The sequence below is a fragment of the Micromonospora musae genome (assembly GCF_003626545.1).
Taxonomy (GTDB): Bacteria; Actinomycetota; Actinomycetes; order Mycobacteriales; family Micromonosporaceae; genus Micromonospora; species Micromonospora musae.
On sequence record NZ_RAZS01000008.1, the window covers coordinates 57672 to 283189 of the forward strand.

The 225518-nt window shown below is 70.2% G+C and carries 200 protein-coding genes, 3 tRNA genes and 5 pseudogenes (1 of these 208 only partly in view); 116 read left to right on the forward strand and 92 right to left on the reverse strand.

Annotated features, from left to right (window positions below; all coding sequences use genetic code 11):
* A protein-coding gene (locus D7147_RS22210) for a levansucrase (protein WP_120680768.1) crosses the window boundary here: on the forward strand, nucleotides 1–215 show its 3' end. It extends 289 nt beyond the left edge of the window; the window shows 215 of its 504 coding nt (coding positions 290–504); its start codon lies off the left edge, out of view; the stop codon is at nucleotides 213–215.
* A 163-nt stretch (nucleotides 216–378) separates the two neighbouring features.
* Complete coding sequence (locus D7147_RS22215) at nucleotides 379–2118, forward strand: amidohydrolase (protein WP_120680770.1); 1740 nt, start codon at nucleotides 379–381, stop codon at nucleotides 2116–2118.
* A gap of 21 nt (nucleotides 2119–2139) precedes the next feature.
* Here the strand turns inward: D7147_RS22215 and D7147_RS22220 are convergent, their stop codons facing one another.
* Nucleotides 2140–3267 carry a hypothetical protein gene (locus D7147_RS22220; protein WP_147437424.1) on the reverse strand — a complete coding sequence of 376 codons (1128 nt, stop codon included), beginning with the start codon at nucleotides 3265–3267 and terminating at the stop codon, nucleotides 2140–2142.
* 178 nt (nucleotides 3268–3445) lie between these two features.
* On the opposite strand from D7147_RS22220, the gene D7147_RS22225 reads away from it, so the two are divergent.
* Nucleotides 3446–3961: a GNAT family N-acetyltransferase gene (locus tag D7147_RS22225; protein ID WP_199716799.1), complete on the forward strand. Its 516-nt coding sequence runs from the start codon at nucleotides 3446–3448 to the stop codon at nucleotides 3959–3961.
* A gap of 31 nt (nucleotides 3962–3992) precedes the next feature.
* Here D7147_RS22225 and D7147_RS22230 read toward each other — a convergent pair whose 3' ends face one another.
* The 5 genes from D7147_RS22230 to D7147_RS22250 form a co-directional block, all read right to left on the reverse strand.
* Nucleotides 3993–4964 (reverse strand): NADP-dependent oxidoreductase, encoded by a 972-nt coding sequence (locus D7147_RS22230; protein ID WP_199734235.1) that lies wholly within the window; start codon nucleotides 4962–4964, stop codon nucleotides 3993–3995.
* Nucleotides 4965–5144: 180 nt separating this feature from the next.
* Nucleotides 5145–6080 carry a PfkB family carbohydrate kinase gene (locus D7147_RS22235; RefSeq protein WP_233563313.1) on the reverse strand — a complete coding sequence of 312 codons (936 nt, stop codon included), beginning with the start codon at nucleotides 6078–6080 and terminating at the stop codon, nucleotides 5145–5147.
* Nucleotides 6077–7600: a purine-cytosine permease family protein gene (locus tag D7147_RS22240; RefSeq protein WP_120680774.1), complete on the reverse strand. Its 1524-nt coding sequence runs from the start codon at nucleotides 7598–7600 to the stop codon at nucleotides 6077–6079. Before D7147_RS22240 ends, D7147_RS22235 begins: the two co-directional genes overlap by 4 nt.
* A gap of 30 nt (nucleotides 7601–7630) precedes the next feature.
* On the reverse strand, nucleotides 7631–8650 hold the full coding sequence (locus D7147_RS22245) for an ADP-ribosylglycohydrolase family protein (protein ID WP_233563315.1): 1020 nt from the start codon (nucleotides 8648–8650) through the stop codon (nucleotides 7631–7633).
* Complete coding sequence (locus D7147_RS22250) at nucleotides 8647–9366, reverse strand: GntR family transcriptional regulator (protein WP_120680776.1); 720 nt, start codon at nucleotides 9364–9366, stop codon at nucleotides 8647–8649. The genes D7147_RS22245 and D7147_RS22250 overlap by 4 nt, the downstream gene beginning before the upstream one ends.
* A 242-nt stretch (nucleotides 9367–9608) precedes the next feature.
* Here D7147_RS22250 and D7147_RS22255 point away from each other — a divergent pair, with 242 nt between their 5' ends.
* Nucleotides 9609–10601 (forward strand): suppressor of fused domain protein, encoded by a 993-nt coding sequence (locus D7147_RS22255; protein ID WP_120680778.1) that lies wholly within the window; start codon nucleotides 9609–9611, stop codon nucleotides 10599–10601.
* A gap of 40 nt (nucleotides 10602–10641) precedes the next feature.
* Here the strand turns inward: D7147_RS22255 and D7147_RS22260 are convergent, their stop codons facing one another.
* Nucleotides 10642–11916 (reverse strand): hypothetical protein, encoded by a 1275-nt coding sequence (locus D7147_RS22260; protein ID WP_120680780.1) that lies wholly within the window; start codon nucleotides 11914–11916, stop codon nucleotides 10642–10644.
* Between the two features lie 194 nt (nucleotides 11917–12110).
* On the opposite strand from D7147_RS22260, the gene D7147_RS22265 reads away from it, so the two are divergent.
* The 5 genes from D7147_RS22265 (at nucleotide 12111) to D7147_RS22285 (ending at nucleotide 15746) form a co-directional block, all read left to right on the forward strand.
* Nucleotides 12111–12476, forward strand: a complete 366-nt coding sequence (locus D7147_RS22265; RefSeq protein WP_120680782.1) for an ADP-ribosylation/crystallin J1 — start codon at nucleotides 12111–12113, stop codon at nucleotides 12474–12476.
* A gap of 103 nt (nucleotides 12477–12579) precedes the next feature.
* On the forward strand, nucleotides 12580–13128 hold the full coding sequence (locus D7147_RS22270) for an RNA polymerase sigma factor (protein ID WP_120680784.1): 549 nt from the start codon (nucleotides 12580–12582) through the stop codon (nucleotides 13126–13128).
* A 1-nt stretch (nucleotide 13129) separates the two neighbouring features.
* The gene (locus tag D7147_RS22275) at nucleotides 13130–14167 is read left to right on the forward strand and encodes a CU044_5270 family protein (protein WP_120680786.1); all 1038 of its coding nucleotides are present in this window, start codon (nucleotides 13130–13132) and stop codon (nucleotides 14165–14167) included.
* Between the two features lie 65 nt (nucleotides 14168–14232).
* Nucleotides 14233–14643, forward strand: coding sequence for a cupin domain-containing protein (locus tag D7147_RS22280; RefSeq protein ID WP_120680788.1), 411 nt, complete (start codon nucleotides 14233–14235; stop codon nucleotides 14641–14643).
* A 212-nt stretch (nucleotides 14644–14855) separates the two neighbouring features.
* Nucleotides 14856–15746 (forward strand): universal stress protein, encoded by an 891-nt coding sequence (locus D7147_RS22285; RefSeq protein ID WP_120680790.1) that lies wholly within the window; start codon nucleotides 14856–14858, stop codon nucleotides 15744–15746.
* A 95-nt stretch (nucleotides 15747–15841) separates the two neighbouring features.
* Here the strand turns inward: D7147_RS22285 and D7147_RS22290 are convergent, their stop codons facing one another.
* The 13 genes from D7147_RS22290 to D7147_RS22350 all read right to left on the reverse strand — a co-directional run bounded on the left by D7147_RS22290 (nucleotide 15842) and on the right by D7147_RS22350 (nucleotide 26838).
* A complete protein-coding gene (locus D7147_RS22290; protein ID WP_120680792.1) occupies nucleotides 15842–16555 on the reverse strand; it encodes an alpha/beta fold hydrolase in 714 nt (237 codons plus the stop codon).
* Between the two features lie 122 nt (nucleotides 16556–16677).
* Complete coding sequence (locus D7147_RS22295; protein ID WP_120680794.1) at nucleotides 16678–17442, reverse strand: DUF427 domain-containing protein; 765 nt, start codon at nucleotides 17440–17442, stop codon at nucleotides 16678–16680.
* Nucleotides 17443–17560: 118 nt separating this feature from the next.
* Nucleotides 17561–18763, reverse strand: coding sequence for a vWA domain-containing protein (locus tag D7147_RS22300; protein WP_120680796.1), 1203 nt, complete (start codon nucleotides 18761–18763; stop codon nucleotides 17561–17563).
* On the reverse strand, nucleotides 18763–19932 hold the full coding sequence (locus D7147_RS22305; protein WP_407663384.1) for an AAA family ATPase: 1170 nt from the start codon (nucleotides 19930–19932) through the stop codon (nucleotides 18763–18765). Before D7147_RS22305 ends, D7147_RS22300 begins: the two co-directional genes overlap by 1 nt.
* Nucleotides 19929–21587, reverse strand: coding sequence for an ankyrin repeat domain-containing protein (locus D7147_RS33400; protein ID WP_120680800.1), 1659 nt, complete (start codon nucleotides 21585–21587; stop codon nucleotides 19929–19931). The genes D7147_RS22305 and D7147_RS33400 overlap by 4 nt, the downstream gene beginning before the upstream one ends.
* Nucleotides 21584–22720: a leucine-rich repeat domain-containing protein gene (locus D7147_RS22315; protein ID WP_120680802.1), complete on the reverse strand. Its 1137-nt coding sequence runs from the start codon at nucleotides 22718–22720 to the stop codon at nucleotides 21584–21586. Before D7147_RS22315 ends, D7147_RS33400 begins: the two co-directional genes overlap by 4 nt.
* Nucleotides 22717–24066 (reverse strand): SDR family NAD(P)-dependent oxidoreductase, encoded by a 1350-nt coding sequence (locus D7147_RS22320; protein ID WP_199734236.1) that lies wholly within the window; start codon nucleotides 24064–24066, stop codon nucleotides 22717–22719. Before D7147_RS22320 ends, D7147_RS22315 begins: the two co-directional genes overlap by 4 nt.
* Before the next feature lie 24 nt (nucleotides 24067–24090).
* Nucleotides 24091–24163: transfer RNA gene (locus D7147_RS22325), tRNA-OTHER, on the reverse strand.
* A gap of 36 nt (nucleotides 24164–24199) precedes the next feature.
* Nucleotides 24200–25762, reverse strand: a complete 1563-nt coding sequence (locus D7147_RS33405) for an ankyrin repeat domain-containing protein (protein WP_147437425.1) — start codon at nucleotides 25760–25762, stop codon at nucleotides 24200–24202.
* Between the two features lie 25 nt (nucleotides 25763–25787).
* Nucleotides 25788–25859 (reverse strand) — tRNA-OTHER (locus D7147_RS22335).
* A gap of 27 nt (nucleotides 25860–25886) precedes the next feature.
* Nucleotides 25887–25962: transfer RNA gene (locus D7147_RS22340), tRNA-Gly, on the reverse strand.
* Nucleotides 25963–25997: 35 nt separating this feature from the next.
* Complete coding sequence (locus D7147_RS22345; protein ID WP_120680808.1) at nucleotides 25998–26315, reverse strand: hypothetical protein; 318 nt, start codon at nucleotides 26313–26315, stop codon at nucleotides 25998–26000.
* 46 nt (nucleotides 26316–26361) lie between these two features.
* Nucleotides 26362–26838, reverse strand: coding sequence for a MarR family winged helix-turn-helix transcriptional regulator (locus D7147_RS22350; RefSeq protein ID WP_199734237.1), 477 nt, complete (start codon nucleotides 26836–26838; stop codon nucleotides 26362–26364).
* A gap of 83 nt (nucleotides 26839–26921) precedes the next feature.
* On the opposite strand from D7147_RS22350, the gene D7147_RS22355 reads away from it, so the two are divergent.
* A complete protein-coding gene (locus D7147_RS22355) occupies nucleotides 26922–27338 on the forward strand; it encodes an SRPBCC family protein (protein WP_120680812.1) in 417 nt (138 codons plus the stop codon).
* Between the two features lie 106 nt (nucleotides 27339–27444).
* Here D7147_RS22355 and D7147_RS22360 read toward each other — a convergent pair whose 3' ends face one another.
* Complete coding sequence (locus D7147_RS22360; protein ID WP_147437426.1) at nucleotides 27445–30675, reverse strand: S8 family peptidase; 3231 nt, start codon at nucleotides 30673–30675, stop codon at nucleotides 27445–27447.
* Nucleotides 30676–30858: 183 nt separating this feature from the next.
* On the opposite strand from D7147_RS22360, the gene D7147_RS22365 reads away from it, so the two are divergent.
* Complete coding sequence (locus tag D7147_RS22365) at nucleotides 30859–31359, forward strand: SigE family RNA polymerase sigma factor (protein ID WP_120680816.1); 501 nt, start codon at nucleotides 30859–30861, stop codon at nucleotides 31357–31359.
* Nucleotides 31352–32080, forward strand: a complete 729-nt coding sequence (locus tag D7147_RS22370) for a hypothetical protein (protein WP_120680818.1) — start codon at nucleotides 31352–31354, stop codon at nucleotides 32078–32080. The genes D7147_RS22365 and D7147_RS22370 overlap by 8 nt, the downstream gene beginning before the upstream one ends.
* 8 nt (nucleotides 32081–32088) lie before the next feature.
* On the opposite strand, the gene D7147_RS22375 is transcribed toward D7147_RS22370, so the two are convergent.
* The gene (locus D7147_RS22375; protein WP_120680820.1) at nucleotides 32089–33900 is read right to left on the reverse strand and encodes a glycoside hydrolase family 15 protein; all 1812 of its coding nucleotides are present in this window, start codon (nucleotides 33898–33900) and stop codon (nucleotides 32089–32091) included.
* 30 nt (nucleotides 33901–33930) lie between these two features.
* Entirely contained in the window at nucleotides 33931–34407 is a 477-nt protein-coding gene (locus D7147_RS22380; RefSeq protein WP_120680822.1) for a hypothetical protein, read from the reverse strand.
* A gap of 392 nt (nucleotides 34408–34799) precedes the next feature.
* Between D7147_RS22380 and D7147_RS22385 the strand changes: the two genes are divergently transcribed.
* Nucleotides 34800–35879, forward strand: a complete 1080-nt coding sequence (locus tag D7147_RS22385; protein WP_120681119.1) for a glycosyltransferase family 2 protein — start codon at nucleotides 34800–34802, stop codon at nucleotides 35877–35879.
* Entirely contained in the window at nucleotides 35866–37026 is a 1161-nt protein-coding gene (locus D7147_RS22390; RefSeq protein WP_120680824.1) for a glycosyltransferase, read from the forward strand. The genes D7147_RS22385 and D7147_RS22390 overlap by 14 nt, the downstream gene beginning before the upstream one ends.
* A 165-nt stretch (nucleotides 37027–37191) precedes the next feature.
* On the opposite strand, the gene D7147_RS22395 is transcribed toward D7147_RS22390, so the two are convergent.
* The 4 genes from D7147_RS22395 to D7147_RS22410 form a co-directional block, all read right to left on the reverse strand.
* On the reverse strand, nucleotides 37192–38793 hold the full coding sequence (locus tag D7147_RS22395; RefSeq protein WP_120680826.1) for a hypothetical protein: 1602 nt from the start codon (nucleotides 38791–38793) through the stop codon (nucleotides 37192–37194).
* Nucleotides 38790–39653, reverse strand: a complete 864-nt coding sequence (locus D7147_RS22400; RefSeq protein WP_120680828.1) for a hypothetical protein — start codon at nucleotides 39651–39653, stop codon at nucleotides 38790–38792. The genes D7147_RS22395 and D7147_RS22400 overlap by 4 nt, the downstream gene beginning before the upstream one ends.
* A 190-nt stretch (nucleotides 39654–39843) precedes the next feature.
* On the reverse strand, nucleotides 39844–41691 hold the full coding sequence (locus D7147_RS22405; RefSeq protein WP_120680830.1) for a glycoside hydrolase family 15 protein: 1848 nt from the start codon (nucleotides 41689–41691) through the stop codon (nucleotides 39844–39846).
* A gap of 175 nt (nucleotides 41692–41866) precedes the next feature.
* Nucleotides 41867–43114 (reverse strand): hypothetical protein, encoded by a 1248-nt coding sequence (locus D7147_RS22410; RefSeq protein WP_233563317.1) that lies wholly within the window; start codon nucleotides 43112–43114, stop codon nucleotides 41867–41869.
* Between the two features lie 575 nt (nucleotides 43115–43689).
* Between D7147_RS22410 and D7147_RS22415 the strand changes: the two genes are divergently transcribed.
* On the forward strand, nucleotides 43690–44622 hold the full coding sequence (locus D7147_RS22415) for a hypothetical protein (protein WP_120680831.1): 933 nt from the start codon (nucleotides 43690–43692) through the stop codon (nucleotides 44620–44622).
* Nucleotides 44623–44758: 136 nt separating this feature from the next.
* On the opposite strand, the gene D7147_RS22420 is transcribed toward D7147_RS22415, so the two are convergent.
* Nucleotides 44759–45397, reverse strand: a complete 639-nt coding sequence (locus tag D7147_RS22420; RefSeq protein ID WP_147437427.1) for a hypothetical protein — start codon at nucleotides 45395–45397, stop codon at nucleotides 44759–44761.
* A gap of 43 nt (nucleotides 45398–45440) precedes the next feature.
* Nucleotides 45441–46316, reverse strand: coding sequence for an alpha/beta fold hydrolase (locus D7147_RS22425; protein WP_120680835.1), 876 nt, complete (start codon nucleotides 46314–46316; stop codon nucleotides 45441–45443).
* A 405-nt stretch (nucleotides 46317–46721) separates the two neighbouring features.
* Between D7147_RS22425 and D7147_RS22430 the strand changes: the two genes are divergently transcribed.
* The 4 genes from D7147_RS22430 to D7147_RS22445 are packed head-to-tail and all read left to right on the forward strand — an operon-like array spanning nucleotide 46722 to nucleotide 52204.
* Complete coding sequence (locus tag D7147_RS22430; protein ID WP_120680837.1) at nucleotides 46722–48578, forward strand: methylmalonyl-CoA mutase family protein; 1857 nt, start codon at nucleotides 46722–46724, stop codon at nucleotides 48576–48578.
* Nucleotides 48578–50797, forward strand: a complete 2220-nt coding sequence (gene scpA, locus D7147_RS22435) for a methylmalonyl-CoA mutase (RefSeq protein ID WP_120680839.1) — start codon at nucleotides 48578–48580, stop codon at nucleotides 50795–50797. The genes D7147_RS22430 and scpA overlap by 1 nt, the downstream gene beginning before the upstream one ends.
* 8 nt (nucleotides 50798–50805) lie before the next feature.
* Nucleotides 50806–51816 carry a methylmalonyl Co-A mutase-associated GTPase MeaB gene (gene meaB / locus D7147_RS22440; protein WP_120681123.1) on the forward strand — a complete coding sequence of 337 codons (1011 nt, stop codon included), beginning with the start codon at nucleotides 50806–50808 and terminating at the stop codon, nucleotides 51814–51816.
* A gap of 19 nt (nucleotides 51817–51835) precedes the next feature.
* On the forward strand, nucleotides 51836–52204 hold the full coding sequence (locus tag D7147_RS22445) for a hypothetical protein (protein ID WP_120680841.1): 369 nt from the start codon (nucleotides 51836–51838) through the stop codon (nucleotides 52202–52204).
* A gap of 65 nt (nucleotides 52205–52269) precedes the next feature.
* Here D7147_RS22445 and D7147_RS22450 read toward each other — a convergent pair whose 3' ends face one another.
* Entirely contained in the window at nucleotides 52270–52725 is a 456-nt protein-coding gene (locus D7147_RS22450; protein WP_120680843.1) for an HIT family protein, read from the reverse strand.
* A 117-nt stretch (nucleotides 52726–52842) separates the two neighbouring features.
* On the opposite strand from D7147_RS22450, the gene D7147_RS22455 reads away from it, so the two are divergent.
* Nucleotides 52843–53301, forward strand: coding sequence for a hypothetical protein (locus D7147_RS22455; RefSeq protein ID WP_199716801.1), 459 nt, complete (start codon nucleotides 52843–52845; stop codon nucleotides 53299–53301).
* 28 nt (nucleotides 53302–53329) lie between these two features.
* Here D7147_RS22455 and D7147_RS22460 read toward each other — a convergent pair whose 3' ends face one another.
* The gene (locus D7147_RS22460; protein WP_120680845.1) at nucleotides 53330–54064 is read right to left on the reverse strand and encodes a GNAT family N-acetyltransferase; all 735 of its coding nucleotides are present in this window, start codon (nucleotides 54062–54064) and stop codon (nucleotides 53330–53332) included.
* Nucleotides 54065–54304: 240 nt separating this feature from the next.
* Here D7147_RS22460 and D7147_RS22465 point away from each other — a divergent pair, with 240 nt between their 5' ends.
* Nucleotides 54305–54925 carry a dihydrofolate reductase family protein gene (locus D7147_RS22465; RefSeq protein ID WP_120680847.1) on the forward strand — a complete coding sequence of 207 codons (621 nt, stop codon included), beginning with the start codon at nucleotides 54305–54307 and terminating at the stop codon, nucleotides 54923–54925.
* Nucleotides 54926–54991: 66 nt separating this feature from the next.
* Here D7147_RS22465 and D7147_RS22470 read toward each other — a convergent pair whose 3' ends face one another.
* Nucleotides 54992–55336 (reverse strand): hypothetical protein, encoded by a 345-nt coding sequence (locus D7147_RS22470; RefSeq protein ID WP_233563319.1) that lies wholly within the window; start codon nucleotides 55334–55336, stop codon nucleotides 54992–54994.
* Between the two features lie 47 nt (nucleotides 55337–55383).
* Between D7147_RS22470 and D7147_RS22475 the strand changes: the two genes are divergently transcribed.
* The 5 genes from D7147_RS22475 to D7147_RS22490 all read left to right on the forward strand — a co-directional run bounded on the left by D7147_RS22475 (nucleotide 55384) and on the right by D7147_RS22490 (nucleotide 59496).
* Nucleotides 55384–55587, forward strand: a complete 204-nt coding sequence (locus tag D7147_RS22475; RefSeq protein WP_120680851.1) for a hypothetical protein — start codon at nucleotides 55384–55386, stop codon at nucleotides 55585–55587.
* A 150-nt stretch (nucleotides 55588–55737) separates the two neighbouring features.
* On the forward strand, nucleotides 55738–57015 hold the full coding sequence (locus D7147_RS22480; protein ID WP_199734238.1) for a CehA/McbA family metallohydrolase: 1278 nt from the start codon (nucleotides 55738–55740) through the stop codon (nucleotides 57013–57015).
* A gap of 129 nt (nucleotides 57016–57144) precedes the next feature.
* Entirely contained in the window at nucleotides 57145–57726 is a 582-nt protein-coding gene (locus D7147_RS32170; protein WP_147437428.1) for a hypothetical protein, read from the forward strand.
* Between the two features lie 236 nt (nucleotides 57727–57962).
* The gene (locus tag D7147_RS22485; protein ID WP_120680855.1) at nucleotides 57963–58721 is read left to right on the forward strand and encodes a GNAT family N-acetyltransferase; all 759 of its coding nucleotides are present in this window, start codon (nucleotides 57963–57965) and stop codon (nucleotides 58719–58721) included.
* Between the two features lie 46 nt (nucleotides 58722–58767).
* Complete coding sequence (locus tag D7147_RS22490) at nucleotides 58768–59496, forward strand: tetratricopeptide repeat protein (protein WP_120680857.1); 729 nt, start codon at nucleotides 58768–58770, stop codon at nucleotides 59494–59496.
* A 26-nt stretch (nucleotides 59497–59522) separates the two neighbouring features.
* Here D7147_RS22490 and sigJ read toward each other — a convergent pair whose 3' ends face one another.
* Nucleotides 59523–60404 carry an RNA polymerase sigma factor SigJ gene (gene sigJ / locus D7147_RS22495; RefSeq protein ID WP_233563321.1) on the reverse strand — a complete coding sequence of 294 codons (882 nt, stop codon included), beginning with the start codon at nucleotides 60402–60404 and terminating at the stop codon, nucleotides 59523–59525.
* A 98-nt stretch (nucleotides 60405–60502) separates the two neighbouring features.
* On the opposite strand from sigJ, the gene D7147_RS22500 reads away from it, so the two are divergent.
* Complete coding sequence (locus tag D7147_RS22500) at nucleotides 60503–60889, forward strand: hypothetical protein (protein WP_120680861.1); 387 nt, start codon at nucleotides 60503–60505, stop codon at nucleotides 60887–60889.
* On the opposite strand, the gene D7147_RS22505 is transcribed toward D7147_RS22500, so the two are convergent.
* A complete protein-coding gene (locus D7147_RS22505; RefSeq protein ID WP_120680863.1) occupies nucleotides 60886–61482 on the reverse strand; it encodes a helix-turn-helix domain-containing protein in 597 nt (198 codons plus the stop codon). The genes D7147_RS22500 and D7147_RS22505 overlap by 4 nt on opposite strands.
* 65 nt (nucleotides 61483–61547) lie before the next feature.
* Between D7147_RS22505 and D7147_RS22510 the strand changes: the two genes are divergently transcribed.
* The 6 genes from D7147_RS22510 to D7147_RS22535 all read left to right on the forward strand — a co-directional run bounded on the left by D7147_RS22510 (nucleotide 61548) and on the right by D7147_RS22535 (nucleotide 69749).
* Nucleotides 61548–62174, forward strand: a complete 627-nt coding sequence (locus tag D7147_RS22510) for a class I SAM-dependent methyltransferase (protein WP_120680865.1) — start codon at nucleotides 61548–61550, stop codon at nucleotides 62172–62174.
* A 76-nt stretch (nucleotides 62175–62250) separates the two neighbouring features.
* Nucleotides 62251–63852 carry an MFS transporter gene (locus D7147_RS22515; protein ID WP_120680867.1) on the forward strand — a complete coding sequence of 534 codons (1602 nt, stop codon included), beginning with the start codon at nucleotides 62251–62253 and terminating at the stop codon, nucleotides 63850–63852.
* A gap of 338 nt (nucleotides 63853–64190) precedes the next feature.
* Nucleotides 64191–66677, forward strand: coding sequence for a glycoside hydrolase family 97 catalytic domain-containing protein (locus D7147_RS22520; RefSeq protein WP_120680869.1), 2487 nt, complete (start codon nucleotides 64191–64193; stop codon nucleotides 66675–66677).
* A gap of 27 nt (nucleotides 66678–66704) precedes the next feature.
* Nucleotides 66705–67952, forward strand: a complete 1248-nt coding sequence (locus tag D7147_RS22525; RefSeq protein WP_120680871.1) for an ABC transporter substrate-binding protein — start codon at nucleotides 66705–66707, stop codon at nucleotides 67950–67952.
* A complete protein-coding gene (locus D7147_RS22530) occupies nucleotides 67949–68881 on the forward strand; it encodes a carbohydrate ABC transporter permease (RefSeq protein ID WP_233563323.1) in 933 nt (310 codons plus the stop codon). The genes D7147_RS22525 and D7147_RS22530 overlap by 4 nt, the downstream gene beginning before the upstream one ends.
* Complete coding sequence (locus tag D7147_RS22535; RefSeq protein ID WP_120680873.1) at nucleotides 68874–69749, forward strand: carbohydrate ABC transporter permease; 876 nt, start codon at nucleotides 68874–68876, stop codon at nucleotides 69747–69749. The genes D7147_RS22530 and D7147_RS22535 overlap by 8 nt, the downstream gene beginning before the upstream one ends.
* A 78-nt stretch (nucleotides 69750–69827) precedes the next feature.
* On the opposite strand, the gene D7147_RS22540 is transcribed toward D7147_RS22535, so the two are convergent.
* Nucleotides 69828–71129, reverse strand: a complete 1302-nt coding sequence (locus D7147_RS22540) for an MFS transporter (protein ID WP_120680875.1) — start codon at nucleotides 71127–71129, stop codon at nucleotides 69828–69830.
* A 59-nt stretch (nucleotides 71130–71188) separates the two neighbouring features.
* Between D7147_RS22540 and D7147_RS22545 the strand changes: the two genes are divergently transcribed.
* On the forward strand, nucleotides 71189–72145 hold the full coding sequence (locus D7147_RS22545; RefSeq protein WP_120680877.1) for an ArsR/SmtB family transcription factor: 957 nt from the start codon (nucleotides 71189–71191) through the stop codon (nucleotides 72143–72145).
* A gap of 33 nt (nucleotides 72146–72178) precedes the next feature.
* On the opposite strand, the gene D7147_RS22550 is transcribed toward D7147_RS22545, so the two are convergent.
* A complete protein-coding gene (locus tag D7147_RS22550) occupies nucleotides 72179–73072 on the reverse strand; it encodes an AraC family transcriptional regulator (RefSeq protein WP_120681127.1) in 894 nt (297 codons plus the stop codon).
* A 56-nt stretch (nucleotides 73073–73128) separates the two neighbouring features.
* On the opposite strand from D7147_RS22550, the gene D7147_RS33410 reads away from it, so the two are divergent.
* The 3 genes from D7147_RS33410 (at nucleotide 73129) to D7147_RS22560 (ending at nucleotide 74761) form a co-directional block, all read left to right on the forward strand.
* Nucleotides 73129–73251 (forward strand): hypothetical protein, encoded by a 123-nt coding sequence (locus D7147_RS33410; protein WP_267900767.1) that lies wholly within the window; start codon nucleotides 73129–73131, stop codon nucleotides 73249–73251.
* Nucleotides 73252–73288: 37 nt separating this feature from the next.
* On the forward strand, nucleotides 73289–73963 hold the full coding sequence (locus D7147_RS22555) for a hypothetical protein (RefSeq protein ID WP_120680879.1): 675 nt from the start codon (nucleotides 73289–73291) through the stop codon (nucleotides 73961–73963).
* A 99-nt stretch (nucleotides 73964–74062) separates the two neighbouring features.
* A complete protein-coding gene (locus D7147_RS22560; RefSeq protein ID WP_120680881.1) occupies nucleotides 74063–74761 on the forward strand; it encodes a suppressor of fused domain protein in 699 nt (232 codons plus the stop codon).
* A 99-nt stretch (nucleotides 74762–74860) separates the two neighbouring features.
* Here D7147_RS22560 and D7147_RS22565 read toward each other — a convergent pair whose 3' ends face one another.
* Nucleotides 74861–75130 carry a YciI family protein gene (locus D7147_RS22565; RefSeq protein ID WP_120680883.1) on the reverse strand — a complete coding sequence of 90 codons (270 nt, stop codon included), beginning with the start codon at nucleotides 75128–75130 and terminating at the stop codon, nucleotides 74861–74863.
* A 59-nt stretch (nucleotides 75131–75189) separates the two neighbouring features.
* Between D7147_RS22565 and D7147_RS22570 the strand changes: the two genes are divergently transcribed.
* Together D7147_RS22570 and D7147_RS22575 are read left to right on the forward strand one after the other, a co-directional pair.
* Nucleotides 75190–75870, forward strand: coding sequence for a Crp/Fnr family transcriptional regulator (locus D7147_RS22570; RefSeq protein WP_120680885.1), 681 nt, complete (start codon nucleotides 75190–75192; stop codon nucleotides 75868–75870).
* Nucleotides 75871–75931: 61 nt separating this feature from the next.
* Nucleotides 75932–76315 carry a VOC family protein gene (locus tag D7147_RS22575; RefSeq protein WP_120680887.1) on the forward strand — a complete coding sequence of 128 codons (384 nt, stop codon included), beginning with the start codon at nucleotides 75932–75934 and terminating at the stop codon, nucleotides 76313–76315.
* Nucleotides 76316–76447: 132 nt separating this feature from the next.
* Here the strand turns inward: D7147_RS22575 and D7147_RS22580 are convergent, their stop codons facing one another.
* Together D7147_RS22580 and D7147_RS22585 are read right to left on the reverse strand one after the other, a co-directional pair.
* Nucleotides 76448–77134, reverse strand: a complete 687-nt coding sequence (locus D7147_RS22580; RefSeq protein WP_233563325.1) for a carboxymuconolactone decarboxylase family protein — start codon at nucleotides 77132–77134, stop codon at nucleotides 76448–76450.
* Nucleotides 77135–77143: 9 nt separating this feature from the next.
* Entirely contained in the window at nucleotides 77144–77836 is a 693-nt protein-coding gene (locus tag D7147_RS22585) for a DEAD/DEAH box helicase family protein (protein ID WP_147437429.1), read from the reverse strand.
* A gap of 1024 nt (nucleotides 77837–78860) precedes the next feature.
* On the opposite strand from D7147_RS22585, the gene D7147_RS22590 reads away from it, so the two are divergent.
* A complete protein-coding gene (locus tag D7147_RS22590) occupies nucleotides 78861–80399 on the forward strand; it encodes a TROVE domain-containing protein (protein WP_120681129.1) in 1539 nt (512 codons plus the stop codon).
* A gap of 317 nt (nucleotides 80400–80716) precedes the next feature.
* Nucleotides 80717–81898, forward strand: a complete 1182-nt coding sequence (locus D7147_RS22595; protein WP_120680893.1) for a Cmx/CmrA family chloramphenicol efflux MFS transporter — start codon at nucleotides 80717–80719, stop codon at nucleotides 81896–81898.
* Here D7147_RS22595 and D7147_RS22600 read toward each other — a convergent pair.
* Nucleotides 81888–82532: an acyl-CoA-like ligand-binding transcription factor gene (locus tag D7147_RS22600; RefSeq protein WP_120680895.1), complete on the reverse strand. Its 645-nt coding sequence runs from the start codon at nucleotides 82530–82532 to the stop codon at nucleotides 81888–81890. The genes D7147_RS22595 and D7147_RS22600 overlap by 11 nt on opposite strands.
* 80 nt (nucleotides 82533–82612) lie before the next feature.
* Between D7147_RS22600 and D7147_RS22605 the strand changes: the two genes are divergently transcribed.
* Complete coding sequence (locus D7147_RS22605; RefSeq protein WP_120680897.1) at nucleotides 82613–83539, forward strand: oxidoreductase; 927 nt, start codon at nucleotides 82613–82615, stop codon at nucleotides 83537–83539.
* 127 nt (nucleotides 83540–83666) lie between these two features.
* Here the strand turns inward: D7147_RS22605 and D7147_RS22610 are convergent, their stop codons facing one another.
* Both D7147_RS22610 and D7147_RS22615 read right to left on the reverse strand, forming a co-directional pair.
* Nucleotides 83667–84041, reverse strand: a complete 375-nt coding sequence (locus D7147_RS22610) for a DUF302 domain-containing protein (protein WP_147437430.1) — start codon at nucleotides 84039–84041, stop codon at nucleotides 83667–83669.
* A gap of 155 nt (nucleotides 84042–84196) precedes the next feature.
* A complete protein-coding gene (locus D7147_RS22615) occupies nucleotides 84197–85147 on the reverse strand; it encodes a patatin-like phospholipase family protein (protein ID WP_120680901.1) in 951 nt (316 codons plus the stop codon).
* Between the two features lie 232 nt (nucleotides 85148–85379).
* Here D7147_RS22615 and D7147_RS22620 point away from each other — a divergent pair, with 232 nt between their 5' ends.
* Both D7147_RS22620 and D7147_RS22625 read left to right on the forward strand, forming a co-directional pair.
* On the forward strand, nucleotides 85380–86171 hold the full coding sequence (locus tag D7147_RS22620) for a helix-turn-helix domain-containing protein (RefSeq protein WP_120680903.1): 792 nt from the start codon (nucleotides 85380–85382) through the stop codon (nucleotides 86169–86171).
* Between the two features lie 304 nt (nucleotides 86172–86475).
* On the forward strand, nucleotides 86476–87219 hold the full coding sequence (locus D7147_RS22625; protein WP_233563327.1) for a peptidoglycan-binding domain-containing protein: 744 nt from the start codon (nucleotides 86476–86478) through the stop codon (nucleotides 87217–87219).
* A 364-nt stretch (nucleotides 87220–87583) separates the two neighbouring features.
* On the opposite strand, the gene D7147_RS22630 is transcribed toward D7147_RS22625, so the two are convergent.
* Complete coding sequence (locus tag D7147_RS22630; protein WP_120680905.1) at nucleotides 87584–87841, reverse strand: transcriptional regulator; 258 nt, start codon at nucleotides 87839–87841, stop codon at nucleotides 87584–87586.
* A 214-nt stretch (nucleotides 87842–88055) separates the two neighbouring features.
* Nucleotides 88056–89258 (reverse strand): serine hydrolase domain-containing protein, encoded by a 1203-nt coding sequence (locus D7147_RS22635; RefSeq protein WP_120680907.1) that lies wholly within the window; start codon nucleotides 89256–89258, stop codon nucleotides 88056–88058.
* 250 nt (nucleotides 89259–89508) lie between these two features.
* Here D7147_RS22635 and D7147_RS22640 point away from each other — a divergent pair, with 250 nt between their 5' ends.
* The gene (locus tag D7147_RS22640) at nucleotides 89509–91329 is read left to right on the forward strand and encodes a CocE/NonD family hydrolase (protein ID WP_120680909.1); all 1821 of its coding nucleotides are present in this window, start codon (nucleotides 89509–89511) and stop codon (nucleotides 91327–91329) included.
* Nucleotides 91330–91480: 151 nt separating this feature from the next.
* On the opposite strand, the gene D7147_RS22645 is transcribed toward D7147_RS22640, so the two are convergent.
* From D7147_RS22645 to D7147_RS22660, 4 genes are all read right to left on the reverse strand, one after another.
* Nucleotides 91481–91807, reverse strand: a complete 327-nt coding sequence (locus D7147_RS22645; RefSeq protein WP_120680911.1) for a DUF1048 domain-containing protein — start codon at nucleotides 91805–91807, stop codon at nucleotides 91481–91483.
* Between the two features lies 1 nt (nucleotide 91808).
* Nucleotides 91809–92165 carry a DUF1048 domain-containing protein gene (locus D7147_RS22650; protein ID WP_120680913.1) on the reverse strand — a complete coding sequence of 119 codons (357 nt, stop codon included), beginning with the start codon at nucleotides 92163–92165 and terminating at the stop codon, nucleotides 91809–91811.
* Nucleotides 92162–92488 carry a PadR family transcriptional regulator gene (locus tag D7147_RS22655; protein ID WP_120680915.1) on the reverse strand — a complete coding sequence of 109 codons (327 nt, stop codon included), beginning with the start codon at nucleotides 92486–92488 and terminating at the stop codon, nucleotides 92162–92164. Before D7147_RS22655 ends, D7147_RS22650 begins: the two co-directional genes overlap by 4 nt.
* Before the next feature lie 162 nt (nucleotides 92489–92650).
* Nucleotides 92651–95314 (reverse strand): glycoside hydrolase family 97 catalytic domain-containing protein, encoded by a 2664-nt coding sequence (locus D7147_RS22660; protein ID WP_120680917.1) that lies wholly within the window; start codon nucleotides 95312–95314, stop codon nucleotides 92651–92653.
* 583 nt (nucleotides 95315–95897) lie between these two features.
* Here D7147_RS22660 and D7147_RS22665 point away from each other — a divergent pair.
* The 6 genes from D7147_RS22665 (at nucleotide 95898) to D7147_RS22690 (ending at nucleotide 101249) form a co-directional block, all read left to right on the forward strand.
* Nucleotides 95898–96581 carry a GntR family transcriptional regulator gene (locus D7147_RS22665; RefSeq protein ID WP_120680919.1) on the forward strand — a complete coding sequence of 228 codons (684 nt, stop codon included), beginning with the start codon at nucleotides 95898–95900 and terminating at the stop codon, nucleotides 96579–96581.
* A 58-nt stretch (nucleotides 96582–96639) separates the two neighbouring features.
* Entirely contained in the window at nucleotides 96640–97350 is a 711-nt protein-coding gene (locus D7147_RS22670; RefSeq protein ID WP_199734239.1) for a tripartite tricarboxylate transporter substrate binding protein, read from the forward strand.
* Nucleotides 97351–97412: 62 nt separating this feature from the next.
* The gene (locus tag D7147_RS22675) at nucleotides 97413–97829 is read left to right on the forward strand and encodes a tripartite tricarboxylate transporter TctB family protein (protein WP_158609374.1); all 417 of its coding nucleotides are present in this window, start codon (nucleotides 97413–97415) and stop codon (nucleotides 97827–97829) included.
* On the forward strand, nucleotides 97826–99352 hold the full coding sequence (locus D7147_RS22680) for a tripartite tricarboxylate transporter permease (protein ID WP_120680923.1): 1527 nt from the start codon (nucleotides 97826–97828) through the stop codon (nucleotides 99350–99352). The genes D7147_RS22675 and D7147_RS22680 overlap by 4 nt, the downstream gene beginning before the upstream one ends.
* A complete protein-coding gene (locus tag D7147_RS22685) occupies nucleotides 99349–100374 on the forward strand; it encodes an exo-alpha-sialidase (RefSeq protein WP_120680925.1) in 1026 nt (341 codons plus the stop codon). The genes D7147_RS22680 and D7147_RS22685 overlap by 4 nt, the downstream gene beginning before the upstream one ends.
* The gene (locus D7147_RS22690) at nucleotides 100371–101249 is read left to right on the forward strand and encodes a dihydrodipicolinate synthase family protein (protein WP_120680927.1); all 879 of its coding nucleotides are present in this window, start codon (nucleotides 100371–100373) and stop codon (nucleotides 101247–101249) included. The genes D7147_RS22685 and D7147_RS22690 overlap by 4 nt, the downstream gene beginning before the upstream one ends.
* Nucleotides 101250–101330: 81 nt before the next feature.
* Here D7147_RS22690 and D7147_RS22695 read toward each other — a convergent pair whose 3' ends face one another.
* Nucleotides 101331–103247, reverse strand: a complete 1917-nt coding sequence (locus tag D7147_RS22695) for a Xaa-Pro dipeptidyl-peptidase (protein ID WP_233563352.1) — start codon at nucleotides 103245–103247, stop codon at nucleotides 101331–101333.
* A 779-nt stretch (nucleotides 103248–104026) separates the two neighbouring features.
* Between D7147_RS22695 and D7147_RS22700 the strand changes: the two genes are divergently transcribed.
* Nucleotides 104027–105208 carry a sialidase family protein gene (locus D7147_RS22700; RefSeq protein ID WP_158609376.1) on the forward strand — a complete coding sequence of 394 codons (1182 nt, stop codon included), beginning with the start codon at nucleotides 104027–104029 and terminating at the stop codon, nucleotides 105206–105208.
* Nucleotides 105209–105349: 141 nt separating this feature from the next.
* Here D7147_RS22700 and D7147_RS22705 read toward each other — a convergent pair whose 3' ends face one another.
* A complete protein-coding gene (locus tag D7147_RS22705; RefSeq protein WP_120680933.1) occupies nucleotides 105350–105646 on the reverse strand; it encodes a GYD domain-containing protein in 297 nt (98 codons plus the stop codon).
* Between the two features lie 164 nt (nucleotides 105647–105810).
* Between D7147_RS22705 and D7147_RS22710 the strand changes: the two genes are divergently transcribed.
* Nucleotides 105811–106485 (forward strand): cytidylate kinase family protein, encoded by a 675-nt coding sequence (locus D7147_RS22710; RefSeq protein ID WP_120680934.1) that lies wholly within the window; start codon nucleotides 105811–105813, stop codon nucleotides 106483–106485.
* A gap of 917 nt (nucleotides 106486–107402) precedes the next feature.
* Here the strand turns inward: D7147_RS22710 and D7147_RS22715 are convergent.
* Nucleotides 107403–109316, reverse strand: coding sequence for a transketolase (locus tag D7147_RS22715; protein ID WP_120680936.1), 1914 nt, complete (start codon nucleotides 109314–109316; stop codon nucleotides 107403–107405).
* A 157-nt stretch (nucleotides 109317–109473) separates the two neighbouring features.
* Nucleotides 109474–110538: a fatty acid desaturase family protein gene (locus D7147_RS22720; protein ID WP_120680938.1), complete on the reverse strand. Its 1065-nt coding sequence runs from the start codon at nucleotides 110536–110538 to the stop codon at nucleotides 109474–109476.
* Between the two features lie 114 nt (nucleotides 110539–110652).
* Between D7147_RS22720 and D7147_RS22725 the strand changes: the two genes are divergently transcribed.
* Nucleotides 110653–111954, forward strand: coding sequence for a sensor histidine kinase (locus D7147_RS22725; RefSeq protein ID WP_120681135.1), 1302 nt, complete (start codon nucleotides 110653–110655; stop codon nucleotides 111952–111954).
* Complete coding sequence (locus tag D7147_RS22730; RefSeq protein ID WP_120681133.1) at nucleotides 111906–112541, forward strand: LuxR C-terminal-related transcriptional regulator; 636 nt, start codon at nucleotides 111906–111908, stop codon at nucleotides 112539–112541. The genes D7147_RS22725 and D7147_RS22730 overlap by 49 nt, the downstream gene beginning before the upstream one ends.
* A 119-nt stretch (nucleotides 112542–112660) precedes the next feature.
* Here the strand turns inward: D7147_RS22730 and D7147_RS22735 are convergent, their stop codons facing one another.
* Both D7147_RS22735 and D7147_RS22740 read right to left on the reverse strand, forming a co-directional pair.
* The gene (locus D7147_RS22735; protein WP_233563328.1) at nucleotides 112661–113035 is read right to left on the reverse strand and encodes a DUF1801 domain-containing protein; all 375 of its coding nucleotides are present in this window, start codon (nucleotides 113033–113035) and stop codon (nucleotides 112661–112663) included.
* Nucleotides 113036–113155: 120 nt separating this feature from the next.
* Nucleotides 113156–113743, reverse strand: coding sequence for a TetR/AcrR family transcriptional regulator (locus D7147_RS22740; RefSeq protein ID WP_199734240.1), 588 nt, complete (start codon nucleotides 113741–113743; stop codon nucleotides 113156–113158).
* 153 nt (nucleotides 113744–113896) lie between these two features.
* On the opposite strand from D7147_RS22740, the gene D7147_RS22745 reads away from it, so the two are divergent.
* Nucleotides 113897–114916, forward strand: a complete 1020-nt coding sequence (locus D7147_RS22745) for an aldo/keto reductase (protein WP_120680944.1) — start codon at nucleotides 113897–113899, stop codon at nucleotides 114914–114916.
* A gap of 99 nt (nucleotides 114917–115015) precedes the next feature.
* Here the strand turns inward: D7147_RS22745 and D7147_RS22750 are convergent, their stop codons facing one another.
* Together D7147_RS22750 and D7147_RS22755 are read right to left on the reverse strand one after the other, a co-directional pair.
* On the reverse strand, nucleotides 115016–115429 hold the full coding sequence (locus tag D7147_RS22750) for an SRPBCC family protein (RefSeq protein ID WP_120680946.1): 414 nt from the start codon (nucleotides 115427–115429) through the stop codon (nucleotides 115016–115018).
* Nucleotides 115430–115569: 140 nt separating this feature from the next.
* The gene (locus tag D7147_RS22755) at nucleotides 115570–116754 is read right to left on the reverse strand and encodes an alpha/beta hydrolase family protein (RefSeq protein WP_120681137.1); all 1185 of its coding nucleotides are present in this window, start codon (nucleotides 116752–116754) and stop codon (nucleotides 115570–115572) included.
* A gap of 290 nt (nucleotides 116755–117044) precedes the next feature.
* On the opposite strand from D7147_RS22755, the gene D7147_RS22760 reads away from it, so the two are divergent.
* The gene (locus D7147_RS22760) at nucleotides 117045–118001 is read left to right on the forward strand and encodes a sulfotransferase family protein (RefSeq protein ID WP_233563330.1); all 957 of its coding nucleotides are present in this window, start codon (nucleotides 117045–117047) and stop codon (nucleotides 117999–118001) included.
* A 55-nt stretch (nucleotides 118002–118056) separates the two neighbouring features.
* Here the strand turns inward: D7147_RS22760 and D7147_RS22765 are convergent, their stop codons facing one another.
* Together D7147_RS22765 and D7147_RS22770 are read right to left on the reverse strand one after the other, a co-directional pair.
* Nucleotides 118057–118641 carry a GNAT family N-acetyltransferase gene (locus tag D7147_RS22765; RefSeq protein WP_233563332.1) on the reverse strand — a complete coding sequence of 195 codons (585 nt, stop codon included), beginning with the start codon at nucleotides 118639–118641 and terminating at the stop codon, nucleotides 118057–118059.
* A gap of 105 nt (nucleotides 118642–118746) precedes the next feature.
* Nucleotides 118747–119271, reverse strand: a complete 525-nt coding sequence (locus D7147_RS22770) for a DUF1877 family protein (protein ID WP_120680949.1) — start codon at nucleotides 119269–119271, stop codon at nucleotides 118747–118749.
* Between the two features lie 255 nt (nucleotides 119272–119526).
* On the opposite strand from D7147_RS22770, the gene D7147_RS22775 reads away from it, so the two are divergent.
* Entirely contained in the window at nucleotides 119527–120066 is a 540-nt protein-coding gene (locus D7147_RS22775) for a hypothetical protein (RefSeq protein ID WP_120680951.1), read from the forward strand.
* Nucleotides 120067–120251: 185 nt separating this feature from the next.
* Here the strand turns inward: D7147_RS22775 and D7147_RS22780 are convergent, their stop codons facing one another.
* Entirely contained in the window at nucleotides 120252–120737 is a 486-nt protein-coding gene (locus tag D7147_RS22780) for a COG4315 family predicted lipoprotein (RefSeq protein WP_147434745.1), read from the reverse strand.
* Nucleotides 120738–120916: 179 nt separating this feature from the next.
* Between D7147_RS22780 and D7147_RS22785 the strand changes: the two genes are divergently transcribed.
* Nucleotides 120917–121945 carry a CHRD domain-containing protein gene (locus tag D7147_RS22785; protein WP_120680955.1) on the forward strand — a complete coding sequence of 343 codons (1029 nt, stop codon included), beginning with the start codon at nucleotides 120917–120919 and terminating at the stop codon, nucleotides 121943–121945.
* Nucleotides 121946–122092: 147 nt separating this feature from the next.
* On the opposite strand, the pseudogene D7147_RS33560 reads toward D7147_RS22785, so the two are convergent.
* From D7147_RS33560 to D7147_RS22805, 4 genes and pseudogenes are all read right to left on the reverse strand, one after another.
* A pseudogene (locus D7147_RS33560) lies at nucleotides 122093–122656 on the reverse strand (class I SAM-dependent methyltransferase); the annotation flags it as partial.
* A gap of 218 nt (nucleotides 122657–122874) precedes the next feature.
* Entirely contained in the window at nucleotides 122875–123078 is a 204-nt protein-coding gene (locus tag D7147_RS22795) for a cold-shock protein (protein WP_120680957.1), read from the reverse strand.
* 185 nt (nucleotides 123079–123263) lie between these two features.
* On the reverse strand, nucleotides 123264–124694 hold the full coding sequence (locus D7147_RS22800) for a DEAD/DEAH box helicase (protein WP_120680959.1): 1431 nt from the start codon (nucleotides 124692–124694) through the stop codon (nucleotides 123264–123266).
* 695 nt (nucleotides 124695–125389) lie between these two features.
* Nucleotides 125390–125692 (reverse strand): DUF4193 domain-containing protein, encoded by a 303-nt coding sequence (locus tag D7147_RS22805; protein WP_120680961.1) that lies wholly within the window; start codon nucleotides 125690–125692, stop codon nucleotides 125390–125392.
* A 1008-nt stretch (nucleotides 125693–126700) separates the two neighbouring features.
* Between D7147_RS22805 and D7147_RS22810 the strand changes: the two genes are divergently transcribed.
* Nucleotides 126701–127870 (forward strand): FAD-dependent oxidoreductase, encoded by a 1170-nt coding sequence (locus D7147_RS22810; protein ID WP_120681143.1) that lies wholly within the window; start codon nucleotides 126701–126703, stop codon nucleotides 127868–127870.
* A gap of 158 nt (nucleotides 127871–128028) precedes the next feature.
* Here D7147_RS22810 and D7147_RS22815 read toward each other — a convergent pair whose 3' ends face one another.
* The gene (locus tag D7147_RS22815) at nucleotides 128029–128463 is read right to left on the reverse strand and encodes a hypothetical protein (protein ID WP_120681145.1); all 435 of its coding nucleotides are present in this window, start codon (nucleotides 128461–128463) and stop codon (nucleotides 128029–128031) included.
* 338 nt (nucleotides 128464–128801) lie between these two features.
* Here D7147_RS22815 and D7147_RS22820 point away from each other — a divergent pair, with 338 nt between their 5' ends.
* Together D7147_RS22820 and D7147_RS22825 are read left to right on the forward strand one after the other, a co-directional pair.
* Nucleotides 128802–130190, forward strand: a complete 1389-nt coding sequence (locus D7147_RS22820) for an alkaline phosphatase PhoX (protein ID WP_199716828.1) — start codon at nucleotides 128802–128804, stop codon at nucleotides 130188–130190.
* A gap of 267 nt (nucleotides 130191–130457) precedes the next feature.
* A complete protein-coding gene (locus D7147_RS22825) occupies nucleotides 130458–131648 on the forward strand; it encodes a HEAT repeat domain-containing protein (RefSeq protein WP_158609377.1) in 1191 nt (396 codons plus the stop codon).
* Nucleotides 131649–131821: 173 nt separating this feature from the next.
* Here D7147_RS22825 and D7147_RS22830 read toward each other — a convergent pair whose 3' ends face one another.
* Nucleotides 131822–132175 carry a hypothetical protein gene (locus tag D7147_RS22830; protein ID WP_120680965.1) on the reverse strand — a complete coding sequence of 118 codons (354 nt, stop codon included), beginning with the start codon at nucleotides 132173–132175 and terminating at the stop codon, nucleotides 131822–131824.
* A gap of 322 nt (nucleotides 132176–132497) precedes the next feature.
* Between D7147_RS22830 and D7147_RS22835 the strand changes: the two genes are divergently transcribed.
* Nucleotides 132498–132902 (forward strand): hypothetical protein, encoded by a 405-nt coding sequence (locus D7147_RS22835; protein ID WP_120680967.1) that lies wholly within the window; start codon nucleotides 132498–132500, stop codon nucleotides 132900–132902.
* Nucleotides 132892–133911: a beta-ketoacyl-ACP synthase III gene (locus D7147_RS22840; protein WP_120680969.1), complete on the forward strand. Its 1020-nt coding sequence runs from the start codon at nucleotides 132892–132894 to the stop codon at nucleotides 133909–133911. Before D7147_RS22835 ends, D7147_RS22840 begins: the two co-directional genes overlap by 11 nt.
* A gap of 208 nt (nucleotides 133912–134119) precedes the next feature.
* Here the strand turns inward: D7147_RS22840 and D7147_RS22845 are convergent, their stop codons facing one another.
* On the reverse strand, nucleotides 134120–135082 hold the full coding sequence (locus tag D7147_RS22845) for a helix-turn-helix transcriptional regulator (RefSeq protein ID WP_120680971.1): 963 nt from the start codon (nucleotides 135080–135082) through the stop codon (nucleotides 134120–134122).
* 53 nt (nucleotides 135083–135135) lie between these two features.
* Here D7147_RS22845 and D7147_RS22850 point away from each other — a divergent pair, with 53 nt between their 5' ends.
* The gene (locus D7147_RS22850; protein ID WP_120680973.1) at nucleotides 135136–135819 is read left to right on the forward strand and encodes an alpha/beta fold hydrolase; all 684 of its coding nucleotides are present in this window, start codon (nucleotides 135136–135138) and stop codon (nucleotides 135817–135819) included.
* A gap of 308 nt (nucleotides 135820–136127) precedes the next feature.
* Nucleotides 136128–136409 carry a hypothetical protein gene (locus D7147_RS32740; RefSeq protein ID WP_199734249.1) on the forward strand — a complete coding sequence of 94 codons (282 nt, stop codon included), beginning with the start codon at nucleotides 136128–136130 and terminating at the stop codon, nucleotides 136407–136409.
* Nucleotides 136410–136445: 36 nt separating this feature from the next.
* Here D7147_RS32740 and D7147_RS22860 read toward each other — a convergent pair whose 3' ends face one another.
* On the reverse strand, nucleotides 136446–136832 hold the full coding sequence (locus tag D7147_RS22860; protein WP_233563335.1) for a hypothetical protein: 387 nt from the start codon (nucleotides 136830–136832) through the stop codon (nucleotides 136446–136448).
* Between the two features lie 238 nt (nucleotides 136833–137070).
* Between D7147_RS22860 and D7147_RS22865 the strand changes: the two genes are divergently transcribed.
* Both D7147_RS22865 and D7147_RS22870 read left to right on the forward strand, forming a co-directional pair.
* Nucleotides 137071–137562: a carboxymuconolactone decarboxylase family protein gene (locus D7147_RS22865; protein WP_120680975.1), complete on the forward strand. Its 492-nt coding sequence runs from the start codon at nucleotides 137071–137073 to the stop codon at nucleotides 137560–137562.
* A gap of 307 nt (nucleotides 137563–137869) precedes the next feature.
* Complete coding sequence (locus D7147_RS22870; RefSeq protein ID WP_120680977.1) at nucleotides 137870–138877, forward strand: helix-turn-helix transcriptional regulator; 1008 nt, start codon at nucleotides 137870–137872, stop codon at nucleotides 138875–138877.
* Between the two features lie 88 nt (nucleotides 138878–138965).
* Here D7147_RS22870 and D7147_RS22875 read toward each other — a convergent pair whose 3' ends face one another.
* Entirely contained in the window at nucleotides 138966–141902 is a 2937-nt protein-coding gene (locus D7147_RS22875; protein WP_120680979.1) for a M4 family metallopeptidase, read from the reverse strand.
* A gap of 416 nt (nucleotides 141903–142318) precedes the next feature.
* Here D7147_RS22875 and D7147_RS32465 point away from each other — a divergent pair, with 416 nt between their 5' ends.
* The 4 genes from D7147_RS32465 (at nucleotide 142319) to D7147_RS22890 (ending at nucleotide 145190) form a co-directional block, all read left to right on the forward strand.
* On the forward strand, nucleotides 142319–142465 hold the full coding sequence (locus D7147_RS32465) for a hypothetical protein (RefSeq protein ID WP_158609378.1): 147 nt from the start codon (nucleotides 142319–142321) through the stop codon (nucleotides 142463–142465).
* Nucleotides 142466–142556: 91 nt separating this feature from the next.
* A complete protein-coding gene (locus D7147_RS22880; RefSeq protein ID WP_120680981.1) occupies nucleotides 142557–143261 on the forward strand; it encodes a 4-carboxy-4-hydroxy-2-oxoadipate aldolase/oxaloacetate decarboxylase in 705 nt (234 codons plus the stop codon).
* Nucleotides 143258–144334 carry a 4-oxalomesaconate tautomerase gene (locus D7147_RS22885; protein WP_120680983.1) on the forward strand — a complete coding sequence of 359 codons (1077 nt, stop codon included), beginning with the start codon at nucleotides 143258–143260 and terminating at the stop codon, nucleotides 144332–144334. Before D7147_RS22880 ends, D7147_RS22885 begins: the two co-directional genes overlap by 4 nt.
* Nucleotides 144335–144380: 46 nt before the next feature.
* On the forward strand, nucleotides 144381–145190 hold the full coding sequence (locus tag D7147_RS22890; protein ID WP_120680985.1) for an NAD(P)-dependent oxidoreductase: 810 nt from the start codon (nucleotides 144381–144383) through the stop codon (nucleotides 145188–145190).
* A 40-nt stretch (nucleotides 145191–145230) separates the two neighbouring features.
* Here D7147_RS22890 and D7147_RS22895 read toward each other — a convergent pair whose 3' ends face one another.
* Nucleotides 145231–145887 (reverse strand): GntR family transcriptional regulator, encoded by a 657-nt coding sequence (locus D7147_RS22895; RefSeq protein WP_120680987.1) that lies wholly within the window; start codon nucleotides 145885–145887, stop codon nucleotides 145231–145233.
* A 234-nt stretch (nucleotides 145888–146121) separates the two neighbouring features.
* Between D7147_RS22895 and D7147_RS22900 the strand changes: the two genes are divergently transcribed.
* The 7 genes from D7147_RS22900 (at nucleotide 146122) to D7147_RS22930 (ending at nucleotide 154759) form a co-directional block, all read left to right on the forward strand.
* Nucleotides 146122–147141, forward strand: coding sequence for an amidohydrolase family protein (locus D7147_RS22900; protein WP_120680989.1), 1020 nt, complete (start codon nucleotides 146122–146124; stop codon nucleotides 147139–147141).
* Nucleotides 147142–147197: 56 nt separating this feature from the next.
* On the forward strand, nucleotides 147198–147920 hold the full coding sequence (locus D7147_RS22905) for a GntR family transcriptional regulator (RefSeq protein ID WP_120681151.1): 723 nt from the start codon (nucleotides 147198–147200) through the stop codon (nucleotides 147918–147920).
* Between the two features lie 85 nt (nucleotides 147921–148005).
* Nucleotides 148006–148941: a DUF6282 family protein gene (locus D7147_RS22910; RefSeq protein WP_120680991.1), complete on the forward strand. Its 936-nt coding sequence runs from the start codon at nucleotides 148006–148008 to the stop codon at nucleotides 148939–148941.
* On the forward strand, nucleotides 148938–149705 hold the full coding sequence (locus D7147_RS22915) for an ABC transporter ATP-binding protein (protein WP_120680993.1): 768 nt from the start codon (nucleotides 148938–148940) through the stop codon (nucleotides 149703–149705). The genes D7147_RS22910 and D7147_RS22915 overlap by 4 nt, the downstream gene beginning before the upstream one ends.
* Nucleotides 149702–150559 carry an ABC transporter permease gene (locus D7147_RS22920; protein WP_199734242.1) on the forward strand — a complete coding sequence of 286 codons (858 nt, stop codon included), beginning with the start codon at nucleotides 149702–149704 and terminating at the stop codon, nucleotides 150557–150559. Before D7147_RS22915 ends, D7147_RS22920 begins: the two co-directional genes overlap by 4 nt.
* Nucleotides 150560–150623: 64 nt before the next feature.
* A complete protein-coding gene (locus D7147_RS22925) occupies nucleotides 150624–151685 on the forward strand; it encodes an ABC transporter substrate-binding protein (RefSeq protein ID WP_120680997.1) in 1062 nt (353 codons plus the stop codon).
* A 149-nt stretch (nucleotides 151686–151834) separates the two neighbouring features.
* Nucleotides 151835–154759: an FAD-binding and (Fe-S)-binding domain-containing protein gene (locus tag D7147_RS22930; protein WP_120680999.1), complete on the forward strand. Its 2925-nt coding sequence runs from the start codon at nucleotides 151835–151837 to the stop codon at nucleotides 154757–154759.
* Nucleotides 154760–155114: 355 nt separating this feature from the next.
* On the opposite strand, the gene D7147_RS22935 is transcribed toward D7147_RS22930, so the two are convergent.
* Both D7147_RS22935 and D7147_RS32175 read right to left on the reverse strand, forming a co-directional pair.
* The gene (locus D7147_RS22935) at nucleotides 155115–156062 is read right to left on the reverse strand and encodes an NAD-dependent epimerase/dehydratase family protein (RefSeq protein WP_120681001.1); all 948 of its coding nucleotides are present in this window, start codon (nucleotides 156060–156062) and stop codon (nucleotides 155115–155117) included.
* A 31-nt stretch (nucleotides 156063–156093) separates the two neighbouring features.
* Nucleotides 156094–156471: a hypothetical protein gene (locus tag D7147_RS32175; RefSeq protein WP_199734250.1), complete on the reverse strand. Its 378-nt coding sequence runs from the start codon at nucleotides 156469–156471 to the stop codon at nucleotides 156094–156096.
* Here D7147_RS32175 and D7147_RS22940 point away from each other — a divergent pair.
* Nucleotides 156425–156652: a DUF4326 domain-containing protein gene (locus D7147_RS22940; protein ID WP_120681003.1), complete on the forward strand. Its 228-nt coding sequence runs from the start codon at nucleotides 156425–156427 to the stop codon at nucleotides 156650–156652. The genes D7147_RS32175 and D7147_RS22940 overlap by 47 nt on opposite strands.
* On the opposite strand, the pseudogene D7147_RS33565 reads toward D7147_RS22940, so the two are convergent.
* Nucleotides 156642–157531 (reverse strand): annotated as a pseudogene (locus tag D7147_RS33565) (hypothetical protein). The gene D7147_RS22940 and the pseudogene D7147_RS33565 sit on opposite strands and share 11 nt — an antisense overlap.
* A gap of 309 nt (nucleotides 157532–157840) precedes the next feature.
* Between D7147_RS33565 and D7147_RS33170 the strand changes: the two are divergent.
* The 4 genes and pseudogenes from D7147_RS33170 to D7147_RS32750 form a co-directional block, all read left to right on the forward strand.
* Nucleotides 157841–158086: pseudogene (locus tag D7147_RS33170) on the forward strand (site-specific integrase); the annotation flags it as partial.
* A 457-nt stretch (nucleotides 158087–158543) separates the two neighbouring features.
* Nucleotides 158544–158909 carry a nucleotide pyrophosphohydrolase gene (locus tag D7147_RS22955; RefSeq protein ID WP_120681153.1) on the forward strand — a complete coding sequence of 122 codons (366 nt, stop codon included), beginning with the start codon at nucleotides 158544–158546 and terminating at the stop codon, nucleotides 158907–158909.
* A gap of 234 nt (nucleotides 158910–159143) precedes the next feature.
* Complete coding sequence (locus D7147_RS22960) at nucleotides 159144–160952, forward strand: DUF2075 domain-containing protein (protein ID WP_233563338.1); 1809 nt, start codon at nucleotides 159144–159146, stop codon at nucleotides 160950–160952.
* 458 nt (nucleotides 160953–161410) lie between these two features.
* A complete protein-coding gene (locus D7147_RS32750; RefSeq protein ID WP_199734251.1) occupies nucleotides 161411–161557 on the forward strand; it encodes a hypothetical protein in 147 nt (48 codons plus the stop codon).
* A 121-nt stretch (nucleotides 161558–161678) separates the two neighbouring features.
* Here the strand turns inward: D7147_RS32750 and D7147_RS22965 are convergent.
* Nucleotides 161679–161780: pseudogene (locus tag D7147_RS22965) on the reverse strand (transposase); the annotation flags it as partial.
* 531 nt (nucleotides 161781–162311) lie between these two features.
* On the opposite strand from D7147_RS22965, the gene D7147_RS22970 reads away from it, so the two are divergent.
* From D7147_RS22970 to D7147_RS22990, 5 genes are all read left to right on the forward strand, one after another.
* The gene (locus D7147_RS22970) at nucleotides 162312–163787 is read left to right on the forward strand and encodes an LVIVD repeat-containing protein (RefSeq protein ID WP_147437432.1); all 1476 of its coding nucleotides are present in this window, start codon (nucleotides 162312–162314) and stop codon (nucleotides 163785–163787) included.
* Nucleotides 163788–163872: 85 nt separating this feature from the next.
* The gene (locus tag D7147_RS22975) at nucleotides 163873–165039 is read left to right on the forward strand and encodes a branched-chain amino acid ABC transporter substrate-binding protein (protein WP_158609379.1); all 1167 of its coding nucleotides are present in this window, start codon (nucleotides 163873–163875) and stop codon (nucleotides 165037–165039) included.
* Nucleotides 165040–165044: 5 nt separating this feature from the next.
* Nucleotides 165045–166982 (forward strand): copper resistance CopC/CopD family protein, encoded by a 1938-nt coding sequence (locus tag D7147_RS22980; protein WP_120681011.1) that lies wholly within the window; start codon nucleotides 165045–165047, stop codon nucleotides 166980–166982.
* Between the two features lie 17 nt (nucleotides 166983–166999).
* Nucleotides 167000–167752 (forward strand): hypothetical protein, encoded by a 753-nt coding sequence (locus D7147_RS22985; protein WP_120681013.1) that lies wholly within the window; start codon nucleotides 167000–167002, stop codon nucleotides 167750–167752.
* A 37-nt stretch (nucleotides 167753–167789) separates the two neighbouring features.
* A complete protein-coding gene (locus tag D7147_RS22990; RefSeq protein WP_120681015.1) occupies nucleotides 167790–168506 on the forward strand; it encodes a YcnI family copper-binding membrane protein in 717 nt (238 codons plus the stop codon).
* Nucleotides 168507–168770: 264 nt separating this feature from the next.
* On the opposite strand, the gene D7147_RS22995 is transcribed toward D7147_RS22990, so the two are convergent.
* The 5 genes from D7147_RS22995 to D7147_RS23015 all read right to left on the reverse strand — a co-directional run bounded on the left by D7147_RS22995 (nucleotide 168771) and on the right by D7147_RS23015 (nucleotide 173352).
* Nucleotides 168771–170153 (reverse strand): NAD-binding protein, encoded by a 1383-nt coding sequence (locus D7147_RS22995; RefSeq protein ID WP_158609380.1) that lies wholly within the window; start codon nucleotides 170151–170153, stop codon nucleotides 168771–168773.
* A 372-nt stretch (nucleotides 170154–170525) separates the two neighbouring features.
* The gene (locus tag D7147_RS32470; protein WP_158609381.1) at nucleotides 170526–170711 is read right to left on the reverse strand and encodes an FAD-dependent oxidoreductase; all 186 of its coding nucleotides are present in this window, start codon (nucleotides 170709–170711) and stop codon (nucleotides 170526–170528) included.
* On the reverse strand, nucleotides 170704–171639 hold the full coding sequence (locus D7147_RS23005; RefSeq protein WP_120681019.1) for an ornithine cyclodeaminase family protein: 936 nt from the start codon (nucleotides 171637–171639) through the stop codon (nucleotides 170704–170706). Before D7147_RS23005 ends, D7147_RS32470 begins: the two co-directional genes overlap by 8 nt.
* Nucleotides 171636–172088: an aconitase X swivel domain-containing protein gene (locus tag D7147_RS23010; RefSeq protein ID WP_120681021.1), complete on the reverse strand. Its 453-nt coding sequence runs from the start codon at nucleotides 172086–172088 to the stop codon at nucleotides 171636–171638. Before D7147_RS23010 ends, D7147_RS23005 begins: the two co-directional genes overlap by 4 nt.
* Entirely contained in the window at nucleotides 172069–173352 is a 1284-nt protein-coding gene (locus D7147_RS23015) for an aconitase X (RefSeq protein ID WP_120681023.1), read from the reverse strand. Before D7147_RS23015 ends, D7147_RS23010 begins: the two co-directional genes overlap by 20 nt.
* A 286-nt stretch (nucleotides 173353–173638) precedes the next feature.
* Here D7147_RS23015 and D7147_RS23020 point away from each other — a divergent pair, with 286 nt between their 5' ends.
* The 9 genes from D7147_RS23020 to D7147_RS23065 all read left to right on the forward strand — a co-directional run bounded on the left by D7147_RS23020 (nucleotide 173639) and on the right by D7147_RS23065 (nucleotide 184260).
* Nucleotides 173639–174811, forward strand: coding sequence for a branched-chain amino acid ABC transporter substrate-binding protein (locus D7147_RS23020; RefSeq protein ID WP_120681025.1), 1173 nt, complete (start codon nucleotides 173639–173641; stop codon nucleotides 174809–174811).
* A gap of 69 nt (nucleotides 174812–174880) precedes the next feature.
* Nucleotides 174881–175774 carry a branched-chain amino acid ABC transporter permease gene (locus D7147_RS23025; RefSeq protein WP_120681027.1) on the forward strand — a complete coding sequence of 298 codons (894 nt, stop codon included), beginning with the start codon at nucleotides 174881–174883 and terminating at the stop codon, nucleotides 175772–175774.
* The gene (locus tag D7147_RS23030) at nucleotides 175774–176811 is read left to right on the forward strand and encodes a branched-chain amino acid ABC transporter permease (protein ID WP_120681029.1); all 1038 of its coding nucleotides are present in this window, start codon (nucleotides 175774–175776) and stop codon (nucleotides 176809–176811) included. The genes D7147_RS23025 and D7147_RS23030 overlap by 1 nt, the downstream gene beginning before the upstream one ends.
* Entirely contained in the window at nucleotides 176808–177629 is an 822-nt protein-coding gene (locus tag D7147_RS23035) for an ABC transporter ATP-binding protein (protein ID WP_120681031.1), read from the forward strand. The genes D7147_RS23030 and D7147_RS23035 overlap by 4 nt, the downstream gene beginning before the upstream one ends.
* The gene (locus D7147_RS23040; protein ID WP_120681033.1) at nucleotides 177622–178350 is read left to right on the forward strand and encodes an ABC transporter ATP-binding protein; all 729 of its coding nucleotides are present in this window, start codon (nucleotides 177622–177624) and stop codon (nucleotides 178348–178350) included. The genes D7147_RS23035 and D7147_RS23040 overlap by 8 nt, the downstream gene beginning before the upstream one ends.
* 4 nt (nucleotides 178351–178354) lie before the next feature.
* Nucleotides 178355–179365 (forward strand): proline racemase family protein, encoded by a 1011-nt coding sequence (locus D7147_RS23045; RefSeq protein WP_120681035.1) that lies wholly within the window; start codon nucleotides 178355–178357, stop codon nucleotides 179363–179365.
* A 20-nt stretch (nucleotides 179366–179385) separates the two neighbouring features.
* On the forward strand, nucleotides 179386–180090 hold the full coding sequence (locus D7147_RS23050) for a GntR family transcriptional regulator (RefSeq protein WP_233563340.1): 705 nt from the start codon (nucleotides 179386–179388) through the stop codon (nucleotides 180088–180090).
* Between the two features lie 403 nt (nucleotides 180091–180493).
* Nucleotides 180494–182584 (forward strand): OmpL47-type beta-barrel domain-containing protein, encoded by a 2091-nt coding sequence (locus D7147_RS23055; RefSeq protein WP_120681039.1) that lies wholly within the window; start codon nucleotides 180494–180496, stop codon nucleotides 182582–182584.
* An 815-nt stretch (nucleotides 182585–183399) separates the two neighbouring features.
* Nucleotides 183400–184260, forward strand: coding sequence for a CHRD domain-containing protein (locus D7147_RS23065; protein WP_233563355.1), 861 nt, complete (start codon nucleotides 183400–183402; stop codon nucleotides 184258–184260).
* Nucleotides 184261–184841: 581 nt separating this feature from the next.
* Here D7147_RS23065 and D7147_RS23070 read toward each other — a convergent pair.
* Entirely contained in the window at nucleotides 184842–186656 is a 1815-nt protein-coding gene (locus D7147_RS23070) for a CocE/NonD family hydrolase (protein WP_120681046.1), read from the reverse strand.
* Between the two features lie 297 nt (nucleotides 186657–186953).
* Here D7147_RS23070 and D7147_RS32475 point away from each other — a divergent pair, with 297 nt between their 5' ends.
* Nucleotides 186954–187094, forward strand: coding sequence for a hypothetical protein (locus D7147_RS32475; protein WP_158609383.1), 141 nt, complete (start codon nucleotides 186954–186956; stop codon nucleotides 187092–187094).
* A gap of 27 nt (nucleotides 187095–187121) precedes the next feature.
* Nucleotides 187122–188150, forward strand: a complete 1029-nt coding sequence (locus tag D7147_RS23075; RefSeq protein ID WP_158609384.1) for a CapA family protein — start codon at nucleotides 187122–187124, stop codon at nucleotides 188148–188150.
* A 132-nt stretch (nucleotides 188151–188282) separates the two neighbouring features.
* Here the strand turns inward: D7147_RS23075 and D7147_RS23080 are convergent, their stop codons facing one another.
* A complete protein-coding gene (locus D7147_RS23080; RefSeq protein WP_158609385.1) occupies nucleotides 188283–188693 on the reverse strand; it encodes a DUF2267 domain-containing protein in 411 nt (136 codons plus the stop codon).
* Nucleotides 188694–188982: 289 nt separating this feature from the next.
* Between D7147_RS23080 and D7147_RS32480 the strand changes: the two genes are divergently transcribed.
* A complete protein-coding gene (locus D7147_RS32480) occupies nucleotides 188983–189135 on the forward strand; it encodes a hypothetical protein (protein ID WP_158609386.1) in 153 nt (50 codons plus the stop codon).
* Nucleotides 189136–189238: 103 nt separating this feature from the next.
* On the opposite strand, the gene D7147_RS23085 is transcribed toward D7147_RS32480, so the two are convergent.
* Nucleotides 189239–193483 carry a glycosyl hydrolase 115 family protein gene (locus tag D7147_RS23085; protein WP_158609387.1) on the reverse strand — a complete coding sequence of 1415 codons (4245 nt, stop codon included), beginning with the start codon at nucleotides 193481–193483 and terminating at the stop codon, nucleotides 189239–189241.
* 10 nt (nucleotides 193484–193493) lie between these two features.
* On the opposite strand from D7147_RS23085, the gene D7147_RS23090 reads away from it, so the two are divergent.
* From D7147_RS23090 to D7147_RS33790, 4 genes and pseudogenes are all read left to right on the forward strand, one after another.
* Nucleotides 193494–194462, forward strand: coding sequence for a LacI family DNA-binding transcriptional regulator (locus D7147_RS23090; RefSeq protein WP_199716624.1), 969 nt, complete (start codon nucleotides 193494–193496; stop codon nucleotides 194460–194462).
* A gap of 403 nt (nucleotides 194463–194865) precedes the next feature.
* Nucleotides 194866–197478: a M36 family metallopeptidase gene (locus D7147_RS23095; protein ID WP_233563342.1), complete on the forward strand. Its 2613-nt coding sequence runs from the start codon at nucleotides 194866–194868 to the stop codon at nucleotides 197476–197478.
* Nucleotides 197479–197643: 165 nt separating this feature from the next.
* Complete coding sequence (locus D7147_RS23100) at nucleotides 197644–199464, forward strand: CocE/NonD family hydrolase (protein WP_120681058.1); 1821 nt, start codon at nucleotides 197644–197646, stop codon at nucleotides 199462–199464.
* Nucleotides 199465–199579: 115 nt separating this feature from the next.
* Nucleotides 199580–199798 (forward strand): annotated as a pseudogene (locus D7147_RS33790) (IS701 family transposase); the annotation flags it as partial.
* Between the two features lie 36 nt (nucleotides 199799–199834).
* On the opposite strand, the gene uxaC reads toward D7147_RS33790, so the two are convergent.
* Nucleotides 199835–201256 (reverse strand): glucuronate isomerase, encoded by a 1422-nt coding sequence (gene uxaC, locus D7147_RS23110; RefSeq protein WP_199734244.1) that lies wholly within the window; start codon nucleotides 201254–201256, stop codon nucleotides 199835–199837.
* A 179-nt stretch (nucleotides 201257–201435) separates the two neighbouring features.
* Here uxaC and D7147_RS23115 point away from each other — a divergent pair, with 179 nt between their 5' ends.
* From D7147_RS23115 to D7147_RS23145, 7 genes are all read left to right on the forward strand, one after another.
* Nucleotides 201436–202425, forward strand: coding sequence for a LacI family DNA-binding transcriptional regulator (locus D7147_RS23115; protein WP_120681062.1), 990 nt, complete (start codon nucleotides 201436–201438; stop codon nucleotides 202423–202425).
* Nucleotides 202426–202496: 71 nt separating this feature from the next.
* Entirely contained in the window at nucleotides 202497–203717 is a 1221-nt protein-coding gene (locus D7147_RS23120) for an extracellular solute-binding protein (RefSeq protein WP_120681064.1), read from the forward strand.
* Nucleotides 203714–204853 (forward strand): ABC transporter ATP-binding protein, encoded by a 1140-nt coding sequence (locus D7147_RS23125; RefSeq protein WP_120681066.1) that lies wholly within the window; start codon nucleotides 203714–203716, stop codon nucleotides 204851–204853. Before D7147_RS23120 ends, D7147_RS23125 begins: the two co-directional genes overlap by 4 nt.
* Nucleotides 204850–205764, forward strand: coding sequence for an ABC transporter permease (locus D7147_RS23130; RefSeq protein WP_120681068.1), 915 nt, complete (start codon nucleotides 204850–204852; stop codon nucleotides 205762–205764). The genes D7147_RS23125 and D7147_RS23130 overlap by 4 nt, the downstream gene beginning before the upstream one ends.
* Complete coding sequence (locus tag D7147_RS23135; RefSeq protein ID WP_120681070.1) at nucleotides 205764–206627, forward strand: ABC transporter permease; 864 nt, start codon at nucleotides 205764–205766, stop codon at nucleotides 206625–206627. The genes D7147_RS23130 and D7147_RS23135 overlap by 1 nt, the downstream gene beginning before the upstream one ends.
* An 82-nt stretch (nucleotides 206628–206709) precedes the next feature.
* The gene (locus D7147_RS23140; RefSeq protein ID WP_120681072.1) at nucleotides 206710–208233 is read left to right on the forward strand and encodes a UxaA family hydrolase; all 1524 of its coding nucleotides are present in this window, start codon (nucleotides 206710–206712) and stop codon (nucleotides 208231–208233) included.
* Between the two features lie 5 nt (nucleotides 208234–208238).
* Nucleotides 208239–209696 (forward strand): mannitol dehydrogenase family protein, encoded by a 1458-nt coding sequence (locus D7147_RS23145; RefSeq protein ID WP_120681155.1) that lies wholly within the window; start codon nucleotides 208239–208241, stop codon nucleotides 209694–209696.
* Between the two features lie 333 nt (nucleotides 209697–210029).
* Here D7147_RS23145 and D7147_RS23150 read toward each other — a convergent pair whose 3' ends face one another.
* The 3 genes from D7147_RS23150 to D7147_RS33740 form a co-directional block, all read right to left on the reverse strand.
* Nucleotides 210030–210323 (reverse strand): DUF7336 domain-containing protein, encoded by a 294-nt coding sequence (locus D7147_RS23150; RefSeq protein ID WP_120681074.1) that lies wholly within the window; start codon nucleotides 210321–210323, stop codon nucleotides 210030–210032.
* A gap of 127 nt (nucleotides 210324–210450) precedes the next feature.
* A complete protein-coding gene (locus D7147_RS23155) occupies nucleotides 210451–210819 on the reverse strand; it encodes a hypothetical protein (protein WP_120681076.1) in 369 nt (122 codons plus the stop codon).
* A 277-nt stretch (nucleotides 210820–211096) separates the two neighbouring features.
* A complete protein-coding gene (locus D7147_RS33740; protein ID WP_158609388.1) occupies nucleotides 211097–211432 on the reverse strand; it encodes a mycothiol transferase in 336 nt (111 codons plus the stop codon).
* 318 nt (nucleotides 211433–211750) lie between these two features.
* Between D7147_RS33740 and D7147_RS23165 the strand changes: the two genes are divergently transcribed.
* From D7147_RS23165 to D7147_RS23180, 4 genes are all read left to right on the forward strand, one after another.
* Entirely contained in the window at nucleotides 211751–212959 is a 1209-nt protein-coding gene (locus D7147_RS23165; RefSeq protein WP_120681078.1) for a low temperature requirement protein A, read from the forward strand.
* A gap of 263 nt (nucleotides 212960–213222) precedes the next feature.
* Entirely contained in the window at nucleotides 213223–213735 is a 513-nt protein-coding gene (locus D7147_RS23170; RefSeq protein WP_120681080.1) for an NUDIX domain-containing protein, read from the forward strand.
* 257 nt (nucleotides 213736–213992) lie between these two features.
* Nucleotides 213993–214403 (forward strand): VOC family protein, encoded by a 411-nt coding sequence (locus D7147_RS23175; RefSeq protein WP_120681082.1) that lies wholly within the window; start codon nucleotides 213993–213995, stop codon nucleotides 214401–214403.
* Between the two features lie 768 nt (nucleotides 214404–215171).
* Complete coding sequence (locus D7147_RS23180; RefSeq protein WP_120681084.1) at nucleotides 215172–216857, forward strand: glycosyl hydrolase family 28-related protein; 1686 nt, start codon at nucleotides 215172–215174, stop codon at nucleotides 216855–216857.
* Between the two features lie 259 nt (nucleotides 216858–217116).
* On the opposite strand, the gene D7147_RS23185 is transcribed toward D7147_RS23180, so the two are convergent.
* From D7147_RS23185 to D7147_RS23215, 7 genes are all read right to left on the reverse strand, one after another.
* On the reverse strand, nucleotides 217117–218490 hold the full coding sequence (locus D7147_RS23185) for an FAD-binding oxidoreductase (protein ID WP_120681086.1): 1374 nt from the start codon (nucleotides 218488–218490) through the stop codon (nucleotides 217117–217119).
* A 293-nt stretch (nucleotides 218491–218783) separates the two neighbouring features.
* Nucleotides 218784–219305: a cupin domain-containing protein gene (locus tag D7147_RS23190; RefSeq protein ID WP_120681088.1), complete on the reverse strand. Its 522-nt coding sequence runs from the start codon at nucleotides 219303–219305 to the stop codon at nucleotides 218784–218786.
* 505 nt (nucleotides 219306–219810) lie between these two features.
* Entirely contained in the window at nucleotides 219811–221073 is a 1263-nt protein-coding gene (locus D7147_RS23195; protein ID WP_325050682.1) for an MFS transporter, read from the reverse strand.
* A gap of 72 nt (nucleotides 221074–221145) precedes the next feature.
* Entirely contained in the window at nucleotides 221146–222432 is a 1287-nt protein-coding gene (locus D7147_RS23200) for an MFS transporter (protein ID WP_120681090.1), read from the reverse strand.
* 151 nt (nucleotides 222433–222583) lie between these two features.
* Entirely contained in the window at nucleotides 222584–223405 is an 822-nt protein-coding gene (locus D7147_RS23205; RefSeq protein WP_120681092.1) for an isocitrate lyase/PEP mutase family protein, read from the reverse strand.
* 8 nt (nucleotides 223406–223413) lie between these two features.
* On the reverse strand, nucleotides 223414–223794 hold the full coding sequence (locus D7147_RS23210; RefSeq protein ID WP_120681094.1) for a nuclear transport factor 2 family protein: 381 nt from the start codon (nucleotides 223792–223794) through the stop codon (nucleotides 223414–223416).
* Between the two features lie 545 nt (nucleotides 223795–224339).
* The gene (locus D7147_RS23215; RefSeq protein WP_147437433.1) at nucleotides 224340–224954 is read right to left on the reverse strand and encodes a hypothetical protein; all 615 of its coding nucleotides are present in this window, start codon (nucleotides 224952–224954) and stop codon (nucleotides 224340–224342) included.
* Between the last annotated feature and the right edge of the window lie 564 nt (nucleotides 224955–225518).

Sequence of the window (225518 nt, forward strand, 5' to 3'; positions counted from 1 at the left end):
CGGTGTTCCCCGCGTTGGTGGGCACCCAGATCGAGCCACGGGCACTGGCCTGGGCCCAGCAGAAGCAGCAGGTCCGTTTCGCGGCGCTGGCGCGTCCGGTGGTGGTGGACGCGAGCACGGGCGCCGCCGGCGCGTTCCGCAGCACCACAACCCTCGGATTCGTCTACTCGGCTCACCTGCGCCGAAAGCTGGATTGCTACTTCCCGGCCGCATGACGGCTTCCGTGGTCACCCCGTGAACCGATCTTGACCATCGATCTTCGTCGCTGATAGCGTCGGCGAGGAAGGAAGCCGTCGATGGGACGGACCTCTGCCGGGCCCACGCCGCCCGCCCGTCGCCTGGACGACTCACGCCGCTCGAATTCGCCGAGGAGTCTCCGTGTGTGAGGCCTGCGCCACCCCACCCCCCACCCCCACCCTCACCCGTGCCCAACTCCTGAGACTGCTCGGCGTCGGTGTCGGCGCCGCCGTGCTCCCGGCATTGCCCGGCGGCGCGGCCCAGGCGGCCACGACGCACGGCACGGGACGCGGGCCGGTGCTGGTGGAGAACGTCCGGGGCTACACCCTCACCCGCAAGGGGCGGCTGCGGGAGTTCTCCAGCATCCTGATCTCCGCGAACGGGAAGGTCGCCGGGCTCGACGCCCACGCCGGTCGGGGCGTACGCCGCGTCAACGGCAGGGGCCGCGTGCTGCTGCCCGGGATGCACGACGCGCACGGCCACCTCTGGAGCTACGGTGCCCTCGCCTCCGAGCTGGACCTCAGCGGCACCCGGACCCTCGCGGAGGCGCAGCAGGCCCTCGCCGCGTACGCGGCCGCCAACCCGGACCTGACCTGGGTCACGGGACGGGGCTGGAACCAGGTGATCTGGGGGCTGGGGCGGTTCCCCACCGCCGCCGACCTCGACGTGGTCGTCAGCGACCGGCCGGTGTGGCTGACCCGGGTCGACGGCCACGCGGGCGTCGCGAACAGCGTGGCGCTGGCTCTCGCCGGCGTCACCCGGGACACCCCCGATCCCGCGGGCGGCCAGATCATCCGCGACGCGGACGGCAACCCGACCGGAACGCTCGTCGACAACGCGATGGGGCTCGTCTCCTCGAAGCTTCCCGCTCCGACCATCGAGGACGTTCGACAGCGGGCCCTCATCGCGCAGCAGAAGCTCAACGCCGTCGGCATCACCTCCGTCTCCGACGCCGGCACGGACGCCGCCGGCTACCTCGTGCTGCGGGAACTGGCCCAGGCCGGCACCCTCACCATGCGGGTGAACGCGTTCCTGACCTGGGACGCGTTCAGCGAGGTCGGCGCCGACGTCCGTACCGACTCGTTCGCGGCCGACATGCTCCGCGTCCGCACCGTGAAGCTCTACGTCGACGGGGCGTTGGGCAGTCGGGGCGCCGCCCTGCTCCAGCCCTACAGCGACGACCCCGCCAACACCGGCCTGCTGCGCATCGAGCCGGAGGAGCTGGACCGGCGGGTGCTGGCGATCCTCCGCCAGGGCTACCAGGCCGCGGTTCACGCCATCGGCGACCGGGGCAACCGGCTCGTCCTCGACGCCTACGACAAGGCGTTCCGCAAGGTCGGCGACCGGGGCCTGCGGCACCGGATCGAACACGCCCAGGTCGTCGCGCTCGACGACATCCGGCGGTTCAAGAAGCTGGACCTCATCGCGTCGATGCAGCCGGTGCACGCGACCGACGACATGAACATGGCCGAGGACCGGGTGGGCCCGGAGCGCATCAAGGGCGCGTACGCGTGGCGCAAGCTGCTCGACCAGGGCACCGTCATCGCCTCCGGCTCGGACTTCCCGGTCTCCTCCGCGCTGCCCTTCGAGGGTATGCACGCCGCCGTGACCCGCACCGACCGGGAGGGCCGACCGGCCGGCGGATGGTACTCCGAGGAGGCCATGACGCCGGTCGAGGCGCTGCGGTCGTTCACCCTCGACGCCGCGTACGCGGCCCACCAGGAGCGGGTGATCGGCAGCCTCGAGCCGGGCAAGTGGGCCGATTTCGTGCTCACCGACCTGGACCCGTTCTGCCTGCCGGCCAATCGGGCGATGTGGCAGACCGGCATCCTGCGGACCTGGGTCGGTGGCCGGCAGGTCGGCGAGTACGGCGACCTCTGATCCGGCCCCGGCGAACTCCCCTCAGGTGACCTTCACGGTGAAGGCACCGAGCTGGTTCCCGCGCTGCGCGTTGTGCGGCAGGTAGAGCTTCCAGGTGACGGTGAGCTCCCGCCCCGGGAACATCGAGGCGGGCACCTCCGTCGTCATCTCGAAGACGGAGGTGCCGCCGGCCGGGATCTGCGGGAGCGGACGACAGTTCAGCCGGTACAGCTGGAACGTGTTCACCGGCTCGTTCGTTGCGTCGCCGAGGGAGAAGCGCTCCATGGAATAGCCCGGGCAGGGGTCCAGCGCGAGCGGGCGGCCGGTCGGGTTGCCGAGCGTCACGCGGAAGGTGAGCCGTGACCCGGCCGCGGCGGCTGTAGGCCCGGCGACCGCGACGGTGAGCTGCTCGAGCGGCGAGGACGGGGGTGTCGATACCGCGACCGGCTCGGTGAACCCGCTCGCCGACAGCGCCGCACGGGCGTTCGGGTTGACTCCTTCGCCCTGCTGGCAGCCGGGCCGGCCGTCCGCGCTGATCGGTGCGAGCAGCGTCCCGCCGTCGTTCGGCAGCTCGATCGCCAGCTCCAGCGGGCCGTCGGTCGGCTGGCAGAACGGCCCGGACCAGTCCAGGCGCAGGCTGGCGTGGCCACCGGCGGGCACGGCGACCACCCGGGTGCGGCCCTCTTCGTTGATGCCGTGCGTGTACAGCATGGGAACCCTGCTGCCACCGGCGAGCAGGGTGGTGGGCACCTCGCCCTGCAGCGTGCACTCCACCTTCGACGCGTTCCGGACGTCCACCTCACCGATGAGGTTGCCGATCCTGGCGTCCCTGCCGTGCGGGGTCTCACCGCCGTTGCCGGGGCGCACCCAGTCGGTGAGCCGGCCGGACAGCTGCTCCGCCCGGCACGGCCTGCTCCCGGCTGCCGGAGACCGTGGCGCGGCCGGTCGCCCGTTGAGGTCCTCGGCGGTGATCTTCAGGTCGGCCCAGGGGACAGTGCCGTCGGCGAGCAGCGAGGCGGGCGCCTCTGCCGGATCGGAGCAGCCCGCCGCGAGGGCGAGCACGATCAGCAGCAGCGACAGCCGACGGACGCCACCGCACGCACCCGACGGGGCAGGACCGCGCCTGAGCAGCGGCGCCGAACGGCCGGCTTCCGGATGCCAAGATCTCATCGACATACAATTGCAGCAACACGCGGTCCCTGTTGCCCCTTGGAACCGGACACCCTGGTTCCGGCGGCGATTTGATCCATCTGCCCGGGGCAGCTCGTCGGTTCGCTCAGGGCATCGGTCGGCTCTGGCGTCCGGCCCGCGCGCTTCTCGTGGGGTCGCCCGCAGTAGCGTCTACGCCATGTCTGACCTGATCACGGTCCACCCGGCGGAGCCCGGGGACGGTGACATCCTCGGCGAGATCCACGCCCTCTCCTGGGGCGTCTCGCACGGCCCGTTCTGCACGCCAAAGGTCGCCGCGGCCGGGGTCGAGGAGCGGCGTACCAAGTGGCACGGGATTCTGGCCGAGGGCGGGGACCCGATCCTGCTGGCGCGCCTGAACGAGCGGCCGGGGGCCTTCGCCCGGTTCGGTGCCTCCACCTTCCGTCCCGGCCTCGCGGAGATCCATACCTTCTTCGCCCACCCGGACGTCTGGGGCAGCGGCATCGCGAAGGTCCTGTTGACGGCCGTCCTGGACCGGGCGCGCGACGCCGGGTACGACGACGTGCATCTGTGGACGCTGCGGGACTCCGCGCAGGCGCGTCGCTTCTACGCCAAGAACGGCTTCGTCGAGACCGGCAGGACCCACGACCACGACTTCGGCGAGGGCCCTCCGCTGGCCCTGGTCGAGTTGGAGCGAGCCCTGCCCCGCCGTTGACCCGCTCGATCGAAGACGGTCTCACCAGCGGTCAGCGCACGGTGAGCAGCAGCTTCCCCGGGTAGGAGGTCTGCAGCCGCCGGTGGGCCTCGGCGGCCCGTCCCAGCGGGAACTTCTCGGCGACGTGCACCTGGAACGGCCCCGCCTCGATCAGCTCGTTGAGCCGCCGCAACTGCCCGGGGTTGCTCTCCCCGTCGTACGCCTGGGTCGTCATGCCGGGTCGCTCGCTCGGCTGCGGCTGCACACCGTTGGGGTACGCGAGCGTGCCACCGTCGCGTACCGCCTCGGCGAGCCGGTCCAACGTCGCGCCGCCCGCCATCGCCAGCAGCCCGTCGACCCCGTTCGGCGCCACCTCGCGGATCCGCGCGAGCACGTCGTCGAGGTCGCCGTGACCGTCGAGGGAGACGTCGGCGCCGAGCCGGGTCACCAGGGCCACGCCTTCCGTGCCGGAGGCCACGGCGACCACGTTGAGGTTCTGCCGCTTCGCGAGCTGCACGGCCAGGTGTCCCTGACCGCCGCTCGCGCCGAAGATCAGCAGCCACGCTCCGGCGGGCAGGGCGAGCGCATCCAACCCCGACAACGCGGTCAGCGCGTCGGTGGGCATCGCTCCCGCGTGCTCCACCGGCACGCCCGCCGGCAGCTTCGCGACGTACTGCGCGTTGGTCGCCGCGTACTCGGCGTAGAAGCCGCCCTTCGGCACCATGGAGTCGGAGACGTAGACCACGTCGCCCACGGTCAGACCGGTCACCTTCCCGCCCACCGCGGCGACCGTTCCCGCGGCGTCGGTGCCGGGCACGAGCGGAAAGGACGCGCCCTCGGGCACCAGCATGCCTTGACGGCGCAGGGCGTCCCATACCCCGACGCCGGCGGTCCAGACCTTGAGCAGGATCTCGTCGTCGGCGATCTGCGGCACCGGCAGCATGCGCGGCGTGATCACCTCTGGGCCACCGAACTCGTCGAGGGCCGCGACCTGCATCCGCTCGGGCACGTCGCCGTCTGCCATCTGGACTTCCTCTCCGCCCTGCTCTCCGCGGCCGCGCGATCAGGCAGCCGTTGCGAGGCCGAGCGCACAGCGGTCGCCGTCAACCGGTGGTGAGCACGGCCGCGCCGCCCCGAACCGCGCCGGCATCGTCGATCGCAGCATGCCGTACGCCCACCCCGGACGGCCCTCACCGGGCGTCGTTCACCCGGTCGGGCTACCGAGCAGCTCGTCGACCTCGCCGGCGGTGGGGGCCGTCGCGGGCCCCTGCCGGGTGACGGCCAGCGCCGCGGCGGCGTTCGCGCGACGGACGGCCTCGACCGGATCGAGACCGCTCACGAGGGCCGCGATGAAGGCGCCCAGGTGGGCATCCCCGGCGCCGTTGGTGTCGACGGCGGTCACCGGGAAGGCGGGCACGGGTACGGTCCGGTCGGCGGTGGCGACCACGGCGCCCTCCGGTCCGGTGCGGACCACCACCCCGGCCCGCCCGGTGCGGGCCACCAGGGCGGCGGCGGCCGACTCCGGATCGGTCTGTTCGGTGAGGATCCGCGCCTCCCGCTCGTTGCAGCTCCACCAGTCGGCACGTTCCAGGGCGGCCGCGAGGACCGGCCCGGGGATCTCGGCGACCAGCGGACCGGGGTCGACGACGACGGTGACCTCCGGGGCGAGCGTCGGCAGCCAGGCCGCCAGCGCCGCCCCGTTGGACGGGTAGGCCAGGCTGTACCCGGAGACGTACACGACGTCACCGGGTCGCAGGTCGACCCGCGCCAGGTCCGCTGCGCCGAGCCGCGCCTCCGCGCCGACGCTGGTGGCGAACGTACGCTCCCCGGTCGGGTCGATCAGCGCGACGCTGAACCCGGTGTCGACGTCCGGGAGCGCCGGTTGCACGACCTCGATGCCGGCCTGGGCCAGCTGCTCGCGGGCCAGGTCCCCGAAGGGGCCGGTGCCGTGCAACCCGGCGTACGCCACGGGCAGCCCCTGACGGGCGGCGCTCACCATGACGTTCAGCCCGCCCCCGGCGGTGATCCGGCTGCCCGAGGCGAGGACGTCCCCACCGACCTCGGGCAGCCGCGGCAGGTACATCACCACGTCGACGACGACGTTGCCGGTGTGCACCAACCGGGGTGATTCGCCGCTCACCGCTCGGCCCCCGCGATCCGCTCGCCGGTCGCCTGCTCGGCGACGGTCTGCCCGACCTGCCCGGCCGGGCTGCCGCGCCGGGCGCTCCTGGCGCCCAGCAGCAGATACAGGGCGCCGGCGACGACGAAGGCCGCGACCCAGCCGAGGCCGTTCGTGCCGAGCCAGGAGTCCGCGAGCGGACCGCTGAACCAGACGTCGTCGGCAGAGGTCGAAGCCGTGAGGAAGAGCAGACCGACGACGGTGCCGGCGAGCCACGGCAGCACCGCCGACCAGCGGAACCCGCCGTGGTACCAGTAGCTGCTCGTGCGGGTGGTGTCCATCAGGCCGCGCGGGTCGTACTCCCGCCGGAAGAGCATGTCGCCCAGGAAGACCGCCACCCAGGCGGTGATCGGTACGGCGAGCAGCGAGATGAAGGTGATGAACGGGCCGTAGAAGTTCCCGGCGATCAGCATGAAGTAGACGCCACCGGCCAGGGTGAGCACGATGTCCAGGCCGACGGCCACCACCCGGCGGGTCCGGACCCCCAAGGTGATCATCGTGAGTCCGGCGGAGTAGACCGAGAGGTTGTTGGAGAGCAGCAGTCCACCGAACGCGGCGAGCAGGTACGGCACCGCCATCCAGGACGGGAGCATCACCTGGATCGCCGATACGGGGTCGCTGGCGGAGGCGAGGCTGCCGTCGCCGGCCGAGAGCAGGCCACCCAACCCGATGAGCAGGAAGAGCGGGATTCCGGCACCGGCCGAGGCCGCGGCGACGATCCGCCCACCCCGCACGTTCCGGTGCTGGTAGCGGGCCATGTCCGCGCCTGCGTTCGCCCACCCGATGCCGGTGCCGGCGGCGATCACACCGACGCCGGCGATGACGACGCTCAGCGGGGCGGCCGGGGCGTCGAGGACGGCGTCCCAGTCGACCCGGGCGATCAGGAACGCGGCGACGATGATGTTCAGCGCACCGAAGACGTACGTCGCCCACTGCTGGATCCAGACGAGCGTGGCGTGTCCCAGGCCCGAGACGACCAGGGTGAGCGCCACGAAGACCAGCAGGCTGATCACGGTCAGCACGGGGTTCGCACTGAGCCCGAACGCGATGTCCAGCAGGGCGAGCAGCGCGTACGCGGCGGTCGTGGTGTTGACCGTCTCCCAACCGACCCGGGACAGCCAGGAGATCACCGTGGGCCCGTGGTTGCCGCGCGGCCCGAAGATCGCGCGGGACAAGGTCATGCTGGGCGCGCCGCCCCACTTGCCGGCCAGGCTGATCAGGCCGACGAGGGCGAAGGAGCCGAACGAGCCGACCGCGGCCACCAGCAGCGCCTGCCAGATGTTCATGCCGCGCAGCGCGACCAGGGTGGCGCCGAGGGGCAGCCCCAGGATGGAGATGTTGGCCGCGAACCAGACCCAGAAGAGCTGGCCCGGGCCGCCCGTGCGCTCGGCGGGGGGCACCGGCTCGATGCCTCGGGTCTCGATGGCGCCGACCCGGTTGGTGTCGGCCGGGATCGTGCCGGCCAGTTCAGTCGTGGACATCGTCGTCCTGCCTTCTTGTGCGTACCGGCGTCAGCTGCGCTGACGAAGGGTGAGTAGGCGTGTCGCCAGTTCTGCCAAGGGAAGGTCGTTGACTTTCTCGATCGTTTCCCGCGCACCGCTCGGGAAGGAGTCGACGCCGTGGCCGGCGCCGGCGATGGCGCCGACCATGGCGGCGATCGTGTCGGTGTCGCCGCCGAGGCCCGCCGCGAACAAGCACGCCTGCCAGGGGTCGTCGGGGTGGACGGCGAGCACCGCGAAGGCCGCCGGGACCGATTCCTGGGTCGCCACGCTCGTTCCGACGAGGCGATAGATCAGGTCGGCGGCCTGCTCCGGCGTCCGCCCGGCGACCAGTTCGGTGGCCCAGCCGATCCGGGTGGCGATGTCTCCCGCCGCGATCCAGTGGCCCCGCCCGGCGGCGAGCCGCGCCGCCCGTACGGCGGTGGCGGTCGCGGTCGCGGTGTCCGCGCCGTCCAGGCCGGCGCTGACCGCGGCCGCGACGGCGGCGGCGCCGGCCAGGGCGACGCCGGTGTTGTGGGTGACCCAGCTCGCCTCGACGACCCGATCGACGAGCCGGTCCAGGTCGGTCGCGGGTACGGCGATCCCCACCGGGGCGATCCGCATCGCCGCCCCGTTGGTCGTGCCGAACCGGCCGGCCTCCTCGAGCGGACGGCCGGCGGCCACGGCAGCGACGGCGGCCCGGGTCGACGGGCCGAGCAGGTCCAGCGAGCCGCGTCGGCGCATGTCGTTCTCCCAGGCGAGCAGCGCCCGGGCGAGCCGGTGCCCGTCGACGTGCCCTTGGCCCTCGACGAGCAGCTGCCCGAGCAGCAGGGCCTGTTCGGTGTCGTCGGTCACCGACCCGGCCGGCATTCCGGGCGCGATCGGCTGGTCCGGGGGGCCCGGTTCGAAACCGGCCAACCGGGGGTGGCGGGCGACGATCCGTTCCCGGGGCATCGACTGGGTCGGCATGCCGAGCGCGTCGCCGACGGCGAGCCCGGTCAGGGCGCCGACCGCGCGCGACTCGATCGTCAGGTGCGGATTCGGAGCGCTCATTCCGACGCCTCCCCGAAGCGAAGGTGCAGCCGGAATCGGTCCGGCTTCAACAGGCTCTCCACGTACTCGACGAATTCGCCGCGCGCGTCCAGGCTCAGCCGCTGGGTACGCAGGAAGAGATCACCGTCGGCGCAGCCGAGCAGCTGCGCGTCGGACTCCGCCACCGGGGACAGGTCCACCCACTCCTCGCCCTGCGCTGGCGCGAGACCGGCCGAGCGCAGCGCCGCGTACAGGGAGCCGGCGAGACCCTGCTCGGGCAGGTCGCGCAGCGGACCGACGGCCGGAATCCGGCTCCGCTCGATCGAGATCGCCGGGCCGCCGTCGAGCGACCGGAGCCGGTCGATCGCGACGAATTCGGCCGAGGGCAGCCCGAACCGCTCCACCAGCTCGGGCTCGTGGACCAGCTCGAGGCGGAGCGTGCGTACGGTTGTCGGGACGCCCTGCTCGGCCAGGGCCCGTGACCAGCCGAGCCGGTCGTCGATGGCCCGGCCGTCGAAGGTCACGAACGAGCCCTTACCGGAGCGGGTCTGGATCAGCCCCTGCCGGGTGAGGTCGATCAGGGCCTGGCGGACAGTGTTGCGGCTCACATCGAACCGGGTCGCGAGCGCATGTTCCCCGGGCAGCTGGCTGCCCGGGGCCAGCCGGCCGCCGCGGATCTCCCGGGCGAGCTGCTCGGCGACCCGCTCGTGCTTCAACTTGAGCACCTGTCCAAACATGTCCAGTAGGGTAGCTCTGGCCTGGGCGATCGACAACGCCGAAGATCAAGCTCTACCGGGGTCCGGTCCGATCCCCGCTGCGGCCCTACGGGTGCGAGCTGACGGGCGGAACAGCCGCGACCGGCGGTCCCTCCGGTCGCACGTACGGCCTCCTCGGACACTGCCGGTAGCGACGGCGGTGCCGCCTGGCGGCCGAGCGGGTCGGGGCGTCGCGCCCGCCGTCGGCATGGTCTGATCTTGCGATGACCTCCGAAGCGCCCGGCTGGGACGCCATCGACGCTCGCCTCGCCGAGCTCTACCCCGATGTCGAGCCGAAGCACTACGGCACGCTGCACCGATTCGCCCTGGGCGGCCCGGACCCGCTCGACGGCGTCAGCTTCTACCCACGTGACGAGCCGGTGCCGCATTGGCACGTCGTCGGGTACGGAATGAGTGAGCTGTACGCCAAGGAATCCGACAACCCCGACGAGTCGGGCTGGGGCTTCGAGTTCACCATCCGGCCCGCCCGCGACATCGGCGAAACCGAGCCGCCGATGTGGGCGGCGAGTCTGCTGCAGAACCTCGCCCGCTACGTCTTCAGCAGCGGCAACTGGTTCGAGCCGGGCCATCACATGAACGCGAATGGACCCATCCGGCTCGACTACGAGACCGAGCTGACCGCGCTGGCCTTCACCGAGGACCCGGAGCTGGGAACGATCCCCACGCCGCACGGCCGCGTGCAGTTCCTGCAGGTGGTCGGTCTGACCGGCGACGAGTATGCGGCAGCTCGGCAGTGGGACACCGACGGTGTGCTGCACTTGTTCGCCGAACGGGTACCGATGCTCGTCACCGACCTGGACAGGCCATCGATCACGGATGATCCGGCGGTGCGGGCCGCGATCGAAGAAGGCCGCGCCCGCGACGGCTCGTCCACCGGACTACTCATGATCGCGGGCTTCGACTGGACCGCCGAGCAGGACACCGTCCGCCTGCGGTTTGCGGACGTGACGACCACCATGGTGGCCGAAGCGGTACGCGATCGGCTGTCCCACGGCCGCGTACTGCTCCTCGACAACACCTCCACCCGCGTGGTTCTGCAGAGGGCGGAGGTCTTCGCCGCTCGGCGACCAGACGACGGCCTGCTGGAGGTGGACCTGCCGGCGGAAGCCGTCGCCGCCCTGCCTGACGTGCTGGTGCCGGGCGTCCATCCGGTTCCCGGCACCAGCCACCTCGTCGTCGAGGTATCGACCGACTGACCACCCCCGCGGCCATGCTCAGCGCGGCCGTCGGGCACTCTCAAAGCCGGTCGTACTGACTCCGCAAGAGCGTGTTGACCCGAGCAACGTCGGTCGTTCCGGGCTGCGCCTCGGTGATGAGCAGGACCACGTCACCCCGTTGGGCAACGCCGTCGACCCGGACCCGGTCCTTGTCGTCGCGGGCCGCATCGACGAACGAATGAGCCCCTTGCAGGCCGGGAATCTCCGTACTGTCGCTGCCGGTTCTCTCCTGCGTCCGAAGGCCATAGGTGTACAGGAACCCGCTCGCGTCATCGTCCGAGCTGAACTGGATCAGCGTCACCGTCACCGAGACCCCGTCCGGCTCGACCCAGCCGCCCATCACGGCGCTACGCATACCGAGCAGCGTGAACACGTCTGCCGGCCCGGCATCGATCAGCTGCGTCACCTGGCTCACGCTGAGCTGTCCGTCGCTGGCCTGGACCTCGGCGTTGAAGGTCGAGCCGACCGGGGCGGTCACCAGAAATTCCCGGAGGTCACCGGAGTGGTCCCGAGGCGTGGCCGGCCGATGCAGCGCCAACCAGACACTCGCCCCTGCTGCGACCACCGCAACGACCACTCCGAGAACGAGGGCGGTAATCGGGCCACGGCGCAGCCACCACGGCACCCAGACCGGTCGCGCGGACCATCCGGTAGTGACCGGCGGCCGCGACGCGGGCGCCTGCGTACCGACCGTCGGCTCCGGGGCGTGCGCCGCCGACCCCGACACGGACCCTGGCCGAAGGGCCGATGCCTGTGACGTGGACCGTTCCGCGCGGGTCCGTACAGGGGCCGTGAGCGCCGCCACAGCCGCGGTCACCAGCAGCACGCCGAGCAGCGCCAGCAGCGCCCCGGACCGGATGTCGGCCCTGGGGTAGTCGCTCGCCCGCAGGCCGCTCGCCTCGACAGCCGGTCGACCGATGTCGAGGACCAGGAAGACGATCGCGAGGTCGACGAGGCAGACGAGACGAAGCAGGGTTCGCCGCCAGCCCGGCTTGACCCAGCCTGCGGCGAACGCCCCGAACAGCATCAGCCAGCCGACGTACAGCGGAACTGCCGTCTCCGACAGGTCGAGGAGGCGATACGTCCGCAGAGGCTGCTCCGGATCCTGCCCGAACAATCGATCGAGCGCGCTCCCGGCCAGCACCGCGACCCACGGTAGGAAGTGGGCGCCGATCAGCGCCGCCAGGGCCAGTACGGCCAGCGCAAGCGCGCCAATGTGTTGACCGGGGCGCGCCACGCGAGGCGGCGCCTCGGGCGCGGCGTCCACCTGTGCCGCCGAAAAGCTGATCTCCACGCGGGCATGATGACAGTGCCGATCGTGATCGTCCATCCGCTTGCCGCTACGGCCACGTATGGTCGGTGGCCGCCAGGCATTGAGCCGGCACCGGCCACCGCGTCTTACCCGGAAGTCGCGGTGGGGCGGCAGGAAACCGTTGGCCGCTGCGAAGATCCCACCGCTAACCTGCCCCGACCAGGAAGGAGACAGCGGTGAGCGAGACGATGACCCTGTGGCGGCCCACCGGTCCCACGGAGCTGGACCTCGTACGCGCCTCCGGCTGGACAGCGTGGCCGCCGCGCCTGCCGGACCAGCCGATCTTCTACCCGGTACTGAACGAGCAGTACGCGATCATGATCGCCCGGGACTGGAACGTGCCCGCCTCGGGCGTCGGCTACGTCACGCGGTTCAAGGTCGATCGGGAGTTCGCGTCCAGGTACCCGGTTCGGCAGGCCGGCGGTCGCGACATCCTCGAACTGTGGGTGCCGGCCGAGGAGCTCGACGAGTTCAACCAGCACATCGTCGGGCCGATCGAGGTCGTCCACGAGTTCCGACCCGTCGGCGGGGCACCGGGGTGAGCGGTTCGCGTTCTCCGGCAGGCCAGCGCCGCTGACAGGCAACTCCTTCGTTGCTGGGTGTGATGTTCCGGTTGATGCCGGACATAAGCCCGTAGGAGGTGCCATGGACGTGGCGAAGCAGCACTTCACCGAGCTGTACGAACGTCATCACGGTGACGTGTGGCGGTACGTCGCTCGGCGGATCGTCGCGTCCGACGTCGGCGACGTCGTTGCCGAGGTCTTCCTCGTGGCCTGGCGTCGGTTCGGCGACGTGCCGTCCGGGTCGGCGTTGCCGTGGCTGTACGGGGTGGCCCGGCTGGTGCTGGCGAACGAGGCCAGAGGTCGTCGGCGGTGGCAGGAGTTGACGCTACGGGTGGCGGCGGAGCCGGACCGACTGGTCATGGTGGACCACGCGGACGGGGTGGCCGGCCAACGCGACGTCGTGGTGGCCTTCGGCCGGTTGTCCGGCGGCGACCAGGAGATCCTGCGGTTGGTCGCCTGGGAGCGGCTGACCGCCGCGCAAGCGGCGGCCGTGCTCGGCCAGTCCCGGGCGGCGTTCGCGATGCGGCTGCTGCGTGCCCGCCGGCGGCTCCGGGCGCAACTCGGCGCGACCAGTGACGTGGTCGAGCCGAGGCCGTCGGCGGCGCCGTCGATGTCGAATCGAGGTGGATGACGTGAAAGTCACCGACGAGGTACGGCAGATGCTGGGCGGCCTGGACCCGGCCCGGAACATCCCGCCTCCCGAAGAGAGCCGTCGCGAGCGGGACCTCGCCCGGATCCTCGCCACGGACCGCGCGGCGGAGACGGGCCGCCGAGCGGTTCCCCGTCGTCGGTTCGTGCTGGCGGCGGCCGGCGCGGTGGTCGTGGCGGCCGCCGGTGCCGTGGTGGCGGTCGAGACGTACCGCCAGCCGCCGCCCGCCTACGCGGCCACCCCGGCGATGCTCAGCTACGGGCCGCCGGCGAGCACGGAACCGGCGAGCATCCGGCTTCGGCGCCTGGCCACCGTGGCGGCGGCACAGCCGGTGCCCGCGCGGCCGGCCGGGACGGTGGAGCACCTGGAGTCGGCGAACTGGTTCCTGAACTCGTCCATCTCGGGCGGTCGGACGGCGTCTGCCGTCGTACCGCAGCAGTGGCGGTCCTGGCGCACCGACGACGACGCCGGCCGCATGGTCCGACGGGATCTGCCGCCGGTCTTCCGGTCCGACGCCGACCGCAGGCAGTGGCGGAAGTGGGGCGGCCGCCTCGGGTCGTCGGAGGAGGTACGCGACTACCCACCGGGCGAGTTCTACAGCGTTCTCCGCGGTGAGGTGCCGGCGCGTGCCGACCTGCTACGGCACTGGCTCAGCGCGGATACGTCGGCGGTGCCGGCGCCCGTGCAGTACCTGGAGGATGTCGCCGAGCTGGTCGGCGTGCGGCTGCTGAACCCGGCTCAGCGCGCCGCGGCGCTCACCCTCCTCGCGGACCTCCCGGGCATCACGGTGACCGGCACCGTCACGGACCGCGCCGGACGGGTCGGTGAGGCCTTCTCGATCACGTCCGACGCGCACGGTCTGCCCGCCCAGTACACCGTGATCGTCGATCCGCGCTCCGGCGCCCTGTTGGGGTACGAAGAGCTGCTCACCACGACAGCCGGGAAGCTGAACGTGACCATCCCGGCGGTGATCACCTACCGCTCCTACCTGACGGCCGAGTACGCCCCGATGCCCCGCTGACGGGCTGTCACAAACAGGGAAGCCGTCTTGTCGTTCCGATAGACAGTCTCTGTTTGGAGGAACGCATGAGTGGTGAGCACGCACACCTGCCCCCGGGTGTCGAGGTGATCACGACCCAGCCGGAGGCGACGGCCGGGATCCCGGCCGGCGCGGAGGCGAGGACCATCCGGGTCACGCTGCAGCCCGGTGACCCGGGCGCGCCGCCGCACCGGCACCCCGGGCCGCTCTTCGGCTACGTGACCCAGGGCGAGATCCTCTTCGAGCTGGAGGGGCAGCCGCCCCGGGTGCTCAAGGCCGGTGACGCCTTGTTCGAGCCCGGCGGCGACGTCATCCACTACCAGGGCGCCAACAATCTCCCGGATGCCCAGTCGCAGCTGGTGGTGACCATGTTCGCGCCGCCCGGCTCCCCGGTGCTGACCGTGGTCAGCGCCGAGGAGCTGGCCGAGCGGCGGCATCTGCGATACACCCAGCCCTGACCGGCGCCGGCATCCCGATCTCCCGTTGAGCCGGTCGTAGCGGCCTCCGGCGCCGGCGAACTGCTTCTGCCGGCGATCGACGGCCAGGAGCCGCAGCGATGACGCGGCGGCTCGGACCGACCACGTCCAGGCGAGTCACCACCCCGTGCGCGCAACCTCCGTCGGCGACGACTGACAGGTCGCGGCATGCCCCCTGTTGAAAGAGAGAAGTAATGACGATCAGTGCTGGCGCCCCTGTCGTGGTGGGTGTGGACGGCTCCACCGTCGGGTTGGACGCGGTACGGGTGGCGGCCCGAGAGGCGGCCCAGCGGCGGCGGCCGTTGCGGGTGGTGCACGCCTTCATCTGGCCGCTGATGGGTGTGTCGGGTCGCCCGGCGCCTGGCGCTCCGGTGGGTGGCGGTCTGCGGCATCAGGCTGAGCGGTACGTCGTGGAGGCGGTCGCCGAGGCCGGAAAGGTCGCGCCGGAGGTGCCGGTCACCGGCGCCGTCGTCGACGGTGAGGCGGCCACGGTGATGTTGGCGGCATCCCGGCAGGCCGCGCTGGTGGTGCTCGGGCACCGTGGCCTGGGTGGGTTCGCCGGCCTGCTGATCGGCTCGGTGACGGTGCAGGTCACTTCCCGGGCGCTCTGTCCGGTGCTGGTGGTCCGGGGTGAGCCGCGGGCCGACGGTCCGGTGGTGGTGGGCGTGGACGGCTCGGAGTTGTCCCGTGCGGCGGTCGGGTTCGCGTTCGAGGAGGCCGCCTACCGGGACGTCCCGCTGGTCGCGGTGCACGCCTGGCGTTACCCCACGCCGCTCGGTTCCGGCGACTTCGTGCCTCTGACGTACGACGTGGACGCGTACGGCGACGAGGTGGGGCGGGTCCTCGCCGAGTCGGTCGCCGGTTACGCCGAGCGTTATCCGCAGGTGGCTGTGCGGCACCGGCCGGTGCGCGGCACCGCGGCCCATGCACTGACGGAGGAGTCGAAGAGCGCCCAGTTGATGGTGGTCGGCGCGCACGGGCGCGGTGCGCTGGGCGGCCTGGTGCTCGGCTCGGTCAGCCACGCGGTGCTGCACCACGCGCACGCCCCGCTCGCCGTCATCCGCCAGGCAGCCGGCCGGCCCTGACCAGTCGCAGTGCCGAGCAGGGACGTCCACATCGGCCGTGCCAACAGGCGAGCAGCTGGAGCCGGCCGTACTGGCCGGCTCCAGCTGGCTCTGGTTCAGGCCGCGACGGCGTCGAGGATCGCGGCGGTGACCGCGTGGGGCTGGGAGACGGTGAGCGCGTGGGAGGCGCCGGCGATCTCGCGTACGTCCTTGGCGCCGGCCCGGTCGGCCATCTGCCGGTGCAGGGCCACCGGGATGCAGAGGTCCTGGTCGCTGTAGACGAACCAGGAGGGGAGCACCCTCCAGGCGGGAGTGTCGGTCGGCAGGCCGGTGGTGAGGGCGATCTCGGTGACCGGGCGTTGGGTTGCGCTCATCACGGCCGCCTGAGCGGCTGAGGTGTCGGCGGCGAACTGGTGGTGGAAGGCGTCGGGGCGAATAGCCAACTCGACTCCGCCAGTCGTGACCGGGCGCGCGGTCAGCGTCTCGCCGAGGGTGCTACCGGGGAACCTGGTCGACAGCTCGAACGCGGACTCGCCGTGGTCCGGGGCGAACGCGCAGACGTAGACCAGGCCCGCGACCTTGTCGTGGCCGGTAGCAGCCTCGGTGATCACCATGCCGCCGTAGGAGTGGCCGACGAGCACCACGGGGCCGTCGACGGCGGCGATCACGTCGCTTAGGTAGGCAGCGTCCCCGGGCAGGCTGCGCAGCGGGTTGGCGACCGCGATCACGGGTACGCTGCTCGCCTGTAGCTGCTCGACGACTCCCGCCCAGCTTGCGGACTCGGCGAAAGCGCCGTGGACGAGGACCACGGTTGGCTTCTGGTTGGTCATGATGTCCTCCTGGCACGCCTCTTGCTTGTCGGCAGCCGAGACAGCGCAGGTACGGGACTTGTGACAGGGGTGTGCTCGCCATCACCGATGGCGCTTGGGCGGGGCGTGCTGGACCGACGCGATCAGGAGAAGTGCGTCTTCGGCCGCGCGAGCCGCTCCCCGTCGACGATCAGGTCGACCTTCTCGTTGTAGAAGGCGATGAGCCCGGCGATCGGCAGCAGCGCCCCGGTGGGGAACTCGTACGACCAGGCCAGGTCCGGATGGATCGTGCCGTTGCCACGGACGGACCAGTATTGGCTGGTCCGGCCCTTGTACGGGCAGGCGGTCCTGGTCCCGGACGGGACGAGGTGCGCGAGGTTCACCTCGGTGCGGTTGAGGTAGTACCGGGTCGGCAGGCCGGTCTCGAAGAGCAGCACCGGCGACGTCGACTCGGCCAGGACGATCCCGTCGAGCTCCACCCGGACGCGGCGGGTGGAGCGCAGCGCGTCCACCCGCGCGTACGGGTTGCGGGGATGAACGAAGACCTCCTCGTCCTCCTCGAACCAGCTGTCCAGGGCGGCCCAGTCGAACCGGACGGTCTCCGCCAACCCGGGCAGCGCGTCGTCGCCGTACCAGCGGACGGACGACGGGCGGGAGGTCTCGCCCAGTCGTACGCCGTGCACCCGTCCGGTCCCGCACCGGATCCGTTCCGTGCGGTGCTCGTCGATCAGGATGCTGCGGTTCACGTCGTCGATCGGGATGTAGTAGTGGGGGTAGAAGGGCCACTCCCACACGTACTGCGCCCGTCGGGTGTCCAGCACCAGCTCACCCGCGAGGTACGCGCGGAGCCGGCGGGGCACCGGCTCGACGCGGTCGTCCGGGACGAACGCTCTCGGGTAGTCCGGCACTTCTCCTCCGTTTCACAGCAACTGGGTCGGGAGAGGTACTGGCTCAACGATCAGCAGGCCCAGCGTGTCGCGCCCACTGCGGCACTACGAGCCCGGCGGCGACCCGGGGCCGTCCAGGTCAGGGTGTCGCCGGCCGACCGGCCTCGGGCGGCTCGTCGATGCGTACGGTGGCGATCCACTCCGGCGGGGTCGGCGCGTCCATCCCGACCAGGCCCGCGATCAGCCGGGCGGACTCCAGCGGCGCCGCCGGCCAGGGCGTGTACCCGTCGGTGAGTACGACGATGATCTGTGGTCGGTGCCGCAGCGCCTCGTCGACGCCGACCCGCATGTCGGTGCCGCCGCCCCCGGCGAGCCGCACCTCGCCGATGTTGTGCACGGCGCGCACCACGTGGACGGCGGCGTCGCAGGAGAGCACGGTGACCCGGTTACCGCCGATACCGACGGCCCGCAGCACCCCGCTCACCTCGGCCAGCGCCGCCGCGAGCCGGCCGTCCGACATGGAGCCGGAGGTGTCCACCACGATCGCCACCCGGGGCACCGGTTGCCGCAGCCGGGGCAGCACCACCCCGCGCATCGACTGGGAGCGTCGCGACGGCCGCTGGTAGGTGTAGTCGACCGCGCCGCCGGCCCACGCGGCCGCTTCCCGTACCGCGCCGCTGAGGGCCCGTCGCCAGTCGACGGTGGGTTCCAGCACGGCGTCCGCCCACCGTCGCCAGCCCGCCGGCACGTCGCCCCGGACGCGGGACGCGGAGCGGATCTGCTGGGCGCTGTCGCGGCGGATCGCGCCCGCCTCCACCTCGCTGACCCCCTCGCCCCCGCCGTCGCCGGTCTCCCACGGCCGGGCGACCCCGTGGGCGCCCGAACCGCAGTCGTGCCCGCCGGTCACCTCGGGTGGGAGCAACGTCAGGTAGCGCTCGAAGAGCAGCCCGGACGGCAGGCTATAGGTCTTCGGTTCCAGCCGGCCAGGGGGCAGTGGCAGCCGGTCGGCGAGGAGGTCGTCGTTGATCTCGCAGTCCTGGGCCACGTTGATCCGATGGTGGTCACGGCCCTGTGCGGCGGCGAGCCGGTCGGCTCGGGTGTGGTGGTCGCGCAGCAGGTGGGCGACCTCGTGGATCCACACCGCGGCGAGCTGCGGCACCGGCAGCTCCGAGATGAAGTCGGGGTTGACGTAGCAGCGCCACCGCCGGTCGACGCCCATCGTCGGCACGGCCCGGGACTCGACGACGGTGACGCTGTAGAGCGCCGAGGCCAGGTAGGGCCGGTCCTGCGCGGCCCGGAACCGGGCGGCGAGCAGCTTCGTCCGGTCCAGCGCCGCGCTCATCAGCTCAGGCGTCCGGAGAGGTACAGCACCTCCGCGAACGCGTCGATCGCCGCGGGTACCGGCCAGGACGGTTGGCGCAGGGCGGCGAGGTCCATCGCCGCGCGGGCGGCCACGTCCGGCACGCCGGCCTTCACCGCCTTCTCCAGCACCACCCAGGCGGCCTCCCAGCGTCGCTCGTCGACCCGTCCCTGCACGGCGGAGATCACGGCGGTGAGGAAGGCGAGCTGCCGGTCGCCCCGTTCCGGCAGCGTGAAGGCGTCCGGGTCGGCCAGCACCCGCTCCGGGTCGGGCAGGTCGAGGTTGTCCAGGTAGGTGACGAACTCCAGGCCGGCGCCGTCGCCGACCGCGCCGACCAGCGCCAGCGACAACGCCTCGCGGCCGGTGCCGCTGCAGTGGTGGAAGGTGAGCAGCCGCAGCGCCATCTCCCAGGTGCGCGGCGACGGCCAGGCGCCACCGCGGGCCTCCGCGTCGGCGGGCAGGTGATGGGCCAGCCCGGGCCGGGCGGTGAGGAAACCGGCGACGGCGCCGCGCGCCCGGGCCAGCGCCGACGCGGCCCGGGCCGGTTCGACCGTCGGCACGGTCACCGCCGGCCAGGTGCCGGCCAGGCCCCGCGCCACGGTGCGGGGGTCGTGCGTCCAGTGCAGGTGTACGAAGCGGTTGGCCAGCGGCGGAGCGAGGTGCCAGCCGTCGGCGGCGCTGGTCGGCGGGTTGGCCGCGGCGACGATCCGCACGGCGGCCGGTAGGTGCAGGCTGCCGATCCGGCGTTCCAGCACCACCCGCAGCAGCGCCGCCTGCACCGCCGGCGGCGCGGAGGAGAGCTCGTCGAAGAAGAGCAGCCCGGTGCCACCTCGGGCCAGCCGCACCGCCCAGTCCGGTGGCGCCATCGGCACCCCGTCGGTGGCGGGGGAGTCGCCGACGATCGGCAGCCCGGAGAAGTCGGACGGCTCGTGCACGCTGGCGATCACGGTCTCCAGCGGGGTGCCGAGCCCGTCGGCGAGTTGTTGCAGGGTGGCGGACTTGCCGATGCCCGGCTCGCCCCAGAGCAGCACCGGCAGATTGGCCGCCACCGCGAGGGCCAGCGCCTCGACCTTCGGGTCGCGGGCCGGCTCGGAGCGCCAGTCGCGGGTGGCGGCGACCAGCGCGTCGGCGTCGGCGAGTCGAGCGTTCACCGCTCCATCCACTCCTCGAGGATCTGCAGGATCAGGCGCGGGCCCGGAGGTTCCTCGTCGTCCTCTTCGTGCATCTCGACCTTGTAGCCGGCCACCTCGACGGCGCCGAACCCGTTCTCGTCCTCCACGGTCGGGTCCGCGCCGGCTTCCAGCAGGGCGCGGACCTTCTCCGGGCTGGCCCCGTCGCCGGCCGCGACGTGCAGCGCGGTGCGATTGCGCCGGTCCTGCGCGTCGACAGGTACGCCCGCGTCGACGAGCCGGCCGATCAGGGCGGCGTCGTCGAGGGAGCGGACGTGGTGCAGCAGCGTGCCGCCGCGGCCGTCGCCCATCCGTGGGTCGAGCCCGGCGTCCAGCAGCGCGGCCAGCGCGGCGGTGCCGCCGTGCTGGATGCGCAGCAGCACTTCGCGGCGGAGCTGCTTCAGCGGTCGGGGCAGGTGGTCGGTCGAGCCACGCCAGGCCGCCACCGCGCTCAGACAGCCGGCGACCTGCCCGCCCAGACCGCCGAGCAGTTGCTCGCGGCGAACCTCCTCCGGCGGGTGTGACGTCGGGTCGAGCCGGCCGTCGGCGTGCCGCAGCGTGTGCCACTCGCCCCGACATCGCACCGGGACGTCCCGGCGCAGATCCATCCGGTCGTGGGCGGGCGCCGCCGGGGTGGCCGGGAAGAGCACCTCGCGGACCAGGGGGTGCAGCTCGGCCGGGTCGAGCAGGCCGTGCCGGATCAGTTCGAGGTCCGCCGGTCGCTGGTAGACCGGGCCGGCCAGCACGGGGGAGTAGTAGTGCTGCCGGTCGTAGTCGAGCAGTCGCGCCGTGACGCGGTGCGGCTCGTGGCGTACCTCGGCCACCGGCTGCGTCTCGTGTCGAATCACCAGCCGGTCGAGGTCGTAGCGCTCGCGCAGCCGGGTCAGCTCGGCGGCCAACCCCACCGGCAGGGCCAGTTCGACCAGCGCGGTGGCGAGGTAGTTGCGGCGGCGCCCCTCCGGTGGGGTGGTGTCGAGGTCCACGCCGGCCGCCGACCAGGCGCCGACGGGGTCGCCCGCGGCGATCAGCCGGTCGAAGACCTCGGCTCGGGTCGCCGGATCCGCCTCATCGACCTGCGTCGGGTACGCCTCGAACGGCCGCACCGACCCGTCGGCCTCGAAACCCGGCAGGCGTTGTGGCGTGCCGCCGTACGCCGCGCGGAGCCCGTCGACGTGCTCGGTGCTCCAGAACACCGGCGGTAGGTCCGGCCAGCCGGGGTTCGCCTCGGCGCCGGCGCGCACCTCCAGCCGCAGCCGCTGCGAGCCGTCCACCGTCTTCGGGGCCCGCAGCACCAGGATCGCGTCGTCCGCGCCGATCCGACCCGCGCGGGTCGACAGCAGCCAGTCGTGGTGGGTGGCGAGGCTGGTGCGCCCGCCGAGGACCCGGGGCAGGTGCCAGCGCAGCAGGTCCGGGGCGAGCGCGGCCAGGTCCGCCTCGATGAGGTCGGCCTGCCGGGCCCCGTGGGCGCGGCGCACCTCGGCCAGGTCGAGGTCGACGTCGATCCGACCGGCGGCGCAGCCTGCCCGCCAGTCGCCGTCGGCGCGGGCGGCCGCCGCCGCCTCGATCATCGCCGGCGGTACGGCGTACCGGCGGATGCGCTGCCAGACGGGCAGCTCGGCAAGGGTCGGTTGGTTCACCGGTAGACGCTCGCGATCGCCTGGATGTCCTCATGGGGCAGCGGTGCGGGTTGCTCGGCGAGCAGAGCCGCGGCCCGGCGGCGCTGCTTGCGGGGCACCCCGCCGTTGATGCCGAGGTAGCGCAGCGTCGGATGACCCTCGATCGCCGCGACGAGTCGCCGGGCTCCTCGACCGCCGATCTCGGTACGCCGCACGTCGAGCCGGCGCAGCCGGGCACCCGGCAGGGCCTCGGCGAGCGCCTCCGCCCCGTCGTCACCGACCACGTTGCCGTGCGCGCCGAGGGCTCGTTCGGACGGTGGCCGGGCCAGGTCCAGCGCCTCCCAGGCGGCCAGGTGGCGGGTGAGCGCCGCGACCCCGGCCGGGGTGATGCCGTTGCCGCCGAGGCCGAGGGTCATCGGCACCCCGTCGGCGAGGTCGGCCAGCGCGGCGACCCCGGTGTCACCGAGGTGGTTGGCGGCCAGGTAGAGCTCGCGGACGCCGGCGGTGTGGATGAGGGTGCCGAGCACGGGCACCGCGTCCGGGCCGAAGCCGTTGCCGCCGAGGAAGAGCCGCTGCACCGGGACCGGCCGCTCTGCCAGCGCCGCCGCCAGCATGGTCAGTCCGCGTACGGTCATCCCCACGTTGACCAGGTCCAGGGTGCGCAGGGTGGTGTTCGTCCGGAGGGCGTCGGCGAGGCGGCGCACCCCGTCGTCGCCGACCGGGTTGCGTTTGAGCCAGAGCGCCCGGAGTTGGTCGTCGGCGGCCAGCCGTTCGGCCAGGGCGGTCACGCCGGTGGAGTCGATGAGGTTGCACCCCAGGTAGAGGGTGTGCAGCCGGTGGCCGGGGCGCAGCGCGTCGGCGACCGCCCGCGCACCCGCTTCGCCCAGCGCGTTGGTGCCGAGCAGCAGGTGCCGGACCAGCGGCGAGTCGACAGCCGCCGTCACGATCCGGGCGGTCTGCGCCGGGCCGACGCCCTGCTTGCACAGGTCGAGGCGGCCGTCGGCGCGGACGGTGCCGCGTGGGTACACCTCGCTGTCGCCGATCGGCGCGGGCGTGGCCAGGCGGGCCAGCAGCGGGTCGAAGTCGGCCGGGTCGGCCAGGCCGGCGGTGGGGTCGGCGATGATCGGGCAGCGCACCGGCGTCGGATCGGTCACCAGGGCACACTCCGGTAGTCCTTGAGGAACTGGCCGCTCACCGGTGCGCCGTGGACTCCGCGTACCACCGGGTCGTAGATGCGGGCGGCGCCGTCGATCACGTCGAGCGGGGGGCGGAAACCGTGCGCACGCTGGTGGCTCTTGCTCGGGTGCGGGCGTTCGTCGGTGACCCACCCGGTGTCGACGCTGTTCATGTGGATTCCGCCGGTCAGGTAGTCGGCGGCGACCGTGCGGACCAGCATGTTGAGCGAGGCCTTCGCCATGTTGGTGTGCGGGTGGCGGACCGTCTTGCCGGCCCGCGAGTAGCTGCCCTCCATCGCGGAGACCTGCACGACGTGGCGCTGCGGATGCGGGCTGGCCTCCATCAGCGGACGCAGCCGGGAGGTGAGCAGGAACGGCGCGAAGGCGTTGACCACGTGCACCTGCAACCACTCGTGCGGGGTGACGTCCGCGTCGCGCAGCACCCACGAGTTGACCTCCCGCAGGTCGAGCGGCTGCCCGGTCTCGTCGGTGCGCCCGGCCGGGAAGTACGCCGCCAGCAGCGCCGGCAGGCCGGCCGGTTCGACTCGGGCGGGGGCGGCGCCCACCGCGATCCGGGCGGCCGGCCCGGCCAGCGGCGTCGCTTCGGCGTCGCGTACCTCCCGGTGGTAGGCCGGTGGCCGCCACAGCGTCTGCGCGGCGTTGTTGACCAGGATGTCCAGCCCGCCGAAACGCTGCCCGACCAGCGACACGAAGTCCAGGGTGGCGGGCAGGTCGAGCAGGTCGAGGCCGTGCACGTAGAGCCGGTCGGCCCAGTCGGCGCTGTCCGGCACCGCGGCGTAGCGGCGGGCGGCGTCACGCGGGAAGCGGGTGGTGACGATGACCTGAGCGCCGTCGCGGAGCAGCTTCAGTACGGTGTGGAAGCCGATCTTCACCCGGCCGCCCGTGACCACGGCGGTGCGGCCGGTCAGGTCGCAGCGGGCGTGCCGGCGGACCCGATTCTCCTGGGCGCAGTCGGGGCACATGAGGTGGTAGTCGGCGTCGACGCTTCGGTAGGCGGCCTTGCAGACGTAGCAGCAGCGGTCCCGGCGCAACGTGCCGACGCTGCTGTCGCCGGGGGAGGGCTCGACCGGTTGCGGGGTCGGGTCGGGGATCTCGTCGTGGAACCGGGTGGCCGCGGCGAGGATCGCCCGGTCGGCCGACCGGGTGGCCGCCTCGCGGCGCGCCTTCGCCCGCTTCTTCACCCCACGCGCTGCTGCGCCGACGGCACGTTCGAGCGTCTGCCTGGCGTGCTCGTCGAGGTCGGGGTCGTCGAGACGGGCCAGCACGGCGAGGCAGGTCGCCAGCTCGTCCTGATCGACAGACACCCTGCCTCCCTGTGTGTGGTGCGGCGAGACCGGCCGGATTCGAACCGGCGTCCTCCAGCTTGATGTCAAGGCGCGTCGACCTCTGCGCTACGGCCTCGCCGCGCGGCAGCATAACCAACCGCACCGACAAAGATCAGCCCCGGCGGCGGGTCTCCTGCAACAGCCGGGCCGGGGTGCGGTTCGAACCGTTCACGGCGAGCGCGTCCGCACCCGCGTCGACCAGGGCCGTCATCACGTCCTCGGCTCCGGCTGCGGCGGCCCGGTGCAGCGGCGTGTCGCCCTCGCCGTCGCGGGCGTCGAGCGAGAGGCCCGCCGCGAGCAGCACCGGCAGGGCCCGGACGTGGTCCAGGTGCGACAGCCAGTGCAGCACCGTGCTGCCGGTCCCGTCGCGCAGCTCGGGGTCCAGGCCCGCTTCGACGAAGGCCAGCACGGTGTCGGTGTCGCCGTGGAAGAGCCGGGCGAGCAGGTCGCTGCGGATTCGGCGGATCTCCTTCGGCACCGGCTTGGCGCCGGTTCGCCAGGCGCGTACCGCGTTCGCGCAGCCGTTGATCGGGCCGCCGAGTTGGGCCAGCAGCAGTTCCCGTTCGATCTCCGCCGCGTCGTGGTGACTGGTGGTGAGGTACCCGCCGGTCAACCGGAGCAGATGCCAGTCGCCACCGCAGCGGACCCGGAACTCCTTGCCGGTCCGCGGTCGTGCCGCCGGGCGACGCTGGTCGCGGTCGGGGAAGAGCGCCTCGTGCACCAGCGGGTGCAGTTCGTCGGCGGTGAGCGCGCCGGTACGCAGCAGCGCCACCTCAGACGGTGCCGGCACCCCGACCAGTGGCCCCGGCAGCTTGTATGCCGACGGGTGGGCGTGCAGGCGCAGCAGGCCGTCGTCGGTGGCGGTGATCGCCAGTTGGGACGCGAACCGCAGCGACTGGTGGCCGTAGCGGTGTGCCAGCCGCCGGTACTCCGCCGCGAGTAGCGGCAACGTCGACGCCCACGAGGTCAGCTGGTGGGTGACCAGGAACGCCGAACCGTACCGGGGTTGGGTGTGGTCCACGACGAAACCGGCCGTCTGGTAGGCGGCCAGCACCTCGCCGGCCTCCAGCAGCGCGGTCAGCGTCTCCATGGCGGCGGCCCGATCGGCAGGCTCGCCCGGGCTCGTCTCGTCCGGCGCGTACCGGCGGCCGTCCGGGTGATGCCACGGCAGTCGCTCCGGCGACGCCCCGTACGCCCACCGCCGGTCAGCCGACGCCTGCGCGTGCCAGCACCAGTCGGGCAGGTCCAGCCAGCCGTCGCCCACCTCGGCGGCGTCGATCACCCGCAGCCCCAGCCGTTGCGGCGCCCTGACATCCGTCGGTAGCGACACCACCAGCACCGCGGCGCGGCCCGGGCGGGCCGGGAAGGGGATGCTCAGCCGGGAGAGCACCACCTGCTGCCGGGGCATCAGGGCCAGGGTGTCCATCCGGGGCAGGAACCGGCGCAGCAGGTCCGGTGCGAAGCCGTGCAGCTCCGCCTCGATCCGCTCCGCCTCGCCCGTGCCCCACCGGCGGGCCACGTCGGGCAGGTCCACGTGCGCGTCGACCATCCCCGCCGCGCAGACGCCACGCCAGTCCCCGACGGCCCGACGCTCGCTGATCGAGGCCACCATGGGCGGCGGCGACACCAGCGAGAGCCGGCGTACCTCCCTGTCGTGCGTCCGTCGGCGCCGCAACTGACCGTCCTCTCCCGTCGTGCGGGCGGACCGGCCGGATTCGAACCGGCGTCCCCCTCCTTGCAGGGAGGTGCGTCGACCTCTGCGCTACGGCCCGCCGCGGCGCAGTGTAGACGGGGGACGGTGGGCGGGCCGACCGGATTCGAACCGGCGTCCTTCGTCTGGGAAGTACGACGCGACGACCTCTGCGCTACGGCCCGCCGTCGCGAGTGTAGAACCGGTTCACCCCTTCGGCTCAGTCCGCCTCGTTGAGGTGCCGTTCCAGGGCTTCCACGGTGCCGTAGAACTCGGTCTCAGGCCACGGCGGCGTCTCGGCTGAGCCTTTCCACGTGAGGTGGACCCGAGCCCATTCTGTGGTGGCGGGAAGGTGGACGACGATGTCGTCGGAGGCCTCCGACTTGGCGACGACGATGACGGGTCGGCGGTGCAGGGGATGACCGTCGGCTACCTCGGCGAGAAGTTCCTGGTGCAGCGCCTGACGTTGTTCGCGTTCAACCGGGCCGTCGAGGCGTAGGTCCCACCACGTGTTGGAGAAGCGGAGCCTTTCATCCACGGCCTCATCGTTGCGTACCGGATGGGCTCCGAAGGGTGGGGCTGCTTCACCGGCCCTCCCGCCAGGCCTGCTGGTGGCCGGTCACCTCTTGAAGTGCCTCGCGGAACGCGGCGAAGCGTTGCTCGCCGAGGGTTCGCTCGAGGCGCTGCTCGGTGGTGGCCAGGATGGCGCGAGCCTTGGCGATCTCGTCCAGGCCGTGTTCGGTGGGGACGATGCGTTTCGCGCGGCGGTCGGCGGGGTCGGGCTCGCGGCGTACGTAGCCGAGGCTGACCAGCTCGTCGACGATCGTGCCGATGATCTGTTTGTGTTGGCCGGTCCGGGCCGCCAGGTCGGTGGCCCGGACGCCTTCGGCGTCGAGGAAGGCGAGCACCGAGCCGTGACGCGGGCGGACGTCGGGGTGCCCCTGCTCGGCGAGGGTCTCGAAGAGCTCGTTCTGCAACGCCCGCATGAGCTGCCCGGTCAACATTCCCAGGTCAGGGTGGTGCTGTGCGGTGTCCACCGAATCGCCTCCGAAGTTAGTCATGATGCTTGACTATCAAGGGCCATGACTATACCGTGGTCTCAGTTGATCCCCCAAGCCAGCCCGTGCAGACGGAGGAGATTGCCATGAGCGCAACCGGCCACGACTACGCCATCACCCGCACCCTCGACGCCCCGGTCGAGAAGGTCTGGGCCGCCTGGACCGACACCGAGAGCTACGGCAGGTGGGCCAGCGCCGAGGAGGTCGTCCTGGACGTACGGCCGGGCGGTGCCTGGAGTTCGGTCATGGTCATCCCGGGCGGCGCCCGCATCCCGCTTACCGGCAGCTATACCGAGGTCGTGCCGAACGAGCGACTCGTGATGGGGATGAACGTGCCCGGCCGCGACGAGCCCGTCCTGATGGCCCTCGACCTGACGCCCGACGGCGACCGCACCAAGATCACTCTCTCGCAGACCTTCGACAGGGCCGAAGACCGCGACCAGTCCGAGCAGGGCAGCAACATGCTGCTGGACGGCCTGACCCGCTTCCTGGCCGCCGCCTGACCGACACGACCGCGCGGGGTGAGGAGAGCCCTCACCCCGCGCAGTCGTACGCCACCGGCATCTCCAGCTCCGACCGGCGGCGAGCGCGAGCAGCCGCCGGACGTGCTCAGGCGATCCCGTACGCCCGCTGGATCGTCTGCGTCACCGAGTTGCCGGCGGTGTCGGTGGCCGTCACGCGCAGCGACACGAAACCGGGCCGACGCGGGTGGACGACGATTGCGACATCGTGGATCACCGGCAACGGGATCCACGTCTTGCCGTCGTCGAACGACGCGCTGACCCCGAGCGTCCGGTTGCCGGCGGCGGCCGAGCCCGCCTGCCGATCCAGGGCCACGGGGATGGTCGTCACCCGACCCGCCCGCGCCGTGTTCGTGTCGTCGAGCACCGGCGTCGGCCGGGCCGTCGTCAGAGGCAGCCGCTCCGGCTTCGACGTGTGGGCCGAGGTGAAGGTCCACGCCACCGAGACCGCCGTCGACAGGGTGTCGGGGGCGGCGCGGGTGACCGTCGCCTCCAGGCGGTACGTCGCCTTCTCGGCGGGTACGGAGAAGTCCGCCCACGGGCCGTCCGCGGTGGCGATCTCCTTGCCGTTGCGCAGCAGTCGGAGGCGGACCGGCAGGTCGTCGCGGCTGGCCGGCCGGCCGCTCGCGTCGGCGAACATCGGTGGTGCCGCGATCGAGATGGTGTCGCCGTCGCGGCCCGCGTATCCCAAAGGCGACCATTCGGGGGCGCCGGCCATGGTGGGTCCGAACGGCGCGGCGTTCCAGGTCCGGGTGTACGTCTCACCCGGCTTGAAGGTGGATTCCTGGGTCGTGACGTTGTCGCCCTCGGCGAGGGTGGACGTCCAGACGATTCCGCCGTCGGTGTTGTAGTACTCGGTGCCGTGGAAGGGCAGGTCGATCGGCGTGCTCGAACCGATCGGGCCGGGGCCGCCGGGGGCTGCCGCGCGGTGCAGGCGGACGCCGGTGGCGGTGGTGGACTGGCTGCGGTAGGTCGCCTTGACCGTGGCGAGGTTCTTCGGCGACAGCTTCCGGGTCAGTCCGGTGAACATGTCGCCCTTGAGCACGTAGGCCAGGTCGTAGGTGTAGGGGCTGTTGCGGAAGGTGCCGTCCTTGCCGGGGCGGGCGAGTCCGATGCCCAACGTCACGGCGAGTTCGGGGGCCGTGCCGGCCGGCCCGACCCGCCCGAAGAAGACGTTGGCGAACGACTCTCCGTCGAGCTGGACGCCCGGGTAGCGCAGGCCGTCGTTCCAGTTGGCGCTGATGTGGACGGCGAGCGGTGCGGCGTCGTGCTGGGGCAGGGTGAGCGAGACCGGCCGGGCCGTGCGGGCGTCGATCGCCTCGGTGATCGGGCCACGTACGTCGAGCACCGGCTGCACGAGCAGGCTCGACTTCTCGCCGTCGTTGATGGTGCTGTAGAGCGCGTAGCGGCCCTTGGGCAGCCGCAGGGTGCCTCCGCCCGGTTGCCCGTCGAGAGTGCTGAACTCGCCGGTCGTCAGGCTCGCCGCCACGGTCCGGTAGTCGGTGGCCGGTCGGCCGTCGCGGCCGGTGTGGTCGAGCCGTACGTCGTAGCTCTCGATCTCCCGGTTCAGCGCGAACGGCGTGCGTACCCGCAGGTCACCGGCGCCGGTCGCGGTCAGCGCGCCCTGGTAGACGCCGTCGGGGGCGTCCACGCGGGTGTCGACGGTGATGGTCGCCTCGGCGCGGCCGCCGGCCGGTACGACGAGGGTGGCCGGGCTGACCGTGAGCATGCCGGCCGGGGCCGGGGCGACGCTCAGCGACAGGGTGACCGGCGCGCTGCTCGTGTTGCGGTAGCCGACGACCTGGGTGATCGGCTTGTCGTCGGCGTGCGGCCAGCGCTGGACCGGGAAGTCGATCGCGGCGATGTCGGCGGCGATCGGCTGGGCGACGGCGCGACCGATGTCCACCCGGCCCGCGCCCTGCTCGTAGAGGCTCTCCTCGCCGGTGGGCTTGGCCGAGTCCATCAGCGCGGCCTTCAGCTGCGGGCCGGACCAGTCCGGGTGCTGCCCGGCGAGGATCGCGGCCGCGCCGGCCACGTGCGGGGTCGCCATCGACGTGCCCGACATGGGAACGTAGCCGCCGCCGGGGGCCGCGGCCACGATGTCGACACCGGGCGCGCTGATCTCGGGCTTGATGTGGTTGTCGCCGACCCGGGGTCCCTTGGCGGAGAAGTAGGCCCGCTGGTCGTCGGCGTCGACGGCGGCGACGGCGAGGGCGTCGTCCGCGGAGGCCGGCGTGTTGACCGACTTCGGCTTGCCCTCGTTTCCGGCGGCGACGACGAAGAGCGTGCCGTACCGGCGGCTCAGGTCCTGGACCGCGGTCTCCAGCGGGTCGAGCGCCGGGGTGTCGGTGTCGCCGATGCTCAGGTTGACCACGCGGGCCTGCGGCGCGGCCCACTGCATGCCGGCGATGACGTCCGAGTCCTGGCACTCGGTGGTGGCGCAGACCTTGCCGACGACCAGCTTCGCGCCCGGGGCGACGCCGCGGTACCGGCCGTCGGAGGCGGCGCCGGTGCCGACGATGGTCGACGCCACGTGGGTGCCGTGGCCGACCGTGTCGGCGGGGTCGTCGCCGCCGGTGAAGTCGCGCACCGTGGTGAGCTGTCCGGCGAAGTCGGGGTGGCCGGCGTCGATCCCGGTGTCGAGTACGCCGACGGTGACGCCGGTGCCGTCGAAGCCGGCCTGCCAGGCCGCCGGGGCGCCGATCTGCGGCACGCTGCGGTCCAGCGTCACCCGGCGCTTGCCGTCGAGCCAGACGGCGTCGACGCCGGCGGTGAGCGTACGGGCGGTCGGCGTCGCGCGGGTGAGGGACGACCAGAGCTCGGCCCGGTCGGTCCGGTCCGCCCGTACGGCGAGCGCGTGGGCGGCGGGCAGTTCGGCGCGTACCCGGGCGGAGCCCGCGACGGCGGCGGAGCGCGCCTGCGCCGGCTTGTTCTGCGGGTACGTGACCAGCAGCGGCAGCTCGGCGGTGCGGTCGTCGTAGCCGAACTCGCCGAGGACGGTGAGGTCGAACAGCCGCCGGTCGAGCCGACCGTCGCGCAGCAACGGTGCCGCGTCGGCCGGGATGACGTACTGGTGGCCGCCCTCCCGGCTGCTGACGAAGCGCATTCCGGTCCGTCCCGGTCCCCGCTGGATCTGCGGGTGGCCGTCGGCGTCCAGCGTCACCCGGTCCCCGGTGATCAGCGTGAAGGTGCCGCCGGGTCCGGTGACCGGGGCCGTCGGCTGCTCCTGCGCGCCGGCTGGGGTAGCCGACAGACCGGCCGCGGCCAGTGCGGTCGCGAGCACTGCGGCTGTCAGGGCGCGTCGTTGCCGTCGTCGCACATCGTCCTCTCCGCCACGGGTCCATCCCGGGTCGGCACGATGACGTCTGGCCCAATCCCCGGGTTGATCATCGGCAGTGTGACAGGCGTCACAATTCGGCACCGCGCGCGTGGGGCTGGTCCTCCCGGCGGGGTTGCATGCGGCGGTGACCAGGGGACGAGGCTTCGAGGGGGCGCCGGTCGGATGCGTGACGCTGAGGAGTTCGACGCCCTCTACACGGCCTGCGCCGGCCGGATCGTGGGCCACCTCTATCTGCTGACCGGCAACCTCAACGAGGCGGAGGACGCCGTCGCCGAGGCGTTCACGCGGGCCTGGCAGCGCTGGCAGACGGTGCGGGAGGCGGACAGCCCGGAGGCGTGGGTACGACGCGTCGCCTCCCGGATCGCGGTGAGCAGCTGGCGCAAGGCGACGAACCGGATCCGCGCGCACCACCGGGCCGCCGTCGACCAGAGCGTTCCCGGCCTGAACGAGAACCACGTCGCGCTGCTGCAGGCGCTGCGGCGGTTGAGCGCCGACGAACGCCGAGCCGTCGTGCTGCACCACCTGAACGATCTCAGCGTCGCCGAGGTGGCCGCCGAGATGCAGCGGCCCGTCGGGACCGTCAAGACGTACCTTGCTCGCGGCCGCAGGGCGATGGGCGGGATGCTGACCGAGGAGCCCCAGGAGGAGGCGTCCCATGGCTGATCAGCGCGACGACCTCACGGCCATCGCCGACGGTGCGCGCCGGGTCACGAAGCTGCCCCCGGCGCAGGCGCTGCGCGAGCGTGGCGAGCGGCGTCGCCGCCGTCGGACCGCCGTCACCGGCGCCGGCCTGGCCGTGCTCGCCCTCGTCGCCGGGGGTGTGGTGCTGCAGGCGCGGGAGCAGCCGGACCGGAGCGTGGTGGCCCCGGCGGGGGAGGTTCCACCGTCGGCCGTCCCGTCGGTGACCGCGTCGGCGGGCCCGCAGGAGATCCTCGCCGGCCGGCGACGGATCGCGATCGTGGTGCCCGGGATGAACCGGGCGGTGCTGGCGGTCGACCCCGCCGGTGACCAGGTGCGGGCCGCCACCGCGCCCGGTGTCGACGACCGGGCGCAGTGGGTGCTGCGGCCCGAAGGGGACCGATTCCGGATCACGCTCGCCGAGCCGGGTGGCGCCGGCCGGAGCTGCATGACGGTGGTGCACGACGCCGCGCCGGGCAGCGTCCGCAACCGGGCGTGCGATCCGGGCGCGCAGGCGCAGCTGTTCACCATCGAGCAGGAGGCCGACGGGAGCTACTCGCTCTTCCAGGGCCGCCGGTACGTGCAGGTGGTCGACGGCACCAACGCCCTGGTGCCCGACCTACCGGAGGCGCTCACCACCACGTACGAGTTCGAGGACCGCGGCCCCGCCGCCGAGGAGCCGCCAGGAAGCGACCCCACCGGCTGAGCGCGGCACTAGGCGGGCGCGTCCCGGATGGCGAGCGCGGCCTGGACGAGCGCGGCGTGGGTCAGCGTCTGCGGGTAGTTGCCGAGGTGGGCGCCGGTCGCCGGGTCCAGCTCCTCGGCGTAGAGGCCGAGGGGCCCGGCGTGGTCGAGCATGGCCTGGAACAGCTCGACCGCCTCGACGCGCCGCCCGGTGCGGGCGAGGGCTTGAACGAGCCAGAACGAGCAGGGCAGGAACGCCCCCTCGGTGCCGGGGAGGCCGTCGCGTCCCGGCGGGTAGCGGTAGAGCAAGGGGCCGCCCGCGGAGAGCCGGTCGCGGATGGCGTCGATGGTGCCGCGTACCCGGGGCGAGTCGATGCTGTCGAAGTTCAGCAGCGGCAGGACGAGCAGGGCCGCGTCGAGCTCCGGCGAGCCGTAGCTGCGTACGTAGCTGACCGCGCTCGGGTCGAAGCCGCGGGTGCGGATCTCGACGGCGATCGCCTCCCGGCTCTCCTGCCAGTGTCGTCGGCGGCGCTCCGACAGGGGGTGCGTCTCGGCTATGGCCAGCGCCCGGTCCAGGGCCAGCCAGCCCATGAGCTTGGAGTGGACGTGTTGGGCTGGTTCGCGGACCTCCCAGATGCCGGCGTCGGGCTCCCGCCAGCATTGGGTGACCACGTCGGCGAATCCGCGTACCGCCCGCCACGTCTCCGAGTTGAGAGGACGTCCGGCCTGCACGAACGCCCAGGCGGCGTCGATGACCCAGCCGTAGCCGTCGAGCTGGTGTTGTCCGGCGGCGGCGTTGCCGGTCCGTACCGGGACGCTGCCGCGGTAGCCGGGCCAGCCGGGCACCTCCCGTTCCCGGGGGACGGTGCGCCCGTAGAGGGTGAACAGCGCCGGCAGGCGCGGACGCTGCAACCGGCTGGCGTGCAGCAGCCAGGCGAGGAACCCGTGGGCCTCTTCGGGTTTGCCGACGCTGAGGAAGGCGCTGACGCCGATGCTGGCGTCGCGGGGCCAGACGTAGCGGTAGTCCCAGTTGCGTTCCCCGCCGGGGTCCTCGGGCAGCGAGGTGGTGGGCGCGGCCACCGGTGCCCGCGACGGCGAATAGGTCAGCAGCCGCAGGGTGAGCAGGCTTCGTACGACGTGTTCCCGGAAGGGCAGGGATTCGTCGATCTCGGCGGTCCAGGCCCGCCACCGCTGCTCGTCGGCGAGGAGCAGGTCCCAGGCGGCGCCCGGCTCCACGTGGATCAGCGGTTCGCGGTGGGCCACGGCCAGCACCAGGGTGACCGGGCGGCCGGGGTCGACAGTGATCCGGGTGGGTCGGCCCGGTTCGACGGCGAGTTCGGGGGTGCCGGCCAACGAGACCGCCAGGGACCCCCACTGACAGACCAGGCCCTGAGGTCGCCGTTGGATCTGGGGGAGCCTGTGGTGTTCACCGCGGCGGGGGTCGAACTCGACGACGGCGTCGATCGGCGCGTTCTGGGCCGAGAGTCGCCGCACGATCAGGGTGGTGGGCAACAGGCGGCCGCCGACCTCGGCCACCATGGCCTCGGTGAGGGTGAGCCGGCCGCCACCGACCGCCCAGGTCGTCTCCAGCGTGGCGGTGTGCTGCCGGTACCGCCGTTCGACCGGCGGCGCCGGTTCGGTGGGGCCGACCCGGAACGTTCCCGCGTCGGGGCCGCCGATCAGCCGACCGAAGAGCGGCTCGCCGTCGAAGCGGGGTACGCAGAGCCAGTCGATGCCGCCGTCACCGGCGACGAGCGCGGCGGTGCGGGTGTCGCTGAGCAGCCCGTAGTCGCTGATCGGTGTGGGGTCCCCGGGCCGCGCCGGGTGGGGTCCACCGGTCATGGGGATCGGTCCTCACCTGTCGCACGACGGTCACCCGGCATGGAGAAGCACCCCGAGGACCAGCCCGTAGACGACGTGGACGACGGCCACGACCACCGGCGTCTGGTTGCCGTAGTTCAGGGCGAACAGACCGGGCGGCTCCAGCATCGCGGTGCTGGCCAGGCCCGCCCGCTGGGAGGCCATGCGCGGGTGTACGCCGGGCAGCAGCGGCAGGAGCACGGTCAGCGCGATCGCGACGTGGACGAAGCCGAGCAGCGCCCCGATCCACCAGGTGGCGCGGTGCAGCAGGGCGAAGGTGGCCGCGTAGCCGAGGGCGAAGCCCTGACCGGCGCCGAGGTGCAGGAAGAACCCGATGACGCGGGCTCGGTCGGGGTCCTCGGTGACGAGGGTGCCGAGGGCCAGGGGAAAGTCGATGCGGGTGAGTCCGGCCAGCTGGGCGGTGGTCAGCGCGGCGGTCAGCGCGGTGGTGGCGACCAACCCGAAGAGCGCCCATCCGGTCCAGTCCATCTCAGTGGCGGTGGACGGCGCGCGGGTTCGGGGCCGTCGGCGCGGGGCACGGCGGCGTTCTCGCGGTCATCGGTCCGTCCTTCGGCTGGCCGGCGTGCGGCTGCGCGACCCTGATCGGGGCGCCCGCGTCGCATCGTCGTCGAACGACCCGGGCCGCGCCGGTTTTTTACCATATGTCACGGCGCTGTGCTGCGTGGCCGGCTCGTCGAGATGCGTCCGCCGCCGGGACCGCCGGTGCCGGGAGCGGGGATCGGCCGGGGCCGCGTCGCCGGTGTGACAGCAGCACCACTCTCGTTGTGCGCCTGGACGCCGGTTTCCATTCACCGGCACGACGGCTGGGCTCCCTAGCGTCACCGGCTGACAGTTCGTCTCCGGCCGGATGAGTGGTGATCATGTCATCTGCACCCGAGGTAAGCGTCGTCATTCCCACGTTCGCGCGTCCCGACCTGGTCACCCGGGCCGTCCGCAGCGCCCTGGCCCAGACGGTCACCGACATCGAGGTCATCGTCGTGATCGACGGGCCGGACCAGGCGACCCAGGACGCGTTGAGCGGGATCGACGACCACCGCCTGCGGCTCGTGCAGCTCGCGCAGAAGGGCGGCGCGCCCAACGCCCGCAACGTGGGCGTCGAGCACGCCGCCGCGCCGTGGACGGCCCTGCTGGACGACGACGACGAGTGGCTTCCGGAGAAGCTGTCGGTGCAGTTGGCGTACGCGCGGACGGCCACCGTCGCGCTGCCGATCATCGCCAGCCGGCTGATCAACAAGACTCCGCGCGCGGAGTTCGTCATGCCCCGCCGCCTCCCGTTCGACGGCGAGCCGGTGTGCGAGTACCTCACCGTCCGGCGTGGCCTCTTCCACGGCGACGGCTTCATCCAGACCTCGACGATCATGGCGCCCACGTCGCTGCTGCGTCGGGTCCCGTTCACCGTCGGCCTGCGCCGGCAGCAGGAGCTGGACTGGACGCTGCGGGCGCTGGACCACGACGGCGTCGACCTGGTCATCGCCGCCGAGCCGCTGGTGCTGTGGCATCAGGACGAGGACCGGCCGCGGATCAGCCTGAACTCGCCGTGGGAGGCGCAGCTGGAGTGGGTGCGCAAGATGCGCCCGCGGCTCACCCCGAAGGCGTACGCCGCGATCATGATGAGCATCATCAGCTCGATGGCGGCGCCCACGCGGAGCTTCCGCGTCTTCCGGATGCTGCTCGGCGACGCGCGGCGGCACGGCCGCCCGAGCGCGATCGACTACCTGACCTTCTTCCAGATCTGGCTGATCCCGCCGCAGCTGCGGCACACCCTGCGCGACCGGATCCTGAGCCGCCGACGCCCGGCCCCCGGGCCGGCCGTCGAGCCGACCCCGGCCACGTCCGCGACGCCCGACGGCCGGCCGTCGACGGCCGAGCACACGGTCCGCACGGCAGCCACCACGTTGCCGGTACCGACGAGCAGCCCGGGGAGCGATGTCCACGTCTGAGGTCGCCGTCATCTGGCGCAGCGGTCTGCTGCCGGTCTCCGAGACGTTCGTCCGCAACCAGGGTGACGCGCTGCCGTCGTGGCGGCCGGTCTACCTCGGCGCGAACAAGGTCGCCTCACCGATCGCCGAAGACAGCGACGTCATCGCCTACCCGAACACGCCCGCCGGCCGTCGCGGCTGGCACCAGCTGCGGGCGACCGGCCGCTCCGCGCGGCTGCGCCGGCTGCTCACCCGACTGAAGCCGACGGTGGTGCACGCCCACTTCGGCGGCGACGGATGGCTGATCAGCCGCACCGCCCAGCAGTTGGGCGTACCGCTGGTCGTCACCCTGCACGGGGTCGACGTGACGCGGCAGCCGGCCGTGCCCGGTCTGCGCGGCGCACGGCACCGCCACAAGCTGCGGGTCACGTTCGACCGCGCCGCCGTGATCATCGCCGTCTCGGGCTTCATCCGCGACCGCGCGGTGGAGTTGGGCGCCGACCCGGCGAAGGTACGCGTCCACTACACCGGCGTGCCGATCCCGGCGGAGCCGTCGACGGCGCCGAAGACCTGGGACGTGGTCTTCGTGGGCCGGTTCGTCGACAAGAAGGGCGCCGACGACCTCGTCGAGGCGCTCGGACTGATCTCGCCGCTACGGCCCCGGGCCCTCTTCATCGGCGCGGGACCGCTGGAGGAGTCGACCCGGACGCGGGCGGCCCAGCTCCAGGTCGACGCCACGTTCCTGGGCGCGCAGCCGCCGGAGGTGGTCCTGCAGCACATGGCGCAGGCCAAGATGCTGGCCGCGCCGTCCCGCACGGCGTCGGACGGCGACTGTGAGGGGCTTCCCACGACCGTGCTGGAGGCGGCGAGCCTCGGTCTGCCGGTCGTCGCCACCCACCACAGCGGCATCCCGGAAGGGGTCCGCCACGGGGAGACCGGCCTGCTCTGCGCCGAACGGGACCGGGCGGCGCTGGCCGAGAACATCCGCCGGCTGCTCACCGACGAGCCGCTGCGGGAACGTCTCGGACGGGCGGCCCGCGAGCACACCGTGCAGACCTTCGACCTGCGCCGGCAGACACAACTGCTCGAGGAGCTGTACGAGAGCGTCGCCTCGGCCCGCATCGCCGCGCCGGAGACCGCCGACGCCGCCGGCCCGGCTCCTCGCTGAGGACCATGTCGGAGACCGCTGACGCCACCGCCCCGGCTCCGCGCTGAGCGCCGCGCCGGACACCGCCCCGACACCGCCCCGGCTCCGCACTGAGGGCCGTGCCGGAGACCGGCGACGCCGCCGCCCCGGCTCGGCCTTGAGCGCCGCGCCGGTGCGGGCCGGTGGTCAGTCGCGGGGCAGGACGCGTCGGGCGACGGCGCCGGCGGTGCGGCGGGCCCGCCGGGCACCGGCGAGCATGAGCTTGCCGGCGCGGGCCGTCGGTGACCCGCTGAGCAACGCGACGAGCCCGCGAGCCCGGCGCAGCTCCGTCTCCCGGTCGGCGAGGGCCTGTTCGTACCAGGCCTCCCGCTCGCGGGCCTCGGCCAGCTCCTGGGCCAGCCGGTCGCGGCTCGCCAGCAGCTCCCGCACCCCGGGTGTGCCCGGCCGGCTCGGCTCGTTGCCGGTCGCGGCTACCGGCTCGGGGGCCCGCCCGGCGAGAGCCGCCAGCGTCAGACTCAGTTCGGCCGGGTCCGCGGGAGACGGCCAGAGGTAGGCGAGCCCGGCGTCGAGCAGCCGGACGGCCAGCCGCCGCAGGGCGGCGTGCGGAAGCACCGCCGGGGTCAGCGGTGCGAGGTCGTGGCCCGGCGTCACGACGATCTGGTCGGCGGCGACACCGGCGTGCGGGCTGCTCTGCCACCGGTGCAGCAACTCCCGCACGGTGGGCAGGTCACGCCGCAGAGCCGCGACGATCAGCAGCTGTTCGAGGAGGTGACCGCTGGGCAGCAGCGCCGTGCCGTCGGCCGGGCTGTACCAGTACAACCTCCCTTCGGGGTGACGCATGACCTCGACGCGGTCGCCGTCGACCATGACCATCGCTTCGGGCGGCGGCGGGAACGGCAGGAGCGCGGCCGGGGCCTCGAACGGGGCCGGCCCGGCCTCCGGCGCCTCGAACCAGAGCCGGCCGGTGCCGCGACCCGGCTCGGGGGCGGTCCGTTCGGCCTGCAGGATCCAGGCCGGCGCGAGGATCGTCGCCGCGTCGTGGCGCAGCGCCTGGGCGACCAGCCGTCGCGGGTCGGTCAGCACCGTCGTCGACGGTTCGCAGGCCCGGTCGAGCGCGACCGTGAGGAACGCCCGCGCCTCCGGCTCGACCAGCAGCTCCGGCGTCACCAGCGCGGTGGGGGCGATCGGCGTCGGCCAGGCCGTGTAGGTGCGCGTCACGGTCAGGCCGATGTCGGCGAGCCGGTCCCGGAGACGCTCCAGGCCGGCCGGCCGATCCGGGTCGTACTCGCCCGCCTCGGCCCAGTCCGAGTCGGTCACCTCCGGCGGCAGCGCGACCAGCCGGTGCATCCCCAGGTGGTTCTCCGCGGCGAGGAGCAGCCGCCCGCCCGGGCGCAGCACGGCCGCCAGCAGCGCGAACGTCTCGTCCCAGGTCAGGTCGGCGCCCTCGGTCGAGGCGAGCCGCTGGATCCCGTCGAGCGCCACGATCGTGTCGTACGCGGGTTCCGTCGCGAGCTTCTCCGGGCTGCCGCAGAGCACGGTGACGCCCGGCCGGGCCGCCAGTCGGGCGGCGAGCGTCTCCGCGTCCGGTATGCCCCGCACCAGGACCGTCAGGTCGTCAGCCGGCACCGCGTCGAGCAACGCCGGGTCGAGTGGTCCGACGACGAGGGCGCGCCCGGTCACGGTGGCCAGCAGCGGGGCCAGTACCTCCCCGCGGACCGGGCCGGGGCCGTGCCGGCCGTCCAGGTCCGACCAGACCGGCATCTCGCCGCCGATCAACCGCAGGCTCATCGCGCCCCCTCCAACAGTGCGGCCCCGGTGGGAGCGGCAGCCGGTTCGGGCCAGTGGAACATCCGGCGCAGCGCGGCGGCCGGGAGCAGGATGTCGGCCCCCAGTTCGGCGACCGCGACCTCCCGGGCCACCACCGGGTCGACCTGCGGGCCGTGCAGCTGCGCCCACTGCCGGCGGATCCGGGGCTGCCCACCCCAGATCGGCACCTCCCCGTCCAGCTGCATCGGGTCGCCGTACACGGCCGGTTCGCAGCCGGCGAGGATGGCGTAGAGCACGGCGCTGCAGAGCCGGTTGGAGGCGACGCGGCGGTGGCGGCGCTGCTCGGCGAGCTGCCGGCGCAGGAAGTCCGGGTCGAGGCTGTCCCACTTGCTGCCCCGGTAGCCGTGGCAGATGACCCGGAAACCGGCCCGCTCGTACTGCTCGCGTACCCGCGTCGCGCGGTACTCCTGCCAGTAGAGGCAGACGGTCACCGGGCCGGGTTCGGTCGCCTTGATCTCCGCGATGAGCCGGTCGTGGTCCCCCACCACGTGCTGGCCCTCCCAGCCGTGGAAGGGGTACCAGATCGTGCCCTCCCGCGGTGCGGCCGCGTCCGGCTCCGGCTCCATCGCCAGCAGGTACGCCCAGGGCGAGCCGACGGCGTACGTGTCGCGTCGCCCCAGCGACCAGGCCCGCCGACGGGTCCGCTCCGACCAGACGAAGAGCGGCAGACCGGGTACGAACTCGTGGTCGGGGGCCATCCCGTGGCCGATGTTCCAGCCGTGCTGGAGGTAGCCGTGGATGCGCTGCGGGGACCGGTCGTCCAGCCCGCAGTAGCGGGCCAGCACGTGTGAGTGGCCGTAGTAGTGGTTCGCGTGATGCACGGCGGTGCCGACCGTCCCTGGTCCCGGGTAAGAGCGCGTCCCGTACCGTAGCCAGGCCATATGAATGCCGTGCCACGCGCACATGGCCGCCCGGGGACGGGACGACACCGGGGGCGCCACCTGCGGGCTTGGGTCGCCGGCGGCGGGCCCGACCGGCCCGAGCTGCTGGCGCGGCCGGCGGCGCTCGGCGTCAGCGTTCGTCCGCCGACCGAGCGCTCCGCTCCTCGGCGGGGATGAGCCGCCCCGGCGCCAGCGGAAGTTCCCGGTGTCCGGAATCCAGGTCGGTGAGGTCCCCTGCGGCGTTGATGAGCCCGATGTGCGAGAACGCCTGCGGGAAGTTCCCCAACGCCTCCCCGGTGCGCGGGTCGATCTGCTCGGCGAGCAGGCCCAGGTCGTTGACGCAGCCGGCGATCCGCTCGAACATCTGACCGGCCCGGCCGCGCTCGCCGGCCAGGGCCAGGCAGCTGACCAGCCAGAAGGAGCAGATCACGAAGCCGGCCGGGTCGCTCTCCCAGCGGCGCAGCAGTCCGTTGTCGGAGAGCCGCTCCTCGATCACCCGGATGGTGGAGCGCATCCGCGGGTCGTTGGCGGGCAGGAATCCGACCAGGGGCATCAGCAGGACCGACGCGTCCAGGTCGGGGCTGTCGAACGCGCCGGTGAAGGCCTGCAGCCGGTCGTTCCAGCCCTGGGTCAGCACGGTCCGTCGGATCTCGTCGCGTACCGCCGCCCACCTGGCGACCTCCGCCTCCGAGCCCAGGTGGGAGCCGAAACGCACGGCCCGGTCCAGCGCCGTCCAGCACTGCACCTTCGACGACACGTAGTGGCGTTCGGCGTCGCGCGCCTCCCACATCCCGGCGTCCGGCAGCTGCCAGTCCCGGGCGGCCCGCTCGGTCATCGCGCGGAGCAGCTCCCGGATTCCCGGCGGCATCGGATCGAGGTGGTCCCGCATCAGCCAGGAGGCGCTCAGCGGCTCGCCGTGCACGTCGTTCTGCCGCTGCCGCCAGGCGTCGTTACCCACCAGCACGGGGCGACTCTCGGCGTACCCGGTCAGGTGGTCCAGGTGGTGTTCGGTGAGGTCCCGTTCCCCCTCCACCCCGTACATGATCGGCACGATGCCCTCGTTCATGCCCATTGACCGGGTCAACCACCCGATGTGCAGGTTGAGCTCGTCGGTGCAGCTCACCCGCCACAGCGCCTCAAGCGTGAAGCTGAAGTCACGTACCCAGGCGTAGCGGTAGTCGTAGTTGCGCTCGCCGCCCAACTCCTCGGGCAGGGCCATCGTCGGGGCGGCCACCACCGCGCCGCTGGGCCGGTACGTCATGCCCTGCACCACCAGCGAGCTGCGCCGCACCTGATCCCGGTAGAGGCCGCGGTAGTCGTGGTCGCCCATCCAGGAACGCCAGCCCTCGGCGGCGTTGTCGATCACCTGTTCGGCGTCGAGGACCGCGGGCGGGCCGGAGCCGTACGCCGGCGCGTACCCCAGGGTGAACCGGTACGTCTCGCCGGCCCGTACCGTGAACGACCCGAACGCCTCCCCGACCTCGCAGGTCAGGGGGATGCTCGTACGCAGGTCCAGCCGGGCCGACGCGGCGCTGGCGGTCAGTGCGTCGTCCTCCTGCACCAGCTGGGGGATCATCCGGCCGTACTCGAACCGCGGCCGGTAGTGCATCCGCATCCGCACCTCGCCGGAGACGCCCCGCACCACCCGGGCCAGCACCCTCGGCGAGTGCAGACCGACCGAGTGGCTGCGCGCTCCCGGCTCCAGGGCCAGCGCGTCGGTCACCGCCACGCTGCCGGTCTCCGTGCTGAAGACGGTACGCAGCACGAGCGTGTCGGTGAGATAGGCGCGTTCGGTGTTGAACCGGCCCTCGGGGCGGATCGCCCAGTGCCCGGCGTTGTCGTCGAGCAGCCGGGCGAACACCGACGGGGAGTCGAACCGCGCGGGGCACCACCAGTTCACCGACCCGGTGCTGTCCACCAGCACCGCGCTGCGACCATCGGCCAGGAAGCCGTGATCCGCGATCCGTGCGCGCCCCATGGGGCGGACTACCCGAGCCCGGTGCGGTGACACCGCCACGCCGTCCGCGTCGGCAGGGGCGGGATCCGCGAAGGCGACAAAGAGGCAGGCACCCCCCAGTCGTCGCGAAGCCGGCCAGAGCTGCCGTGACACGAGGCGCCGCCCTCGCGGCGATGGAAGGCGCAGTGGAGTTCGATCACCCCGCCGAGACGACGGGATTTCCGTGGATGTCACCGTCCGCGCACGGCCACGGGCCGGCGGCGAGCGGAGCCAGCCCGGTGCCGCGGACGATGAGCAACTCGTCGGCGACGCTGAACGCGACGACCCCCTCGTCGAGCAGGAGGACGCGGCTTAGGACAGCACGGTCGTCGTCACGGCGGAGAAGTTCACGCTGGCGCAGCTCCTCATCGACCGCGAGGAGTCGCCCGTCCCGCCAGAACACGGTGGTGCCGTCGTCGTCGAGAGCGGGATAGGTGGTGTGGTAGCCGGTGAGCGGCGGCCCGTCGCGCATCGAGCCGTCACGGTTCAACACCCGGAACCGTGACCGGGACGGCATCGTGTTCTCCGACTCGGGGCCGCGAATCGTGCCCCGAGCGTCGACGAGCATCTGACCGTGACTGGGCCACGTCTGCGCTGCTCGACCGTCATGGTCGTAGAGAGTGCTGGTCAACGCGCCGTAGCCCTGAGCGCCGACGAGGAAACGGCCCGGCCCGGCGATCGCCTTGTGGTGGTAGGGCCCGGGCTCGGTGGTCGCGACGATGTCCCCGGACTCGGTGTCGACGATGAAGCACACGCCGATTCCGCTGCTCCCGTCGGTGATCCCTGCCAGAACGCGGTCGCCGGCGACGAGCAGCGGCTCCCAGTGGGACACCTCCAGGGTGGAGGGCTTCCACGTCCGCTTGGGTCGGACCTGCCATCCCGTCGTCGCGGAGGCCTCGACGACGCCGCCGAACGAGACCCTCTCGAGGGGCAGGGGAGTGGACCAGACGGTGCCTCCGGTGTCGTCGTGCCGGGCGAGGCGCGCCGTTGCGCCGTCGGGAAGCACATATCGTCGCCCGGTCGGTAGCCACAGGACGTAGAACCCGTCGGGCGCCCGGACGACAGCCCCCAGGTGCTCCGAAGGCCTCTGCTGCGGGGTCACGGAACGCAGCGTCACGCCGTCCGCGCCGACGCAGGTGAGGGTGAACTCGGGTGGGTCGCCGCCATCCTGGTGGACCACCCACACCGTGCCGTCCCCGTCGACCCGGGGCGGGAAGGGATGGCCGGTGAAGGTGCGCTGCCAGATCGTGGCCCCGGTCAGGTCGACCGCACTGAGCACCGTCGTGTCCAGATCGCGGGCGGTCGGGCTGCGGCCGGCATAGCTCGTCAGATAGATCGGCCCTGTCGAAGCAGGGGACGCCAAGCCCCAGGCCTGCCCGGGCAACCGCGTGACATCCAGCTTCATCGCCAGGCCACCTCCCGCGCGCACCCTACCCGGATCATGACCACCAGCGGGCTTGCGCGGACCGTGACCGTGATCCATGATCTGCTCGTGTCTGAGCTGAAAGGCGACTCCGCCTCCACTCGATGAGCGGCCCGCCGCCGACCAAGGCGTCGGCCGAGCCGGCCTGGTTGACCGAAGCCCGCGATGCGGGCGAAGCCGCGACGTACGGCGCGGTCCGGTCCCGCGTCTTCTCCGAAGTCAGGGCGGAGCGCGACGGCGACGTCGTACTACATCTCCTCCTCCGTGCAGCGGACCCAGCCGCGAAGATCCGGCTGACGGTGCGGAAGCCCCAAACCGATCTCTGCTCGCACCCGGACGCCCGGCCGGCCTTAGCTGAACTCGCGGTCGTCGCCCTCGACGGCCCCGACGACCGCGTGCGGCGAGACCACCTGGGGGCACTGCGTTCCCCCGGCACCCATGCGGCTCTGCTGCGTGCCGATCCGTTCACGACTCGGGCGCTGCTCGGCAGAGCGTCCGCTGGCTGGTCCACGCGCTGGTCCAGTCGCCACATCCGAACCATCTGGAGGAGATTGTCTGTGCACCTGAGCCGAGAGGAACGCGAGCAGGAGAGCCTGCGGCGACGGCTGGAGGTCCTGAAGCTGCCCGTCGCGCCGCTGCGCCACGCCGGTTACCTGTCGGCCGGTTGGGGCGACGGGCGGTGGCACGGGACGCCCGAGGCGGTCGGGGTGGGGCCGGACAACCAGTGCCTCGCCGTCTGGGCGAGCAGGGAGCAGCCTGGGCTGCGCCTGGTCACCGTGCACGACGGCAGCCCGGATCCGGTCCGGTCGGTGCAGCTCGATGGATGCCTGGAACCGCGGTTCGTGCAGCTCCTACCCGACGACCGGATCCTGCTCGTCCGCTCGCGAAATCGTGGCGGCGCCAACGCCGAGGTGTGGACCTTCGACGGACGGCGGAAACACGAAGGGGACCTCGGCGACGCGATCGAGGACGTGCTGACCACCCCGACCGGGGCGATCTGGGTGAGCTACTTCGACGAGGCGTTGGCCGGTACCGGCCCGCAGACGCACGGTCTGGCCCGCTTCACCCCTGACCTCGAACCGGAGTGGCTCTATCCGCACGGCGCGGGGCTACCTCCGATCTTCAACTGCTACGCCCTGAACGTGGCGGGTGAGACCGCGTGGACGTACGCGTACAACAGGTTCCACCTGGTCTCCGTGACCGACGGCGACCCAACCGACCACGGCGCGGCCCCCTATCGCGGTGCCGACGCCCTGCTGACCGACGGCGCGACCGGCGTGCTCGTCGGCGGGTACGGACCCGACTACGACCTGTTGACCGTCCTGCGCATCGAGGATGGCAAGGTCTCCGGCGGTGGAGAGGCGCGGCTCATCCTCCCCGACGGCATCGAGGTACGGGTGACCCGCAAGTTCTGCCGCGGCCCGCAGCTGCACGTCTTCATGGGGACTTTCTGGTACCGCGCCGACCTCGACTCGCTGACTCGCCGGTAGACCCCGATTCACCGGGCGCCTGGGCCGTGCGAAATCGCTCGCCCAAGGGCCCTACGCGGACATCGGCGGTGACCGGCGGCGGCCGGACGTGCCTCACGCCCGGCCGCCGTCGCGGTCGGAGGGGTATACAGGGTCGTCAGTCGCCGGGAAGGACGTACCACCAGCCGTCGCCGAGCTCCTGACCGCCGGAAACCCGAACGGGTACACCGAAGAGGTCGACAGAGAGGTCCGACCGTGGTGTGGCGTCGAGGTAGACGTATCCGCCGGCGTCGTCCGGGATGCCGAGCCACTGGGGCAGGAACACGACAGGCTTGTCGTCCTGACTGCCAACGACCGCCGCCCGTCCGTTGGTCGACAGGTCGCGGAGGTGACGAGGAAGAAGCTCCCCGTAATACTCGCGGGACGCCCCGATCCTGCCGTCGCGAACACCGTCGGCCACCGCGTCGAACGCCCAGCGATGGGTGATCCAGTACGACGCGGGTTGGAACGGTCCCCAGTTGGTGAACCAGCCGAATGCCACGAGAAGGATCGTCGCGACGACGAGCGCCGCCGAGCGACTCTTCGACAAGCGGTACGTCAGAAGCACTGTCAGCGCAACGGCGATCAGCCACACTGCGGCCTCGAACGGGGGGATCACGAAGAGCAAGAGGGAAGCGTTCTGCACGTCCGCCAGCTCGATCCGTGCGACCACGAGCCAAGCCAGCGGAACGGCGATCCAACCGAAGAGTCGTAACCGTTGGACTATTGCTGCTTTCGTCGTCCCGGTGTTTGACACCGCGACATCATCCGCCAACGTCGGGTACCGGTGGGCCCGACGGTCAGCCGGTGGCGAGGACCTCTCGCAGCTTGGCGGCGAACTCCTCGGGCTTGCCCCCGTAACCGGACTCGGCGCCGAGGAATCCGCCGTGGTGGCTCGGGAAGACCGTGGCCTGCTGGCCGAGCAGAGCTGCGGTGGCGACGGCGGTACGCGCCGTGTACGTCTGCCCCGACTCCTCGCCGACGGCGATCACGATCCGGGTCGACGCCGAGCCAAGCCGGTCCGGGTCGGGGCGGTAGTCGGTGACCGCCCACGATTTCTTCGACAGCAGCGGATCGTCGCGGGTGCCGTCGTCCTCGCTCGGCATGCCGAGCATCGCCGGGTCGGGGGTGGGCTGGGCGAAGAAGGCGTCGGTGAACTCGCCCTGCCAGGAGGTCATCGCGACGAACGCCGCCATGCCCGCGCCGAAGCCCTTCGCCTGGTACGCCTCGTGGAAGCCTGCGCGGGCCCGCTCGGCGCCGGCGGCGTCGGGCAGCACGGCGTTGATCGGCGGCTCGTGCGCCACCAGCGTGACGACGTCGCTGGGGTGGGTGGCGACCAGTTCGAGCGCGGTCACCGCGCCGCCGCTGCTGCCGAAGAGGTCGACCGGGCCGGCGCCGAGTGCTTCGATCAGCTGGTGCAGGTCGGCCGCCTGCTGCTGCGGCGTGTGGTCCGTCCGGCCGTCGCTGCGGGTGCTGCGGCCCAGGCCGCGCGGGTCGTAGGTGACGACCGTGCGGTCGGTGAGGTGGGGGGCGAGGGCGTTGAACCCCTCCGCCGTCATCGGCTGCCCGATCAGGAGCAGCGGCGGTTGCCCGCCGGCCGGCGGCAGCGGCCCGCGCACGTCGTAGACCAGATCGACGCCGGGGAGGGCGAGCGTGTGCGTCTGTGTCGTCGTCATGACGGTCAGACTACGGCCGGATGGGATCGACGCGGGGGAATCGCCGGGCGCGGCGGGCGCTCGTCCCGGCGGGCACGGGCAGAAGGGACTGCGCCTCGGGCGTCCTCTGGAACTGATGTCGTTGCCGCATCAGGCGATGACGAAACCGACTCAGCTCCAAAGCGCGACCTGGAGACCCGGCCCATCGGTGGGGACGACGACCAGCGCGCCCCGGAGGCATGGCACCCCGACGCACGCCGACCAACTCCGCCTCCGCGCGCCCGACCCACCCAGCATCGCCGGCCATCACGAGCACCGGCAGGCGTGCCGCTGAGTGACCCTGCGGGTACGCCTCGTGAGGACCGGTGTAGTTGATGTCGTCACATCCGGGCGACGGTGAGCCGGACGGGACTTAGCATCCCGGGCATGACGACGCCGTCAGAGACGCTCCGCCTCGCCGCCGAGTTCCCGGCCGCCACCCACGAGCAGTGGCAGCGGCTGACTCTCGGGGTGCTGCGCAAGGCCGGCCTCGCCGACGAGGACACCCCGGTCGAGGCGGTCGAGGAGCTGCTGGCCCGACGCGGCTACGACGGCGTGACGCTCGCGCCGCTGTACACGGCCGACGATCCGACCCCGTTCCCCGGGCCGCCGGGGCTCTTCCCGTACACCCGGGGTGGTCGGGCGACCGGCGCGGTCCCGGCAGGTTGGGACGTCCGGCAGCGGTACGCCGATCCGGATCCGAAGGCGACCGGCGAAGCGGTCCGTGCCGACCTGGAGAACGGCGCGACCTCGCTGTGGCTGGTGCTCGGCGAGGGCGGTCTGCCGCCGGCCGGCCTCTCGACGGCCCTGGAGGGCGTCTACCTGGACCTGGCCGCGGTGGTGCTGGACGCCGGAGACGCCGCGGTCGAGGCGGTGTCGGCGTGGTTCGCGCTGCTGGCGGAGCGCGGTGTGCCGGCGGCCGAGGTGCGCGGCAACCTGGGCGTGGACCCGCTCGGCTGGCAGGCCCGCACCGGGCGGCGCTGGGACGGACCCGTCGACGAGTGGGCGTGCCGATGCGCGGCCGGCTTCCCGGGCCTGCGGGCGATGACTGTCGACGCGACCGGGTACCACGACGCGGGCGGCTCCGACGCGCAGGAACTCGGCTGCGCGCTGGCCACCGGCGTGGCGTACCTGCGTGACCTCACCGCCGCCGGGCTGGACGTGCCGTCCGCGCTGGCGCAGCTGGAGTTCCGGTACGCCGCCACCGCCGACCAGTTCGCGACCATCGCCAAGCTGCGCGCCGCCCGGCGGCTCTGGGCCCGGGTCGCGCAGGAGTGCGGGGCGCCGGAGTCGGGCGCGCAGCGCCAGCACGCCGTGACGTCGGCGGCGATGATGACCGCCCGCGACCCCTGGGTGAACATGCTGCGGACCACCCTGGCCTGCTTCGCGGCCGGCGTCGGCGGCGCGGACGCGGTGACCGTGCAGCCGTTCGACCACAGCCTCGGCCGGCCCGACGGCTTCGCCCGGCGGATCGCCCGCAACACCCAGTCGCTGCTGGTCGAGGAGGCGAACGTGGGCCGGGTGGTCGACCCGGCCGGCGGTTCGTGGTACGTCGAGCGCTACACCGAGGAGCTGGCGCAGGCGGCCTGGGCGTGGTTCACCGAGATCGAACGCCACGGCGGGATGGGCGCCGCGCTGGAGAGCGGTCTGATCGCGGACCGGCTCGCCGCGACGTGGCGGGAGCGCGCCGACAACCTGGCGCACCGCCGGGACCCACTGACCGGGGTGAGCGAGTTCCCGAACCTGGAGGAGCGGCTGCCGGTCCGTCCGCCCGCGCCCGCCGCGCCGGAGGGCGGGCTGCCCCGACACCGGTACGCGGAGGCCTACGAGGCGCTGCGGGACCGCGGCGACGCGCACACCGCGACCAGCGGTGACCGGCCGGCGGTGTTCCTCGCGACCCTGGGCCCGGCGGCGGTGCACAACGCGCGCGCCGGTTTCGCCGCGAACCTCTTCGCGGCCGGTGGCGTGGCCACTGTCCGGCCGCCGGTCGGCGACGACGATCCGGCGCGCCTCGCGGCGGAGTTCGCCGCCAGCGGGGCCCGGGTGGCGTGCCTCTGCTCCTCGGACCGCGGTTACGCGGAGTCGGCGGAGGCGGTGGCCCGGGCGCTCGCCGAGGCCGGTGCGGTGCGGGTGTGGCTGGCCGGTCGGCCGGCGAGCTTTGCCGGCGTGGACGACTACCTGTACGCGGGCTGCGACGCCGTGGCGGTGCTGGAGACGACGCTGCGTGACCTGGAGGTGGCGTGATGGACGGCCGGATTCCGGACTTCTCCAACCTCGAGTTGGGCGCGCCGCCCGTCGGCGGTGACCTGGGACGGTGGCGCGACGCGGTCCGCGCGGAGACCGGCGGCGAGCCGGACGCGCTGACCTGGTCGACGCCGGAGGGCATCGCCGTCGCCCCGCTGTACACCGGCGCCGACCGGGCGGGGCTGGACTTCCTCGGCACCTACCCGGGCGTCGCCCCGTACCTGCGTGGCCCGTATCCGACCATGTACACCACGCAGCCGTGGACGGTCCGCCAGTACGCGGGCTTCTCCACCGCCCAGGAGTCGAACGCCTTCTACCGGCGCAACCTGGCGGCCGGCCAGAAGGGACTCTCCGTCGCCTTCGACCTGCCGACCCACCGTGGCTACGACTCCGACCACCCGCGGGTCGCCGGTGACGTGGGCATGGCCGGGGTGGCGATCGACTCGATCTACGACATGCGGCAGCTCTTCGACGGCATTCCGCTGGACAGGATGAGCGTGTCGATGACGATGAACGGGGCGGTGCTGCCGGTGCTCGCCCTCTACATCGTCGCGGCCGAGGAGCAGGGGGTGGCGCCGGAGCAGCTCTCCGGCACCATCCAGAACGACATCCTCAAGGAGTTCATGGTCCGCAACACCTACATCTACCCGCCGCAGCCGTCGATGCGGATCATCTCCGACATCTTCGCGTACACCTCGGCGCGGATGCCCCGGTTCAACTCCATCTCCATCTCCGGCTACCACATCCAGGAGGCCGGGGCGACCGCCGACCTGGAGCTGGCGTACACCCTCGCCGACGGCGTGGAGTACCTGCGCGCCGGCCGGGACGCCGGGCTGGACATCGACGCGTTCGCGCCCCGGTTGTCGTTCTTCTGGGCGATCGGCATGAACTTCTTCATGGAGGTGGCGAAGCTGCGGGCGGCGCGGCTGCTCTGGGCGCGGCTGGTCCGCGACTTCGAACCGAAGAACCCGAAGTCGCTGAGCCTGCGGGCGCACTGCCAGACCTCCGGCTGGTCGCTGACCGCGCAGGACGTCTTCAACAACGTGGTGCGTACCTGCGTCGAGGCGATGGCGGCCACCCAGGGTCACACGCAGTCGCTGCACACCAACGCCCTCGACGAGGCCTTGGCGCTGCCGACCGACTTCTCCGCCCGGATCGCCCGCAACACCCAGCTGCTGTTGCAGCAGGAGTCCGGCACCACCGGGGTGATCGACCCGTGGGGCGGCAGCGCCTACGTCGAGCGGCTCACCCACGACCTGGCCGCCCGCGCGTGGCAGCACATCACCGAGGTGGAGGCCGCCGGCGGGATGGCGCGGGCCATCGACGAGGGCATCCCGAAGCTACGCGTCGAGGAGGCCGCCGCCCGCACCCAGGCCCGCATCGACTCCGGCCGGCAGCCGGTGATCGGCGTGAACAAGTACCGGCCCGACGCCGACGAGCCGATCGACGTGCTGAAGGTCGACAACGGGGCGGTGCGGGCGCAGCAGGTGGAGAAGCTGCGTCGGCTGCGCGCGGAACGGGACGAGGCCGCCTGCACGGCGTCGCTGGAGGCGTTGACGCGGGCGGCCGGTGCCGCTCTCGACGGCACGCGCGGCCCCGGGCTGGACGGGAACCTGCTCGCGCTGGCCGTCGACGCCGCCCGCGCCAAGGCCACCGTCGGGGAGATCTCCGACGCGCTGGAGAAGGTGTACGGCCGGCACTCGGCGCAGATCCGTACCATCTCCGGGGTGTACCGGGACGAGGCGGGAGCGGTCTCCGCCATCGAGCGGGTCCGCGCCGCCACCGCCGCCTTCGCCGACGCGGAGGGCCGTCAACCGCGCATCCTGGTCGCCAAGATGGGTCAGGACGGGCACGACCGCGGCCAGAAGGTGATCGCGACCGCCTTCGCCGACCTCGGCTTCGACGTCGACGTGGGCCCGCTGTTCCAGACCCCGGCCGAGGTGGCCCGGCAGGCGGTCGAGGCCGATGTGCACATCGTGGGCGTGTCGAGCCTGGCGGCCGGCCACCTCACGCTGGTGCCGGCCCTGCGGGACGAACTGGCCGCCCTGGACCGCGACGACATCATGATCATCGTCGGGGGAGTGGTCCCACCGCAGGACTTCGACGCCCTGCGCGAGGCGGGCGCCGCGGCGATCTTCCCGCCCGGCACCGTCATCGCCGACGCCGCGCTGGACCTGCTCGCCCAGCTGTCCCGACGGCTCGGCCACCCGGAAGCGTGAGCGGCGCCATGCGCGCGGTGCCGGTCGAGGCGTACGTCGAGGGGGTGCGGGCCGGCTCGCGGGCCTGGATCGGCCGGGCCATCACGCTGGTCGAGTCGACCCGCGCCGACCACCGGGCGGCGGCGCAGCAGCTGCTGGTCGCGCTCACCCCGCACGCGGGGAACGCGCGCCGCATCGGCATCACCGGGGTACCCGGAGTCGGTAAGTCCACCTTCATCGACGCCCTCGGCAGCCGGCTGACCGCCGACGGGCACCGGGTGGCGGTACTCGCCGTCGACCCGTCGTCCACCCGCACCGGCGGCAGCATCCTCGGCGACAAGACCCGGATGGCCCGGCTCGCGACCGACCCGGCCGCGTTCATCCGGCCCTCGCCGACCGCCGGCACCCTCGGCGGCGTCGCGAAGGCCACCCGGGAGGCGATCGTGGTGGTCGAGGCCGCCGGCTACGACGTGGTCCTGGTGGAGACCGTCGGCGTCGGCCAGTCCGAGACCGCCGTGGCGGAGATGGTCGACACGTTCCTGCTGCTCACCCTCGCCCGCACCGGCGACCAGCTGCAGGGCATCAAGAAGGGCGTGCTGGAGCTCGCCGACGTCATCGCCGTCAACAAGGCCGACGGACCACACGCGACCGACGCGCGCCGTGCGGCCCGGGAGCTGGCCGGGGCGCTGCGCCTGATCCACCCGCCCAACGGTGGCTGGCAACCCCCGGTGGTCACCTGCAGCGCGCTGGAGGAGACCGGCCTCGACGACGTGTGGGGGCAGGTCCGCGGCCACCAGGATGCCCTCGGCGCCTCCGGTGACCTCGCCGAACGTCGCCGGCGGCAGCAGGTCAACTGGGTCTGGGAGATGGTCCGGGCCGAGCTGCTCGACCGGTTGCGCAGCCACGCCACGGTGCGGGCGCTCACCCCGGAGGTGGAGCGGCAGGTCGTCGACGGCACGCTCACCCCGGCGCTCGCCGCCGAGCGTCTGTTGGCCGGTTTCACCGACCAGCCCGGCGCGCTGGGCACACCAACCGATTAGGTGTGCCACGATCCCTGTCGTGCCGCACGCTCGGTTCTTCTTCGACGCCGGTTCCGGGGGTGTCCTGTGGCCGTCCGAGCCCCCGGACCAGGAGGCCTACGGGTACCCAGCACGTCTTGCGGCGTTACCGATCAGCGCGACCCTTCGGGATGAGCTGGCTCGGCTGGCCGAGTGGTACGACGCCGCGTTGAACTGGGACTATCCACCTGACCCAGGGCCGTGGCGTGAGTCGGAGTGTCGAACCTTCAACGCGGCGGTTCGGCGGGCAATTGACCGACTGCGCATCGAACTCGGCGACCAGTGGTTCGTCGACGACGGCTTCGAAGAGGTGCACGAGGATCCGGACCTGGACCGGTACCTCGCCGACCCGGCCGGCTTCCGGCGGTGAGCGGTATCGGCAGAATCCAGATCAGGTAGATCGGCGTCACCTGCGCTGGCGGCGGCGATCCGGCCCTATCCGAGGTCGGTGCGGTCGAGGTGTTCGTGGAGCGCGGCTGCGAGTTCGTCCTGCTGCTGTTCGGTGACGCGATCCTGCTCCGGCGCGCCCAGGTAGCTGAAGACGCGGGGTCCGCAACGGTCGGCGGGCAGGTCGGGCATCCGTGGCACCACGTGGAAGTGGACGTGCGCGAAGCCCTCCTTCTCGGCGAACTGCACTATGTAGGTCTTCGCGCAGCCGGTCACGGCCCGTAGCGCCCGGGAGAGCCGGACCTGCCACGTGCCGAGGGTGGCCGCTTCGGCGTCGGTCAGGTCGGCGATCGAGGTGACGTGTCGGCGCGGAACGAGTACCAGCCAGCCCGGCAGGGCCGTGTCGAAGGCATGCGCGACCCGCCAGTGGTCGTCGGCGGCGATCACCTCACGGGGCGGCAGCGCGTTGATCCGCGCGTTGTTGCGGCAGGTGAAGCAGTCCATGATCGAACACTAGGCGGAGCGTTCCACCGTTCTTCTGTCCAGCGCGCTGAACCGGTAGCCTCCCGAGCACCGGCGGGCGGGCCCGGTGGCCCGCCCAGGACGGGGAGCGTGCAGGCGGTGAGACCGACAGCGTCCCGGCGGTGGGCCGGCGTGCCCCGGTGGGTCCGGGCCGTCGTGGTCGCCGCTGGGTGCGTCTTCGCGTACGGCGCGATCGTCCACCTCGGTGACCTGCTCGGCCTCCGGCCGGGTGGCCCGAGCCCGTCCACCCCGACCTGGCTGATGGTGTACTTCACCTCGCTCACCGTGCTCAACCCGCTCGCGGCGCTGCTGCTGGCGCTGCGCCGGATCGAAGGGCTGCTGCTCGGCTGTGCCGTGCTCGCCAGCGACGCGGCGGCGAACGGATACGCGAACTACGTGCTGGAGACCGCGCCGGGAGTCACGCCCGGCCGGATCGGGCAGGCCGTCATCACCGCGCTCGCGGTCGCCCTGATCGCGGTGGCCCCCAGGGTGACGCCGTGGCTGCACCGCCCGGAACGGCCGGGCCGGCGCGCACCATCGCACCGACCGGGCCGCTGACCGCGATGGTGGAGCGCGGTCGGGGTGGTCAGAACGACAGCAGCTGGAAGGTGCCGACGGTGCGGAAGCCCAGGTTCCGGTAGACGGGTTCCCCGATCGGGGTCGAGGTGAGGGCGGCGGTGCGGATGCCGCGCTCGCGGGCCAGGTCGAGCGCGGCGCGGGTCATCGCGGTCCCGATGCCCTGCCGGCGGTGCTCCGGTTGGGTGCCCACGTAGTAGAGGGTGAGCAGGCCGTGGCTGAGCCAGGCGACGGCGGTTCCGACGATCCGGCCGTCGTCGAGGCGGCCCGCCAGCCGCACCACCGTGCCGTCACCGCGGAACGACCGCTCCCGCGCGATCGCTGTCGGCACACCGGCCTCCGCAATGCCGGAGACCCGGGCGTAGGCCGTCACGAACTCGTCGACGTCGCTGGTCTCCGCGATGCGCAGAGCGGTGGGGGTGGGGGCGGGGGTGGCCTGGTCGATCGAGGCCGCCATGATCGGCAGGCTGAGGACCGGGACGCCGCCGAGGGAAGCCAGGGCGTCGGCGGTGCCGGCGTCGCTGTCCGGTCCGGCCCACCAGACTCGCGGCACGCCGTCGAGGCGGCGGCGGGCCTCGGCGAGCGCGTCCGCCGGGTCGCGCCCGACGAGCCGTAGCACGCCGTTGAGCGGCGGGTGCGGCACCTCGCTGCGGTAGGTCACGAGGTCGTCACTGCCGGACTCGCCGACGTTCCAACCAAGGAGGTACGCCCGGTGCGCCGCGAGCAACGTGTCTACCGACTCCACCCGTTGATCTTATCGAGGATCGCTCAGTCGGCCCATGTGACCTGCGACAACCTGGCACGGGAGCCGGCGTGGGTGGGGGCCGTTTCCTGCTGCCGTACGCCACCAGGCGGCGAAGCAACCGACGCGCGGTGGCCGGGAGTTGACGACGTCGGCGGTTGCCGGCGGAGATACTGTCCCCCGTACCTGTCCCGGGTTCCGCTGCCGCCGTAGTGCCGACAGATCACGACGCGAGGAGATGCAGTGAGCAAGGTGATCATGGGCTGTGCCGCCGTCTCGATCGACGGGTTCATCGCCAACGACAGCGACGGGATCGGCCCGCTGTTCGACTGGGCGACCAACGGTGACGTCGAGTGGACCTGGAGCGGCGAACCGGAGGAGTACCCGATGCGCAGCACGCGCACCTCCTTCGAGTTCGTACGATCCGTCTACCCGCGTATCGGCTGCGTGGTGATGGGCCGCCGGACTTTCGACCTCACGGACGGCTGGGATGGCGTGCCGGCCGCGGGTGAGCACGTCTTCGTCGTGACGCACGAGCCGCCGACGGACTGGAAGCATGCCGAGAGCGCCCCGTTCACCTTCGTTACCGACGGCGTCGAGTCGGCGATCAAGCAGGCGCGGGCGTTCGCGGGCGACGACCGGGTCGTCGACCTGGCCGCCGGGCAGATCGGAGGTCAGGCGCTGCGGCTCGGGCTCGTCGACCAGGTCGTGATGAACGTCGTACCCGTCGTGTTCGGATCGGGTCGTCCGTTCTTCGGCGCGATGGGTGCCGGCGACGTCGTCCCGTTCGACAATCCCGCCCGCGTCGTGCAGGGCGACCGGGTGACGCACCTGCTCTACGACGTCTCCCGCCCGCCGGCCTGATGAGCGACGAACCCCTGACGCCGTGCTCGAAGAAGTCGGCCGCACCGGCCCGCCGCCCGCGGCTGTCTACCGGAGCCAGCGCAGTGCGGCCTCCGCGCTGCCGTCGGGGGTGCGGTTGAAGGCGATGGCCGCGCCTGACCCATGTCGCGCCACCAGGTTGACCACCCGCTCGAAGAGTTCGAGCAGCGGCTCGTGGTTGCGCAGGCCACCCCCGATCACCACGCAGGCGTAATCCTTTCCGGTCAGCGCCGCCACGATCACCGCTTCGACGTCCTCCTCTGGTGTCACCAGACACAGGTCGGCCTCGATGCCGAGGTCGGCGAAGCGGGCCTGGCCGCGCGCGATGGCCGCCACCACCGGCTCAGGATCCCAACCAGGGATCCTGACGGGATCCAAACCGATCACCAGCACTCGCCCCGTCCCGCGCATCCTCTCTTCCTACCGTCCTTCCCGGATCTGTGCAGGTATCCCGCTCCGCGCAGGTCGCCTACGAGACGTTGACGGACCTGGGGTTCACAAAGGTGACCTTCGGATTGCAGGACGACGACGACAAGGTGGTGCTGTTCCCGCCGAACTGGACGGTCGCGAAGCAGAGAGCGAAGGCAGGCGTGCTGGTCCGCACCGGCAAGACGATCGTGCTCACCTGCACGAAGGAAGGTTGACCGGGTGCGGGCAGGCCGGCCAGTCGCCCGCCTGCCCGCACGGTCGCGAGCAGCGCAGACCGGGGTCGTGTCGAGCCGTACCGCACTGTTCGCCTGGCCGACGGTTCGGTGTGGTGTCCCCGCCAAATCGATGAATGCTTATATCTTTCTATGAGCGGACATCACCCCCACCACTGCCATCACGACCACGCACCGACTGACGAGGTGCCGTACGGCCAGGTGAACGTCGTCGGCTCCTTCGGCCGGCGTGCGATGCTGGCCGGTACCGGCGGAATGCTGATGCTGGCCGCGCTGCCGGGCTCGGCCCAGGCGGCCAGGACGACCACGGCCACCGCCCCGACCGCGACCGCTTCGGCCGGCGCCGCCCGGACGTCCCTGATCACCCAGGGCACCACGCTCGTGCACGCCGACATGCACAACCACACGGTCATGTCGGATGGCGACGGCAGCACGGACGCCGCCTTCGCGTCGATGCGCGAGGCCGGTCTGGACGTCGCCGCGCTGACCGACCACGCCACCCTCTTCGCCATCGACGGGCTCAGCTCCTCGGAGTGGCGGACCACCGGCGACCTGGCCAACGCCGCCAACGACCCGGGTCAGTTCACGGCGATCCGCGGATTCGAGTGGTCGCATCCGCTGCAGGGCCACATCAACGTCTGGAACACCTCCGACTTCGCCGACCTGCTGCGGGCCAGCAGCCCCGGCAACCTCTACGACTGGCTCACCGGCCGCGCCGGCGGTCTGGCCAGCTTCAACCACCCCGGCCGGGAGCCGGGCCGGTTCAACAACTTCTCCTTCGACGCCTCGGTCCGCAACCAGTTCGTCGGGCTGGAGATGTTCAACCGCACCGACGACTACCTCTTCGAGGGCTGGTCCTCGGGTATGACCTCGCCGCTGGTGGCCTGCCTGAACGCCGGTTGGCGGCCGGGCCTGACCGGTGTCACCGACGAGCACGGCACCACCTGGGGCTTCCACGAGGGCAAGGGCCGCAGCGGCCTCTGGGTCACCGAGAACACCCGCGCCGCCGTGTTCGAGGCGATGGCCGCCCGCCGGTCCTTCGCCACCCGCGTGTCGGGGCTTCGGGTGGACGCCACCGCCAACGGGGTACGCATGGGTGGCGTGCTCAACGTGACCTCCGGCGACGTACGGTTCCTGCTCGACGTGGACCGCGGCCCGGTCTGGGACGGCATGCCGCTGCGGATCCAGGTGTTGCGTCCGGGCACCTCCGCGCCGACCGTCGTCGACGTCATCGACACGGTCAGCGGGCAGGTCGCCGACTTCACGGTGCCGCTCGACGTCGCGGACGGCGACTGGGTGGTGCTGCGGGTCTCCGACCCCTCCCAGCCCAACGGCAGCCCCGGCCCGGCCGGTCACCCGTGCAACGACTTCGGGGTCGCCTACACCAGCCCGTGGTGGCTCCGGCCCTGAGTTTGTCCGTTCGCGGCCCTGGCCGGCCCGCACGGGTCGGCCAGGGCGGATCCGATGTTCCTGCTCCGAGTAGCGGCGGCCGTTGAAACGTGGTGGCGCCGTGTCCCGAGCCGGATCATCATGGCTTCGGTGACCAGCTTCCCCCTGCAGGTCGACCGTGTCCGCGACCGCAGACTCCCGCTGCAGCGGAGGCTGCACGCGTTGCGGGAGTGCACGCTGCACTGCGCGCCGTACGGGTTCCGCGCCACCTGGCACCACCTGGTTGTCTTTGCCCGTATTCCACGCAGGCTCGAAGACGATCCGGACGCGCTCGTGCGCGCCGCAGAAGAGCTGCAACGGGCACGCGATGTGATCGTCCCACGAGCCATGGAGTACGCGGAGCGGCGGCGCCGAGAAAAGGCGGCAGGCGTACGCGTGCCGCGAACGCGGCCGCTCTGGAACTCGTGGGGCGGGTCCGGGATCGCCTACTGCCCCGACCTTGAGCACCATCCGACACGACCTCTCGCCGAGGTTGTGCAGGACGTGCTCGATCGCCACGCCGCCGGAATCTCCGTCGCCACGCACTGCCTCGCCTGCGGGATCGAACGCCCCCGGCCAGAGCGCGCGTGCCCGACCTGCGGTGTCCACCCGGCCGGGCCCGCTGCGGGATGGTGTGGCCCGTCGACTGCCGAGCGATGGTGGCGGACCTGGCACCGCGATCTGCGAGCCTGAACCTGCCCCATTCGCCAGTGGTGGCGACGTCCATTCGGTGAACAGCCGTATCCGGATTTCCCAGCAGCCTCGATAGGTGCGTTTAGGTCGTGCACCTCGCCATTTCGGATGCGTATGCGTCGCGATCACGAACGGTGTAAACCCGCCACTCTGTGGACCCGGCCTGGCCCGCGGTCGGCAGGTCACGGTGTCCGGCTACGGTTGCTGCGGCTATGGGAAACGCGAGGGGGCAAGCCATGAACAGCACCGCTGACCGGATGACGGCGGCGTACTTCGACGCCATCGAATTCCTCTGCGGGGTGACCCCGAAGGGCTGGTACGCCGAGCAGGGCACCGCCCGCGCGGCGGTGACCCAGGCCGGCGTCGCGGCGCTCAACGTGGCCTACGACACGACGCGGGAACCGGATCTCGGGGCGCTCGACAAGATGGCGACCGAGGTGGGCCGGCAAGCCGAGCGCTGGTCGATCATGGTTCGGGAGGCGGACGACGATGTCGCCGCTCTCGCCGCCCGGCACGGGCTGGTCAACCGCAGTGAGCTGCCGCTGCTCGCCTGCGCCGCGGAGGACCTGGTGTTCCGAGCCACCACGGCACAGCGGGAGCCGATCCGGCGCGTCGGCGCGGCCGAGAGCGACCTCTACACCGAGGTGCTCACCGAGGGTTTCGAAGCGCCCGAGGGGGTCTTCGGCCCGCTGATGGGCGGTGGCGTGCTCGACGCCGACCCCATCACCGGCTATCTGGCCGAGGAGGCCGGGCAACCCGCCGGCACCGGGCTCGGGATCGTGACCAGCGGGCTGGTCGGCGTGTTCAACATCGCCGTCGCTCCGTCCGCGCGGGGCCGTGGCCTGGGCCGGGCGATCACCGAGACGGTGCTGTCGGACGGCATCGCCGCCGGTGCGGACGCCGCCTACCTGCAGTCCAGCGCGATGGGCCGGCCGCTCTACGAGTCGATGGGCTTCCGGGTCGTGGAGAACTGGACCGTGTTCCTGGCCGGATGACGGACCACCCCTACTTGATCGCCTCGAGACGAACGTGGAAGAGAAGATGAACTTCAGTGCGAACGTACGCGCGGCCTTCCGGCGTGGTGAGAGCGACGCCGTGGTGCGCATGAGCGAAGCCGAGATCGAGCGGGCCCAGGCGGCCGGCGACCCGGCGGGGGAGGTGGAGGCGCGCTACAGCCTGGCCCGGGTCGCCATCCGTGACGGCGACCTGCCCGGCGGGGAGGCCCGAGCCCGGGAGGCGCTCGAGGTCGCGCTGCGCTCCGGCGATCGCAGCCTGGAGGAGCGGCCGAGGCACGTCCTGGCCGGGGTGGCGCGCATGTCCGGTGACCTGCTGCGTGCGCGGGGTCTGTACCGGGAGAGCATCGCCCTCAACGAGGAGCTCGGCCGGCCGGAGACGGTCAACTCGGAGTATCACAACCTCGCGTTCTGCGAGCTGGGCCTGGGCAACCTCGACGTGGCGAGGAGCCTCTTCGCCGAGAACAGGGAGCGGGTGTTCGGCAACGGCTGGGCCGACTTCGTGCCGTACGTCTGCGTGGCGGGTGCCGCGCTGGCCTCCGCCGAGGGTGATTCCACGCGGGCGGCGCGGATGATCGGTGTCACGGACGCCGCGTTCGCCGCTCTTGGTCAGATCCCGGATCCCGACGACGCGGCCGATCTCGCCAAGATGCGCGCCGCGGCGATCGAGGCACTGGGCCAGGCCGGTTTCGACGAGGAGTACGCCAAGGGACAGCTCCTGGATCCGCGGGCGGCCTTCGCCGACGACCAGCGCTGATCGCGGCGTCAGGCGAACCGGACTGGCTAACTCGCCCAGGGCCGCAGCTTCTCCGGGTTGCGGACCACCCAGATCCGGGTGACGCGCCCGTCGGCGACGTCGAACGAGGCGACGGTCATGACGGCGCCGGCGCGCTGGGCCACCACGCCCGGCACCCCGTTGACCGACCGCTGCACGAGTTCGAACTCCGGAGCCAGGTCGGCGATCGCGATCATGTAGCGGGCGATACGCTCGCCGCCCTCGATCGGGCGCTGAACGGTGTCGACCATGCCGCCGCCGTCGGCGGTCATCACGGCGGCCGGGTCGAGGAGACCGACGAGGGCGGCGATGTCCCTGGTCTCCCAGGCTCTCTTCACCTGCCGCACCACGTCGGCCTGGCCCACCGCCGTGTCGGGAGCGCGCGGGACGCTCACCCGCCGCCGGGCGGAGGCGGCCAGCTGCTTGCAGGCCGCGGGCGTCCGGTCGAGGACGTCGGCGATCTCGGCGAACGGGTACCGGAAGACGTCGTGCAGGACGAGCGCCACCCGCTCGGCGGGCGTCATCGACTCCAGGACGACGAGGAAGGCCATCGCCACCGACTCGTCCTGGATGATCTGGTCCGCGAGGTCGCTGCTGCCCGCCTGGCCCGCCTCGGTGCGGTCGGGTAGCGGCTCGGGCAGCCACGCGCCGACGTAGCGTTCACGGCGGGCCCGAGCCGAGCCGAGCAGGTCCAGGCAGATGCGGCTGGTCACCGTCGTCAGCCAGGCGCCCCGAGACCGGATCTCCTCCCGCCGGCTTCGCGGCAGCCCGTACCAGCGTGCGTAGGCATCCTGCACGGCGTCCTCGGCCTCGGTCAGCGAACCGAGCAACCGGTAAGCGACATTGATCAGTTGGCGCCGCTCGCCGGTTATCTCATCTGTGCTGGTCACGACACTCCCCATGCTTCCGGCCGCCCCTCGCCTTACCTTTCGCGGGCCCGCGTCGTCGAGCTGGTGAGACCTTAACGATGCGGTGAAGGGGATCTGACATGACCACTCAAGTGACGGCGACGCCGACGCCGACGGCGAATGCACAGCGCAGCTTCTCGTTCCTGCGGGGCGCGATCGCCCTGCAGACCCTGACAATCTTCCTGCAGGCGGTCTCCGCCGGGTTGCTGCTGACCTCCTCCCACGGGGCGACGCTGCACAGCGTCGGCGCCCGGGTGATGTACGGGGCATCGATGCTGTACCTGCTCGCGGCGGTGCTGGCCTGGAAGCCGGGCGGAGGCCCGCTCCGACCTGTCTGGCAGGCGTCAGGTTTCCTCGTACTCGCCTCGGTCCAGGTGGTGCTCGGCATCGCGCACATCCCGTCGGTCCATCTACCCCTGGGCGTGTTGATGTTCGGTCTGAGCGTGCTGGCGCTGGCCCGGCGCTAATCCTGCTGACCTAATCTCGGTGCGGCCCGGACGTGCACGCGTTCGCCCTGCCTGCCGACGAGGCTGAGGAACTCGACGGGACCGGCGCTGGTGGACCCGAACCAGTGTGGGGTGCGGGTGTCGAACTCGGCGGCCTCCCCGGCTCGTAGGACGAGGTCGTGCTCGCCGAGGACCAGGCGGAGGGTGCCGTTGAGGACGTAGACCCAGTCGTAGCCCTCGTGGGTGCGCAGGTCGGGCTCGCGGTCGTCGTCCCCGGCGGGGAGGACGAACTTGTAGGCCTGGATGCCGCCGGGCCGGCGGGTCAGCGGCAGGACGGTCGCCCCGTCGCCGGCGGCGATGGGCCGCAGGTTGATGCGCGGATCACCGGTGGGTGGCGCGTCGACGAGCTCGTCGATGGTGACGCCGTAGGCGCGGGCGAGTGGGAGGAGCTGTTCGAGCGTGGGGCGGCGCAGTCCCGCCTCGAGGCGGGAGAGCGTGCTGGCGGAGATGCCGGTCTGCGCCGCCAGGTCGGTGAGCGTGATGTCGCGGCGGGTCCGGAGCTGCTTCAGCCTCGGGCCGACGGCGTCGAGCGTGCGGTCCAGGTCGTCGTTCATGCCCTCAGTTTTCCATTCGGCAAAAAGTTTTGCCGATCTGTTCGGTGCGCGGTCAGGATCGCCCCATGACCCACGCATTCGACAAGGACTACTGGGACCAGCACTGGCAGCAGCGGCACGGTGACTCGCCCGCCGCGCGGGCCGGCAAACCCCCGAACCCCTACCTCACCCGGGAAGCTGGGGACCTGGCGGTCGGCAGCGTGCTCGATGCCGGCTGCGGCGTCGGCGCCGAGGCGATCTGGCTCGCCGCCCACGGGTGGCGGGTCACCGGCGTCGACATCGCCCCCGAAGCCCTCGCCCTCGCCGCCGAGCACGCGGCGACCAGCGCACTGGCCGGGGACGTGCGGTGGATCGAGGCGGACCTGACCGTCTGGGAACCGGAGGCGCGCTTCGACCTGGTCACCACGCACTACGCGCACCCGGCGATGCCGCAGCTGGCCTTCTACGACCGGATCTCCGCCTGGGTGGCGCCCGGCGGCACCCTGCTGATCGTCGGGCACCTGCACGCCCCGACGGCCGGCGAGCACGGGCACCACCCGCCCGCCGAGGCCTCCGTCACCCTCGCGGACATCACCGCGGGCCTGGACCCCACCCGGTGGGAGATCACCACCGCCGAGGAGCACGTTCGCACGATCCCCGGCCGGCCGATCCCGCTGCACGACGTCGTCGTCCGCGCCACCCGGCGCGCCTGATCACACCACCTGCTCAGCGCCGGCGCGCACCGCTCCGGCGCCGTATCAACCTGCGCTTCTCGAAGGGAAATCGCGCATGCTCTCCCCGGACCTGTCCGCTCAGCCGGAAGTCGTCGACACGACGGTCCACGACCCACGCCGGCGTCGCGCGATCCTGATCGCGGTCTGCGTCGCCCTCATGGCGGTCATCGCCTCCGTCTCCGGGCTGAACGTCGCCCAGCAGGAGATCGCTGTCGCGTTCCACGCCTCGCAGAGCACCGTCCTGTGGATCATCAACATCTACACGATCAGCCTGGCCGCGCTGCTGCTACCGCTCGGCGCTCTCGGCGACCGATGGGGACGCCGGCCCGTACTCCTCGCCGGCCTGGTCGTCTTCGCGGTGGCGAGCGCGGCGGCCGGTCTCGCGACCTCGTCGGAGGTCATGCTCGCGGCGCGGCTGCTCAGCGGCGTCGGCGCGGCGATGATCATGCCGGTCACCCTGGCCGTCATCACCTCCACGTTTCCCGACGGCGAGCGCGCCAAGGCGATCGGTGTCTGGACCGGCGTCGCCGGCGGTGGCGGCATCCTGGGGATGTACCTCTCCGCGACCCTGGTGGACCTCGCCAGCTGGCGGTGGCTGTTCGTCCTGCCGGTCGTACTCGTCGCCGTGGCCATCACCATGGCGCTGCGCTCCGTACCGAACTCGCGGGAGAGGTCGGAACACGGGTTCGACGTCATCGGTTCGCTGACCTCCGTGATCGCCGCGGTCGGGCTCATCGTCGTCCTGCACGAGGGCCCGGTGCAGGGGTGGAGCGCTCCGGTGACGCTTCTGAGCCTGCTCGTCGGCGTCACCGGCGCCGTCGGGTTCGTGCTGTGGGAGCGACGCCGGCCGGCTCCCCTGCTCGACGTCCGTCTCTTCCGTGAGCGGCCGCTCACCAGCGGATCCATGACGCTCCTGGTGGTCTTCGGCGTGCAGGCCGGGATCTTCGTCGTCCTCTTCCCGTACTTCCAGGCGGTCCTCGGTTGGTCCGGTCTGCGCGCCACCCTGGCGCTCATGCCGATGGCGGTGACGATGATGCTCGCCTCCGGCCTCGCCCCACGACTGGCCGCGCGCGTCGGCGGGCGTACGACGATGGCTGCCGGCATCCTCCTCGGCGGCGCGGGTCTGGCGTTGATGGCCACCTTCGTCTCCGTCGACGGTGGATACCTCTCCGTCCTGCCCGGGATGCTCGCCATGGGGCTCGGCATGGGTTTGAGCCAGACGCCCGCGACCGAGGCCATCACCTCCTCCCTGCCGCGGGAACGTCAAGGTGTGGCCTCCGCGCTCAACGACGTCACCAGGGAGTTCGGCACCGCGCTCGGGGTCGCGCTGCTCGGGGCCGTGCTCTCCGCCGGCTACCGCGACGCCATCGGCTCCCGGCTCGATGGGATGCCGGACAGCACCGGCGACGCCGCCCGCGACGGCATCGCCAACGCGATTGCCTCCGCTGACACAGCCGGCACCCAGGCCGAGGCCGTGATCCGCGCCGCCCAGGACTCCTTCGTGGACGGCTGGCGACAGGCCATGTGGGCCGGAGTCGCTGTCCTGACCATCCTCTTCGGGTACGTCATCGCCCGAGGTCACCGGCCCGGCCCGGCCGGTACCGCCGGCGCAGCGACGGGCGGAGCGCGCCCTACGGGGGACACCATCTCCCGGTAGGCCCTCGTCACGTCGTGTTGCGTGAGGTGGCTTCTTCGGCCGTGGCGGATCTCCGGGCGGGGGCAGGTATAGCCCGGAGCCCCACACGTCTGGGCGGCCACCAAGGGCATCCGAGCACGTCCCGCGGTGTGCGCGCCGGCCCGACCGTCACCCGCTGATCGTCCCTGCGGAGGGAGACACGGGCGGGGTCGAGCCGCCGCGCGGCCCTCTCATACAGCGGCGAATCGTCCAGGTCCCGAGTCCGAATGAACATTCCCGCCGGGCTGCCGTGAACCTAGCGTCGGAAGCCGCCGAGCAGGGGATCCGCCCGTTCGGCTCCCGCACGGCACGGAGACGATGTGGCCAACGAAATCGGTCCGGCGGCGCTGCTTGAGCGCGTCGAACCCCAGGTGGAGACGCGAGCGGACGCCATCGTCCTGACGGTGCGGCGCGCCGGACGGATCGTCCTCGACGGGGTCCGGCTGGGCCTCCGCGTCGGCGGCGTCGACCTGGACGCCGGCTCCGTCCTTCTCCGGTCCCGCGTCCGCGAGATCACCGACGAGTGGACCGCCCGCTCCGGCAAGGCGACCGGCACCCACCGGTACACGCACGTCGAGACGGTTCACGAGCTGCGCCACGACAGCGGCGTCGAGTGGCAGATCCACGTCCGGGCGAGCGGGGATGGGGTGGCGGTCCGCTACGCGCTCGCCCGGCTGGAGGGTCACGGCCGTCTCGACGCCGACCACACCCGGCTCCGGTTCGAGCCCGACGCCCGGGTGTGGGCGCTCGACTACCAGACCTGGTACGAGACGCCGCGCGTCGGCGCCGACCTGGCCGAGCTGCCCGCCGGGGCGTACGGCTTCCCGCTGCTCGTGCGCCTGCCGCGGGCGGGGGCGTACGTCCTGCTCACCGAGGCGGCGATCGACGGCCGTTTCAGCGGCGCCCACGCCGAGCTCGACGACGACGGTGAGCTGCGGTTCGTGGCGGCCGACGAGTCGGTCGAGATCACCCGCGGTCCGGTGACCCCCTGGCGGGTGTTCCTGATCGGTGATCTCGCCACGATCGTCGAGAGCCGCTTCGTCGACGAGTTGGCGCCCGCCCCGCTCGACCCGGCCGGCGACCTGCGCTGGGTGCGCCCGGGCCGGGCCGCCTGGTCGTGGTGGTCGGACTTCTACTCCGGCGCGCAGCTGCACCGGCAGCGACACTTCGTCGACGTCGCGGCCCACTTCGGCTGGGAGCATCTGCTCATCGACTGCGGCTGGGACGAGACCTGGGTACCGGAGATCGTCGCCTACGCGAGTCGCCGTGGCATCCAGGTGCACCTGTGGGTGGTCTGGCACGACCTCGACGGGCCGGAGAAGCTGGCGAAGCTCGCCCTGTGGCGGTCCTGGGGCGTCGCCGGCATCAAGGTCGACTTCATGGAGTCCGAGTCGAAGGACCGCTACCGCTGGTACGACACGATCCTCGCCGAGACGGCCCGGCTCGGCCTGCACGTGAACTTCCACGGCTCGGTCATCCCGCGAGGGTGGGCGCGGACCTGGCCGCAGGTCATCGGCTACGAAGCCGTCCGCGGCAGCGAGTACTACGTCTTCTACCAGGGCACGCCCCTGACCGCCGTGCACAACGTGATCCAGCCGTTCACCCGCAACGTCGTCGGCGCGATGGACTACACGCCTGTCGCGTTCGCCGCGCCGGGACGGACCACGAGCGACGGCCACGAACTCGCCCTCAGCGTCGCCTTCGAATGCGGCATCACCCACTTCGCCGACGACGTCGACGCCTACCTCGCCCGGCCGGACGCCGCGCGGTTCCTCGCGGAACTCGCACCCTCCTGGGAGGAGACGGTGCTGCTCGCCGGTGACCCCGACCACGAGGCGGTCATCGCCCGTCGGCACGGCGACCGTTGGTTCCTCGGCGGCATCGCCACCGGCCCGGCGCGCCGGCTCACCGTCCCACTCGACCGCCTGGCGCTCGGACCGGGCGACGCGTGGATCGTCGGCGACGGCGCGGCGGGCGGCCTGACCTCCCACCGGCGCCCGGTCGACGACAAGCTGGTCGTCGACGTGGCGGAGAACGGCGGCTTCGTCGCCGTCGTCGCCGCCCGTGGCACCCGGCTGCACCGGGCCGTCGCGCGGCCCGAGCACGCGTCACCGCGGGTGGATCCGCCCGTCCAACTGCTCGGCCCGGACGGCGCGGCCGTCCTGCTGACCGAGGGACAGCTGCGACTGCCGCCCGGCTGGTCAGCGGAGCGCCTCGCCGACGACCGGTGGAGGATCGAGGCGCCCGCCGCCCTGGCACCCGGGCGGGCGGGTGTGGTCACCGTCGAGACGCCGGGTGAGGACGGGGTGCCGGTTGTGGCGCACGCCCGCCTGTTCCGACCTCTGACGCCCGGATCCCATCGCCTGTCGGCGCTGACCATGGTCGAGTTCCACAACGAGAGCGGTCCGATCGAACGCGACCAGAGCAACGGTGGCGGCAACCCGGACGACGGCCGCCGCATGAGCATCGCCGGGGTGGAGTTCGACGACGGGCTCGGCGCGTCCACGCCGTCGCGGATCGAGCTCTACCCGGGCGGTTGCGCCGACCGGTTCACCGCCCGCATCGGCGTCGACGACGAGACCCCGGGCACCGCCGCCCGGATGAGCGTGCACGCCGACGGGGTCGAGCTCTTCGCCGTCGACGTCCGCGCGGGTGAGCCGCCGCGCGACATCGAGCTCGACATCCGCGGCGCCGCCACGCTCAGCCTGCGGGCGGACACCCTGCCCGAGCACCCGGAGCCGGCCCACGTCGACTGGGCGTCGGGCCGCCTCCACCACCACACCGCCACCACCCCGGCCGAGCAATGAAGCCCGGCCACCACCAAGGGAGAAACCATGCGACACGGCAAGAGATGGATCGCCGCCGCGGCCGTGCTGGCCGCCCTCGCCGCGACCGGCTGCAGCGGCAGCGGCGGGGGAGACGGCAAGGTCACCTTGAGCTACGCGACCTGGAGTGACGACCAGAAGCCGGCCATGGAGGCGATCGCCGAGGCCTTCGAGGACAAGCACCCCAACATCGATGTCCAGGTGCAGGTGCTGCCGTGGCCCGAATACTGGTCCACCCTTCAGGTCGGCGCGGCGGGACGCACCGCACCGGACGCGTTCTGGATGCTCGCCGACCAGTTCCCGGCGTACGCCGAGGGCAAGCAGCTGCTCGACATCACCGACGCGGTCAAGGCTGCGGGCGTGGACCTGGCCGCGTACCCGAAGGCGGTCCTCGACCTGTACGACGTCGACGGCAAGCTCTACGGCCTGCCGAAGGACTTCGACACGAACGGGATCTGGTTCAACAAGGCCCTCTTCGACAAGGCCGGCGTCGCCTACCCGGACGACACCTGGACCTGGGACGACGCGCGTGCTGCCGCCCGTAAACTCACGAACCCCGCTGCGGGTGTGTGGGGCATCGCCGCCCCGATCGACCGCCAGGGCGGGTACTACAACAGCATCTACCAGGCCGGCGGCAAGGTGATCGGCGACGACGGCAAGGCCGCCATCGACAGTCCGGAGGCCGTCTCCGGTCTGCAGTTCTGGGCGCAGCTGCACGCCGACGGGCTCTCGCCGACGCTGAAGCAGCTCTCCGACACCGAAGCGGTGCAGATGTTCATGGACCAGAAGGTCGCCATGTACTTCTCCGGCTCCTTCTGGGCCCAGCGCCTCTACGGCGACCAGGCGCTGCGGCCCAACGTCGGCGTCGCGCCGCTGCCGAAGGCGAAGCAGCGGGCCACGATGATCAGCGGCATCCTCAACGCCGGGTACGCCGGCACCAAGCACCCCAAGGAGCTCGCCGAGTTCCTCATCTTCGCCAGCGGCAAGGACGCGGCCGTCATCCAGGCCAAGAGCGGTGCGGTGCTGCCCGCGTACCAGGACACGCAGCAGGGCTGGCTCGACGCGATGCCCGAGTTCAACCTGAAGGTCTTCGTCGACGCCGTCGACTACTCGGTGCCGCTGCCGATCGCCGGTGACGCCGCCAAGTGGACCGGCCTGGAGACCCAGTACCTCGGTCCGGCGTGGGAGGGCAAGCAGAACGCTGCCGAAGCCGCCCGGGCGTACAACACAGCGATCAACGAGGTCCTCGCGAAGTGACCACCGACGTCGTCAGCCCTCCCGCGCGGCAGCGGACCCGCCGCCGCGCGGGAGGGCTCCTGCCCGCACCCGGCTGGGGCTATCTGATGATCGCTCCGGCGTTCGTCGGCCTCGTCGCCTTCTACGTCTGGCCGTTCCTCACCACGTTCGGTAAGAGCTTCATGGACGTTCCGGCCTTCGGGCCCGGCACGTTCACCGGCGTCGACAACTACACCGAGCTGCTGGGCGACGCGCGCTTCTGGCAGGCGCTGCGCAACTCCGCGCTCTACACGGCGATCCTGCTGCTCGGCGTACCCGTCGCTATCGTGCTCGCCGCGCTCATCGAGCAGGTCGGCCGCGGCCGCGCCCTCTACCGGGTGCTCTTCTTCCTGCCGGTGGTGACCCTGCCGGTGGCGATCAGCATGGTCTGGCGCTTCATCTACAACGGCGACTTCGGCCTGCTGAACTACGTCCTCTCCCTGGTCGGTGTGCCCGGGCAGTACTGGGTCGCCGACGCCACCTTCACCATCTACGCGGTCGGTGTCGTCGGCATCTGGATGAGCCTCGGCATCAACCTGATCATCCTCGGCGCCGGGCTCCAGGGGATCCCGCAGGACCTCTACGAGGCCTCCGCGCTCGACGGGGCGGGGCGGGTACGCCAGTTCTTCCGGATCACCCTGCCGCTGCTGTCGCCGAGCGTGTTCCTGGTGACCGTGCTGACCGTGATCTCGGCGCTGCAGATGTTCGACCTGATCTTCGTGATGCTGCGCAGCGTCAACAACACCGCGCTCGCCGACTCGAAGACCATCGTCTACCTCTTCTACGAGAAGGCCTTCGTGGAGTTCGACCAGGGGTACGGCGCGGCGATCGCCATCGTGCTCCTCATGGTGATCATGGCTGCCACCCTCCTCCAGTTCCGCCTGCAACGCCGGTGGGTGTTCTATGACTGATCAGATCCTGCGAAGCAGGCGCACGGACCGGGCGGCGACCGGATCGAAGGCGTCCCGCCACGGCGAATGGGTCATCCACCTCGTCCTCGCCGCCGCAGCGCTCGTCATGGTGGCGCCCTTCGTCTGGCAACTGCTCACCATCTTCAAATCCAACCGTGAAGCGTCCCAGATGCCGCCGACGCTCCTGCCGGACGACCCGACGACCGGCGCCTTCGCCACGTTCTTCGGCTCGGTGCCGTTCTGGGCGCAGCTCACCGTCTCAGTCTCCGCGCTCGTGCTCCGCGTGATCGGGCAGCTCACCGTCTCCGCCCTCGCCGGCTACGCGTTCGCCCGGCTCCGGTTCCCGGGACGCCGGCTCCTGTTCGGGCTCTTCATCGCCATGCTCATGGTGCCGAGTCAACTCTTCCTCATCGGACAATTCGAGATCATCAGAGACTTCGAGCTGCTCGACACCATCCCCGCGCTGGCGATCCCGGGCATGTTCTCGGCGTTCGGGATCTTCCTGATGCGGCAGGCGTTCATGTCGATCCCCGCCGGATTCGAAGAGGCGGCCCGACTCGACGGCGCCGGACCCCTGCGCACCTTCTGGTACGTCATGCTCCCGATGGCCCGCCCCACCATGGCGGCGCTGGCCGTCCTCACCTCGCTCTACTCCTGGAACGACCTGCTCTGGCCGCTCATCGTGACCCCGCGCGGCGACAAACGCCCGATCACCGTCGGCCTGGCCGGCCTCCAGGGGCAGTTCGGAACCGACTACCCGACCCTCATGGCCGGCGCGCTCGTCGCGTCGCTGCCGCTCATCATCATCTTCCTGGTGCTGCAGCGGCAGTTCTTCTCCGGCATCGCCAGCAGCGGTCTGAAAGGCTGACCGGTCGTCGGTCGGCGCTGGACAGGCGCCGACCGGCGACCGCAGCGCTGTCGCGACCCGGAACGTGACCCGGACAGTTCAGGATCGGTGCGGGTGGGCCGGCACAGGTTCGTCAAACGCAGTCGCGCGGGCCTCCACCCGCCGGAACTCCGGCGACGTGACCGTCCGCAACGTCGCGGCAAGCACGAGGACGCAAACTCCTGCCCCGCCCCAGAAGACCGCCCGTACGCCGATCAGTTCCGCGGTCAACCCGGCGACCAGGGCCCCCAGCGGCATCGATCCCCAACTGGTCAGCCGGCTGACCCCGCTGTAACGCCCCATCATCTCCTCGGGCACGACGAGCGCACGCAACGAGCTGTAGGTGACGTTCCAGGCACCGGAGCCGGCACCGCCCAGCACGGTCGTCACGGCGATCAGCCATGCGGACGAGGAGACCGCCGGCGCTGCCAGCAGCACGGCGAGACAAGCCATCGACGTGACGAGGACGACCTGCCGTCCCAGCCGACGAATGAGGGCGGGCGCGACGGAGGCGCCCACGACGCCACCCACTCCCAGCCCGCCGATCAGCAGCCCGTACTCCGAGTGGCTCAGGTCCAACGGCCCGGGTGCGACCGCGTACACGACGATGACCGCCGTCCAGGCCGCCCAGCATCCGCTCGCCGCGCCCGCCACCAGCAGCAAGGTCCGTAGAGCCCTCTCCCGCCACACGTACTGCACGCCCTCCCGGATCTCCGCGCGGAGGCTCGGCGCGCCCGCCGTCGAGCTGGAGTGGCGGCCGCTGCGGTAGTGACCGGTCATGATCGTCAAGGCGAGCAGCGCGCCTGCGTAGCCCACCGCGCCGGCGCCGAGCGCGACGGCCAGTCCGGCGGCGGCCAGCAGGCCACCCAGTGGCGGCCCGATGAACTCGTTCGCCGCGGTCTCGGTCGCCGTCAACTTCGCGAACGCGGATTCCATGCGGTTGCGGGGCACCACCATCGGCACGACCGACATCCGGGTCGTGTCGGCGAACACCTCGGCGGTGCCGAGGAGCAGCGCCCCCGCATACAGCCCGGCCAGCGGCAGCAGCTCCGCGAGGACCCCTCCCACGAGCACGGCGAGGGCCAGGGCGCGTACGGCGGCCATCGTCATGATCAGGTGCCGGCGGTCCACCCGGTCGGCGAGCACGCCCGCGGGCAGCGAGAACAACAGCCAGGGCAGGGTGTTGGCCAGGGTGACGCCGGCGACCAGCGCAGGGGAGTCCGTCATCGAGACGGCCACCAGGGGCAGGGCCAGCTTGACGACGCCGTCGGCCAGGTTGGTGACCGCGGCACCGGCCCAGAGGGCCCTGAAGTTCCGCGCGCCCACGGTCGTCGGGTCGCCCGGCTGGATGTTGGTCGGCATGGCCAGGGAGGTTGCCGCACCCCGCGGCGTCACCCTAGAGTTTCGACCGGAGGCGAAACGTGGCGGTGTTCCTGGTCGACGCCGAAACGATGGCGGAGGCGCGTTTCGGCACGTCACCGCTCACCGAGACGTTGGCGGCGCTCAACATCCTGCGCCGAGGTCAACCACTTCCCTGGCACCGGGCCTGGCGCGACCGGCACGTCGGCGCCTTTCACGACTATCTCGACGACGACCCGGTGAGCGCGGCCATCGTGGCCCACGCCATCTCGTCCTCCTGGATGGCCGACTTCCTGACGGTGCCGCCCGCGCGTCCCGACATGACGCTGGACGACGAACTCGTGGCGCTGGAGTCACTGCCGGACGAGCAGATCCGCGCCGACCTGGCCCACGTACGTTCCCCGCTCGCCCCGGAATTACGTGGCCCCGGGTTGGCGCGCCGGACGGGCGCTCTGTTGCGCTGGGTCTGGCACCACACGATCGAGCCGGACTGGCCGCGCCGTCAATCGGTGCTGCGCGCCGATGTGGTGTCCCGGATCGCCCGCCTGGGCCGAGACGGCTGGTCCGGGGTCATCAACGACATACGGCCGGGCACCCGTTGGCTCGGCGACGGTCGGCTGCAGATCGAGGAGCGGCCATACCCACCATGCGACGTGCGGGGCAGGAGACTCACCTTCTTCGCGGCGCACTGCCGGGGAGGCTGGATCTCCTGGAGGTTGCCCGACCGCTTCGGGATCGTCTATCCGGTGACGGGGATCTTCACCGAGGCGGCTCTAAACACGCCGGATCCGCTGCGTCGCCTACTGGGAACCGCGCGGAGCAGAATTCTGGTCCAGGCGTCCGAGCCGATCAGCACGACCGCGGTGGTCGCCGCGACCGGACTGCCGCTCGGCACGGTCGGTGGTCACCTGGGCGTCCTCACCGAGGCCGGTCTGCTCCGGAAACGCCGGTCAGGCCGGGAGGTCCTCTACTGGTGGACGGATGCGGCCCGGGCGCTCGTGGCCGGCGCCGCACCGTAGTGACCGCGCAGAACAAGTCAACGTTCCGCCGGGTCACACCTCGAAGGCAGCATCAGCGACCTCGTAGCCCTCATGGCGGCGGCGGAACCCGCTCGGACTCAACCCGTGGTGCTTCCGGAAGACCCGCGAGAAGTAGAACGCGTCGTCGAAGCCGAGCTCGGATGCGATCTCGGTGACCGTCGCGTCCGTCGTGTCGAGCAACTGCCGCGCCCTCGCCATCCGCAGGGCGGTGTGGTGAGCCAACACCCCGCCTCCGGTCGCCCTGCGGAACAGGGTGCTCAGATGCGACGGCGACACCCCCACCAGTCGCGCCAGCTCGGGCACCTTCACCTTCCCGTCGAGCCGTTCGGCCAGGTAACTCATGGCGCGCTGCAACGGGTCCCCCGGTTCGGGGAGCAGCCGGTCGACGCTGAGTTGCGTCAGCAGTTTCCACGCGGTCCCCGCCGCGCCCAGCAGGCGAACGGGCGACTGGTCGCGCTCGAGGTAGGTGACGATCTCGTCCATGAGCGCCACCGCCCGACCGATGGAGCGCACCGGCACCACCGGCCGCGCGGTCGTGGCCTCCAGACAGTCAGCGAGCTTGGAGACGTCGGACCCCATCAGGTGCGCCCACCAGATCGTCCAGGGGCTGCGCTCGTCGGCACCGTATTCGTGCGCGACGCCACGGGGAATGACGAGCGCCTGCCAGGCCCCGACCCGATGCATTCCCGAGCCGACGCGCGCCCAGCCCGAGCCCGAGGCGCAGATGATCAGGAGCACCTCGGGGGTGCCTCGGGGACGATGCATCCGGTGGTCGGCGGCGTCCGGGTAGTACCCGGCGTCGGTGACGACGAGCCGTCCCGTGATCGGGCGCCGTAGCGCCTCGGCGACGAGCGGGCGGGGCACCGAGGTCAACCGCTGCCCCCGAAATCCCTCCTGGAGCGGCACGGGGCCCATCGTGCGCGGTCGTCAGCGAATTGTCCATGCTCAGGTGCGCCGCCTGGATGCAGACGCCACGTGATCTCCTCACCGCCGACGGCTCCGACCCCGACTCACCAGATCGGATCGCCACCCACCGCCGCGCCCTGATCACCGCGGTCGAGCGCCTCACCCGTCCCACGCCCTGACCCCGCCCGTGTCGGGCCCCGCTGGTTAGATGACGCCGTGACGACGGTGGAGGAGTTGTTGGCGCAGGCGGCGGCTGACCCGCGTGCGGCGGCGTGGGGCGTGTTGTACGAGCGGGCGTGCCACGAGGGGTTCTACGAAGCAGAAGAGACGATGCTCATCACGCGGCTGGCGAACATCGCTGCTGAGTTCGCGCCCGCTGATCGCGACGAGCCGCTGATCCTGGCCGGTCAGCTGGCGGCCGACATGGACGAGGAGTCCCACCGCCGAAACGCTGAAACCCTGGCACAGTTGCGTCACCTGGCCACCGACTGGCTCCCGACCCCGACCGACGCGCAGTCGTTCATCTACCGCCTCCGCGCAGTCATGGCGCTGGAGGGCGACATGCTCTGGGGCCAAGAACTCGAACGGCTCATCCACGACGAGGTCGAAATCGAGTGCCCGCAGTGCGAGACTTCGCTGTTCATAGCGTTCGGCGAACGGGGTCACTTCGCCACGCACGAGGACTACGCGACGAAGTCGGATGTGGTGCAGACGCCGTTGCTTCCGGCTGGATCCGCTGATCTCGAGGGGGTCGGCCTGCGGCTGCATCGCATGAGCACCGAAGTGGGACAGCAGGCCGTTGCCGAAGCGGTCGCCCACATCTTCGGCCGCGCCACCTGCACCCAGTGCGGTAGCACCTTCCGGGTATCGGACCAGGTCGAGCGCTATTAGCCCAGCGGTCAGGCACTGATTTCGCGAACGTCAAGGCCCTGAGCGACCGGCGCGAGCCAGTTCCGGTCACCGCTGGGCCGTGGCCTAGGCTTTCTCGTCGTGGATGAGCCGCGCGGGTCAGGGGTCCTTCGTCATCAGTCTCTGCACGACGGGTTCGTGGCGGCGCAGGGGCCCCGGCAGGGCTTCGCCGAGGCGATCGATCGGCACATCGAGGAGCACTTCGGGCCGGTTGAGTTCGTCTACCACGAGATCGCCTCCCACCTGGTCGGAGTGCACGTCTACGTGGTGGGGCCGACCGAGGAACGCCCGTACCGGACGCTGATCACCTCTGGGATGAGTGACCTGCCGATGACCGTCCCGGACGGCCACGACATCAGTCGGTACGCCGAACTGATGCTCAGCCTGCCGGCCGACTGGCCGCTGACCGAGGTGACCGGGTTGAACGAGGAGCCGACCGGCTGGCCGGTGCGCCTGATCAAGGAGATCGCTCGACTGCCGCACGAGTACGGCAGCTGGATCGGCGAATGGCACTCGGTGCCGAACGGCGACCCCGCGCAGCCCTACGCGACCGGCACCCCGTTCGCCGGGGTCGTCGTCACGCCGATGCTGCGTGTGCCGGCCGAGGCGCGAGCGATCGAGGTGCCCGACGGCAGCCGGATCGAGTTGCTCGCGCTGATCCCGCTGCACCCCGACGAGGTGGCAGTCAAGATCGAACGCGGAACCAACGCCCTCATCGAGATTCTGGACCGAGGTCGCGTCACCGAACTGCTCGACCCGGACCGGCCGTCGTACGCCTGACACCCCCGCTGACCAGGAGAAATGGGCGCGTTTCTGACGTGGCGATCGGCGCGCTGCCGGTCCTGGCCGCAAGACCCAGGTGAGGCGGGTGCTGGCCGCTCAGGACCGCGCCGGCCCCACCACCGGCGACCATTCGCGCACCGAGGTCACCTCGACGCCGGGCGTCGTGTAGTACGGGTCCTCGGCGAGGATCTGTTCCGCCCGCGCCCGGTCCACGGTGAAGACGAGCAGCGCGCCCGAGTCGTCCGCCCAGGGGCCCGAGGCCAGCACCTCGCCTGCCTCGTAGAGGGCGTGCAGCCGCTCCCGGTGGGCGGGGCGGGCTTCGAGGCGCCGCGGATCGTCGGTGAAGGTGAGCTCGACACAGATCATGACCAGTACGGTATGCAGCCGACGGCCGCGCCGCTGTATCGCCGGATACAGTCCCCGGAATGACGGATCACGGCCTGGCCCGGGTGCCGATCTTCCGTACCCTCAACGGCGCCCGGCTCGACGAGATCGCGCGGCGGCACCCGGCCCGGTCGGTTCCCGCCGGCGTCGTGCTGGCCCGTGACGGCGACCGGGCCGACGACTTCGTGATCGTCGAGAGCGGTACCGTCTCCGCCACCCACGACACCTGGAACGGGTCCCGGGTCCGGTACGCGGCGATCACCGGGCCCGCCGTAGTCGACAAGGCAGCGGTGCTCGCGGGCGGCCGGCACACGGCGACCTGGACCGCCACCACCCCGTGCCGCGTCCGTCGGCTCCCGGCGAGCCTGCTGCGCCAGCTCATCGACACCGTGCCGGCGCTGCGCGATCACGTGCTGCGACACCTCTCCGAGCAGGTGAACCGGGACCGGCGGGCCATGCTCCGGCGGACGGGGCGCCCGGAGTTCCGGGTCGCATCCTGGCTCCTCGAAGCCGGCCAGGAGCGGGTCGGTCGGGTTCCGCTGCCGGGCTCCCAGGAGGGGCTCGGCGAGGAGATCGGGTTGTCCCGGGTGAGCGTCAACCGGGCGCTCCGGGGCCTCGCCTCCTCCGGCCTGCTGCGGGTGGAGCCGGCCGCGGTGGTGATCCTCGATCCGCCGGGGCTCGCCGCGGTCCGGGACGGTTCGCCGGCACTGCCACCCGCCTGAGTTGCGGGCGCGAAGCCGAGCGCGGTGGCGTCCGAAGCGAAAGTCGGGAAGGCTGGCGCCTATGGTTTCGGTGTTGCAGAACGTGGCGATCGACTGTGCGGATGCCTACAAGCTGGCTCGGTTCTGGAGCAGTGTGACCGGCCGTCCGCTGCACCCGGAGGACAGACCGGGCGACCGGGAGACTCAGGTGCAGCTGGCGGAGGGCCCGGTGCTGTACTTCAACCAGGTGCCCGAACCCAAGCAGATCAAGAACCGGATCCACCTGTGTCTGCGCCCGGAGACCTCCCGTGACCAGGAGGTGGAACGGCTGCTGGGCCTCGGGGCCACCTTCGTCGCCGATCACCGGAACCCTGACGGTTCGGGCTGGGCGGTCCTCGCCGACCCCGAGGGCAACGAATTCTGTGTTCTTCGCAGCGCGTCGGAACGAGCCGCGACGAACTCCTGAAGCGCACCGCCACCGTGGCCGGCCTCGCACGACCACCGGTCAGAAGAGACGGTGGTGGCGACGGAGCGGTCGCCAAGCCCCACCTCGGGGCAGCGGCTCCCTGCCGGTTGATGGCGCTGGGTGTGCCGACGGTCAGGCCGGCCGGCCGGCCGTGACGGCCTCGCGGACAGACCGCGGTGCCTTCTCCGCGAGCTGCGTGTCGGGGCGGGCTCCCAGCGCATCGTTGATGGTGGAGAACGCCAGCCGGAACGCAATCCACGTCGTCGCCTCGAAGATCTCTCGGTCGGTGAGGCCCGCGGCGCGCAGGCGGTCGACGTCGGCCCGAGTCGTAGCATTCGGATCGTGGACGACCTGACGAGACCAGCCGGCCAGCACGGCCTCCCGCTCGGACAGGCCGCTGTCGACGCCTCGTAGCACCCCCGCGGCGGTCGCCTCGTCGCTGAGCTCGGCCAGCCTGGATCCCCAGGCGAGCGCACAGTATGCGTCGCCGCGGGCAGCGGCGGTGGCGGCGACCATGACGGCCACTTCCCGAGCCGACAGGCCGGACTCAGCCAGGAGATCGGCGCGCACGGCCTGGAAGGAATTCAGCACGTCGGGACGCCAGCCCCAGACGCGAGTGAGGTTGTTGACGTAGCCGTCGGAGGCGACGTCGGCCTCGAAGGCGGCATTCACCGCCGGGCTCTGCGGCGGATCGGCGACGAAGGAAGGACCGCTCATAGCGGTCAGTGTGCTCCACGCGGCGATCACCACCCAACGACAGATCAACGACATGCGAGCGGGAAACGTCGGCGTGATCGGCGGACCCGACGCGGTGGTCACCAAGCCTGACTAGAGCGCGGTCAGCCGCTTGTATCCCCAGTGCGCGAACGACTTACGTGCGTCCGGCACACGGAGGATCGCGACGCAATCCTTCGGTGGCCGGCGGAGGCCCAGGCTCAAGGCATACCGGAACCGCGTGAAACCGCCGACAGTGAATGGACGGTCGTAGTTGCCAAGAAGATCACTAACCCGGCGGTCCAGCTCCTCCCGCTGGGCGACGGTGTCTACCGTCCGATCCCGGGGTGCGGGATCTGTGAGCAGACCGATCCCGTCCACGAGGTGGAGCTCCTCGGCGATCTTTTCGTAGACACCGTGCATTCTCCTGCTGTCATCGTCGGCGTGGAACACCACGTGAACGGGGCGACCGGCCAGGGCGAACCGGAAGGCCGGGATCGCCGCGGTCAAGGACAGCTCCTCGTTGTGGTAGTACGTAATGGGATCGGCGTTGCCGACGAGGGGCCGAAGTGTCGCGATCGACTTGCGTGCACGTCGAGCCCGTCTTCCTTCCGCCTCATCAACCATGGCGAGTGCGGTGGCCAGGTGGGCCTCTCCCATCCGGAAACCGACCGAGCGGCGAATAGCCTCGACGGCGATGGCCACATACTCCGCCTCTGCAAGCGACACGAGCACATCCTTACAGGCAAACCAGGGCAGGCTCAACCCTTGTGGACGGAGCTGCACGTCGAGCTGGGTTGCGGCCAAGAGGGTCGCCAACATTGATCGCGTCGGGCGGGTTGCTGCCAGGTCGGCCGAACGAACTGCCCGCAAACGGGGTTGCTGAGGCGCGCGGTAGGCCTTTATCGTTCGTTCGCACCTCCCGGTGCGCAGGCAACGGCTACTTCCGCTCATAACGGGGAGACGCGGGTTCGAATCCCGCCGCCGCCTTTCGGCGGTGTCGACCAGCGGCCCAGGTCACCTTGGCCCGTAAGGGCCAGTCGCCGTCGCCGCCTTGGTCTCGGGAGGCGCGCTCACGCCGCATACCCGGTGCGACGGACACGGCTACTTCTGGCAAAGGGCCTGTAAAGCCCCCGCGGTTCGAATCCGCTAACTCCGTGTCCAACCTTGATCTCGGGTATGCGGCGTGACCGGCTTCGGAGGTCCGAAATCCTCTTGGCGATCGGGTGTCGTCGCGCGTAGGTTGTTGCCGCGCCTCCCGGTGCGAGGGTGACGGATCCTTCCTCTTCCGAAAACCGTCGCTGCCGTCGATCTCGGGGAGCGTTCACGCCGCATATCCGGTGCGCAGAAGACGGATACTTCTAATCTATGGGTCGGGGGTTCGAGTCCCCTCCAGCCTGCGGGCTGGTAGCTCAGATGGCAGAGCAATAGGCACTCTTCCGTCGTCGACTCTCGATCTCGGGTATGCGGCGTGATCTCTGCCTGTGACAGGACCGCAAATTCTGTTGCCCGCCCCCAATTGCCGCGGCTAGCGTCATCCACGCACTTCCCGGTGCGAAGGTGACGGTTACATCTTGGAGAGGCCACCAGGCCTCGGTGAAGAGTCCGTCCGTCACCGGATTCCGGTCTCGGGAGGCGCCACCACACCGCAAACCCGGTGCGCAGGCAACGGTTACTTCAGGGATCCGCGGGTTGGGGGTTCGAGTCCCCCGAGGCCTTCGCGCTGATAGCTCAATCGGACAGAGCAGCGGGCTAGTCCGTCGCCGACCTCTGGTCTCGGGTGTGCGCTGTGGTGGCGTCTTCCCGTCTTCGACGGGCATGGGGGGAAATGATGGCCAAGTTCAACGTCAAGCTGCGCCAGGATCGGCACGAGACCGACGGGATCGTGACCGCCGAGGGCGCACCGGGGTTCACCCGCGAGCCGCGCACCGAGCTCTTCCTGCTGGGTGTGTCGAACATGGTCGGTGAGGACGCCTTCTACGAGGGCGCCGCCGGTCGGGATGCGCGGTTCCGTGAGTTGGTCGCGGCCGTGGCGGTCGCCGACCCCGAGTGGTTCGCACGGTTCGTGCCGTGGCTGCGTATCGGTGCGATGCTGCGGTCGGCGGCGGTGGTGGCGGCCCTGGAGGGCGCTCGTGCGCAGGTCGCGGCGGGTGTGCCGGGTTCCCGGGCGATCGTGGACGCGGCGTTGCAGCGTGCCGACGAGCCGGGGGAGGCGCTGGCCTACTGGCTGGGGCGTCATGGGCGAGCGCTGCCGAAGCCGGTCAAGCGGGGCATCGCCGACGCCGTCGTGCGGCTGTATTCCGAGCGCAACCTGCTCAAGTACGACTCCGAGGGCAGCGCGGTGCGGTTCGGTGACGTCATCGACCTGACCCACCCGACGGCGAGGGACGAGCGGCAGGGCGACCTGTTCCGGCACGCGCTGGACCGGCGTCACAAGCGCGACAACCCGCTGCCGGTGTCGCTGCGGATGCTGGCGGCCCGGGCCGAGCTGATGGCGCTGCCGGTCGAGCAGCGCCGCGAGCCCGTCGACCCGGCGGTGCTCGGCGCGGCCGGGATGACCTGGGAGGCCCTCGCCGGCTGGCGGCAGGCCGCGATGGACGCGCCGGCGTGGGAGGCGATCATCCCGACCATGGGCTACCTGGCGCTGCTGCGCAACCTGCGCAACTTCGACCAGGCCGGGGTCGACGACGCCGTCGCCGAGACGATCGGGGCGAGGCTCTCCGACCCGGGTGAGGTCGCGAGGTCGCGGGTGCTGCCGATGCGTTTCCTGTCGGCGTACAACGCGGCGCCGAGCCTGCGGTGGGCGTACCCGCTGGAGAAGGCGTTGCAGCAGGCGCTGGTGAACGTGCCGGCCCTGGACGCGCGGACCCTGATCCTGATCGACACGTCGGGGTCGATGCACAGTGCGTTCAGTAAGGACGGGACACTGCGTTGCTGGGACGCGGCCACGGTGTTCGGCCTTGCGCTGGCCGCCCGTGCGCACGACGCGACGGTGGTGTCGTTCTCCAACGCCAGCAGGGTCTTCCCCACGGTGGCGGGGGAGTCGGTGCTGGCGGCGGTGCGCCGGTTCAAGGAGGGCGGCTTCTTCTACGGCGGTGGGACGGAGACCGAGAAGGCGGTTCGGGCGCACTACGACCGGCACGATCGGGTGGTCATCCTCACCGACGAGCAGGCGCACTGGCACGGCTCGGCGGACGTGACGGCTGCGGTGCCCGCGCAGGTTCCGGTCTACACCTGGAACCTGGCCGGCTACCGGATCGGTCACACGCCGACGGTGGGGAACCGGCACACGTTCGGTGGTCTCTCCGACGCGGCGTTCGCGATGATTCCGCTCATCGAGGCGGGGTCCCGCGATCAGTGGCCGTTCTGACGTCCGTGCGGCGTCGGCCTCCCGAGGCCGGCGCCGCACGCGGCGTTGCTCAGGCCGGGTGGCGTTGCTCAGGCCGGGTGGCGTTGCTCAGGCCGGGTGGGGTTGCGCGATGACCGGCGGTTCCGAGTAATGTCGGCGGCATGTCGAGCCCTGAGGCATCCAGGGTGGGGGCTTTCGGTCACGCCGTCAGCTCCCTGAACCACTGAGTTCTTAGCCCGCTCCCTGCCAGTTGTTGCTGGCGGGATCCCGCGTGCACCCGTGGGCGCTGGCCGCGGTGACGAGACGTCTCCTCGTTCTCTCTCACCTCGGAGTTTCTGATGCCTCTGCCGCTCTATCTGCTCGCCGTGGCCGTCTTCGCCATGGGCACCTCGGAATTCATGCTCGCCGGGCTGGTGCCGGACATCGCCCGAAGTCTCGATGTGTCGGTCGGCAGCGCCGGCCTTCTGACCTCGGCGTTCGCCGCCGGGATGATCGTCGGCGCGCCGCTGATGGCCGCGTTTGCCCGCCGGTGGTCCGCCCGGATCAGCCTGCTGGGCTTTCTGCTGGTCTTCACCGTGGCCCATGTCGCGGGCGCTCTCACGACGAGCTTCGCGGTTCTGCTGATCACCCGGCTGGTCGCCGCCCTGGCCAACTCGGGCTTCCTGGCGGTGGCGCTGAGCACGGCGGCCACGCTCGTGGCCTCTGATCAGAAGGGGCGCGCACTGGCCGTGCTGCTCTCGGGTACGACGGTGGCCGTTGTCGCCGGCGTTCCTGGCGGTGCGGTGTTGGGCGCGGTGCTCGGCTGGCGCGCAACCTTCTGGGCGATCGCGCTGCTGTCCCTTCCCGCCGCCTACGGTGTGGTGAGAGGCATACCTTCGCGTGCCGGGACGGCCCCTCGGGGTATTTCGGCTCGGCTGTCTCTTCGTGCTGAACTCGCCCAGCTCGCGATGCCCAGGCTGGTCCTGGTCATGTTGCTCGGTGCTCTCGTGAACGCCGCCACCTTCGCCACGTTCACCTTCCTCGCTCCGATCGTCACCGGCACCGCCGGTCTGGGTGAGCTGTGGGTACCGGTAGTGCTGGTGCTCTTCGGTATCGGGTCCTTCGCGGGCGTCAATCTCGGGGGGCGGCTCGCCGATCAGCATCCCGGCGTCGTGATCGCGGTGGGTGGCCCGTTGCTGTTGCTCGGCTGGGTGGCGTTGGCGGGCCTTGCTGTTCAGCCAGTGGCGCTTCTGCTCCTCGCGTTCGTGCAGGGCACGCTCTCGTTCGCGTTGGGCAGCGCCCTGATCGCCAGGGTGCTCTACGAGGCAGCGGACGCTCCGACCATGGGAGGTTCGTATGCGACCGCGGCGCTCAACGTCGGTGCTGCCGGCGGCCCCGTCGTTGCGGCGGCGACCCTCGGGACCGGTGCTGGTGACCTCGGTCCGGTGTGGGCCAGCGCCTTTCTGATTGCCGTTGCGCTGCTTGTCGCCTTGCCGTTGCGGCGATTCATCGCACCTGGCGTCGGCCAGGTCAATCGATGACCCGCCCGGGCGCTCCGACGGAGGGACGGTCGAGCGCCGGCGCTACGACGGCGAACGCGTGGTCGGTCAACTCGGCCAGGCGTTGTTCGTCGTCGCCGGGCTGCCATTGCTGGAGCACGGCGTCCAGGGCCAGCATGGCCATGCCCGCGGCCAGGTGCGGGTAGGGGTCGGTGTCGGGGTCGAGGCCGTTGCGGGCGGCGAGTTCGGCGGTCAGCCCGGCGCGCCAGTGGATCTGGCGTTCGAGCCAGCGGGCGTGCAGGGCTGGCGTGTCCAGGATGAGTCGGACGACGATTCGCGATCGTTCGGCGTGGTCGGGTTGGTCGGCGCAGCCGGCGAGTGGTCGCCAGATGGCATGACGCAGCGCGACCGATGGTGGTTCGTCTTTCGGTCGGGCGGCGAGCTCGGCGACGACGTCCGTCCCCATGTCGGCGATGAAGCGGACGACGACGTCTTCCTTGGAGGCGAAGTAGCGGAAGAAGGTGCGCCGAGACATGCCGGCGGCCGCGACGATGTCGTCGACGGTGACCGCGTCGAAGCCGCGGGTGGCCAGCAGCATCAGGGCGGCGTTGCGCAGTTCCTCGGCGACGAGCTGCCGTTTGCGTTCGGCCAGCGTGGTGTCCGACCTCGGTGCCATGCGCCGATGCTACGTCATGCCTATTCTGGCATTCTGCGCATGCCTTGACACTCAGTGCCACCAACGGCACCGTGGAGCGTATGGCTGCTGATTGCTGGACCGCGGACCGCATTCCGGACCTGAGTGGACGCACCTTCGTCGTCACCGGCGCGAGTAGCGGGCTCGGCCTGGTCACCACCCGGGCCCTCGTCACGCGTGGCGCTCACGTGGTGCTGGCCGTACGCGACGAGGAGAAGGGCCGTGCGGCAGCCACCTCCCTCGCCGGCGCCCACGGTGCGGGCTGGGAGGTGCGCCGGCTCGACCTGGCCGACCTCGACTCGGTCCGGGACTTCGCCGATCGGATGCACGCGTCACACGACCGGGTGGACGTGTTGGTCAACAACGCCGGGACGATGGCCACCCCGTACGTCCGCACTCCTCAAGGCCATGAGCTGCAATTCGCCACCAACCACCTCGGGCACTTCGCCCTCACCGGTCTCCTGCTCGACCTGTTGCTGGCCGGCCGGGACCCGCGTGTGGTCACCGTGACCTCGGTCAACCACCGTCGGGCCCAGCCGCCCTCGAACACCGCCCGGCGGTACTCGCCGATGGGTGTCTACAACTCGTCCAAACTGGCCAACGCCATCTTCGGCTCGGAGCTGCATCGTCGTCTCCGCGATGTGGGCAGCCCCCTTCGCAGCATCCTCGCCCACCCCGGCTACACCGCCACGAACCTACAGTTCAGTGCCACCACCGCGGGGTGGCGCCTCCTGCTGGGCAGGCTCGGCAACCCGCTGCTGGCGCAACCCGCCGACCGTGGCGCCCTGCCTCAACTGTTCGCCGCAACCGACCCCGACGCCCGCTCAGGCCAACTCATCGTTCCCGACGGGCCGGGCGAGTTACGCGGACACCCGGTGACCGGCGAACTGTCGCCGGCTGCGACCGACCCCGAGAATGGCCGCCGCCTCTGGGAACTGTCCGAACAGGCCACGGGAGTGCGGTACGCAGCGCTCCGGCCGTCGCGCTGACCGGGTGAAGGCGGTCGTCGCACGTCCGCGTCAGAAGGGGAACCCCTGCTTCGAGCGGCTCCGGCCGGAGCGGTGCCGGGCGCACGTCACGTCGCCCGCTACCGAGCCGGTCGTCTCCTCGTCGCCGTCATGAGCCGGCTTCCGTGACGGACTGGACGAGGCGCTGGGCGTTCAGGGGCTTGGTCTGGTCCTCACCGAGTCCGTACCGCTGGGCCAGGTAGGCGGAGTCCTGCCAGGTGACCAGCGAGCCGGGCTGTCCGTCGTCGCGCACCATGACTCGGATCGGCAGGTCGATGGCGAGCTCGGGGTTGACCTGCATGAGCGGCGTGCCCACCTGCGGGTTCCCGAAGATGATCACCTGTGTCTCGGGCATGTCCAGCCCGGCTTTGCGGGCGGCTGCCGCGTGATCGACCACCGTCGCCACCACGGCGCCCATCCGCTCCGCCGCCGTCCGCAGCGCGGAGATCGTCTCGCCGACGTCGTGTGGGCTGCGCTTGGTCACCAATCCGTCGTTCACGACCGCCCCGCTTTCCGTGTCGCCGAAACCTCCTTCATCATGTCCGCAACCGGGTCCCGTTCGGTCAGGTTCGCCGACAAACCTGCCCCTGCTGGCCAGGACCGGCGGTGGACCGCCGAGGCGAGCAGCGCCGCGCCGGGTCACCTCGGGGCGTAGGCGATCGAGGCGCTTTCGAGGCGGCTCAGCTCGTCGAACGCGGCCTGCCGGCCGGTCTCCACTGCCGCGCGGAGCAGGTGCGGGCGTCGCTCGGTACGGCCGATCTTCGCGCTGCCCAGCGGTGGGCGGATCTGCAAGGTCGCCGGGTGCGACGCCAGCAACTGCTCCTCCTCGGCTCGCATGGGTTCGCGGCGCAACCACGTCTCGGTGGCGCCCGGGGCGCGTCGGGCGAACCACCGGGACATCAGCAGGCGTTCCGCGCGGGACGGGGCCGATGCGATCTCGTCGGTACGGCGGGTGCGCAGCGCGACGACGTGGGTGGCCTGCTGCGCGAGGGCCGTCCGCACCGGGACCGCCTCGCTCAACCCGGCGTCGACGAAGAGCCGGCCGTCGACCTCGACCGGTTCGCCGGCGAGCAGCGGCATCGCGGTCGACGCGCGCAGCGCCGCCTGCAGGCTGGACCGGTCGTGGATCTGCTGGTGCAGGTCGACGGGTTGGCCGGTGAGCGCGTCGGTGGCGATCGGGTGGAACTCGACCGGGCTGTCGAGGATCTCCTGGAACCCCAGCGGCAGGATCTCGGTGTACACGGTGTGGATCAGGAACTGGGTGTCGACGATCGGTTGCCGGCGCAGCGCCCGCGTGGGGTTGATGGTCGTCCGCATGATGATCGGATCCCACCAGGCGTGCTTGCTGCTCTCCGCGCGGCCGCAGAGCAGCCACGCGGCGTTCAGCGCTCCCATGGAACTGCCGTAGACGGCGTCGAAGAGGGGTAGCAGCCCGAGCTGTTCGATGGCGATCGTCATGCCGCTCGAGTAGGCGCCACGGGAGCTGCCGCCTTCGATCAGTAGGACCAGGCGCGCGCCGTCATTGCGCCGACCGGGAAGGCTCGACTCTTGCTTGCGGTTGCGTAGCAGCTGAAGGACAGTGGCGGTCACCGTTGCACCTTCTTTTCCTGTCTGTGCCGGCTCATCCGATAACTACCCGGACGCCCGGACGCCGCAGATCACGACCGTGCGGCCCGGATTCGCTGGTGGGCCGTCGTAGGTGCCGTCGAGGAGGGGCGTTCGGGCTTGGGCGTGCCGCCATCCTGCCCGCCTGGAGGTAGCGGACGCGAATACCTGGCAGGTACTCGTTTCGACGCCCGCCACCCGGCTATCGTGACGTTCCGTGACAGCTGCGAAGGTCGGAGACCTGATCCGCCGGCAACGGGGACTGGCCCGGCGCAGCCAGCTGGACCTGGCGTACGAGATCGGCATCTCACCCCGCCACCTGAGCTTCGTCGAGCTGGGCAAGTCGAAGCCGAGCGCCGGCCTGCTGATGAAGATCGCCCAGCATCTGGACCTGCCGCTGCGGGAGCGCAACGACTGGCTGCTGGCGGCCGGGTACGCCCCCCGTTATCCGGAGACCTCGCTGAGCGGGCCGGAGCTGTCCCGCATCCGGGCCTCGGTGCAGGCGCTCCTGGACACGCACGACCCGTACCCCGGCCTCGCCATCGACCGGCAGTGGAACGTGCAGCTCAGCAACCGCGCCGCGCGCCGGCTCGTCGCCGGCATCCCCGAGCAGGTGCGCGGGGTGCCGACCAACATCTTCCGTACGGCCCTGCACCCGGACGGGCTGGCCGGCCGTACCCGCAACTTCCCGCAGTGGTCCGCGTACCTGCTGCGCCGGCTCGATCGGGCGGCCGTGCGGACCCAGGATCCGAGCCTCACCGAGCTTGCCGAGGAGATCGCCACCTGGCCCGCCATCCCGGAGCGGCGCACCTGGAGCAACCTCCCCTCAGAGAAGGTGGACGATCCGGTGCTGTCCTGGCGGCTGGAGCTCGGCGGCGAGGAGCTGTCCATGTTCAGCCTGCTGAGCACGTTCGGGACCGCGGTCGACGTCACCCTCTCCGACCTCTCCGTCGAGCTGTTCTTCCCCGCCGACGAGCAGACCGAGACCATCCTGCGCCGCCGCGCCTAGGTCGGCTTCGAGGCGCCGCGCACGAGCAGGCTGATCGGCATCGCCGGGCCGGATGGCTGCGGCGGCAGGGCCGCGCCGAACGAATGCGCGAAGCTTCACATCGATGAAATTTAATGTCACGATGTGCGGGCAGTTCGAAGATTGTCGACATGTGCGGGGTGCGTGGAGGGTGGTGGCCCGGGGGCCACGCCGCCCGCGGCGAGCTCTGGATGGAGGACAAGTGATCACCAGAAGGCGTCTACTCGTTGGTGCCGGTGCGGCGGTCGTCGCTGCCGGACCATTGGCCCGTCCCGCCGCAGCGGCCTTGCCGCAGGTCGACATGGAGGCGCTCATCAAGGCGGCGCAGATCGATCCGCGTCGGCCGGACACCGCGCTCACCGACGGCGCCAAGGAGAGCGTGCTGCTGGTGGAGCGGGCGCTGCAGGCCAAGGGCCTGTTGTCCTCGACCTATGTCGACGGGCACTTCGGCACCAGCACGGTCGCCGCGTACGCCGCGTACCAGCGGTCGCTCGGCTACACCGGGCTCGACGCGACCGGGCTGCCCGGGGTGACGTCGCTGCGGCTGCTCGGCGAGCAGCGCTACGGCGTGGTCAAGGTGCTCTCGCCCGGCAGTGTGGTGAGCCTGCGTGGTGTGCAGGTCAACACCCGCACCAGAGCGATGCTGTTCGAGGCCGAACGTCTGCTCGGCTGGCAGCTCAGCATCACGCAGGGCTCGTACAACTCGGGTGTGGACGCTTCGGCGGGTACCCACGACGGCGGTGGTGCGCTCGACCTGTCGGTCAGCGGGCTCTCCTCGGCCACCCGCACGGAGGTGCTGCGCCGGCTGCGTACGGTGGGCTTCGCCGCGTGGCTGCGCACGCCCGCCCAGGGGGACTGGGGCTATCACATCCACGCGATCGCGCTCGCCGACACCGACCAGTCCACCGGTGCGCGCAACCAGGCCGGCGACTACTACCTCGGCCGCAACGGACTGGCGAATCGGGGCGCTGACGACGGCCCGGTGGTCAGCCCCAAGCGCACCTGGGAGGAGTATCAGCGCACCCTCTGATCGGTGGGAAGTCAGCTGAACCGGCGTGCCGACTCACCCGCCTGCCGCCCGCCCGGACACCGGACCCCGTCGTGACCAGGGGACGGCAAGCCGGTGTGAACCGGCGCGGCGGCCAACGGTCGTCGGCTGTACACCTGCTGTTGGCCGGCCACGATTAGCTTTCGGTGGACCGCTACAAATCCACCCGAAAGTGAATCAACATGAGCGCAATCCTCGTCAAGATCGCAGTGGAGGTGCTGGCCAGCGTGCTGGTGGGCCTCATCGTGACGCTCGGCCGCCGGATGGTGCGCGCCGCCTGACCGTCGGGCTAACCGGCGAGAACCCGACGAGGAACCCTCGCGGACCCGCTCCAGGTGTGCCTTCGTCATCTGCGACGGAGGACGGCGTGCACCAGCCTGCTACTGGCGAACTCGGAGACGGTCACGAGTTCCCAGCCGAACGACTCGGGCACCTCGGCAGCCGCCAGGGCTTGGGTGACCTGGTCGCCGCCGATTCCGCGGTGGGACACGACGGAGAGCAGCCGGTGGGGGTATCCGCGGAGGTCGACGCGGTTGGCGAGGACTGCCTCGGCGGTCACCGTGCGGGTGCGAGCGACGTGCTCGGGCGTCTCCAAGGCGGCCACAGGTGCACGATAGCGACCGGCTGTGCGGAGAGTCCCGGCGCGCAACTCGTGTCGACCGGATCAGGCGCCGGGACGGATGCCGTGGGGAGCCCGTGGAAGTCTGCGCCCGGGGCGACGCCGTCCTCTGGGGAAGACGCAGGTGCCCGGTCGGCGATGCCACGAGGTTCCTCGGCACCGCCGAACGGGCGTGCGTCGCGCTCTCCCCGGAGGGCCGTCAGTCGCAGATCAGGTCGTCCAACAGCTCCATCTCCCGCTGCATCACCGCCGAGGCCCGCTCCGGGTCGGCCAGCACGGTCGCCCGGTAGAAGACCGCCGAGCGGCGCCCGTCCGGCGAGACCGCGTTGAGGGTGCTGACCCCGGGCATGTCACCGAAGTGGGCCCAGTAGCCGCCGCAGCGGTTGGGGATCCACATGATGCCCAGCCCGTAGGCGATGCCGGAGCGGACGCCCTGGACCGTCTCGGCCAGCACGGTCTGGTGCAGCTCGGCCAGCTGTCTCGGTCGCAACAGCTGGCCGCGCCCCAGCGCCTGCCAGAAGCGGGCCAGGTCGGTGGTGGTGCTGACCAGGCCGCCGGCCGAGGCCGCCACGGTCGGATTGAAGACGGTCGTGTCGACCAGTGGCTCGCCCGGCGCGAACTGCTGGTACGCCTCGGCGTGCGGCCGGGGCAGGGTCGGCCGGTCGCCGGGGTAGAACGTGTCGGTCAGGCGCAGCGGCTTCAGGATCCGGGCGCGTACCTCGGTGTGCCACCGGTCTCCGGTGACTTTCTCGATCAGCATTCCGGCCACGAGGTAGTTGGTGTTCGAGTAGCTCCAGTGCGTGCCGGCGGGGAAGAGCGGCTCGTGCTGCATCGCCATCGCCACCAGCTGCGCCTCGGTGTAGTGGTCGAAGCGGTGCGCCAGGAAATCCTCGGCCGACCGCAGCGCGTCGAGGTCGCCGGTGGGGTCGTAGAGGCCGCTGGTGTGCTGCAGGAGCTGGCGCACGGTGACGTGCCGGCCGTCGTTGCCGTTGCCGTTGACGACACCGGGCAACCATCGTTCGATCGGGTCGTCCAGCCTGAGCCGGCCCTCACCGACGAGTTGCAGCAGCACGACCGACACGAACGTCTTCGTCTCGCTGCCGATTCGGAAGTACCCGTCGATCGGCATCGGCGCGCCGGTCTCCACGTCGGCTACCCCGCTGCGGGCCACGGTCACCCGGTGCCCGTCGCGGACCAGGCCCTGCGTTCCGGATACGCCGAGGTCGTGCAGATCGTCGAGGCCGTGCTGCAGCACCGTGGCCGTGGACCGCTGATCCGGGGCCTGCGGCGCGGCGGCCCCGGCCGCACCGCCGACCGCGGCGGCCAGCACCGCGCCGGCCGTCACCGCGGCGACGACCCTCCGCCACCTGACTGCCCTCCGGGCTGCGGAACGTGCGCTCACTTGGAGCTCCTCTCGGGAAGGTTGACTGTGTTTCGACCGTACGAAGAGCGTCGATGGCCTCACCAGCCGGTGAACCCGAAGCCTGACCTGGGGTTAGCCCCACCACCGGGTCGGTCCAGCCCTGTCACGGTGCGCCTGACAACGAACGACAGCAGACCGTTGGTCGAAGGGAGACACAGCCGTAGAGATCCGTTAGCCTCGATGGCTAGCCGGGCGGATCATCGTCTGGAGCTGAGCACGGGGAGGGTAGATGAACCTTCGCAGGAAGGTGTCGGTCGTCTCGGCGGCCGGTGCGCTGGCCGTCATCACGACCGTCGGTGCGGGTGGGTCACCCGCGGCGGCGCAGGCTGCACCGATCACCGCCGGAGCTGATGCGCCGATCACGCACGAGGAGAATCCGCGGGTGCCGGAGGGGGCGGCGTGGACGGAGGCGTACTTCCCGTCCTCCGACGGCAGTGGGGTCGAGTTGCACGCCGACGTGCTGCGCCCGGCGCACCTGCCGGCGCACGCGAAGACGCCGGTGATCCTGTCGGTGGGCCCGTACTTCGCGCACGCCGGGCAGACCGACCCCGAGGGGTGGGACCGGGTTGGGCCGTCGGCGCGTTTCCAGGACTTCATCGACGGCGCCGACCTGATGGCGCGCGGGTACACCTTCGTCATGGTCGACCTGCGTGGCTTCGGTGGGAGCACCGGTTGCCTGGACTTCCTCGGCCCGGGGGAGCAGGCCGACGTCAAGGCGGCCGTCGAGTGGGCGGCGAGCCGGCCCTGGTCGACCGGCAAGGTGGGCATGTACGGCAAGTCGTACGACGCCAACACCGGCCTGGCGGCCAATGTCCTCAAGCTCAAGCCGCTGCGCGCGATCGTCGCCCAGGAGCCGACGTGGAACAGGTACAACTACCTGTTCAGCAATGGGGTGCCGCGTTCTAACGCGACCAGCAGCCCGCGCGGGTACGGCTCGATCGCGACGATGGCGCCGCTGGCCGATGACAGCGATCGGTACAAGGCGAACGCCGCGTACGAGGCGAGCCACCCCGAGTGCCTGAGCAACAACATGACCGACACGCAGGATCCCGATCCGACGTCGCCGTTCTGGCGGGCCCGCGACTTCGCCGCTCGCGCGGTCGGGACCCACACACCGCTCTTCGTCACGTCGGGCTTCATCGAGGACAACACCAAGCCCGAGGACATGGAGCAGTACCTCGACAACCACAAGGGTCCGGAGCGCGGCTGGCTCGGCCAGTGGGAGCACGTCCGCGGTAACGACACCGACGCCGAGGGTCGGCTCAAGATGGGCCGGGCGGGCTGGTTCGACGAGGTGATGAGGTTCTACGACCAGTACCTGCGCGGCATCAAGCCCTCGGTGGTCGACCCGGCGTTCGCGGTCGAGGACAGCCTCGCCAACTGGCGGGCGCAGGCGACCTGGCCGAAGGCGAGCAGCTCCTACCAGGTGCGGCTGTCGTCCGGGAAGTACGTCGACGACGGTGGCGCCGCGCAGAGCGCGGGCCGGCTGATGGCGACGCCGCAGGCCAAGGGCTGGGACCTCGAGGCCGCGCCGACGGCGGGACCGCAGGCCCAGACGGGGCCGAACCTCGCCGGCACGGTCGGCAACAGTTACTGGAGCTGGTCCACGCCCGTCACGCAGCAGGTGCGGATCACGGCCACGCCGGAGGTCACGTTGAGGACCACCGGTCAGGGCAACGTGCTGGTACGGCTCTGGGACGTCGCCCCGGACGGCACGGCGACGATGTTCGACGAGAACGCCGCGCTGCTGGGCGGCGGCCGGACGACCTCGGTCGAGCTGAAGGCGACGGACTGGACCTTCGAGCGGGGGCACCGGCTGGGCGTGCAGATTGGGACCGTGAGCGCATCCGGCTGGCGGGACGTCCCCTCCGGGCAGACCATCAAGGTTTCTGACGCGCGGCTCGCTCTCGACGTGCAGGACCCGCGGTTCGACGTGCCGACCCAGGGTGATCGCTCGCCGTACCTGGACCGGTACCTGGCGGCGAACACCACGACGCTCGGCGACGTCGGCCCCGGCACCTTCCCGCTGAGGCTGCCCCACCGGCGCTGACGAAACGGCTGTCTGCTGCCCGCCGGAACGAGTCGGCGCGGTCGGACGTGACGACGAAGGCCTCCTGGTTGTCCGGTGGAGCCGTCCAGCGACGGCTCCGGCGACCAGGAGGCCTTCGGGTCTCACGCCGACGCCGCTCGGGGCGGCGGTGTTACTTCTCGTCGGTGCCGGGGTTGCCGTTGAGGGACTTCTGGTAGACGTCCGCGTAGGTGGGCGATTCCTTGATCAGGTCGTCGCAGAAGGCGGCGACGTTGCTGCCGATGAGTTGCAGCACTCCCTTGCCGGCCGCGGCGCCCTCCTCGAAGAAGTCGACGATCCCGGGGAGCAGGTCTTCGCCGGCGAGGTCGGTCGGTCCGACCTTGAACAGGTAGCGCTGCATCTCCTTGTAGACGATCTGGTAGTCCGGCGGGAGCGCCTTGATCCGAGCCACGTGCGCCCGCCACTGCTTCTTGCCCTCGATCATGTCCTGGATGCCCATGTCAACCTCCCAGCCGACGCAGTTTCCTTGCGACGTTCCGGTTCAACTGCTCGCGCCACCGGTCGCGATAGGTTCGGGCCCCCTCGCCGCCGGCCAACGCCGCACAGAAGCCGGGGATGTCGTCGCCGAGCACCTCGTGGACGCTCTGCCCGTCTGCCGCTGCTTCCTCGAGCAGCCCGAGGGCGGCGTCGAGGATCGGCATCAGGTTGCGACCGGTGAAGTTCCCGTAGGCGAAGAGGTTGCCGACGATCTGGTTCCACGCGGCCTGGTAGTCGGCCGGCAGTGCCGCTGCCCGGGCTTCGAACGCCTTCCAGTCCCTGGTGAGATCGCTGCCCGTGATGGTCTCCCAGAAGTTCATCTGGGGCCCTCCTTCAGACTGTCGATGCGTGATGAGACGTACTGCCATTTGGCCCAGAACGCCGCGAGTTCCTCACGCCCGGCGTCGTTGAGTACGTAGAACTTGCGCGGCGGCCCCACCTCGGACGGCCGTTTGGTCACCTGGACGAGTCCGTTGCGCTCCAGCCGCAGCAGGATGGTGTAGACCGTTCCCTCGACGACGTCGGTGAAGCCGAGCTCGTTCAGTCGGCGCGTGATGGCGTACCCGTAGGTCTCCTCGCCGCCGATGATTTCGAGCACGCAGCCTTCGAGCGTGCCCTTCAGCATCTCCGTCAGGCCGTCCATCGCGGCTCCTCTGCGATCTCCCTGGTACCTCGTGGTACCTCGTGGTACCGAGTACCACTATACGGTAACACCGAGTACCGCTATGCGGTAGTACCAAGTAGCGGGCCGAACGGATCCCCGGCCTGGCCCTTCGCCAGGCACGGCGGCTCAGCCGGTCGCCGCTTACGCGCAGGTCACCCGGGCGTCGGCCCAGTCGGCGTGGTCGAAGTTCTTACCGTCTCCACCGTCGGTGACCTTCAAGGTCAGCATGCGCACTCCGCCGACGTCGACGGCGAGCGGGCGCGCACCGTCGCCGCGCCGGACGACCCCGGTGTCGGCGAGTTGCCGGCCGTCGCCGAAGAGCTGGAACGCGACCGAGCCGGACTCGGTAACCTCGTCGTCGATGCCCACCTCGGCCTGCAGTTGGCTGCACGTGCCGCCCAGCCACACGGTGACCTCGCTCGGCGCGTGAGTGCCGATGCCCTTGGCGAAGGCCCGGCCGGCGATGGTCAGGGGCAGCCCGTCGCCGGCGTCCATCTCCCCGTTGGACCGGTCCCGCTCGACGGGTCCCCATCCGTTGCTCTCGCCCAGGAACGGCAGGTCGCTGACGTACGCCGCTCCGCTCGGATTCGGCGGCGGCACGAACACTCGTACTGCCTGCTCGACGTGGACCGGGCGGCGCTGCGGATCGTCCGGGAAGCGGTAGGTGGCGACGACGGGGACGTCCACGTACCCGGGGTCCGCGTTCGTCGCGGCGGTGACGGTCCACGCGCCGCTGATCGATTCGCCGGCCCGGATGTGCTTCGCCGAGACCGTCGCGCCGCCGGCCGTCCAGCCCGCAGGCGGGAGCACCCGCAGCTGCACATCGCGGATCGGCCCGCCCGCGGGGAGGGTGAAGGTGCCGCGTACGTCGATGGTGCTACCCGGTCGCGTCTCCGCCTGGGCGGGGGTCACCACGAGATCCGTCTGGGGCACCCGCCGCACCGGCTGGTCACAGGTCGACCTTCCCTTGGTGTATTCGCAGATCACCGTGACGAACCCGCCGTTGGTCGCCACGGGCACCGACAGTGCGTCGTCCGAGTCGGCGACGCGGGCCTCCCGGACCAGGCCGTGCGGACCGTCGCGGAGGGTCTCCACGAGCCATCGGCCCTTGCCGAGAAACGTCAACGGCGTCTCGAACATCTTCGCCGGCACGGCCGAGATCCCACCGACGTACCACCGCTCGCCTGCCCGTCGGGCGAGGTAGGCCTCCTGCCCGGGGCGTCCGCCGAGCAGTCGCGTCTCGTCCCACGTCGTGGGGAGCTGATTCAGCGTCCGCAGCGCCTCGGGCCGCGAGTCGTAGTTCTCGGGCTTGTCCGCGGCGTGCTGCCAGCCCGACTCGTAGACCAGGAACGTCGCCACCTCGTGCGCGTCCGTGGTGTCGCGGTCGGAGACGACGAAGGCGACCGGGGTGTAGTCCATGCCGCCGACGATGTTGCGGGTGAACGGGAACATCGTGTTGGTCGCGGCCCGGGTACGGAACTGCTCCGCGCCGCGGATCGCCTCGAGCGTCATGACGTGTGGCCAGGTCCGCTGGATTCCGCGGGGGATGGTCGCGCCGTGGAAGTTGACCATGAGCCGCATCTCCGCCGTCTTGCGGAGGATGTCGTCGTACCACTGGAACCGGGCCTGGGAGTCCGAGTCCATGAAGTCGACCTTCACCCCGGCGACGCCCCAGGACTTCACCAGCGAGAGGGTGGCGTCGCGCTCCTGCGCGGTGTCCAGCGCCGTCCAGTGGAACCAGAGCAGCACCTCGACGCCTCGGGCGCGCGCGTAGCGCACCACGTCCGGCACCCAGCTGCGGTCCCAACCCTCGTCGATCAGGATGTAGGACCAGCCGTTGCGGGCGGCGAAGTCGACGTACTGCTTCTGGCGTACCGGGTCGCGCGGGCTGGCATGCTCGGAGAGCCACGACCAGGCGACCGTGCCCGGGCGGATCCATGAGGTGTCGGTCAGCTTCGATGCCGGGGCCAGGTCGTCGACCAGCGTCGAGGCGGTCACCGTGGCCAGGTCGCCCACGATCGCGGTACGCCAGGGCGTGGCCAACGGGCCCGGTGAGGTGATTTCCGCGTCGGCGAGCTTGATCGTGTAGGTCCCCGATCCCGCCTGGTGAGTCAGGCGGCCACCCGAGTACCGGCCGTCGACGTCCGACTCGGTGAGCAGGACGTAGGTGCCGTCCACGTCGAACAGCGCCGGGAAGCCGAAGTCGCCCGCCGCGGCGGCGCCGGCGGTCGTCTCGACCCGGGTCGCCTCGTAGTTCGCGGTGTACGGCAGCAGCCACGCGGGCGCGTCGGCGGGTGGGGCGTACGACGATGCCTCCCGCGTGACGGTGAGGCCGTCGGTGTCGGGCAGGACGTACCGGTACGCCACCCCGTCGCCCGAGACGCGGAGCACGAGATCCATCCGCGTGCCCTCGGCGCCGGCGAACGAGAGCGTCGACTCCGCCATCCTGGCGTGCCGGGCGCGCTGCTTCCCGGTCGTCATGACGTAGTTCTCGGTCACGATCCGGTCGGTGCGGCGGAGGAACGTCAGACCGTTCGTCAGGTCGGCGGCCGTGGTCTCGAGGCCGACCGCGGCGGGCGCGAGCACGGTCGTTCCCTTGTGGGCGACGGCGAGCGTCAAGCCGCCGGCGGAGTTGAGCGCCACCGTCGCCGATACCGGAGCGGCCGGTGACGGCCCCCTGACGGACCAGGTGGTGGCGGTCTGCGAAGCCGTGGCGGAGGTGGGCAGCACCGCGGCCGCGGCGGCGGCGAGCAGTGGTACGACGCAGCGGACGAGGAACCGGTACCGCGAGCTGTGCGCGCGCATGGGTCTTCCCTTCTGCGCCTGGGTTCGATCGGCGGATGCCGAACCGGCAGGCACGGGGCGGGCGGGAGCCGGAGGTGACTGACGGCAGGGAGTCGCCTGCGTCGCCAGGTGCGGGTGTTAGGCCTGGCCGCGGTCGCGTTGTCCACGCCGGCGGGAAGCCGGCTGAGAGGGCCGGCGTGGGGGAGTGGACCTCCCTCCTGTCCAGACACGAATCCAACAGGATCGAACAGGGGTGCCGCTCGCGAGGGCCTATGCGTGGATCTCGCGTCCCGGAGCCTAAGGGACGATCTCGCCCGGGAGCAACCGCTCCGTAGCGTTGAGGTAACGCATCCGATCCATGCATCACCGTAAATAGCCCTACTGTCTGCGAGTGAGGGTGCGGGTTGGGCTGCGGCGTTCGATGTTGTCGCCCCTTGTGCGGCTAGGAGCGTTTGGGTTCTGCCGCCTCGCTCCCGAGCCGGCGGGGATCGCGTTGCGTTGCCGCTGCGGGGCGCGGGTGGCGGGCGGGGGAGACACTGCCGTTGTCAACCGTTGACCGTCATCGAAGTCAAGTGTTAACTGTTAACAGTTACCGGGAGGTTCTGTGCTGAACGTCAGCCCGATCAGGGTGGAGTCCCTTGGGGAGCGACTCGCCGGCGAGCTGCGCCGCCGCATCATCATGGGCGAACTCGCCGCCGGCACCCGCCTCGTCGAGGAGGAGTTGGCCGAGTCGTTCCGGGTCAGCCGAGGCCCGGTCCGGGACGCCATCAAGATCCTGCGCGCGGAGGGGCTGGTCGCCGGCACCGGCAGGAACGTCGCGACCCGCTCGCTCACCGCGGCTGACATCGACGAGCTGATGGCGCTGCGCGAGTCCTTCGAGCTGCTGGCGGTCGAGCGGGCCATCGCCGCCGGGCGAGCCGACCTCGCCCGTGATCTGGACGCGGCGCTCGCCGACATGGACGCGGCGGTCGCCGACCGCAGCTCGACGGACTTCACGGCGGCGGACATCCGCTTCCACAGTGCCTTCTTCGACGCCGCCGGCCTGACCCGGCTCGGCGTCCTGTGGAACCAGTTCCGTCCCACCATCGAGGGCCTGCTGTACGCCTCCGGCAAGCGCATGGACGACCTCGCGCCGTCGGCGCGGGAGCACCGCGACCTCGCCGGGCTGATCGCCGCGGGCAAGGTCGCCGAAGTCAAGGTCGAACTGCACCGTCACCTGCAGAGGACCTGTTCGCGGCTGCAGTCCGCCGTCCCCCCACCACCCCTGCAGAAAGAGAACGACTCATGAGATCAAGAAGGGTCGCGATAGCCGCGCTGGCCGTCGCCACGAGTCTCGCAGTCACCGCTTGTGCCAACCGTGGCGGCGGGGGAGAGACCTCCTCCGCGAACTACCCGTCGAAGGACCTCACCCTCATCGTCCATGCGGGAGCCGGAGGTGGTTCGGACCTGACCGCCCGGACGCTCGCCAAGGAGCTGGAGTCGCGACCCTCTCGGTCCCGGCGGAGAGTCCTTACCAGACGCTCGCGGAGTTCGTCGCCGCGGCCAAGGCCGCTCCGGGCACCATCACCGTCGCGAACTCCGGGGCCGGGGCCATCTGGGAGGCGGCGACCCTCGCTCTCGGGGAGTCGGCGGGGGTCACCTTCAAGCCCGTCCCGTATGACGGTGGCGCACCGGCCGTGGCGGCCGGAGTGTCCGGCGAGGTCAAGGCCGTCATGGCGGGTGTGAGTGAGTCCGGTGCCGCCGCCAAGGACGGCCGACTGCGGGTCCTCGCCGTGCTGGCCCCGGAGCGGGTTGCCGCACTGCCCGACGTGCCGACCGCCAAGGAGCTCGGCATCGACGTCGTCATCGGTGGCTGGGGCCTCATGGGCGCCCCCGCGAACCTGCCGGCCGAGGTCAAGCAGCGACTCGCCGACGCCGTGCACAAGGCCGCCTCCTCGGCGACCTTCACCGACGTCATGACCAAGGCGGGCAACACTCCGATGGCGACCTCACCGGAGGACGCCACCGCGTTCACGCAGGCGGAGTTCCAGCGCTTCGGTGAGATCTACCAGAAATGACCGCCGCTCACCCGACCCCCGAGGGTGACCGGACTGCTGCCTCGCCGTGGCGCGAGGCAGCAGTGGGAGGCGTCTTCCTGGCGCTGGGCGTCGTGATCCTCGTGCTCGCCCGCGCGATCGAGCTGCCTGACCGTGCCCTCGCCGTCAGTCCCCGCATCTGGCCCGAGGCGCTGGGCACCGGAATCATCGCCCTGTCGGTGCTGCAGATCGTCCTCGCGTTTCTCGCCACCCCCAAGCGCGACGACGTGGAGCCGGCCACCCGGGTCGGCGTGCTGCGGGTGGCCGGCTTCGTCCTGGCCACCCTCGCCTTCGGCCTGCTCTGGTATTACATCCACTTCCTGGTCTCCGGGATGGTCTTCGTGGCCGCCCTCACCTGGATCGCGGGCGGCCGCGGCATCAAGGACCTGATCCTCTTTCCCGCCGGCATCACGGTGGTGCTCTACGCCCTGTTCGCGCTCCTCCTGAGGGTTCCGGTATGAACGCTCTCCTCGACGGCTTCGGCGCTCTGTTCACCCCTCAGATCGCGCTGTGCATCCTCGCCGGGGCCGCGATCGGCATGCTCGTCGGCGCCTTCCCCGGCATCAGCGCCACCATGGCGGTCGCCCTCGCCAGCGCCTTCACTCTGACCATGGATCCGCTGCCCGGCCTGGCGGTGCTCCTGACCATCCTCGTCGCCGCGCAGTTCGGCGACCGCATCCCGGCGATCCTCATCAACACCCCCGGCACCCCCGCCTCCATCGCGACCACCTTCGACGGCTACGCGCTCGCCCGCCAGGGCAAAGCGGGCATCGCGCTCACCGCGTCGGCGTACGCCTCGGCGATCGGCGGGCTGGTGGGTATCGCGGTCCTGATGGCCGCGGCCGTCCCGCTCAGCAACCTGGCGCTCGAGTTCGGGTCGCCGGAGATGTTCGCTCTCGTGGTCTTCGGGCTGACCATGATGATCGAGGTCTCGGGCGGCAAGATCGTCAAGGGTCTTCTCGCGGGTCTCTTCGGCCTCGCCCTCGGCACCATCGGCCGCGACCCCCTCGACGGCTCCGACCGCTTCACCTTCGGCATCCCGCAACTCGTCGAGGGCATCCCGTTCATCGCGGTCATCATCGGCCTGTTCGGCATCACCGAGGTGTTCAGCCAGATGGTCGAACGCGGGCACGCCCAGCAGGAGGCGGTGCGCAGCTTCGGCCGTTGGTGGCCGAACAAGGCCGAGAACCGGGCCATGATCAAGCCCGTCGCGGTGGGATCGGCCGTCGGCACCATCGTCGGCATCCTGCCGGCGGCCGGTGGTGACATCGGCGGCATCGTCGCCTGGGACCAGGCGCGACGGGTCTCCAAGGAGCCCGAACTCTTCGGCAAGGGTTCGCTGGAGGGGCTGACCGCCGCGGACTCGTCGTCGAACGCCGGCGTGGGCGGGTCTGTGCTGACCACGCTCGCCCTCGGTGTCCCGGGGGACTCGGTGATGGCCGTGATGCTCGGCTCGATGATCATTTGGGGTATCCAGCCCGGTCCCAGCCTCTTCTCGCAGCACCCGGACCTGGTCTACTCGATCTCGGGCATTCTGATCTTCGCGACGCTGCTGACCCTCGGCCTCAGCCTCCTTCGGATGCGGGGAGTCGCCAAACTGCTCGAGCTACCCACCCGCTTCCTGTGGGTCGTCATCGTCACCTTCTGCATCGTCGGCACGTACGCGGTCAACAACAGCGTCTTCGACGTCGGCCTCATGCTTCTCTTCGGCGTCGTCGGCCTGCTGCTGCGCAGATTCGGTATCCCCGCCGGACCGATCGTCCTCGGCCTCATCCTCGGACCGCTGGCCGAACGCAACTTCCGTCGTTCGATGGAGCTCGGCGGACTGGAGACGATCTACACCAGTCCGATCGCCGTCGTCCTCCTCGTCGCCGCGGTCCTGGCCATCGCCGTGCCCCGCATCCGCTCCCGGATGAAGGCGCGGAAACGCCCGTCCCCACCGGGTACGCCGGAACCGCGGCAGCCCGCCGGGGTCGGCAGTTGATCGAAAAGCACTTCGTCGTACGGGATGTGCCCGGCCAGTGCCACGGCAGCACGCTCTGCCAGGTATCCGGCTCCTTCGTGGTCGCCTGGTTCCAGGGTGAGCACGAAGGAGCCGCCGACTCGCGGATCTGGCTCAGCGTTCGGGCCGGTGGTGAGTGGACCGCACCCCGGGTGGTCAGCGGCGACCTGGCGCCGTGCTGGAACCCGGTGCTCCACCGGCAGGAGTCCGGCGCGCTGCGCCTGTTCTTCAAGGTGGGCGAGACCATCTCCGCGTGGCGGACGTTTCACGCCACCTCAGTGGACGCCGGCCGGACCTGGTCGACGCCGTGCCCCCTCGCCCCCGACCCGCCGGGCGGACGTGGACCGGTACGCACGCCACCCGTTCGCCTGCCGTCCGGCCGACTGCTCGCCGGCGCCTCCACCGAGACGTGGGCGGGGACGCCGCGGTGGGACTGCTTCGTCGACATCAGCGACGACGACGGCCGGTCGTGGCGGCGTACCGACGACATCGCCATCGACCACGACACCTTCCCGGGCGCGGGGATCATCCAGCCCGCGCTGTGGCGGGCCGGCACGGGGCAGATCCGTCTGCTCGCCCGCAGCACGGCCGGCCGGCTCGTCTCCTCCCGCGGCGACGACGACGGGGAGACCTGGTCCGCCGGTGTGTTGAGCGATGTCCCCAACAACAACTCCGGCATCAGCCTCTGCACCCGTGACGGCACGGTGTACCTCGCCCACAACCCGACCAGCGGCGACTGGGCGTCGCGTGCGCCGCTGCTGATCTCGTCCTCGACCGACGACGGCACCACCTGGGAGCCCTGGGTGACGCTTGAGGAATCGCGGGACCACGCCGGTGACGAGACATACCAGCCGGCCGACGCGGGCGTCACCACCACCGGCGCCAACGAGTTCTCCTACCCGTGCCTCGTCCGGACCCGCGGCGGGCTCGCCGTCACCTACACCTGGCAGCGCCGCCGGATCGCGCTCGCCCTTCTCACCCCTTCGAACCGGAGCAATCGATGAGCACCTACCCCGACGCTAACCTGATCAGCGCCGTGCCCACCCTCTTCGACTCGGAGGGCGCCCTGGACCTCGGCGCGACCAAGGCGGCCTACGCGCAGCTGGCGCAGGCGCCCCTGGACGGCGTCTTCGTCGCCGGAACGACGGGCGAGTTCACCACTCTCACCGACGACGAGCGGCTGGCCGTCTGCGCCGCCGCCAGTGACGCCTTCGGTCCGGACCGGACGTACTGGCACGTCGGCGCGGCGTCCCGCCACCAGGCGGCCGGTCTCACCGAGGCCGCCGTGGAGCGCGGCGCCCGGCGTCTCGCGGCGCTCACCCCGCACTACTACGCCGCCACCGAGTCGGCCCTGCTCTCGTACTACGAGACCCTGGTCGCGCGGGCCGCCGGCGTACCCGTCTACGGGTACCTCTTCGAGGCGCGGACGACCACGTCGGTGACGCCCGCCCTGCTGGCCCGGCTGGTCGACACGGGCCTCGCCGGAGTGAAGATCAGTGGTGCCGGCAGCGCCGTCGTCGGCCGGTACCTCGCCGCGCTCGACGGCCGGGCGGTTCCGGTCTACTCGGGGGCCGACGCGGAGTTCGCCGAGGTGGTCGACCTCGGGGCGGCGGGTGTGGTCTCCGGCGTCAGCTCCGCGCTGCCGGCGCCCTTCCTCGAGGTACGCGACTCCCTGCGCTCCGGGGACACGGCGGCGCTGACGGTCGCCCGGGAGCGCGCACGCCGTGCTGTCGCCGCCACCGGACAGGGCAACCTCGCCCACCTGAAGGCGGTCCTCGAACTGCGCGGCCTGCCCGCCAGCGGGCTGCGCGCCCCACTCGACCCGATCTCCCCCGAGGACCGCCGCGCGCTCGAAGCCGACGTCGCCGACCTGCTCTGATCCGCCCGCCTCCAGGAGCGCCCGGTCCGCGGTCCGGGTGGCGGAGACCCGCCACCCGGACCGGGCCGAGGCAACCGGGTCCTACCTGCCGCCCAGGGCGGACCTGAGGGCGGACGCGCCGCCGACGATCGGAAGATCGACCCTGGTCTGGCTGTGGTGCGTGTACAGGTTCAGCTTCGTGCCGGGCGGCGGCCGGAGGGTGAAGACCCGGTCGCTGGAGTACACGACGAGCCCGATCTGGCTACCTTCGCTGAACACGTAGTCGTGCGGCTGCAGGTCGAAGTCGTGCTCGAACGGGGCTCCCGGCTTGATGCCGTAGCTGCGATCCAGGCCGAACCGCTTCAACGGGTCCGACCAGCCCCGCGCGATGATCTTCGGGTTGCCCGACTTCGGGTACTCGACCAGCATCGCGCTGACGATCGCGGCCCGAGCGTCGATCGACATCCGGGTCGACAGGTGCACCGTCCCGCTGAGGTGGACGGGCTTGGTGAGCGGCGCGGTGCGGTAGGCGAGGCGGTTCGGCGACTGTTCCGCGCTGGCGAAGGTGGTCGCGTCGATCGTCATGTCGTCGGTGAAGCTCTCGGTGACCGGCTTGCCCTTGACGTTGCGGGTCAGCGAGAGCTTGCCAGTGGTGTTGTCGCCACTCGCGCCGATGAAGAGCGGCGTGGAGGCCGAGCCGGGCGCCGGCCAGCTGTCGTACGGCGTCCAGGTGCCGTCTTCCCGCTCGACCACTGCTGCGGGCTCGTCCAGCACGTCGTTCTGCACCCCGTGCAGCCAGTACGTCCACCAGCGGTTGAGGAGGTCCAGCCAGGCTGCCCGGTTGTTCGAGAGCGCCCGGTCGCCGTGCCCGCCCTGGTGCAGCCACACCTGGTGCGGGATGTCGTTCTCCTCCAGCGCGTCGACGAGCTGGGCGGCGTTGCGGAGCTTCACGTTCTGGTCGTTCAGGCCGTGCTGCACCAGGACGCCGCCGGCGATCTTGCCGATGTTCGGCAGGTAGTTGCGCTCGTGCCACCACTCGTTGTATTCGCCGGTGAGCCGGTCCTGACCCCGCCGGACCTGCTCCTTGGTGTAGTCACACACCTCGGGGTACTTCCGGGAGAGGTTGGAGTTGTGGTTGGAGTTCTGGTCGCCGCCGACGTTGGTGTTGGTCGAGATCGGCGCGCCGTTCATCCGGCGGTAGTCGTAGTAGCTGGAGATCGCCGCGATGGGCACGATCGCCCGCAGCTCCTTCACACCGGTCGTGGCCACCCCGATCGGTAGGGTGCCGTCGTAGGAGGTGCCGATCATCCCGACCTTGCCGGTGGTCCAGTCGGCCTTGACCCGGTTGCCGTCGATGTCGTACGCGTCGGCCCGGCCGTTGAACCAGTCGATGACCGCCTTGAGCGAGTTGTGCTCGTCGGGACCGCCCCCGGTGGGGCATCCGGTCGAGCTGCCCGTACCGAGCATCTGGGCGTGGGCGAAGATGAAGCCGCGTTGCAGGAACTCGTTCTGGTACGTCCCGCCGTTGATCGTCTGGTGCGGCGGTTCGGTGCCGTCGTACGGCTTCTCCGGCCGCGGGAAGTACGGGAACGGGCCGGGATCCGGCGGCTTGGCGTAGCCCGGCCGCTTCGGCGCGTAGAGCGGGACCTCGACGTCGTTGTTCAGGAACTCCCCGCCTTCGCCCCAGTAGGGGCTGGCCTGCATGATGATCGGCAGCTGGACGCCCTGGTCGGTCGATGCCGGCCGCCGGATCTGCACCCGGATGCGGTCATCGGCGCCGTCCCGGTCGGTGTCCATGTCCTTGACCTCGACCCAGACGTTCTGGGTGATGATCTCTTCACCGGCGTAGACCGGCTGGGCTCGGCCGTTCTCGAACACCGGACGCTGTCCGGTCGGCTGCTGCGGGGCGCCGGCCGCCGGGGAGGCGAACCCGAGCGAGGCGACGAGCGCCAGCGCTGCGGTACCGGACAGCCAGTTCCGTGATCGTGATCGTCGCGGTCGATGGACGTGGAGATGCATGGTCACGAGCTCCTTCGGTGAGTAGGGCATGACGTGTCGGGACCGCCGGCTGGCCGGTGACGCGGGCGGGTTTCCGGCTGATGCGGCCAGTCGTCGAAGACCTCGGAGTCGGCGATGGCCGAGGTGCCCGCCACGAAGACGTTCGGTCGGCGACTTCGGGGAGCGTATGTTGTATACGAAGCTTCCTGCAAGACCTCCTTCGATCTCCACCGAAGGCGTCCTGCATCTGTCGAAATCTCGTCCGCGCAGGTCACGCGGCATGTACGACGGACGTCCGGCCGGCGCGCCCCACCCGCGTGGTGGTCGAGTGTGCACTCATGCCCAGGACCGCGAGCTCCGTCGCGTGATCTGCCCGAATCACCGCGGCCGGGAACCGGCCACTCCTGGACGAGCCGCAGGTCTGGTGTCGCGGTGCGGCGGAGGTTCGTCGACCGGGTGCGCTCGATCTGGATCGAAGGCCGTTGACATCGATCCTTGCCCCTGGCAACCTACTGTTAACAGTAGACGGTTAACGAAAACAGGCTTCCGCACCCCTTTCTGGAGCAGGCGTCCGCGCGTATCCGCGGGCGGCGAGCTGGTTGCGCCCCTCCCGGGATCGTCCGTGACCTGCCGATCGCCGTCCTCGACCGCAGGGGCGGCCCGCCGCGGAACCTGATCACTCGAATGGGGGCGCTTTGCACCCGAGCCGGCGCAGGAGACGGGTACGAACACGGGCGCCACCCCCGATGGTCACGGACCGCCCGCCGCCCGTACCTCCAGACTGGACCAGAGGAGAGATCGTGATCGCACACCTGACCGCGCTGCGCCGAGTGCTGGTTCCCGGCCTCGCCGCAGTGCTGGCGCTACCGGTAGCCGGAGTGGCACGAGCGGAGCCGCCCGGACACAGCGACGCGTTTCGCGCCTACGCCTGCCGCCAGGACATCCACCCGCAGGACCCGGACTACCCCGGCGTCCATGTCGCGTCCATCGAGAAGGCGCCGAACGGCGACCTGCTCTACGCCTTCTACGCCGGCACCCAGGAGAAGGCCGATGACGTGGCCACCTACATGAGCCGACTGCCGGTCGGATCCAGGACCTGGACCGAACCGCGAGTGATCTTCGACGAGCCGGACCAGCCGGACGGAAATGCCGTGCTGTGGGCCGACGACGACACCACCTACCTCTTCTTCTCCACCATTCGTGGAGACGGATGGACCGAGGCCGACCTGCGCCTCATCCGCTCGACGGACAACGGCCGTACGTGGAGCGACCCGGAACAGATCCGCGAAGAGTGGGGCTGGCTCTTCGGCACCCAACCGTTCCGCATGTCCAACGGAGAGGTCCTCGTCCCGATCTACAGCGAGACGCGGTGGGCGTCCGGCTGGTACATCCCGAGCGACAACTACTCCACCTGGGTGCCGTACCCGTCCGACAACGACGCGGACTGGCCCACCTCACCGAACGGCGCGATCCAGCCGGCCACCGTCGAACTCGAACCCGGGCACCTGCTGGCCTACCTTCGCACCCGCGACCAGGCCATCTACCGGACCGAGTCGTTCGACTACGGTCGCACCTGGACCACGGCGGAGTCGACGGGACTGCCGAACAACAACGCCCGAGTGGCCCTGATCAAGCTCGCCGACGGCAACCTCGTGCTGGCCCACAACCCGATCACCTCGGGCCGGAACATCCTGCGGCTCTCCCTCTCCACCGATCAGGGCAAGACCTGGACGAGGCACGTCGACGTCGAGTCCGAGCCCGGTGCCGAGTTCTCGTACCCCTATCTGATGCAGACCGGCGACGGCATGATCCACCTGGCCTACACGCACCGGCGTGAGTCCATGCGGCACCTCGTCTTCAACGAGGCATTCGTGCGAGCCGGCATCGACCTGCCCTCCAACGCGCGGCCCGTCCCCGTCGAGCTGCGGAACGGGAAGCTGAAGCAGCCCTCCGCGTGCCACTACGTGAACACCCGACGCTGACCGCCTCGAGGTGCGGACGCCACGACACGTTCCTGGCGTCCGCACCCCGCGTCCAAGGCGGGGCCTCACCGCTCTCTGCGGCGGCCTGGATCCGCAGGCTGCCTGGTCGGCCTGACGCCAACCTCTCGTTGCATGGCAGACTCAGCCGGCGGCCTTGGCGATGATGCGATCCATCTCCTCTCGACCGAAGGCCCGCAGGGTCGTGGTACGGACGTTGCCCGCCCCACCCAGCTGCAGGAGCGCCGCACTGGCGGTCTCGTCGTCGGGCGCCTCGACGACGGCCACGAGGTCGTACGGACCGACGGTCCAGTAGATGTCCAGGAGATTCGCCCCGACCCTCTGCGTCGCTGCGGCGAACGCCTCGGCGCGCTTCGCGGTGTCCTTGTAACCTCGGATCCCCTGATCGGTCCAGTTCAGCAACGCGATATACGCCGGCACGGTCCTTCACCTCCAAGAAGAGCCTCATCGTAGGGTCAATTCCGGGCATAATGCTCGGAATCTGCATCACCTGCGATCCGAGATTCTCGGGGCGGAGGCCGCCGCCGCCGGCGCGCATAAGGTCGGCTCGACACGGCGACCTTCGCGAGACCAGGAGGCAGGACATGGACCAGGGCACCCGCGACGAGGTGCTCCGCCGACTGGCTGAGGCAGTCGGGTCCGTCACGGTCGCGCACCCGACGCGGGTTGCCATCGACGGACCGCCGGCCGCAGGCAAGACCACACTCGCCGACGAGCTGGCCGCCGTACTCCGTGCGCAGGGCCGCGACGTCATCCGCGCGACGATCGACGATTTCCTCTTCCCCCGGCCGCAGCGCTATCCGCGCGGCGAGTACTCGGCCGAAGGCTGCTACCACGACACCCACGACTACGACGCATTGAACCGGGTTCTGCTCGATCCGCTCGGCCCCGGCGGAGACCGGCGCTTCCAATACGCGGTCTACGACCGCACAACGGATACTGTGCAATCGCCGCCGGTCACGACTGCTCCCGCCGACGCCGTGCTGGTCTTCGACGGCGTCTTCCTCATGCGCCCGGAACTGATTGATCGGTGGGATCTGCGCGTCTTCGTCTCCACCGCGCTCGAGAAGACCGTGGATCGTGCGGTGATCCGGGAGCGCCAGGTGTCATCCCGGGCCGAAGTCGAGCGGCGCTGGCGCGAACGGTACATCCCCTCCCAACAGCTCTACTTCGCTGCGGTCCGCCCGACCGATCACGTCGACGTCATCGTGCACAACGACGAGCCAGAGCAGCCGGTCTGGGAGGCCCGAACACACTGATCTGTGCGCAGTCCGGGCCTGCCCGGACCGGGGCTGACCGACGCAACGTGACCAGCGCCGAGGCCCGGCGAGCACCGTCGGGGACAGATGCTCGCCGGGCGTTCACCGTCGTCGCCGGTACCGGGCCGGCAGTGACCCTCGTTCGCGCCCGGTCATGAGCGCCCGGGCGCGGACCGCCGCGTGATGCGGTTCGGGGCAAGGCCACCTTGCCCCTCTCCACGGCTCGGGTCCGCGGCGGCGGCTCACCGCAGGACGAACGCGTGGTCCCGCAGAGTTCCGCGGTTCAGCGGAGTGCCGATCTCGACGCCGCGAGCGTTCGCCCTGCGGCTGATGTCCGGCTGCCTGAGCGACGAACCGTTCGGGCAGGGACGTGAGTAGTGGGTGGGGCACCGGGTCGTCGAAGATGACCGGAACCTGGACGGGCCAGGGGCTTCCGGGAGGAGACGGGGCGAGCAGGCCCCGGCACGAGTCCCACCGCAGGTCGAACCGATTGCGACGGGCGATCAGCGGGTCGAGCAGGGGAAGGCCCCTGCGCCGGAGGGACCAGGACAGAACGATATGAGGACGCGTAGACATGATCTCTCTGAAGATCTGACGAAGGGCATGGGAAATGAGCCGACGGTGAGTCGGCGACCGATGCGCGGAGAAGGTGTCAGGTCTACAGAGCAGGCGGCGTCACGCGGGGTGAAGTCCTCTCCTGAATGGGGCGGAGGAGAAATGTCCAGTCACACGCTAGAGCGGGGCGGGCTGGCAGGGCCACCCAATTCTGTCCGCTTCCTCCCGCCGCGGCCCATCGAGCCGGCGCTCGCAGATTGAGAACGCGCGGCGCAGCCGGCCTCGCCCCGGTAGACGCTCCGACCCTGGAGATCGGACCGGTACGCGCCAGGAGGTTCGTGTCCAGGCGAGGAAGGATCGCGTCAGCCGTGCAGCAGGTTCCGGGCGGCGGAGGCGATGTGGTCGGCGTCGATGCCCGCCCAGGCGAGCTGCTCCTTGCTCGACCCGGAGCCGGGCATGCCGCGTACGGCGAGATGGGCGAGGGACGGCGTGGCCCGCCCGCCGGCGACGAGGCTGTCCTTGACGGCCGAGCCGAGGCCGCCCTCGGCGCGGTGGTCCTCGGCGACCACGATCCGTCCGGTGGTGGCCGCGGCCTCGGCGATGGCCTCGTCGTCGATCGGTTTGATCGAGTAGCAGTCGATGACCGTGGCCCGGATCCCCTCACCGGCCAGGGCGTCGGCGGCCGCGAGACAGGCGTGCAGGGTGACGCCGGCGCCGATGAGCGTCACCTGGTCCTGGTCGGAGGAGCGCAGGGTCTTGGACCCGCCGATCGGGAAGCTCTCCCCCTCGGGGTAGAGCACCGGGTACTTGCCGCGGGTGGTGCGCAGGTAGCTGATGCCCGGAAGGACGGCCATGATCTGGGTGAGGGCCACCGTGCTGGTCGCGTCGCTGGGATAGAGCACCGTCGAGCCGTTGACCGCGCGCATCATGGCGAGATCTTCGAGACCCATCTGGGAGGGGCCGTCGGGGCCGATCTCGACGCCGGCGTGTGAACCGACCAGGCTCAGATCGACCCCGGAGACGGCGCCCATCCGGATGAAGTCGTACGCCCGGGTCAGGAACGCGGCGAAGGTGGACGCGAAGGGGTGGTAACCGCGGACCGCGAGCCCGGTCGCCGCGGCCACCATCTGCTGCTCGGCGATGAACATCTCGAAGTACCGCCCGGGATGGGCACGGGCGAACTCGAAGGCGTACGTCGAGTTGCTGACCTCGCCGTCGAGCGCGACGACGCGCGGGTTCTGGGCGCCGAGCACGACCAGGGCGTCGCCGTACGCCTTGCGGGTGGGCACCTTCTGGCCCAGGTCGTATCGGGCGGGCGTCGGCGGTTCGGTCGGTTGGGTCGTGACGGGGCGGGCCGCCGCGTCACTGGTGGGGCTGGAACCGTCGACGGCTGACGGTTCGGGCTGCGGGCCCCGCACCTTCAGATTGCGCTCGCCGCCGAGTTCGCGGACGGCCCGCTCCGCCATGTCCGGCGGGAACGGCTTGCCGTGCCAGTCGTTGCTGTCCTCCACCTCGGAGAAGCCGCGTCCCTTGACCGTTTTGGCCATGATCACGGTGGGCCGGTCGCCGCTCGGGTCCGCGGCGGTGGCCATCGCGTTGTCGATGGCGGCCAGGTCGTGGCCGTCGACGACGAGCACCCGGGCGCCGAACGCCTCGGCCCGGCGCGCGTACGCGTCGACGTCCCAGCCCAGGTCGGTGGGGCCGCGCTGGCCGAGCCGGTTGACGTCGACCATGGTCACCAGGTTGGCGAGCTGGTAGTAGGAGGCCTTGTCGAACGCCTCCCAGATGGAGCCCTCCGCCATCTCGCTGTCGCCGCAGAGCACCCACACCCGGTAGGGCTGCTTGTCGAGGTACTTCCCGGCGAGGGCGACGCCGACGCCGTCGGGCAGGCCCTGGCCGAGTGAGCCGGTGGCGACGTCGACCCAGGGCAGGGCGGGCGTGGGGTGGCCCTGCAGGCGTTGCCCGAGCCGGCGGTAGCCCTGCATCAGCTCGTCGTCGGAGATCACCCCGACCGCCTTGAACAGCGAGTACAGCAGTGGAGAGGCGTGACCCTTGGACAGGATGAGGTGGTCGTTCGCCGACGAGCGGGGGTCATCCCAGTCATAGCGCAGGTGCCGGGTCGCCAGTACGGCGAACAGGTCGGCCGCGGACATGCTGGAGGTCGGGTGCCCGGACCCGGCACTGGTGCTGGAGCGGATCGAATCCACTCGTAGCTGGGCGGCCACCTCGGCGGCGGTGTCGAGGCCGATGGTGGCGGTGGGCGCGGTGAGGGTCACGGTGCCTCCTGTTACTGCGCGAACCGGATGCTGCCGCCGCGCTTACCCCCGACGGCCTCGATCAGACGTAGTCCGGCCCGCCGTGCGCTGGTCGTCACGCTGCCGCCGTTCGGCACACCGCTTCGAACTACGCTGCCCACCGAAGAGCGCGGTCTCGTTACCTGGCCGACGGCATCGACCTGGACTCCCGCCGCCGGGCGGCGTGTTCGGCGCGGGCCGGCGCGCCCACCTGGTGCAGATACTGCAGGGCTTGGCGGTAGGAGGTGACGAGGCTGGTCTGCTCGTAGGCGACGCCGATCTCCGCGCAGTATGCCTGCACCATCGGCTGGGCCTTGCGCAGGTTGGGGGTCGGCATGCCAGGGAACAGGTGGTGTTCGATCTGGTAGTTCAGGCCGCCCAGCGCCGCGTCGGTCAGCCAGCCGCCGCGGACGTTGCGGGAGGTCAGCACCTGCTTGCGCAGGTAGTCCTCGTCGCCGGTCGGATGCGGCATGCCCTTGTGATTGGGTGCGAATGTCATGCCGAGGTAGACGCCGAACAGCGCCTGGTGAACGACCAGGAACGCGATCGCCTGCAGTGGCGAGAGCACAATCAGTAGTGCCGAGAGGTAGCCGACGGCGTGCAGGATCAGCAGGATGCTCTCCAGCCCGCGGCGCTTCACCGTGCCGTTGCGCAAGGACTTGATGCTCGACACCTTCAGGTCGATGGCGAGGAGGGTGAGCAGCGGGAAGAACAGCGCGGCCTGATGCCGGGTGATGAAACCCTTCAGCCCGCGCCGGCCGATGGCCGACTCGGTGGCCCAGATGAGCACTTCGGGCGCGACATCAGGGTCGAGGTCGTCGTGATTGGGATTGTTGTGGTGACGGGTGTGCTTGTCCATCCACCAGCCGTAGCTCATCCCGACACCGAGGTTCCCGGCGAGCCGTCCGGCGATCTCGCTGGGACGTTTAGTGCGGAACACCTGGCGGTGTGCCAGGTCGTGCGCCACGAGCGCGACCTGGGTGAAGGTAACGGCGAGGAACGCGGCGGTCACCAGCTGCCACCAGGACGAGCCAATGACGGCGAAAGCGGTCCAGCCGCCGAGCAACATGAGCGTGACCACGCTCAGCCGGGCGATGTAGTAGGCGGGCCGGCGCTGCATCAGCCCCGCGCCGCTGATCTGGCGGGACAGGACGGCGAAGTCACTGCCGGTCGTTGTCCGCGACGGCGCCATGGTGATCGTCATGGCTCGATCACACCGCCTGACGCCTCAATCGTCAGGAGCGCTACGCCCTCCGGCGAGGTGGTGCTGGCACCACCATCGAGCCGCGCCCCGACGGGCACAATATGACAGGTGAACATGGCCGGGGCTGGTGAACGGACGGGCCGATGGGTCCGGCGCGGTGTGCGCTCGGGGCTGGGCGGCCTGGCCGCGATCGGCCTGGCGCTCACCAACCTGCCGCTGCTCGCCGTGTCACTTGTCGCGTTGGCCCTGGCGCCGGTGCCGTTCCTCGGCCTCGCGCTGGTGCCATGGACGATGACGCTGGTCCGGATGCGCGCCGATCTCGAGCGCAGACGTGCCTCGCGGGCCGGTGTCCTGGTGACCCGTCCGTACCTTCCGCCCCCGGAACGAGCCATGGCCGGTGGCTGGCGGCGCTTCCGGTGGACGGTGACGGACCCGGCCACCTGGCGCGACCTTGCCTGGCTCGCGCCGGGCGCGATCGTCGGGTTCACCCTCGGGACGATCGGTGTGGTCGTGCCGTTGTACGGGCTCGTGGGTCTGACGCTGACCCCGTTGTGGATCTGGCACGGGGCCGGGTGGTACGGCTATGGCGCCATCTGGTCCATCGACACGGTCAGTGCCGGCTTGCTCTGCCTACCGCAAGGCGTCGTCATCCTCGCCGCCGGCCTGTGGGCGGCGCCGTGGCTGCGGCGCGTCGACGCCCACTTCGCCCGGCTCTTCCTCGCGCCCACCAGGGCCGCCGAACTCCGGCTGCGCGTCACGCAGCTGACGGTTACGCGCGCCGACACGGTGGACGCGCAAGCGGCCGAGTTGCGCCGCATCGAACGCGACCTGCACGACGGCGTCCAGGCCCGTCTGGTCGCGCTGAGCATGGTGATCGGCCTGGCCGACACACTCATCGACCGAAACCCGGCCGAGGCCCACAAGCTGCTCGCCGAGGCGCGTGAGTCCGGCGTCGCGGCGCTGGACGAGCTGAGGCACCTCGTCCGCGGCATTCACCCACCGGTGCTCGCCGAACGGGGACTCGGTGGCGCGGTCCGTGCGCTAGCGCTCAGCCTGCCGGTGCCGATCACGGTTGACATCGATCTGCCGGGGCGGCCGGACACACCCGTCGAGTCCGCGGCGTACTTCGCAGTCGCCGAGGCGCTGGCCAACATGATCCGGCACAGCCGCGCCCGCACCGGAGCGGTGTCCATCCACCATTCGAACGGTGCGTTGAGCATGGTGGTCACCGACGACGGCACGGGAGGCGCCGACCCCGCCGCCGGCACCGGTCTGCGCGGTGTCGAACGCCGCCTCGCCGCGTTCGATGGCACGATCGCACTGTCGAGCCCGCCCGGGGGACCCACCGTCATCACCATGGAGTTGCCGTGCGCGTTGTCATCGCCGAGGACCATGCCCTCCTCCGTGACGGGCTGACCCGGCTCCTGCAGGCCTTCGACTTCGACGTCGTCGCGGCCGTTGACAACGGCCCGGCTCTGCTGCCCGCCCTGATCACACACAGGCCCCAGGTGGCGGTCATCGACGTCCGCCTCCCCCCGACATTCACCGACGAGGGCCTGCAAGCCGCGATCGCGGCCCGGACCCAGATGCCCGGCCTGCCGATCCTCATGCTTTCCCAGCACGTCGAGCCCCTGTACGCCCGCGAACTGCTCAGCACTCCGGACGGCGGTGTGGGTTACCTCCTCAAGGATCGTGTGTCCAACGTCGGCGAGTTCGTCGACGCCGTCCGCCGGGTCGCCGGCGGTGGCACCGCCATGGACCCCGAGGTGATCTCGCAGTTACTCGCCCGCCGGGAGCCGCTGGCGGTGCTCACGGCGCGGGAGCGTGAGGTGCTCGGCGAGATGGCTGAAGGTCGCTCCAACGCCGCGATCGCGGCCAAACTCCGCATCACTGAAAAGGCCGTGAGCAAGCACATCAACAACATTCTGACCAAGCTGGACATGCCGCCCTCCGACGATGACAACCGCCGCGTCCTCGCCGTTCTGGCATACCTCAACGTCTGAACGGGTGCGTCACGGTGATCGCCAGGAGGAGCTGACCCACTACAGAGGGCGAAAGGCCTGGCTGCGAGTTGCGGGCCCCGACGGGGGTCTCAACCTGACCCGCCAGGGTGGGCGTAGCGCTATGCCCGGACCCATTGGTTCACGAGAGAGACCACGGCAGCCTGTTGAGACTGCATGGTCTCCAGGTCCGGGAACGTCACGACACCGCGATCGGGTGCCAGCCAGGTCATCAGCCCAGTGGGATCTTGGAAGGTGAACTCGGCGACGTCCGATCGGACCTTCGCCCCTCGGTGGAAGATGAGTTGGACACGGTCACCGGGTCGAAGCCGGAAGGTCACTCGGTCGTCTCCACCGAATCGAAAACTCGGAGCGTTCCATTTCACGTGCTCCGAGATCTCGGTGTTCGACGCCAGGATTGCCGACCTGAGCTCCTCGACACCCGACTTCAGGGGATGAGCGAGGGTCGCCATGAAGTCGTCGACTTCGCCAGACATGCTCGGCACCTGTCACTCTCCCTCGTGATGTCCTTGAGCCAGAGGGGCAGTGTGCCATCAACGACTGACATCAGTCGCTACCTACGTCCCGGACGCGGATCCAAGAGCTGGTTTGTAGTGCTAGCGCAGCCGCAGTCCCGCGATGAGCAGTGCGACCAGGCGACGCGCGTCGTAGCGGCTGTCGTTGCCCGCGCCGATACAGAGATTGCCGACACCACGCAGCAGTTCGTAGGCATCCAGGTCGCGAACGATCTCGCCGGCCGTGGCGGCCGCGTCGAGGAGCTGGGCGCAGACGGGGACGAGGCGGTCGAGGAAGTAGGCGTGCAGATTCTCGAAGGCGGCGTCGTCGGACTGCAACGCCTCGGCGAGGCCGTGCTTGGTGACCAGGAAGTCGACGAAGAGGTCGATCCAACGCGCCAGTGCGGTGTGCGGTGTGCTGCTCTCCGCCAGCAGCGTCGGGCCGGCCTCGGCGCACGCCTCGACCTGGTGCCGGTAGACGGCGACGATGAGGTCCGCCCGGGTCGGGAAGTGGCGGTAGATCGTCCCCACGCCGACGCCGGCCTTGGTGGCGATGTCGCGTACGGGCGCGTCGACACCGGAGGTGATGAACGCCGCGGCGGCCGCGTCCAGCAGGCGCTGCTGGTTGCGTCGGGCGTCGGCCCGCTTCTGCGGGGCCGGTTGCGCTGATCCGCTTTCGGTGTCGGTCACTGCGCCGTTACCTCCGTCACTCACCCTGGTTAAGCGGAACCAGGTTCCGTATCGTCTTAACGGAACAGCGTTCCGCTTGTTCATGGTGTCACGAACCGGTGAGCCAAGACCAGGCGCACCACGAACTCGCTCCACCCTTCGGGAGGAACAGTCATGCAGTACCGCACCTTGGGCCGCACCGGCGTCCAGGTCAGCTCCCTCGTACTCGGCGCGATGAACTTCGGCAAGATCGGCAACACCACCCAGGAGGACGTCACCGCCATCGTCGGCGCCGCCCTCGACGCGGGGATCAACCTGATCGACACCGCCGACGTGTACAGCGGCGGCCAGTCCGAGGAGATGGTCGGCAAGGCCATCGCCGGCCGCCGCGACGACCTTGTGCTCGCTACGAAGGCGAGCCTGCCGATGGGCGACGCCCGCAACCGTCGGGGCGGTTCACGCCGCTGGTTGGTCACCGCGTTGGACGACAGCCTGCGCCGACTCGGCGTCGACCACGTCGATCTCTACCAGATGCACCGGTGGGACCCGAGCACCAGCGACGAGGAGACCCTCTCGGCGCTGACCGACCTGCAGCGGGCGGGAAAGATCCGCTACTTCGGCTCGTCGACCTTCCCCGCCCACCGCGTCGTGCAGGCTCAGTGGGCCGCCCGGGAGAACCAGCTGAGCCGGTACGTCACCGAACAGCCCAACTACTCGATCCTGCAGAGGGGGATCGAGACCCACGTGCTGCCCGTGACCCAGGAGTACGGCATGGGCGTGCTCGCCTGGAGCCCCTTGGCGTCGGGGTGGCTCTCCGGTGCCATCCGCGCCGGCCAGGAGATCAGCACGAACCGCTCGGGCTTCATGCGGCAGCGCTTCGACATCTCCGTCCCGGCCAACCGGGCGAAGCTCGACGCGGTCGAGCAGCTCGCGACGGTCGCCGACGACGCCGGCCTCACCCTGATCCAGCTCGCGCTCGGATTCGTCACCGCACACCCCGCCGTGACCAGCGCGATCATCGGCCCGCGCACGCTGGAGCACCTGCACTCCCAGCTCGCCGCCGCGGACACCGTGCTCTCCGCCGACGTGCTCGACGCGATCGACACGATCGTCGCTCCCGGCGTCGACCTCGCCGCCCACGAGAAGAACGACACGCCGCCCGCTCTGCTCGACGCGGCACAGCGACGTCGATGACCGCTCCTCACGCCGGTAGGCGGGCGGTAGCTGCGCGCCGCGGCTGAATGCGAGTGCGAGCACGGCCCCGACATCGAGCGTCCGGCAGGCCGCCTGTGCCTAACGTTCGGATTCGTTGAGCTCCAGGACGTCTCTCATCTCCTCGATCCCCCGCTCGACCCGGGCCCGCACCGCGTCGGCCATCGCGTGGGGGAGGACATCGGTCAGCCAGACGAGTCGACTGTGGTCGCCCTCGTCGAGCACCTGGAACGCCGCGTGGTGGTAGGTCAGCGGCAGTCGCTGCCCCTCGACCACCGCGTACGCCATTCTGCGGATGCGGTGGTCGACCGCCAGGATGAGTTCCCGGACCTGCGCCCCGTCCGGCATCGTGAGGATGCGGAGGTCACCCTCGATCCGGGCATCGGCCACCCGGCCGGGCAGCAGTCGCCGGTGGACCGCGCCGACGTCGGCGATGGCTTCCCATACGAGGTGCGCGGGCAGGTCGAGGGTGACTTCGACGGAGACCGTGGCCATGATCGATACTTCCCATCGCTAGGCGAGGTGGGCCGCCGGGGGCTACAGGTCTTCTTGGGGAGCGCCAGCAGGACCCACACAAGCCGGGACACGAACGTTGGATCGAGGCCAGACCCGCTCGGCCCCTGGATGAGAGTGGGTCAGCGGACGAATTGGACCTCCGGAAAGGTCGGGCTCGGGCCGTTGAGCAGGCGCTGCCGCCGGTGATGTAGGTGCTGCTCGAAGAAGGCGAGCGGGTAGGCCTGCTGGATGCGTACCGCCCGGAACGGGTCGAGGGTGCCGATCCAGCCGGCGAGGTCGTCGTCGCTCATCCCGATGATCGACGCCAGTTGCGGGACCAGCCATTGGCTGTCGCAGTACGCCCCGTGGGTCGCGCCGTCGACGTGCACCTGGCGCCGCCACCCCTGCAGGAGCGGCCAGAATTCCGCGACGCCGGACTCTTCGGCGCCGGGGGTGAAGACGGCGGTCATCAGCATGAAGGGCCGGTCGAGATCGGCGACGGGTGGTTGCGACAGCATCGGAGCGTCGAGGCTGAGTCCGGCGCGCACGCGCGGGTCGGCGTTCATGACGAGGGCGGTCGCGGTGCCGCCCTTCGACCAGCCGAACATGCCGATGCGGCGCGGGTCGATCGTGGCGCCCAGGCCGGCCGGCAGCGGACGGCACTGGGTGTCGGGGTTGCGGCCGGCGGCGAGGTCCTCGATGCGGTCGAGGACGAACTGGATGTCGTGGGCGTGGTCCCACGGGGTGATCGACACGTCACCGTCAGGGACCGTGGGGGCGCCGTCGGGGGACTCGCCGAACGAGCCGTGCGGGTGGTCGACCGTGACGGCCACGTAGCCGTGGCTGACGAGTTCCTGCACGACGATTGTGGTTTCGGAGCGGTGGCCGCCGGCGCCGTGGGAGAAGACGACCACGGGTCGCCGACCCGCTGCCTTGAGCACCGGAGCGCCTTCGTGGCCGGCGGTGAGGGGCGCCCCCACGACGTCGGCGTCGAACCCGTTGGCCGCGAGCAGCGCAGCCATCGGCGCGGCGGGCAGCCACGGCGCCACCGGATGACGCCGGGCGTCCCGGCCGGCGGGATACCAGACGCTGATCATGAGTTCGCGGTGGTGTCCCGGGCCGGCGATCGGGTCCGGGCGGGATCCGTCGACCAGGTGCAGTGGGACGGTGCCGACCCGGTGCGGCCCGGTGGGTGCGGGCAACGTGAGCCGTGCCGGACCGGAAGCGGCCTGCGCGGGGGCTGCCCACCGGGCGCCGAGCGGTATGGCGACACCTGTGGCGAGCGCGGTGGTGAGCAGGCGGCGGCGGGTCAGTTCGGTTGTCATCGGTCCTCCGGTCAGGTCGAGTCGGGTGGGCAGGTAGTTGATCTCGACGCGGCGGCCCTGTGCGGGATGCCGTAGTCGCGCCAATAGGTTTCCACAGCAAACCTGTTGGCGCTAGTGTCAAGTTGACGAAGCGTTGCCCGCCGGATCGCCGGAGACGCAGCGCGGCCACCTCGACGTGAATCCACTGGCTCCGCTGCCTCCTGCGGCCGCCAGAGGTGGACCGAGCCGCACTTGCCGGAACGGGCTAAACGGCTTGCGCAGGCGTCGGTCCCAGGGCTTGACTGCTCGCCATGCCTTCGCCCTCACCGATCTTCGTCGCGGGTACGGGTCGTTCGGGAACGTCGCGGATCGCGGACATCATCGGTGAGCACCCGCTGATCCATCGGATTCCGATGGAGACCCGGTTCCTCGTCGACCCCGGTGGCCTGCGGGACCTGGCCGACGCGCTCACCAATCGGTACGACCCCACCGTCGGTGAGGACGCCTTGCACCGGCTGAGCGACTTCCTCACCGTCCGAGTGCCGGGCCGGCGCGACGATCGCGGCAAGACCGTTCCCGAGCTGGTCGGGGAGCGGCGCTACCGGGACGCGGTGCAGGGGCTCTGGCCGCAGCTGATCGCGTACAGCTTCGACGAACCCGCGCCCCCGGAAGGTTTCGGGAACGCCGACCGACCTGCCGGGCCGTTCGCGCCGCCGAGCCGCCGACGGGTGGTCCCGAGGTACTTCGGCGACCGGGGCGAACTGCTCGGGATTCTGCGGGGCCTGATCGACACCCTGTTCGGCGGGGCAGCCGCCGACGCGGGCAAGTCGACCTGGTGTGAGAAGACACCGTTCAACCTGCTGTGCATGGACTTCCTCTGGGAGTTGGTCCCCGAGGCGACCATCGTGCACATCAAGCGTCACCCGGTCTCAGTGCTCGCCTCCCACCTGGCCCAGCCCTGGGCGCCGCCCACCGTCGACGGGGCGCTCGCCTACCTCGTACCGATCTACCACCGGTGGCTCACCTGGAAGAACACCGCCGACCTGACGGGCGGGCGTTACATCGAGGTGAAAGCCGAGGACCTCGCGGCCGACTGGCCCGGGCAGCGCCGTGCCCTGTTCGAACGGCTCGGCGTCGACGACTTCGCTACTCGCTCGGCGTTCGAGGCGCACAAGCTGACGAACCGCAACGACCAGTTCGGCGAGGAGACCCGCGCGTTCGTCGAAGAAGCACTCGGCGAGGTCATCCCGGCCATGGGATACGAGTGACGCTCTCTGCTCGCCAGCGCGGGGCCGCTGCGTCGCGCACCGCGGCCCCGACGGGTCAGCGGCCTCCGACTCGCTGGAGCCGTTCGCCGCGCAGGCCGACGCAGTCGTGCTCCCAGAAGACGTCGGAGTAGACAAGGGTGCCGAGCATCCAGTCCTCGTACGCCGACAGCCGGGCGACCTGGTACGCGCCCGGCGGGTACCGCAGCGTCGGCGGCCGGAAGCCCAGCCGGTCGGCGTTGTCGAAACCCCGCTTGCTGTAGTAGCCGGGCGCCCCCTCCAGGAACACCAGCGGTACGCCCTGGGCGTCGGCGGCGGACAAGGCTTCGCTGATCAACGCGGTGCCGATGCCGGTGCGCTGGAACTCCGGCAGGACGCCCAGCGGCGACAGCGTGTACACGGCCACCAGCCGCTCCAGGGCGTCCAGGCGGCAACCGCTGAGCATCACGTGCCCGACGACCCGTTCGCCCTCGGCGTCGTCGACGGTGGCCACCAGTGACAGCGGCGGCAACGATGCGCGGGCGGTCCGGAGGTCGTCGACCAGGTCCGGCACCCGGTCCGGGTCGCCGAACGCGCGGGTGTGCACCTCTCGCACCGCCGCGTGGTCGTGTTCCTGCTCCAGTCGTATGTCGTGTCCCGTCACGGCGGAGAGGTTAGCCGTGTTGCCGCCGCGTGGTCGGGGATTTTTGTCCGACCTGGGGTCGTGGTGCTGGACCAGAGGGCGGCATCGGGACGGTGAATCGGCGGTTCAGTCGAGCCAGCAGATCACCGCGTCGCCGTCCTTGGCGGCTGCGCCGAAGAAGCTTCGGACGTCGGGCAGGTAGTGGGCCACCCGTTCCAGCTCGCCGGGTCGTTCCCACCCACCGGGGTAGACCTCGGCGCGGTTCAGCTCCTGCGGATCGACGCCGCGGATGAGGTCGTCCTCGGTGAGCCCGGCCAACTGCGCGGCCGCGGCCGCTACCTGGCCCGGCGTGAGGTAGGAGGGCGGGCCGTAGCCCCAGTCGTCCTCGAGGTTCTCCAGGAAGTCGAACATCTCCTCGCTGTCGGGTTCGACGTCCGGCAACTCCACGAAGCTCTCCGCGCCGAGGACCAGCGGAACGTCGAAGCCGAGCCGGTCGAGCAGGAAGTCGAGGCCGTTCCAGGCCTTGTCGGTGGCGGTCCAGCGTTCGGAGTTGTCATCCTGCGCCGCCGTGGCGATTCCGTGGGCCCAGTCGAGGTCGGTCCTGGCGCGTTCCAGCTCGTCGGGGGAAACGCGCAGCCAGTTGCCGTTCATGCTCACGGCGTCAGCCTAAATGCCGGCTACGACGCGCCCCGCAGCAGCCGGGGCGCCGAACTCGGCGACGAGGACGTGACCGACACCCCGCCTTCGGCATCGCCCACCTGCACGGCACCGCGCCAGCGGGGCGAGCATCACCCCGGTCACCGGTGACGCATTCACCGAGCGTCACCAGGCGCCCCCTAAGATCGTGATGTGTCGCTGGAGTACTAAGGTGCCGGGGATCGTCCTCAACGGACAAACGGGGGTGGCGTGATCGCCGAGCACGTGCGTGACCTCGCGGCAACTGCCGTGATCTTCGGTTTCTTCGCTTCGAGCTGGTTCGGGTGGGCGCAAGAGGCGCCGCCCCGCAGATGGCGGGGGTTCCTGGCGGCCGGCTCGATAACCAGCATTCTCACGGCGATCGCCGGTGGCCTGCTGACCTGGCGGCACTGGAACGACGGCACCGCCTTCGACGAGGACACCAGCCGCGCGTTCGGCATCGTGGTCGCCATCGAGTTCGGCGCCGCCGCCCTCGGATCCGTCCTGCTCGCCGTCCGCCGTCGGAGCGACCTGATCTCGGTGTGGATCGCCTTCGTCGTGGGCGTGCACCTCTTCCCGGTCGCCGCCCTGATCGGCTACCCGATGATCCACGTGGTCGCCGCGCTCATCACCGTCGCCTCGCTCGTCGCGATCCCGATCGCCCGTGCTCGCAAGCTCACGGTCAGTGCCGTCGTCGGCGCGCCCACCGGGCTGATCCTGCTCGCCGGGGCTCTCTTCTCCGTCATCTCCGCGGCCGTCACCGGCTCCTGAACCGGGCGTTCCTGCCATTTTGCGGGAACGCCGGTCGCGGGGCTACGTGGCCGGTGGTGACGGGCGCCGTCAATCGTTCTCGGGATGACACGGTGCCCGTCGCCGACGATTGGTGACCGACGTTCGGTCGATCACCATCCTCGCGTCCACTCGGCTGCCGAGGTTGCGGCGAACGCGGAGTGCGGCTAGGGCATCGTCTTGACGAGCTTCCCGTCGGCGTCGACGACGAACCACACGTTCTCGACACCCTGCCCGTCGACATCCCCCGGGCCGACGTCGCCGACGTAGTAGTAGAGCGGCCATTCGCCGTACGTGGCCTGGCTGGTCCCCTCCGCCCGGCTGGTCTGTGAGAGCAGCTCCGGGCTGGCGCCCGTTCCGGTCGTAGCGGGCACACGGCTGATCAGTGCCGGCCAGGTGGCGATGCACTCGTCGGTGCAGCTGCTCGCGCCGCCCTTGTCGTTGAGGAACGCGTACAGGGTTCGGCCGTCCTGGTCGGTGAGGATGGGCCCCAGGCTCGACTCCTCCACCTGGACGCGTACCGCGCTCTGATCCCCGACGCTCCCGCCTCCCACGGTGACGGGCGCGCCCTGGTCGGCGGGTCCGGACGTGCTGCCGCACGCGGCGGTGGTGGCGATCAGAGCCACTCCGAAGATGATCATCGGAGTACGCACGGGAGTCTCCTTCGAGCCGTCGACGTATGGAGTCGCCGTCTACACGAGTGAACGCGTCTCGCGGTTCACCTCCGTCACGCAAAAGCTGAAATGAACCGAACACCTCGTCGGCTCGTGTCCGCGATGCGTCGTGCCACGCAGACCCCGCACGGCACGTACTCCTCGAAAGGACACGCCCCATGCGAGCTCCGCTTCTCGTCGTGTCGAGCCTGGCGCTCGGTCTGTCTCTCGCCGCGGCTGCGGGAAGTCAGGCGACGGCGGCCACGCCATCGGCCGGCCCGCACGCGAGCACCACGACGCCGCCGATGGACCACGACATGGCCGACATGGGGCACGGTGCGCCGGATGCCACGGCGGACAGGTCAGCCGCCCTTCAGCGAGCCGAGCTCAAGCCGCTCTACTTCGGGGCGGACATGAACGGCCTCAACCTGGTGCAGGCGCCGGGCCAGCCGGCGGTAGCGGGGCGGATCCTCGGTGACCGCGACGGCCGCGCCACCGGCCTCGTCCGGGTGCAGGGCGACCGGATCACATTCGCCCTCTCCTGGGAGAAGATCAGCGCCCCGACGGTGGGTCACATCCACGAGGGCGACGACAAGGTCAACGGCCCGGTCAAAGTGTCACTGTTCGCCACCCCGATGCCCGCCACGGCGACGGCGGCCTCCGGCGTCGTGACCGTCGACGATCCGGCCACCGCCGACGCGATCCGCGCCGACCCGGAGCACTTCTACCTCAACCTGCACACCGAGGAATTCCCCGCCGGCGCGGTACGCGGCCAACTGAGCGAACTCAATCGGCCCGCCGACCTGCTCGGTCTGCTGAAGAACGGCGCAGTGGAGCAGGCGTTCCTCTCCGGCGACCAGGAGGTTGCGGTGCCCGACGGGCCCGCCGGCGGTGACCCGACCGGACGGGCGGTCGCCTTCGTCAAGGCCCGCAACACCCGGATCGACTACTCGTTCGCCTGGACGGGCATCAAGCCGACCCTCGGCCACCTTCACAAGGGACGATTCGGCGCCAACGGTCCGGTGGCTGTCCCGCTGTTCGCCACCGCCGTCCCCTCGACGATCGTGGCCATCTCCGGTACCGCCACCGGCCTCGACTCCGCGCTCGTCGAGGAGATCGCCGAGCACCCGTCGGACTACTACGCCAACCTGCACACCGCCGAATTCCCCGACGGCGCCGTACGCGGCCAGCTCTTCAAGCAACGCTGACCGCTACCGGCGGCATCAGGACCGGGCGGGGCCGCGGACACCACTGCGGGCCCGCCCGCTTGTCTGGAGCGCAGCGCGGCAACAGCCGGGACGGACGGCATCGACAGTGCGGGCCGGTAGGCACCGGTCGTCCACCTTGTCGCGTCGTGGTGTGAGCACGCTCGTCCGGTGAAGCTGTGCGTCTTCCGGAGCACCGCTCGTCGGCACCTCGTAGGTCGCCAGCCGTTCCAGCCAGTCATGGGCCAGGTGGCCCCGGTCCGGATCGCCGACCAGGACCCGAGTGCCGCTCGCGGAGACGCGGGCGAGGAACGGCAGCATCCGGGCCGCCACAGCCGGGTGATAGAGCGCATCACCGGCCAACACCACATCCACGCCGTCGGCGTCGCCGTCGAGCAGGTCATTCGACGACAGAATCAACTCGACGTCGTTGGCGTGGGCGTTGGTGTTGATTGCCGCGATCGCGTAGGGGTCGATGTCGTTGGCGGTGACCTTGGCGGCGCCGGCGATCGCCGCGGCGATCGCGACGAGTCCGGAGCCGGATGCGACGTCGAGGACGCGGCAACCGGCCACGGTGTCCGGGTGATCGAGGATGTAACGCGCGAGCCCCTGCCCGCCGCTCCAAGCTGACGCCCAGTACGGCGGCGGGAGGACGTGCCCCGCCTCGGCTTCGAGTCGTGCCCAGAGGACGATTGCGTCCTGGGCCGTGACCATTCGCACCTCCGGCACCAGCGGCACTTGGGCCAGCCACAGCCGGTCGATGCTGCCGGTACCGGCCGCGGGTTCGGGGGCGGAGAGCGCTTGCACCAGCAGGGGTTCGAGGCCGGGAAGGGCCGGGATGTCGGAACGGAGCGGCGATCGTTGGTCCGTGGTCTCAGCCACCGCCGTGGCGACGGTTGAGGCCTCGTCGCCACGGCTCGGCGGAGTCAACGTCAGACCAGGCGGATGTTCGCGGCCTGAAGGCCCTTCTGGCCCTGCTCGACGTCGAACTCGACCCGCTGGTTCTCTTCCAGGCTGCGGAACCCGCTCGATGAGATGGCCGAGTAGTGGGCGAAGACGTCAGCGCCGCCACCATCCTGCGCGATGAAGCCGAATCCCTTGTCCGCGTTGAACCACTTGACTGTGCCGAGTGCCATGTCTTCTCCTTGAGTAACGGTTGGAGCCACGTATTTTCCTCGGTTGCCACCGCTGCTGGTCCGAAAGAACCGGCAGAACAAAAAGCGCCTGGCGGGTTGAATACCCACCAGGCGCTGGCAAAGTATGCGACAAACCGAAGATTGCAACCCGCTGACGTTAGCACGGGCGCGTGGTGTCTTCGCTGTTAGCGCTGACCCCGCCGGCTACCAACCCGCGAGCCGGCAGAGAACGCCGCCGCGCCCCGTGGCGCGGACGTCGTCTGCCCGGCACTCGCCCGGCGACTCTCCCCGCCTCTGCCGCGCGTTGTGCCGGCGGTCGATCCGCTCGTCGCGGTGCGCGGATTCGCGCGCCGCCTGCCGCCGCTGTGGCCTCGTTCGTGCTGTGGCGCCGCCGTCGCTGCGGGAGGCGTCACGAAGCGGCGCTCGCCCGGGGCGAGTTCGGTGAGCAGCGAGTCGCCGGGCCGAAGCCGGGTGATCGTCGGGTTGATGCCGGCCTGGCGGGTGAGGGCGCGCACGTCGCTGACCTGGTCGTCGGTCATCAGGGTGACGACGGTGCCGCTCGCTCCGGCGCGCGCGGTCCGCCCCGAGCGGTGCAGGTATGCCTTGTGCTCTGCCGGCGGGTCGGCGTGGATCACGAGAGTGACATCGTCGACGTGGATACCGCGCGCCGCGATGTCGGTCGCGACAAGCGCGCGGGCGTCGCCGGCGGAGAACGCCGCCAGATTGCGGGTACGAGCGTTCTGCGCCAGGTTGCCGTGCAGCTCCACGGCGGGTACGCCCGAAGCGACCAGTTGACTGGTCAGCTTCTTGGCGCCTCGCTTGGTGCGGGTGAATACGAGCGTTCGTCCCGGGGCGGCTGTCAGGTCGATCAGGACGGGGAGCCGGTCATCGTGACGCACCTGGAGCACGTGGTGGGTCATCGCGGAGACCGGGGACTTCGCCGAGTCGACGCTGTGGGTGACGGGGTTGGAGAGGTACCGCCGGACGAGGACGTCGACGCCCGCGTCGAGCGTCGCCGAGAAGAGCAGTCGCTGGGAGCGGGGCGGTGTCTTGTCGAGCAATCGCCGTACGACCGGCAGGAAGCCCAGGTCGGCCATGTGGTCCGCCTCGTCGAGCACGGTGACCTCGACGGCGTCGAGGATCGCGTCGCCGTTCGAAACGTGGTCGGCGAGCCGTCCGGGACAGGCGATGAGGATGTCGACCCCGGCGCGCAGTGCGCTGACCTGCGGCCGCGCGCTCACCCCACCGAAGATCGTCAGGGTACGCAGCGACAGCGTGGCGGCCAGCGGAGCGATCGTCGCTTCGATCTGGGTCGCCAGCTCTCGAGTCGGCGCCAGGATGAGCGAGCGCGGGCGGCCGGGCAGCCGCGGGGACGTGGCGGACGAGAGCCGGGCGAGGACCGGGATGGCGAAGGCGTACGTCTTGCCCGATCCCGTTCGGCCACGACCCAGCACGTCGCGTCCGGCGAGTGAATCCGGCAGCGTCGCGGCCTGGATCGGGAACGGCGTGCTGATGCCCACCTGCTCGAGCGCGGCGACCAACCGGCCGGGCACGCCGAGGTCGGCGAAGGAGGTGGGTGTGACAAGGGGTGTCTTGCTGGGGCGGCGTGCCGCCATGGGAGTCTCCGAACGTGGAAGGGGTCGCCCTGCACGGCGCTGACCGGTTGGTCGCGGCGCGTGGTGGTCGACATCAGGTGCAGGCCGCGGTCGCAGACCGGCGGACTCGTTGATCAATCTACCCGTACCCCGGCCGGGCCGCACACGACGGCTCTTCCGGGTTAGGGTTCGAAGGGGCGAAGCGAAACGGATCCAATGCCCCCGGCGAGCGGCCGGCTTCCGCCCCGCTCATTTTCGATACCCGGCTCGCCTGTGCGAGCGGGTGGGACGCGCGTCGGCGCGCAAACTTGGAGCAGCTCTTGAATCATGAAACCGCTGATGACTCTAATTTGTTCCGCGAAGCACCGGAAGCGAATGCGACTTTCGACCAGACACCGGCCGTCGACGTGAGTTCGGCTGCGATGACCCGCCTGCGCACTCCGTTCCGTGTCGAGGATGAAGCCGACCGGCAGCCGACAACTCGTTAGGCATCACGACGCGACGCAGATCGGCCCGCGAATGCGCTCGCCGGACATCCGCTCACAAATGGGATACGTGGCGCTGCGCGGATGCCTCCTGTACCGGCCCGGTCGGGTCTCCACACTCTCGTTCACAACCTGCGCCGTTGTCCGGGTCGGGCGTGCGCGGAGATCCTTGCCGGCGCACGGCTGGGTGGTCGACCGGGGTAGCGGGAAGTGGTGGCCTGACAAGGGACGTCAGGAGCACTCCTGGCAGACCTCCCGGCCGTCGGGCCGCGCGGCGAGCTGACTGCGATGGTGCACCAGGAAGCAGCGAGTGCATCGAAACTCGTCCGACTGCATCGGCACGACCGCCACGGTCAGTTCCTCGCCCGACAGGTCCGCGCCGGGCAGCTCGAAGTTCTCGGCGGCGTCGGCCTCGTCGACGTCGACTGTCGCCGACTGCGGGGCCGAGCTGCGCGCCTTGAGCTCCTCCAGGCTGTCGTCCTCAACCTCGACCGCGGGTCGGCGCGGCGCGTCGTAATCGATGGGTTTGCTCATGGTGATGCCTCTCCGGCTTTGGTTCATGGCGTCACGACGGTAGACCGGGGCCCATTTCGTGGCGCTCAAGCGGGCGATGGAAGGGTAGCTCGCCCTTGAATGTGAGGGGCGCCATAGGCAGCGCGGAGAATGACTCTCGACTCCGCCGGCCGTGGCCGGCGCTGAAAGGCACCGCGAGACGATGTCCCAGACCGGGCGCTGCCCTCTGTCGCCCTCGCGTAGAGGGATCCGTGATCGCGACGTGAAGTGCCACGCGTTCCGGCTTCTACAGCATCGACATCCTGTGTACCTCGCGGCAAGGCCGAGGCCAACCCGTACGCGGAGAGACGGGGCGCCCGGTACGGCACGAGTGCCTCTACGGGATAACAATCCCGCGCTGGCGACTGCCGTCGAACAGGTCACGCGCTACCACGAGTACCGACCGCACCGGTCTCGGATCAGCCGCTTCGGCGGTTGCCCCACTGGCGCGGGCTCTGAACCGAGCCCCGGCCGCCGAGGCGCTGACCCTTCCCATACGGTTGAGGCGAAGCGACCTTGCCCTTCCCGCGTCGGGCAGCCCGATTCGCGTAAACGGCAGCGTCGGTCTCGGTCTCGGTCTCGCTCTCGGCCGTAATTGGCGTATCGGTCTCCTCGGCGTGGGCGTCTTGAACGGGCTCAGGCTCCGGCATCGGAATCTCCCTGGGTTCGTGGGGCTTCCTGCGGACCATTGCCAACAGGCGGACGCAGACTACTCCGAAGTTCGGCGAACTGCGTGAAGCCGGGCTCGTAGACATGGACAAGCACGCCGACGCCGACCGGATCGACCTCACTGATCGTCTACCATCGGGCGATGTCCCCGCTCACCAGGCTGCTGGGGTGGTGGTCCCTGGGTCCAGGAGGCAACATTCCTGCTGCGCCCGGTGCGAGACCCGCCGTACGCGGTGCGGATCGAGGACTGCCTCCCGCCGGCCGTCGCCGAGTTGTTCCGCGGCGTCGCACTTCCGGCGTCACGATGACGGGGCGGTGGCGATGACGGGCTCGCACGCAGTGGTCGTCGGTGGTGGAATCGGCGGGCTCAGCGCCGCACTGGCTCTGCACCGGCGTGGCTGGCGGGTCACCGTTCTGGAGCGCGCGCCGGAGCTGCGCGAGGTCGGCGCCGGGCTGACCCTGATGGCGAACGCGATGCGCGGCCTCGACGCGCTCGGCCTCGGCCCGGCCGTACGCCGCAGCGGTCACAGCGAGACGCCCGGCGGGATCCGCACGTCGACCGGGCGGTGGCTGTCCCGGGTGGACGGCGAGGTGATGACCCGGTTGCTCGGCACCACGGCGCTGGGCATCCACCGGGCCACCCTGCACCGGCTCCTGCGCGAGGCGTTGCCCACGAGCGCGCTGCACGTCGGCGCCGAGGTGATCGACGTGGTCACCGGTCCCGCCGACGCCGAGGTCCGGTACCGCCGCGACGGCACGCCGGACGCCGTCCGCGCGGACCTGGTGGTCGGAGCCGACGGCGTGCACAGCGTCGTACGCGCCCGACTCTGGCAGCAGGCGCCACCACCGGCGTACGCCGGGTCGACCGCGTGGCGGGCGGCTATCGAGTGGCCGGAGCCGGTCCCGTCGGCCATCACCTGGGGCCGGGGGGCCGAGTTCGGAATGGTGCCGCTCGGCGACGGCCGGGTCTACTGGTTCGGCGCTGTCAACGCGCCGCCGGGCGGGCACACCGCCGACGAGCTGGCGACCTGCCGGAAGCTCTTCGGTACCTGGCACGACCCGATCCCGGCGCTGCTCGCCGCGACTGCACCGGAGGCGGTGCTGCGCAACGACATCCTCCACCTGGCCGCTGCACTGCCGTCGTATGTGCGGGGGCGGGTGGTGCTGCTCGGCGACGCCGCCCACGCCATGACCCCGAACCTGGGCCAGGGCGCCGGCCAGGCCATCGAGGACGCCGTGGTGCTGGGTGCGGTCTGCGCCGGTGGGGCCGACGAGGGGCTGCCTGCCGCGCTGGCCGCGTACGACGGGCAGCGCCGCCCACGCAGTCAGGCCATCGCCCGGGCGGCCTACCGGACCGGCCGCTACGGTCAGCAGCTGCGCAACCCGCTCGCGGTGGCGGCCCGCAACACCCTGCTACGACTCACCCCCGCCCACACCGCCCTTCGTGGGATGGCCCGCTACGCGGACTGGCAGCCCCCGGCAGCCGCCTGACTCGGGTAGCCGGATCCGTCGCCGAGCGAGCGTCAGGGGCCGCACCCGCGAGACCCAGAAAGCCGGCCGTCCGCTCGGGCCGAGTTGAGGGAAGCGGTCGCGGATCACGGGGCCAGCCAATTCCGGAGCGGCAGGACGTCGTCCGTCGCTGCCGGGTCCTACGCCCACGGCGGGATGTATCGGCTCAGATAATCACGCGCACGTGGAAGCGGGTCACGCCAGTACTGGTCTGGCCTGCGGTGGTAGTGCTCCGCACAGAATTCAGCGAGATCGACAGTGATCTTGACGCGCTCCAGCGGCCGGCCCTCGAATGCTGCGTTGACAGCCAGCAACTGCGGCTCCGGATTCCAGCCCGAATGGTCGAACGCCCAGCCCTCCCAGACCGCGTAGGCGTGGACGACTTGCAGTTCGCCGGCCAAGCGCACCGCCGCCACCTCGATCGATCGGTCCGAGTACGAGTCTCGACAGACCCAGGCGAGGATGTGACACGCGCCGGCAGCGAAGAAGGCCTGGTCCGCCCGTTCCCAGGCGACGCGCTGATCTGATCGCTCGATCGCTGTCCGACGAAAGGCTCCCGCCGCCTCTGCTGCCACCGCACCCACGTTAGTGGGCGGGCCTACCGCATCCGATCATGTCGCAGTCCGCCCATGCTCACCAGCGAGGCGATCACATTCGGTGGCACGCAGGATCCCGACGGCGTTCGTCGTGTGCTGCCCCGGCTCGCCGAGCCGGACTACGGCTTCGCTGTGACGGCTGCCGGGGCGGCTGAAGCGCCTTTCTGGCGGTGGGGGAGTGGGACGCCGTATCGACGTGGCGATCAAATCCGGTCGATATCTTGACGGGTGCGGCGGGATGTGACGTAGTGGATCGATCGGCTCGGGTCGATGTCCACTCCGGCCGGAGCGGGCCGTGACGTCTAGGAGGTTCGTCCGTGTCTTTGTCTCGCCGCCAGTTCCTGTCCCGCTCGGCCGGCGCCGGCCTCACCGTGGCCGTGGCCGGTTCGGTCGACGCCCTGTTCACCGCGGCACCCGCGCTGGGGGTGTCCGGCCCGGAGGTCGGGTACGGCCCGCTCGTACCCGACCCGGCCGGCATGCTCGACCTGCCGGTGGGCTTCCGCTACTCGGTGCTGTCCCGTGAAGGCACCGTCCGGCCGGACGGCGGCATCGTGCCGAGCCGGTTCGACGGTATGGGTGCCTTCGCCGACAAGGCGCGCGGCACCCGCCTGGTCCGCAACCACGAGTGCTCCCCGACCGCGAGAATCAGGGTCGTTGCCCCGCCGCAACGCACGTACGACCCGGCCGCCGGGGGCGGGACCAGCACGATCATCGTCAAGGCATCAGGACGCGCCGCCTCCGAGCACGTCAGCCTCGGCGGCACAGCCATCAACTGCTCCGGCGGCCCCACCCCGTGGCGCACCTGGCTGACCTGCGAGGAGACCGAAGACAAGGCGGGCACGAACGGATACACGAAGGACCACGGCTTCATCTTCGAGGTCGACCCGTACAGCGATGCGCGCAACACCCATCCGACGCCGCTGACCGCGATGGGCCGGTTCCAGCACGAGGCAGTCGCGGTCGACCCGCGCACCGGCATCGTCTACGAGACCGAGGACGCGTTCGTGGCGCCGCTCGGCAGCTTCTACCGCTTCCTGCCGAACCGGCCGCTGCGCGGTCACGGAAGCCTGCGGGCAGGTGGCGTGCTGCAGGCTCTGCACGTCCCGGACCTGCCGGACCTGTCCGTGGTGACCGAGGCGGGCGCGTCCTTCTCCGGCATCGAGTGGCTTGACGTGCCGGACCCGCTCGCGTCGACGGAGTCGGTCCGTGCTCAGGACTACGACAAGCCGATCACCGGCGGGTACAAGATCGAGGGCGCCTGGTGGGGGGAGAAGGACCGCTGCGCCTACTTCGTCTCGTCGTTCGCCCGGCGTGAGCTGGGCTCGGCCCGCGACCACGACGGCCAGGTCTGGCGGTACAACCCCCGAGCCAAGACGCTGCGCCTGGAGACCATCTTCACCCGGCCCACCCCGGCACCGGAGAACCCGGAGTTCGACGCCCCGGACAACATCTGCATGTCCCCGTACGGGGGCCTGATGATGTGCGAGGACGGAGTCGGGGACCAGCACATCCTCGGTACTACCGCCGGCGGCGAGGTGTTCGTCTTCGCCCGTAACCGGGTCAACGTCGGCACCGCCGAGGACCCGGCGTACGGCGAGCTGGCCGGCGCGTCGTTCTCCGCCGACGGCCGGACCATGTTCTTCAACGTCTACAACCCGGGCATCACGTACGCGGTGACCGGCCCGTGGAACCGTCGCCAGGGCTGACGGCCGCAGCCACCGTGGGTGCTCCCCGGTCCGTGTGATCGGGGAGCCCGCGGTGGGCAGGGTCGACGGGGCCCTCCTCGCCGGCTCGACGGGACTGCTGCCCGGCCGGCTGTGGAGTGGCTCGTTCGACCAGGGGGTGTATGGACATCAGCGCCTCCGTTGGCGTGAGGTGGGGGAGGAGGCGTGCGGGTCGGGCAGTGGCAGAGACCGGGCGACGTCATCTGACCCGTGGGCTCGTTCGAGGCTGGGATGTGGCATGGTGCGCGCATGATCGACAGTCGGGGAGCGTTAGAGGCCGTGATCCGCCACGCCGTCGAGCTGGAGGACGACTACGACGACATCGCCCCAACCGTCAGCGCATTGGCGACATCCGGCGACATCACCGTCGTGCCCCAGCTGGTCGAGGCACTGAATCGGTTCCTCGATGAGGAAAACTTCTACGGCCGCGACCTGATCGCCGGAGTATTGGCCGGCATCGACGGCGTGGCGGCACTGCCGGTGCTACTGCACGCCTCCGCCCGTGATCTTGGTGATGACCAGGACAGCCTGCGAGCCGAGATCATTGAGCTGCTGCACGCTCATCGCGCAGCTGGCCGACGCACTGTGCTCGAGTGCGTCACGGGGGACACTCCCGAACTTCGCCGCGTGGGGCTCTGGGCGCTCGGGTTTGTGGCTGAAGCACAGGATATTGAGCTGCTGACCGCCGCATCGGCCGACTCGGACTCGAAGGTCCGATCCATGGCGATCGGCTCCCTCCCTGACCCGGCCACCAATGACCGAGCATTCGAGGTTCTCGTCACGGCCCTGGGTGACGTGGACGAGCAGGTGCGAGTGGCAGCGGCGAGCAGTCTCAGCGCCGCCACCGGCCGCGCGGAGGCCGTCGCGCCGCTTGCCGCGCTCGCCGACGACCAGAGCGTCGGCGTCCGAACGATGGCGGCGTACGCACTCGGCCGCATCGGCAGCGACGCAGCGACACCGGTTCTGCTGCGCCTTCTGCAAGACCCCGACCGGCACGTCCGCGAGCGCTCTATCGAGGCCCTCGGCTCGATCGGTGGAGAGGCGGCGGTCGACACGCTGCTGACGCTGGCCGCCGACGAAGATCCTGATCTGCGGGTTCAGGCCGCCAAAGCACTCGCGAAAGCTGCCGACTCCGATCCGCGCGTGACGCTGCAGCTGACAGCGCTCGCGCGAGACGACGAGGCCGCGGTCCGCGCAGCCACCATCAGCGGGCTCGCCAGCAGCGGCACCAGGCGATCCCACTTCGCGCAGATCCTGATCGAGCTGACTGACGACCCAGCCCCGATGGTCCGTCAGCGGATCGCAGTCGTAGTGCGATATCTCGCAAACGACACGGCGCGGAGCATCCTCCGCCGCTATGCCAACGACACCGACCCAAGCGTGCGCCGACTCGCCTCGACCGAACTGGACCGATTCGATGTTTGCCGAAGCGAGAGCTAGCCGCAGACGGAATCGGGACTGTGACGGCAGAATGCGACATGGCGGCCGCCTGGACTGGCGCTTGGTGCATTCGACGGTGCTTAACCATCGAACCCAATCCGGATGAGATCGTCCGCTGCCGCAGGGCTCCACTCTCTCGAGCTCCGGACCAGAAGGCAGCGTGGGCGATGCGCCTACCGCCGGGAGTGGTGCTGCTGGTCGACGCCGATGCACGCAACTACGGCAGACGTTTCGGCTGAGAAGAAGAGCTGGAAGTAGTACGGAGGCTCCGCCAGCTCGACGTTTCCGACCTGCAACGGCTGCTCACCTAAGGCGTACAGCGCCTCGACGGCCTGCGCGAAGCCAACAGTCGGGATGCCCTTCTCTCGTGTGTGGATTTCTCGTACACGGTAGATGTCAGCGAAGTGGCTCGCCGGCAGCGATCCGTCGAAGATCTTGAAGGGTGACCCGCCCGTCAAGGCGGCACGACATGCTTGGTACGCGTCATCCTGGTGGTCCAGCAGAGCGATCAACTGCGCGCGGTCCACCTCGTGACCGTACAGTCCGGCAGCGGCAGCGGCCCGGAGTCGATCACGGCCTCCGCCGCCAACGGGATCTTGTAGAAGTGGCGCACGCTTCAGTTGGCTCAAGCAGTGACGCAGCCGGTCCACCGGCTGCGCGAGATGCGCATCCCTCGACCTGGCAAACCTCGCCCTGACGGCGCCACGCAAGGCGGTGGGGCTCTGGAACCGATGATCACCACGCCGCTGGCCCGGCAGCGGCTGGTCCGCCGCTTCTTCCCGGGCGGGAACACCAGCCAGTTCGCGGGGTTGGCTGCCTAGGGGCGATATAGGCTTTCCGCACGATGGTGTGCTGTGCCTGACCTCCCGGCTGAAGGGACTTGTGATCATCAACGGTTGCAACCACCACCCGGCCGACGTCGCGGCGACGGCCGAGCGGGCGGTGCCCGTCGCGCGCCCCAGTCATGTCGCGGCGTTCGCAGTGCACGCACCGGATGGAAAGGGCCCGGCGCTGATCATCGAGGTGAAGCCGGCGCACGTCTGGCGGTTCGCCGCCGACTCCGCGCCGTGGCAGGGTGCGGGCGGCGCTCGGCCGGACCCACGAGGCCGGACCACACGAGGTCGTGTCGTCCGGCCGGAAGTGATCTCCAGGGCCGTCAGCGGCAAGCTCCGACGGCGGGCCTGCCGTCAGCGTCACCCCGCCGGTGGACTGAAGCGGCTGCCGAACCTGCCCGGAGAAACGCATGCCGGCTGAGCTGTCCACGCGTGGCCCGGCCGGCGCCCGCATCCTCGGCGTCGGCGCCTACCGGCCGGCGAGGGTCGTACCGAACTCCGCGATCTGCGAACCGATCCAGTCGAGCGACGAGTGGATCCAGCGGCGCTCGGGCATCGTCAGCCGGCGATTCGCCGGACCCGACGAGACCGTGATCGAAATGGGGGTGGCCGCCGGACGTCAGGCCCTGGACCGCGGCGGCGTCCCGGCCGAGGAGGTCGACACGGTTCTGGTCGCGTCGATGTCGTACCTCTATCAGTCGCCGCCCGCCGGGCCGCAGGTCGCCCATGGCGTCGGTGCGACCCGGGCGGCGGCGCTGGACGTCGGTGCCGCCTGCGCGGGGTTCTGCCACGCGCTCGCCGTGGCGGACTCCCTGGTGCGCGCCGCCACCGCGCGTCACGTCCTGGTGGTCGGTACCGAGCGGATGAGCGACATCATCGACCCGACGGACCGGTCCACCGCGTTCCTGTTCGGCGATGCTGCCGGGGCGGTGGTGGTCGGCCCGGCCGAGCGACCCGGCATCGGTCCGACGGTCTGGGGTTCGGACGGCGCGAAGAGTGGCCTCATCGGCCATCAGGACTCCTGGCTCGCCGCCCGGGAGAAGCCCGACTACTGGCCGACCATGCGGATGGCCGGGCGGGAAGTCTTCCGCTGGGCGATCGAGGAGGTTGCCGAACTCGCCGGCCAAGCGGTCGCGGAGGCGGGAATCCAGGTCGCTGACCTGGCTGCCTTCATTCCACACCAGGCCAACCTGCGCATCATCGACCGGCTGGCGGCCGAACTCGGGCTGCCCGAGTCGGTGGTCGTGGCCCGGGATGTGGCGACGGCGGGCAACACGTCGGCGGCCTCGATCCCGCTGGCGATGGACACGCTCCTGTACGGCGGTGGCGAGGCTCCGGCCGGCACCGCGTTGATCGTCGGATTCGGCTCCGGGCTGTCCTACTCCGCGATGGTCGTCGACCTGCCCCCGGTCGTCTCGGCACCTGACTGACCGACACCCCGACCGATTCCCCACTCACGCTCCCTGATCGGTGTGGGGACGGGCCTGCCGGTGCTGCTCGACTCACCGGGACGAGCCTTCTCACAGGCCGGCGATCGAGACGTGCATCCTCGGTCAGCCAGAGTGGTTCCATCAACCGTCTGAGGCCGACGTTGGGTGGACATCGTCATCACCGCCAGGCTCGATACCAGCGCCCGAGTCACGGCGACGGCGAGACTGCCGCGCCGAAACGGGCCGCGACCGCCGCCACGGCGGCACGGAGTTCAGGGCCTTCTTCCACCGAGAAGTCGAACGGGACGGCGGCCAGCCACTCCTGCGCGTACATCGCCGGGTTTCCGGTGCTGCCGACCAGCACGCATCGGTCGCCGTCGGGCTGGAGACGGCCCATCGGCGGCCGGATCCACGGCGCCACCTGCTCCCACGGCGCGTGGAACACCACCCGGGTCGGGTACTTCCAGCCCGCGCCGAGGTGCTCCTCGAGCGCGGCGACCGGATCCAGGTCTTCGGGCGGCGTGAAGACGTCCGGGGTCTGCCGTACGGCCCGGACCCGGTCGACCCGGTACGTGCGTACGGCGTCCGCGCGGTGCGAGTGACACAGCAGGTACCAGCGTCCATACCGCACCACGACCGCCCACGGGTCGACCTCGGCGTCCCACTCCTCGGCACTCTCACTCCGGTAGGTGAGCACGACGCGGCGCCGGTCGGCGACGGCGGCGATCAGGGCGCTTGTGGTGGCGGGATCGGGGCGGGCTGAATGCCGGTCGGGGGTGGCCGCAGCGTATGTCCGTAGCGCCGCCGCCTGCCGTCCGACGCTCTCCGGGAGCGCCCGGATGACCTTGCCGAGCGCCGAGCCCACCACGTCGTCGGCGTCGATGGCGTTTGGCTGCCCGTCGAGCACGGCCATGACCAGACCGAGGGCCTGCTCCTGACTGAAGACGACCGGTGGCAGCCGGGTGCCGCGGCCCAGCCGGTAGCCCCCGTACGGCCCGCGCGTCGACTCGACCGGAATGCCGGCCTCGCGAAGGATCCCGACGTAGCGCCGCGCAGCCCGTTCCGTCACGCCCAGGAGCGAGGCGAGTTGTTCGGCAGTCGCGCCGGGACGTTCATACAGGAGCTCGAGCGCGCGCAGCGCCCGGGCGGTAGGGCTCGGACCGGCTGGCACGACGGCCAGAATACCGGAAGCAGACCGTCCGGAACTGCCTCTACGTTGACCCGATGACTGCAGAACAGATCGTGCTCCTGGGCGGCCTGTGGCTCGGCGCGTCGGCGTGGACCGGCGTCGCGGCAGAGCTGGAGAAGAGCGGCCGCCACGCGGTGTCGGTCACCCTGCCGGGTCAGGGTGACGGGAACCTGTCGGCGACGCTCGCGGACCAGGTGACGGCGGTGCTCGCCGCCGTGGATGCGGGGCCCGGCCGGTCGGTGGTGGTGGGCCACTCCGCGGCCGGCACCCTGGCCTGGATGGCGGCCGACGCGCGGCCCGAGCGGGTCGCGAAGGTGGTGCTGATCGGCGGGTTCCCAACCGGCGACGGGCAGCCGTACGCGGACTTCTTCGAGATCACCGACGGCGTCATGCCGTTCCCGGGCTGGGGCCCGTTCGAAGGCGCGGACGCAGCCGATCTGGACGAGTCGGCGCGGCGGGCGTTCGAGGCTGCCGCGATCCCGGTTCCGGAGGGAGTGGCCAGGGGCGTCGTACGGCTTAGGGATGAGCGGCGGTTCGAGATACCTGTCGTGGTGGTGTGCCCCGAGTTCACGCCGGCCCAGGCGCGGGAGTGGATCGCCGGGGGCGACGTTCCCGAGCTGGCCCGGGCGAAGCACGTCGACCTGGTTGACATCGACGCCGGGCACTGGCCGATGGTGACCCGGCCGACGGAGCTGGCGCGGATTCTGGCCGCGGTCTAGCCCCCGGGACGGGCACCACCTGTGGTGACGGCCGTGGAAGCTCGGCCTGCTGGTGCGGAAGATTGACATTTGCCTTCGGCACCAGTCTGAGGGCCGTTCCCATGATCGACAGGTAGTTGCCGAGAACGTCGCGAACACGTTGTGCCGGCTGCGGCTCAGAGGTTGGTGACTTCGACCGCTCGGGCCGGGTAACCGTCTTGTCCCGGGACTTCGTAGTGGCATCGCACCTGCTGACCCGGTGTCAGGCTCCGGAACTCGGTCGGCCCTGCGACGATGTGGCTGAAGTGCACCCACACGGTCAGGTCAACGTGATCGAGGGCAACAACTCCCCACCCCTGATCGGCATGCCAGATCGTCACCACTCCGGTGTCCCGCAGGCCCTGATCACGCACGTCCGCCAGGATATCGGCTCGATGGAGGTCGGTAGGAGGGCGCTGACCCTCGACCAGGCACCGACTGAGAAGGCGCGCCGAGTGGTGGCCGAAGAGTTCGCTCGAGCGGTGCCCGTTCCACCTGCCGGAAACCCTGAGAGGCCACCGGACGCCGACGTGATCGCCGGCGCCCAGTGGCCCCGCCAGCCGATTCGCTGATGGCCCGACGTCAGTCGAGACCTCTCGTCATCAGCCTTAGACCTGGGTCTGCCCGGGACACCACACCCGGGAGCCGTTGTCGTTCAGCCCGTCATCGCGGATCCAGCCCCGGGCCTTCGTCTGCACGCTCACCACGTAGGTCCAGGTGTCGAGCCCGTTGATGTCGAGGGCGTAGCAGTGGTAGTCGAGTGACTCGGACATGTACACGTCGCCGACGTCCAGGCAGCGGAGGCTGGAGCCGACGCGCAGGTTCGCGGTGAAGACGGTGTGGTGGCCGCCGGTGGTGTCGAGGTCCGGCGGAGCGGCTCGTCCACAACTCCAGTGAGCCGAGGCGGGTGACGGGGCGACGAGTGCGCCGGTGGCGACGAGTGCGAACGCCGCTGCGGCGACCGTGAGGGGTCGACGGATTGCTCTCCTGCTCAACGCTTCTCCTTCGATACGACGTAGGGACGCGGCCCTGTTGGCTCCGGCCCGGGTTGGGCCGGGGTGGTCTATATATCGACCACCATGAAAGCTATCGACACCTGTCAATGTCGATCACCGATGTCGGGCGGTGGATCAGAAGGTCATCCCGAGGAGGCCCTCACGCGCAATCAGCGGGATGGTTCTGATGAGGCAGGTAGTTTCGCTGCGAGATCGCCGACGCGACAGGAGCGACGAGATGACCGATGTGAGCATCACCAAGCGGCGGGCCGACAGCTCGGCCAACGAGGACCTGACCAAGCTCGCCCGCCACGGCGCCGACACCTTCGGCTATCAGGCTCACCTGCGTATCGACCGCCGGCTTGCCCAGCTCCTGCGCCTGCGGGTGTCTCAGATCAACAACTGCACCTACTGTCTCAACCTCCACTACGAGGCGGCTCGCGACGCCGGCATCGCCCGACCGGTGATCGATACCCTGACCGCCTGGTGGGAGACCGACTTCCACGACGACGCGGCCCGCGCTGCCCTCGCCTACACCGAGGCGCTCACTCGCGTCGCGGATGCGACCGTCGCCGACGATTTCGGTGCCCGGCACGACGCGCTCGCCGAGCACTTCTCCCAGGAGGAGATCCTCGAGATCATCGGGATCGTCATCAACATGAACGTCTGGACCCGACTCAAGATGGCCGAGGGTGCCGTCCCCGGTTTCGCCGAGCAGGCGAGGTCGTGAACCGGCTCACCTGCCAGGCCGGGTGAATGCCGCGAGCGACCAGCTCGCCGGGCTGCTGCCCGACGCCGAGCGGAGCGCGCTCGAGGACCACGTGCCGGCCCAGGCCACGCTCTGCGAACTCGTCGGCGACGGCCATTGGCGGGTACGGGCGTCCTCAGTTGCCAGACGGCTGATACAACTTGCACCGGCCGAGCAGCCTGGGCCGCCGCGTTCCCGCCGACTACGAGGCACCCTGGCGGCCCGACCATCACACCGATGGTGTCCGCCAAAGCGGAGCGGGGCTCAGACCACAGGAGTGTCAGAACGTATGGACGGAACTGTAGGCAGCCTGTGGGCGGTAGCCGGTCTGGATCCACTCGCCGGGCGGGTGTTGGAGCACCTGGTGGCCGTGCGGTCGGCGGACGTCACCGACGTGGCGGCGGCGGTCGGGGTGTCCCTGGCGGAGGCGGAACGAGCACTACGGCACCTCGCGGATTCCGCACTGGTGCTGCGTATCGACGGCACGGCGCCGCGATGGGTGGCCGGCCCCCCGAGGTCGTCGCTCAGCGCCCTGCTGGCCCGGCGGCGAGCCGAACTGGCCCGCGTCGAGGGCCTCGTGGATCGGCTTCACGAGGTGTACGAGGCGGTGTCCGGGCCGCGCGTTGCGCACCTGGTGGAGGTGCTGGAGCGCGAGGATGAGGTGCCGGCGCGCTACGGTCAGCTGCTGAAGGGGAGTTCGGTTGAGGTGCTGCATCTGGCCAAGCCGCCGTATGTGACGGCCTCGCAGGCGTCCGTCGGGGAGTCGGCAGTGGCACCCGGGGTGCGGATGCGGTCGGTGTACGAGACGGAGGGCTTCACCGATGCGGTGTCGCTCAAGACGGCGCTGCGCGGGACGGGGCAGGGCGGGGAGCTGCGGCTGGCGGCCCGGCTGCCGGTGAAGTTGGTGGTGTTCGACCGGGCGGCGGCTCTGCTGCCGGTGCGCGGGGACCGTCCGGCGGCGGGTTCATTGGTGGTGCACTCGCCCGCGCTGGTGGTGGCGCTGGTGGCGCTCTTCGAGAGCGTGTGGGAGCGCGCCGACCCGGTGTCGTTGGCGAGCCGACACGATGGGCCGGCCCCGGCGGGCAGCCTGACGAGCGTGGAGCCGGACCTGCGAACACGGGAAATCCTGCACATGATGGCGACCGGGATGAAGGACGAGGCGATCGCCCGGGTGCTCAAGGTGAGCCGCCGTACCGTGCAGAAGCATGTCAGTGATGCGGGTTCCCTGCTCGGTGCCCGGACTCGGTTCCAAATCGCGCTGCTGGCGGCGGAGCGAGGGTGGCTGAAGAGTCGGTGAGGACATATCCCGAACACGACGACGCGCCGGGGCCTCTCAGAAGGAGGTCCCGGCGCGCCGTCGTGCATGGCGTCTCCCTGGCCGGGGATCACGCGCAGGACTTGGCTCCCTTCGCGTACGCCAGGCCGAAACCACCTGCCGACGAGTCCATGAAGATCACCTCGCGCCCCGTGCCAGCGGTTGCGAACATCTGCGCGCCCGGGCTGCAGGACGCCGGGCCGACGTACTCTCCGTCGAACGTGTACTGCTTGAGCTTCGGGTTGAGTGCGTTGTCCGGGTAGCCGCCGGTGGAGAGCCAGAGGTCGTACGGGGCCTCCTCGGTGACGGTGAGCGTCGTGTCGGACAGCGTGAGGACGTCGGCGCGGATCGCCTGCGGCGAGTTCTCCTCGAAGAGCAGGTGGCTCGTGCGCGTGGCGAAGTCGAAGAGCCGTACGGAGTCGTTGAACGTCCCCTGGTTCCACTGGCCGTCGATCAACCTGCCGTAGTCGCGGTTGATGACCCAGGCGACGCCGGTGCCGGACACCTGGGGGTAGCTCATCGTCTCGGCGCCGGGGTCACCGCCGGCGAAGGTCGTCTTCCCCGTCGCGAGGTCGTACACCTCGACACCCAGCGACCACCGGTTGCCGTCGGCGTCGGGCTGCGCGTAGTCCTCGTACCGGACGTAGGAGATCTTTCCGTTCTTGACGCTCGGCGCCGTCGCGTTCCCGACCCAGTCGGGGTGCGCGAGGGTGTGGACGGTCCGCGAGCGGCCCTGCAGGTAGCGCACGACGTCGCGGTAGCCCTGCTCCGGGTCGTACTGGCTCCACGTCACGACGGTGCCGTCAAAGCCCAGGCCATTGATCCGGTACGGGGAGCGGTACAGCTCCTCCACGTAGCCGCCGCCGACGGGCGCCGACAGGATGCGGTCGGTCTCCCACGTCGGCGAGTTCTGGTCCGCCTCGATCGACAGCCACACGACCCGCTTGCCGTCGGTGTGCGGGAAGCTGTGCGGGTTACCGTCGTTCGGGGAGATCCGGTACGGCGCGCCCTTGCCGTCGGTGCGGCCCACCCAGATCGACGTCGGCTCGGTACGGTTCGCGTCCGCCCGCGGCACGGCGAACCAGCCGCCGGCAATGCTCGCCGTCATGTCGACGTACATCCCGGTGTTGAGCCGGTCGACGAGGAGGTCGGTCTTCTTGCCGTAGAGGTTCGCCTTCCACTTCGCGGTGATCCCGCGCGAGTCGAACGCCGCCTGCACCACCTTGAGGTCCTTGTTCCTCAGCCCCGATGACTTGGCGGAGGCGAGCACGGCCTCGCGGGCGTCCACGAAGTCGGACATGGGCGTGAGGTAGTCGGTGAGCGCCCGGTAGACGATCTTGTCGGCGACCGGGCCGCCGAACGCCTGACGCAGGTCCCACAGCGCCCCGGACACGATCGTCGAGTTGAGGTGCACGCCACCGTCGTCCATCTGCGGCGTGTCCATGAGGTGCTGGAAGTCCGCCGTGGTGGCGCCGTCGTCGAGATTGCGCAGGGCGCACTTGGTGGGCGCGAGGGTGCGGCAGAGGTCGCCGCCGATCAGGCTCGCCTCGGGGTCGTTCATCGGCGTGCCGGCCGCGTCGAGGTCGATGGCGTTGCCGAAGTAGTCGGCGATCGCCTCGTTGAGCGCGCCCGGCTGGCCCGCGTAGACGAGGCTGGCGGAGTTCTCCACCACGCCGTGCGTCATCTCGTGGCCCACGACATCCGGGTCGGCGGCCAGCGGCAGGTACTCGTCGTCGCCGCTGCCGTACACCATCCGGGTGCCGTCCCAGTAGGCGTTGACCCACGGGGAGCCGCCGTAGGTGATGCCGACGATCGAGTTGATCGCCATGCCGTTGTCGTCCAGGCTGTTGCGCCCGAGCTTCGTCTGGTACCACTCGAACACCTTCGCGGCGTCCCAGGCCGCGTCCACGGCGCCGGCGTCGGTGAGGTCGGCGCCGAGCGTGCTCGACGGCGACGCGAACGGCCCGACGCCCTCGGGCAGTTGGCCGTCGAGCAGGTCGTAGTAGTCCCGGCCCCGGGCGTCCCAGGTGGTGATCGGCACCGTCCGGCCGTCCGGGAGGGTGTGGGTCTGGTCGGTCATGAGGTACGAGTCCGCGTCGTCGGTCCGGACGAGGGGGACGGGCACGGTGGCGCCGTGCAGGCTCTTGCCCTCACCGACGACCGGGGTCGTGCCGCTGCCCGACGTGGGCGGCGCCGGCACGGTCCGCGGCGCGACGGTGGTCCCGGCGGCGGCCAGGGCGGCGGCCTGCTGCGCGGAGGCGAAGGACTTGATCCGGCTGACGCTGAGCAGCGTCACCCCGTTCGTCGCACCCACGTACACGTCGCGGAGCACGGGCTGGCCCGTGGCGACGTCCTTGCCCCTGACGAGCACGCGCCGCGCGAGCACGCCGGTGCCGGTCGGCATGACCACGAGCCCCTGGTCGGTGCCGGTGAGGTCGGCGCGGGCCGTGCCGGGCCGCGGCGCGCCGGCCACGACGGCGGCGCTGGGGTGCAGGCTCTTGCGTACGTCGTCGACCGCTCGGGCGATCGCGACGTCGGCGGGCATCGTCGGGCGCGTCGTGTCGACGTCGAGGTCGGTGAAGTAGCTGCCCGACGTGCCGGTCACCGCGCGCTTGCCGGCCTTCTTCTCCATGCGCACCACGTACTGGCCGCCGAACACGGGCAGGCCCTTGTACTTCTGGTTGAGCCGGACCGTCTCCCGCTCGCCCCGGGTGTCGACGCCCGCCGTGGTGAGCGTGCCGGCCGGGTCGGCGATCTTGTAGCGGTCCTTGTGGCCCGTGAGGTGGGCCTTGGCGGCCTTGTCCGCTGCGATCGTGGCGTCGACCGGCTCGGCCAGGTCGTCCACGAGCGCAGGGGTGTCCGTAGCGGGCGCCACGGTGGCCGGGACCGACGCCTCCGCGTCCGTCGGCGTGCTCGTCGGCGCGGCGTTCGCGGCTTGCGCGGTGGTGCCGAGGAGGGCGGCCGCCGCCAGGATGGCGAGGGCGGGTGGTGCCTTGACTCTGCGCATCTGTTGCTCCTGCAAGGTGGTCCAGCGCCCGGCCGACTCCTTGCGGCACGGGATTTGATCACCCTCACTGCGGTGTCGGCACCGGCACAAGGACCACTTTGCGCACCTGCACAAGTCGGAAGCTCGTCGAGGAAGAGCCGATCCGCACGGCACACCTGGTCGGGACCGCTGTTTGGGGCGCCTCTCATCTTCGCGATGTAGGTCATGGTCGCTGGGCAGAGCAGCCTCCGGAGGTCTACGCGCCACCGCACGAGCGCCCTGCACGGGCAGTGGTAGCGGGAGACGGTCGTGACCAGCCGTCCGGGCTTCCTTCCGACAGGGTGGCGTTGGCCCTGGTCCGGCGACTTTCAACAGAAGTGTTGACAATCTTGTCGCCAGCCGCCTAGCGTCAACGCAAGATCTGTTGGGGGTGAGCCATGGAGAGGATCGCCAGCGGCGAAGTGGCCGGCCGACAGGCAGACCAGGTGTCGTTGTGCGAAGCGATCACCAAGCTCATCGCGGGCCAGCGGCTGATCGAGGCCGATATGGCGACCACGCCCCGGACCTCCAGGCAGGCGAGCTGACGCGGAGGCGGCGCTCCGGACCCACCTGAGCCGAGTTGGCCGCTGCCCGACTAACGAGCGCCTGACCTTCCCACTAGAAGGAGACTTCCGCATGAGGACTGTCGTCGTCACCGATCCACCGCGCGCCGACGTCGGTGATGCGGAGCGTCTCGGCGGGTACGGTGTCGCCACCGTGCACGAGGCGCTCGGCCGCGTCGGCTACCTGGGCCCCGAGTTCCGGCCCGCGTGGCCGGGTGCGCGCATCGGTGGCACTGCCGTCACCGTGCTGTGCTGGCCCGGGGACAACCTGATGATCCACGTCGCGGTGGAGCAGTGCCGGCCCGGTGACGTCCTGGTGGTCGCGACCAATTCGCCCTCGACTGACGGACTGTTCGGTGAGCTGTTCGCCACCGCCCTGGCCAAGCGGGGCGTCCGTGGCGTGGTGCTCGCCAGCGGGGTCCGCGACGTCGCGGAGCTGCGTGAGATGGGGTTCCCAGCGTGGTCGCGGGCGGTCAGCGCACAGGGCTCGGTCAAGGCCACGGCCGGGTCGGTGAACGTACCGGTCGTTCTCGGCGGGCAGACGGTGCACCCCGGTGATGTGATCGTCGCCGACGACGACGGCGTCATGGTCGTAGCCAGGGCCGACGTGCCGCGGGCGCTGACCGCCGCGCAGGCCCGGACGGATAAGGAGGCCGCCAGCCGCGCGGCGTTCGAGCAGGGCGAGCTGGGCCTGGACCGCTACGGGCTCCGTGACAAGCTCAACGACTTCGGCATCGAGTACGTCTCCTACGACGAGTACGTCAAGGGTGAGCGGTGAGCTACGACGACACCGGGGTGCGCTGCACCATGATGCGTGGCGGCACCTCGCGTGGCCTGTACTTCGAGGCTGCCGACCTGCCGGCCGACACGGCCGAGCGGGACGAACTGCTGCTGCGGCTGATGGGCAGCCCCGATCCGCGCCAGATCGACGGCCTCGGCGGGGGCACCTCGCTCACCAGCAAGGTCGCGGTCGTGAGTCGGTCGGCGAACCCGGATGCGGACGTCGACTACCTGTTCCTCCAGCTCGGCGTCGATAGCGCGACGGTCAGCGACCGTCAGAACTGCGGCAACATTCTGGCCGGCGTGGGGCCCTTCGCCGTCGAACGCGGACTGGTTGCGGCAGGCCCGGACGAGACCAGCGTACGGATTCGGATGGTCAACTCCGACAGCGTCGCGGTGGCCACCTTCCCGACCCCGGGTGGTCGTCCCGAGTATCGTGGCGATCTTGCGATCGCTGGGGTTCCTGGCACCGCCGCGCCGATCGTTCTCGCTTTCAGTGACACGGCGGGCTCGGCGACCGGAAGTCTGCTGCCGACCGGCAGGGTCCGGGACTCGATCGACGGCGTCGAGGTGACCTGTGTCGACAACGGCATGCCGTTGGTCGTGGCGCGGGCCGAATCGTTCGGCCTGACCGGCTATGAGACGCACGAGCAGTTGGCTGCCGACGCCGCGCTGCTCGAGCGCATCGACGCCCTCCGTGTCAAGGCCGGTGCCCTCATGGGTCTCGGGGGCGTGAGCGGGTCCTCCGTGCCGAAGACGGTGCTGGTCGCCGCCGCACGCGACGGTGGCCAGGTCTGCACCCGGTCCTTCATCCCCGTCCAGCCGCACACCTCGATCGGTGTGCTGGCCGCGGTCAGCGTGGTCACCGGCATGCTGCTGCCGGGCGCGGTCGGTCACGAGCTCACCGCGGACTGGCCGGCCGACCGCTCGCAGGTCGACGTGGAGCACCCGACCGGCCACTTGCTGGTGGACGTGACGGTCGACGCCGGCGTCTCCCCACCGCGGGTCGTCCGCTCAGGTGTCGTACGCACTGCCCGCAAGCTCTTCGAGGGCATCGCCTTTCCCCGCTGACGTTGCCCCCTCTGATCCGTGCGTTCATCGACGATGTGGAGCCGACATGCCCGCGCTGCAGAAGACTGATCGTCCGGAGGCCGGCAGGGCCGTCCGTATCGCCGTCCTCGGGCTGGGGGAGGCCGGCTCGGAGATCGCCCGCGATCTGGTAGCGGCCGGCGCCGATGTCCGGGGTTACGATCCGAAGGTGTCGCCCGCTGACGGCGTCGCCCCTCGCGTCGATGAGGCCGACGCGGTGCGCGACGCCGATCTGGTGCTCAGTGTCAACAGCTCCCACGACGCGATGGACGCGCTGCGCCACGCGTTGCCTTCGGTGCGGCCGGGGACGGTTTGGGCCGACCTCAACACCGCTTCGCTGGGTCTGAAGGCGGCGCTCGCGGAGGCGGCCGGGGCGTCCATCCCGGTCGTCGACGTCGCGCTGATGGCGCCGGTGCCGGGCAAGGGGTTGCGTACCCCCATGCTGGTGTCCGGCGCCGCCGACCGGTACGCGGCCATCCTGTCCGGCTTCGGCGCGGAGGTGGCGATTCAGCCGGGGCCGGCGGGCGCGGCCATCTCGCGCAAGCTGCTCCGTAGCGTCTTCTACAAGGGACTGGCCGCGGCGGTGGTGGAAGCGGTGGCCGCCGCGGAGGCCGCAGGTTGCGCCGACTGGCTGCGCGACAACATCAGCACCGAGCTGGCCGGCTTCGACCAGCGCACTATTGACAGGCTGATCGACGGGACCCACCAGCACGCCCGCCGACGCGCGGACGAGATGACCGCTGCCGCCGAGCAGCTCGAGGAGCTGGGGGTCCCGGCGCGGATCAGTGCGGCGACGCGTGATCTGCTGATCGATCTACGCGACAACGGTGGCCGATAGCCCGCCGGCGTCGGCCGGGCGGAGAGTGGTCCGCCCGGATCTACTCGGTGTCGGCCTCCTGCAGTGCCGTGATGACGCTGCTCAGGTGTGCGCGGGTGGCGGCCTCGGCGTCGGCGGGGTCGCGGCGTGCGATTCCGTCGATGATCGCGAGGTGTTCTCGGAGGGACACCTGTGGGCGGCCGGCGCGCAGCGCGAGCCGGAACTGGTGGCGGACGAGCTGACCGTTGAGCCGGTCGAGCAGCCCCGAGGCCACCGGTTGTGCCGCGTATTCGCGTACGAGGCGGTGGAGTTCCCGGTTGAGCGCTGAGTACTTCATCGGATCACCGTCGGCGACAGCACGCTGCATCTTGTCGCCGAGGTCGGTCAGTACGGCGATCTGCTCGTCGGTGACCCGTTCGGCTGCCTTGGCGGCGCACAGGCCCTCGAGGACCATGCGGCACTCGGTGATCGCCACCGCCTCGGCCACGGACACGACCCGTACGCGGGCGCCGCGGTTCGGGATGCGTTCGACCAGTCCCTCGGCGGTGAGGTCGAAGAGCGCTGTGCGGAGACTGGCGCGGCTGACGCTGAACGACTCGGCGAGCTCTGCCTCCACCAGCCGCTGTCCGGGCGCGAGATCGCCGTTCATCAGCGCGGCGCGTAGTGCGTCGGCCGCCAGCCTCGTGGCAGCGGCACCCTCACGCGGGGTCTTGGCCAAACCGGACCTCCTCAGTCGCGGATGAGTATATGGCCTCTGTGGAGGCCGTGGTCAAAATATTGTCGACAATCTGCTCGACATCTATTGCGACGATGTTGTGTGGTGGTTACGGTCACAGTTGCCGAGCGGCATTCGCGAGCGTGACGCGGGAGGCCATGGGCCCCGGATCACATCGCCTGCCGGTGAGCGGAGCTGGTTCTTCCGATCAGCCGACCCCAAGGAGCCCTGGGACACGTGATCATCGACTGCCATGGCCACTACACGACCGCGCCGCAGGCGCACACGTCGTGGCGAGCGGCGCAGCAGGCGGCCTTCAGTGCCGGCGAAGAACCGCCGGCCTACCCCGGGATCTCGGACGACGAGATCCGCGAGACGATCGAGGGAAGCCAGCTGCGACTCATGGCCGAGCGCGGGATCGACCTGACCATCTTCTCGCCGCGCGCCTCAGCCATGGGCCATCACGTCGGTGACGAGGCCGTCAGCAGCCGCTGGGCACAGGTCTCCAACGACCTCATCGCGCGCGTGGTCGAGCTGTACCCGGAGAACTTCATCGGAGTCTGCCAGCTCCCGCAGTCGCCCGGAGTCCCCATCTCGCACTCGGTGGCTGAGCTGCGACGCTGCGTGCTGGAGCTCGGGTTCGTGGGATGCAACCTCAACCCCGACACAAGCGGTGGCCACTGGACGTCCCCGCCGCTGACCGACCGCAGCTGGTATCCCTTCTACGAGGCGATGGTAGAGCTGCAGGTGCCGGCGATGGTGCACGTCTCCGCGGTGACCAACGCCAACTTCCACGCCACCGGGTCGCACTACCTCAACGCCGATACCACAGCGTTCATGCAGTTCCTGCAGTCGGACCTCTTCAAGGACTTCCCAGACCTGCGATTCGTCATCCCGCACGGTGGGGGAGCGGTGCCCTACCACTGGGGTCGCTTCCGAGGGCTCGCGGACATGCTCAACCGCCCCGCGTTGGACGAGTCGGTCATGGACAACGTCTTCTTCGACACCTGCGTGTACCACCAGCCCGGCATCGACCTGCTCTTCCGCGTCATCGGCGTCGACAACATCCTGTTCGGCTCCGAGATGGTCGGCGCGGTCCGGGGCATCGATCCGCAGACCGGCCACCACTTCGACGACACCCTGCGGTACGTGGACGCGCTGCACCTGGCGCCGGGAGACCGAGAGAAGGTCCTCGAGCGCAACGCCCGCCGGGTCTACCCGCGACTGGATGCGGCGCTGAAGGCCAGGAACCGTTGAGAACCGCGTCTGCCCGCTCGATCCCGCAGCCGATGACAGGAGCCGTCGTGGACGCCATGCCGCCGCAGTCGGTGCCGACGACCGTCGGCAGCAATGGCCGCGGGCGGATCGCCGCCGACGAGGCGTACGCGAGACTGCGCGAGGACATCGTCAGGGGGCGGCTGATGCCCAACCAGCGGCTGGTCGAGGTCGACCTGGCCGTCACGCTCGGGGTAGGCCGCACCGCGGTGCGCACCGTGCTCGCCCGACTCGAGCAGGAGGGGCTCGTGGTCCATGAGCCGAACCGCGGGGCCCGGGTGCGGATGGTGACCGAGGCCGAGGCCCTGGAGATCACCCAGGCGCGCGGCGCGCTCGAGGCACTCGCCGCCCGCGAGGCCGCTGAGAAGGCCACACCGGCGGAGGTCGCGTTCATGCGCGAGACGCTCGCGCAGATGTCGGCCTGCCTGAAGGCGGGCGACCTGCTGGCGTACTCGGACGGCAACGCCCGGATGCACGCGAAGATCATCGAGGCGTCCCGGCATCACACGGCCACTCGACTCATCGCCGGGCTCAAGGCACAGATGGTGCGTTTCCAGTACCGCACGGTGCTCGTACCCGGACGGTCCGCCCGGTCCCTCGTCGAGCACACCCGGATCGTCGACGCCATCGAGGCGGCTGACCCGGACGCGGCCGAGGCCGCGATGCGCTACCACCTCTCCCACGTCGCAGACACCCTGCGCGAGATGACGTCCGCCCACGCGCAGCACCGCGCGTCTCCACCCCACCTCGTCCACTTCTGACTCGTGAATCCACCACATCACAGCTCGACCGGCCACCGCGGTGCCACGTCGCGGGGCGATGTCCTGATTCCCCTTGGAGGCTCCCGTGAGTGACCACCCCACCCCCTCGGCCCGAGCCCGTGAACTCGTCGCCGGGGCGTACGACACGCACATCCACGTCGCGCCGGACGTGATGCGCCGACGCATCGACGACGTCTCATTGGCGGGCCGGTTCGCCGAGGTCGGCCTGGCGGGCTTCGTACTGAAATCCCACTACGTGCCCACCGCCGAGCGGGCCGAAGTGGTGCGCAACGCCGTGCCCGGCGTGGACGTGCTCGGCGCCCTCACACTGAACGGCTCGGTCGGTGGGCTCAACCCGGTGGCGGTCGAGATCGCGGGCCGGCAGGGCGCGCGGATCGTCTGGCTGCCCACCGTGGACTGCGCCAACCAGCGGGAGTGCCAGGCCTGCGAGCCGGAGGGCGCCACCCCGCCGATGTGGGCGCAACTGCAGGCCGACCTGGCCGAGCAGGGCATCATGGCCCCGGCGATCGACGTCGTCGACTCCGACGGCGCGATCGTGCCGGCGCTCCGGGAGGTGCTGAGCGTCATCGCCAAGCACGACATGGTGCTGGCCACCGGGCACCTGTCCGGCGACGAGATCACCACGGTCGTCGACGCGGCAGCCGACCTCGGGGTGCGGCGCATCGTCGTCACGCACCCGGAGTTCACCTCCCAGCGACTGTCGGTGCAGGTGCAGCGGCACCTGGCCGAGCGGGGCGCGCTGATGGAACGCTGCTTCACCACCCCGTACACCGGAAAGGTCAGCTGGGACACCCTGTTCGACCACATCCGCCGGGTCGGCCCCGAGCACTCGCTGCTCTCCTCCGACCTCGGCCAGCCGTTCAACCCGCCGGTGGAGGACGGTCTCGCGCTGCTGGCCGACCGTCTGCTGGAGGCCGGGTTCACCGAGGACGAGGTACACGTGATGGCAGTGACGAACACCCGCCGCGTCGCGGCGGCGCCGTCGGCGGTGACAGCATGAGCGCCGCCGTCATCGAGGTGCAGGGACTGTCCAAGCACTTCCGCAAGGACGACGAGGAACTGATCGCGCTGCGCGGCGTCGACCTGACCGTCGAACAGGGGTCCTTCCTGGTGCTGCTGGGACGCAGCGGTTGCGGCAAGTCGACCCTGCTCAACCTCCTCGCCGGGCTGACCCCGCCGACCAGCGGGCAGATCACGTACGACGGCAAGCCGATGCGCGGCCCCAACACGCAGGTCGGCTACCTGACCCAACACGACACGCTGATGCCGTGGCGTGACGTCGCCCGCAACGTGCAGATGCCCCGCGAGCTGCGCGGCGAGAGCAAGAAGGAACGGGCTGCGGTCGCCGCCGAGCTGATCAAGCTCGTCGGTCTGGACGGCTTCGAGCGGCACTACCCACGCGAGCTCTCCGGTGGTATGCGCCGACGCGCCAGCCTAGCCCGGATGCTCTGTGCCGACCCGGAGACGCTGCTGCTCGACGAGCCGTTCGGAGCGCTCGACGCCCAACTGCGCACCGAACTGCAGGGCGAACTGCTGCGGTTGTGGTCCGGCAGCGGGCGCACCGTCGTCTTCGTCACCCACGACATCGAGGAGGCGCTGATCCTCGCCGACCGCGTCGTGGTGCTCGGGCCGGTCGGAACGATCCTGCTCGACCAGCCGGTGGACCTGCCCCGGCCACGCGACCCCGACGACATCCGGGTCGACCCACACTTCGTCGAACTGCACCGGCGGCTGTCCGCGGCGCTGAAGGAGGGGGCACGATGAGCGCCACCACAACCCCGCAGATGGGCTCGGCCGCCAGGCCCGCGGGCCCGCTGCGGGAGACGTCCCGGCGCACCTGGCGCCAGCGGCACGGCCGCAAAACCCTGATCTGGGGGTGGCGGATCGGTCTGCTCGTCGTCCTGCTGGTGGTCTGGCAGGCACTGTCGGGTCCCGTCCTCGACCCGCAGTTCGTCAGCAGCCCGAACGGCATCGCCACCCGGCTCGGCGACTGGGTCGCCGACGGCACGCTCTGGTCGAACACCTGGATCACCGTGCAGGAGATCGTGCTCGGTTTCCTCGTCGGTGCGCTCTCCGGCGCCGCGTTGGCCTACCTGATCGCCTCCGTCCGAGTGGTCTGGGACATCCTGGACCCGTTCCTGATGGCGCTCTACGCCATCCCGAAGGTCGCCCTGGCGCCGCTGTTCATCGTCTGGTTCGGCATCGGCACCGACATGAAGGTGCTGCTCGCCGCCGTCACCGTGTTCTTCCTGGTCTTCCTGAACACGGCAGCCGGTGTGCACGAAGTCGACCGCGCGCTGGTCGACGCCGTACGGCTGATGAACGGCACCCGCCGCGACATCGCCTTCAAGGTCGTCCTGCCCGCCTCGATGACCGGTCTGCTGACCGGACTGCGGGTCTCCATCCCGTACGCGCTGATCGGCGCTGTCATCGGCGAGCTCGTGGCATCCAACCGTGGCCTCGGGTATCTGATCAGCGATTCGTCCGCGAAGTTCGACACCGACGGGGTGTTCGCCACCCTCGTCGTGCTCAGCGTCATCGCCGCCGTCCTGAACGCGATCGTCAACCTCCTGGGCAAGCGGGCCAACCGCTGGAAGCCCCTGGACGCCGAGGTCTGACAGCCGGTGCCCGGTCAGACGCGCGACAGCTTCTCACCCGTCCCCCAGTCGAAAGAGTCCACCCATGTCCCGCAGTAGAACATCCGTATTGCGCCGTCTCGGGGCCGTCGTCGCCGTCTCGGCAGCGCTGCTCGCCGCCGGCTGTGCCAACAAGGGCGGCAGCGAGCCGGCTACCGGCGCCGACGCCATGCGCCTCAACGTGGGACAGATCAGCGACTCCGTCGCGTTCTTCCCGCTGTTCGTCGCCGAACACGAGGGCTACTTCAAGGCCGAAGGGCTCACCCTGGGAGAGCGGCCTCGGCTCGGTACGGGCGCCAAGCTCGCCGCGGCGGTCCAGTCCGGCAGTATCGACGTTGCCGGCGGCGTGATGACCGACGCGTTCAACCTGCACAAGATCAACAACAAGGCGCGGGTGGTCGGCTCCCTCGTCGACGCCTACTACGTCGACATCATCGCCGGATCGAAGATCCCGACCGCCGGCGACTCGGCGCCGCTGAACGAGCGGATCCAGGCCCTGCGCGGCAAGAAGATCGGCATGACCGGGCCGGGCAGCGGCACCGAGGCACTGGTGAACTACCTGTTCAAGCAGGCCAACCTCGACCCCAAGAACGATGCGACCCTGGTCAACCTCGGCGCCGACGCGTCTGCGGCGATCGGTGCGCTGAAGGCCGGCCGAGTCGACGCCCTGTCGTTCTTCCAGCCGATCGGGCAGCAGGCCGTGGCCACCGGAGTCGGCCGCGTCTACATCTCACCCGCTCGCGGTGACGTCCCCGCTCTCAAGGACGCCATCCACGGTGTCGTCTTCACCACCCAGGACGTCATCGACCGAAAGGGCAAGGCGGTCGGCGCGTTCCTGCGCGCCATCGCCAAGGCCGAGCAGACCATCAACGGCGACCCGGCGAAGGCCACCGAACTGCTGCAGCAGTACCAGAAGACGATGAACGCCCAGACGGTTCAGGCACTCGTACCGGTCCTGCAGGCGGAGATCCCCGACGCCCCGACCCCCACCGAGGCCGCCTACAACGTCTCGGCGGACTTCCACCGACAGACCGGCCTGGTGCCCACCACGCCCACGTTCACCGACATCATTCCCTCCGAGTGGATCGCCACCGCGATCAAGGGCTGACAAGCAGCAGCCGCCATCGTGTCGACCGGACCCCCCGCGACGGGTCCGGTCGGTACAAAAGCACCTCGGTTTCCGAGTGAGCGCGCGGGCACTTGCTTCGACTGGTGCCGTCGGATGCGCCGCCCGCATGTCAACGAGGGAGGGCAGCAATGAAATCGGTGCGCGCACCGGGGCTCAGCGATGACCTCGTCGCGGCACTTCGGAAGGCAGTCGACGGGGATGTCGACGACTCCGAACGTCGCCGGGCCGAGTACTCCACCGACGCGTCGAACTACCGGGTGCCCCCGCAGGTAGTGGTGGCCCCGCGAGACAACGACGACGTGCTAGCCGCCCTGGACGTGGCCCGCCGCCTCACAGTGCCGGTCACCGCCCGCGGCGCGGGTACGTCGGTGGCAGGCAACGCAGTCGGCACCGGAATGGTGCTCGACTTCTCCCGGCACATGAACCGGATCATCGCGCTCGACCCCGACGCCCGCACCGCCGTTGTCCAGCCAGGGGTGGTGATGTCCGCCCTGCAGGCCGCAGCCGCCCCCCACGGGCTGCGCTTCGGCCCCGACCCGTCGACGCAGAACCGGGCGACGCTGGGCGGGATGATCGGAAACAACGCGTGCGGCCCGCACGCCGTCGCCTACGGGCGCACCGCCGACAACATCATCTCGCTCGATGTCGCCGACGGTGCCGGGCGCCGATTCCACGCCGGCGCCGGCGCCGGCGCGCTGGACGCGGTCGCGGGCCTGGACGCCCTGGTGCACGCGAACCTGGCGACGATCCGCACCGAGTTGGGCCGCTTCGGCCGGCAGGTCTCCGGCTACTCCCTCGAGCACCTCCTTCCCGAGCACGGCCGCGACCTGGCCAAGATGCTCGTGGGCACCGAGGGCACCCTGGTCACGGTCCTGCAGGCCACGGTGAACCTCGTACCCGTGCCGGCCGCCCCGGTCGTCGTCGCGCTCGGATACCCGGACATGCCCACGGCCGCCGACGCGGTACCCGCGCTCCTGACCCACCAGCCCCTCGCGATCGAGGGCATGGACGCCCGCCTCGTCGAAGTCGTACGCCGCCACCGCGGAGCGGCCGCGGTGCCACAGCTGCCCACCGGTGGCGGATGGCTGCTCGTAGAAGTCGGCGCCGAGGACGGTGAGGGCGCTGACGACGTGCTGACCCGGGCGTACGCGCTGGCCGCCGATGCCGGCACCGACGCGGTGCGGGTCGTCCCCGCAGGGGCTGAGGCGGCGGCGCTGTGGCGCATCCGGGCCGACGGCGCCGGCCTGGGCGGGCGAACCCCGAGCGGCGCGCCGGCGTGGCCGGGCTGGGAGGACGCGGCCGTCCCGCCTGATCAGCTGGGGGACTACCTGCGCGACTTCACCGCGCTGATGGCCGAGCGTGGCGTGGACGGGCTGCTCTACGGGCACTTCGGGGACGGGTGCGTACACGTACGCCTGGACCTACCGCTGGAGACACCTGCCGGGATCGGGCCCTCCCGGGCCTTCCTCGAAGCGTCCGCCGACCTCATCGCCGCCTACGGCGGGTCACTCTCCGGCGAGCACGGAGACGGGCGGGCTCGCTCGGAGCTGCTGACACGCATGTACACCCCCGAGGTGATCGCCCTGTTCGGCCAGGTCAAAGCGCTATTCGACCCGGAGAACCTGCTGAACCCCGGGATCGTGGTGGACCCGCGGCCCCTGGACTCGGACCTGCGCCGGCCCGCCGCCCACCCGACCTCGCCCCGGCACGGGTTCGCCTTCGCCGACGACGGCGGGGACTTCACCCGCGCGGTCCACCGCTGCACCGGAGTGGGCAAGTGCCGGGCCGACAACTCCAGCGCGGGCGGGTTCATGTGCCCGAGCTACCAGGCGACCCGGGACGAGAAGGACGTCACCCGCGGCCGCGCGCGGGTGCTGCAGGAGCTGACCAACGGCTCACTGGTCACCGACTGGCGCTTCCCGGCGGTGCTCGAGTCCCTCGACCTGTGCCTGTCCTGCAAGGCCTGCTCGACGGACTGCCCCACCGGCACCGACATGGCCCGCTACAAGTCCGAGGTCCTCCACCGCGCCTACACAGGCAGAGTGCGTCCGCGCAACCACTACATCCTCGGCCAGTTGCCCCGCTGGTCCTCCCTGGTCACCAAGATCCCGGCCCTGGCCAGGCTGACCAACACAGTGCTCAGGATCCGCCCCATCGCGAAGGCGATGCTCGCCGCGGGCGGGATGGACCCCCGCCGGCAGATCGTCACCTTCGCTGAGGAACGCTTCTCCGCCTGGTTCAGAAAACAGGACCGCGCGACCATGCCGGAAAGCGCGGCACTCGCCGCCACGCCCCCGTCGTCCACTCCGCCGCGGCCGGTGGTGCTGTGGGCCGACACGTTCTCCGACACGCTGGATCCAGCCGGGGCGCGCGCCACAGCCGCCGTGCTGCAGGAAGCCGGATACACCGTGATCGTGCCCGAGGAGTCCGCCTGCTGCGGGCTCACCTGGATCTCCACCGGCCAGCTCGACGGGGCCAAGAAACGCCTGAGCCACCTACTCGCCGTCCTGGCGCCCTACGCCACCGACGGGATCCCCATCGTGGGCGTCGAACCCTCGTGCACCGCCGTGCTGCGCTCAGACATGGTCGACCTCCTCCCAGACGATGCCCGCGCCCGGATCCTCGCCGCCGGCACCTACACCCTCGCCGAGCTGCTCACCGCCCCCGCTCCGCTCGGCCCCGGTCCCGGCTGGACCCCGCCATCGCTATCCGGCGTCGAGGTCGTCGCGCAGCCGCACTGCCACCACCACTCGGTCATGGGCTGGGAAGCCGACGCCGCGCTCCTGGCCCGGGCAGGCGCGTCCGTGACCCGGCTAACCGGGTGCTGCGGCCTGGCCGGCAACTTCGGCATGGAGGCCGGCCACTACGACACGTCCGTCGCCGTCGCCGAGAACGCCCTACTGCCCGCCCTGCGCAACGGTGGGCCGGACACTGTCTACCTCGCGGACGGCTTCTCCTGCCGCACCCAGGCCAACCATCTCGCCGGCCGTCAGGGCGTCCACCTCGCCGAACTCCTCGCTCGCGGCAACTACTCCCCAGCGGTGACCCGGTGATGGGCTCTGGCCCAGCTCACCCAGGCTCAGCTACGAAGAGCCCTGCCGATCTAAGAGTTGCTGCCGCCATCCTGCGTCAACCAGGCCCGCTGGGCCGGGCTGCTGGCCGCCCTTCAAGCGGCGAGCACTGATCCCTGCTCGCCCGACTCAGTGGCGTTGACCTCGACCGCACCACCGTCAGCCTGACGCGCTGGGTGTACCGCAGGGCGACTTCCTCTCAGCGCACGTGGACAAGGCGAACAAGCCGAAGCAGGGGCCTGCAGCAGCAACGGCGACCTGAGTGCCCGGTACTCATGCGCGATCGCACCGAGTCGCCCGGCTGACCAGCAACGGGTAGACCCTGCCAACACTCGGGTTAGCTGGTAGCGAGACTACGGATGCCGTCACGGTAGGTGGGGTACTTCGGTGTCCAGCCGAGCTCCCGCTTGGCCTTGTCGTTTGAAAGGCGCGCCGCCGAGGTCAGGAACGCGTGCAGGTACGGCCCGATGACCCGCACGAGCGATAGCGGTACGGTCATCGGCTTCGGCGTGCCGAACGCTGCCGCCAGGAACCGCACGTGCGCGTTCATGGATGCCGGTTCGTCGTCGACGATGTGGTAGGCCTGGCCGGGCGTGCCGCGTTCCAGGGCCGCAACGGTGGCCGCACCAGCGTCGGCGAGGTGGGTCCACGGCAGCAGGCCCGGGCGACGGTCGGGCACGACAGGCAGCCGGCGCTTGCGCAGCATCGTGACGATCTCGTCTGTGCCGCCATCGCCGAATCCGGGGCCGTAGAGGGCGCCGAAACGCAGCGAGATGCCATCCACGCCGTCGGTGTGCAGGGCGAGGTGCTCCTTGACCCGGAAGCCTTGCAGGTGGCGCTCCAGAGCTGGCGTGCGCCCAGGCGGCGCGAACGGGGTGTTGGTTTCGGTGATCGTCCGGTCGCCGAAATCGCCGTAGCCATACCCGAAGTGCATCGACTCGACGATGAGCCGGCGGGCGCCGATTGACTGGGCCGCCTCGATGAGGTTGCGGGTGCCCTGGCTACGCAGCGCGTTGGTGGCGGCCATGTCCTGGTGCCGCATCGGCACTTTGCGCAGCGCGGTTGCCGCGTGGACGGCCGCGTCTGCATGCATGCCGTCAACGGCATGGAGTAGAGCGTCGCGGTCCATCAGATCCGCCACCAACGGCTCAATGCCCATCCTGCCCAGCTGCTCGGTGCCGGCGGGCGACCGGGTCATGCCGATCACGTCGTGACCGGCGTCGGCCAGAGCCATGCTCATGTGTCTTCCGAGGACGCCAGAGGCGCCGGCCACAAGCACTCGCATCACTACCTCCAATGGGGAACTCACTGTCGGGTTAGGGCGGCGAAACCAGTTCAAATGATGGAACCGACACGTGCGGCGTCGGGGGACCTGGCACGTCGGCCCGTGCCCACCGGACGGCGCGCAGCATGACCGGCGATGCACCTAACTGAACGATGCGGGTGCTCAGCGCGTAGCACAACCCGCGGCCCGCGCTGCCCTCGCCTACACCGAGGCGCTCACTCGCGTCGCGGATGCGACCGTCGCCGACGATTTCGGTGCCCGGCACGACGCGCTCGCCGAGCACTTCTCGCAAGAGGAGATCCTCGAAATCATCGGGATCGTCATCAACATGAACGTCTGGACCCGACTCAAGATGGCCGAGGGTGCCGTCCCAGGTCTCGCCGAGCAGGCGACGTTCTCCGTGGGCCAATCCGTTCAGCCTGCGACAGCATGATCGGGCGGAGGCGTTACGCCTCTATCGGCAGTGGCTGGTGGGGCAGCCGGTCCTTGTTGACCGGGCGCGTCGGGAACTCGCGGGAAAGCAGTTGGCGTGCTGGTGCCGCGTCGAGGATGCATGCCATGGTGACGTGCTGGCCGACATCATCGGTTGACGTGCGCCCGGTACCGAGCGGTGGGCCGTCTCGGTGCATAGACACCGCCGATGCTGAAGGACTGCGGTCGTGCCGCCTGGTTACCTACGAAGAAGGCAACGTCGCGGTCAGCGGCGCAGAGCTGGCTGAGGAACTTGTTTCTCAGCTCCTCCGCAGCCTCCGTGTCGGTGAGCTGGCCTAGACGGCGTTGGAGGGCGACGAACTCCCAGTCCCAAAGTGTCTGCTGATGACCGCGGCAATGACGGTCTGCGCAGCGGTAGCGGTAGGCGCCGGTGAAACGGGGTGCTTGAAGCGGGCTGCGCCTGGCCGGTTCCAGTAGGTCGAGCTGATTGAGGTAGCCGGCGATCTTCCTGCGATCCTCCGCTGACCAGCCGGGATGTCGCTTCACTTGAAGAGCCGAGATGTCGGCCACGCGAATCAGCGCGATTGATCGTGCGCTCGGGTCGTCGCGGGTCTGTTTGTTGAGTCGGTACATGGAGTCTTCGACGAGCGGATCGAGGAGATTTCGACGTGACTGCCGGCTGGCGATGTGCCGCTCGGTGGGATGGTGTCCACGATCGGCTTCCAGCTCTCGCGCCGCTGGTCTTGCCTGGCTGGCAGGGCCTCGACGTGGATGATGTCGTACTTGTGGAACTTGCCGTCGTCGTCGAGGTCCCGATAGTGGACTGGGTAGAGGCGAATCCAACCCGTCCAGGGATGGTCCATGCCCAGCGCGCCGATGCAGACCGTCTCCCCGTACCGCGCGGAGGGGTTCGGTGCCACCTTCACTGTGATCAGGAGGCGGAGTTTCGCCGATCGTGCCAGGACTGGCTTCGGTCTCGGATCTTCGTCGGTGCTCGGTCCCCACAACGGAAGCTGTTCCAACGGAACCACCCACATCGCTAGATGCAGCTGCCCAGACACGGTTAGTTACATAGGCAGTCTCATATCAAGGGGATCTGGCGCTAGCCGGCGGGGGCGAGGGGCGGCTGCCCAGCCGAACGCCGGCGCGGAGAGCTCGCCTGGATTCGTCACTTTCAGTAAACCGCCGTCTCGGTGCGTGGCGCTTCATCGCCGAGCCGGGAAGGCACGTGTCAGGCGTTTCTGGCGATCGGCACCCCGGTGCTGGGCTCTCCGTGGAGATCAACTTTTGGCGGCTCGGTTTGATCGCTTCGCGTCCTTCGTCCTCGGCTCTCCAGGAGACGATGAGTGAAGGGATCCACCTTCAAACGCTGCGGCTGCCGCGACAGCGTCACGGGCCGGCGACTGGGACGCTTCTGTCCCCAGCTTCGCCGGCCCGGCGGCGGCTGGTCCCGCACCCACGGCTACTGGCACTGGCAAATCGAAATAGCCGTCCGCGCCGACGGCACCCGCCGCCCGCTCCGCCACGGCCCCTATGCCACCCAGGCCGACGCCGACGCCGTCCTGGCCCGCATCCGCCCGGAACGGGCTCTCGGCGGCGCAGCCGTGCGGGAGGAACGTCGCGAGGCCGAGGGCGTGCATCTCGCCCTGGCTCATCACGTCGAGCGCGGTGCCGTTGTTGGCGCGTTCGTTACGCAACTCCGCCCCGGTGGTCTTCAACCAGGCGCGGGCCGCCTTCAGCTGGGCCAGGGCCGCCTCCTGCGACGACACGCCGGCGCAGGCGCCCAGCGAGGACCGCAGCTCGGCCGCCGCCTGCCGCAGCGCGTCGAGCGGTACGTCCGGGGCGTCACATAGGCCCTCGGCCGACGGACGACATCGGCATCAGCTCAGGCCGGTCACCCCCGCGTATCGTCCCCGCCCGGCGACAGCAGTCGAGCGGCCGGGTCACTACATCGAGCAAATCAGTTGGCAGTCGACAGCCATCCGGGGCTGCCCGACGCCTACCTTCCTGCGATCTCCGCCCAATTGCCAACGTTAGACTGTGGGCACCATGGAGCAGAACGCCTGTTGCAGCCGTAGGGAGCACGATCTGCAGCGCCGAGTGCGCGCCTTCGCAGAGGAGCGGGACTGGGGGCAGTTCCACACGCCAAAGAACCTCGCCATGGCACTGGCGGGTGAGGTCGGCGAGTTGATTGCCGAGTTCCAGTGGCTGACACCGGAGCAGTCCGCCGAGGTGATGTCGGATCCTGAGGCCGGCGGCCGGGTCAGAGCCGAGATCGGTGACGTAATGATTTACCTGACCCGTCTCGCGGACGTGCTCGGCATTGACCTGGCCGACGCGGCACTCAGCAAGCTGGAGAACTCGGCCCTCCGTTACCCGACCGATCAGGTTCGAGGTTCGGCCGCAAAGCGGTAGGCGCTGAGTCGAACGGTCGTGGAATTAAGTTGATCTCTTCGCTACAGTCCACCACATCAAGGCGCGTTACGACGGGCTTCCGGCTGCTGCCGGACACGCCCCCCATGCGCACGATCACTTCGTGCTGCCCGGGGGCATGTTTTGTCGACATTCCGCACCTCCGCCGATGGTCTTCTGCGCCTGGCCGGTAACGGCACTCTCGCGGATCGGATCGCGGAAAGCATGGGCCGTAACGTGAGCCCTGCAGAGCGTCGCTCTTGGTCGCGCAGCCTTGAGGTGCTGGGGCAGGATCTCGCCGATGCCGGCCTGGGACAGGTCGAGGTCCTGGTGGAGTACCATTTGCCGCTGACCAGCAAACGGGTCGATGTGGTGCTCGCCGGCGTCGACCCGAAAACCGCCGAGGACTCCTACGTCGTCGTGGAACTGAAGCAGTGGTCCTCCGCGGAGTCCTACGAGGGCTCGGAGCACCTCGTGGCAGTCGAACACGTCCGGGGCCCGCGTCTGCACCCAGGCGTGCAAGTCGAGCTGTACTGCGAGTACCTGACCGACTTCCTCGGCATCCTGGCCGGACACGGCAGCCCTGTGCGTGGGGTGGCGTATCTGCACAACGCGGTCGACCGTGACGTCAGCGATCTGTTCGCGCGACGCCCAACCGAGCAGAGTCGGATCTTCACGAAGCAGCGGCGCGGACAGTTCCTCGACTACCTTCGCACCCACCTGGCGCCCAAATCCGGGGTCGGTGCCGCAGACCGCTTCCTCACCAGCAGTGTGCGGCCGAGCCGACGCCTATTGGCTTACGCGGCGCAGGAGCTGAAGGAGCGGTCGCACTTCACGCTCCTCGACGAGCAGCGCGTCGCGTACGAGCTGGTGCTGCACGCCGTGGAGCGCGCCCGTTCGGCGGACCATAAGAGCCTAGTCGTCGTCTCCGGTGGACCCGGCAGCGGCAAGAGCGTCATCGCGCTCTCGGTCCTAGGCGAACTGGCGCGGCAGCAGCGGACGGTCATGCACGCGACCGGGTCTCGCTCCTTCACGCAGACGCTGCGCCGCTACGCCGGCCGTGGCTCTACCCGACTAAAGAACCTGTTCGGTTACTTCAACAGCTTCATGTCGGCTGAGCGCAACGGCTTGGACGTGCTGATTTGTGACGAGGCGCACCGGATTCGGGAGACCTCCGTCAACCGATTCACGCCGAAGGCGAAGCGGGACAAGGCCCGCCCGCAGATCGATGAACTGGTCGCCGCCGCTCGGGTGCCGGTCTTCCTGCTTGACGAGCACCAGGTGGTCAAACCCGGCGAGCTGGGTAACGTCGAGGTCATTTCGTCGTACGCGAAGCAGTTGAACCTGGATGTCGAGGTGGTGGAGCTGCACGGCCAGTTCCGCTGTGGAGGCAGCGACGCGTACGAGCAATGGGTCGTCGATTTGCTCGGCCTTGACAGCGGTGAGCCGTGGGTCTGGACCGGCGATGGGCGCATCGACGTGCGCCTCGCCAGTTCGCCGGAGGAACTGGAGGTCTTCCTCGCCACGAAGCAGGCGGCCGGGTTGACCGCCCGGCTGTCCGCTGGCTACTGCTGGCCTTGGAGTGACCCCCGGCCGAACGACACCCTGGTCGCGGACGTGCAGATCGGCGGCTGGTCGAGGCCATGGAACGTCAAGAGCGACCGCAGTGTCAGCGAGGCACCCGGAAGCGCGTTCTGGGCCACCGATCCGAACGGCTTTGGTCAGATTGGCTGCGTCTACACGGCACAGGGCTTCGAATACGCCTGGTCCGGGGTAATCATCGGGCCGGATCTGGTGGCCCGGGACGGCCAGCTCGTGACCCGGCGAGAGCAGTCGAAAGATCCAGCATTCCGCAGTCGCAAGTCGGTCAGCGACGCCGAGGTCGACTTGCTGATCCGGAACACGTACAAGGTCTTGCTGACTCGCGGTATGCGCGGCACCGCGATCTACTCCACCGATCCGGAAACCTGCGAGTATCTCGCGTCGCTAGTGAAGGTGACCCGCCCAGTGGAGACGTCGTACGAGCCCGACCTTTCGGAAGTCTGAACGTCCAGAAAACGCTTCCCCGATCTAGGGGACCATCAACAGAGCCCTAATTCCGCTACCGGTATGCGGGTCGGTGGTAAAGCTGACCCTGCCGGCCGGCAGGTCGTGACCAGCCCGGCCGCCAGCTGGTCTATGCGGTGCGCCGAGGCGCTCTTGGTGCAGGTGCTCTCGAATGCCAATCGTGCGGCGGAGCGGCTGGGTCGCCCGGCTGGCGACGGCGCGCGGAGCCGGAGCGGCGTTCGGCTGGAGGAGCCAGCCCTACTGCTGTTCGACGCCGGGGCTCTACTGGCCTACGTGGATGGGGTGACCACAGTCGGTGGGGCATTGGTGGAGGTGGCCGATGCCGAAGGCAGTTTGGCGTGCCGCCGAGCTGCCTGCTGGAACCAGGCGAGCGTGAGCTGTTGCGGCCGTCAAAGAGGTACGCGCGCAGCGCGCCGCCCTCGCCACCCTGCTGGCCGGTGGACGACGAACGGGCACGCCGCGCCGCCACCCCGTTGAAGAAGCGCGGCCCGGTGGACCTGACGGCACTGGCCGCGATTCTCGACGAGCCGGACGACGTGACCCCCGGCGACCGCTACGGCTGTGTCGGGCGCTCGTCGGGCTGAACCTGCGACCCCGGAGGCGGTGACCAGCATGACCGTCCGGCTGATCGACGCCGCCAGCGAGGCGCGCCAGCACGGCGGTGGGCGCTCCCGGGCCGCACTGCGCAGCGCCGAGCTGCTGCGCCTGCACCACCGCCTGAGGCCAGACGGCCTCGATGGCGGCGGGCAGACCGATCAGGCCGTCGCAGACGACGATGAGCACGTCCTGCAGGCCTCGGGCGTGCAGGTCGTTCATCGCCGCAGCCAGAACTTCTGGCCTTCGTTCTGCTCGCAACGCAAGGCGGTCAGCCGATGACACGCCCCCGGCGCAGCGCGGTCCAGGGTTTCGCCGGACTCGATCGAGCCGGGTTTCCTGGCGATCACCGCGACTCCCGCTCGGCCCGGCTGACCGCGCTGGCGTCGCCTTCAGCACGCCGTGCAGGGGGCCGATGCCGGCTCCCACCGGCTGTCCGGCACTTGACGTAGAGGACCGCCCGCGCGCAGGCCGGCGGCGCCCGTGGGAGCGTGCTCGGCGTACTCGGGCGGTCACCGTACGCCGTAGTTGGCGGGCGCAGCGCAGAGCCAAGACAGCTCGGCTGACGTGCGGCGTTGCATGATCACGACGATTGACGTAGCGGCGGGGCCGTCTTCCTCGACAACTGCACCATGACGGTCCGCTCGCGCCGTCCTTAGTGTCATGATCCGTGCGCTCTTCGGCTGCGCGGTGTCCAAGCTGCGCTGAGAGTCACCAAGGGAGAAATGCCAAGGGAGAAATGTGGTGAAAGCGAAGCCCCTCGTCGCGGGCGCAGTCGCGCTGGCGATGGCTGCGGCAGTGCAGCTCGGTGGAGCCGGCGCGGCATTCGCCGCCGGGCCGGCATCGAGCCCGTCGGACAACTCCGCCCACGGCGGCGGTGTCCTGGACGACGTTCACAATGTGCCGACGACCGCTGTCAAAGGCAACGTCACGTTCATCGACAACGTCAGGGGAGTCAGCGGCTACTCGGCGCTGAACTTCATCAACTACAAGAAGTACGGCTACGACTTCATGTTCGCCAACGGCACCGGCGGTCTCGCCGTCTGGTCGCTGAAGAACCCCAAGCACCCGGCCCTGGTCTCGAAGATCACGGCGGCCGAGCTGCGCCTGCCGGGGGACACCCAGGACAGGTTCTGGGAAGGCGAGAACATGACCGTCGACCCGAAGCGCAAGCTCGTCTTCCTCACCCGGGACCCGCGTGGCTTCGGTGGCACCGTCTCGACCGGTCAGTCCGGCGTCTACATCGTCGATGTCAAGAATCCGTGGAAGCCGGAAGTCGTTACCTTCCACCCGATCCCGGCCGGGCACACGGCCACCTGCATCAACGACTGCAAGTACCTCTGGTCGGTCGGTCCGGCCAACACCGGTACGCCAGGCCAGGATCCCTCCTGGAAGGGTGTGCCGGTGCGGGTGACCGACATCCACGACATCAAGCACCCGTACACCTTCGACCAGGCGGTCGATCTCGGCCGGCACGACGGGGTCACCGACTACGTGCACAGTGTCGACGTCGACAAGAACGGCATCGCCTGGGCCTCCGGTGAGGGTGGCGTACGTGGCTACTGGACCCAGGGCAGGCATTACGACCCGGTGCTGAAGCGCAACCGCGTCGCGACGGCGTACGACCCGGTGCCGTACGCGGGCGGGACCGTCGTGGCCACCAACCCGGAGGGCACCGAGTTCTTCGACTTCTTCGACCACAATGCGTACCACAACACGGAGAAGGTCCGCGGCTTCGACAAGGGCGAGCTGCTCTACATCACCAACGAGAACATCACGACCTGCTCCCGGGCGGGCGAGTTCAAGATCGCCTCGTTGAAGGGCAGCTACGACGGCGAGGGCTGGCGTTCCACGCCGGAGAATCCGTTCCGGCTGGACCTGATCAGCCACTGGTCGCCGTGGGGCAAGGAGGGCTCGGCCACCACCGGTAGCTGCTCCGCGCACTGGTTCACGGTGAACGGCAATATCGTGGCGCAGGGGTGGTACGGGCAGGGCACCCGCTTCATCGACGTGTCGGACCCGAGGAACCCGACCCAGGTCGGCTACTTCCGGGTGCCGGCAGGGGAGGGCGTGACCGGCGGTTCGGCGTCGGCCGTCTACTGGCACAACGGGCTGGTCTACGTCGCGGACTACAACCGGGGCGTCGACGTCCTGCGGTTCGACGGCAAGCTGGCCGGCAAGCCGGACGACAAGATCTGTTGGAACTCGTGCGACAAGTAACCGTCTGAACGAAGGCACCGGCCCGAGCGCGGCGACCGCTGCGCCCGGGCCGGCTGTCGGTGGTGACGGATCTGGAGGTAGAACGGTGCGACGCAGAGGTGCCGTGCGCTCGGTCGCGCTGGGCGCGGCCGCGCTGGTGGTGAGCGGTCTACTCGGCGCGTGCTCCGGCTCCGACGAGGGCGGGGGCGGGGGCGCCCCGAAGCTGCGGGGCGAGATCACGTTCGGGGTGCTGGCCCCGCTCTCCGGCGACCTGGCTGAGCGTGGGCAGGACCTCGTCGACGGGGCGCAGCTCGCTGCCGCTGAGCTCAACGATCAGGGCGGGGTTCTGGGGCGGCAGGTGAAGGTGGTCGTCGAGGACGGCGGCTGCACGCCGGCGACCGGCGAGCAGGGGGCGACGGGGCTGGCCGCCAAGAAGGTCGTGGGGATGGTCGGCGGGCTCTGTGAGGATGCGGCGGTGGCGGCGGCGAAGGCCGTGGCCACGGCTGGCACGCCGTTCCTGGTCTCCTCCGCCCGCGCCGACCCGCTGATCGAAGCCGAGGTGCCGTCGGCGTTCCCGATGGAGGCGACGGTCTATCAGGAGGCGCTGGCCGCGGTGCACTGGATGGCCTACCGGAGCGCCCAGCAGGTGGCGGTGCTCGATGACGGCTCGCCGGCCGCACAGCGGCTGTCCGGCCTGGTGACCGACCGGCTCAAGGCCGACGGCCTGCCGGTGAGCAGACAGAGCACCGACGGTCCTGATCCCGCGAAGCTCGCCGGCACCGTCACCGCCTCCAAGGCAGACTTCGTCTACTGGACGGGGGCAGCGGAACCAGGTGGACGACTGGTGAGCGCACTGCGCCAGGCCGGCTACACCGGCAATTTCATGGCCTCCTCCGCGTCCGACAACCCTGAGTTTCTGCAGGCGGCCGGCGGGGCGGCCGAGGACGCGTTCCTCACCACGGCCGCGGGGCCGAAGCTTCTCCCGACGGCGGCGGAGTGGACTGCACGCTTCAAGGACCGCTACCGACGGGACCCAGGCCGTGACGCCATGCAGGCCTACGACGCGCTCCGCGCGTTGGCCCAGGCGGTGCGCCAGGCAGGGGACACGGCACCCTCGAAGGTCGTCGACAACATCCCGCGGCTCGAAGACTTCACCACCTTCACCGGGGTGCTGCGCTTCGCCGCCGATCACTCGCTGACGTACGACAACTACGTCATCGCCCAAGTCCGGGGCGGCACGTTCACCCTGGCCAGCAAGTTGCGTACGGACTAGGCCCGATGACGCACAGGATCCAACTCGCACGCCATCGCTGGGCCCGGCTGGTCACGCGGCTGGCGGTGGTCCTCCTCCTCGCGACCGGTGGCCTGGTCACCAACCTCGCGTCCCCCGCGCAGCCGGCGTACGCCCACGCCTCCCTGGTGGAGACCTCGCCGGTCGACGGCGAGGTGCTGGCCTCGCCCCCGGCGGAGGTCCGGCTCCGTTTCAACGAGGCGGTCAGCTTCAACGAGCGGTCGATCCAGCTGCTCGACACGAACGCGGAGAAGCTGGCGATCGGCACCCCCGGTCACGCGGACGGGAAGGGCAACACGGCGCAGGTCAGCCTGCCCACGGATCTGGCCGAGGGAACCTACGTCCTGGCCTGGCGGGTCACCTCCGCGGACTCGCACGTGGTTTCGGGTGCGCTCACGTTCAGCATCGGTCATCCGAGCGCAACGGCCGCCCCGGTGGAGCAGGACGCCCACCGTGGCGTCGTCGTCGTCGACGCGGTCGGCCGCGCCCTGGCCTTTCTCGGTATGGCCCTCGCCCTCGGCGGCGCGCTGTTCGTGGCCGTGCTCTGGCCCGCCGGCCGCACCGACCGCCGCGGCCGCCGCATCGTGTGGTCAGGATTCGCCGTGCTGGCCGCCGGCACCGTGGTGGTCCTGCTCGTGCAGGGGCCGTACGCCGCCGGCACCTCGCTGGCCGGAGTGTTCGATCCGGACCTGCTCGGAGCGACACTCTCCACCCGATTGGGCCACGCGCTGCTGGCGCGGCTGGTGATCGTGCTCGCCCTCGGCGTGGCGTTCGGGCTCGCCGTACGCCATCGGTCACGGTCTGCCACCACCACCACCGCGACGGCGACAAGCGCGATGGCGACCACCGGAACGGCGACCACCGCGACCGCGACCATCGCGACGGTGACCACCGCGACCGCGACCACCGGGACGACGACCACCGGGACGACGACCACCGGGACGACGACCACCGGGACGACGACCACCGGGATGGCCGGCGCCACCCGCCGGATCGTCCTGCCCGTGGTCGGCACGGTCGGCGCCGTCGCCCTGCCGCTGACCTGGACGCTGACGGACCACGCGCAGACCGGCGTGCAGACCTGGCTGGCCGTGCCGGCGACCAGCCTGCACCTGCTCGCCATGGCCCTGTGGCTGGGTGGCCTGATCACGCTCGCGGCCTGCGTCCTCGTCCCGGCCGGGAGGCGGGAGGCCAGCCAAGCCATCACCCTGGCGCCCGCGCTGCCCAGGTTCTCCGGGCTCGCGCAGGTCTGCTTCGCGGTGATCGCGGCGACCGGCGTCTATCTGTCCTGGCGGCAGGTGGGGTCGTGGGCGGCGCTCGGCGCTACCGACTTCGGTCGGCTGCTTCTCGGCAAGCTCGCCGTCGTCCTCGCCGTGGTGGCTCTCGCCGCCGGAGCGCGGCGGTTCGTGCGGCGGCGCGGCCGCGAACCCCTCGGCCTCGACGCCGCCCCCGCCGCCGCGGTGCGCCGGCTGCGCCGCTCGGTCGTGGGAGAGATCCTGCTCGGGGTCGCCGTCGTGTCGATCACGGCCGTGCTCGTCAACACCGCCCCGGCCCGCACCAGCTACGCGCCGCCGGTGCACACCACCGTTCCCGTTCCCGCCGCCGCGGCCGAGTCGGCCGCCGGGCTGCGGGACGCCTCGGTCGAGGTGAACATCGAGCCGGCGCGCTCCGGTAACAACGTGGCCGACATCTACCTCACCGGCCCGGATGGTTCGCTGGTCGCGGTACCCGAGATCTCCGGCCGGCTCGAATCACCCGACCGCGACGTCCCGGCACTGCCGGTCACCGTCACCGCTGCCGAACCCGGCCACTACGTGGCGAACTCGATGTCCATCCCCTTCCCCGGGGAGTGGGTGCTGCGGCTGGACATCCGAGTCTCCGACTTCGACGAGACACCCGTGCGCGTCCAGTTCACGGCACGCTGAAAAGGTAGGTGACACACATGCGAGGCGCTGACCGAAAGGCGTCCCGGAGCCGGTCGACCGCGATCGAGGCCGGCTTGCTCGCCCTCGGCGTCCTGGCGGGCTGCTCCAGCGAGGGCCCGGCACCCGTGACCAAACCCCCCTACACCGTGGACTCGGTCCGCTCCGGCCTGGTCAGCCCCAGCGACCTGGGCGAGGGCGCGATCGAGATCGAGGACGAGGGCCACTCCTCGCACGTCATCTACACGCCCCCGAACAGCATCCCGACCTGCCCGTACGTCCAACGTTCCGAGACCGTCGAGGTCGCTGTGGAGCCGGCGATCGAGCCGGTGGGTGGGAATCCGACCGGACGGACCATCGTCGCGCCTCAGAAAGTGGGGCCGTCGTCGCTGCCGGTCGTCACCCAGGGCGCGGTGGTCTTCCAGAGTTCCTCGCTCGTGGACGACACGATGAACAAGGTCGTGGCCGAGGCCGACAAGTGCCCGGCGACGTTCAGCGTGCTCGGCGGACCGCCGACCGTGGTGGGTGAGTACAAGGTCGGCAGCCGGTCGATCGAGATCAACGGGTGGAAAGGGTTCTCGCAGCATCTCGTACACACCTCGCCCCCGGAGGTGAACACGGAGACCTACGACGATCTGGTCACCGTCGTGGTGCGCAAGGCGAACGCCATCATCTACGTCGGCTACACGCAGATCAAGTCCGTGGGCAAGCGCGCCGACTCCGACGAGAAGGTCAAGGCGTTGATGAAGACCACGCTGGCCCGCCTCGGCTAGTCGTGATTGTCGACCAATAGAGAGCTGGAGAATGCACATGCCTCGCCGAGTTGTACGTGGCCTCGTAACCGTAGGCGTGGTGGCCTGCCTCGTCGGCGTCCTGCCGGCGGCGGCGTTCGCGCACGTGACGGTCAACCCGGGCACGGCCACCCAGGGCGGTTACGCTGCCCTGACGTTCCGGGTGCCCACCGAGAGCGACGACGCGAGCACCACCAAGGTCGAGGTGCAGTTCCCGACCGACTCCCCACTGGCCTCGCTCTCGGTGAAGCCGCACGCCGGTTGGTCGTACGAGATAACGAAGAGGAAGCTGACCACCCCGATCGAGGCGCACGGCGCGCAGATCAGCGAGGTCATTGACAAGATCACCTGGACTGCGGCGGATCCGCAGTCGACTATCAAACCGGGTGAGTACGACGAGTTCTCGGTGAGCGCCGGACCGCTGCCCGCGGCCGACCAACTGGTGTTCAAGACCTTGCAGCACTACAGCAACGGCGAGGTCGTGCGGTGGATCCAGGAGCCGGCCTCCGGTACCGACGAGCCGGAGCGGCCCGCGCCGGTGCTCCGGCTCGTCGCCGAGGCGGATGCGGCATCGTCCCCGGCGGCGGGCACCGAGCAGGCGGCGGTGGCCGTGGCCAGCGCGTCCACGACGCAGTCGGATGCGGGAAGCCGGTGGGCGGTCGGACTGTCTGTGGCCTCGCTGGTGATCGGCCTGGTGTGCGCGACGATCGCCGTGCGGTCGCGCCGGATGCGATGAGCGCCTGATCGGCGTTCCTCGTGCCGGACGCGAGGAGCGCCGATCAGCACCACCGAATGCCGCCGTCCTTCTCACTCGGCTGGCGGTGGGTCGCTCTCCATTGGGAGAGGACGTTTGCCAACGCGCCGAGGGCAAGGTGAGACGAGACGGGGCGCTCGGCACTGCGCTCTTGTTTGTGACGGTGGTACGGCTTGCGACCGGCGGGTAGCGCGACAGCATGTGCACGGCGCGGAGCTGGGCAAGCCGCTGCGTACCCCGGGCCTTCTACTTCTCATGCGTCATGCTGGGCTCGGCTCTGCCCTGTTGGGCGTTGCCTGGCAGCGACGCAGACCCCACGGCCTGTCTTAACCTGCTGACGAGAGCGGCGATTCTGGGAAGGCTCACGTGACCTCCTTGACTGCCCGGCAACCGTGATCGCCTCGCCGCCTGCATGTCGGTGGTGCGCGGGTGCGTGGCATCCGAGTTCTTCACGGTGACCAGTTCGGCAAGCTGCCGGGCGAAGTCGTCCTCAGACGCCCGCGGAACGATGACGCCTAGCTGTTCGGCGACGAGTGCGGCTGTTTCGTCGTTACGAGGCCGCCAGATGATAGGCAGGTCGGGCCGGATAGCCCGCGCAGCGAGAGCAGTAGCCAGGCTGGCGTCGTCATCGGGAGTGAGAAGTAGCAGGGCTCGGCACCGCTCGACGGCAGCGCGGCTGAGGGTTTCCGACCTGCTCGCGTCGTCGACGATAACCGGAATGGCCAGATCTCGGGCGACATGCACTCCGCGGGCGGCTTCGGAGACATCCACAGCGACGATTTCGGCACCGGCACGGCGCAACGCACCGACCACTTGGCTCCCCAAGCCGCCGAGGCCCACGACCACGACGTGACCGCTGCTGCCTTTGGGTAGTACGCCAGCGGCGGCCAATGCGCGGGCGTGCTGGACGGCGTCTCCCAGGTAAATACCAGTCACGACGCCGCCGGTGACAGTCAGCAGAGTGTAGACGACGTCGAATACCTGTGCGTCCCTGGTCGAGAGAGGGTCTGGGCCACCTTGGCCATTCATCAGGAAGGAGTACAGGGCATCGAAGACGCCGACTTGATTCACCAGCATCAGGAACCCTGTTCCGAGGGCCGTCACCACCAACGACGTAGCGGCAATGCGCGCGACTCGGACCTGCAGCACTTGGCGAAGAAGGCGGCGCTGCGTGCGCAACCGGCGGACGCGGGCCTTGACCGTGGGCGCCGCGTCGGCAAGTGCAGCCACATGCGCTACGGCGGCGGCACTGGAAGAGAAAACGAACGTGCAGCCGGGCAGCATCGGATATTCGCCGGCCTCGCCGACCTCACTGCGCACGACGAGCCGCGCGGCCGGGTTGAGCTCACGCACAAGTAGGGCTTGACGCAGCGCAGACGTGCTTGACAGCAGCGCCACAGTTTCTGCTTCCGCGACCTTTGCAAGGTGCAGCGTCTCGCGGTCCAGCGGCTCAGCCGTGACAAGGTGGACGTTGGGGATGTCGCCGACCTTAAAGCGCGCCGCGACGTCCGGCGGTAAGACAACGGCCACCACCGCGTCGGGCCGCCTCGCCAGGTTCCTCACCAGTTCGACCGCCAGGCGGTCGTCACCACAGACTACGTATCGGAGGCTGCGCCGCTCCTCGACCATGCACATGACATTAAGATCTCGGGACAAGTCAGAGCAGATCCAGAACATCTCGCTCCGGAGCCGTGCTCGCGAGTTCCTCGCTGTGGAGCGGCCGGGTGGTCGTCACATCGCTACTCTCACCCTCTCTCGTAACTCTTGCGCGATCCCAAAGTGCAGCGAGTGATCCTCGAACAGCGTCCACCCCCTGTCCAGGGGTTGCCTGCTCGCTAGCGCCTCGGCCTGCAACGGCAGGCCCAGGCCGGTGAATTGCAGAACCTTGGCGTCGACTGCCCAGGCGGTGTCTCAATCCTTCAAGGATTGGTCGAGACGTCCTTTAGCCTCGCGGCCCTGGTAGAAGCGGCACCGCTCGCTCATGCGATCAGCTCTCTGTGGTCACCGCTTCCTGTCGACGCGAAGGTTCGACTTGCGAGGATCTGCCTTGACCGTGGAAACAATTCCTCCCTCCCGAAGGCGACGCAGGATGGCCTGGTGCGCCTGCGTGTCGACAAGTTCGCGCGCGGCGTAGTAGGCGCAGGCGGCCCCCACGATGCCCGCGCCGACGACGACCACGTCAGGCATGGCCTCGTTCTGTCCAGCGCTGGTGGGCCAGATCGGCCACCACGAGGTCCTGCCAGCCCATGCCGACGCTCTTGAAGACCGATGAACCGGTGGTGGGTGCCAGATGTACCGCATCGCGAAGTTCGATGAGGCTGTCCTCGGCGACGACGCCGGCGCGTACGGCCTGGATGATGTCACCCGCCTCCCGCAGCGCGACGCCGCGGGACTCGACGACCACCCGTTCGGCGGCGCCGATCGTCACGTCGTCGAGTTCACGGGCGTCCGGCTCGTGGGAGCCCACCGCGACCGCACAGCTTCCCGGGCGCAGCCGACGGCCGTCGAAGAGCGGCTGGCGGGCGGTGGTGGCGCAGACCACCACGTCCGCATCCGCGACGTCGTCGTGGCTGCCCACCCGCGCGTCCAGACCGCTGTCCCGGACCCTGGCCACCAGGGCCGCCGCGCGGTCAGGGTCCCGGCCCACCACCGTGACGTCGCTGAGCGGGCGAACGGCTCGCAGCGCCTCCACATGCCCCCACGCCTGTGGGCCGGAGCCGAATACGACCAGGTGTCGCGCCCCGGGCGGGGCGAGGTGGTCCACCGCGACCGCGGAGACCGCGGGGGTCCGCAACGTCGTGAGGGCCGTGCCGTCCAGCAGCGCCACCGGCGTCAGCGTGACCCGGTCGTAGAGCACGTACAGCGCTTGGACGCGGGGGAGGCCCCGGCCGGAGTTGCCCGGAGCCACCGTGCTCAGCTTCACGCCCATGGCGGTGGCGGTCTCGGCGGGCATCAGCAGCAGCTGCCCGTGCTCCACGTCGTGGATGGAGCGCTGCAGCGACGCCTGCGGGTCGAGGCCGCCGGAGAGGGCCTTCGCGAGTGCGGCGACGGCGTCGGCGAACGGCACCAGGCCGAAGACGTCGGCCTCGTCGAGGTACGGCAGGGTCGCGGTCATCGGGTCTTCGCAATCACGGTCGCTGGGCGGGGTGCGGTGTGGGCGAGGACGGCGGCCGGGGTGCCGGTGTGCAGTTGTGCCAGGTCGTCGTCGGTGAGCTGCACGATGGGCAGGCTCGTGCCGTAGATCTCGGCGGCGACGAGGGCCCCGATCACCAGGATCGCGTCGCACTCGGCCAGGAGGAGGGCCGCCGGCGCATGCCCCGACCGGATCAGCTCCGCGAGCACCGCCGTGGAGGAGCTGGATCCGCGACCGGTCTGCATCGCGAGGACCTGCCCAGCGACCGTGACGCCGCGTTGCGGATGGTGGGCGTCCACGATCAGCCCGCGTGCGTCGACGCCGCCCCAGAACGAGAGCGGTTCGTCGAGCGCGAGGACGACGCCGTCCGCCTGGCCTGGATGGAGGGAGCGGCCGGACAGCGTCACCGGCTCATGCCCAGAGCCGCTCATCGCGTACCACCCTCCCGGCTCGTGCCGAGGCGACGCACTCGGCGAGGCTTCCCAGTACGGTGTCGATCCCGAGGTTGGCCGGCGCGTACCAGGCCCACTTGCCCGAGTTCGTCATCACGGTCTGGATGCCGTCGCTCAGCACGGGTGTCACGTAGGTGCAGGTGTCGGTGAGGATGCGGCCACCCGCGTCGCGCACGGCGTCGGCGTACCCGCGTGCCTGCGCCTCGGCCAGCACGGCCCGGCTGGTCGAGACGAACACGTCGACCGACGAGGCGAACGACGGGCCGTCCCGCAACTCGCGCGCCAGCGCCGCGAACTCGGAGAGCGAGAAGTGCGGGGTGCCGAGGCTGACGGCGTCGAGTGAGGTGGTGGCGGCGCTGCTGAGCCGGTCGCGTGCTCGCCTGAGGTTGTCTGCCGTCACCGGCACGGTGGTGGCCCCGGGCGCGAGCACCCTGCCCAGCGTCGGCGCCTCCGGGGTCACCCCCACTACGTGGAACAGCGCGACGCCGCCGGCGGACGCGGCGGTGGCGCCGAGCGCCTTGAGCCGGTCCTCGGTCCCGCCGTCGTTCAGGTCGCCCGGCAGGCCGGTGAGCGCCGCGACCCGGGTTCCGGTGAACTCCCCGAGCAGCGCCCCGATCGCGGGCCAGGCGACGTCGTCGTCGAGCAGTACGGCGGGGACCGCGGAGAAGTCGAGCACCAGCGCGGCGGTGCGGTTGCGTTGCAGGTGCAGGCCCGAGTAGGGGACCCGGCCGGTAACGCCGGCGGCGATGTCGATGAAGTCGCCGTAGCGGTCCGTGTGCGCCCCGAGCACCGAGTTGACGAAGGCGATGGCGTTGGACTCCGCCCACGCCACGTGGCTGCCCGCTGCCGGGCGGTGGCCGGACTGGTAGGGCGCGCAGGACCAGATCGGCTCGCAGCCGAGGGCCACGTGCGCGTCCATCAGGCGCCGGCCGTTCTCGGCGAGCTCCGGGTCGGCGCGTACCAGCCCGGGATGTAGCAGATCGAGCGAGCCGACGTTGAGCGTCGTACGCACCCGCACCCGGGCGCCGAGGGAGACGAGCCGTTCGGTGAACTCCAGCCCCGCCACGCCGTGGTACAGGCAGCCGTCGGCGTGCGCCGATTCGATCGGCACCAACCGTTCGGCGCCGTTCGCGCGTGCCACTCCGACGATCAGCCGCATGCACATCGCGGTTGCCGGGCCCTGCTCGCCGGCCAGCATGGATTCTTCTTCGGCGGTGAGGACCAGAGCGTCGTCGCGAGGCATCAGGCTCCTTCGCCGGGGGCCAGGGTCACGGTGAAGAGGTCCGGCGCGGCCAGGCGGATGCGGGGAGCGGTGGGAGCAGTCATGTCGGACAGTCCTTTCGCGACGGCCAGTAAAACATTACACAGCAGTCCGTCGGGCTGAAATCACGCGTCGGTAACACCCCCACGTGCACCTCTGGAGCAACTTTGTGTCCTGTGCCATAGTGCGGTGCTACGTCACACAGCAGTGCTACCACTCGATACCTGGCCGTCCGCGTGTCGGCCCTTGAGGGAAGTGAGTTTGGACAATGACGTCATACCTCACCCGCCGGCTGTCGCGAGTCGCCCTCGTGGGCAGCGCGGCGGTGGCGGCCATGCTGCTCTCCGCCTGCGGTAACGGCCTCGCCTCGGGCGGCGGCGAGAAGTCGGACGACGGGCCGATCGTCCTCGGCATGCTGACGCCGCTCTCCGGCAGCAGCTCGGCCATCGGCCCGTACATGAAGAACGGCGCGCAGCTCGCCGTCGACGAGCTCAACGCCAAGGGCGGCGTCAACGGGCGCAAGCTGGAGCTCAAGGTCGAGGACGAGGCGTGTGACGCCAAGAGTGCCACGGCGGGCGCCAACAAGCTGGTCACCGCGGGCGTGAAGGTCTCGGTCGGCGGCTACTGCTCGGGTGCGACGCTCCCGACGCTGCCGATCTTCGAGAAGGCCGGCGTGCCGATGCTCATCCCGGCCGCCAACTCCAATGAGCTGGTCGCGCAGAAGAAGAAGAACGTCTTCCTGATCAACGGCACCGGCGTTCAGCAGTCCGATTCGGCGCTGAAGTTCATGAAGAAGGTGGGCGCCACCAAGGTCGCCCTCATGGACGACAACACCAGCTACTCGAAGGACATCGCCGACACCACGGCCAAGCTGCTGACCGGCTCGCCGGCGCTCGCCGGACGCGAGTCGGTGACCGCGGGTGAGAGCGACTACAGCGCCAACGTCAACGCCATCCTGAAGGGCCAGCCGGACTTCATCTACTGGACCGGCTACTACCAGGAGGGTGGCCTCATCATCCGTCAGCTGCGGCAGGCGGGCTACACCGGCAAGATCATGGTCGCCGACGGGTCGGTCGACCAGAAGCTGGTGGACATCGCCGGCCCCGAGGCCGCCGCAGGCGTCTTCGCCACCATGACCCAGACCCCGGAGACGATCCAGGGCGCCGAGAAGTGGATCGCGGACTACACGAGCAAGTTCGGCGCCGCCCCCGGTCCGTACTCCACTCAGGCCTACGACGCGATCCGGGTGGCCGCCGAGGCGGTCACGAAGGCCGGCTCGACCGACGGTGACGCCGTCATCAAGGCGCTCGAGGGGATCGACGGTTTCCAGCTGTTCTCCGGGCCGCTGAAGTTCACGCCCGACCACACGCTCTCCAGCGGTGGCTTCCAGATCCTCACGGTGGAGAACGGCAAGATCGTCCTCGAGGACACCCTGCAGTAGGTCGCCTGCTCCCGGCGGCGTCCTCCCATGAGCGCGCCGCCGGGGCGTTCCCCGCTCCGAAGGACTCCCATGACCCAACTCCTCTGGAACGGTCTCTTCGTCGGATCGTTCTACGCCTTGGTCGCCCTGGGCTACACGATGGTGTACGGCATCATCAGGCTCCTCAACTTCGCCCACGGCGACCTGTACATGCTCGGTGCGTTCGTCGGTTTCGGCGTCCTGAGCGTCGCCGGTGGGCTGGCGACCGGCCTCGGCTTCGTGGCGCTGCTCATCGTCATGCTCATCGCGATGCTGGTGACCGGAACGGCCGGCCTGCTGCTCGAGCGGGTCGCCTACCGTCCCCTGCGTGACGCGCCCCGGCTCTCCGTGCTGATCACCGCGGTGGGCGCCTCGTTCGCGCTCGAGTACGGAATGCGCCTGGTGGCCGGGCCCAACCCGGAGGTCTACCCGGTCCGGCTGGCCGGTGACCCGGTCAATCTGCTCGGCGCCCGCATCACCATCCAGCAGGCCAGTCTCATCGTGATCGCGGTCCTGCTGATGGCCGGCCTCCAGTGGCTCGTCATGGGGACCGAGACCGGGCGGGCCATGCGCGCCATCTCCCAGGACCCGACGGCGGCCCTGTACATGGGCATCAACGTCGACGCCGTCATCGCGCGTACCTTCTTCATCGGCTCCGCCCTCGCCGGCGCTGCCGGCGTGATGGCCGGCGGCTACTACGGGAAGATCGACTTCCTGATGGGGTTCGTCATCGGGCTCAAGGCGTTCACCGCGGCCGTCATCGGAGGCATCGGCAACGTCAAGGGCGCGATGCTCGGCGGCCTGACGCTCGGCCTGCTCGAGTCGATCGGCACCCACTGGATCGGCGGGCAGTGGCGCGATGTCTTCGCCTTCACCTTCCTCATCATCTTCCTGACGCTCCGCCCGACCGGCATCCTCGGCGAGCGCGTTACGGAGCGTGTCTGATGACCACCAACCTCGCCACGTCACCGGCCCGCGCCCGTGCGCTCTTCGACCGCCTCCAGCAGAACCGCCACCTCGGCCTGGTCGGACTGGTCGTCGCGTTGCTGGCGCCGTTCATCACCGCCACCAACTACGCCCTGTCGGTGATGACCTCCGCGCTGCTGTTCGTGATGCTCGCGGTCGGCCTCAACATCGTCGTCGGCTACTGCGGCCTGCTCGATCTCGGGTACGCCGCGTTCTTCGCCATCGGCGCCTACGTCAGCGGCATCCTCGCCACCAGGTACGGCTGGCCGCTGCTGGCCACGGTGCCCGTCGTCATCGTCGCGGCGGTGGTCGCGGGCATCGTGATCGGTGGACCCACCCTGCGGCTGCGCAGCGACTATCTGGCGATCGTGACGCTCGGCTTCGGGGAGATCATCCGGATCACGGCGAACAACCTCACCATCACCGGAGGGCCGTCCGGCATCTACGGGATCCCCGGCATCATGCTGCTCGGGGTCGATCTGAGCGGCCCGGTCGGCCTCTACTACACCTGTGTGGTCGTCGTCGCCCTGGCCGTCCTCGGCGCGGCGCGGCTCGGCCGCAGCCGGCTCGGCCGCGCCTGGCGGTTCATCCGCGAGGACGAGGACGCCGCTGAGGCGATGGGCATCAACACGTACCGGGTGAAGCTCGCCGCCTACATCGGCGGCGCCATCTGGGGTGGCCTCGCCGGCATCCTCTTCGGCGCCCAGCTCTCCGCCATCTCCCCACCGAGCTTCACATTCCTGTGGTCGGCGCTCATTCTGATGGCCGTCGTGCTCGGTGGCATGGGCTCGACGCCCGGCGTCGTGCTCGGCGCCATCTTCATCAGCGTGCTGCCCGAGCTTCTCCGGGAGGCCGCGGACTACCGGTACTTCGTGTTCGGGATCCTGCTCATCATCGTGATGATCTTCCGTCGGCAGGGGCTGTGGCCGGCGCGGGCCGTGGAACGGCAGTCCCGGCGCGACAAGCGCAGGGCCGAGGAGCATGCCGCGCGCAAGGGCAAGGAGGTGGTGCCGTGAGCACGCCGGATTCCGTACCGCTGCTGCGGGTGCAGGACCTGCACCTGGACTTCGGCGGTGTGAAGGCCGTCGACGGGCTGACCTTCCAGGTCTACCAGGGCGACGTCCTCTCGCTCGTCGGTCCCAACGGTGCCGGCAAGACCAGCGCGTTCAACTGCGTCACGGGCTTCTACAAGCCCACCGGCGGCTCGATCACCCTGCACGGCAAGGACATCACCGGCCTGCGGCCGTCCGCGATCGCGGCCCGGGGGATGTCGCGCACCTTCCAGAACCTGCGCCTCTTCGGTGAGCTGACGGTGCTCGACAACGTCCGCGCCGGGATGCACCTGCGGCTGCGGCAGAACGCCCTCGACGCGCTGCTGCACACGCCCCGGTTCAGGCGAACGGAGCGGGAGGCCACCGACGAGGCCAACCGGTGGCTCGACTTTGTGGGCCTGCGCGGCGACCGCGCTGGCCTTGCGCGGAACCTTCCGTACGGCGAGCAGCGGCGTGTCGAGATCGCCCGCGCCCTCGCCTGCGGGCCCAAGGTGCTCCTGCTGGACGAGCCCGCCGCCGGCCTCAACTACGGCGAGAAGGGGGAGCTGCTCGATCTGCTGCAGCGCATCAGCGCGCTCGGCATCGCCATCGTGCTCATCGAGCACGACATGGATCTCGTCATGCAGGTCTCGCGCCGGGTCGTCGTGCTGAACTTCGGCCGGGAGATCGCCGACGGCACTCCCGAAGAGGTACGCCGCGACCCGGCCGTGATCGAGGCGTACCTCGGCAAGGACGATGACGACGAGGAGGACATGGATGAGGAGATGATGAGCCATGAGTGACGCCGCCGGCCGCTGGGCGCTCGAGATCGACGGCCTCGACGTTCACTATGGCCGCGTCCACGCCCTGCGGGGGTTGAGCCTGACCGTCGGTGAGGGCGAGATCATCACGCTGCTCGGCAACAACGGCGCGGGCAAGACCAGTACGCTCGCCACCGTCTCCGGGGTGGTGCGGTCCACCGGCGGCACCGTGCGCGCGTTCGGCCGGGACATCACCAAGGCCAAGCCGTGGGAGATCGTCGGCGCCGGGGTCGTGCACGTGCCGGAGGGACGCCGCATCTTCTCCCGGCTGACCGTCCACGAGAACCTGCAACTCGGCGGCTACCTGGTGAGCGACAAGGCCGTGGTCGGCCGCCGGATCGACGAGGTCTACGCCCTGCTGCCGCGGCTCGCCGAGCGGCGCAACCAGCAGGGCGGGAACCTCTCCGGCGGCGAGCAGCAGATGCTCGCCGTCGGTCGCGCGCTGGTCGCGAAGCCCAAACTGCTGATGCTGGACGAACCCTCGATGGGGCTCGCACCACTCGTGGTGACACAGATCATGAAGCTGATCCGCCAGATCAACGCCGACGGCACCTCGGTGCTGCTCGTCGAGCAGAACGCCCGCGCCGCGCTCAAGATCGCGCACCGCGCGTACGTCGTGGAGAATGGTGTGATCACCCTGCAGGGAGCGGCCCGCGAGCTCAGGCGCGACTCCCGCGTGGTCGAGGCGTACCTGGGGGCCTGAGGCGATGCCGGACATTCGCGCCACCGACTACCACACGGCGGGAGAGCCCTTCCGCATCGTCACCGACGGCGTCCCGGAGATCCCCGGCGCCACCGTCCTGCAACGGCGCGGGCACGCTCAGCGCGACGAACAGATCGACGCCGTACGCCGGCTCCTGGTCAACGAACCTCGTGGCCACGCCGACATGTACGGCTGCTTCCTCGTGCCGCCGGACGACGAGGGCGCCCACTTCGGGGTGCTGTTCTGGCACAAGGACGGCTACTCGACGGCGTGTGGACACGGCACCATCGCGCTGGGTGTGTGGGCCGTCCGCAGCGGACTCGTGAACGCCGACCCGGACGGGGAGACCGACGTGGTGATCGACGTACCGTCAGGTCGCGTCACCGCCACAGTCACCTGCGTCGCCGGCGAGGTCCGCGACGTCAGCTTCCGCAACGTGCCCGCGTACGTACTGGGCCGGGACATCACCGTGAACACCAGCCGGGGCCCGGTGCGCGCGGACGTCAGCTACGGCGGCGGGATCTACGCCTCCGTCGACGCCTCGGTCCTCGGGCTGTCGGTCACCCCGGAGCACTACGGTGAGCTGCTCGCACTCGGCCGGGAAATCAAATGGGCACTCAACGGGACCGAATGGGCCCGGCACCCGAGCGAATCGCGGCTCGACGGTGTCTACGGCACGATCCTGTTCGAGGATCTGGGCCGGCGGTCCGGCGGCCCCCACCAGCGCAACATCACCGTCTTCGCCGACGGGGAGGTCGACCGGTCACCGTGCGGGTCAGGCACCTCCGCGCGGATCGCGCTGTTAGCATCATCCGGGCAACTCGCCCCTGACCAGGTGCTGACGCACGACTCGGTGATCGGAACACGGTTCCTGGGCCGCGTCGTGCGGGAGTTGGAAGCAGAGGGCCGCCCGGCCTACGTCTCAGAGGTGCGAGGGATGGCCTACCGCACCGGCGAACACCATTTCGTCCTTGAGGACAACGATCCCGTCGGACTGGGATTCACGCTGCGATGAAGAGGACAAGGAGTGAGACCGTGACGGACGCCACCGGGCGCCTGGCCCCGGACACGCTCTCCTTGCCACAGCTGGGAGGCCGACCCAACCTTCGCCAGGAGATCGCCCATGCCCTGCGCGGCGCGGTCATCACCGGGCAGCTGCGCGTCGGCGTGCTGTACTCCGTGCCGATGCTCGTAGAGCAGTTCGGTGTCTCCGCCACGCCAGTACGCGAAGCGATGCTCGACCTCGCCAACGAGGAACTGGTCACGATCGTTCGAAACAAAGGCTTCCGAGTCACGGAGCTGACCGACCGGGACCTGGACGAGATCACCTCACTGCGCGCGCTGATTGAGGTGCCCACCGTGGCCGAGATCGCCCGGGCCATCAACGAGCCCACCCGGGCGGCGGTCGAGGCGCTGCGTCCCCTGACGAAGGAGGTGGAGCGCCTCGCCGAAACCGGCGACCTCATCGGCTACGTCGAGGTCGACAGGCGTTTCCATCTCGCGCTGCTCGCCCTCGCCGGCAACCGGCATCTCATCGACGTGGTCGGGAACCTACGGGCCCGCAGCCGGCTGTACGGCCTGCAAGAGCTCGCCGAGCGTGGCGAGCTGGGGCGTTCGGCCGCCGAGCACGAGCAGATCGTCGATCTGGTGGTGGCCGGCGATGCGCCGGGGGCGGCGGCGCTGATGCGACGCCACATCGGCCACGTCCGGGGCTCCTGGGCCGGCCACCACGAACCCTGACCGCCAGCACCGGGCGGCCGCGGCGGATGAAGTCGAAGAGCTGCGCTGGCAACAACGCGGCGGTGGACGACTTCGGGGCACCGAACATCGTGCACGGTATCAAGGGAGTGACCGCGCGGCTCTGTAGCACATTGTCGCGGCAATAGGAACACGTGGTGGGCCGGCAATCGCCGGCCCACCGTTTTTCCATCGTCGTGTGATGAGGGGATCGCGTGCGAGGAAAGGGGCGCCGGCCGACGATGCGACAGTGGTTCGATGCAGCGGCGAGAAACTACGACGATTGTAGATAGTTGGCCCCGTCTATGAATGCATAGGGTTCTGGACCAGGTCCCTTTCGTGGCGGTGTCCTCCGGACGGCGGCCCTGTCGCGGATCTACTGTGTCCAGAATCGGAGGAAGCCGCTATGGCCAGGCCTTTTTCGACCGCCATCGCGCTCGGTGCACTCATTGTGCCCGGCGTCATGGTCGTCGAGTCATCCGCGTACGCGAAGGAGTCGGTGGAGAGGCAGGTCGACCTTTCGGTGGGGTTGTCCGACCACATCAATTTGGCCGGGACCGGGTTGGTGCCGGCGGTTCTGCGGAGCGCCGCGGCATTCGACGCAACCGCCGTGGACCCCGGAAGTGTGCTGCTCGGCACGCCCGAGGCCGGGGGTGCCTCACCCGCAAAATGGGCAGACGGCTCCGTGATCGCGACGAAGACGGATGTCGACGGCGATGGCCGAAATGACCTCGTGCTGCACTTCGACAAGGCGGATCTCACGAGCGACGGCGGACTCGGTCCGGACAGTGCCGAATTGACATTGTCCGGTCGTCTGTCCGACGGCGGCGAGATCACGGGTACCGACCACGCCGACACGGAGGTCGCACTCGAAATCAAGTTCGCCGAATCCCTCAAGATTCGTGGTGCGAATGCCGACCTACGCAGCGAGCGCGGCCAGAGCCTGCAGCGGGTCGAGAGTGTCCTCGACCGGCACGGCCGGGTCCGTGACCTCGAACCGATGGTGCAGACGGTCTCCTCTGCCGAGCTGACCGAGCTCGCCGACGAGGCGGCGGAGCGCACGGGCGAGGCTGTGCCCGATATGTCCTCCTGGTACCGCCTCACCATGCCCTCCGGGGTCGACGCCGAGGCTGTCCGCGCCGAGCTCGCGGCGCTGCCCGAGGTCGTGCACGTCTATCCGGTGCCGGAGCCGGTGCCGCCGCCGTCGACCACGCCGGACTTCACCGGTCGGCAGGGCTACCTCCGCCCGGCGCCGACCGGAATCGACGCCGACTTCGGCCGGCACGACCCGCGGCTGCGCGGCGCGGGAATCAAGGTGGCGGACCTTGAGTACGACTGGAACCCGTTCCACGAGGATCTGCAGCTGGACTGGTCAAGCGACCTGGGCGGCGAGGCCTTCCCGCGCTACACGGGCTTTGCCGACGAGCACGGCACGGCGGTGTTCGGCATCATGGGCGGCCGTGACAACGAGTACGGGGTCACCGGTGGGGTTCCCGACGCGCAGCTCTACGGTATTTCGCCGAACCAGCGGCTGGCCAACGGTCGCACCTCCTGGAGCCCCGGGCCGGCGCTGGCCTACCTGGCCGCCAACGGCAATCTGCGACCCGGCGATGTCGTGCTGCTGGAGCAGCAGACCTCCAGCCCGCTCGGCAGCACCCGGTACGCGCCGCTGGAGTGGATCCCGGCAGTGTTCGACGCGATCAAGCTGCTGACCGGGCTGGGCGTCACCGTGGTCTCGACCGGCGGTAACGGCAACACCAACTCCGACGACCCGATGTACACCCGCGACGGCATCCGCTGGTTCGACCCGGCCGTGCAGCACTCCGGCTCGATCATGGTCGGCGCCGGTAGCAGCACCGACCACGAGCGGCTCAGCTTCTCCAACTACGGCACCCGGTTCGACCTGCAGGGCTGGGGGCACAACATCACCACCACGGGGGGCAACGGGAACCTGCAGGGTGGCACGAACCCGGCAGACCTCAACGTTCGCTACACGCAGTCGTTCGGTGGTACGTCGGGCGCCGGGCCGGTTGTGACGAACGCCGTCGTGGCCATCCAGTCGTATCTCAAGGCCACCGGCCAGGAGCCGTGGAGCGGCCAGGAGATCGTCGAGGTGCTGAGGGCCACGGGAACGCCGCAGGGTGCGACCACGGCGGGTGAGCAGATCGGGCCGCTGCCCAACCTGGAGGCGGCCCTGAAGATGATCGAGGTGGATGCGCCGGTGTCGACCATCGCCCTGAGCCATCACGCCAACAGCGATGTGCCCTGGGTGGCCAACCCGCTGGCGACGCTTCGTGCCGACGACGGGTGGGGCGTCGGTGTCGCCCGCATCGAGTACCGGCTCGATGGCGGGTCGTGGAAGCAGTACCAGGCGCCGTTCCGGGTCAAGGGACCGGGCGAGCGGACGATTGAGTACCGCGCGATCGACAACAACGGCAATGTCGAGAAGGCCAACACGCTGACCTTCAGCAACCCGCGGGTGCCGGTGCACCAGTAGTCCGCTCTGCGGGCCTACCTCGGTCAGGTTGCCGAGGTGGGCCCGGCTGCTGACCGCTTCCGTCGCGTCCTGTTCATCGGCCACTGTGGACGCCGGGCCGAGGGGGAGGGGTGTCGGCGACGGCAGGTTCTTGACCGCTGCCTCGCCGCTGCAGCGCGAGATCGGTCGCTTCCAACGTGACGTCCAGAAGGTCGTCGTCTCCGACACTCTGACCGACCGAGAGGTGTCCGCGCACCCGGCGACCGTCGTTCGCCCCTCGTGGCCGATCGCGTCGAGCGCGTCGCAGTAAACCGCCATGAGGTCGGGGAACTTCGGGGCCATAACCGTGGTGGCGCCGCTCTTGACGGGCTCGCCCTTGATCAATAGCGGCCGAGAACGGTTCGACGCGAGACGCGTCTCGCTGCTCGACGAGGTTGTGCGCTCGTCCATGACGAAGACTTCCCAGTCTTTCCGAAACGCCCGGCGGGTGTACCGATTGGTAAACCCGGTGGACGGATGCGCGGTCCGATGGAAGGCGGCCTCGCCGAACCGCGCGGGTCGTCGCAGAGCACCCAGCGCGGTCCACCGCGCTCGAAGATCCCTGACGGGCAGATCAGTGAATGGAGCCCACCTTTGCCGCGAAGGTGGAACAATTTCACAAAGGGTGCCAATCGAACCGAGTGCTGGACGGTCGCGACGATCACGTCCACCGGCGCGCGGCACCTTTGCATTGCCTGAGTCCCACCATGGGCGGTTTGTCCGCCGCTGATTCGGGCTCGGGCCCCACCGAGGAAGGGACCAGCATTATGGGACGGACCAGACTCTGGACGGTGGCGATGGCGGCCAGCGCGGCGGTCGCGGCCAGCGCCATCGGCACCACCGCCCTGGCCGACGGCCGGGACGACTCGGGCGACAAACGCGACTCGCACGACTCGCGGGACTGGAGTGACTCGCGGGACGCCAAGGAGGTGAACGTCCGCGCCAAGCTCAGCGGCTTCGAGGAGGATCCCAAACCGATCTCGACGCCCGGTTCCGGGCGGTTCGAGGCCAAGATCGACGAACGGGACAAGGAGATCAGGTTCAAGCTGAGCTACGAAGACCTGAAGGACGTCCAGCAGGCACACATCCACTTCGGAGGCAGACACCAGAGCGGCGGCGTCGCCGTCTTCCTGTGTTCGAACCTGAAGGACGCGAAGGGTGGCCATTCGGCGGACGTCCAGTCCTGCCCGCAGGCCCCGGCCAAGATCGAGGGCACCATCAAGCCCGACGACGTGGTGGGCCCCGCCGACCAGGGCATCCAGCCCGGCGAGTTTGACGAGCTCGTCGACGCGATCGAAGCGGGTGTCACGTACGTCAACGTGCACACCAAGCAGTTCCCGAACGGCGAAATCCGCGGCCAGATCAAGACCGACGACAAGCACAAGGACAGCAAGGACTGGGCCCGCGACAAGGACGACGACCACCGGGGCACCTCGTGGAGCAGCGACGAGGACCGGGACTGGAACGAATTCAGGAAGGCGTGGGACGACCACGAGGACAAGGGCCACGAGGACAAGGGCCACGAGGACAAGGGCCACGAGGACAAGGGCCACGAGGACAAGGGCCACGAGGACAAGGGCCACGAGGACAAGGACGACAAGCACAAGGACGACAAGCACAAGGACGACAAGGACAAGGGCCAAGACCACGACAAGTGAGCCCGTGGCCTCACGACAGCGGAACGCCTGACCACCACAAGGGGTCAGGCGTTCCCCGTGCACGGCTGCGGCGCCGGAACGGCCCGCCGTCGGTGGTGACGAACCACGTCCTGCTGAGTGCCCGGCGACGTTCTTCACCTTCGGGCTCCGCACCAACGTGGCGGCCCCGACGGCGGCCTGCTCCCACAAGGGCGGGTCGGCGGCGAGGGGATGGCGAGGCTTGCGTGGTGCTCGCGCCTGTCGGGCGAGGCCGTTTGCTGCGACTCAGCCCATGCGTCGACGGCTGCGGCGAACTGTGCGGCGGGAAGCCTCACGATGACGGCGTCGCCCGATGATCGCCCGATCTTGGAGACCTCCCAGGGCCTCTCCGGCCTCTCCATCGCACGCCAGCGAGGACGCGGCCCGGATCTGGCGGGAGCACGCGGACCTGCACGCGTGCACCGACCGTCGCGAGCCCCGCCGCACAGAGTGTCGGTGGTTCTCCCGGCGGCAGGTCAGCGACGGAGCCGCACGTTGTGCGCGCACGGCCGTAACGGGCTGCCCGGCACCCGCCAGGCGGCGAGCACCGGGCAGCCCTTCGGTCAGCCGTTCCTGGACAGCCGCAGCGGGAAGGTGCCGCGGCCGATGTCGCTGAGCGTGGTGGTGTTGGCCGTCAGGTACGTGTCGAGGAACGGCGAGCGGTCACCCTGGGTCGGCACGTCGTACCGCGGGTTCTGCACATCCAGGGCGAGCCGGGCGTCGGAGACCTTGATCGTGTGACCCGAGGGGACGTCCCGCCACCTGTTGGAGTCGATGGTGCCGACCTGGACTCCGAGCTGGTGCCCACGCTTGACGGTCCAGTCGGTCGACTTCAGATCGAAGGAGATCCGTCCGCCGCGCTCGATCAGCGCAACGTTCTCGTCGAACATCGTCGCCGTACCGTCGGGAGCGACGTCCCACAGGCGCACCATCACGTTCCCGCTCGTGCTCGCCTTGAGGGAGATCCTCGGCGTACCGGTGATCCGCAGCGACTGAGAGGCGGGCGTCGACCAGGTCCAGTAGCTGGAGGCGGAGGCGTCGCCCTGCGCGGCGGCGTTCTTCTCGGCACGGGACAGCACCTCCATGCGCGGCGCCCGCTCCATGTCCCAGCGGCCCTGGTCCACCACGCGGGACTCGGCCGCCGCCGCGGCGCCGCCGTTGTCGACGTACCGGCCGGTGGAGAGCCGTGCGTCGTACGACGTGCCAATCACCGGCCAGGTCTTCTGCGCGCGCCAGTGGCCGAGGCTGTCCTCGATGGCGTACGCCGGATCGGTCACGGACGGGCGCGTGCCGCGGAGGTACTGGTCGTAGAACCGCATCACCTCGTCGAACCAGCCGGCACGACCCATCTGCAACCGGCCGTCGCCGTCGGTGTCGTTGCCCCGCACGTGGTCCCACTGGCCCAACCAGCCGCGCTCCGGACCGCGGTGGTTGGCCAGGTACTCGTCCATGTCCTCAGGTTTCGTGTTGGACTCGATGAAGCCCTGGGTCACGAACAACGGGGTGCGGGTGCCGGCGGCGTCCTTGGCCAGGTTCCTGGCCCTCCAGTACGCCGAATCGGCGTCGGGGTTGTTGTTGTTGGTGATGTTGTCGCTCAGGCACTCCGGATGGCTCGCCTCGTAGAGGGCGTTCGCCTTGTACCGGTCGCTGTCGTCGGCCATCGCAGGCATGACCGCGATCGAGTTGTACGCCGCGGGCGTGCCCGTGACATTGGGGCGGGGCACCTTGTTGCTGAACAGGTAGTTGTACATGTCCCAGAGGGGCTCCTGGGCGACGACCGCCTTCAGGGCGTTCATCTTGAGGTTGTTGCCCACCAGCCCGGTGACGGCGTCGTAGGACTTGCCGTACATCCCGATCTTTCCGTTGGACCACGGCTGGCTGGCCGACCACTGGATGGCCGCCCGGACGTCGGCCTGTTCGCCCGGACCGGCCCAGTCCAGGCATCCGGTGCTGCCGCCGAAGCCGCGCAGGTCGACCATGACGAAGGTGTAGCCGCGTGCCATCAGGTCGGCGCCGTCGACGAGGTCCTGGAAACGTGCCGACGGTCCGACTCGGTCCCAGCCCTCGGGGCCGGTCTGCCCGGCGTGGGCGAAGTAGGGGCCCACGGAGAGGATCACCGGCGTCTTCGCATGTGCCGGCAGGTGCGCTGGGCGCAGCACGTCGGCGTGCAACTCGACGCCGCTGCCGTCGGAGGACGGGAAGTACGCCTCCGTCCACGCCGCCCCCTCGGGCACCCGTGGGTTCTCGTCATGGGTGATCGACTCGTCGGTTGTCGCGGCTGTCTGTGCGGCCGCGGGCGATCCGCCCGCGGTTAAGATCGTGACGATGGCCAATGCACCGGCCGCCGCAGCGGCCGATGCCTTCCTGCCACGGTTCATCCCTGCTCCCCTGACATCAATTCCAGACGAGGCCCGCCTGGTCGCCTAGCCGAGCGTAGTGACGACCGTCGTTCTTGTCGCCCCTCGGGGCCGTCCTCGACCTTCACCGGATCCGACCGCCGCAGGGCACACGAACGCGGCTCGTCCTACACTCCGGGCACCGCGAAGCGACCGCGTCGCGGCGGGTTTCACTGCTTCGATCGGACGCCCTCAGTCGGTCCGCCGGGCGTAGGCCTCTCGGGGAACGCGGTAGGCCAGGTCGGCTGCCGTCTCGATCGCCTCGTCCTCGGTCAGCCGGTGTTCGAGGACGAGGCGGGCCGGGTAGCCGGCGTCGATCTGTCGGGAGAGGTCGTCCCAGCCGGGAACTACGAAGGCCGGGCCAAGGGCAATCTGGCCGAACCGGACCAGGGTCGGCTGGGTTTCCGTACGCTGCGCTGAGTGAACTGGGCACGATGCTTCGTCGCGTTGGCGGCGACCCTGCTTGTTGTGGCGTGTGATCCCGCCCGGACCTCGCCGGCCGGTGCGCCTACCGGCTCCGCCTCTCCGGCCCCTCCATCGCAGCCCACCGAGATCACCTTGGCCTTCGCAGGCGACGTGCACTTCACCGACCGGACGGCCGATCTGCTCGGCGACCCGGCCACCGCGTTCGGGTCGATCTCGTCGACCCTGTCGGCCGCAGACCTGGCGATGATCAACCTGGAAACGGCGGTCACCACGCGCGGCACCCCCGAGCCGAAGCAGTTCCATTTCCGAGCGCCGGCAAGCGCATATGACGCGGTAAAGGCCGCCGGCATCGATGTCGTGTCGATCGCCAACAACCACGCGCTGGACTACGGGCGGACGGGGCTGGCCGACACCGTGGACGCAGCCAAGGCCGCCGGCATGCCCGCCGTCGGGGCGGGGGCCGACGCGGCGGCAGCGTACCGGCCGTGGATCACCGAAATACGCGGTACCAAGATCGCTGTCCTCGGCTTCAGCCAGATCTCCGAGCTGTGGTCAGAGTGGAGAGCCACCGACAACCGGGCCGGCATCGCGATGGCCCGGGACCTGCCGCGCGCCGTCGAAGCGGTACGCGCCGCACGACGTCAGGCCAGCGTGGTTGTCGTCTACGTCCACTGGGGCGCCGAGGGCGACGCGTGCCCCGCCGCCGAGGCTCGCGCGTTCGCGGGCGAAATGGCCGAGGCGGGTGCCACGATCGTGGTCGGCACCCACGCTCACCTGTTGCTCGGCGACGGATGGCTCGGTAACACCTTCGTTCAGTACGGGCTCGGCAACTTCCTGTGGTGGCGTGACGACGCGTACAGCAACGACACGGGAGTGCTGCGGGTGACCCTCGAAAATACGGCGATCTCGAAGACGGAACTGCTGCCCGCGACGATCTCCCGACGCACCGGTCGACCCGAGCTCGCCAGCGGGGAGGACGTGGCCCGGATCCACCGGGAGTACGCGGACCTGCGCGCGTGCACCGGACTCGCCGCGAGCCCTGTCCCATAGGGCGCAGCCGTGCTGCCGGCGGCAGGTGAGCGACGGAGCCGCCGGGAGCAGGAGGTCATCGCCAGCGGCACCGTCGTCTGCGAGACGTAGGTGAGGAAGGCATGGGCACACCTGCTGCCTTCAAAGTGCGTGCTACCTGCCGGAGGGTTGCCCGCCACCGGCACCCACCGGTTCGATCACCTGCCAGAAGTCCTTTGAAAGCTGGGCCGCCGCGTTCTGGAACTCGTCACGGGTGACAGCCTCACGGAGCGTGGTGAGCACCGCGGCGACCCCGGGACCGGCGAGCGCACGGTCGATGTTCGGGCGGTCTGCCACCCGCCGCACGAACTCTTCGAGCCCGAACGACGTAGCCTGTTCTCGTCCACGCGGTCCGCGCAGGTGGTCGGCGAGCTTGTCTGGAAGTTGATAGGCAAGGTCCTCTGCCTGGCCGGTGCTGATCCGGTCTGCCAACGTCTCCAACGTCGCGGCGCTGAGTGTCGCCGCCTGATCGGTCGAAACCTTTGCCCGCGTCGCCACTGCGTTGATGAAATCCTGGTATTCCACCGGAGTCCCCTTTTCTGCCGGATCGCCCTCGAAACGCCAGTTACGAGCCCTGACCGTAATGCGCCCGCGGTTGGGTTCGGATGTGCCTTGTCTACGCGTACGGCACCTTCACACCCCGCGGGAAAGGCTCGCGTCGAAGCTGCTCGGGACGTCGCCCGACAGCGTCACGACGTTCAGCCTGGCCTACCCGTATAGGAGAGGCGCATGCAAACCGCACCACTCGGCTGCCGAGCGACCTGCTACCTCGACAGCCTGCTGGGGCCGGGGGTGAATCTGCCTCATCCGCATCGTGCGAATACGAAGCGACGCGGGTATACGGACTCCCGAGGCGCGCGCCGGCCTGCTCGCCCGGCGCGGACGGGCCGACGAGGCCGTCGCCGCCTACGACGAGGCGATCGCGCTGACCCACGTCGGCCGGCGGGGCCATCTCGTCGGGCGTTGAGAAGCACCCCGCACCTGACGAAACGGCCGGACGTGGAAGGTCCGGCCGTTTCGGTTGGTAGGCGGGGCCAGGATCTGGTGGTGCCCTGCTCGATGTCAGAGCGTCATGAGGCGCTCGCTCTCCGGCCGCTGGGGGTCTGGAAGCCGGTGAAGCGGGGTGTGTCGTTCGTGGTCAAGGCGATCTGGTTGAGCAGCAGCCCGGCTTCACGAGGCGCCAGCGTGATCGTGTGCTCACCCGGCTCGAGCGCCAATGCGGCCTCAGCGACGTTCGTGCTGCCGTACCAGGTCTCGAACCCGGTCTCCGGCCCGGACTTGCTCGACTGGTACCTCCACTGCCCGTCGACGAGCACGTGGTAGGAGTCGGCGTCTGGGTTCGGGTTGCTCGAGTTGACGAACAGGTAGTACGTGCCACCGGTCTGGATGTCGACGGTGAATTCGAGCCGCGGTGGTGCTCCTGCCGCCGAGCTCCCGTTGACCTTCTGGGTCGGGCCGGCCCTGAACAGCGCCTCGGCTTGGGCGGCCGAAGTCGCCAGCCATTGCGCCTTCGCGCTGGCGTCGGCCGGCGGGACGACCTGCAGGCCGTTACGAGCCAGCGCCCAGCCGTGCGTCTCGTTGTTGCTGGCGGTCGCGTGGGCGGAGGCACTGTTCTCGAGCGCGTCGGCTGCGTCAAGGATGACCAGGCCGTCCTGTTCCAGGTACGGGCCGACGGGCGCGCCCTCGGCCCTGCCCACCGTGACGGGCGCCACCCAGGTCTCGCCGCCACCGGTGGTGATGGAGACCTCGGCTCTTCCGACCCTGTGCCCGGTGATGCTCAGCTCGCCGTCGGTGATCGTGACTGAGGCGGCGGTCTTGTTGTCCGACTCCGCGGTCGCCACGTCGGTCACACCCTCGACCGTGCTCGTCCGGCCCACCGACGTCTCGATCGCGGGCAGCCGGTGGAGTTCCGGCATCACGCCGGGAAGCCGCGCGACGGTCGCCCTCTGGGGTGCGGCGATGTTGTTCGGGCTCTCGGGCGGGCCGACCAGGCCGTCGCCGACCGCGCCGGCGCGGGTCTCGATGATGAGCCGGTCGAAGAGGATCGCCGCGTCCGAGCGGTAGACCACCAGGTCGTGCCAGCCCGGTGTGGTCACGTCGACGGTGAAGTTCAGGGGTTCGATCTGACGCATGATGTTGAATCCCCAGGTGCTGGTGCTCGTACCGGCGACGGAGTTGCCGCGCAGCAGGCTGGGGGCCTGGTTGTCGAGCCCGACGGCCGTGCGCGCGGTTCGCGGCGTGCCGTCGTCCTCTGTGCCTTCGTTCAGCGTCGGAATCCGGTAGAAGGTCCCGGTGAATTTCCCGGTGGAGGTGAAGTAGACCCGGTATTTCAGGCGGGCGGTCGTCTCGAAGCCGGAGTCGACCCGGGGCGCGATCTCCGGGAAGCTGCCCATCGATGCGCCGCGCTGACCCACGCCCTGAAGGGGGGCCCACCGGGTCCCGTCGGCGCCGGGCACGTTCTCGGAGAAGTGCTCGGCTTCGAGGGTCACGTATCCGTTGGCCTCCAGGTGCGCCGGCTCGGCGACACGGCGCAGATCCACGGCAGCCCGCTTCGCGTCGACGGTGAACGTCGCGACCGGCTGGCCGACCTTGGCGCCGTCGACGGCGTTGAAGACCCGGATCGTCCCCGTCGTGGCGGGGTGGTTTCTGGCGACCGTCACCGTGACTCGTTGCTCTGTCGCGGTCGTGCCCGAGCGCTGGGAGAGGGTGATCCACGGGGCGTCCGCCTCGGCGACCCACTCCTGCCGGTTGGCTACGTCGTCGCGGGAGAACACGTCGAAGAAGCGCTTGTCGTCGGGCGCGGCCGAGTTGAACGTCAGCGTGCCGCGGCCGGGCTCCTTGCTGCCCTCGGCGGCGGCGCCCACCGCGTCGGTCGGGGCGGCGACCCGGGCATACCGGTCGTTGGTGAGCATGACGGCGCCCTCGTTCGGGAAGCCTTCGGGATGGCTGTGGCCGATGGCGTGGTCCCACTTGCCGTGACTGATCGTGTTCCAGTACTCCTCGTCGGTGCGGATGCGCTCGCGGGCCTGTTTCGAGAGCAGCTCGTAGCTTCCCGCGCTGGCGTAGCGACCTTGGGCGGCTGCGAGCTGGTTCTTCCAGTAGTAGCCGATGTGCTCGGCCATGTTGCGGTAGGACCGGACTCGGTGGAGCACCTGCTGGTAGAACGCGGAGCGATAGCGCGGGTCGAGCTTCGCGGAAGCACCCTCGAGAATCCTGACCAGTTCGTTGGACTCGTTGATGTGGCGCTGGAGCTCATCTCCGTCGGAGGTGGCGCTGAACGGGAAGACCTGGCCGTCGTGGATCCTTCCGGAGTTCGCGTTGGACGAGTTGACCTCGCCCCAGAACTCGGCGCGCTTGGTGTTCTCGAGCGTGTCGAACCTTCTCAGCGCGTCGGTGACCACGGCGGCGTTGGTGCCCTTCAGCCGGAAGTCTCGCTGCAGGTGCTCGGTGAGGAACTTGCTTCCGATGTTCGTGTCGTCGTAGCCGTCGACGTCCCATGCGAGCTTGGCGAACAGGTCGAGCTTGATCTCGCCGGGCTTGATGTCCCCGACGTTGAGGATCCAGTAGCGCCCCGCGCCGGAGTTCCAGGCGCGACGCAGCTGCTGCACCATCAGGGACATCGGCGTCGAGTTCAGCCACAGGTAGCTCTTCGGCTCGCCCCAGTAGGAGATGTGGTAGTAGACGCCGTTCCCGCCGGAGCGGGCGGCCTCGGTCCGCGTGGGCACCTGGCGCAGGTAGCCCTGGTTGTCCTCGGCCCACATCAGGGTCACGTCGTCGGGGATGTGGTCCTTCAGACCGGCGTTGTAGAGATCGTTCATCTCCTTGTAGGGGATGAACACCTGCGGCGCAGCGTCGGCGCTGCCGTAGACCTCCGCGATCATTTTGCGCTGCTCGCGAATGACGTCGGCTTCCATCTCGACCTTGTCCTTGAACCCGTACGGGTTACCGGGTGTGAACACCGCGTCGCTGTCGTGCACTCCGCGGATGCCGAGGGCAAGGATGTTCTCGAAGTCGGCGTTGGCGACCACACGCTGGCGCCAGTACTCCAGGATCGCTGGCTTGTTGATCGAATAGTTGAAGGCCGCCACGGCGTCCGAGCCCTTGATGTCGAGCGCGTCCTTGTTGCGGTCGTACCACTGTCGCCACTCGCCCTCGTTGTTGCGCAGCATCAGCTCCGCGTGGGACGAGGATGCGACCACGCCGAACGCTGCCGCCTCGCGGGCGTTGACCGGTGTCCCCGTGTCGTACGTCCCGGTGTCGGTGACTGCGTTGAACGCCGTCGAAGCCAGGTGCATCGCCGGCCACAGCGTGTTCAGCCTCAGCCGCAGCATCAGCTCGTAGACGTGCCGGTAGAAGTTGACATCAGGTGTGCCGTCGCCGGTGGGGAACTTCCGCTTCGCCCACGCGATGGTGCGTTCCTCGTCGTTGATGAAGAACCCGCGGTACTTGACGTCCGGCCCGTCGTCGACCCGGGTCTTGCCCTTGACGTCGATGTGGTCCCGCTGCCTGACCGGCACGTCGCTGTACCAGTACCAAGGCGAGACGCCGATCTCCTCGGAGATCGAGTAGATCCCGTAGATCGTTCCCCGGGCATCACTGCCCGCGATCACCAGTGCCTTGTCGACCCCGGGGATCGGGTTCGTGATGGTCTTGGCCGCATACGCCTCCCACCTGCCCTCGATCCCGGCGGCCTCGTTGAACTTGCCGGCTCCGACGATTTCGTCGATCAGCCGGCTCTCACCGATCTGGCCGACGATGATCGCGGTCTTGCGACCCGGGGCCTTGGTCAGCAGGGCCGGCAGTTTGCTCTGGTCGGCCTTCGCCAACCGCGCTTCCTTGGCCGACTCGTCGTCGACGAACACGCTCTGCACGTCACCGGGATCGACCGCCCCGGTCACCATGGCGACGTCCTGCCGCAGGTCCTGCACCGCGCGGCGCACCTGCGTGTAGTCCCGATCGCCGTGATCGCCGCCGTAGGACGCGTCGATCAGGATCGGAGCGGTCCTCCGACCGTCGAAGATGGTGAAGTCACCCGGCGATGCGTGCGCCGGCGTCACCCCCACCGAGGTCAGGGACGCGGCCAGCACAGCGCCGATCGCGACGGCCGCGGACCACCGCCTGGCCCGACCCGCGAAATCGCGCTGGGCGTGTGGCACACCTCGAGTTCTCTGCCCGGGCTGCGACATCCCTTGCTCCTTCCGTCCGACACGCCATCGACTGGCCGGCACGGTCGCAACGTAGGGATCGCGTGACAATTTCTGCAAGGTGTTGCCAGAATTGCCATTGTCGTGGCTAGATGCGTTCGTGGAGCCCACCATCTTTGACGTGGCGCGAGCTGCCGGCGTGGCCGGGTCGACGGTCTCCCGGGCGTTCAACAAGCCTGGCCGGGTCAACGAAGCGACGCGACAGCGGATAGTCGCTGCGGCCGCACAGCTCGGCTACCAGCACCGACCGCAGAACCGCGCCCTTCCGGGTCAACGCCACCGCACCATCGCCATGGTGCTCTCCGACATCACGAATCCCCACTTCTTCGAGCTGATCCGCGGCGCGGAGCAGCGCGCGAAGGCGTCGGACGTCACGCTGGTGATCGTGAACGCCGAGGAATCCCGGCGTATCGAGGAGAACCAGGTCCGCGACCTGGCCTCCGGCGTGGACGGTTTCGTGCTGGCCTCCAGCCGACTCGACGACGAGGCCCTGCGCGACCTCGCCAAACTGCACCGGATCGTCCTGTTCAACCGAGAGCTGCCCGGGTTGATCAGCGTCACGTTCGACACCGTCGCCGGCTGTCAGCAGATCCTGGAACACCTGGCCTCGCTCGGGCACGAGAGCTTCACCTACTGTGCCGGGCCACCCAGCTCCTGGGTGGGAGCGGCGCGTTGGGCGGCGCTGAGCGTCGGGGCCGAAGCGCACGGTCTGACGGCACACCGGATCGGTCCGTACAACCCGAACGTCGCCAACGGCGGGGCCGCCGCCGACGGAGCACTGCGCACCGGTGTGACGGCGGTCGTGGCTCACAACGACCTCCTGGCGATCGGCATCATCCGACGCCTCGCCCAGCGCGGTGTTCGAGTCCCGGCCGACATCAGCGTGATCGGGTTCGACGACATCTTCGCCGCCGACTTCGTCCATCCCTCGTTGACCACCCTTGCCGGGCCCGGTTCGCACGCTGGTCGGCTCGCGGTAGAGCTCTTGATCGAACAGTTCGCCGCACGATCACCACGCGAGAACGAAGCGATCCGTCTGCCTACCGAGCTGGTGCTTCGCGAGTCGTCCGGACCAGCGCAACAGGTGTAGGAGCCATTGATCGAAGTATTTAACAATTGTTCGATGATCGGCCGTAGGTCAATCCGTAGCGTCGGGGCAACTCAACTCGCACGGACCGATTGCGGAAAGTAATCGCCGGGCGAGCGGCGCGAATCACCGCGGCGGGCCGTCCCCCGGCGGTCGTGAGTAGGCGCTCCACGTTGCCAACCCCCGAGGAGTAGCTGTGCCGCCGAACAAACATCCGTCCCGTGGCCGCCGTCCCGCGGCCTTGTTGTTGTCCACGACTCTTGTTGTTGCTCTGACCTCGCTTCCGACGTCGTCCGCTTCGGCGGCTCCGGAGGAGGGTGCGGCGAGGCCGAATCCGATCTTTCTGACTGGTCCGAACGAGGGGACGCCGGACAGCATCGCGATCGACTATCTGCGGGCGAAACCGGTGCAGTACGGCGTGACCGACGCCGACCTGCGTGATCTGGCGGTGGCGTCCCGCTACACGAGCCGGCACAACGGCGTGACGCATGTGAACCTGGCGCAGCGGTACAAGGACCTGGAGGTCTTCGGTGCCACGGCGACGGTGAACGTCGCTCGTGACGGCAGTGTGATCTTCGTGGGTGACTCGCTGGTGTCGGGTCTGTCGGAGAAGGTGTCCGGGACCGCGTCGCTGGACGCCGTGCAGGCGGTGGAGGCGGCCGCGAAGGGCCTGAAGCTGGCCAAGCCGAAGAATCCGCGGGTGGTGAGCCGGGCCGGTGGTGCGGCGAAGCGGACCGTGGTGTCCGGCAGTGGTATCTCGGAGCAGCCGATCCCGGCGAAGCTGGGGTGGCAGCCGACTGACGAGGGGCTGCGCCTGGCGTGGCAGTTGGTCATTGACGACTCGTCGGCTGCGCACCTGTGGAACGCGGCGGTGGACGCCCGGACCGGTGAACTCCTCAACGCCGACGACTGGACCACCCACGAGCACGTCGACGAGCTGTCCGGCACCCTGAGCCAGGTGGAGGGTCGGACGTTGCCGGCCGGCGCCAGCGGCCTGGGCACCCGCGACCCCGCGCAGGACGGATCGAGCTACCGGGTCTACGGCTACCCGACGGAGAGCCCGAACGACGGGCCGCGCACCCTGGTGACCAACCCGGCGGACGGCACCGCGTCGCCGTACGGCTGGCACGACACCGACGGCGTCCCGGGCGCCGAGCACACCACCACCCAGGGCAACAACGTGCACGCGTACCAGGACCAGGACGTCGACAACGCCGCGGACTTCGGCAGCAGCCCCAACGGCGGGGCCGGTCTGAGCTTCGACTTCCCGCTCGACCTCGCGGGGAACCCGCAGAACTACCGGGACGCGGCGACGGCCAACCTTTTCTACTGGAACAACATCATCCACGACGTCTCCTACCTCTACGGCTTCGACGAGGCGTCGGGCAACTTCCAGGTCAACAACTACGGTCGCGGCGGCGCGGCCGGCGACTACGTGCGCGCCGAGGCCGCGGATGGCAACGGCACGAACAACGCGAACTTCTCGACGCCTCCGGTGGACGGCACGGGTACCCCACGGATGCAGATGTACCTGTGGCCGGGCAACCAGTTCGGCGCTCAGAACCAGGTCGCCGTCAATGGCGTCGGTTCCTTCGACGCGTCGTGGTCGCGGTTCAGCCCGGCGCTTTCGGCGGCCGGCCGGTCCGGCCAGTTCGTGTACGGCGGCACCGGCTGTGCGGCGGACGCGTACCCCGGCACGCTGCCGAGCGGCGACTGGATAGCGGTGGTCGACGGCGGCACCGCCGCCTGCAGCTACCTGCAGCGCACCCAGGTCGCCGAGTCCCTCGGCGCCAAGGCGGCCGTGGTCGCGCACGACGCCGCCGGGGCCGCGCCGGTGCTGACCGGTTCCATGACGACCACGCCGGTCACCATCCCGGCGATCGCCGTGACCCAGGCCGACGGAGCGACCATCAAGGCCGCGATCGCCGCCGGCGACGTCACCGGGTCGGCGCGTAAGCACCCGAACCACCCGGGCATCCGCGACGGCGACCTCGACGCCGGCATCATCATCCACGAGTACGGTCACGGCATCTCCAACCGGCTCACCGGCGGCCCGACGATCAACTGCCTGACCGGCAACGAGCAGATGGGCGAGGGCTGGAGCGACTACTTCGCCGTCACCACCCTGCTCGACCCGAGGCTCGACACGGCCGACGGTCAGCGCGGCCTGGTGCCCTACGTCCTGTTCCAGGAGAACCGGAGCGGTAACGGTCTCCGGCCGCGGCCGTACTCGCGCAACATGGAGGTACAGCCCTTCACATACGACAGCATCAAGACCGGCGGTTGGCTGAACGGCACCTCCCTGGCCGCGCCGCACGGCATCGGTCACGGTTGGGCGTCGGTCCTCTGGGACATGACCTGGGACCTCATCGACAAGCACGGGCTGAACCCGAACGTCTACGACTCCTGGGAGACCGGCGGTAACAACCTCTCCATGCAGCTCGTGATCGACGGGCTGAAGATGCAGGGCTGTGGCCCGGGCTTCGTGACCGGTCGCAACGCCATCATCGCCGCGGACGCGGCGTTGACCGGTGGCGAGAACGCCTGCACGCTGTGGGCGTCGTTCGCCCGCCGCGGTCTGGGTTACAGCGCGGTGCAGGGCACCACGAACCGGGACGACAACACCGAGGCGTTCGACACGCACCCGTCCTGCCGGGGTGACTTCACCGGGCTGGCCGCTCAGCCGGCGCTGAACGAGGTCGACGCGGGTGACGCGGTGCCGCTGCGGTTCAAGCTGGCCGCCAACCGGGGTCTGGACATCCTAGCCAGCAACTCCCCGTACTCCCGGCTGGTGGACTGCGACACCCTCAAGACCGTCAACCCGGACGGGCCGATCACGCCCCGTCCCACGCCGGTCGCGGCGCAGACCCCGGGCGGGTCCAAGATGACCGTCACCGCGAACGGCCGGTACCTGTACCCGTGGAAGACCGACCCCGCCTGGGCCGGCACCTGCCGCGAGTTCGTCCTGACCCTCGACGACGGCTTCCAGCACCGCGCCTACTTCAAGTTCACCAGCTGAGCCACAGCACCGATCGGTAGCGACCGGAGGGAGCGTCCCGGCCAACGGAACGCTCCCTCCGGTCCGTCCAGACCCGACCAACCGCGACCGATGTACGGCTGCGTTGGACGCGGCGACCCGCCGCGTCACCCAGAGTCACCCATTACGGACGACGAGGAGACATCGATGCAGAGACGGACGACGGCGGCGGCGCTCGGCGTGCTGCTGACCGCGAGCGTCTTCACGGGAGGGGTCGCGGCGGCGACCCCCGCGACGGCGGCGGAGGCCCCGCCGGAGGGGATCACCCACGAGGAGAACGACCGGGTCCCGGAGGGCTCGGTTTGGACGCAGCACTACTTCCCGTCGACGGACGGGGTCGAGCTGCACGCCGACGTGCTGCGGCCCGAGGGACTGCCGGCGGGCGCGAAGACGCCCGTCATCCTCGCCGTCGGGCCCTACTTCGGTCACGCCGGGCAGACCGGGCCCGAGGGCTTCACCCGCACCGGGCCGTCGGCACGCTTCAACGACTTCCTCGAGGGCGCCGACCTCTTCGACGAGGGCTTCACGTACGTCATGGTCGACCTGCGCGGGTTCGGCGGGTCCACCGGCTGCCTCGACAACAAGGGCCCGGGCGAGCAGAACGACGTCCGCGCGGCCATCGAGTGGTCGGCCTCGCAGCCGTGGTCGAACGGCAACGTCGGCATGTACGGCAAGTCCTACGATGGCGCCACCGGTCTGATGGGCAACAACCTCAAGATGCCGCAGCTCAAGGCGGTCGTGGCGCAGGAGTCGATCTGGACCGGGTACAACTACCTGTTCTCCAACGGGGTGCCGCGCCCGAACGCCACCGGCACGCCGAACTCCTACAACAACATCGCCACGATGGACCCGCTGGCCGACGACACCTCGCGCTACCAGGCCAACGCGCGGTACGAGGAGTCGCACCCCGAGTGCCTCAGCAAGAACATCGCGGACAACTACGAACCGGACCCGAGCGCCCCCTTCTGGCAGGCGCGTGACATGGCAGCCAAGGCCAAGGGCACGACGACTCCGCTGTTCATCACGGCGGGCTTCATCGAGAACAACACCAAGCCCGAGGAGATGGAGGAGTTCCTCGAGAACCACGTCGGCCCCGAGCGCGGCTGGCTGGGCCAGTGGGACCACGTGCGCGGCAACGACCGCGTGTCCGACGGACGCCTGGCGATGGGCCGCGAGGGTTGGTTCGACGAGGTGATGAGCTTCTACGACCAGTACCTCAAGGGCGAGAAGCCGACGACGACGTACCCCACTTACTCGATCGAGGACAACCTCGGCGAGTGGCGGGCCGAGCCGACCTGGCCGACCCCCGATCGCCGCATCACCGTGGCGCTCGGCAACGGCACCTACGTCGACGACGGCGGCGCCGCGGGCGTGCCGTACGCGTCGTCGCCGTCCACGCTCGCCCTTCCGAAGAGCTACGGGCAGTGGGACATGGAGAGCGCCCCGAGGCTCGAGGGGCTCGGGGCGACGCGCAAGGCGGCCTCGCCGTCGGCGTCGTCCGACGCGGCCTCCGCGGAGCCGGCGTCGAGCTACCTCGTGTGGTCCGACGTCGTGCGGCAGGAGACGCGGCTGACCGCCACGCCGCGCGTCGAGCTCACGGCTCATGCGGCGGGCAACGTCATGGTCAAGGTGTGGGACGTCGCGCCCGACGGCACGGCGGTGATGTTCGACGAGAACGTATCGCTGGTCGAGAAGGGCCGGGTCGGGTTCGACCTCAAGTCGACCGACTGGACGCTGCAGGCCGGGCACCGGCTCGCGGTCGAGATCGGCTCGATCACGACCGGGAGCTGGCGGGACACGCCGTCGGGCGCCACGATCCGCGTGACCGGCGCGGTCCTGCGGCTGGCGACGGAGAACACCGCGGACGACGTGCCGACCGCGGGGGAGCGCTCACCGTTCCTCGACAGCTACATCCGGGCGTACACGCGCACCTTCCCGGAGCCGGGCAAGCCGACATTCCGACTCTGAGCAGCGGTTCAGGATCAGCGCACGCCAGGGCGTGCGCTGATCCTGACACCTCCGGATATCCTCTCGTCAGTGTCAGGAGAGGCTGCCGCGTTGCGGTGGTTGGATCCCTTGCCATCGGATCCCCACCGCCGAGTGGCAGCGGCACAGTTGCGGCCCGGGAGCGAAAGGTCCCCGCGACTACCTGTGGGCGTGGAGCACCACCGCCACCCAGCCCGGTGAGCACCGATGGTTGCTCATCCGCCGCAACCGCAGCACCGGCGAACTGGCCTTCTACCTGTGCTGGTCACCCTGCCCGGTGCCGCTGCATACCCTCGTCCGTGTCGCCGATTCTCGCTGTGTGGCGGGTTTCGCTGCATAGACCCGGACGCCCTCACTCGATCCGTCGGGCGTAGGCCTCTCGGGGAAGGCGGTAGGCCAGGTCGGTTGCCGTTTCGATCGCCTCGTCCTCGGTCAGTCGGTGTTCGAGGACGAGGCGGGCGAGGTAGCCGGCGTCGATGCGTCGGGCGAGGTCGTGCCGGGCTGGGATGGACAGGAACGCTCGGGTGTCGTCGACGAAGCCGCTGGTGTTGTAGAAGCCGGCCGTCTCCGTCACCAGTTCGCGGAAGCGGCGCATCCCGTCGGGGCTGTCCAGGAACCACCACGGCGCACCGAGGCGTACGGCGGGGTAGACGCCGGCGAGTGGGGCGAGTTCTCGGGAGTAGACGGTCTCGTCGACGGTGAAGAGCACCAGCCGGAATCTCGGATCGCGGCCGAAGGCGTTGAGCATCGGCCGCAGCGAACGGGTGAACTCGGCCGCGACCGGGATGTCGAAGCCGAGGTCGGAGCCGAATTCGGCGTGGATTTCGGGATCGTGGTCGCGGAGCACGCCGGGGTGGATCTGCATGACCAGGCCGTCGTCGCAGGACATCCGGGCCATCTCGTAGAGCATGTGGCCGGCGAACGCCTCCGTCGCGTCGGGGCTGACCGTGCCGTGGCGGGCGTCAGTGTAGATCCGTCGGGCGTCGGCGGGGCTGAGCGGCTCGGTAGCGGCGGTGAGGTGGCCGTGGTCGGTGGCTCGGGCACCGGCGGCGACGAACGCTGCGCGCCGCGCGCGCAGGGCTGCGAGGTAGCTGGCGTAGTCGCCGGTGTCCTCGCCGGTCAGCTGCTGGAGGTGTTCGAGCTGGCGGGTCCAACCGGGGTGGCCGACGTGGGTGAGGGCGTCCGGGCGGAAGGTGGGCACTACCCGTTCGCCGAGCCCTGCCTCGCGGAGCCGGGCGTGGTCGTGCAGCGGCGAGGTCGCGGAGTCGGTGGTGGCGATCAGCTCGATGTTGAAGGTGTCGAGCAGGGTACGCGGCCGGAAGCCCGGTTCGGTCAGTCGCGCGTCGATGAGGTCGTAGAGCTCGTCGGCGGTGTCGGGCCCGGGGGTGAGGTCGAGCTTGAGCACCTCGGCGATCTCATGTTCCAGCCAGTAGCGGCTGGGGGTGCCGCGGAACAGGTGCCAGTGGGTGCAGAAGAGTCGCCAGATGGCGCGGGGGTCGGTTTCGGCCACCGTGCCGTCGAGGCGCGGGACGCCGAGCTGGTCGAGGGTGACACCCTGCGAGACGAGCATCCGGGTCACGTAGTGGTCCGGCACGACCAGCAGGTTGGCCGGGTCGGAGAAGCGTTCGTCGTCGGCGAGGACGGCGGCGTCCACGTGCCCGTGCATGCAGAGCAGCGGCAGCTCCCGCGTGGAGTGGTAGATGCGGCGGGCTACGGCGCGGATGTCGTTGTCGGCCGGTAGCGCGCGGTCGGGGTGCAGACGCAGCTGTGCCACCAACTTCTCCTTCGCGGCTTCGATGGAACGGGCCCTGCAAAGGATTGCATCGACGAGTCTCTGTCACAAGGGTGGCTTTACTGCAGCCGGGGAACATTCATACGCGCGAGTATTGACAGGGTTCTGCAATCGGTTTCAAACTTCGGACGTGACGGTTCCACGATCGAGGAGGTGAACCGTTGCGCACGACGATCCGCGAGGTGGCTCGGGAGGCCGGCGTCTCACCGTCCACCGTGTCCCGGGCGCTGTCGATGCCCGGGCTGGTCAACTCGGTGACCCGGGAACGGGTGCTGCGCGCGGCCCAGCGGTTGGGTTACGAACCGAACCGGGCCGCGCGGGGTCTCATCACCGGCAAGACCGGGAACCTGGGGCTGATCGTGCCGGACCTGGCCAATCCGTTCTTTCCCAGCCTGGTGAAGGGCGTGCAGGCCAGGGCCCGGGAGGCGGACTACGCCGTCTTCCTGGCCGACTCCGACGAGGATCCGGCCGCGGAGAGCGATCTGGTGCGGGTCCTCGCCAAGCAGGTCGACGGGCTCATCCTCTGCTCGCCGCGAGGGCGTGAGGAGGACATCCTCACGCTCGCCGCGACCACGACCCTGGTCATGGTCAACCGGCGCTTCGGGCGGGTTCCGTCCGTCGTCTTCGACAACTCGGACGGGATCGGGCAGGCCGTCGCCCATCTGGCGGCGCTCGGGCACAAGCGGGTTGGGTGGGTCGGTGGACCGCGTGCGTCGTGGTCCGACCGCGACCGGATCCGGGCGCTGCGCGCCGCGACCGCCGCGGCCGGGATGGATCTGTACGTGGCGGGTCACTTCCCGCCCCAGTTCGAGGGCGGGGTCGCCGCGGCGGATCTCATCGTCGCCGCCGGTGTCACGTCCGTCATCGCCTACAACGACGTCATGGCGCTGGGCCTGCTCGGCCGGCTGCGAGACCGTGGCTTGCGCGTACCGCAGGACATCAGCGTGATCGGCATCGATGACATTCAGATGTCGTCGATGTCGTCGCCCACGCTCACCACCGTTTCGCTCGCCAAGGAGCAGGCCGGCCGCGCCGCCGTCGACCTGTTGTTGTCGCTGCTGGAGCGGCCCGACGGTGTGCGCAAGCCGCGTCGGGAGCTGCCCACCCAGCTGCTGGTTCGCGGCTCGACCGGGGTCGCGCCGACCGACTGACATTCCGGCCGGAAGGACGCGCCCCCACCCATCACCACCACCGTGACTGACGACCGAGAGAGGGAAGTTTCATGGGCATCACCCGGCGGAGCGCCCTGATCGCCGCAGCATCGTCCCTGCTGACCGTTACCGCCGCCTGCGGCGCCCCGGACACCTCCGGCGGCTCCGGCGGCAACAGCGACGGCGAGGTTCCCGACAAGCCGACCAAGGCCGTGGCGCTGAACATCCTCGACGTCGCGGGCAACCTGCAACTGACCCAGGGAATGATCGACGAGTTCGTGAAGAACAACCCGGACGTCATCTCCAAGGTGACCTACTCCAAGTCGCCCGCCCCGGAGCTGGTCGGCAAGATCAAGGCGCAGCAGAACGCCGACCGGGTGGACATCGGGCTGGTGCTCACCGGCGTGGACGGCCTCGCGGCCGGCATCGACCAGGGGCTGTGGCTCGACGTCCTGCCGAAGTTCCAGAGCCGGCTGACCGGCATGAACAACTATCTTGCGCCGGCGGCCGCCATGCAGAAGCTCGCCGGCAACGCGGGCGTGACGGTCACCTACTACCCGTCCGGGCCGCTGCTGGAGTACCTGCCGGGGACCGTGGCGACCCCGCCGACCAGCGCGGAGCAGCTCCTCGCGTACGCCAAGGCCCACCCCGGCAAGGTCCAGTACGCCCGCCCGTCGAACTCCGGTCCCGGGCGTACGTTCCTGATGGGGCTGCCCTACATCCTCGGCGACAAGGACCCGAAGGACCCGGTGAACGGGTGGGACAAGACGTGGGCCTACCTCAAGGAACTCAACCAGCACGTCGACTACTACCCGTCCGGCACCGCCGAGACGATGAAGAACCTGGCCAACGGGTCGGCGCACGTGATCGCGTCGACGACCGGCTGGGACATCAACCCCCGAGTGCTCGGCACGGTGCCGAAGGAGGCCAAGGTCACCTCGCTTGAGGGGTTCCACTGGGTGACCGACGCACACTACGCGGTGATCCCGAAGGGGGCGTCGACGGACAGCCAGGCCGCGGTGCTGGCTCTGCTGGCGTTCATGCTCACGCCGCAGCAGCAGGCGAAGGCCTACGACGAGGGCTACTTCTACCCGGGCCCGGCGGTGCAGGGTGTGCAGCTGTCGGACGCGCCGCAGAAGAGCCAGGACGCCATCCGGGACTTCGGTCGGCCGGAGTACGACGCGCTGATCGCGAACAACCCGACCGAGGTGCCGCTGGACGCGAAGGCGCTGGTGGCGGCGTTCGACAGGTGGGACCGCGAGATCGGTAGCGGGAAGGTCAAGCAGGGATGACCGCCGGCGCCAAAGCGTTCTCCCAGCTGCGGCTGGAGGGCGTGTCGCGTCGCTTCGGCGGCCATGACGCGCTGCGCGACCTCGACCTGACGATCGAGGCGGGCGAGTTCGTCGCCCTGCTCGGTCCGTCGGGTTGCGGCAAGTCCACCGCCCTGAACTGCCTCGCCGGGCTGCTGCCCCTGACAGCGGGCAGCATCTGGCAGGACGAGCGGCGCATCGACACGCTGCCGCCGGAGCGCCGCGGCTTCGGAATGGTATTCCAGAACTATGCGCTGTTCCCGCACATGTCCGTGCGGGCCAACATCGCGTTCGGGCTGCGGATGCGGCGGCTGCCGAAGGACGAGATCCGCCGCCGCACCGACGAGGCGGTCCGCCTGGTACGCCTCGAGGACCACGCCGGGAAGCTACCCGGCCAGCTCTCCGGCGGCCAGCAGCAGCGGGTGGCGATCGCCCGCGCGGTGGTCCTGGAACCGTCGCTGGTGCTGATGGACGAGCCGCTGAGCAACCTCGACGCGAAGCTGCGCCTGGAGATGCGTACCGAGATCCGCCGGCTGCACCAGTCGTTGGGCCTCACCACGGTCTACGTGACGCACGACCAGGAGGAGGCGCTCTCGCTGGCCGATCGGCTGGTGGTGCTGCGGGAAGGCCGCGTCCAGCAGATCGGTGCCCCGGAGGAGCTGCACACCCGCCCGGCCAACTGGCACGTCGCCGACTTCATGGGCTACCGCAACCTGTGGACGATGCGGGTGCGGGAGACCGTGGACGACACGGTCGCCGTCGAGCTGGACGGCCTGCGGCTCGTTGGCGTCCCGGTCGGCCCGGTCGCGTCGGGCGACGAGGTGATCGTCGCGGTGCGCCCCGAGGACGTCCGGGTCGATCAGGGCGGTGCGACGAGCAACGCGGTGCCGGCGGAGATCGAGGTGGTCGAGTACCAGGGCCGGGAACTGGCGGCGGAGGCGGTCACCGCCGCCGGCTCCCGGGTGCACCTGCGTACCGACCAGCGGGTGGCGCCCGGCGACCGGGTCAGCCTGAGCATCGACCCGCAGCGGCTGCTCGTCTTCCCCGGCGATGCGGCCGCCACCCGGCCCGCCGACCCCGCGGCGGCCGTGGTCGAGGAACCCGGGCTGGTCGGATGAGCGTCACGACCCCCACCCCGGCCGCGCCGCCTCCGGCGCGGGTCCACTGGCAGCACCGCCTCGCCGAGCGCGGCGTCGACCGTCACCTGTGGCTGCTCACCCCGGCGCTGCTCTTCGTCGTGCTGCTCTTCCTCTACCCGTTCTTCTACGGGCTGGGCCTGTCGTTCCAGCCGACCGAGGGCGGCCCGTTCAGCGACTACGCGCGCTTCTTCAGCGACGCATACCAGCGTGACACGATCTGGACCACGCTCGGTTTGGCGCTGCCCGCCGCGCTGCTCAACGTGGTCGCGTCGGTGCCGATCGCGTACCGGATGCGGGGCCGGTTCCGCGGCAAGCGGCTGGTCACGATCCTGCTGGTGGTGCCCATCACCCTCGGCACCGTGCTCACCGCCCAGGGCCTGCTGAACTTCCTCGGCCCGACCGGCTGGTTCAACCGGGTGCTGACCGCGCTGCACCTCACCGACGAGCCGATCCGGCTCGTCCACAACTACTGGGGCGTCTTCTTCTCGCTCATCATCACCGGGTTCCCCTTCGCGTTCCTGCTCGTCCTGTCGTACCTGTCCGGCATCGACCCGACGCTCGAACGGGCCGCGGCGACCCTCGGCGCCGGCTGGTGGCAGCGGTTCCGCATGATCACCCTGCCGCTGCTGATGCCTGGTCTGGCCACCACGTTCTGCCTGACGTTCGTCCTCGCGTTCAGCGTGTTCCCGTCAGCGGTCCTGGTCGGCAACCCGGCAGGGGAGACCCGGGTCATCTCGATCGCCGCCTACCAGGCGGCCTACGAGCAGTACGACTACCCGTACGCCTCGGCGATCGCGATGATCATGGGTTTGATCGAGCTGGTGGTCATCGCGGTGGTGCTGTTCGCCCGGACGCGCTTCTACACCGGTTCCACGGGAGGTAAGGGCTGATGGTCACCACCACCGCGGCAACCGATACCCGGCGACGGATCGTCGCCCGCCCCGCCGCCTGGCTCGTCTGGGGCGCGGTCATCTTCTTCTTCCTCAACCTGCTGGGCGTCGTCGGATCCGTGCTGGTCAGCTCCTTCGGCCAGCGCTGGTTCGACACCTGGTTCCCGGACGGCTACACCACCAAGTGGTACGGCGACGCGTGGACCGAGTTCGCGCTGCTCCAGGTGATCACGGTGACCCTGCAGGTGTCCCTGCTCGTCGTGGGACTGTCGCTGGTGATCGGCGTCCCGGCCGCGTACGTGCTGGCGCGGCGCAGCTTCCCCGGGAAACGCGCCATCTACCTGCTCTTCCTGCTGCCGATCCTGATGCCACCGATCACCTACGGCATCCCGCTGGCGACCGTGCTCTACAAGTTCGGCTTCGCCGGCCACCTCTCCGGCGTGGTGCTGGCGAACCTCGTCCCGTCGGTGCCGTTCGTGATCCTGACCATGACACCGTTCATCGAGCAGATCGACCCGCGGATCGAGAGCGCCGCCCGGATGTGCGGGGCCGGCATGCGGTCGGTGTTCCTGCGGGTGCTGGCGCCCCTGCTGCTGCCGGGGATGCTCGCCTCGGCGATCCTCGTCCTGGTCCGGACCGTCGGCATGTTCGAGCTCACCTTCCTCACCGCCGGCCCGGACTCGCAGACCCTCGTCGTCGCGCTCTACTACTCGATGTCCGCGGCCGGTATCCGCGCCCAGCAGTCGGTGGACGCCATGGCGGTCATGTACACCGCGATGATGCTGGTGCTGCTCGTCATCGCGCTGCGGTACGTCAACCCGACCCAGCTCGTCGCCCGGGTCAAGGAGGAACCGGAGCCGTGACGTCCACCGACGCCCCGGCCATCGTGACCCGCCGGACGGTCGGCGGACGGAACGGCACACCCGTGGGAAGGGAGGCGAACCGATGAGCGTGGTGGTCCTGTACGACAGCGACGACGTCGCGGTGGCGACGACACCGATGACCGCGGGGGAGCCGTTGGCGCTGCCGGGGGCGGTCGGCGTGACGCTTCGCGACGACGTGCCCGCCGGGCACAAGGTCGCCCTGCGCGACCTGCCCGCCGGAACGCCGGTACGCAAGTACGGCCAGGTGATCGGACGGACCCTGACGCAGATCCGCGCGGGTGAGCACGTGCACCTGCACAACCTCGGGATGCCGCAGGACGCCGCCGCCCGCATGACCGGTGGCGAAGGCACAACCGCCGCACCGAGGCTCCCCGCAGACCTGCGCCGCACCTTCCACGGCTACCGCCGCCCCGACGGTCGCGGCGCCACCCGCAACTACGTCGGCGTCCTGACCACCGTCAACTGCTCGGCCACCGTCGCCCGGAAGATCGCCCGGGTCACCGAGGACGACGCGGAAGGCCTCGACGGCGTCGACGGCGTCGTCGCCCTGACCCACGGCACCGGATGCGGGATGGCCGACCGCGGCGAAGGATGGGAGGTGCTGCGCCGCACCCTCGCCGGCTACGCCCGCAACCCGAACATCGGCGGCCTGGTCGTCGTCGGGCTCGGCTGCGAGGTGAACGCAGTGACCGGGCTCATGGCCGACCTCGGCGTGGCCGACCACGTGCCGGTGTCGTCGTACACCATCCAGGAACTGGGTGGCACATCCGCCGCGGTGAACCGCGGCGTCGAACTGGTCCGGGGCATGATGCGGGACCTCGCCGGCGCGACCCGCACCGAGTTGGGCGTCGAGGAGCTCGTGCTCGGCCTGCAGTGCGGCGGGTCCGACGGCTGGTCCGGACTGACCGCGAACCCGGCCCTCGGCGTCGCCTCGGACCTGCTGGTGGCGGCCGGCGCGACCTCCGTGCTCGGCGAGACCCCGGAGATCTACGGCGCCGAACACCTGCTCGCCGCGCGGGCGACCAGCCCGGAGACGGCCGAGGCGTTGCTGGAGCGGATCCGCTGGTGGGAGGAGTACACCGGACGGCAGGGCACCACGATGGACGCCAACCCGTCCCCGGGCAACAAGGCGGGCGGCATCACCACCATCCTGGAGAAGTCGCTGGGCGCGGTGGCGAAAGCCGGCCGCAGCCCGCTCGCCGCGGTACGCCACTACGCGCAGCCGATCCCGCGGCCCGGGCTGGTCTTCATGGACACCCCCGGCTACGACCCCGTCTCCGTGACCGGGATGGTCGCCGGCGGGGCGAACCTCATCTGCTTCACCACCGGTCGCGGCTCGGTCTTCGGCAGCCGCCCGGTCCCGACCGTCAAGCTCGGCACGAACGCCGAGCTGGCCAACCGGATGGCCGCCGACATCGACCTGGACTGCTCCCCGGTCGTCGAGCAGGGCGTCCCCCTCGACGAGATGGGCCGGCAGGTCTACGACCTGCTGCTGGACGTGGCGTCCGGCCGCCGCAGCGCGAGCGAGGAACTCGGCCTCGGCGGCGAGGAGATCGTCCCGTGGCAGCTCGGGGCCGTACTGTGAGCGAGATGCCGCGGCTGCGCCCCGACGCACTGCACCGGCTCGGCCGCAGCACAACGTTCATCCCGCCGCTGGTGGATCCGCGCGCGCTGCGGGTCGGCATCGTGCACCTCGGCATCGGCGCGTTCCACCGAGCACACCAGGCCGTCTACACCGAGCTGGCCGCGGCGGCCACCGGCCGCGACGACTGGGGCATCGCCGGGGTCACCCAGCGGTCGCCGTCCGTACGCGACCAGCTGACCCCGCAGGACGGCCTCTACACGGTGCTGGAGCGAGGCCCCGGCGCGGAGCCGGTGCGCGTCGTCGGCAGCGTCCGCGAGGTGCTGCACGGGGCGGGCGATCCGGCAGCGGTCGTCGACCGGATCGCCGACCCCGCCGTACGCCTCGTCACGCTCACCGTGACCGAGAAGGGCTACCGCCGCGACCGCACCGGCCGGCTCGACCGGTCGGACCCGGAGGTGGCCGCCGACCTCGCGGGACGGCCCCCGCGGACCGTCGTCGGGCAGCTCGTCCGCGGGTTGCAGCGACGCGCGGCCGGCGTCGCCGGACCGGTCACCGTGCTCTCCTGCGACAACCTCGTCGGCAACGGCGAGGTCCTGCACGGCCTGGTGCACGACTTCCTGGACGCGTTGCCGGACCCCGAGGCGGGATCGGTCGCCGACTGGATCGCCGCCTCGGTGCGTTTCCCGTCCTGCATGGTCGACCGGATCGTGCCGGCCACCACCGACGACGACCGCGCGAACGTCCGGACGGTGCTGGGGCTGGACGACCGGGGCGTCGTGGTGGCCGAACCGTTCCGCCAGTGGGTCATCGAGGACGACTTCGCCGCCGACCGGCCCGCCTGGGACCTCGCCGGCGCGGTGTTCACCGACGACGTCGCCGCCTGGGAGTCGGTGAAGCTGCGCATGCTCAACGCCACCCATTCGCTGCTCGCCTACCTGGGGGCCCTACGCGGCCACGACACGATCGCGGCCGCCCTCGCCGACGACGAACTCGCCACCGCTGCTGAGGCGCTGATGGTCGAGGACGTGGCGCCGACCCTGCGCGTGCCCGACGGCCTGGACCTGGCCGGCTACCGGCGGCAGGTGCTGCAGCGGTTCGCCAACCCGGCGCTGCCGCACCGGACCGTGCAGGTCGCCATGGACGGGTCACAGAAGCTGCCGGTCCGGCTGCTCGGCACCGTCCGGGACCGCCTGGCCGCCGGGGCGATCCCGCAGCAGGCCGCACTCGCGGTCGCCGCCTGGATGGCGTACGTCGCGAAGGGCCGCGACGCCCACGGCCGGGAGCTTCCGCTCGACGACCCGCTGGCCGACCGGCTCCAGGTGGCGGCGGCCGCCGGTGCGGGCGATGCGAAGCGGCTGGTCGACTCGCTGCTGCAGGTCGAGGAGATCTTCGGTACGGACCTGCCCGAGCACGACGGGTTCCGGGGCGTCCTGATCGACCACGTTGCCCGGCTCACCGCCTGAGACGTGCTGCCGGCCGCGGGATCAAGCTGCCTGCATCCGTCTACCTGGCAAAACGTCGCCCGAGCAGCTGATATGTCTCTCGACATCTCCCAATGCCGGTGGTCGCGGTCCGGCCTCTATAGGCCCTGCCCCTGCATACACAGCTTTCCGTGGCGGCGACGGGCGCTGCAGCGACCCACCCCGCACTGTCGGCTTAGGAATTGCACGAGATCGGCTGTGAGTGGGTTCTCTACGACTGCTCGACGGGCCTCCACGTGGCCTGATTTGGCCTGAGGTGACACCGCTGTGTGGCCCGTGGATGGCCCGGCTCGTCCACCGCGAGGAACCTGTCGTTCAGTCGGCCTGACCGTCATCGGGAAAGGAAACGAAGCCGTCGTTCCAGTGGTCCTCGTCGAGGCTGTAGCGGTTGATGTAGAAGCAGTCGGGCTCGTCGCGGAAGCCAGGCAGCTTCCTAGCTCGCTGTATCCGCTCCTCCGCTCGTGCCTCCGACGAGTACACCCCCAGCACTTTGAGGTCGTCACCGTCTTCCTCGTCCCAGACCAGCTCGCCGGCTTCGTCTCGGTGCGTTGTTGGCCGCCCGTCGAGCCACCGGGCGTGGCGGACGTGACCGAGCAGGAAGACCTCCATGCAGCCGGACGCTACCCGCTACCACTCTGCCTGGTGGCGGTGGCGTGATCGATTCTGGGGCACGGCGAGCCACCCGAGGGATGAACGGTTGACCTACTCATTTCACGGTGGTCGTGGCCGCCGATGCCTAAGACATCCGTAGTGCGCGGGCCACCTTCCGCTGCACCACCCGCAACAACTTGATCGTCTCCTCGTCAGAAAGGCCAGTGGTGATCGACCAGTCAGAGCCAGAACCCACCACGTCACTCGCGAAGACGATCTCAGTGGAGAACAACAGCTTTCGCCACTGCGACCTCGACAACGGCTCCCCCCGGTCCAGTGCCTCTCTCAGCCTGCGACCCTCGCCGTGGTAGAGGTCCACCTGATCCCGGAAGCCCATAGCTCGGGCGAGATCATCCGTGGAATGCGCGGGTCCACCCCACTCGGCCAGACCTCGCCTGAGAAGGAACCGCTCGTCCGAAGTGAGATCGACCGCTACGACGTCAGAGGCGCTCATGCGCGAGATTGTCACCCAGACCCCTGCGGACTTACCCCGCACCGGCGCCGAGCAGCCTGGCCCCGCACCATGGCCCGGCACCACGCAGGATGGAACCTAGACCAACCGTCACATGTGCTGGGACGGATTCGTCAAGCATGTGATGGGACTAGACACGGCGTTCAATCGACGTCTGGACGCAGCATCTGAAGCGTGTCCACCGCCGCCTGATGCGCGACAGTTCTCCGCCGACTGATCTGCGACACCTCTGCGCGCTGATCACGGTAGAAGGGGGGGTTTAGAAGGTGAAGTCCTCAGGCGCGCCTTCGCCCACGCGACCATCCACCGCCTCGCGCAGGATGTCCGCGTGGCCCGTGTGCCGTGCGTACTCTTCAATCATGTCCAAGAGCATGGCGCGGACGCTCGGCGTGCGACCGTCCGGCCAGGTGAAGGACACCGGCGCCAGACCCGCGTATTCGGCGAGGTGATCAGGGCTGACGAAGGTCGACAGATCCCCGACCGCGACGATGAATTCTGCCGCCACCAGTGCCCTCCTGCCAGGCAGGCTGCGGATGATGCCGGGCTGCGGTTGATCACTGAACGCGGCCTCGATCGCCTTGTCGGTGTCCCGCATCCGGCGATGCAGTCGCCGTAGGTGGCTGGCCAGCTCACCGGCGAGGGGAGCGGCACATAGATTTGGCAGCCGACCTCGCCGGCAGCCAGCCTGTCTGATTGCAGAACCTGCGTGACGGTGCGCCGTGCGCTGTCGGAGTTTGCCGTGACGGAGCAGGGGAATCGCGTGGTGCTGGAAGTCCGGGCGGTGCGTCGACGACGGAGGTCGCCCGAACCGTTGGGGACGCCTCGGCTGCCGTCTCGGCCATGGATCGCTGGTGGGCTGGCGCCATATTAGGCGTCCGGGTCCGAATTGGCGGGATGAGTAGGAAGATCGTCTATGGCGCATACCTTGGGGATTCGGCGCCCGGTGCCGATCGGTGAGGCCCAACGCACCACGCCGTTTGAGATCTTCTTCGACCTGGTGTTCGCGTTCGCCTTCATCCGCGTGGCCACGTTCATGGCAGGGTCGCCGACGCCGCTCGTCCTGGCGCAGGGCCTGGTGTTCCTGATGTTGCTGTGGTGGCCCTTCACTACCTTCGCCTGGCTCGCCAACCAGGTCCGCGCCGACGTGGGCCTGGTCCGCGCCGGGCTGGTCGTGGTGATGGTTGCAATGTTCGTGGCCGGCTTGGTCATCCCGTACGCGTGGGGGCACGACAGCTGGACGGTGTCCGAAGCACTGACGGTGGCGGTGGCGTACATCGTGATCCGGACCGCGTTCTACCTACTCAACTGGCACGTGGCCGTCGTTAACCGGCCAATTCCGGCGCCCGGCCTCCGCTATGCCATCCCGATCGTGGGGGGCTGGATCCCGCTGCTGCTCGGGGCGTTGCTCGGCGGTACCACACAAACGCTGTTGTGGGCCGCGGCGTTCCTCATCGACTGCCTCGGTAGCGCGTCCATCTCGGTGTTCAGCAAAGACCGATTTCGGGTGCGCAGTGCTAGCCACCTGTGCGACCGGCATGGCCTGCTGCTGATTATCGCCCTGGGCGAGTCGCTGATCGCGGTGGGCGCCGGCGCCGGATCGGCGGTCACCCGCTGGCCGGTCCTGATCGCCGCAGTGCTCGCCGTGGCCAATGCCACGGCCTTGTGGTGGCTGTACTTCGAGAACGCCGCCGCACCGGCCGGACAGGCCCTGGCGCGTCTCCCCGACCGGGACCGCGTCCGGCCTGCCATCAACGCCTACAGCCTGGCCCACTTCCCGCTCATTGCCGGGATCATCTACCTGGCCCTGGGCATCGAACTCGTCCTCGAGCACCTGGCCCACCACCCGTCGCAGCATCCTGCCGGAGCGCCGCTGGATTGGACCTCCACAGCAGCCCTGTTCGGTGGCCCGGTCGTCTACCTCATCGGCCGGGGCCTGTTCCTGCATTTCACCGTCGGACACACCCCACGCGCCCAGATCGTCGCGGCCGGCGTCATGCTCGCACTGCTTCCCGTCGGTCGGAGCCTGCCCGCCCTCGGCGCCTTCGGCGTGATCACCGCCGTCCTCGCCGCGCTCGTCTGCTTCGAACGCTTCATGTGGCAGCCGACCTCAGGCGCCAGATGATCACGGACCCGACTCCGCCGGCAGCCGGTGTCCCTGTCGCGGGACATGCTTCACGCTCACGTCCCACCTGATGCCCGACATGATCCTCAAAGGGCACCGCGGGTGCCTCCACGGTCCGCGACACGGGCGTGTATCGCGGGCTCGGCCGAACCGCCGGCGATGAGCTGCCACGCCCCGTATCGATCGGATCGCCGCGGATCCGGACGTCTGGGCGTCCCCTTGGCTGGATCGAGCTTGTCCTATACCCGTGCTCTAATCCCGTCATGCATGTCGTCGTCACAGGCGCGCTCGTTGAAGACGGTGCGATCCTGCTGGTACACCGCAGGCCGACCAAACGGGCGTACCCAGATGTCTGGGATCTGCCTGGGGGGCAGGTCGAAGCGGGTGAGTCGGAACTGCAAGCCCTCGCGCGTGAGATGCACGAGGAGCTCGGTGTTCACATCGTGGCGGAGTCCGCTTCCCGGTTGGGCGTCGTGCATGACGGCAGTGGTGACGACGCCGTTCACGTGGGCGTCTGGCAAATCGGAGAATGGGTCGGCTCTCCCACCAACCGTGCACCTGACGAGCATGACGACATCGCCTGGGTCAAGATCAGCGAGCTGGGTGGCCTTCCCCTCGTGCACGGCGTCTTGGCGGCAATGGTTCATTCTCGGCCTCAGTTTGAGTGCGCCCGCAGACACTCAGAGCTCACCGACCGCAACCAGGGTGACCGAGGGACCAAGGCCGACTGTCGCACATGTGCTGGGACGGACTCGTCAAGCAGTTGGCGGAACTAGAAACGCCCGCAGCCGGCCGCCACCTGCTCGCCGCTCCACAGGATGCCGCGAACCGGGAGGGCTTCGTAGACCGGGCAGACGGCCACCCTCGTCGATGTCGCAGGGGAGATCGCACGGCGCAAGCTGGAAGTTCTCTCTGCTCGGAGGTGGAGTCACGCTCGCGCGGTTGCGGCGAAGGCCCATGCCGTCAGCGCGGCCCTACCCCGGAAGACCGTGACGTCCCGGCGGCTTATTTGATCTTGTGGCAAGATCGCCGGATGCTGCGACTCACCGATTTCATCATCGACTGCCCGGACACGATGGCGCTGGCAGCCTTCTATTCAGAGGTGACGGGTCGCCCGGTCAAGGAGGGCAGCCACCGCGACTGGGCCGGTATCCGGTTTGGCGAGATCGAGCTGGCCTTCATCCGGGTGGAGGACTACCGCACGCCGCAGTGGCCCGACAGCGAGCACCCCAAGCAGTTCCATCTCGACTTCGAAGTCGACGACATCGAGGTCGAACAGAGCCGCATCCTGGCCCTCGGCGCGACCCTGCAGCAGGACTCCATCGGCCCCGACGGCTATGGCTGGCGTGTCTACACCGACCCCGTCGGCCACCCGTTCTGCCTCTGCCGCAACAAGGGTGTCACCTGGACCGACCAGGGCCCCATCTGGGCCAAGGGCGAGTAAGCGGGTATCCGAAGCGGGTCGAGGCAATTCATCGATCGCGGCGATGTGTGCGACGGCCTCGTGGCGCACGGCAAGCATGTCGAAGTACGTGGCGACGCCGCAGTCGAAGGCAGGTGGCCGTCAGCCCTTCGACCCCCGCTTACTGCGGGGAGTGTCCTGGTCGGCGTTGCTCGGGATAGTGGCCTCGATCCCGCTCCGGCGCAGATAGCGATAAAGGGCACCCGGCACACCCGCTGACAATCCCCACGATCCCGTTACCTCGACCCTGATCTCGGGTCTCCGCCTGCGTCTCCCCGACGGCGGTCTGCGCTACTGTCTCGCCGGTCTCCTGCCCTCCGCTGCCTGGTGACCAAAGTCCGCTGTCGCTTCGTCGGTTGAGTGCATAGGTGCCCGGTACCGCTGGTGTAGACGACCGTGCCGTGACCGAGGCCGCGGGCACGCGGCCGGTGTGCCGAAGCATCGGCGGCCTCACGCCTCGACGGCGGCAAGGATACTGTCGCGGCCCGGTCAGGTGCCTGCGCCGCGGGGCACCGCAGCTTCTCGAAATCGTGTCCGGCACCGGATGGCAACAAACGGTCGGGCCGATTCACCGCGCACCGGCCGCTTCATGCACCCGTCCGGCGGCGGCCGTCGGGCACGAAGATCGATTCTGAAACAAGTTTCAATCCTGTACGCATTGACCCTTGGCGAACTGTTTGGTGTCGTGAACGTCGGACCGCAAACGATTTCAGGTCCGTGCGGTCCCCGACGAGGTTCGGAGGAGAGGCCATGGCGCCGATGACGGATCCCGCCATCACCCGACGCGGGCTGTTCGGTCTTGGGGCCGCCGCCACCGCCGCCACGACGCTCGCCGGCGTCGCCGCCCCCGCGCGGGCGGCAGTGCCCGATGGCCTCGCCCCGCCACCCGACGCCGCCGCGGAGATCCTGCGGCAGTGGCGGGAGGCGCCGGGCAGCCATCCGCTGCTGCCAGACGTGTCGACCGCCGGCTACCGGCTCGGCCAGAAGCCGCCCCGGCCGCGAATCACCACGAAGGTCACCGACTTCGGCGCCCGGCCGGACGGAACTGACTGCACCGCCGCGTTCAACGCCGCCGTACGCCACGCCGGCGAACACGGCGGGGGAGTGGTGCTGGTGCCGCCCGGGACCTGGACACTCTCCGGGCCGGTCTGGATGCACTGGTCGGGGGTCGTGCTGCGCGGCGCCGGCCGGGACGCCACCGTGCTTCACTGCACCCGCACCCTCGACGACGGATACCGGCCGAACCGCCAGTCCAACGGCAACAGCCGTTGGTCCTGGACCGGCGGGCAGATCTGGTTCGTCGCGCCCGAGCGGCGGGCCCGCTCCGAAGCCGAGGACTACGCAGGCACCGAAGGGTGGCTGCTCGGTGACGTGCTCGCCGAGGTCGGTAGCGCCTCCCGCGGCCAGCGAACCCTGGTGGTCTCCGACGCCAGCCGGCTGAGCCCCGGCGACATGGTCGTGCTCGAGTGCCAGAACCCGGCGGACGCGAGCCTGCTGCGCCACCTCGCCGGCGACGTGCCCGGCACCCGGGACTACGACTGGCCGCGCGGCGCACCGCAACTGGTCACCGGCTCCGGCGGGCAGTACGTGCAGTACGCGACCCTGCAGTGGCCGGTGCGGGTGGCGGCGGTCCTCGGCGACCGGATGGTCCGGCTGGCGCAGCCCCTCAAGTACGACCTGCGGCCCGGCTGGCCGGCTCGGCTGCGCGCGATCGGCCCCACCGTCCACGACTCCGGCGTCGAGCACCTCACGATCCGCAACGAACTCGTCCCACAAACCCCGCACAACCGGCACCCCGGCTCGAACGGGGTGTGCTTCCAGGCGGTCCACGACTGCTGGGCCCGCGACGTCCGCGTGGAGAACTGCGACCTCGGATTCGGGCTGACCACCGCCAAGGCGATCACCATCACCGGAGTGACCGTCGGCGGGCGGGCCGCCCACCACAGCTTCGCCTGCCGGATGCAGGCGAACGACAACCTGGTGGAGGACTTCGAGATCGAACGGTTCACCGTCCCGGTTCCCTCCGACGCGATCCACCACGGCCTCAACGTGGAGGGGCTCTCCGCCGGCAACGTCTACCGCTGCGGGCGCATGGCGGAAGGCACGTTCGACACCCACCGCGCGCTGCCGTTCGAGAACGTCCGCACCGACATCACGGTCGAGAACAACGGCCGGGTGGGTGGATCCGCCGCGTCCGGACCGCTGTTCGGCGCGCGGATGACGCACTGGAACGTGCGCATCACCAACGGCCGGCCGTACGCGATCACGATCGCCGACGTGGCACCGCGCAGCGTGACCGTCGGCGTGCGGGGCATCGAGGACACCGGCAGCGGCCTGCCGCGCGACTTCTCCGGTGACCTGGAATCACTGCTCGCCGACCACGGGTCGGCACCAACCGTCAGGGATCTCTACCTCGCCCAACGCGGGCGGCGGTAGCTGTCGGCACCTGCGCGGGAGGGTCGATGACCACGGAACGCGGCAGGCGCAACGTCCTTCGTTGGGACAGGGCCGCCACTCCGAGCTGGCCGGTACGCGGACACCGCGCGGCGATCGAGGACGTCACGATCGGCAGGTATGCGGACGAACGCGGGGCATGCTCGAGCACTGCGGCTGCTGTCACCGGTCCGGGGTCAACGCTGAGCCTCGACGGGCCACGCTTCCGTAGCCCGTCGAGACTCGCGTCCACGTCCGGGTGCTACGCGGGTCGGATGTTGTGGTTGGCCAGGAACATGTTGCCCGGGTCGAAGCGGCGCTTGATCCGGGCCAGCCGGTCGTAGCGCTCCGCGCCGTAGGCGAGGCGTACCTGCTCCGGCGTAGCGGCCTCGTCCTTGGAGAGGAAGTTCACCATCCGGCGGCCGTCGACCGACCACGGCTCGAAGGTGTGGACGAGGCGTTCGAGCCAGCCCCGCAGCAGGTCGGCCTGGTCGGGCCCGCCCACCCCGATGGCGAACACCACGTACGGGACGCCACGGGTGGGCACCGCGTTCGGCACGGTGGGCTCGCGGTCGAAGGCGCCGCCGAGGGCCCGGATCTCGATGCTGGCCAGCGGATTGTTCGAGGCCGGTCCGGCGAACTCGAGGAGGGCGTCGAGCGCCTCGGGGGTGAACTCGCGCAGCGTGGTCGTGCGGTCGTAGTACGGCAGGGGCGTCGGCGGGTCCAGGTGGATCAGTGGGCTGTCCGCGTAGGGCAGCATCCGTACGCCGTCGACCAGCGGCCTGGTAACCGCGCGGATCGGCGCGAGCAGCCGCTCACCCTCCTCGGCCGTGCCGAGGTACGCGAACCGGACGTGCAGCACGAACGCGCCGCGCAGCGGTTCGGGCAGTTCGGGCAGGGGCGGGAGCCGCTGCACGGCGACCGAGGTGGTCGCCTGCTCCGGGAGCTCGGGCGCCCAGGTGCGCCAGACCCGCAGCACGTCTTCCATCCGCTCACCGGCGAAGTGCAGTCCGCCGCCGTAGAACTCGGTCACCGGGAACAGGGCGAACTCGATCGCGGTCACCACCCCGAAGTTGCCCTTGCCACCGAGCAGCGCCCAGAACAGGTCCGGCTCGCTCTCTGCGGTGACCTGCCGCAACTCACCGTCCGCAGTCACCACCTCCAGGCGTCGGACGTGGTCCGCGGCGTACCCGTGCGAGCGGCCCAGCACGGGGCCCTGCCCGCCGCCGAGGGTATAACCGATCACGCTGACCGTTGCTGCGGACCCGCTCAGCGGCGCAAGCCCGAACTTGGCTGTCTCGGCCATCGTCGTGGCCCAGTCGACACCGGCCTCCACCCGGGCGCTTCGGCTGTCGGCGTCGACAAGCACACCCTGCATCCGCGACGTGTTGATCAAAATCGCGCCCCGCGCGTCCTTGACGACCTGATGCCCGGTGGCCCGTACCGCCACCGCCAGCTGGTTCCGGGCCGCGTAGCGGACGACGGCCTGCACATCGGCGGCACTGGTTACACCGACCGCGAGAGCCGGCTCCATCACATTTATCAAGTTGAACGAGGCGACCTCCTCGGCGAAGCCGTCGTCGCCGGGTAGCAGCACCGGTCCGATCACGGTGCCACGCAGTTCATCCACAGTCATATTTGTTCTCCGATCGGAATCTGAAGCCACATACCGAGATGCAACGTGCGGTAAGGCACACCGCTCGGGAAACGGCCTCGTTGGGCGAGAGGTTCACGAGAGTTACCGCCACCACAGCCAGGGAACCCAGGGGTCGGCATCAGGCTGGTTGCGCCCATCTACGCGCGACCGCCGGACCGATCAGCGTCGACGACGGCCAGAGCTTGCGGACCACGGGTTGGGGTGTGCGTGCCTGCGGTTCCTGGGCAGCTCCACTCCACAACCGGAGGCCTTCAGCTGTTCGACGGGACGGTTCACCAGTCCTCGGGAAGCGCCTCCACGCCGTGCTTACGGAACAGCCCCAGGATTCGCTCGTCGAATCGCTCCGGCCCCCAGGCCTGAACAGCCACACCCGGCTCGGGCTCGTCGCCGCCCTCAAGGAAAAGGTTCTCCGCGCCGCCGGGAGTGTACAGGAAAAGCATCTTCGCGGTGTGCAGGCCGACGTTCTTGAAGCGGTGGCGGATGGTTCGCGGAATGAACACGATGTCGCCCGCGCTGGCGGTGAAAATTCGATCGCCGTCCAGGAACTCCAGCTCCCCGGAGAGGAGATAGAAGGTCTCGTCCTGATCGGCGTGCGTGTGCGCGACCGGACCGCTGCCGGGCGGAACGCTGGCCTCCACGATGCCGATGGCTCCGTTGGTGGCGGCCGCCCCCAACCGGACGGTGTACACGTCGCCGGAGAACCACTTGGTTTCGCCGGTGTTCGCCGGTACGTGTATTCCGCCCTGCCGGGTGTACCGGGGGTCGGAGTTCAGGTCGCTCAGGTCGATGCTCATGAACAAGCTCCTGTGTTTCTGTCGAATGGGTCTGACGGAAGATTTGGCCGAGGTGTGTCCAAAATGGCCCGTCAGCCGCCGCCGACGCTAACACAACGGTTGCGGTTGCAACCACGTTCAAGGCCTGCATTGGTTCAGTGATGAAGGGCACGTAAAAATCGTTGAACCATTCGTGCCGGGGCATCAAGGATTTGCCCCACTCGTGGGGCTCTTGAAGGCAGATAAATGTTGGCCCAGATTGCGGGTGATGTCACGCTGTTGGCACCGTGGATCGGTATGGCGCTAACAGATTATCGAGGATGTGCCTGCTGGTTGACTCCATCCCAGACCAAGCCACCGAAGGGCTGTGAGACTCGCCCGAGATCCCGCCAATCGTCGAGCCCGTCTGGAGCGAGGAAGAAGTCGAGCGTGCGATCCCGCGCGACGACGGGCTTGGACGAGTGCGGGCCCGCACTCCCTGTTCGGCGTCGAGTGACGTCTGGATGACGGTGAGGCTTCGTCGAGATCACTCATTGGGCTGGCTGGTCGTGTCGGTCCGCGGGTTGCGCGCAGCGATGAGAGTGAACGCGGTGGCGAGGACGGCGAGTGCCGCGTATCCGAACGCGATGTGCGGCACCGAGAAGACGCCGGAGAGTTGGGCGGCGATCAGGCTGGGGATGGTCGCGCCGCTGTAGCTGAGGAGATATACGACGGCGAAGATCGGTGCCCGGTCGTGCAGGGTGCTGCCGTGCAGCAGGCCGCGGGTGGCGGAGCTGATGGCGATGCCCTGAGCGGTTCCCGCGACGATGGTCGCGGCGATGAACAACGGCAGCGCGCTGGTGGTGACCGCGGTGATGATGCCGATCCATCCGGCCAGGAAGGCGCTCATGCCGATGCGTTGAGCCGCCGCCGGGGAGAACCGGCCGCCGAGGGGGGCGCCTAGAGCGCTGGGGCCCATGTACGCGGCGAATACCAGTCCAAGGATGAGCGGGCTGTTGGTGTGCAGTTGATCCTCGACCAGTGCGGGCACGAAGGCCTGGTAGAAGGCCCCGGTTGCCCAGGTGGCCAGGAGCACCGCGGCCGCGACGGGGAGCAGATGCCGGACGCGGGCCGGCACCCGAACGCTGGGGCGTAGTGAACGCCAACCGCCCGGCGAGGGCGCCACCGTCTCCGGGCTGATGAAGACGAGCACGGCAGACAGGAGGAGCAGGCCGATGACAACCAGGTAGATGAGGTCACGTGGCCAGGGGCCGAACTGGACCAGGGCACCGGAGGCGATCGCGCCCACGGCGAGACCGAGCATGACCGTCTGGCTGGAGGCGACGGAGGCCAGCCAGGTCGGCCTGCTGGGTGCGGTGTCGACGATGTAGGCGGTGAGGCTGCTGCTGGCCAGCCCGGCACCGAGGCCCATCAGGAGTCGACCGGCGATGAGGATGCCGATGTGGTGGACGTTCAACAGCAGCAGACAACCCAGTACGAGCAGGCCGAGGCTGGCGATCGCTGCGGGCCGTCGGCCCACATGGTTGGAGAGCCGTCCCAGCACCAGCAGGGTGCTGAGAGTGGCGGCAGAGTAGGCGACGACGGTGAGGGAGATGCCGGCGTTGGTGAACCCGTCCTCGGCCCGGTAGATGTTGAACAGAGGGATCGTCGAGCCCACTGCGGCGAACACGGCCACCAGTGCGACCACCGCGGATAGGAAGGCAAGGTGGGGAGCTCTGTCCCGGCGGCCCAGCTTGGCCGCAGGGGTCACGGGTTGCATCGAGTCGTCTTCCTTCTTGTTCCGAACCATGCCGGCGCTTCTGGAGGTTTCTGGGTGCGCACGTTCAGGTGCGCGGCCACCTCTTGCCTCGTTCCGGTCTCCTCAGTCCCTGCGGGCGAGGGTCACGAACCGCGCCGCTACTGCGGCGAGAACGGCTGCGGCAAGGACGGTGAAGCCTGCCGTGAGAAACACCGTCTGCAAGGTCGTCGACGAGACGAGGATCGCCCCGAGGCCGGACCCGGCCGCCAGGGCCACCTGAAGGTTCGTCACATTGACGGCCGACGCGGCCTCCGGGGTTTCCGGGGCCGCGTCGAGTATCCAGACCAACGTTCCCGGGTTCACGATTCCCCAGAACAAGCCCCACAGCACGAGCAACAGGCCAGCCAGCCAGGGTACGGAGCCCACGTACACCAGCCCGATGAGCAGGGCGGCCACCACCGTCGCCGCTCCGGCGAAACTGCCGATCACTCCGCGCTTGAACAGCGATCCGGCGACGATCGAGCCGACGATGCCGCCGCAGCCGTAGATCACGTAGAGCAGGGAGATCACGCCGCTGGACAGCTGCGTGTGGTCCATCAGAAACGGGGTGATGTACGTCCAGGCGGTGAACTGTCCGATGAACACCACCGCGCCCGCTGCCATCCCGAACCGGGCCGCCGGCCGCGTCACGACTCCCACGAGATCACGCAGGTGCGTACGCCCGTCCGCGGGAATGCCCGGCAGCACGACTGCCTGCGCCACCACGACAAGAAGTGTCGCCGCCGCCGCGATGGCGAAAGCGAGACGCCAGCCGACGAGATCGCCAAGGAACTGTCCCGCAGGCAGACCCACCACCGTCCCACCCGAGATGCCCGCCGCGATGATGGTGATGGCGCGAGTGCCGCCGGCCCGGCCTACCAGCTTGGGGCCTACCGGTGAGACCACGGTCCAGAAGGCTCCGAGGGTGGCGCCGAAGAGCATGCGGGCGATCAGTACCAGGACGAAGTTCGGGGCCACCGCGACGACCGCGTTCGACACCAGCACCGTCAGACCCAGGGCAAGGATGACCGAGCGCCGGTTGAAGCGGCCGGAACCGAGGAAGAACAGTGGCGCCGACACCGCGGCGCTGAAACCCGGCACGAGCACCATCAGCCCTGCGAGGCCGAGCGAGACACCCAGTCCGTCGGCGATCTGCGGCAGCAGCCCCACCGGAAGCGTCTCCGTCATGACGATGACGAACGCGCCGAGCGCGACCGCGCCGACGGACGCCCAGCCCCGCCTGCTGCCGGGCTCCGTGGCAGCGCGGACCTCTGCAGGCTCGGTCGGGACTGCCGCGGCGCACGAGGATGCCGTGACCACGCGCACGTCCGATGCGTGGCGGGTCGGCGCCGCCTGTTCGGTGTTGGTCATAAGTTTTCCTCAGTCATCGCATGCTCCTGGCACGGCTCCGCTCGGTAAGCACGAGAAAATTCCGCGCGAGTCACGCGGGGCGTTCGAGACACCTCACATCCCGACCTAGCCACTCGAGACCAGTGGGCGGCTGGCCGGTTGGATGGCCGTGTCAGGTCTTGATGAGGTCGATGATGTGGCCGAAGTTGAGCTCCGATGCGAGCGCCGTCAGGTCTCCCGCCGCGAGCTTCGCCGCAGCCGCCCTGGTGGCTCCGAGAGCGTGCGTGTAGGGGTCGACCCCGAGGCTGATTCGGCGGACACCGATCGTCTGGAGTTCCGCGAGGGTAGCCGTGTCGTTGGGGCTGACGAGGACGTTGACCGGCTTCGGCGCGACAGCCTTGATGACCGCGCTGATCGAGGCCACGTCCGGCAGGTTCGGCGCGTACAGGACGTCGGCTCCTGCTTCCGCGAAGGCCGTGAGCCGGCGGACGGTGTCATCGAGGTCGGAGATCCCCCACAGGAAGTTGTCCGTACGGCCTGTCAGGACGATCCGTCCACGCGCTACGGCGGCGGCGGCCTCGATGCGGCGAACCGCGTCATCGAAGTGACGAATCGGGTTGCCGGGCTCACCGGTGGTGTCCTCAACTCCGATACCGGCGAGACCGCGGGTAATGGCAGCTTCGACAGTGTCCGCGACATCTTCGGGAGTTTTGCCGTAGCCGTCCTCGAAGTCGCCGTTGATCGGCAGGCCACTCACGGACGTGAGTAGGGCGGCATGGTCAAGGTGCGTGCCGCGACTGATGGCGTGGATACCGTCGAGCAGGCCCAGCGTCGCGGCGAAAGCCGCCGAAGAGGTCGCGATGGACTTGAATCCGGCTTCTTTGAAGAGCAGGGCCGACGGCACGTCCCATGCGTTGGGCATGATGAACGTGCCGGGGCCACGATGGAGCTCGACGAACTGTTCGTACCGTGCTTGGGCAGCAAGATCAGACATGGTGCCGGTCAGGCGCCCGGAGCGATCGCGCAGGCGGCGACGCAGAGCCAGTTGCCCTCGCGCTTCTGGTACACGTCCGTGTACAGCGCTTCCTGCTCCACTCCATCGGCGATCATGGTGTATGTGACGCGGCCGTGGATCAGCGCGACGTCGCCGAGGATGCGGATCTTGACGTCGTGTAGAACGATGTCCTTGAGGGGTCGGGGCTTGGCGATGTACTCGAGGTACTCGTCGCGGTTGCGGGTGACACCCGGTGTCTGCGTGATGAAATCCTCGGCGAGGAACTCACTGAAGCGCTTGGCATCGCTGGTCTCGTCCGAGTGGATGTAGTCGAGGTTGAGCTGTTCGAGGATCGCCAGATCTTCGGCGGACTGCTTGGCGTCGCTCATTTCCCGCTCCTTCTCCGTGGAGAGAGTTCGGCTTTCGCCGAAGCTCGGTTGTCGCCCGTGCCGTGCACGCGGTTCCGGCCCCGCACGGTCGTTTCGTCTGGTTGGTGTCGGATCTGTCGCGCCGTTTCGCCGGATATGCCGCAATCCCGGTGGGCTCGACGCCCGCCCAACCCCAGTCCGTTCCGCGACTGATGGCTGATGCATGCCCCGTCATCGAGTTGCGATACATGGTTGGCCCGATGAGCTCGGGTCACTCTGTCGACCATGCCACGACGGGACCATTCGGTCCAGTTTACGGGCCGTGGCTCCGCTCACAAGCGCGTGCCGCCCCGCCCAGGCCATGCCGGGTCTGCGGCTTGCTGCGGCGGGCCTGTTGTGGCCAGGCCAGGCAAGGCGGGTGTTTGGCGGCCAGCCTTGCTGATAAAGGGCGATCATCCGGCAGCCTCCGGCACTGCTTCCGGGTACCCATGTCTGGACTCTAACGTCCCGTTGCTGGCCGGTGGTTATCTGCTGCCGGATGACGCGGGGGCCGCGACGGTTACTGGTCACGCCGATTTTCGCGTCGCTCGAAGACCAGGAGGTCGACGCGCAGTACCTGGGGGGATGGGGGCCGTGGTGGCCTGGGTGGCCGCGTAGGTGGCCTCGGCCTCGGTGGCGTAGTACCGTAACCGGTCGCCGTCGCCGGGAGAACCGATGGCGACGATTCGCAGCACAGGAGTGAGCCCGGCGGCTTCAGCGACGGCGCACAGACTGCGCGCATGATCGCCGCCGGCTTGGTCGGACCCGGTGGGGCTGCCGGACCGGATCGTGGCGATCACGCACGCGTCGTCGCTCACCGGCAGCCGGCCGGCGCTGAACAGCCGTCCGCCGCCGGATCCAGCGGGGGACAGATCTGCGGTGCGTGGCCACCGCAGGGTTACCAAGCCGACCGGCTGGTCGCTGTGGTCGAGCCCGACCGCACCGGTGGCCTCGATGCCGGTCAGGTAGGAGCGACCGGTCGCTACGGCCGCCGCGTGTAGGTGGTTGTCGCCGTCCAGGTCGAGGATTGTCTCGCCGTGGCGGCTGTACACGATGACGAGTTGCCTCGCGAGCCGCGACGCAAACCCGCCCCTGGGCTCAATCTCCGCCCAGTCGTCATCGCGGTCGTCAAGCTGCCACACGGTGTATAGGCACACCGCCGGGCACCCGCGGTGCGTCCTCCGTGAGGCTGGGTCGGTGGAGTAGTGCCTGAGAGTGCAGATTCAAGGAAGTAGTCATGGGGCGGGTGTCTCCCGCCGCGCGGCGCGCCGCCCGGTTTCCGCTTCTAGCCGCTGATCGCGCGCTCATGCCGAATTGCGGGCGTTGCGGCTAAGCGGTGCTGCGAAGATCGCTCTCGTGCCGCCAGAGCGATTCGCCGACCGCCTCTACGGGGCGACCTACGAGCATGGCGACGAGGTTGTGAGCGTGTTCGAGTTTTGGTCCGGCGGTCAGGGACGCGCCGGGTAGCGCAGCGAAGCCAGCAGCTGACTGTGCAGGATGGCGTTCGAGTACAGGCCGCCGCCCTGATCGTTCGCACGTCCACCGGTTCGATCGGTGAAGCGGCCGCCAGCCTCCTCGACTAGGGCGTGTCCTGTCGATCTTGTAGTGGTTGATGGTTGACGATGTGCCGGTGGTGCGTCGTGGTGAGTTGACCGATGAGGCGTGGGTGGTGATTGCGCCGTTGCTTCCGGAGCCGGGTGGTGCGC

What these genes read in the sequence shown, in the direction of transcription:
- D7147_RS22220 (WP_147437424.1), bottom strand. Translation starts at nt 3,267, where the DNA reads ATGAGATCTTGGCATCCGGAAGCCGGCCGTTCGGCGCCGCTGCTCAGG.
- D7147_RS22225 (WP_199716799.1), top strand. Translation starts at nt 3,446, where the DNA reads ATGTCTGACCTGATCACGGTCCACCCGGCGGAGCCCGGGGACGGTGAC.
- D7147_RS22230 (WP_199734235.1), bottom strand. Translation starts at nt 4,964, where the DNA reads ATGGCAGACGGCGACGTGCCCGAGCGGATGCAGGTCGCGGCCCTCGAC.
- D7147_RS22240 (WP_120680774.1), bottom strand. Translation starts at nt 7,600, where the DNA reads ATGTCCACGACTGAACTGGCCGGCACGATCCCGGCCGACACCAACCGG.
- D7147_RS22245 (WP_233563315.1), bottom strand. Translation starts at nt 8,650, where the DNA reads ATGAGCGCTCCGAATCCGCACCTGACGATCGAGTCGCGCGCGGTCGGC.
- D7147_RS22250 (WP_120680776.1), bottom strand. Translation starts at nt 9,366, where the DNA reads ATGTTTGGACAGGTGCTCAAGTTGAAGCACGAGCGGGTCGCCGAGCAG.
- D7147_RS22255 (WP_120680778.1), top strand. Translation starts at nt 9,609, where the DNA reads ATGACCTCCGAAGCGCCCGGCTGGGACGCCATCGACGCTCGCCTCGCC.
- D7147_RS22270 (WP_120680784.1), top strand. Translation starts at nt 12,580, where the DNA reads ATGGACGTGGCGAAGCAGCACTTCACCGAGCTGTACGAACGTCATCAC.
- D7147_RS22280 (WP_120680788.1), top strand. Translation starts at nt 14,233, where the DNA reads ATGAGTGGTGAGCACGCACACCTGCCCCCGGGTGTCGAGGTGATCACG.
- D7147_RS22285 (WP_120680790.1), top strand. Translation starts at nt 14,856, where the DNA reads ATGACGATCAGTGCTGGCGCCCCTGTCGTGGTGGGTGTGGACGGCTCC.
- D7147_RS22290 (WP_120680792.1), bottom strand. Translation starts at nt 16,555, where the DNA reads ATGACCAACCAGAAGCCAACCGTGGTCCTCGTCCACGGCGCTTTCGCC.
- D7147_RS22300 (WP_120680796.1), bottom strand. Translation starts at nt 18,763, where the DNA reads ATGAGCGCGGCGCTGGACCGGACGAAGCTGCTCGCCGCCCGGTTCCGG.
- D7147_RS22350 (WP_199734237.1), bottom strand. Translation starts at nt 26,838, where the DNA reads ATGACTAACTTCGGAGGCGATTCGGTGGACACCGCACAGCACCACCCT.
- D7147_RS22355 (WP_120680812.1), top strand. Translation starts at nt 26,922, where the DNA reads ATGAGCGCAACCGGCCACGACTACGCCATCACCCGCACCCTCGACGCC.
- D7147_RS22365 (WP_120680816.1), top strand. Translation starts at nt 30,859, where the DNA reads ATGCGTGACGCTGAGGAGTTCGACGCCCTCTACACGGCCTGCGCCGGC.
- D7147_RS22370 (WP_120680818.1), top strand. Translation starts at nt 31,352, where the DNA reads ATGGCTGATCAGCGCGACGACCTCACGGCCATCGCCGACGGTGCGCGC.
- D7147_RS22375 (WP_120680820.1), bottom strand. Translation starts at nt 33,900, where the DNA reads ATGACCGGTGGACCCCACCCGGCGCGGCCCGGGGACCCCACACCGATC.
- D7147_RS22380 (WP_120680822.1), bottom strand. Translation starts at nt 34,407, where the DNA reads ATGGACTGGACCGGATGGGCGCTCTTCGGGTTGGTCGCCACCACCGCG.
- D7147_RS22385 (WP_120681119.1), top strand. Translation starts at nt 34,800, where the DNA reads ATGTCATCTGCACCCGAGGTAAGCGTCGTCATTCCCACGTTCGCGCGT.
- D7147_RS22390 (WP_120680824.1), top strand. Translation starts at nt 35,866, where the DNA reads ATGTCCACGTCTGAGGTCGCCGTCATCTGGCGCAGCGGTCTGCTGCCG.
- D7147_RS22395 (WP_120680826.1), bottom strand. Translation starts at nt 38,793, where the DNA reads ATGAGCCTGCGGTTGATCGGCGGCGAGATGCCGGTCTGGTCGGACCTG.
- D7147_RS22405 (WP_120680830.1), bottom strand. Translation starts at nt 41,691, where the DNA reads ATGGGGCGCGCACGGATCGCGGATCACGGCTTCCTGGCCGATGGTCGC.
- D7147_RS22410 (WP_233563317.1), bottom strand. Translation starts at nt 43,114, where the DNA reads ATGAAGCTGGATGTCACGCGGTTGCCCGGGCAGGCCTGGGGCTTGGCG.
- D7147_RS22425 (WP_120680835.1), bottom strand. Translation starts at nt 46,316, where the DNA reads ATGACGACGACACAGACGCACACGCTCGCCCTCCCCGGCGTCGATCTG.
- D7147_RS22430 (WP_120680837.1), top strand. Translation starts at nt 46,722, where the DNA reads ATGACGACGCCGTCAGAGACGCTCCGCCTCGCCGCCGAGTTCCCGGCC.
- scpA (WP_120680839.1), top strand. Translation starts at nt 48,578, where the DNA reads ATGGACGGCCGGATTCCGGACTTCTCCAACCTCGAGTTGGGCGCGCCG.
- meaB (WP_120681123.1), top strand. Translation starts at nt 50,806, where the DNA reads ATGCGCGCGGTGCCGGTCGAGGCGTACGTCGAGGGGGTGCGGGCCGGC.
- D7147_RS22450 (WP_120680843.1), bottom strand. Translation starts at nt 52,725, where the DNA reads ATGGACTGCTTCACCTGCCGCAACAACGCGCGGATCAACGCGCTGCCG.
- D7147_RS22480 (WP_199734238.1), top strand. Translation starts at nt 55,738, where the DNA reads ATGAGCGGACATCACCCCCACCACTGCCATCACGACCACGCACCGACT.
- D7147_RS22485 (WP_120680855.1), top strand. Translation starts at nt 57,963, where the DNA reads ATGAACAGCACCGCTGACCGGATGACGGCGGCGTACTTCGACGCCATC.
- D7147_RS22490 (WP_120680857.1), top strand. Translation starts at nt 58,768, where the DNA reads ATGAACTTCAGTGCGAACGTACGCGCGGCCTTCCGGCGTGGTGAGAGC.
- D7147_RS22500 (WP_120680861.1), top strand. Translation starts at nt 60,503, where the DNA reads ATGACCACTCAAGTGACGGCGACGCCGACGCCGACGGCGAATGCACAG.
- D7147_RS22505 (WP_120680863.1), bottom strand. Translation starts at nt 61,482, where the DNA reads ATGAACGACGACCTGGACCGCACGCTCGACGCCGTCGGCCCGAGGCTG.
- D7147_RS22510 (WP_120680865.1), top strand. Translation starts at nt 61,548, where the DNA reads ATGACCCACGCATTCGACAAGGACTACTGGGACCAGCACTGGCAGCAG.
- D7147_RS22515 (WP_120680867.1), top strand. Translation starts at nt 62,251, where the DNA reads ATGCTCTCCCCGGACCTGTCCGCTCAGCCGGAAGTCGTCGACACGACG.
- D7147_RS22525 (WP_120680871.1), top strand. Translation starts at nt 66,705, where the DNA reads ATGCGACACGGCAAGAGATGGATCGCCGCCGCGGCCGTGCTGGCCGCC.
- D7147_RS22535 (WP_120680873.1), top strand. Translation starts at nt 68,874, where the DNA reads ATGACTGATCAGATCCTGCGAAGCAGGCGCACGGACCGGGCGGCGACC.
- D7147_RS22540 (WP_120680875.1), bottom strand. Translation starts at nt 71,129, where the DNA reads ATGCCGACCAACATCCAGCCGGGCGACCCGACGACCGTGGGCGCGCGG.
- D7147_RS33410 (WP_267900767.1), top strand. Translation starts at nt 73,129, where the DNA reads ATGCAGACGCCACGTGATCTCCTCACCGCCGACGGCTCCGACCCCGAC.
- D7147_RS22565 (WP_120680883.1), bottom strand. Translation starts at nt 75,130, where the DNA reads ATGATCTGTGTCGAGCTCACCTTCACCGACGATCCGCGGCGCCTCGAA.
- D7147_RS22570 (WP_120680885.1), top strand. Translation starts at nt 75,190, where the DNA reads ATGACGGATCACGGCCTGGCCCGGGTGCCGATCTTCCGTACCCTCAAC.
- D7147_RS22575 (WP_120680887.1), top strand. Translation starts at nt 75,932, where the DNA reads ATGGTTTCGGTGTTGCAGAACGTGGCGATCGACTGTGCGGATGCCTAC.
- D7147_RS22590 (WP_120681129.1), top strand. Translation starts at nt 78,861, where the DNA reads ATGGCCAAGTTCAACGTCAAGCTGCGCCAGGATCGGCACGAGACCGAC.
- D7147_RS22595 (WP_120680893.1), top strand. Translation starts at nt 80,717, where the DNA reads ATGCCTCTGCCGCTCTATCTGCTCGCCGTGGCCGTCTTCGCCATGGGC.
- D7147_RS22600 (WP_120680895.1), bottom strand. Translation starts at nt 82,532, where the DNA reads ATGGCACCGAGGTCGGACACCACGCTGGCCGAACGCAAACGGCAGCTC.
- D7147_RS22605 (WP_120680897.1), top strand. Translation starts at nt 82,613, where the DNA reads ATGGCTGCTGATTGCTGGACCGCGGACCGCATTCCGGACCTGAGTGGA.
- D7147_RS22640 (WP_120680909.1), top strand. Translation starts at nt 89,509, where the DNA reads ATGAACCTTCGCAGGAAGGTGTCGGTCGTCTCGGCGGCCGGTGCGCTG.
- D7147_RS22645 (WP_120680911.1), bottom strand. Translation starts at nt 91,807, where the DNA reads ATGGGCATCCAGGACATGATCGAGGGCAAGAAGCAGTGGCGGGCGCAC.
- D7147_RS22650 (WP_120680913.1), bottom strand. Translation starts at nt 92,165, where the DNA reads ATGAACTTCTGGGAGACCATCACGGGCAGCGATCTCACCAGGGACTGG.
- D7147_RS22655 (WP_120680915.1), bottom strand. Translation starts at nt 92,488, where the DNA reads ATGGACGGCCTGACGGAGATGCTGAAGGGCACGCTCGAAGGCTGCGTG.
- D7147_RS22660 (WP_120680917.1), bottom strand. Translation starts at nt 95,314, where the DNA reads ATGCGCGCGCACAGCTCGCGGTACCGGTTCCTCGTCCGCTGCGTCGTA.
- D7147_RS22680 (WP_120680923.1), top strand. Translation starts at nt 97,826, where the DNA reads ATGAACGCTCTCCTCGACGGCTTCGGCGCTCTGTTCACCCCTCAGATC.
- D7147_RS22690 (WP_120680927.1), top strand. Translation starts at nt 100,371, where the DNA reads ATGAGCACCTACCCCGACGCTAACCTGATCAGCGCCGTGCCCACCCTC.
- D7147_RS22695 (WP_233563352.1), bottom strand. Translation starts at nt 103,247, where the DNA reads ATGCATCTCCACGTCCATCGACCGCGACGATCACGATCACGGAACTGG.
- D7147_RS22710 (WP_120680934.1), top strand. Translation starts at nt 105,811, where the DNA reads ATGGACCAGGGCACCCGCGACGAGGTGCTCCGCCGACTGGCTGAGGCA.
- D7147_RS22720 (WP_120680938.1), bottom strand. Translation starts at nt 110,538, where the DNA reads ATGACGATCACCATGGCGCCGTCGCGGACAACGACCGGCAGTGACTTC.
- D7147_RS22725 (WP_120681135.1), top strand. Translation starts at nt 110,653, where the DNA reads ATGGCCGGGGCTGGTGAACGGACGGGCCGATGGGTCCGGCGCGGTGTG.
- D7147_RS22735 (WP_233563328.1), bottom strand. Translation starts at nt 113,035, where the DNA reads ATGTCTGGCGAAGTCGACGACTTCATGGCGACCCTCGCTCATCCCCTG.
- D7147_RS22745 (WP_120680944.1), top strand. Translation starts at nt 113,897, where the DNA reads ATGCAGTACCGCACCTTGGGCCGCACCGGCGTCCAGGTCAGCTCCCTC.
- D7147_RS22750 (WP_120680946.1), bottom strand. Translation starts at nt 115,429, where the DNA reads ATGGCCACGGTCTCCGTCGAAGTCACCCTCGACCTGCCCGCGCACCTC.
- D7147_RS22755 (WP_120681137.1), bottom strand. Translation starts at nt 116,754, where the DNA reads ATGACAACCGAACTGACCCGCCGCCGCCTGCTCACCACCGCGCTCGCC.
- D7147_RS22760 (WP_233563330.1), top strand. Translation starts at nt 117,045, where the DNA reads ATGCCTTCGCCCTCACCGATCTTCGTCGCGGGTACGGGTCGTTCGGGA.
- D7147_RS22770 (WP_120680949.1), bottom strand. Translation starts at nt 119,271, where the DNA reads ATGAACGGCAACTGGCTGCGCGTTTCCCCCGACGAGCTGGAACGCGCC.
- D7147_RS22785 (WP_120680955.1), top strand. Translation starts at nt 120,917, where the DNA reads ATGCGAGCTCCGCTTCTCGTCGTGTCGAGCCTGGCGCTCGGTCTGTCT.
- D7147_RS22795 (WP_120680957.1), bottom strand. Translation starts at nt 123,078, where the DNA reads ATGGCACTCGGCACAGTCAAGTGGTTCAACGCGGACAAGGGATTCGGC.
- D7147_RS22800 (WP_120680959.1), bottom strand. Translation starts at nt 124,694, where the DNA reads ATGGCGGCACGCCGCCCCAGCAAGACACCCCTTGTCACACCCACCTCC.
- D7147_RS22805 (WP_120680961.1), bottom strand. Translation starts at nt 125,692, where the DNA reads ATGAGCAAACCCATCGATTACGACGCGCCGCGCCGACCCGCGGTCGAG.
- D7147_RS22810 (WP_120681143.1), top strand. Translation starts at nt 126,701, where the DNA reads ATGACGGGCTCGCACGCAGTGGTCGTCGGTGGTGGAATCGGCGGGCTC.
- D7147_RS22825 (WP_158609377.1), top strand. Translation starts at nt 130,458, where the DNA reads ATGATCGACAGTCGGGGAGCGTTAGAGGCCGTGATCCGCCACGCCGTC.
- D7147_RS22840 (WP_120680969.1), top strand. Translation starts at nt 132,892, where the DNA reads ATGCCGGCTGAGCTGTCCACGCGTGGCCCGGCCGGCGCCCGCATCCTC.
- D7147_RS22850 (WP_120680973.1), top strand. Translation starts at nt 135,136, where the DNA reads ATGACTGCAGAACAGATCGTGCTCCTGGGCGGCCTGTGGCTCGGCGCG.
- D7147_RS22865 (WP_120680975.1), top strand. Translation starts at nt 137,071, where the DNA reads ATGACCGATGTGAGCATCACCAAGCGGCGGGCCGACAGCTCGGCCAAC.
- D7147_RS22870 (WP_120680977.1), top strand. Translation starts at nt 137,870, where the DNA reads ATGGACGGAACTGTAGGCAGCCTGTGGGCGGTAGCCGGTCTGGATCCA.
- D7147_RS22875 (WP_120680979.1), bottom strand. Translation starts at nt 141,902, where the DNA reads ATGCGCAGAGTCAAGGCACCACCCGCCCTCGCCATCCTGGCGGCGGCC.
- D7147_RS32465 (WP_158609378.1), top strand. Translation starts at nt 142,319, where the DNA reads ATGGAGAGGATCGCCAGCGGCGAAGTGGCCGGCCGACAGGCAGACCAG.
- D7147_RS22880 (WP_120680981.1), top strand. Translation starts at nt 142,557, where the DNA reads ATGAGGACTGTCGTCGTCACCGATCCACCGCGCGCCGACGTCGGTGAT.
- D7147_RS22890 (WP_120680985.1), top strand. Translation starts at nt 144,381, where the DNA reads ATGCCCGCGCTGCAGAAGACTGATCGTCCGGAGGCCGGCAGGGCCGTC.
- D7147_RS22905 (WP_120681151.1), top strand. Translation starts at nt 147,198, where the DNA reads ATGCCGCCGCAGTCGGTGCCGACGACCGTCGGCAGCAATGGCCGCGGG.
- D7147_RS22915 (WP_120680993.1), top strand. Translation starts at nt 148,938, where the DNA reads ATGAGCGCCGCCGTCATCGAGGTGCAGGGACTGTCCAAGCACTTCCGC.
- D7147_RS22920 (WP_199734242.1), top strand. Translation starts at nt 149,702, where the DNA reads ATGAGCGCCACCACAACCCCGCAGATGGGCTCGGCCGCCAGGCCCGCG.
- D7147_RS22925 (WP_120680997.1), top strand. Translation starts at nt 150,624, where the DNA reads ATGTCCCGCAGTAGAACATCCGTATTGCGCCGTCTCGGGGCCGTCGTC.
- D7147_RS22930 (WP_120680999.1), top strand. Translation starts at nt 151,835, where the DNA reads ATGAAATCGGTGCGCGCACCGGGGCTCAGCGATGACCTCGTCGCGGCA.
- D7147_RS22935 (WP_120681001.1), bottom strand. Translation starts at nt 156,062, where the DNA reads ATGCGAGTGCTTGTGGCCGGCGCCTCTGGCGTCCTCGGAAGACACATG.
- D7147_RS22955 (WP_120681153.1), top strand. Translation starts at nt 158,544, where the DNA reads ATGGAGCAGAACGCCTGTTGCAGCCGTAGGGAGCACGATCTGCAGCGC.
- D7147_RS22980 (WP_120681011.1), top strand. Translation starts at nt 165,045, where the DNA reads ATGACGCACAGGATCCAACTCGCACGCCATCGCTGGGCCCGGCTGGTC.
- D7147_RS22985 (WP_120681013.1), top strand. Translation starts at nt 167,000, where the DNA reads ATGCGAGGCGCTGACCGAAAGGCGTCCCGGAGCCGGTCGACCGCGATC.
- D7147_RS22990 (WP_120681015.1), top strand. Translation starts at nt 167,790, where the DNA reads ATGCCTCGCCGAGTTGTACGTGGCCTCGTAACCGTAGGCGTGGTGGCC.
- D7147_RS22995 (WP_158609380.1), bottom strand. Translation starts at nt 170,153, where the DNA reads ATGGTCGAGGAGCGGCGCAGCCTCCGATACGTAGTCTGTGGTGACGAC.
- D7147_RS32470 (WP_158609381.1), bottom strand. Translation starts at nt 170,711, where the DNA reads ATGCCTGACGTGGTCGTCGTCGGCGCGGGCATCGTGGGGGCCGCCTGC.
- D7147_RS23005 (WP_120681019.1), bottom strand. Translation starts at nt 171,639, where the DNA reads ATGACCGCGACCCTGCCGTACCTCGACGAGGCCGACGTCTTCGGCCTG.
- D7147_RS23010 (WP_120681021.1), bottom strand. Translation starts at nt 172,088, where the DNA reads ATGAGCGGCTCTGGGCATGAGCCGGTGACGCTGTCCGGCCGCTCCCTC.
- D7147_RS23015 (WP_120681023.1), bottom strand. Translation starts at nt 173,352, where the DNA reads ATGCCTCGCGACGACGCTCTGGTCCTCACCGCCGAAGAAGAATCCATG.
- D7147_RS23020 (WP_120681025.1), top strand. Translation starts at nt 173,639, where the DNA reads ATGACGTCATACCTCACCCGCCGGCTGTCGCGAGTCGCCCTCGTGGGC.
- D7147_RS23025 (WP_120681027.1), top strand. Translation starts at nt 174,881, where the DNA reads ATGACCCAACTCCTCTGGAACGGTCTCTTCGTCGGATCGTTCTACGCC.
- D7147_RS23030 (WP_120681029.1), top strand. Translation starts at nt 175,774, where the DNA reads ATGACCACCAACCTCGCCACGTCACCGGCCCGCGCCCGTGCGCTCTTC.
- D7147_RS23040 (WP_120681033.1), top strand. Translation starts at nt 177,622, where the DNA reads ATGAGTGACGCCGCCGGCCGCTGGGCGCTCGAGATCGACGGCCTCGAC.
- D7147_RS23045 (WP_120681035.1), top strand. Translation starts at nt 178,355, where the DNA reads ATGCCGGACATTCGCGCCACCGACTACCACACGGCGGGAGAGCCCTTC.
- D7147_RS23055 (WP_120681039.1), top strand. Translation starts at nt 180,494, where the DNA reads ATGGCCAGGCCTTTTTCGACCGCCATCGCGCTCGGTGCACTCATTGTG.
- D7147_RS23065 (WP_233563355.1), top strand. Translation starts at nt 183,400, where the DNA reads ATGGCGGCCAGCGCGGCGGTCGCGGCCAGCGCCATCGGCACCACCGCC.
- D7147_RS23070 (WP_120681046.1), bottom strand. Translation starts at nt 186,656, where the DNA reads ATGAACCGTGGCAGGAAGGCATCGGCCGCTGCGGCGGCCGGTGCATTG.
- D7147_RS23100 (WP_120681058.1), top strand. Translation starts at nt 197,644, where the DNA reads ATGCAGAGACGGACGACGGCGGCGGCGCTCGGCGTGCTGCTGACCGCG.
- D7147_RS23120 (WP_120681064.1), top strand. Translation starts at nt 202,497, where the DNA reads ATGGGCATCACCCGGCGGAGCGCCCTGATCGCCGCAGCATCGTCCCTG.
- D7147_RS23125 (WP_120681066.1), top strand. Translation starts at nt 203,714, where the DNA reads ATGACCGCCGGCGCCAAAGCGTTCTCCCAGCTGCGGCTGGAGGGCGTG.
- D7147_RS23130 (WP_120681068.1), top strand. Translation starts at nt 204,850, where the DNA reads ATGAGCGTCACGACCCCCACCCCGGCCGCGCCGCCTCCGGCGCGGGTC.
- D7147_RS23135 (WP_120681070.1), top strand. Translation starts at nt 205,764, where the DNA reads ATGGTCACCACCACCGCGGCAACCGATACCCGGCGACGGATCGTCGCC.
- D7147_RS23140 (WP_120681072.1), top strand. Translation starts at nt 206,710, where the DNA reads ATGAGCGTGGTGGTCCTGTACGACAGCGACGACGTCGCGGTGGCGACG.
- D7147_RS23145 (WP_120681155.1), top strand. Translation starts at nt 208,239, where the DNA reads ATGCCGCGGCTGCGCCCCGACGCACTGCACCGGCTCGGCCGCAGCACA.
- D7147_RS23150 (WP_120681074.1), bottom strand. Translation starts at nt 210,323, where the DNA reads ATGGAGGTCTTCCTGCTCGGTCACGTCCGCCACGCCCGGTGGCTCGAC.
- D7147_RS23155 (WP_120681076.1), bottom strand. Translation starts at nt 210,819, where the DNA reads ATGAGCGCCTCTGACGTCGTAGCGGTCGATCTCACTTCGGACGAGCGG.
- D7147_RS33740 (WP_158609388.1), bottom strand. Translation starts at nt 211,432, where the DNA reads ATGCGGGACACCGACAAGGCGATCGAGGCCGCGTTCAGTGATCAACCG.
- D7147_RS23165 (WP_120681078.1), top strand. Translation starts at nt 211,751, where the DNA reads ATGGCGCATACCTTGGGGATTCGGCGCCCGGTGCCGATCGGTGAGGCC.
- D7147_RS23170 (WP_120681080.1), top strand. Translation starts at nt 213,223, where the DNA reads ATGCATGTCGTCGTCACAGGCGCGCTCGTTGAAGACGGTGCGATCCTG.
- D7147_RS23175 (WP_120681082.1), top strand. Translation starts at nt 213,993, where the DNA reads ATGCTGCGACTCACCGATTTCATCATCGACTGCCCGGACACGATGGCG.
- D7147_RS23180 (WP_120681084.1), top strand. Translation starts at nt 215,172, where the DNA reads ATGGCGCCGATGACGGATCCCGCCATCACCCGACGCGGGCTGTTCGGT.
- D7147_RS23185 (WP_120681086.1), bottom strand. Translation starts at nt 218,490, where the DNA reads ATGACTGTGGATGAACTGCGTGGCACCGTGATCGGACCGGTGCTGCTA.
- D7147_RS23190 (WP_120681088.1), bottom strand. Translation starts at nt 219,305, where the DNA reads ATGAGCATCGACCTGAGCGACCTGAACTCCGACCCCCGGTACACCCGG.
- D7147_RS23195 (WP_325050682.1), bottom strand. Translation starts at nt 221,073, where the DNA reads ATGGTTCGGAACAAGAAGGAAGACGACTCGATGCAACCCGTGACCCCT.
- D7147_RS23200 (WP_120681090.1), bottom strand. Translation starts at nt 222,432, where the DNA reads ATGACCAACACCGAACAGGCGGCGCCGACCCGCCACGCATCGGACGTG.
- D7147_RS23205 (WP_120681092.1), bottom strand. Translation starts at nt 223,405, where the DNA reads ATGTCTGATCTTGCTGCCCAAGCACGGTACGAACAGTTCGTCGAGCTC.
- D7147_RS23210 (WP_120681094.1), bottom strand. Translation starts at nt 223,794, where the DNA reads ATGAGCGACGCCAAGCAGTCCGCCGAAGATCTGGCGATCCTCGAACAG.